At 62.8% G+C, this 229,895-nt stretch carries 189 protein-coding genes and 7 tRNA genes (1 of these 196 cut by a window edge); 114 read left to right on the top strand and 82 right to left on the bottom strand.

Annotated features, from left to right (window positions below; translation table 11 throughout):
• Positions 1 to 166: 166 nt before the first annotated feature.
• The 3 genes from WF331_RS01980 to WF331_RS01970 all read right to left on the bottom strand — a co-directional run bounded on the left by WF331_RS01980 (position 167) and on the right by WF331_RS01970 (position 4,753).
• The gene (locus WF331_RS01980) at positions 167 to 1,126 is read right to left on the bottom strand and encodes a cation diffusion facilitator family transporter (RefSeq protein ID WP_016498331.1); all 960 of its coding nucleotides are present in this window, start codon (positions 1,124 to 1,126) and stop codon (positions 167 to 169) included.
• 141 nt (positions 1,127 to 1,267) lie between these two features.
• Entirely contained in the window at positions 1,268 to 3,334 is a 2,067-nt protein-coding gene (gene mcpU / locus WF331_RS01975; protein ID WP_241801270.1) for a methyl-accepting chemotaxis protein McpU, read from the bottom strand.
• Between the two features lie 66 nt (positions 3,335 to 3,400).
• The gene (locus WF331_RS01970; protein WP_340622606.1) at positions 3,401 to 4,753 is read right to left on the bottom strand and encodes an APC family permease; all 1,353 of its coding nucleotides are present in this window, start codon (positions 4,751 to 4,753) and stop codon (positions 3,401 to 3,403) included.
• Between the two features lie 434 nt (positions 4,754 to 5,187).
• Between WF331_RS01970 and WF331_RS01965 the strand changes: the two genes are divergently transcribed.
• Both WF331_RS01965 and nadA read left to right on the top strand, forming a co-directional pair.
• On the top strand, positions 5,188 to 6,696 hold the full coding sequence (locus tag WF331_RS01965) for a YdgA family protein (RefSeq protein WP_061203488.1): 1,509 nt from the start codon (positions 5,188 to 5,190) through the stop codon (positions 6,694 to 6,696).
• Between the two features lie 297 nt (positions 6,697 to 6,993).
• Complete coding sequence (gene nadA / locus WF331_RS01960) at positions 6,994 to 8,052, top strand: quinolinate synthase NadA (protein WP_016498335.1); 1,059 nt, start codon at positions 6,994 to 6,996, stop codon at positions 8,050 to 8,052.
• Between the two features lie 31 nt (positions 8,053 to 8,083).
• Here the strand turns inward: nadA and WF331_RS01955 are convergent, their stop codons facing one another.
• A complete protein-coding gene (locus tag WF331_RS01955) occupies positions 8,084 to 9,520 on the bottom strand; it encodes a M48 family metalloprotease (RefSeq protein ID WP_049278115.1) in 1,437 nt (478 codons plus the stop codon).
• 122 nt (positions 9,521 to 9,642) lie between these two features.
• Here WF331_RS01955 and WF331_RS01950 point away from each other — a divergent pair, with 122 nt between their 5' ends.
• Positions 9,643 to 9,882 (top strand): sulfurtransferase TusA family protein, encoded by a 240-nt coding sequence (locus tag WF331_RS01950; protein ID WP_016498337.1) that lies wholly within the window; start codon positions 9,643 to 9,645, stop codon positions 9,880 to 9,882.
• 20 nt (positions 9,883 to 9,902) lie between these two features.
• On the top strand, positions 9,903 to 10,973 hold the full coding sequence (locus WF331_RS01945; RefSeq protein ID WP_016498338.1) for an AI-2E family transporter: 1,071 nt from the start codon (positions 9,903 to 9,905) through the stop codon (positions 10,971 to 10,973).
• Positions 10,974 to 11,089: 116 nt separating this feature from the next.
• Here the strand turns inward: WF331_RS01945 and WF331_RS01940 are convergent, their stop codons facing one another.
• Together WF331_RS01940 and WF331_RS01935 are read right to left on the bottom strand one after the other, a co-directional pair.
• Complete coding sequence (locus tag WF331_RS01940) at positions 11,090 to 11,563, bottom strand: peroxiredoxin (protein WP_284359902.1); 474 nt, start codon at positions 11,561 to 11,563, stop codon at positions 11,090 to 11,092.
• Positions 11,564 to 11,574: 11 nt separating this feature from the next.
• The gene (locus tag WF331_RS01935; RefSeq protein ID WP_016488638.1) at positions 11,575 to 12,138 is read right to left on the bottom strand and encodes a glycine cleavage system protein R; all 564 of its coding nucleotides are present in this window, start codon (positions 12,136 to 12,138) and stop codon (positions 11,575 to 11,577) included.
• Between the two features lie 259 nt (positions 12,139 to 12,397).
• Between WF331_RS01935 and dapA the strand changes: the two genes are divergently transcribed.
• The 5 genes from dapA (at position 12,398) to WF331_RS01910 (ending at position 16,103) form a co-directional block, all read left to right on the top strand.
• Positions 12,398 to 13,285, top strand: coding sequence for a 4-hydroxy-tetrahydrodipicolinate synthase (gene dapA / locus WF331_RS01930; RefSeq protein ID WP_016498340.1), 888 nt, complete (start codon positions 12,398 to 12,400; stop codon positions 13,283 to 13,285).
• Between the two features lie 15 nt (positions 13,286 to 13,300).
• Positions 13,301 to 14,422 (top strand): outer membrane protein assembly factor BamC, encoded by a 1,122-nt coding sequence (gene bamC / locus WF331_RS01925; protein ID WP_016498341.1) that lies wholly within the window; start codon positions 13,301 to 13,303, stop codon positions 14,420 to 14,422.
• The gene (locus WF331_RS01920; protein ID WP_016488635.1) at positions 14,423 to 15,181 is read left to right on the top strand and encodes an MBL fold metallo-hydrolase; all 759 of its coding nucleotides are present in this window, start codon (positions 14,423 to 14,425) and stop codon (positions 15,179 to 15,181) included. It begins immediately after the preceding gene.
• A 30-nt stretch (positions 15,182 to 15,211) separates the two neighbouring features.
• Positions 15,212 to 15,922 (top strand): phosphoribosylaminoimidazolesuccinocarboxamide synthase, encoded by a 711-nt coding sequence (purC, locus tag WF331_RS01915; protein WP_016498342.1) that lies wholly within the window; start codon positions 15,212 to 15,214, stop codon positions 15,920 to 15,922.
• Between the two features lie 91 nt (positions 15,923 to 16,013).
• Positions 16,014 to 16,103 (top strand) — tRNA-Ser (locus WF331_RS01910).
• A gap of 99 nt (positions 16,104 to 16,202) precedes the next feature.
• Here WF331_RS01910 and WF331_RS01905 read toward each other — a convergent pair.
• The 4 genes from WF331_RS01905 to WF331_RS01890 form a co-directional block, all read right to left on the bottom strand.
• Entirely contained in the window at positions 16,203 to 16,553 is a 351-nt protein-coding gene (locus WF331_RS01905) for an addiction module antidote protein (protein WP_284359899.1), read from the bottom strand.
• Positions 16,550 to 16,858, bottom strand: coding sequence for a type II toxin-antitoxin system RelE/ParE family toxin (locus WF331_RS01900; protein ID WP_019472416.1), 309 nt, complete (start codon positions 16,856 to 16,858; stop codon positions 16,550 to 16,552). The genes WF331_RS01905 and WF331_RS01900 overlap by 4 nt, the downstream gene beginning before the upstream one ends.
• Before the next feature lie 385 nt (positions 16,859 to 17,243).
• Positions 17,244 to 17,516, bottom strand: coding sequence for a DUF3077 domain-containing protein (locus tag WF331_RS01895; RefSeq protein ID WP_014590008.1), 273 nt, complete (start codon positions 17,514 to 17,516; stop codon positions 17,244 to 17,246).
• 136 nt (positions 17,517 to 17,652) lie between these two features.
• The gene (locus WF331_RS01890; protein WP_016498345.1) at positions 17,653 to 17,916 is read right to left on the bottom strand and encodes a hypothetical protein; all 264 of its coding nucleotides are present in this window, start codon (positions 17,914 to 17,916) and stop codon (positions 17,653 to 17,655) included.
• A 420-nt stretch (positions 17,917 to 18,336) separates the two neighbouring features.
• Here WF331_RS01890 and WF331_RS01885 point away from each other — a divergent pair, with 420 nt between their 5' ends.
• Positions 18,337 to 19,500, top strand: a complete 1,164-nt coding sequence (locus WF331_RS01885; protein ID WP_016498346.1) for an ATP-binding protein — start codon at positions 18,337 to 18,339, stop codon at positions 19,498 to 19,500.
• Between the two features lie 25 nt (positions 19,501 to 19,525).
• On the opposite strand, the gene WF331_RS01880 is transcribed toward WF331_RS01885, so the two are convergent.
• Positions 19,526 to 20,143, bottom strand: a complete 618-nt coding sequence (locus WF331_RS01880; protein ID WP_049278125.1) for a LysE family transporter — start codon at positions 20,141 to 20,143, stop codon at positions 19,526 to 19,528.
• Positions 20,144 to 20,332: 189 nt separating this feature from the next.
• On the opposite strand from WF331_RS01880, the gene WF331_RS01875 reads away from it, so the two are divergent.
• Positions 20,333 to 20,524 carry a YhfL family protein gene (locus WF331_RS01875; RefSeq protein WP_003254720.1) on the top strand — a complete coding sequence of 64 codons (192 nt, stop codon included), beginning with the start codon at positions 20,333 to 20,335 and terminating at the stop codon, positions 20,522 to 20,524.
• An 88-nt stretch (positions 20,525 to 20,612) separates the two neighbouring features.
• Here the strand turns inward: WF331_RS01875 and WF331_RS01870 are convergent, their stop codons facing one another.
• The 3 genes from WF331_RS01870 to WF331_RS01860 all read right to left on the bottom strand — a co-directional run bounded on the left by WF331_RS01870 (position 20,613) and on the right by WF331_RS01860 (position 24,752).
• A complete protein-coding gene (locus WF331_RS01870) occupies positions 20,613 to 23,054 on the bottom strand; it encodes a TonB-dependent siderophore receptor (RefSeq protein ID WP_016498348.1) in 2,442 nt (813 codons plus the stop codon).
• 197 nt (positions 23,055 to 23,251) lie between these two features.
• On the bottom strand, positions 23,252 to 24,217 hold the full coding sequence (locus WF331_RS01865) for a FecR domain-containing protein (RefSeq protein ID WP_016498349.1): 966 nt from the start codon (positions 24,215 to 24,217) through the stop codon (positions 23,252 to 23,254).
• Positions 24,218 to 24,221: 4 nt separating this feature from the next.
• Positions 24,222 to 24,752 (bottom strand): sigma-70 family RNA polymerase sigma factor, encoded by a 531-nt coding sequence (locus WF331_RS01860; protein ID WP_059394732.1) that lies wholly within the window; start codon positions 24,750 to 24,752, stop codon positions 24,222 to 24,224.
• Positions 24,753 to 25,084: 332 nt separating this feature from the next.
• On the opposite strand from WF331_RS01860, the gene mqo reads away from it, so the two are divergent.
• Complete coding sequence (gene mqo, locus WF331_RS01855; RefSeq protein ID WP_016498351.1) at positions 25,085 to 26,722, top strand: malate dehydrogenase (quinone); 1,638 nt, start codon at positions 25,085 to 25,087, stop codon at positions 26,720 to 26,722.
• Between the two features lie 132 nt (positions 26,723 to 26,854).
• Here mqo and WF331_RS01850 read toward each other — a convergent pair whose 3' ends face one another.
• Positions 26,855 to 27,190, bottom strand: a complete 336-nt coding sequence (locus WF331_RS01850; RefSeq protein ID WP_016488623.1) for an ArsR/SmtB family transcription factor — start codon at positions 27,188 to 27,190, stop codon at positions 26,855 to 26,857.
• 49 nt (positions 27,191 to 27,239) lie between these two features.
• Here WF331_RS01850 and xenA point away from each other — a divergent pair, with 49 nt between their 5' ends.
• Complete coding sequence (gene xenA, locus WF331_RS01845; protein WP_041167628.1) at positions 27,240 to 28,331, top strand: xenobiotic reductase XenA; 1,092 nt, start codon at positions 27,240 to 27,242, stop codon at positions 28,329 to 28,331.
• 132 nt (positions 28,332 to 28,463) lie between these two features.
• Here the strand turns inward: xenA and WF331_RS01840 are convergent, their stop codons facing one another.
• From WF331_RS01840 to WF331_RS01820, 5 genes are all read right to left on the bottom strand, one after another.
• Entirely contained in the window at positions 28,464 to 29,711 is a 1,248-nt protein-coding gene (locus WF331_RS01840; RefSeq protein WP_340622605.1) for an NAD(P)/FAD-dependent oxidoreductase, read from the bottom strand.
• 2 nt (positions 29,712 to 29,713) lie between these two features.
• Positions 29,714 to 31,291, bottom strand: coding sequence for an aldehyde dehydrogenase (NADP(+)) (locus tag WF331_RS01835; RefSeq protein ID WP_340622604.1), 1,578 nt, complete (start codon positions 31,289 to 31,291; stop codon positions 29,714 to 29,716).
• A 185-nt stretch (positions 31,292 to 31,476) separates the two neighbouring features.
• Positions 31,477 to 32,424 (bottom strand): dihydrodipicolinate synthase family protein, encoded by a 948-nt coding sequence (locus WF331_RS01830; RefSeq protein ID WP_284398682.1) that lies wholly within the window; start codon positions 32,422 to 32,424, stop codon positions 31,477 to 31,479.
• A 41-nt stretch (positions 32,425 to 32,465) separates the two neighbouring features.
• Positions 32,466 to 33,392, bottom strand: a complete 927-nt coding sequence (locus WF331_RS01825; protein ID WP_174371427.1) for a 4-hydroxyproline epimerase — start codon at positions 33,390 to 33,392, stop codon at positions 32,466 to 32,468.
• A gap of 23 nt (positions 33,393 to 33,415) precedes the next feature.
• A complete protein-coding gene (locus tag WF331_RS01820; protein WP_016498358.1) occupies positions 33,416 to 35,029 on the bottom strand; it encodes an APC family permease in 1,614 nt (537 codons plus the stop codon).
• A gap of 368 nt (positions 35,030 to 35,397) precedes the next feature.
• Between WF331_RS01820 and WF331_RS01815 the strand changes: the two genes are divergently transcribed.
• Positions 35,398 to 36,180 (top strand): AraC family transcriptional regulator, encoded by a 783-nt coding sequence (locus WF331_RS01815; RefSeq protein ID WP_016498359.1) that lies wholly within the window; start codon positions 35,398 to 35,400, stop codon positions 36,178 to 36,180.
• Here the strand turns inward: WF331_RS01815 and WF331_RS01810 are convergent.
• Positions 36,168 to 37,055, bottom strand: coding sequence for a LysR family transcriptional regulator (locus WF331_RS01810; RefSeq protein ID WP_049276897.1), 888 nt, complete (start codon positions 37,053 to 37,055; stop codon positions 36,168 to 36,170). The two genes, WF331_RS01815 and WF331_RS01810, sit on opposite strands and share 13 nt — an antisense overlap.
• A gap of 140 nt (positions 37,056 to 37,195) precedes the next feature.
• On the opposite strand from WF331_RS01810, the gene moaB reads away from it, so the two are divergent.
• Positions 37,196 to 37,735 carry a molybdenum cofactor biosynthesis protein B gene (moaB, locus tag WF331_RS01805; protein WP_016498361.1) on the top strand — a complete coding sequence of 180 codons (540 nt, stop codon included), beginning with the start codon at positions 37,196 to 37,198 and terminating at the stop codon, positions 37,733 to 37,735.
• A 130-nt stretch (positions 37,736 to 37,865) separates the two neighbouring features.
• On the opposite strand, the gene WF331_RS01800 is transcribed toward moaB, so the two are convergent.
• Together WF331_RS01800 and moaA are read right to left on the bottom strand one after the other, a co-directional pair.
• Entirely contained in the window at positions 37,866 to 38,765 is a 900-nt protein-coding gene (locus WF331_RS01800) for a bestrophin family protein (protein ID WP_016498362.1), read from the bottom strand.
• A 20-nt stretch (positions 38,766 to 38,785) separates the two neighbouring features.
• Positions 38,786 to 39,790 carry a GTP 3',8-cyclase MoaA gene (moaA, locus tag WF331_RS01795; protein ID WP_340622603.1) on the bottom strand — a complete coding sequence of 335 codons (1,005 nt, stop codon included), beginning with the start codon at positions 39,788 to 39,790 and terminating at the stop codon, positions 38,786 to 38,788.
• 336 nt (positions 39,791 to 40,126) lie between these two features.
• On the opposite strand from moaA, the gene WF331_RS01790 reads away from it, so the two are divergent.
• Positions 40,127 to 42,457: an FdhF/YdeP family oxidoreductase gene (locus tag WF331_RS01790; RefSeq protein WP_340622602.1), complete on the top strand. Its 2,331-nt coding sequence runs from the start codon at positions 40,127 to 40,129 to the stop codon at positions 42,455 to 42,457.
• A 126-nt stretch (positions 42,458 to 42,583) separates the two neighbouring features.
• On the opposite strand, the gene WF331_RS01785 is transcribed toward WF331_RS01790, so the two are convergent.
• Positions 42,584 to 43,045 (bottom strand): Lrp/AsnC family transcriptional regulator, encoded by a 462-nt coding sequence (locus WF331_RS01785; protein WP_016498365.1) that lies wholly within the window; start codon positions 43,043 to 43,045, stop codon positions 42,584 to 42,586.
• A 92-nt stretch (positions 43,046 to 43,137) separates the two neighbouring features.
• Here WF331_RS01785 and WF331_RS01780 point away from each other — a divergent pair, with 92 nt between their 5' ends.
• Positions 43,138 to 44,319, top strand: a complete 1,182-nt coding sequence (locus WF331_RS01780) for a trans-sulfuration enzyme family protein (protein ID WP_016498366.1) — start codon at positions 43,138 to 43,140, stop codon at positions 44,317 to 44,319.
• A 124-nt stretch (positions 44,320 to 44,443) separates the two neighbouring features.
• Here WF331_RS01780 and WF331_RS01775 read toward each other — a convergent pair whose 3' ends face one another.
• A complete protein-coding gene (locus WF331_RS01775) occupies positions 44,444 to 44,680 on the bottom strand; it encodes a YdcH family protein (protein WP_016498367.1) in 237 nt (78 codons plus the stop codon).
• A 252-nt stretch (positions 44,681 to 44,932) separates the two neighbouring features.
• Here WF331_RS01775 and WF331_RS01770 point away from each other — a divergent pair, with 252 nt between their 5' ends.
• From WF331_RS01770 to WF331_RS01755, 4 genes are all read left to right on the top strand, one after another.
• Positions 44,933 to 46,570, top strand: a complete 1,638-nt coding sequence (locus tag WF331_RS01770) for a phosphoethanolamine transferase (RefSeq protein WP_016498368.1) — start codon at positions 44,933 to 44,935, stop codon at positions 46,568 to 46,570.
• A 114-nt stretch (positions 46,571 to 46,684) separates the two neighbouring features.
• On the top strand, positions 46,685 to 47,818 hold the full coding sequence (rnd, locus tag WF331_RS01765) for a ribonuclease D (protein WP_016498369.1): 1,134 nt from the start codon (positions 46,685 to 46,687) through the stop codon (positions 47,816 to 47,818).
• On the top strand, positions 47,815 to 48,108 hold the full coding sequence (locus tag WF331_RS01760; protein ID WP_016498370.1) for a YcgL domain-containing protein: 294 nt from the start codon (positions 47,815 to 47,817) through the stop codon (positions 48,106 to 48,108). Before rnd ends, WF331_RS01760 begins: the two co-directional genes overlap by 4 nt.
• 2 nt (positions 48,109 to 48,110) lie before the next feature.
• Positions 48,111 to 49,043 (top strand): D-2-hydroxyacid dehydrogenase, encoded by a 933-nt coding sequence (locus WF331_RS01755; protein WP_016498371.1) that lies wholly within the window; start codon positions 48,111 to 48,113, stop codon positions 49,041 to 49,043.
• Positions 49,044 to 49,155: 112 nt separating this feature from the next.
• Here the strand turns inward: WF331_RS01755 and WF331_RS01750 are convergent, their stop codons facing one another.
• Positions 49,156 to 49,749 carry a nitroreductase family protein gene (locus WF331_RS01750; protein WP_016498372.1) on the bottom strand — a complete coding sequence of 198 codons (594 nt, stop codon included), beginning with the start codon at positions 49,747 to 49,749 and terminating at the stop codon, positions 49,156 to 49,158.
• A gap of 143 nt (positions 49,750 to 49,892) precedes the next feature.
• On the opposite strand from WF331_RS01750, the gene WF331_RS01745 reads away from it, so the two are divergent.
• The gene (locus WF331_RS01745) at positions 49,893 to 50,342 is read left to right on the top strand and encodes a YcgN family cysteine cluster protein (protein ID WP_016498373.1); all 450 of its coding nucleotides are present in this window, start codon (positions 49,893 to 49,895) and stop codon (positions 50,340 to 50,342) included.
• Positions 50,343 to 50,383: 41 nt separating this feature from the next.
• Positions 50,384 to 51,592, top strand: coding sequence for a hypothetical protein (locus tag WF331_RS01740; protein WP_016498374.1), 1,209 nt, complete (start codon positions 50,384 to 50,386; stop codon positions 51,590 to 51,592).
• 89 nt (positions 51,593 to 51,681) lie between these two features.
• On the opposite strand, the gene WF331_RS01735 is transcribed toward WF331_RS01740, so the two are convergent.
• Positions 51,682 to 52,020, bottom strand: a complete 339-nt coding sequence (locus WF331_RS01735; protein ID WP_016498375.1) for a YgaP family membrane protein — start codon at positions 52,018 to 52,020, stop codon at positions 51,682 to 51,684.
• A gap of 300 nt (positions 52,021 to 52,320) precedes the next feature.
• Between WF331_RS01735 and WF331_RS01730 the strand changes: the two genes are divergently transcribed.
• The 5 genes from WF331_RS01730 (at position 52,321) to WF331_RS01710 (ending at position 58,397) form a co-directional block, all read left to right on the top strand.
• Positions 52,321 to 53,037, top strand: a complete 717-nt coding sequence (locus WF331_RS01730) for a GntR family transcriptional regulator (RefSeq protein WP_151326035.1) — start codon at positions 52,321 to 52,323, stop codon at positions 53,035 to 53,037.
• 61 nt (positions 53,038 to 53,098) lie between these two features.
• Positions 53,099 to 54,418, top strand: a complete 1,320-nt coding sequence (locus WF331_RS01725) for an NAD(P)/FAD-dependent oxidoreductase (protein ID WP_049276919.1) — start codon at positions 53,099 to 53,101, stop codon at positions 54,416 to 54,418.
• A 183-nt stretch (positions 54,419 to 54,601) separates the two neighbouring features.
• Positions 54,602 to 55,930: an MFS transporter gene (locus tag WF331_RS01720; protein WP_284359867.1), complete on the top strand. Its 1,329-nt coding sequence runs from the start codon at positions 54,602 to 54,604 to the stop codon at positions 55,928 to 55,930.
• 69 nt (positions 55,931 to 55,999) lie between these two features.
• The gene (locus tag WF331_RS01715; RefSeq protein WP_016498379.1) at positions 56,000 to 56,893 is read left to right on the top strand and encodes a dihydrodipicolinate synthase family protein; all 894 of its coding nucleotides are present in this window, start codon (positions 56,000 to 56,002) and stop codon (positions 56,891 to 56,893) included.
• 13 nt (positions 56,894 to 56,906) lie between these two features.
• Positions 56,907 to 58,397, top strand: a complete 1,491-nt coding sequence (locus WF331_RS01710) for an aldehyde dehydrogenase (RefSeq protein WP_049276923.1) — start codon at positions 56,907 to 56,909, stop codon at positions 58,395 to 58,397.
• A 173-nt stretch (positions 58,398 to 58,570) separates the two neighbouring features.
• Here the strand turns inward: WF331_RS01710 and WF331_RS01705 are convergent, their stop codons facing one another.
• Together WF331_RS01705 and WF331_RS01700 are read right to left on the bottom strand one after the other, a co-directional pair.
• The gene (locus tag WF331_RS01705) at positions 58,571 to 59,041 is read right to left on the bottom strand and encodes an RNA methyltransferase (RefSeq protein WP_016498381.1); all 471 of its coding nucleotides are present in this window, start codon (positions 59,039 to 59,041) and stop codon (positions 58,571 to 58,573) included.
• A gap of 71 nt (positions 59,042 to 59,112) precedes the next feature.
• Positions 59,113 to 59,484: a YajD family HNH nuclease gene (locus tag WF331_RS01700; protein WP_016488597.1), complete on the bottom strand. Its 372-nt coding sequence runs from the start codon at positions 59,482 to 59,484 to the stop codon at positions 59,113 to 59,115.
• A gap of 132 nt (positions 59,485 to 59,616) precedes the next feature.
• Here WF331_RS01700 and WF331_RS01695 point away from each other — a divergent pair, with 132 nt between their 5' ends.
• Positions 59,617 to 59,895 carry a hypothetical protein gene (locus WF331_RS01695; protein ID WP_049276925.1) on the top strand — a complete coding sequence of 93 codons (279 nt, stop codon included), beginning with the start codon at positions 59,617 to 59,619 and terminating at the stop codon, positions 59,893 to 59,895.
• Between the two features lie 178 nt (positions 59,896 to 60,073).
• Here the strand turns inward: WF331_RS01695 and WF331_RS01690 are convergent, their stop codons facing one another.
• On the bottom strand, positions 60,074 to 62,116 hold the full coding sequence (locus WF331_RS01690) for a S9 family peptidase (RefSeq protein WP_340622601.1): 2,043 nt from the start codon (positions 62,114 to 62,116) through the stop codon (positions 60,074 to 60,076).
• 92 nt (positions 62,117 to 62,208) lie between these two features.
• Between WF331_RS01690 and WF331_RS01685 the strand changes: the two genes are divergently transcribed.
• From WF331_RS01685 to WF331_RS01675, 3 genes are read left to right on the top strand one after another with little or no spacing between them, the layout of a single operon-like run.
• Positions 62,209 to 62,706, top strand: coding sequence for an MFS transporter (locus WF331_RS01685; protein ID WP_174371433.1), 498 nt, complete (start codon positions 62,209 to 62,211; stop codon positions 62,704 to 62,706).
• 17 nt (positions 62,707 to 62,723) lie between these two features.
• Entirely contained in the window at positions 62,724 to 63,497 is a 774-nt protein-coding gene (locus WF331_RS01680) for a class II glutamine amidotransferase (RefSeq protein WP_016498384.1), read from the top strand.
• A 9-nt stretch (positions 63,498 to 63,506) separates the two neighbouring features.
• A complete protein-coding gene (locus WF331_RS01675; protein WP_016498385.1) occupies positions 63,507 to 64,028 on the top strand; it encodes a DUF2937 family protein in 522 nt (173 codons plus the stop codon).
• Positions 64,029 to 64,098: 70 nt separating this feature from the next.
• Here WF331_RS01675 and WF331_RS01670 read toward each other — a convergent pair whose 3' ends face one another.
• A complete protein-coding gene (locus tag WF331_RS01670; protein ID WP_063427355.1) occupies positions 64,099 to 65,010 on the bottom strand; it encodes a LysR family transcriptional regulator in 912 nt (303 codons plus the stop codon).
• Between the two features lie 130 nt (positions 65,011 to 65,140).
• Between WF331_RS01670 and WF331_RS01665 the strand changes: the two genes are divergently transcribed.
• From WF331_RS01665 to WF331_RS01650, 4 genes are read left to right on the top strand one after another with little or no spacing between them, the layout of a single operon-like run.
• Positions 65,141 to 66,427 (top strand): MFS transporter, encoded by a 1,287-nt coding sequence (locus WF331_RS01665; protein WP_340622600.1) that lies wholly within the window; start codon positions 65,141 to 65,143, stop codon positions 66,425 to 66,427.
• Between the two features lie 9 nt (positions 66,428 to 66,436).
• A complete protein-coding gene (locus WF331_RS01660; protein ID WP_340622599.1) occupies positions 66,437 to 67,216 on the top strand; it encodes a 5-oxoprolinase subunit PxpA in 780 nt (259 codons plus the stop codon).
• Positions 67,213 to 67,899 (top strand): 5-oxoprolinase subunit PxpB, encoded by a 687-nt coding sequence (gene pxpB, locus WF331_RS01655; RefSeq protein ID WP_016498388.1) that lies wholly within the window; start codon positions 67,213 to 67,215, stop codon positions 67,897 to 67,899. Before WF331_RS01660 ends, pxpB begins: the two co-directional genes overlap by 4 nt.
• Positions 67,896 to 68,813, top strand: a complete 918-nt coding sequence (locus tag WF331_RS01650; protein ID WP_340622598.1) for a 5-oxoprolinase subunit C family protein — start codon at positions 67,896 to 67,898, stop codon at positions 68,811 to 68,813. Before pxpB ends, WF331_RS01650 begins: the two co-directional genes overlap by 4 nt.
• Before the next feature lie 114 nt (positions 68,814 to 68,927).
• On the opposite strand, the gene WF331_RS01645 is transcribed toward WF331_RS01650, so the two are convergent.
• From WF331_RS01645 to WF331_RS01635, 3 genes are all read right to left on the bottom strand, one after another.
• A complete protein-coding gene (locus WF331_RS01645; protein ID WP_284359854.1) occupies positions 68,928 to 70,106 on the bottom strand; it encodes a vWA domain-containing protein in 1,179 nt (392 codons plus the stop codon).
• Between the two features lie 13 nt (positions 70,107 to 70,119).
• Positions 70,120 to 70,965, bottom strand: a complete 846-nt coding sequence (locus WF331_RS01640; RefSeq protein WP_016488585.1) for an AAA family ATPase — start codon at positions 70,963 to 70,965, stop codon at positions 70,120 to 70,122.
• 220 nt (positions 70,966 to 71,185) lie between these two features.
• Entirely contained in the window at positions 71,186 to 72,259 is a 1,074-nt protein-coding gene (locus WF331_RS01635; RefSeq protein ID WP_340622597.1) for a DUF748 domain-containing protein, read from the bottom strand.
• A gap of 134 nt (positions 72,260 to 72,393) precedes the next feature.
• Here WF331_RS01635 and cysK point away from each other — a divergent pair, with 134 nt between their 5' ends.
• Both cysK and WF331_RS01625 read left to right on the top strand, forming a co-directional pair.
• The gene (gene cysK / locus WF331_RS01630) at positions 72,394 to 73,368 is read left to right on the top strand and encodes a cysteine synthase A (protein ID WP_016498392.1); all 975 of its coding nucleotides are present in this window, start codon (positions 72,394 to 72,396) and stop codon (positions 73,366 to 73,368) included.
• Between the two features lie 171 nt (positions 73,369 to 73,539).
• Entirely contained in the window at positions 73,540 to 74,475 is a 936-nt protein-coding gene (locus tag WF331_RS01625) for an aspartyl/asparaginyl beta-hydroxylase domain-containing protein (protein WP_284359852.1), read from the top strand.
• 38 nt (positions 74,476 to 74,513) lie between these two features.
• Here the strand turns inward: WF331_RS01625 and WF331_RS01620 are convergent, their stop codons facing one another.
• On the bottom strand, positions 74,514 to 76,166 hold the full coding sequence (locus WF331_RS01620) for a cyclic peptide export ABC transporter (protein ID WP_340622596.1): 1,653 nt from the start codon (positions 76,164 to 76,166) through the stop codon (positions 74,514 to 74,516).
• Positions 76,167 to 76,200: 34 nt separating this feature from the next.
• Positions 76,201 to 76,650: an azurin gene (gene azu, locus WF331_RS01615; protein WP_016498395.1), complete on the bottom strand. Its 450-nt coding sequence runs from the start codon at positions 76,648 to 76,650 to the stop codon at positions 76,201 to 76,203.
• 180 nt (positions 76,651 to 76,830) lie between these two features.
• Between azu and WF331_RS01610 the strand changes: the two genes are divergently transcribed.
• The 5 genes from WF331_RS01610 (at position 76,831) to WF331_RS01590 (ending at position 107,560) form a co-directional block, all read left to right on the top strand.
• A complete protein-coding gene (locus tag WF331_RS01610) occupies positions 76,831 to 77,814 on the top strand; it encodes a TauD/TfdA family dioxygenase (RefSeq protein ID WP_284359849.1) in 984 nt (327 codons plus the stop codon).
• A gap of 260 nt (positions 77,815 to 78,074) precedes the next feature.
• On the top strand, positions 78,075 to 84,542 hold the full coding sequence (locus WF331_RS01605) for an amino acid adenylation domain-containing protein (protein ID WP_340622595.1): 6,468 nt from the start codon (positions 78,075 to 78,077) through the stop codon (positions 84,540 to 84,542).
• Between the two features lies 1 nt (position 84,543).
• The gene (locus WF331_RS01600) at positions 84,544 to 92,370 is read left to right on the top strand and encodes an amino acid adenylation domain-containing protein (protein WP_340622594.1); all 7,827 of its coding nucleotides are present in this window, start codon (positions 84,544 to 84,546) and stop codon (positions 92,368 to 92,370) included.
• Position 92,371: 1 nt separating this feature from the next.
• Entirely contained in the window at positions 92,372 to 95,716 is a 3,345-nt protein-coding gene (locus WF331_RS01595; RefSeq protein WP_340622593.1) for an amino acid adenylation domain-containing protein, read from the top strand.
• Between the two features lie 12 nt (positions 95,717 to 95,728).
• Positions 95,729 to 107,560, top strand: coding sequence for an amino acid adenylation domain-containing protein (locus tag WF331_RS01590; protein WP_340622592.1), 11,832 nt, complete (start codon positions 95,729 to 95,731; stop codon positions 107,558 to 107,560).
• Positions 107,561 to 107,804: 244 nt separating this feature from the next.
• Here WF331_RS01590 and WF331_RS01585 read toward each other — a convergent pair whose 3' ends face one another.
• Positions 107,805 to 110,264: a TonB-dependent siderophore receptor gene (locus tag WF331_RS01585; RefSeq protein ID WP_340622591.1), complete on the bottom strand. Its 2,460-nt coding sequence runs from the start codon at positions 110,262 to 110,264 to the stop codon at positions 107,805 to 107,807.
• 126 nt (positions 110,265 to 110,390) lie between these two features.
• Positions 110,391 to 111,251 carry a dihydropyoverdine dehydrogenase gene (gene pvdO / locus WF331_RS01580; protein ID WP_284359845.1) on the bottom strand — a complete coding sequence of 287 codons (861 nt, stop codon included), beginning with the start codon at positions 111,249 to 111,251 and terminating at the stop codon, positions 110,391 to 110,393.
• 553 nt (positions 111,252 to 111,804) lie between these two features.
• Between pvdO and WF331_RS01575 the strand changes: the two genes are divergently transcribed.
• Complete coding sequence (locus WF331_RS01575; protein ID WP_084967147.1) at positions 111,805 to 112,686, top strand: DMT family transporter; 882 nt, start codon at positions 111,805 to 111,807, stop codon at positions 112,684 to 112,686.
• A 3-nt stretch (positions 112,687 to 112,689) separates the two neighbouring features.
• Here WF331_RS01575 and WF331_RS01570 read toward each other — a convergent pair whose 3' ends face one another.
• A complete protein-coding gene (locus WF331_RS01570; protein ID WP_041167633.1) occupies positions 112,690 to 113,148 on the bottom strand; it encodes a DUF4265 domain-containing protein in 459 nt (152 codons plus the stop codon).
• Between the two features lie 13 nt (positions 113,149 to 113,161).
• The gene (locus WF331_RS01565) at positions 113,162 to 114,037 is read right to left on the bottom strand and encodes a DMT family transporter (protein ID WP_016498407.1); all 876 of its coding nucleotides are present in this window, start codon (positions 114,035 to 114,037) and stop codon (positions 113,162 to 113,164) included.
• 284 nt (positions 114,038 to 114,321) lie between these two features.
• Between WF331_RS01565 and aceK the strand changes: the two genes are divergently transcribed.
• On the top strand, positions 114,322 to 116,031 hold the full coding sequence (gene aceK, locus WF331_RS01560; RefSeq protein WP_016498408.1) for a bifunctional isocitrate dehydrogenase kinase/phosphatase: 1,710 nt from the start codon (positions 114,322 to 114,324) through the stop codon (positions 116,029 to 116,031).
• Between the two features lie 129 nt (positions 116,032 to 116,160).
• Here the strand turns inward: aceK and WF331_RS01555 are convergent, their stop codons facing one another.
• The gene (locus tag WF331_RS01555; protein WP_197863942.1) at positions 116,161 to 117,021 is read right to left on the bottom strand and encodes a DUF6279 family lipoprotein; all 861 of its coding nucleotides are present in this window, start codon (positions 117,019 to 117,021) and stop codon (positions 116,161 to 116,163) included.
• Between the two features lie 147 nt (positions 117,022 to 117,168).
• Between WF331_RS01555 and WF331_RS01550 the strand changes: the two genes are divergently transcribed.
• The 4 genes from WF331_RS01550 to WF331_RS01535 all read left to right on the top strand — a co-directional run bounded on the left by WF331_RS01550 (position 117,169) and on the right by WF331_RS01535 (position 122,240).
• The gene (locus WF331_RS01550) at positions 117,169 to 117,687 is read left to right on the top strand and encodes a sigma-70 family RNA polymerase sigma factor (protein ID WP_114942483.1); all 519 of its coding nucleotides are present in this window, start codon (positions 117,169 to 117,171) and stop codon (positions 117,685 to 117,687) included.
• Positions 117,684 to 118,625, top strand: a complete 942-nt coding sequence (locus tag WF331_RS01545; protein ID WP_340622590.1) for a FecR domain-containing protein — start codon at positions 117,684 to 117,686, stop codon at positions 118,623 to 118,625. Before WF331_RS01550 ends, WF331_RS01545 begins: the two co-directional genes overlap by 4 nt.
• A gap of 227 nt (positions 118,626 to 118,852) precedes the next feature.
• Entirely contained in the window at positions 118,853 to 121,297 is a 2,445-nt protein-coding gene (locus tag WF331_RS01540) for a TonB-dependent siderophore receptor (protein WP_340622589.1), read from the top strand.
• A gap of 106 nt (positions 121,298 to 121,403) precedes the next feature.
• Positions 121,404 to 122,240, top strand: a complete 837-nt coding sequence (locus WF331_RS01535) for a CvfB family protein (RefSeq protein WP_016498413.1) — start codon at positions 121,404 to 121,406, stop codon at positions 122,238 to 122,240.
• Between the two features lie 5 nt (positions 122,241 to 122,245).
• Here WF331_RS01535 and WF331_RS01530 read toward each other — a convergent pair whose 3' ends face one another.
• The gene (locus WF331_RS01530; protein WP_016498414.1) at positions 122,246 to 122,626 is read right to left on the bottom strand and encodes a hypothetical protein; all 381 of its coding nucleotides are present in this window, start codon (positions 122,624 to 122,626) and stop codon (positions 122,246 to 122,248) included.
• 190 nt (positions 122,627 to 122,816) lie between these two features.
• Positions 122,817 to 124,289, bottom strand: a complete 1,473-nt coding sequence (locus WF331_RS01525; protein WP_284359823.1) for a right-handed parallel beta-helix repeat-containing protein — start codon at positions 124,287 to 124,289, stop codon at positions 122,817 to 122,819.
• A 243-nt stretch (positions 124,290 to 124,532) separates the two neighbouring features.
• Here WF331_RS01525 and WF331_RS01520 point away from each other — a divergent pair, with 243 nt between their 5' ends.
• The 3 genes from WF331_RS01520 (at position 124,533) to def (ending at position 126,398) form a co-directional block, all read left to right on the top strand.
• Entirely contained in the window at positions 124,533 to 124,712 is a 180-nt protein-coding gene (locus tag WF331_RS01520) for a CsbD family protein (protein ID WP_016498416.1), read from the top strand.
• A 193-nt stretch (positions 124,713 to 124,905) separates the two neighbouring features.
• On the top strand, positions 124,906 to 125,865 hold the full coding sequence (locus WF331_RS01515) for a YihY/virulence factor BrkB family protein (protein WP_016498417.1): 960 nt from the start codon (positions 124,906 to 124,908) through the stop codon (positions 125,863 to 125,865).
• Positions 125,862 to 126,398, top strand: coding sequence for a peptide deformylase (def, locus tag WF331_RS01510; protein WP_284359820.1), 537 nt, complete (start codon positions 125,862 to 125,864; stop codon positions 126,396 to 126,398). Before WF331_RS01515 ends, def begins: the two co-directional genes overlap by 4 nt.
• On the opposite strand, the gene WF331_RS01505 is transcribed toward def, so the two are convergent.
• Positions 126,353 to 126,721 carry a GNAT family N-acetyltransferase gene (locus tag WF331_RS01505; protein ID WP_016498419.1) on the bottom strand — a complete coding sequence of 123 codons (369 nt, stop codon included), beginning with the start codon at positions 126,719 to 126,721 and terminating at the stop codon, positions 126,353 to 126,355. The two genes, def and WF331_RS01505, sit on opposite strands and share 46 nt — an antisense overlap.
• Positions 126,722 to 127,078: 357 nt before the next feature.
• On the opposite strand from WF331_RS01505, the gene WF331_RS01500 reads away from it, so the two are divergent.
• The 7 genes from WF331_RS01500 (at position 127,079) to WF331_RS01470 (ending at position 130,771) form a co-directional block, all read left to right on the top strand.
• The gene (locus WF331_RS01500; protein ID WP_041167635.1) at positions 127,079 to 127,336 is read left to right on the top strand and encodes a DUF2790 domain-containing protein; all 258 of its coding nucleotides are present in this window, start codon (positions 127,079 to 127,081) and stop codon (positions 127,334 to 127,336) included.
• Positions 127,337 to 127,472: 136 nt separating this feature from the next.
• Complete coding sequence (locus tag WF331_RS01495) at positions 127,473 to 127,727, top strand: type II toxin-antitoxin system HicA family toxin (RefSeq protein ID WP_080889178.1); 255 nt, start codon at positions 127,473 to 127,475, stop codon at positions 127,725 to 127,727.
• Positions 127,724 to 128,056, top strand: a complete 333-nt coding sequence (locus WF331_RS01490) for a type II toxin-antitoxin system HicB family antitoxin (protein WP_016498421.1) — start codon at positions 127,724 to 127,726, stop codon at positions 128,054 to 128,056. Before WF331_RS01495 ends, WF331_RS01490 begins: the two co-directional genes overlap by 4 nt.
• Positions 128,057 to 128,211: 155 nt before the next feature.
• Positions 128,212 to 128,637, top strand: a complete 426-nt coding sequence (locus WF331_RS01485) for a YybH family protein (RefSeq protein ID WP_016498422.1) — start codon at positions 128,212 to 128,214, stop codon at positions 128,635 to 128,637.
• 44 nt (positions 128,638 to 128,681) lie between these two features.
• Positions 128,682 to 129,026 (top strand): YciI family protein, encoded by a 345-nt coding sequence (locus WF331_RS01480; protein ID WP_016498423.1) that lies wholly within the window; start codon positions 128,682 to 128,684, stop codon positions 129,024 to 129,026.
• 21 nt (positions 129,027 to 129,047) lie between these two features.
• Positions 129,048 to 129,533 (top strand): SRPBCC family protein, encoded by a 486-nt coding sequence (locus tag WF331_RS01475; protein WP_016498424.1) that lies wholly within the window; start codon positions 129,048 to 129,050, stop codon positions 129,531 to 129,533.
• A complete protein-coding gene (locus WF331_RS01470; protein WP_284396566.1) occupies positions 129,533 to 130,771 on the top strand; it encodes an RNA polymerase sigma factor in 1,239 nt (412 codons plus the stop codon). Before WF331_RS01475 ends, WF331_RS01470 begins: the two co-directional genes overlap by 1 nt.
• Positions 130,772 to 130,897: 126 nt before the next feature.
• Here WF331_RS01470 and WF331_RS01465 read toward each other — a convergent pair whose 3' ends face one another.
• Positions 130,898 to 131,368, bottom strand: a complete 471-nt coding sequence (locus tag WF331_RS01465) for a MaoC family dehydratase (RefSeq protein ID WP_049276578.1) — start codon at positions 131,366 to 131,368, stop codon at positions 130,898 to 130,900.
• Positions 131,369 to 131,402: 34 nt separating this feature from the next.
• The gene (locus WF331_RS01460; RefSeq protein ID WP_016498426.1) at positions 131,403 to 132,347 is read right to left on the bottom strand and encodes an alpha/beta hydrolase; all 945 of its coding nucleotides are present in this window, start codon (positions 132,345 to 132,347) and stop codon (positions 131,403 to 131,405) included.
• 218 nt (positions 132,348 to 132,565) lie between these two features.
• Between WF331_RS01460 and fadD2 the strand changes: the two genes are divergently transcribed.
• Positions 132,566 to 134,254 (top strand): long-chain-fatty-acid--CoA ligase FadD2, encoded by a 1,689-nt coding sequence (fadD2, locus tag WF331_RS01455; RefSeq protein ID WP_049276580.1) that lies wholly within the window; start codon positions 132,566 to 132,568, stop codon positions 134,252 to 134,254.
• A 359-nt stretch (positions 134,255 to 134,613) separates the two neighbouring features.
• Positions 134,614 to 136,311: a long-chain-fatty-acid--CoA ligase FadD1 gene (gene fadD1, locus WF331_RS01450; protein ID WP_340622588.1), complete on the top strand. Its 1,698-nt coding sequence runs from the start codon at positions 134,614 to 134,616 to the stop codon at positions 136,309 to 136,311.
• A 158-nt stretch (positions 136,312 to 136,469) separates the two neighbouring features.
• On the opposite strand, the gene WF331_RS01445 is transcribed toward fadD1, so the two are convergent.
• Positions 136,470 to 137,777: an NAD(P)/FAD-dependent oxidoreductase gene (locus WF331_RS01445; protein ID WP_340622587.1), complete on the bottom strand. Its 1,308-nt coding sequence runs from the start codon at positions 137,775 to 137,777 to the stop codon at positions 136,470 to 136,472.
• A 24-nt stretch (positions 137,778 to 137,801) separates the two neighbouring features.
• Positions 137,802 to 139,166, bottom strand: coding sequence for a glutamine synthetase family protein (locus WF331_RS01440; protein ID WP_284359800.1), 1,365 nt, complete (start codon positions 139,164 to 139,166; stop codon positions 137,802 to 137,804).
• A 570-nt stretch (positions 139,167 to 139,736) separates the two neighbouring features.
• Here WF331_RS01440 and hrpA point away from each other — a divergent pair.
• Together hrpA and WF331_RS01430 are read left to right on the top strand one after the other, a co-directional pair.
• A complete protein-coding gene (hrpA, locus tag WF331_RS01435) occupies positions 139,737 to 143,642 on the top strand; it encodes an ATP-dependent RNA helicase HrpA (protein ID WP_016498432.1) in 3,906 nt (1,301 codons plus the stop codon).
• Positions 143,643 to 143,817: 175 nt separating this feature from the next.
• Entirely contained in the window at positions 143,818 to 144,939 is a 1,122-nt protein-coding gene (locus tag WF331_RS01430) for a beta-ketoacyl-ACP synthase III (protein ID WP_016498433.1), read from the top strand.
• A gap of 199 nt (positions 144,940 to 145,138) precedes the next feature.
• Here WF331_RS01430 and WF331_RS01425 read toward each other — a convergent pair whose 3' ends face one another.
• Positions 145,139 to 146,383: a putative porin gene (locus tag WF331_RS01425; RefSeq protein WP_016488555.1), complete on the bottom strand. Its 1,245-nt coding sequence runs from the start codon at positions 146,381 to 146,383 to the stop codon at positions 145,139 to 145,141.
• Positions 146,384 to 146,645: 262 nt separating this feature from the next.
• Here WF331_RS01425 and WF331_RS01420 point away from each other — a divergent pair, with 262 nt between their 5' ends.
• On the top strand, positions 146,646 to 147,773 hold the full coding sequence (locus WF331_RS01420; protein WP_041167970.1) for a GNAT family N-acetyltransferase: 1,128 nt from the start codon (positions 146,646 to 146,648) through the stop codon (positions 147,771 to 147,773).
• 122 nt (positions 147,774 to 147,895) lie between these two features.
• Here WF331_RS01420 and WF331_RS01415 read toward each other — a convergent pair whose 3' ends face one another.
• From WF331_RS01415 to WF331_RS01400, 4 genes are all read right to left on the bottom strand, one after another.
• Positions 147,896 to 149,728 carry an ABC transporter ATP-binding protein gene (locus WF331_RS01415; protein ID WP_016498435.1) on the bottom strand — a complete coding sequence of 611 codons (1,833 nt, stop codon included), beginning with the start codon at positions 149,726 to 149,728 and terminating at the stop codon, positions 147,896 to 147,898.
• 63 nt (positions 149,729 to 149,791) lie between these two features.
• Entirely contained in the window at positions 149,792 to 150,349 is a 558-nt protein-coding gene (locus tag WF331_RS01410; protein WP_340622586.1) for a peptidylprolyl isomerase, read from the bottom strand.
• Complete coding sequence (locus WF331_RS01405; protein WP_016498437.1) at positions 150,343 to 151,155, bottom strand: alpha/beta fold hydrolase; 813 nt, start codon at positions 151,153 to 151,155, stop codon at positions 150,343 to 150,345. The genes WF331_RS01410 and WF331_RS01405 overlap by 7 nt, the downstream gene beginning before the upstream one ends.
• Positions 151,156 to 151,168: 13 nt before the next feature.
• Positions 151,169 to 152,092: a LysR family transcriptional regulator gene (locus WF331_RS01400; protein ID WP_016498438.1), complete on the bottom strand. Its 924-nt coding sequence runs from the start codon at positions 152,090 to 152,092 to the stop codon at positions 151,169 to 151,171.
• Positions 152,093 to 152,140: 48 nt separating this feature from the next.
• On the opposite strand from WF331_RS01400, the gene WF331_RS01395 reads away from it, so the two are divergent.
• From WF331_RS01395 to WF331_RS01380, 4 genes are all read left to right on the top strand, one after another.
• The gene (locus WF331_RS01395; RefSeq protein ID WP_012051530.1) at positions 152,141 to 152,455 is read left to right on the top strand and encodes a hypothetical protein; all 315 of its coding nucleotides are present in this window, start codon (positions 152,141 to 152,143) and stop codon (positions 152,453 to 152,455) included.
• A gap of 109 nt (positions 152,456 to 152,564) precedes the next feature.
• Positions 152,565 to 153,164 (top strand): FMN-dependent NADH-azoreductase, encoded by a 600-nt coding sequence (locus WF331_RS01390; protein ID WP_016498439.1) that lies wholly within the window; start codon positions 152,565 to 152,567, stop codon positions 153,162 to 153,164.
• Between the two features lie 283 nt (positions 153,165 to 153,447).
• Positions 153,448 to 154,323 carry a carboxylate/amino acid/amine transporter gene (locus WF331_RS01385; protein WP_016498440.1) on the top strand — a complete coding sequence of 292 codons (876 nt, stop codon included), beginning with the start codon at positions 153,448 to 153,450 and terminating at the stop codon, positions 154,321 to 154,323.
• 1 nt (position 154,324) lies between these two features.
• The gene (locus tag WF331_RS01380) at positions 154,325 to 155,260 is read left to right on the top strand and encodes an AEC family transporter (protein WP_284359788.1); all 936 of its coding nucleotides are present in this window, start codon (positions 154,325 to 154,327) and stop codon (positions 155,258 to 155,260) included.
• Positions 155,261 to 155,376: 116 nt separating this feature from the next.
• On the opposite strand, the gene WF331_RS01375 is transcribed toward WF331_RS01380, so the two are convergent.
• Entirely contained in the window at positions 155,377 to 156,678 is a 1,302-nt protein-coding gene (locus tag WF331_RS01375) for a mechanosensitive ion channel family protein (protein ID WP_174371491.1), read from the bottom strand.
• A gap of 103 nt (positions 156,679 to 156,781) precedes the next feature.
• Between WF331_RS01375 and WF331_RS01370 the strand changes: the two genes are divergently transcribed.
• Positions 156,782 to 158,143, top strand: coding sequence for a DEAD/DEAH box helicase (locus WF331_RS01370; protein ID WP_019473861.1), 1,362 nt, complete (start codon positions 156,782 to 156,784; stop codon positions 158,141 to 158,143).
• A gap of 117 nt (positions 158,144 to 158,260) precedes the next feature.
• On the opposite strand, the gene WF331_RS01365 is transcribed toward WF331_RS01370, so the two are convergent.
• From WF331_RS01365 to WF331_RS01355, 3 genes are all read right to left on the bottom strand, one after another.
• Positions 158,261 to 158,533 (bottom strand): hypothetical protein, encoded by a 273-nt coding sequence (locus tag WF331_RS01365; RefSeq protein ID WP_016498444.1) that lies wholly within the window; start codon positions 158,531 to 158,533, stop codon positions 158,261 to 158,263.
• Between the two features lie 86 nt (positions 158,534 to 158,619).
• Positions 158,620 to 158,916 carry an addiction module antidote protein gene (locus tag WF331_RS01360; protein ID WP_016498445.1) on the bottom strand — a complete coding sequence of 99 codons (297 nt, stop codon included), beginning with the start codon at positions 158,914 to 158,916 and terminating at the stop codon, positions 158,620 to 158,622.
• Positions 158,909 to 159,211, bottom strand: a complete 303-nt coding sequence (locus tag WF331_RS01355) for a type II toxin-antitoxin system RelE/ParE family toxin (protein WP_016488542.1) — start codon at positions 159,209 to 159,211, stop codon at positions 158,909 to 158,911. Before WF331_RS01355 ends, WF331_RS01360 begins: the two co-directional genes overlap by 8 nt.
• Before the next feature lie 175 nt (positions 159,212 to 159,386).
• Here WF331_RS01355 and WF331_RS01350 point away from each other — a divergent pair, with 175 nt between their 5' ends.
• Both WF331_RS01350 and WF331_RS01345 read left to right on the top strand, forming a co-directional pair.
• Positions 159,387 to 159,782 carry a hypothetical protein gene (locus WF331_RS01350; RefSeq protein WP_016498447.1) on the top strand — a complete coding sequence of 132 codons (396 nt, stop codon included), beginning with the start codon at positions 159,387 to 159,389 and terminating at the stop codon, positions 159,780 to 159,782.
• A 106-nt stretch (positions 159,783 to 159,888) separates the two neighbouring features.
• A complete protein-coding gene (locus WF331_RS01345; protein WP_174371489.1) occupies positions 159,889 to 160,815 on the top strand; it encodes a DMT family transporter in 927 nt (308 codons plus the stop codon).
• 129 nt (positions 160,816 to 160,944) lie between these two features.
• Here WF331_RS01345 and WF331_RS01340 read toward each other — a convergent pair whose 3' ends face one another.
• Positions 160,945 to 162,114: an MFS transporter gene (locus WF331_RS01340; protein ID WP_284396594.1), complete on the bottom strand. Its 1,170-nt coding sequence runs from the start codon at positions 162,112 to 162,114 to the stop codon at positions 160,945 to 160,947.
• A 106-nt stretch (positions 162,115 to 162,220) separates the two neighbouring features.
• Here WF331_RS01340 and ptrR point away from each other — a divergent pair, with 106 nt between their 5' ends.
• Both ptrR and WF331_RS01330 read left to right on the top strand, forming a co-directional pair.
• On the top strand, positions 162,221 to 163,114 hold the full coding sequence (gene ptrR / locus WF331_RS01335; RefSeq protein ID WP_229609104.1) for a putrescine utilization regulator PtrR: 894 nt from the start codon (positions 162,221 to 162,223) through the stop codon (positions 163,112 to 163,114).
• A 124-nt stretch (positions 163,115 to 163,238) separates the two neighbouring features.
• The gene (locus WF331_RS01330) at positions 163,239 to 163,367 is read left to right on the top strand and encodes a PA1414 family protein (protein WP_009683677.1); all 129 of its coding nucleotides are present in this window, start codon (positions 163,239 to 163,241) and stop codon (positions 163,365 to 163,367) included.
• A gap of 185 nt (positions 163,368 to 163,552) precedes the next feature.
• Here WF331_RS01330 and WF331_RS01325 read toward each other — a convergent pair whose 3' ends face one another.
• Positions 163,553 to 164,932 (bottom strand): sodium:solute symporter, encoded by a 1,380-nt coding sequence (locus tag WF331_RS01325; RefSeq protein ID WP_016498451.1) that lies wholly within the window; start codon positions 164,930 to 164,932, stop codon positions 163,553 to 163,555.
• Positions 164,933 to 165,064: 132 nt separating this feature from the next.
• Positions 165,065 to 166,015, bottom strand: coding sequence for an agmatinase (speB, locus tag WF331_RS01320; RefSeq protein ID WP_016498452.1), 951 nt, complete (start codon positions 166,013 to 166,015; stop codon positions 165,065 to 165,067).
• Positions 166,016 to 166,240: 225 nt separating this feature from the next.
• On the opposite strand from speB, the gene WF331_RS01315 reads away from it, so the two are divergent.
• From WF331_RS01315 to WF331_RS01305, 3 genes are all read left to right on the top strand, one after another.
• Positions 166,241 to 167,134, top strand: a complete 894-nt coding sequence (locus tag WF331_RS01315; protein ID WP_016498453.1) for a LysR family transcriptional regulator — start codon at positions 166,241 to 166,243, stop codon at positions 167,132 to 167,134.
• Positions 167,135 to 167,270: 136 nt separating this feature from the next.
• Entirely contained in the window at positions 167,271 to 168,836 is a 1,566-nt protein-coding gene (locus WF331_RS01310) for a methyl-accepting chemotaxis protein (protein WP_284359772.1), read from the top strand.
• A gap of 150 nt (positions 168,837 to 168,986) precedes the next feature.
• Complete coding sequence (locus WF331_RS01305; RefSeq protein WP_284359770.1) at positions 168,987 to 169,586, top strand: tRNA-uridine aminocarboxypropyltransferase; 600 nt, start codon at positions 168,987 to 168,989, stop codon at positions 169,584 to 169,586.
• A gap of 169 nt (positions 169,587 to 169,755) precedes the next feature.
• Here WF331_RS01305 and WF331_RS01300 read toward each other — a convergent pair whose 3' ends face one another.
• The 3 genes from WF331_RS01300 to WF331_RS01290 form a co-directional block, all read right to left on the bottom strand.
• Entirely contained in the window at positions 169,756 to 171,114 is a 1,359-nt protein-coding gene (locus tag WF331_RS01300) for a TolC family outer membrane protein (protein WP_019471164.1), read from the bottom strand.
• A gap of 311 nt (positions 171,115 to 171,425) precedes the next feature.
• Positions 171,426 to 171,791 carry a YbaN family protein gene (locus tag WF331_RS01295; protein WP_016498457.1) on the bottom strand — a complete coding sequence of 122 codons (366 nt, stop codon included), beginning with the start codon at positions 171,789 to 171,791 and terminating at the stop codon, positions 171,426 to 171,428.
• 7 nt (positions 171,792 to 171,798) lie between these two features.
• The gene (locus WF331_RS01290; RefSeq protein WP_010955200.1) at positions 171,799 to 172,386 is read right to left on the bottom strand and encodes a YecA/YgfB family protein; all 588 of its coding nucleotides are present in this window, start codon (positions 172,384 to 172,386) and stop codon (positions 171,799 to 171,801) included.
• Positions 172,387 to 172,631: 245 nt separating this feature from the next.
• On the opposite strand from WF331_RS01290, the gene recQ reads away from it, so the two are divergent.
• Entirely contained in the window at positions 172,632 to 174,779 is a 2,148-nt protein-coding gene (recQ, locus tag WF331_RS01285) for a DNA helicase RecQ (protein WP_016498458.1), read from the top strand.
• A gap of 150 nt (positions 174,780 to 174,929) precedes the next feature.
• Positions 174,930 to 175,367: a MarR family transcriptional regulator gene (locus WF331_RS01280; RefSeq protein ID WP_016498459.1), complete on the top strand. Its 438-nt coding sequence runs from the start codon at positions 174,930 to 174,932 to the stop codon at positions 175,365 to 175,367.
• 33 nt (positions 175,368 to 175,400) lie between these two features.
• On the opposite strand, the gene WF331_RS01275 is transcribed toward WF331_RS01280, so the two are convergent.
• Complete coding sequence (locus WF331_RS01275; protein ID WP_016498460.1) at positions 175,401 to 177,587, bottom strand: patatin-like phospholipase family protein; 2,187 nt, start codon at positions 177,585 to 177,587, stop codon at positions 175,401 to 175,403.
• 67 nt (positions 177,588 to 177,654) lie between these two features.
• Between WF331_RS01275 and WF331_RS01270 the strand changes: the two genes are divergently transcribed.
• On the top strand, positions 177,655 to 177,936 hold the full coding sequence (locus tag WF331_RS01270) for a SelT/SelW/SelH family protein (RefSeq protein ID WP_340622585.1): 282 nt from the start codon (positions 177,655 to 177,657) through the stop codon (positions 177,934 to 177,936).
• Here WF331_RS01270 and WF331_RS01265 read toward each other — a convergent pair whose 3' ends face one another.
• Positions 177,937 to 178,827, bottom strand: coding sequence for a DMT family transporter (locus WF331_RS01265; RefSeq protein ID WP_340622584.1), 891 nt, complete (start codon positions 178,825 to 178,827; stop codon positions 177,937 to 177,939).
• A gap of 234 nt (positions 178,828 to 179,061) precedes the next feature.
• Positions 179,062 to 179,829 (bottom strand): helix-turn-helix transcriptional regulator, encoded by a 768-nt coding sequence (locus WF331_RS01260; protein WP_340622583.1) that lies wholly within the window; start codon positions 179,827 to 179,829, stop codon positions 179,062 to 179,064.
• 127 nt (positions 179,830 to 179,956) lie between these two features.
• On the opposite strand from WF331_RS01260, the gene WF331_RS01255 reads away from it, so the two are divergent.
• Complete coding sequence (locus tag WF331_RS01255) at positions 179,957 to 180,769, top strand: UDP-2,3-diacylglucosamine diphosphatase (protein WP_197862932.1); 813 nt, start codon at positions 179,957 to 179,959, stop codon at positions 180,767 to 180,769.
• Between the two features lie 27 nt (positions 180,770 to 180,796).
• Here WF331_RS01255 and WF331_RS01250 read toward each other — a convergent pair whose 3' ends face one another.
• The gene (locus tag WF331_RS01250; protein ID WP_016498465.1) at positions 180,797 to 181,108 is read right to left on the bottom strand and encodes a DUF962 domain-containing protein; all 312 of its coding nucleotides are present in this window, start codon (positions 181,106 to 181,108) and stop codon (positions 180,797 to 180,799) included.
• Between the two features lie 154 nt (positions 181,109 to 181,262).
• On the opposite strand from WF331_RS01250, the gene WF331_RS01245 reads away from it, so the two are divergent.
• Positions 181,263 to 182,324, top strand: a complete 1,062-nt coding sequence (locus WF331_RS01245; protein WP_049275127.1) for an AraC family transcriptional regulator — start codon at positions 181,263 to 181,265, stop codon at positions 182,322 to 182,324.
• Here the strand turns inward: WF331_RS01245 and WF331_RS01240 are convergent.
• On the bottom strand, positions 182,281 to 183,735 hold the full coding sequence (locus WF331_RS01240; RefSeq protein WP_016498467.1) for a TrkH family potassium uptake protein: 1,455 nt from the start codon (positions 183,733 to 183,735) through the stop codon (positions 182,281 to 182,283). The genes WF331_RS01245 and WF331_RS01240 overlap by 44 nt on opposite strands.
• Positions 183,736 to 183,837: 102 nt before the next feature.
• Between WF331_RS01240 and WF331_RS01235 the strand changes: the two genes are divergently transcribed.
• Positions 183,838 to 184,395, top strand: a complete 558-nt coding sequence (locus WF331_RS01235) for an NAD(P)H nitroreductase (protein ID WP_340622582.1) — start codon at positions 183,838 to 183,840, stop codon at positions 184,393 to 184,395.
• Between the two features lie 128 nt (positions 184,396 to 184,523).
• Here WF331_RS01235 and WF331_RS01230 read toward each other — a convergent pair whose 3' ends face one another.
• From WF331_RS01230 to WF331_RS01210, 5 genes are all read right to left on the bottom strand, one after another.
• On the bottom strand, positions 184,524 to 185,864 hold the full coding sequence (locus tag WF331_RS01230; RefSeq protein WP_041167640.1) for a sensor histidine kinase: 1,341 nt from the start codon (positions 185,862 to 185,864) through the stop codon (positions 184,524 to 184,526).
• 60 nt (positions 185,865 to 185,924) lie between these two features.
• A complete protein-coding gene (locus WF331_RS01225; RefSeq protein ID WP_016498470.1) occupies positions 185,925 to 186,341 on the bottom strand; it encodes a Spy/CpxP family protein refolding chaperone in 417 nt (138 codons plus the stop codon).
• 101 nt (positions 186,342 to 186,442) lie between these two features.
• The gene (locus tag WF331_RS01220; RefSeq protein WP_016498471.1) at positions 186,443 to 187,120 is read right to left on the bottom strand and encodes a response regulator transcription factor; all 678 of its coding nucleotides are present in this window, start codon (positions 187,118 to 187,120) and stop codon (positions 186,443 to 186,445) included.
• A gap of 143 nt (positions 187,121 to 187,263) precedes the next feature.
• Positions 187,264 to 187,563 (bottom strand): YciI family protein, encoded by a 300-nt coding sequence (locus WF331_RS01215; RefSeq protein ID WP_012273585.1) that lies wholly within the window; start codon positions 187,561 to 187,563, stop codon positions 187,264 to 187,266.
• 1 nt (position 187,564) lies between these two features.
• A complete protein-coding gene (locus WF331_RS01210) occupies positions 187,565 to 188,158 on the bottom strand; it encodes a septation protein A (protein WP_041167641.1) in 594 nt (197 codons plus the stop codon).
• A 67-nt stretch (positions 188,159 to 188,225) separates the two neighbouring features.
• Here WF331_RS01210 and WF331_RS01205 point away from each other — a divergent pair, with 67 nt between their 5' ends.
• The 6 genes from WF331_RS01205 (at position 188,226) to WF331_RS01180 (ending at position 194,741) form a co-directional block, all read left to right on the top strand.
• Positions 188,226 to 189,086, top strand: a complete 861-nt coding sequence (locus WF331_RS01205) for a PHP domain-containing protein (RefSeq protein ID WP_016498473.1) — start codon at positions 188,226 to 188,228, stop codon at positions 189,084 to 189,086.
• Between the two features lie 13 nt (positions 189,087 to 189,099).
• Entirely contained in the window at positions 189,100 to 189,729 is a 630-nt protein-coding gene (locus tag WF331_RS01200) for an L-threonylcarbamoyladenylate synthase (protein WP_041167971.1), read from the top strand.
• Between the two features lie 125 nt (positions 189,730 to 189,854).
• The gene (locus tag WF331_RS01195) at positions 189,855 to 190,580 is read left to right on the top strand and encodes a segregation and condensation protein A (RefSeq protein WP_162801848.1); all 726 of its coding nucleotides are present in this window, start codon (positions 189,855 to 189,857) and stop codon (positions 190,578 to 190,580) included.
• Positions 190,567 to 191,334 carry an SMC-Scp complex subunit ScpB gene (scpB, locus tag WF331_RS01190; RefSeq protein ID WP_059394752.1) on the top strand — a complete coding sequence of 256 codons (768 nt, stop codon included), beginning with the start codon at positions 190,567 to 190,569 and terminating at the stop codon, positions 191,332 to 191,334. Before WF331_RS01195 ends, scpB begins: the two co-directional genes overlap by 14 nt.
• Positions 191,335 to 191,608: 274 nt before the next feature.
• Positions 191,609 to 192,676: a 23S rRNA pseudouridine(2605) synthase RluB gene (gene rluB / locus WF331_RS01185; protein ID WP_284359746.1), complete on the top strand. Its 1,068-nt coding sequence runs from the start codon at positions 191,609 to 191,611 to the stop codon at positions 192,674 to 192,676.
• Positions 192,677 to 193,322: 646 nt separating this feature from the next.
• A complete protein-coding gene (locus WF331_RS01180) occupies positions 193,323 to 194,741 on the top strand; it encodes an amino acid permease (protein ID WP_162465267.1) in 1,419 nt (472 codons plus the stop codon).
• A 181-nt stretch (positions 194,742 to 194,922) separates the two neighbouring features.
• On the opposite strand, the gene WF331_RS01175 is transcribed toward WF331_RS01180, so the two are convergent.
• Complete coding sequence (locus tag WF331_RS01175) at positions 194,923 to 195,807, bottom strand: LysR substrate-binding domain-containing protein (RefSeq protein ID WP_016498479.1); 885 nt, start codon at positions 195,805 to 195,807, stop codon at positions 194,923 to 194,925.
• A gap of 152 nt (positions 195,808 to 195,959) precedes the next feature.
• Here WF331_RS01175 and ydiJ point away from each other — a divergent pair, with 152 nt between their 5' ends.
• The gene (gene ydiJ, locus WF331_RS01170) at positions 195,960 to 198,980 is read left to right on the top strand and encodes a D-2-hydroxyglutarate dehydrogenase YdiJ (protein WP_016498480.1); all 3,021 of its coding nucleotides are present in this window, start codon (positions 195,960 to 195,962) and stop codon (positions 198,978 to 198,980) included.
• A 137-nt stretch (positions 198,981 to 199,117) separates the two neighbouring features.
• On the opposite strand, the gene WF331_RS01165 is transcribed toward ydiJ, so the two are convergent.
• The 4 genes from WF331_RS01165 to phhA all read right to left on the bottom strand — a co-directional run bounded on the left by WF331_RS01165 (position 199,118) and on the right by phhA (position 202,013).
• Positions 199,118 to 200,317: an MFS transporter gene (locus tag WF331_RS01165; RefSeq protein ID WP_016498481.1), complete on the bottom strand. Its 1,200-nt coding sequence runs from the start codon at positions 200,315 to 200,317 to the stop codon at positions 199,118 to 199,120.
• Between the two features lie 90 nt (positions 200,318 to 200,407).
• Positions 200,408 to 200,536 (bottom strand): hypothetical protein, encoded by a 129-nt coding sequence (locus WF331_RS01160; protein WP_016488505.1) that lies wholly within the window; start codon positions 200,534 to 200,536, stop codon positions 200,408 to 200,410.
• A 291-nt stretch (positions 200,537 to 200,827) separates the two neighbouring features.
• The gene (locus tag WF331_RS01155) at positions 200,828 to 201,184 is read right to left on the bottom strand and encodes a 4a-hydroxytetrahydrobiopterin dehydratase (protein ID WP_019472967.1); all 357 of its coding nucleotides are present in this window, start codon (positions 201,182 to 201,184) and stop codon (positions 200,828 to 200,830) included.
• 40 nt (positions 201,185 to 201,224) lie between these two features.
• Positions 201,225 to 202,013, bottom strand: a complete 789-nt coding sequence (gene phhA / locus WF331_RS01150) for a phenylalanine 4-monooxygenase (protein ID WP_016498483.1) — start codon at positions 202,011 to 202,013, stop codon at positions 201,225 to 201,227.
• Positions 202,014 to 202,268: 255 nt separating this feature from the next.
• Here phhA and WF331_RS01145 point away from each other — a divergent pair, with 255 nt between their 5' ends.
• Entirely contained in the window at positions 202,269 to 203,828 is a 1,560-nt protein-coding gene (locus tag WF331_RS01145) for a sigma-54-dependent phenylalanine hydroxylase transcriptional regulator PhhR (protein WP_016498484.1), read from the top strand.
• A 151-nt stretch (positions 203,829 to 203,979) separates the two neighbouring features.
• Here WF331_RS01145 and WF331_RS01140 read toward each other — a convergent pair whose 3' ends face one another.
• Complete coding sequence (locus WF331_RS01140; protein ID WP_003254526.1) at positions 203,980 to 204,234, bottom strand: DUF2790 domain-containing protein; 255 nt, start codon at positions 204,232 to 204,234, stop codon at positions 203,980 to 203,982.
• A 397-nt stretch (positions 204,235 to 204,631) separates the two neighbouring features.
• Here WF331_RS01140 and acs point away from each other — a divergent pair, with 397 nt between their 5' ends.
• From acs to astE, 13 genes are all read left to right on the top strand, one after another.
• Entirely contained in the window at positions 204,632 to 206,593 is a 1,962-nt protein-coding gene (acs, locus tag WF331_RS01135; protein ID WP_016498485.1) for an acetate--CoA ligase, read from the top strand.
• Between the two features lie 617 nt (positions 206,594 to 207,210).
• The gene (locus WF331_RS01130) at positions 207,211 to 207,996 is read left to right on the top strand and encodes an ABC transporter substrate-binding protein (protein WP_049274969.1); all 786 of its coding nucleotides are present in this window, start codon (positions 207,211 to 207,213) and stop codon (positions 207,994 to 207,996) included.
• Positions 207,997 to 208,084: 88 nt separating this feature from the next.
• On the top strand, positions 208,085 to 208,774 hold the full coding sequence (locus WF331_RS01125) for an ABC transporter permease (RefSeq protein ID WP_016498487.1): 690 nt from the start codon (positions 208,085 to 208,087) through the stop codon (positions 208,772 to 208,774).
• Positions 208,771 to 209,469 (top strand): ABC transporter permease, encoded by a 699-nt coding sequence (locus WF331_RS01120; RefSeq protein WP_016498488.1) that lies wholly within the window; start codon positions 208,771 to 208,773, stop codon positions 209,467 to 209,469. Before WF331_RS01125 ends, WF331_RS01120 begins: the two co-directional genes overlap by 4 nt.
• 22 nt (positions 209,470 to 209,491) lie before the next feature.
• Complete coding sequence (locus tag WF331_RS01115) at positions 209,492 to 210,256, top strand: ABC transporter ATP-binding protein (protein ID WP_016498489.1); 765 nt, start codon at positions 209,492 to 209,494, stop codon at positions 210,254 to 210,256.
• 98 nt (positions 210,257 to 210,354) lie between these two features.
• The gene (gene argR, locus WF331_RS01110) at positions 210,355 to 211,335 is read left to right on the top strand and encodes a transcriptional regulator ArgR (protein WP_016498490.1); all 981 of its coding nucleotides are present in this window, start codon (positions 210,355 to 210,357) and stop codon (positions 211,333 to 211,335) included.
• Positions 211,336 to 211,678: 343 nt separating this feature from the next.
• The gene (locus WF331_RS01105; RefSeq protein WP_063423044.1) at positions 211,679 to 212,899 is read left to right on the top strand and encodes an aspartate aminotransferase family protein; all 1,221 of its coding nucleotides are present in this window, start codon (positions 211,679 to 211,681) and stop codon (positions 212,897 to 212,899) included.
• A 135-nt stretch (positions 212,900 to 213,034) separates the two neighbouring features.
• Positions 213,035 to 214,054 carry an arginine/ornithine succinyltransferase subunit alpha gene (gene aruF, locus WF331_RS01100; protein ID WP_016488492.1) on the top strand — a complete coding sequence of 340 codons (1,020 nt, stop codon included), beginning with the start codon at positions 213,035 to 213,037 and terminating at the stop codon, positions 214,052 to 214,054.
• Positions 214,055 to 214,132: 78 nt separating this feature from the next.
• A complete protein-coding gene (gene astA / locus WF331_RS01095) occupies positions 214,133 to 215,161 on the top strand; it encodes an arginine N-succinyltransferase (RefSeq protein WP_016498492.1) in 1,029 nt (342 codons plus the stop codon).
• Complete coding sequence (gene astD / locus WF331_RS01090; RefSeq protein ID WP_340622581.1) at positions 215,162 to 216,625, top strand: succinylglutamate-semialdehyde dehydrogenase; 1,464 nt, start codon at positions 215,162 to 215,164, stop codon at positions 216,623 to 216,625.
• A 23-nt stretch (positions 216,626 to 216,648) separates the two neighbouring features.
• Complete coding sequence (gene astB / locus WF331_RS01085) at positions 216,649 to 217,998, top strand: N-succinylarginine dihydrolase (RefSeq protein WP_340622580.1); 1,350 nt, start codon at positions 216,649 to 216,651, stop codon at positions 217,996 to 217,998.
• A gap of 14 nt (positions 217,999 to 218,012) precedes the next feature.
• Complete coding sequence (locus tag WF331_RS01080; RefSeq protein WP_016488488.1) at positions 218,013 to 218,303, top strand: hypothetical protein; 291 nt, start codon at positions 218,013 to 218,015, stop codon at positions 218,301 to 218,303.
• A 10-nt stretch (positions 218,304 to 218,313) separates the two neighbouring features.
• Positions 218,314 to 219,321, top strand: coding sequence for a succinylglutamate desuccinylase (gene astE, locus WF331_RS01075; RefSeq protein ID WP_016498495.1), 1,008 nt, complete (start codon positions 218,314 to 218,316; stop codon positions 219,319 to 219,321).
• Between the two features lie 42 nt (positions 219,322 to 219,363).
• On the opposite strand, the gene WF331_RS01070 is transcribed toward astE, so the two are convergent.
• A complete protein-coding gene (locus WF331_RS01070) occupies positions 219,364 to 220,557 on the bottom strand; it encodes a M91 family zinc metallopeptidase (protein ID WP_340622579.1) in 1,194 nt (397 codons plus the stop codon).
• A 308-nt stretch (positions 220,558 to 220,865) separates the two neighbouring features.
• Between WF331_RS01070 and alaS the strand changes: the two genes are divergently transcribed.
• The 9 genes from alaS to mgtE all read left to right on the top strand — a co-directional run bounded on the left by alaS (position 220,866) and on the right by mgtE (position 227,835).
• Complete coding sequence (alaS, locus tag WF331_RS01065) at positions 220,866 to 223,490, top strand: alanine--tRNA ligase (protein ID WP_016498498.1); 2,625 nt, start codon at positions 220,866 to 220,868, stop codon at positions 223,488 to 223,490.
• Positions 223,491 to 223,574: 84 nt separating this feature from the next.
• Complete coding sequence (locus WF331_RS01060) at positions 223,575 to 224,810, top strand: aspartate kinase (protein WP_016498499.1); 1,236 nt, start codon at positions 223,575 to 223,577, stop codon at positions 224,808 to 224,810.
• 165 nt (positions 224,811 to 224,975) lie between these two features.
• Positions 224,976 to 225,164 carry a carbon storage regulator CsrA gene (gene csrA, locus WF331_RS01055; RefSeq protein ID WP_003254503.1) on the top strand — a complete coding sequence of 63 codons (189 nt, stop codon included), beginning with the start codon at positions 224,976 to 224,978 and terminating at the stop codon, positions 225,162 to 225,164.
• Positions 225,165 to 225,236: 72 nt separating this feature from the next.
• A tRNA-Ser gene (locus WF331_RS01050) sits at positions 225,237 to 225,327 on the top strand.
• A gap of 106 nt (positions 225,328 to 225,433) precedes the next feature.
• Positions 225,434 to 225,510 (top strand) — tRNA-Arg (locus tag WF331_RS01045).
• A 73-nt stretch (positions 225,511 to 225,583) separates the two neighbouring features.
• Positions 225,584 to 225,660, top strand: a tRNA-Arg gene (locus WF331_RS01040).
• 73 nt (positions 225,661 to 225,733) lie between these two features.
• A tRNA-Arg gene (locus WF331_RS01035) sits at positions 225,734 to 225,810 on the top strand.
• 73 nt (positions 225,811 to 225,883) lie between these two features.
• Positions 225,884 to 225,960: transfer RNA gene (locus tag WF331_RS01030), tRNA-Arg, on the top strand.
• Between the two features lie 432 nt (positions 225,961 to 226,392).
• Complete coding sequence (gene mgtE / locus WF331_RS01025) at positions 226,393 to 227,835, top strand: magnesium transporter (RefSeq protein ID WP_016498500.1); 1,443 nt, start codon at positions 226,393 to 226,395, stop codon at positions 227,833 to 227,835.
• Positions 227,836 to 228,019: 184 nt separating this feature from the next.
• On the opposite strand, the gene WF331_RS01020 is transcribed toward mgtE, so the two are convergent.
• Positions 228,020 to 228,346 carry an Arc family DNA-binding protein gene (locus WF331_RS01020; protein ID WP_003254499.1) on the bottom strand — a complete coding sequence of 109 codons (327 nt, stop codon included), beginning with the start codon at positions 228,344 to 228,346 and terminating at the stop codon, positions 228,020 to 228,022.
• Positions 228,347 to 228,690: 344 nt separating this feature from the next.
• Here WF331_RS01020 and phnN point away from each other — a divergent pair, with 344 nt between their 5' ends.
• Positions 228,691 to 229,284, top strand: a complete 594-nt coding sequence (gene phnN, locus WF331_RS01015; protein ID WP_084967282.1) for a phosphonate metabolism protein/1,5-bisphosphokinase (PRPP-forming) PhnN — start codon at positions 228,691 to 228,693, stop codon at positions 229,282 to 229,284.
• A 111-nt stretch (positions 229,285 to 229,395) separates the two neighbouring features.
• Positions 229,396 to 229,472, top strand: a tRNA-Arg gene (locus WF331_RS01010).
• Here the strand turns inward: WF331_RS01010 and WF331_RS01005 are convergent.
• On the bottom strand, positions 229,451 to 229,895 hold the 3' end of the coding sequence (locus WF331_RS01005) for an amino acid permease (RefSeq protein WP_080889181.1). Its footprint extends 965 nt past the window's final position; only the last 445 of its 1,410 coding nucleotides appear in the window; its start codon lies beyond the right edge, outside the window — the gene reads right to left on this strand; its stop codon occupies positions 229,451 to 229,453. The two genes, WF331_RS01010 and WF331_RS01005, sit on opposite strands and share 22 nt — an antisense overlap.

Genomic DNA, 229,895 nt, shown 5'->3' with positions numbered 1-229,895 from the left:
GTTGGTAGAGCAGTTGGCTTTTAACCAATTGGTCGTAGGTTCGAATCCTACACGACCCACCATACGCAGTACGAAAAAGCCCGCTACCAGAAATGGTCGCGGGCTTTTTCGTTTTCGGCATCCTGGGGCCGCTTTGCGGCCCTATCGCGACACAGCGCCCCCCTGCTTACTCAGCCCACTCCGGGTCGCCGGTGAACACCACCGTCAGCCAGCGGTCCGGCCCTTCGCCGCCTACGGCATCACCAATCTCGTTACGCCACGTATCCCATTCATCGATGGTCTTCGCGGCCATTGTCTTTGGCACGATGAAATACAACTCGATCTCCCGTGAGCGCCCGACCTTGGCGACATAGGCGCGGTACGACTGCAGCCCGTGGCGGGCGACGAAGGCCTTGGCCACTTCATCGACGTGCAGCTTGAGGTCGCCGGGGGTAACCAGAAAGATTTCAGATAGCGCCTGACGGACCACTGACAGCGGCAGCGGAATGATCACCAGGCACACCAGCGCCAGTACCGCCGGGTCGATGTACGGCGACACCCACTCCAGCGACGTGCCTTGCACCGCGTAACCAAAGCAGAAGGCGATCAACAGCGCGGCAGTGATGCTGGCCGACATCACCCAGCCCTTGACGTCCATGCGCACGAAGTCTGACTTCAGCTTGCGATTGGCGCGGGCTTCGACGACGGCGATGGTGACGCAGGTGATCACGGTCAGTACCGCATAGACCATGGCAATGCCGAACTCCAGGTGGCGGCCGCCTTCGAGCAGGCTGCTGACGGCGTTGATCAGCGCGTAGATGGCCACACCGCTTAGCAGGATGCCGTTGAGTGCCAGCACCATCGGTTCCAGGTGCCAGAAGCCCATGGTGAAGCGCTCGCGCAGCTTGCGCGACATTTGCACGCTGGTGGTGTGTGAGGTGATCAGCTTGACCACTACAAGCGACAGGCCGCTCATGCTGGCGTCGACCAACGAATACACGCCGTCGAAGACGATGGAGAACGACCCGGAAGCCAGGCCGAAGGCGATACCGATGGTGGCGATGAACAGGGTGACGGCAATCGAGGTACGTAACAGGCCCTGTTCGCTGGTGATGTCGAAGAAGGTGGATCGGGTTGGATTAGGCATAAGTTGTGCTCAAAATAACAATGGTGCGGTGCCTGTCAGGGCCTCTTCGCGGGCACGCCCGCTCCCACAGGAACTGCACGGCCCCTTAGGGTTACGCCGAGCGTGTGGGAGCGGGCGTGCCCGCGAAGAGGCCCTGACAGGCTAAACGCGAAACTGCTCCATCAGCGCCTGCTGCTGGTTGGCCAGCCGGTTCAGGGCTTGGCTGATGCGTGCTGATTCATCGGCCTGCCCGGCCAGCGATTCTGTCACATCTCGAATGCCGGCCACGTTACGGTTCACTTCCTCGGCCACCGCGCTCTGCTCTTCCGCCGCCGAGGCAATCTGCAAGTTCATGTCGCTGATCACCGCCACGGCCTCGCCAATACGCTGCAGTGCCGGTAATGCCTGCTCCATGCGTGCGGCGCTGTCCTGGGCCTGGCGTTGGCCTGCATGCATGGCCCCCACCACATCCTGGGTACCTTGTTGCAGGCCTTCGATGACCTGGCGAATTTCCTCCACCGACACCTGCGTGCGCTGGGCCAGGCCGCGCACCTCATCCGCGACCACGGCAAAACCACGCCCGGCTTCGCCAGCGCGCGCAGCTTCGATGGCAGCATTGAGTGCCAGCAGGTTGGTCTGCTCGGCGATGGTGCGAATCACCTCCAGCACCGAGCCGATCTGGCCGCTGCGGCCTTCGAGTGCTCGCGCCTCGTCCATGGCCGTGTTCATGCCGGCAGCCAGGCGATCGATGCCCTCGCGGGTGCTGTCGATCAGTTGCAGGCCTTCGCGGCTGGCCTGGTCGGCGGCACGTGCGGCCTGGGCTGCTTGCGATGCGTTGTGGGCGACATCCAGGGCAGTGGCGCTCATCTCGTTGGCTGCCGTGGCTACTTGTTCGATTTCACGGTGCTGCTGCTGCATGCCATTGCTGGTCTGGCTGGCGATGGCGGCCGACTGGTCGGCGGTGCCGCGGGCCTCCTGCAGCGAGCCTTTGACTTGGGCAATGACCGGCTGCAGCTTGTCGAGGAAGCGGTTGAACCAGTGGGTGAGCTGGCCCAGTTCGTCCTGGCGGGCGTAGTCCAGGCGGCGCGTGAGGTCGCCTTCACCGCTGGCAATGTCTTGCAGGCGTGCGGCCACGGCCAGGATTGGCCGGGTAACGCCGCGTGCGGTCAGCCACACCAGCAGCAAACCTGCGATGGCGGCGCCGAGGCCGATCAGCAGGCTGGTGAGGTTGGCATTCTGGTTGTGCGCATCCAGGCGCTGGTTTAGGGCCACGGCGGGTGCCTGCAGCACGCTTTCTGGCAGCTCCAGCAACACCTGCCAAGGCGCGGCGTCAGGGATGGGGGCGAAGGGGTGGGCTACGCGCAGCAGGCCGTCGGCCACCGTATTGTCCATGGGTTTGCCGAGCGCGCTGGCATCGCGGCTGTTGCCTGCCAGCAGGCCGGCTGCGCTGGCGATGCTGACATGGCCCTGGCCATCAAACAGCTCGCGGCGGCCGTCCAGGCTCAGTTGCTGCAGGTTGGCCAGGCCGATGTCCAGGCCGACCACGCCGACCACCTTGCCATGCTCCAGCAGCGGCAGGGCAATGCTGGTCATCAGCACTTGGCGGCCATTGACCTCGTCGAGGTAGGGTTCCAGCATGCAGGTACTGGCGGTGTCTTGCGGGCAGGTAAGCCAGCGGTTCTTCGCCGCGCCGTTGCTGCCGACGCTGGCATCGCCGAGCATCGCTTCTGGCATGGCCTCACGCTCCAGGGTGCCGGGGCGCGGCTGCGACCAGTACAACGAGAAACGCCCGCTTTCATTGCTGCCCACGGCGTCCTGGCCGAGGTACTGGCTGTCCTGCTGGTCCAGCGCGTCGGGCTGGAACACCAGGTACAGGCCGATCACATCCGGGTTGCCGGCCAGGCTGGCACGGGCCTGGCGTGTCAGCTCGGCGCGAAGGTCACTGCCGCCTCGGGCCTTGAGCACCTGCACCATGCGGGCAAAGCCATTGCCGTACTGGTAGGCGTCCATGAAGTAGCGCTGCACCCGTAGGGCCTGGGTTTCGGCATGGGCCTGCAGGCGCTGGCGCGCGCTGCTGTCGAGCATGGCGGTGTTGGCCTGGTTGACCAGCGCAGCGCTACGCCGCGCCTGGGTCAGTGACGTGGCTACCAGCAGGGCGACGATGGCCAGCAGGCACAGGCCGGCGAGCAGGGTGATCTTCCACTGGATGGAGAGGCGACGCAGCGGCATGAGGGCTTTCCTTTTCGATCAAGTACAACGCCCGCGGTCAGGCGCGGGCGTTGTTGGCAGCGTGGGTCATTCGGCAACGTAGTTGGGCGGTGCCGACCGGAACGCTTTGGTCAGCCAACCCAGGTAGATCAATCCGACCGCCGCCCAGATGCCGCCGAACATCAGCGAATGCGCGTTCAGGTCCAGCCACAGCGAGACGATGATGCAGAAGCCTATGGTCGGCAGCACCAGGTACTTCAGCTGGTTGGCCAGGCCCCGGCGGTTGCCTTCGCGCAGGTAGCAGTGGTTGATCACGGACAGGTTGACGAAGCTGAACGCAACCAGCGCACCGAAGTTGATGATGGAGGTGGCGGTGACCAGGTCGAAGAAGATCGCCGACAGCGCAACCAGCCCCACCACGGCAATGTTCAGCACCGGCGTCTTGTAGCGCGAGTGCAGGCGGGCAAAGAGGCTGGCCGGGATCACGTTGTCGCGGCCCATCACGTACAGCAGGCGCGACACGCTGGTCTGGGAGGCCAGGCCCGACGCAATGGTGTTGATCACCGTGCAGGCGATGAAAATCGACTGGAACAGCTTGCCGCCAACGTACAGGGCGATTTCCGGCAGGGCCGCTTCCTGGTCGTGGAAGCGCGCCATGGTCGGGAAGTAGGCCTGGATGAAATACGACACGGTGATGAACACCACGCCACCGATCAGCGCGGTGAGGAAGATCGCCCGCGGGATGGTCTTGGCCGGGTCGCGGGTTTCTTCGGACAGGCAGGTGACCGCGTCGAAGCCCAGGAACGAGAAGCACAGGATGGTCGCACCGGCAGCCAGTGCACTCAGGTGCGTCTGGTTGTCGGCGAACGGCAGCAGGCTCCAGGTGGTGCCCAGCCCTTCACCCTGGCCCAGGCCGCGCACGCACAGGTAGATGAACACGGCGATGATCGCCACCTGCACGCCCACGAACAGCAGGTTGAAGTGCGCCACCAGGTTTACGCTGCGCATGTTGATCAGGCTGATCAGGCTGACGAAGCCGACCACCCATATCCACTCCGCTACTTCGGGGAACATGGCCGAGAGGTACAACTTGGCCAGCAGCGCGTTGACCATTGGCAGCAGCAGGTAATCCAGCAGCGACGACCAGCCGACCAGGAAGCCCACATGCGGGTTGATCGCGCGTTGGGTGTAGGTGTACGCCGAGCCCGACTGCGGGAAGCGCTTTACCAGGGTGCCGTAGCTCACGGCGGTGAACAGGATGCCCGCCAGCGCCAGGATGTAGGCGCTGGGCACATGGCCGGCGGTGATCCCGCTGACGATGCCGAAGGTGTCGAACACGGTCATCGGGGTCAGGTAGGCCAGGCCGATGATGATCACGTGCCAGAGGCGCAGGGTTTTGCGGAGTTGGCCGTTGCCGGAAGCGCTGTGATCAGGCTGCATGCTGGCATGGCTCCTGGGCGTAAACGGCGGGCACGGTGTATTGCGCATGCGGCAAGGGCGAGCGGGTGGGCTCCATGTTGTTCACCTTTTTTGTAGGAGCGGCGGAAGGCGCGGGGGGGACGCGCTAAGTGGTGAAAATAAAAAACGATGGGTAGGTTGGTGTCAAGTTAAACATGACAAGATGTTACCAAATTGAAATATTTATCGATTTATAAGGGGTTTTGTTCGGTTTTTGCGCGGTTTTTTGCGGTTTTGATCAATTCGAGTGTTCGTAAAAATTAACGAGTGATGCTCCCTTTGAGGGGGCTCAGACGCCTCTGAAAAATGTGTTTTCTCTTTTCCGATCGGCCATCGTGTTCTGTCGCAGTGGTACTCTTCGCCTCCTGCGTGGCCTTTGTCGCCCAAGAAGCCCTTACGGACAATCGGTTCTATTCATGAAGAAATCAGTTGGCATCCTTTCCGGCCTGGCGATTGCCATTGCCGTCGCATCCACCGCTGGTGCCTGGTACACCGGCAAGCAGTTGCCTGCCGAGCTGGACAATGCCCTTGTCCGCAGCAATGCCGAGCTCAAGAAGGCCCTGGTGACCACCGGCGGCAGCATGAGCATCGAGCGGGTGTCGCTGGAGCAGCATTTCTTCAGCAGTACCGCCCAGTACCGGCTCAAGGCCCGCGATATCAACGTGGGTGAAGGCGAGGTAGTGAGTTTCGACGTGGGCGTGACCGACCAGATCGAGCACGGGCCGTTTCCCTGGTCGCGGGTAAAGGCGTTGAAGCTGATGCCGGTGATGGCGGTCAGCAACAGCACCTTGCAGAAGGACGATGCCACCGCAGCGTGGTTCGCCGCTGCAGGCGAGCAGGCCCCGGTCAGCGCACAGACCAGCCTGGGTTACGGCGGCAGTGTGGTCAGCCAGGTCCGGCTGGCGCCGGTCAAGCTCGACGAGGCTGACGGCAACAGCCTCGACTTCTCTGGCATGCAGCTGGAAGTCAGTGGCGACAAGGAAGGCAAGGCGTCGAAGTTCCACGGCCAGGCCGACCGTTTCGTGATGAAACTTGTGCGCGATGACCAGCCGCCGGCCACGTTCGAACTCAAAGGCCTGAAGGTTGATGGCAACCTTCAGGCCACCGCGCACGACGCCATCTATGTGGGCAATGTCGATCTGGCGCTGGCCGAAACCAAGGTCACCCTGGGGCCGAAGCAGCAAGTGCTGCTGATCAACGGCCTGGAGCAGAATGTCCTGCAAACCCTGGACGGCCCGGATGCCGTGGGTGGTCGCGTGGAGTACAAGGTCGGCGACATCACCTGGGATGGCCGCGCGGTGGGCAAGGCGCACATGCTGGTGAGTGTCAATTCGGTCAACGCACCGGCATTGCAGGCATTGTCGAAGTGGTACCAGGCGCACCTGCCGGAGTTCGAGGCGGCCGCTGCAGCCGGTCAGCCTGTGCCGCAGATCCAGATGGATGACGCAGAGAAGGCCCGGTTCCAGGGTGATCTGCGGCAACTGCTGGCCGCCAAGCCCAAGGTGGCGATAGAAAACCTGTCGTTCAAGACCGCCAATGGCGAGAGCCGTTTCAACCTGTCGATGAACTTCGCCGCCCCGGCCAGTTTCGACTTGCCGCCGGACCAGTTGAGCAAGCAACTGATCACCGAGGTGAAGAGCAAGCTGTCGCTGTCCAAACCGATGATGGGTGACCTGGCGACCTTGCAGGCGCTGCTGGACGGCCAGACCGACGCCCAGGCGATTGCCATGCAGTCGAGCCAGGCGGGGGAGATGGTCGGCATGATGGCGCTGCAGAGTGGCCTGGCCACCGTTGAAGGCAACGATGTGGTGAGCAGCCTGCACTATGCCGATGGCATGGTCGATTTCAACGGCAAGAAGATGACAGTGGAAGAGTTCGCCATGCTCATGGCAGCGCACCTGGCAGCACTGTCGCCGCAGGGTTGATTGATTGAACCTGTACCGGCCTTTTCGCGGGCACGCCCGCTCCCACAGGTTACTCATTGCCCCTGAGGGCATCGTAGTACCTGTGGGAGCGGGCATGCCCGCGAAGAGGCCAGCACAGGCAACACAAAAACCACTTTAGTAATCGCTGGATTATCTGTAGCCTTCGGCCTCCGATAATAATCCGCGCCCGCAGAGGGCCGTGGCGGCCTGCGAACCGTCCGGCACCCTTAGCCGATCTGCCAGGGCCGGGTGATACACTCGATTTGACGCGCACGCGCGCCTGCAGGTCCAGCGATCATGACCCAGATTTCCGAACGCCTGTTGGTTCAGGCCCACCTCGACGCCAAGCAGCCCAACCCGCTGACAGCCGAGCAGGAGGCCGAATACCGTGCGGCCATCGCTGCCGAGCTCAAGGCTCAGAATGCCGTGCTGGTTGCCCACTATTACTGCGACCCGGTCATCCAGGCCCTGGCTGAGGAAACCGGCGGCTGCGTGTCCGACTCGCTGGAAATGGCCCGCTTCGGCAAGAATCACCCGGCCGAAACGGTGATCGTGGCCGGTGTGCGCTTCATGGGCGAGACCGCGAAAATCCTCACCCCGGAAAAGCGCGTGCTGATGCCAACCCTGGAGGCCACCTGCTCGCTTGACCTGGGCTGCCCGGTAGAAGAGTTCTCAGCCTTCTGCGACCAGCACCCTGAGCGCACTGTGGTGGTGTACGCCAACACTTCCGCTGCCGTTAAGGCCCGTGCCGACTGGGTGGTGACTTCAAGCTGCGCGCTGGAAATCGTCGAAAGCCTGATGGACAACGGCGAAACCATCATCTGGGGCCCGGACCAGCACCTGGGCCGTTACATCCAGAAGCAAACCGGTGCCGACATGCTGCTGTGGGACGGTGCCTGCATCGTTCACGAAGAGTTCAAGTCGCGCCAGCTGGCCGATATGAAGGCGCTGTACCCGGACGCAGCGATCCTGGTGCACCCTGAATCGCCAGAAGCGGTGATCGAGTTGGCCGATGCGGTGGGCTCCACCAGCCAGTTGATCAAGGCGGCGCAGACCCTGCCGAACAAGACCTTCATCGTCGCCACCGACCGCGGCATCTTCTACAAGATGCAGCAGCTGTGCCCGGACAAGGAATTCGTCGAAGCCCCCACCGCCGGCAACGGCGCGGCATGCCGCAGCTGTGCACATTGCCCGTGGATGGCGATGAACACCCTGGAGCGGGTGCTGGATTGCCTGCGTAATGGCAGCAACGAGATTTTTGTCGACCCGGCGCTGGTGCCCAAGGCGATCAGGCCGCTGAACCGCATGCTGGACTTCACCCAGGCGGCGCGCCTGAAGCTTTCCGGTAACGCCTGAAAATGCTGGGGCGCAAAGCGCCCCCAGATTCTCAGCGCCCCATCATTTCCCGAACCATACGCTGCTGCTCCAGGATCTCGCGCTGGCGCTGGTCGATCTGCGACGCCAGCGGGAAGTTGCCGCCCGCCCGGCGCTTGGCGTAATCCAGCTGCTGGATCGCCTGGTCAAAGTCCCCTACCAACGTGAAGAACTCGGCTCGAGCCCGGTGCAAGCCAATGGTATTGCCCGACAAACCCCGCACTTCAGCCATGTCGTACCAGACGTCCGGGTCATCCGGCCGGCTCTTGATCAACTCGTTCAATATCTTCTCCGCCTCGGCCGGCTTGCTCTGCTTCACCAGCAGATCGGCACGCACCTGTTTAAGCGGGTAGTTGCCCGGGTACAGCCCCTGCATCCGTTCGGCCCGCTGCTGCGCGTCGGCCAGGCGGTTGTTGGTGATGTCCAGGTCGATCTGCGCCAGGTTGTAGGTGATGTCGTTGGGGGCCTTGGCCAGCAACGGCTTCAGGTTTTCGCGCGCTTCGTTCAGCTGGCCGCCCTTGATTTGCGCCAGGGCCAGGCCATAGCGTGCAGCGTCAAGTTTCGGGTCTTCGTCGAGTTGGGAGCGGAAGCGCTTGGCTGCCAGGCCGGGTGTTTCTTCATAGGTCAGGGCCACGCGCGCGCGAATCAGCTGATAGCGCTGGCTGTCCTCGACACCGCCCTTGGGCGCCTGTTCGGCACGGTTGCGGGTGTCAGCGATACGCGATTCGGTCACCGGGTGAGTCAGCAGAAATTCCGGCGGCTTGGCGCCGTAGCGGTACTGCTGCGCAAGGCGTTCGAACATGGTGGGCATGTTGCGCGGGTCGTAACCGGCCTTTTCAAGGTTCTGGATGCCGATGCGGTCGGCTTCCTGTTCGTTCTGCCGCGAGAAACGCCGCTGTTCCTGGATTGCCGCCGCCTGGGTGCCGGCAATCATGCCGATACCCGCATCGCCAGCGCCACCGGCAGCCAGCACGATACCCGCGAGCAAAGCCGCCATCATCGGCAGTTGCATGCGTTGCTGGGCTTCGACGCCGCGGGCGAAGTGGCGTTGCGACAAGTGCGCCAGTTCGTGCGCCAGCACCGAGGCGTATTCGCCTTCGGTGCGGGCATTGAGGAACAGGCCGCCGTTGACCCCGACGATGCCGCCGGGGGCCGCGAAGGCGTTGAGTTCACGGCTGTCGATCAGGATGAATTCCAGGCGCCGGTCCTGCAGCTGGCTGGTTTCGGCCAGGCGGTACACGGTAGTCTCGACGTAGTCCTTGAGCTGCGGGTCGTTCAACTGGTTGACCTGGCCACGCAGCAGGCTCAGCCAGGCACGGCCCAGTTGATGCTCCTGTTGCGGCGAGACGATCGCAGAGCTGGCGTCACCCAGTGATGGCAGGTCGTCAGCATGGCCGGGAAGGGCCATCAGGCAGGCCAGCGTCAGCAGGGTAGGGCGCAGTAGATTCATGCACGAAGCTCGCGTCGGTCAAAGATACCTACTGTAGCGGGCTCACACGTTGGCGACCAGTGGCGCTATCCTAGCCGACCCTGTGAAGCAGCAAACCGGCAATGCCTTAGGAGAGCCCCGCGATGAGTGACACCCTGACCTGCGACGCCGAACTGGATGCCAGCGGGCTGAATTGCCCTTTGCCGCTGCTCAAGGCCAAGATGGAGCTCAATCGCCTGGCCAGCGGCGCCGTGCTGAAGGTGATCGCCACCGACGCAGGTTCGCAGCGCGACTTCCGCACTTTCGCCAAGCTGGCCGGTCATACCCTGCTGCAGGAAACGGCTGAGGCCGGCACCTATACCTACTGGCTGCGCAAGGCCTGAGTCTTTTCCAAGGATCGTCAATGTTCAAAGTGCTTCGCGACTGGATGCACCGCTACTTCTCCGATGAAGAAGCGGTAGTGCTGGCGGTGCTGCTGTTCCTGGCTTTTACCGCTGTGCTCACCCTGGGCGGCATGCTCGCGCCGGTGCTGGCGGGCATGGTGCTGGCGTTCCTGATGCAGGGGCTGGTCAATGCCCTGGAGCGGCTGCGGGTACCGACCCGGCTGGCAGTGATGCTGGTCTTTGCCCTGTTCATGGGGGCGCTGGCGGTGTTCATGCTGGTGCTGGTGCCGTTGCTGTGGCACCAGCTGATTACCCTGTTCAACGAGCTGCCGGGCATGCTCGGCAAGTGGCAGTCGTTGCTGTTGCTGTTGCCCGAGCGCTACCCGCACCTGGTGTCGGACGAGCAGGTGCTGCACGCCATCGAGTCGGTGCGCGGGGAAATCGGCAAGTTCGGGCAGTGGGCGTTGACCTTTTCGCTGTCGAGCCTGCCGTTGCTGGTCAACGCCATGATCTACCTGGTGCTGGTGCCGATTCTGGTGTTCTTCTTCCTCAAGGACCGAGAACTGATCGGCCGTTGGGTCAGTGGCTACCTGCCCACCCAGCGCGCCTTGCTGAACCGGGTGGGCAGCGAGATGAACCGGCAGATTGCCAACTACATTCGCGGCAAGGGCATTGAAATCCTGATCTGCGGCATTGCCACCTACATCGCCTTCATCAGCCTGGGGCTCAATTACGCCGCGCTGCTGGCGCTACTGGTGGGGCTGTCGGTGGTGGTGCCGTATGTGGGCGCGGTGGTGGTGACGGTGCCGGTGACACTGATTGCGCTGTTCCAGTGGGGCTGGGGCGACCAGTTCATCTACCTGATGACGGTGTACGCGATCATCCAGGCGCTGGATGGCAACGTGCTGGTACCGCTGCTGTTCTCCGAGGCCGTGAGCCTGCACCCGGTGGCGATCATTTGCGCGGTATTGCTGTTTGGCGGGTTGTGGGGGTTCTGGGGGATCTTCTTCGCCATCCCGCTGGCGACGCTGATCAAGGCCGTGCTGGATGCCTGGCCGCGCCGGGAGCCTAGCGTATCGCCGCTGCTTTGATGCAACTGGGGCCGCTTTGCGGCCCTTCGCGGGCACGCCCGCTCCCACAGGAATTGTGCAGGGCCCTGTGGGAGCGGGCGTGCCCGCGAAGGGCTGCAAAGCAGCCCCATTGAATCTCAAGCCTTGTTCAAGGCTTGGGCTGCCGCCAATACGGCATCCACATGCCCAGGCACCTTCACTCCACGCCATTCCTGGCGCAGCACACCGTCCTTGTCGATCAGGAAGGTGCTGCGGTCAACGCCCATGTATTCCTTGCCATACAGCTTTTTCAGCTTGATCACGTCGAACAGCTGGCACAGGGCCTCGTCCTTGTCGCTGATCAGCTCGAACGGGAAGCCTTGCTTGGCCTTGAAGTTCTCGTGCGACTTGATGCCATCGCGCGATACCCCGAACACCACGGTGTTGGCTGCGGCAAAGGCGTCGTGCTGGTCACGGAACCCCTGGCCTTCGGTGGTGCAGCCCGGCGTGCTGTCCTTCGGGTAGAAGTACATCACCACTTGCTGGCCTTTGAGCTGGGCCAGGCTGACGGTTTGCCCGCTGGTGGCCTGGGCCTGGAAGTCGGCAACGGGTTGGTCGAGTGCTACAGCCATGGTCAGTTTCCTTACATTGGGTTCTGTGGACGCCAAGGCTCGATCAGCGCATCGAGGTTGAGGGCGTCGGCAAAGTCCAGGAACTGGTCACGTAGCCAGCTGATCTGGGTGCCGGCCGGCAAGATCACCGTGAATTGGGCGTTGAGCATGCTGCTGCCGGTCTGCGGCGCCAGGTAGGTGTCGCAGGTCATGGCTTCAAGCTCGACGCGGTGATCGAGGAAGAACTGGCACAGCTCGTTGATGATGTCCGGGCGGTAGGCGGCACTGACATAAGCCACGTACGGCAGGGCCTGCGGGCGCACTTCCTGGTCGGCGCTGCGCACCACGTCCAGGGTCAGGCCGTGCTTCTTGCCCAGGCCCGGCAGGGTGGATTCGAGGCGCGCCAGGGCGTCCCAGCTGCCGCCTACCTGCAGCACCAGGGCGCTGGTCTCGCCATGGCGGCTCAGGCGCGAGGTGACCACCGCGCAGCGGTTTTCGAAGGCGGCGCGGCTGAGGACGTTGGCCAGCTCCATGGGATTCGGTCCCAGGGCACTGATGACAAGGAATTGTTCGCGGACAGTGGTGGGGGTGGACATGCAGCATTCCTAAAGCGATGAGCGGTCGGTGCAGGACGGTCAAAAGCCTCCTGTCGGCAGGGCCCGGGGCTCGCATGCGAGGTCTTGGACGCTGGCGGGGAGCAAGGTCGACGGCCCGGCGGGCCGCGCTGCACCGATCAAAGGGTCAAGGGTAGCGAAATAAGGCGCCGAGGGGAATGCTCCGCCCGCCTGCTTCGCTTGTGCAAGGTCGATGCCCCCAGTACCATTACCGCTCTCTTTTTCCGGCAGGAGCAGTTACATGATTGCGGGCAGTATGGTGGCATTGGTCACACCCATGGATGCACAAGGGCGTGTTGACTGGGGCAGCCTCGACAAACTTGTAGACTTCCACCTGGAAAACGGCACCCATGCGATCGTCGCCGTCGGCACCACCGGTGAGTCCGCCACGCTGGATGTCGAAGAGCACATCCTGGTCATCAAGCACGTGGTCGAGCGCGTCAAGCGCAGCAGCCGCAGCGTACCGGTCATCGCTGGCACCGGCGCCAACTCCACTGCCGAAGCCGTGCACCTGACCCAGAACGCCAAGAGCGCCGGTGCCGACGCCTGCCTGCTGGTGGTGCCGTACTACAACAAGCCGACGCAAGAAGGCCTGTACCAGCACTTCAAGCACATTGCCGAAGCCGTCGACATTCCGCAGATCCTCTACAACGTACCCGGCCGCACCTCCTGCGACATGCAGGCCGAGACCGTGATCCGCCTGTCGACCGTGCCGAACATCATCGGCATCAAGGAAGCCACCGGCGACCTGGTCCGCGCCAAGGCCATCCTCGATGGCGTCAGCAAGGACTTCATCGTTCTGTCCGGCGATGACCCGACTGCCGTCGAGCTGATCCTGATGGGCGGCAAGGGCAACATCTCTGTTACTGCCAACGTCGCCCCGCGCGAAATGGCCGATCTGTGCGAGGCCGCCCTTGCGGGCGATGCCGAGAAGGCCCGCGCGATCAACGAAAAACTCATGCCGCTGCACAAAGACCTCTTCTGCGAAGCCAACCCGATCCCGGTGAAATGGGCGCTCGTCGAAATGGGCTTGATGCAAAAAGGTATTCGCCTGCCACTGACCTGGCTGAGCGAAGGCTGCCACGAAAAAGTCCGTACTGCCTTGCGCCAGTCCGGCGTACTGGTTTAAGAGGAAGTACACCGCATGAAGCGATTGGCTGGTCTTTCCGCCCTTGCCCTGATTATCTCCAGCACCAGTGGGTGTGGCTGGCTGTGGGGCGAGGATGGCTATTTCCGCGACCGCGGCAGCGATTACCTGCAGGCGCACCCGACCGCGCCGATGCAACTGCCGCCGGACGCTAGCAACGTCAAACGCCTTGACCCGCTGCTGCCGATCCCGCGTAACGTCGCTGACGACAACGTCGCTGGCGAGTTCGAAGTGCCGCGCCCGCAGCCGTTGACCGGTGGCGCCGCCCAGGTAACCGACTATAGCCTGCAGCGCAGCGGCAGCAGCCGTTGGGTACTGGCCCAGCATTCGCCTGCCGAGGTGTGGCCAGTGGCCCGCCAGTTCTTCGAGGATAACGGCTTCCGCATTGCTGAAGAGCGCCCGCAGACCGGTGAATTCAACACCACCTGGCAGCGTTTCGACGAACTGTCGGCATCGCTTGGCCAGCGCCTGGCCAGCACCGCCAGCAGCGGTGACAGCGAAGTGCGCGTCCGTGTGCGCATGGAGCCTGGCGTGCAGCGCAACACCTCCGAGGTATACGTGGTCAGCGTCGAGCGCCCGGCCGGCAGCACTGCCGAGCCAGGGTTCCCGTCCACGTCCAGCAACACCGGCGCCGATGCCCTGCTGGTCGACGAAATGCTTGCCAGCATGAACCGCAGCGCCGAGAAAGGCGGTTCGGTGTCGCTGTTGGCCGCGCGCGATTTCGATGCGCCAAGCCGCGTCAGCCTGAGCGAAGACGGCAGCGGCAACCCGGTGCTGTACCTGGGCTCCGACCTGGACCGCGCCTGGTCTGGCGTGGGCCGTGCCCTGGAGCAGGGTGGCGAGTGGCGTGTCGAAGACATCAACCGCAGCCTGGGCCTGTACTACATCAACCTGTCGGAAAAGCCTGACGACAAGCAGAACCAGCCTGGCTTCTTCGGCCGCATGTTCGGCAGCGAGCCGACCAAGGAAGAGCGTGAAGCCCGTGCCGAGCGCTATCAGGTTCGCCTGAGCAAGGTGGGTGAGAGCGTGCAGGTCACGGTCGAGAAAAACATCAACACCGTGGCTCCGGCCGATGTCGCCCGCCGCGTGCTGAGCGCCATTCAGGACCACCTGGGCTAAGTGCGCTTCGCGGTACTCGGAAGCGGCAGCCAAGGGAACGGCACGCTGATCGCCAGTGGTGACACGTTCATCCTGGTCGATTGCGGCTTTTCCCTGCGTGAAACCGAGCGGCGCCTGGCGCTGCTCGGCGTTTCGGCGGCCCAGCTCAGCGCGGTACTGGTCACCCACGAACATGCCGACCACGTGCATGGGGTCGGCTTGCTGTCACGGCGCTACAATGTACCGGTCTACCTCAGCCAAGGGACCTTGCGCGGCATGCGCAAGCCGGTGGAGGTGGCCGGTTTTCTCGCGTGTGGCCAAAGCCTGCGTATCGGCAGCCTGGAAGTGACCGCAGCGCGGGTCGAGCACGACGCCTACGAGCCGCTGCAATACGTGATCAGTGACGGCCAGCGGCGCTTCGGCATGCTGACCGACCTTGGCTCGTACGACGCACTGTTGCTGGAACGTTACCAGGGCCTGGATGCACTGCTGATCGAGGCCAACCACTGCCGCGACCTGCTGGCACGCGGTCACTACCCGGTCTTCCTGAAGCAGCGGGTAGGCGGCATGCAAGGGCATTTGAACAATCACCAGGCCGCGCGCCTGGTGCACGAGTTGGGCTGGAGCAACCTGCAACACCTGGTGCTGGCCCACCTCAGCAGCAAGAACAACCTGCCACACTTGGCCCGCCAGTGCTTCGTCGACACCTTAGGGTGCGACCCGGACTGGCTCCAGGTGGCGAATCAGGAACACGGGCTCGACTGGCGCGAAATCGCCTAGCCCAACACCTCAAGCAAGCGGAGCCCAATCATGGAAAAACGCGACGAACTCTACCGCGGCAAGGCCAAATCGGTTTACAAGACCGACGACGCCGACCGCTTGATCCTGCTGTTCCGTAACGACACTTCGGCGTTCGACGGCAAGCGCATCGAACAACTCGACCGCAAAGGCACGGTGAACAACAAGTTCAACGCCTTCATCATGCAGAAACTGGAAGAAGCCGGCGTGCCGACCCAGTTCGACAAGCTGCTGGGCGACAACGAGTGCCTGGTGAAGAAGCTGGACATGATCCCGGTCGAATGCGTAGTGCGTAACTACGCTGCCGGCAGCCTGGTCAAGCGCCTGGGCGTGGAGGAGGGCATCAAGCTGGAGCCGTCCACCTTCGAACTGTTCCTGAAGAACGACGAGAAGGGCGACCCCTTCATCAACGAATCCCACGTTGTCGCGTTCGGCTGGGGCACCGCCGAGCAGCTGGTCGAAATGAAAAAGCTGTCGCTGAAGGTCAACGAGGTGCTGACCAAGTTGTTCGATGACGCTGGCCTGCTGCTGGTCGACTTCAAGCTGGAGTTCGGCGTATTCCACGGCCAGATCGTGCTGGGCGACGAGTTCAGCCCGGACGGCTGCCGCCTGTGGGACAAAGAAACCCGCAAGAAGATGGACAAGGACCGCTTCCGTCAGGGCCTGGGCGACGTGATCGAAGCCTACGAAGAAGTTGCCAAGCGCCTGGGCGTGCCGCTGTAAGCGGCGCGTTCACGCAAGCGCCTGATACCACGCGATTTTTTTTAAAAAAAGGTTTGCGTTTTAAAAGAACGCTGGTATGATGCGCGGCATTGGAGAGATGCCGGAGTGGTCGAACGGGACGGATTCGAAATCCGTTGTACTGGCAACAGTACCTAGGGTTCAAATCCCTATCTCTCCGCCATACAAGATGAAGCCCCTGAAAGCGAAAGCTTTCAGGGGCTTTTTCGTTGTGCGTCGCTAAATAGTTTGAAGTCAGCAGCCCCAATTGCGCGAGGCGAGCCTATGAGGAAGCGGGGAACTTCTTGAGCGGTCTGACAGTGAGCTCTACACCCAAGGCAAGCATGAGCTTTTGAATAGTAGTGAAACGAGTTTTATCGCCGCCCTTCAACGTTTTGTAAAGCGACTCACGATTCACGCCTGCGTCTTGCGCAAACTGATTCACGCCCTTGGCTTTTGCCACTTCCCCCAAGGCATGCATCAGAGTTTGCGCGTCGTTAGCCTTCATTGCCTCCGCCAGAAAAGCCGCGATGGTTTCGGGACTGTCCAGAAACCGGGAGGCCTCGAAGCGTTTGGTATTGCTCAAATCGAGCTCAAGGATGGGCATGTCTTCGGCGGTGAATGTGTCGCTCATCGTTGTTTACCTCGTATAACATCAAGGATTTGCTTGGCGCGATTAATGGCTCTGTGCTGGTCCGCTTTATCGCTACCGTAGAGCATCAGGTAGCGGCTCGAGCCCGTTCGTACGAAGTAGATCCGATATCCGGGACCTACAAACACCCGCATCTCACTGACGCCATCGCCAACTGATTCGATATCGCCAAAGCTGCCATTTTCCGCTCGTGCGAGTCTTGCGGTGACTGCACCTTTACCGATCGGATCTTTCACGCCATCCAGCCAATCGTCAAATTCCGACGTAGTGTCGATCTGATTCGGCATGCATTAAATGTAGCCTAGTGGCTACTCCTTGTATATGAGAGATCGACGGAGTGGCGTTGCAGTCCTGTGTGGACGTGGTAACCGCCACGTAAAGGGGCGCATAGAAGTGATGGCCGCCTGTCATCGTCCGTCGTTGAATGGCCATGACGTGATGAGGCTAAGGCGCAAGTTGAGCACTGGCAACGGCTGGAGCGGGATTGGTCTGAGTTTGGGAAATGGGCTACATCGCTGTGGAAGATGTCGCTACCCTGCCGTCGGTCGAGGGCGCTTTTGGGTCCTTTTGCGGCGAGACGCGGTAAATAAATGCAACCCCTGGATGCATCGCGTTTCCAGGGGCTTTTTCGTTGTGCCTGGGCCTGTCCGTTGTCACGGGACAGGCCCAGCCTTACTTCTTCATCATCCCCAATTCAGCGTCATCCAGCAGCGCCTTGGCCATTGCGCTGAGGTAGTGCGAGGCCCAGATCAGTTTCTGGTCGCCGTCCATCAGGCCGGTGATGATCAGGTCGCGCACGTAGCCCATCAGTTCGGATGCCTGTTCGCGGGCGTCCTGGCAGGGGATGCCGGGTTCGATGCGGAACAGCGGGTGGGTGTTGTTTTCGCCTTGGTAGAAGCAGGTCTTGCCGACTGTGGTGGGTTCTTTTGTGTTGTCGGTGGGCATTGATTTGTTTCCCTGGGTTCTGGGTTGCCTGGGCTGGCCTCTTCGCGGGTGAACCCGCTCCCACAGGTGCTGTGCAGTGCCTTAGGGCGGAGATAACCCTGTGGGAGCGGCTTTAGCCGCGAAGAGGCCTGGCCTGCTAGTGCAAGTTGTACGGCTCACTGGGTAAGTGCGGCCGCATCTGCAATTGCATCAATGCCGACTCCACCAGGCTCTGTACCTCCTCCATTTCATGGATGACGGCCTGCATCACAATCGAACTGTGGGCAGTAGGCTTGAGTTGCACAGATTGGCGGGCGACGGACAGGGCGCAGAGTACGTACTCTGAGGACTGGACCAGGGTGTCTTGCAGGGCTTGGGTGGAATCGAGGGAGTAGGGTGGATCAGGGACCATCTTGCGCATACACATCTCCAGGATCATTGGAGCTGCCGCAAGCTTGCTGTCAAACAAGAGGGTGGCAGCTGTACATGGGTTGACAGACCGAGGATCCCGGAGTAACTCGGCGCACACGACGGTGCCCCACGTACAGCCGCCATAAACAGTGCACGTGTGCGGGAAATCGTCGGCCTGTCAAAGCCGGCCGTTGATTTTGCAACGACAAGCCGAGACTAGAGCGCGACCGGATCCGTCGCAACAGTTTGAGCGGGTTGCCAGTATGTTTGGGAAACGCCCTACAAGGAAGGGAATAATTCTGAGTTCAAGCTGTAGGACGGGGGCTGATTTGCAGCGCCGAAGGGCAAACGCTACCGAAATCTACTCATAGATAGCGAAAATCGCTAGACTTCGCTATCTATTGCTATAACCGTTCTCTGGAGGCAGCCCATGGACCCGTACCGCAACCCTTTCGCACCCGGCGCCGGCAGCAGACCGCCTGAGCTGGCAGGCCGCGATGTGGTGCTTGAGCACGCGCGCGTTTCGTGTGGGCGGGCTATCAACGGGCGCAGCGCGCGCTCCATGATGCTGCTTGGCTTGAGAGGGACTGGCAAAACGGTGCTCTTGAACGAAGTCGGGAAAATTGCAGAGCACACGGGCTTGCTGGTCTCTAAGGTCGAGTCGCCGGAAGAGGAAAGCCTTGCGCGCCTTCTTTACCCGGAAATGCGCAAGGTCATGCGCTCTCTGTCCACCGTGGAAGCCGCCAAGCAAATTGCAAATCGGGGGCTGAAGGGCCTGCGTGGGTTTGCCTCCATCTTCAAGATCGATATCGCCGGTGTGGAAGTGGGTGTAGAGCCAGAGCCCGGCCTTGCGGACAGTGGCAATCTTCAATACGACCTGCCAGACCTGTTCAACGTTATCGGGCGTGCGGCCCAGGCCGCAGGCAAAGGCTGGATTCTGTTGATCGACGAAGTCCAGTACCTGAGTGAGGCCGATCTTAGGGCCCTGATTGTCTCCATGCACAAAATGTCTCAGGAAGGCCTGCCGGTGCTGCTTGTGGGTGCCGGGCTGCCTCAGGTCGCGCGGTTGGCAGGTGAGGCGAAATCCTATGCAGAGCGGCTGTTCCTGTATCCGGAAATCAATGCACTTGATGCCGATGCTGCTGCCAAGGCCGTGCTCAAGCCGATCCTGGACGAGGAGGCATCCATTGCAGAGGCCGCCTTGCAAGAGATTGTCGTGCGTACCAAGGGCTATCCGTTCTTTTTGCAAGAGTGGGCGTCCACGGCGTGGAACTGTGCCGAGGGGCCAGAGATATCGCTGGATGATGTCGTTCAATCCTACTCGGAAACCCTGGCGTTGCTGGATGCAGGTTTCTTCAGGGTGCGTATCGACCAGTTGACACCCAGCGAAGTGCTTTTCGTCAGAGCCATGTCGCAGCTTGGCGATGGGCCTTATGCGGTAGGTGATATCGCCAAGGCCATGGGCCGAACCCAATCGTCACTTGGCCCTATAAGAGCCAAGGTCATCGCCAAAGGCATGGCCTACAGCACCGATCATGGTGTGCTGGATTTCACCGTACCGCTTTTTGCAGAGTTCATGCGTCGCCAGAGTTGACCCACAAACTGTGCCGCGGCCTTGCTCAGCGCATCGCCGCCAACTTGATACCAAACCCTACCAGACAAGCCCCTGCCAGCCGCTCGAACAGATGACTGATTCGTGGGTTGGCGCGCATGCGTTCAGCCAGCTGATGGGTCAGCACCACGGCAATCAGCCCGTACGCGAAGGTCACCACTGCCACCGTCGCAGCCATGAAACCGAACGTCACTAGCCCCTGGTGCTTCACCGGGTCGACGAACAGCGGGAAAAACGCCATGTAGAACATGATCGCCTTGGGGTTGAGCAGGGTGATCATCATGGTCTGGCGCAGGTACTGGCCGTTGTCCATGCGGCAGGCGTGGGCAGCACCACCGGGCTTGCTCAGGAGCATGCGCAGGCCCAGGTAAGCCAGGTACGCAGCGCCGGCCCATTGCACCATGTGGAAAGCCGTAGGGTAGGTGGCCAGCAGGGTGGCGACGCCCGCTACTGCCAGCCACAGCAGCACCTGGTCACCCACGATCACCCCAAGTGTCGCAGCCAGGCCAGCCTTGATACCGCCCTTGCCGGTGGCGGTGATCAAGGCAAAATTGCCCGGGCCGGGGATGGCCAGCAGAATGATGAAGGCGATGACGAATGCGCCGTAGTCGGTGACGCCGAGCATGGTGAGTTCCTGTTGGGCATGACGAAGGCAATGCCCTGAACTATCGTCGCCAAAGGCGCGCTTTTCAACCTGTTGTTGCACAATTGCAACGAACTTGTGCCAGGTACGACTTGGATCCAATGGGTGGAGTCTGTATCATCCCGCGGCCATCAGAAGATGGCCGAAGATGATTCATTTAAAGGACTTTGTATGAAAAAGCTGTTCAAGGCCACCGTAGCCGTTGCTGTTGTCTCGGGTGTTGCCCTGCTGTCGGGTTGCACTGGCCAAGTTTACAACCAACCGAAAAACTGCACTTACGACTACCTGTTCCACCCTTCGGTTTCCATCTCCAAGATCATCGGTGGCTGCGGCCCGATCGATAAACTGCCTCAGCAGCAGTAATCTTGGCGGTACCCTGATCGCGACGCTTGCGACGTGATCCAAGGCCCCCGGTCATGTAAATGGCCGGGGGCTTTTGTTTGTGGGCCACTTACCAGCGCAGCGACACGGTTCCCAGCAGTGTGCGCTCTTCACCCCAGTAGCAACGGCCGGCGTTGTTGCAGCCTGCCACATACTCTTTGTCGAACAGGTTGCGGGCGTTGACTTCTACCGACCAGTTTTCGTCGATTTCATAGCCCACCTTGGCATCCACCAGCGTCACGTCACCGGTGTCCAGCTTGCCGTACAGGCTTGCCGGGGTATAGGCGAAGGTACTGTCGAAGTGGCGCACGCCGCCACCGATCTGCAAGCCTTTGAGCAGGCCGTCACGGAAGTGATATGTGCTCCACACCGACGCCTGGTTGCGTGGCACGCCGGTCATCTGGTGGTCTTCATACAGCGACCCGGCCACGTCCTTGGTAATGCGCGAATCGGTGTAGGTGTAGGCGGCGGTGAGGTTGAGGTTTTCGCTCAGATCGCTGTTAAGTTCCAGCTCCACGCCCTTGGCCCGGCTGGCACCGATCTGGCGATAGTCACCCACGGCGGAATCGAACAGCACATCGTCCTTCTTGCGCAGGTCGTACACCGATGCGGTGAAGGCGGTGTTCCAGCCTTTGGGCTCGTACTTGATACCCACTTCGTACTGCTCGCTGGTAGTCGGGTCCAGCGGGCCGCTCTTGCTTTCGGTCTGCTGGGTCGGGGCAAAGGCGGTGGAGTAGCTGAAGTACGGCGACAGGCCGTTTTCAAACTGGTACATCACCCCGGTCTGCCAGGTGAACTTGCTGTCCCAACTGTTCATGTCGGCTTGTGCGTTAAGGGTGCCGGCTTTGTTGCGGAACCGGCTGTTGACCCGGTCCAGTCGCCCGCCCAACAGCAGCACCCAGTTGTCCACCTTGGTTTGCAGCTGGCTGTAGAGGCCGTACATGGTCTGATCGAGCAAGGCGTTCTGCACATGCAGGGGCGTGCTTGGCTTGCCGTTCCAGACCGGGTTGAACACATTGATGGTGCCGCCATTGCCCGCGTCCCAATCCTGGTTGAACGACGTGCGGTCCAGGCTTGCTCCGATCAGGAAGGTATGGTCGAACGCGCCGCTGGTGAAGTGGCCTTCGAACTGGTTGTCCAGCGAGTAGGCGATGGACTTGTTGTAGCGGTCGTAGGCCGTGTTGCTCAGGGTGGTGCCGAAGCCGCCGTTGTTCAGGCTGCCTGGCCACGTTTCCTGGCGGTCGATGCGCGACTGCATGTAGCGCGAGTTCTGGCGGAACTGCCAGGTGTCGTTGAAGCGGTGGCTGAACTCGTAGCCCAGGCTCCAGGTTTCCCGTTCGAAGTTGTCCCAGTCCGGGTTGCCGGACAACTGGTCCTTGTCGATCTTGCCGTTGGGGTTGCGCAGCAGGGTGCCAGCGGCCGGGTAACCAAGCTCCATCAAGGTGCGGTCGCGCTGGTAGGTGGCCAGCAGGGTCAGGCTGTTGAAGTCGTCGAAGTTCAACGTCAGCGATGGCGCGATGTACATGCGGTCATCGGGCTGATGGTCGACCTGGGTGTCGGACTTGCGGCCCATCATCACCAGGCGGCCGAGGATATTGCCCTCATCGGTCAGTGGGCCGGAAACGTCGACGCCCAACTGGCGGCGGTTATGCGAGCCGTAGCTCAGTTGCACTTCGCCGCGCGCTTCGGCAGTAGGCCGCTTGCTGACCAGGTTGACCACGCCACCCGGGGCGTTTTCGCCATACAGGATCGAAGTGGGGCCGCGGAACACTTCCACCCGCTCCAGGCCGTAGGGTTCGCTGCTGGTATCGTAGCGGTTGCCCTGCACCCGCAGGCCATCGCGCAGCAGGCCATAGCCATAGTCGGTGGCGTTGAAGCCACGGATGAAGAACAGGTCACCCGCTTGGCCATCCCCGCCGGCAAACGGCGGAGAGAAAATGCCTGGGACATAGCCCAGCACCTCGGTAAGGGTTTGCGATTGCTGGTCGTCCATGCGCTGGCGGGTGACCACCGAGACCGAGCGCGGGGTGTCGGCCAAGGCGCTGCTGGTTTTGCTGGCGGTGGCACTGGCGACGGCACGGTAGCCGCTATCGCCCTGGCCGTTGCTGGCGACCAGGGTAGCGGCGTTGATCGACGTGGCATCCAGTTGCAGGGCGGTGCCATCGGCAAGCGGTTGCAGCACATAACCCGCGCTGCCTTGGGGCACGGCTTGCAGGCCGCTGCCCTGTAGTAGCCGGGCCAGGCCTTGGGCGACGCTGAAGCGGCCTTGCAGCCCCAGGCTGGTCTTGCCGGCGGCCAGTTCGTTGCTGCCGGCCAGGTAGATACCGGCCTGGCTGCTGAACTGGTTGAGTGCGCTGGTGAGCGAGCCGGGCGCGATGTTGAAGCGGGTTTCGGCGTTGGTTGCCTGTTCAGCGTGGGCCAGGGTTGCCGGTAACATCAGTGGCGCGGCGGCAAAAAGCGAAAGTGGCGCGGCAAGCGCCAGGCGGAACGCGGGGTGGAAGGGCGTCGGCATGCTGGTCTCTGGGATCGAAAGGGTGAGTTGGGAGGGCTATGCCGGGTTAACCGAACGAGATTGGATAAAGGGAACCGGGTTGGAAGATTTTTTGACCGGCTCCAACGAATTTGCCAGCACCGGTACAGCTGGATCCAAATACCGTGTCGCCTGCTTCGCGGGCATGCCCGCGAAGAATCCAGCGCGATGTAGCGGTATCAAACCGGCTCGACTGTGACCCACCACGGCGTCAGCCGCTGCACCCGCACCGGCAACGCCGCTTGCAACAAGGCCAGTGCGCGGTCGGTATCGTTGAGCGGGAAGGCGCCCATCACCGACAGTTTGCCGACATCCGGGTGCCAACCCAGGTGCCCGTGGCGATAGCGCCCCAGCGTTTGCAGCAAATGCGCCAATGGCATGTCTTCGGCATTGAGACGTTGATAAATCCAGGACTCGCCCGCGCTTTGCGCCGGGCGAGCGTTGCTGATGCCCCGGGCGCTGAAGTCCACTTGCTGGCCCGCCGCCACGATGCAGCGCTCACCGCTTTGAGCCGTGCACACCTCCACGGCGCCCGCGTACACATCCAGCCTGGTGCGCTCCCCCTGCTGGCACACCGCAAAGCGCGTGCCCAGCGCCTGCATGCGCCCTTGCGCTGTGTCGACGAAGAAGGGGCGGCGCGGGTCGTGGGCGGTTTCCACCAGCAGCTCGCCAAAGCGCAGCTTCAGTACCCGGCTGAGTGTGGAGAATTCCAGGTCCACAGCACTTTGCGCCCCCAGCCATAACTGGCTGCCATCGGCCAGGCGGGTTTTGCGGATTTCACCGATGCCGGTGGCCATGTCGGCATCCCAGCCCGACAGCGGGGCACCGTGCCACGCCCGCCAGCCAAGCAGCGAGCTGGCGCCAAGCACCAGCAGCGACTTGAGCCCGGTGCGCCGGCTGAAGCGCCGCGCGTCGTGCTCACGCAGTGCCCGGCCCGCGGCGGCGCCTTCGGCTTGCAATGGGGCAAAACGCTGGCCGACCCGTTGAACATAGTGCCAGGCCGCCTGATGGTCGCCGTGCTGGTCAAACCAGTGTTGCCACTGCGTGTGCAACTGCGGTGCGGCGTTTTCGTCCTGCAACTGCACGTACCAGTGCGCGGCCTGCTGCAGGCTGGCGTGGCTGAGTTTTTGCGCGGGCGCGGTCATGGCGTCACTCCACCAGCAAGCCGTCGAGTTCGGCTTCAAGAATGGCGCAATGCAGAAACGCCTGGGCCAGGTATTTCTTGATCATGCGTTCGCTCACGCCAATGTGCGCGGCGATATCGCGGTAGGCCAGGCCATCGATCTGCGCCAGCAGGAATGCCTGGCGCACCTTGCTCGGCAAACGCAGCAGCATGGCGTCCACCTCGTGCAGGGTCTCGACAATGATCGCGCGCTGTTCGGGGGAGGGCTGCAGTGCCTCGGGCTGCAAGGCCAATTGCTGCAACCAGGCCTGTTCAAGCTTTTGCCGGCGCCAGTGGTCCACGCACAGGCCGCGGGCAATGGTCGCCAGGTACGAGCGCTCGCCGCGTGCACCGTCGAACTGCCTTGGGCGGTTGAGGATGCGCACGAAGGTGTCCTGCACAAGGTCCGCGGCATCGCAGCGGCTGCCCAGGCGGCGGTACAGAAAGCCGAGCAACCAGCGCGAGTGGCTGTGGTACAGGGTATGGAGCGAGGTGTTCAGCTCTGGGATCGAAACCACGGCGGCATCCGGCGCGAGCGCATAATGGTGCGAATGAGAAATGATCGCAATGGTAGGGGCGCCGAGAGAATACTGCAATCATTGCAAAGTTTGCGGGTATACCCTGGGACAACCCGTCACCTTGACGCGAGGACCGGCAATTTGTTTGCGCTGGCATTTCGGATACAATCAGAAAAACGATTCAGCCCTGTCGGTCAATTCGACAAAAGGCCGAGTCGTTTTCTGGTTCTCTGGCTGCCGAACAATGATCAACAACAAGCCTGCGCTGAAGAACACGGAACACTTGGGCCAGCCACAGGCCCTCCCTCCGTTCTCCTGACTGGAATAGATCAATGTTCAAGAAAGCTGGCAAGACCTTGCTGGGTCTGGCTGTCGCTGCGAGCTTCATGCAAGCGCACGCCGCAGAAACCAAAAAAGTAGACGTGCTGCTGGTTGGCGGCGGCATCATGAGCTCCACCCTGGCTGTGTGGTTGCACGAGCTGGAGCCAAGCTGGTCGATGGAAATGGTCGAGCGCCTGGACGGCGTGGCTGAAGAAAGCTCCAACGGCTGGAACAACGCCGGTACCGGCCACTCCGCGCTGGCCGAGCTGAACTACACCCCGGAAGACAAAGACGGCAACGTCAATATCTCCAAGGCCATCGAAATCAACGAAGCCTTCCAGATCTCCCGTCAGTTCTGGGCCTGGCAGGTTCGCCAGGGCGTGCTGAAGAACCCGCACTCGTTCATCAACACCACTCCGCACATGAGCTTCGTGTGGGGCGATGACAACATCAAGTTCCTGAAAAAGCGTTACGACGCGCTGCAGGCCAGCCCGCTGTTCCGCCCGATGCAGTACTCCGAGGACCACGCGCAGATCGCCAAGTGGGTCCCGTTGATGATGGAAGGGCGCGACCCGAACCAGAAGCTGGCCGTGACCTGGACGCCAATCGGCACCGACGTCAACTTCGGCGAGATCACCCGCCAGATGGTCGGCCACCTGAAGACCCAGGACAAGTTCGACCTGAAGCTGTCCAGCGAAGTGCAGGACATCACCCGCAACAAGGACGGCTCCTGGCACGTCGAGTACAAGAACCTGAAGGACGGTACCGAATCGGCTACCGATGCCAAGTTCCTGTTCATCGGTGCCGGCGGCGGCGCACTGAAGCTGCTGCAGAAGTCGGGCATTCCTGAAGCCAAGGAATACGCAGGCTTCCCGGTGGGTGGCTCGTTCCTGGTGACCGAGAATCCGACCATTGCCATGCAGCACATGGCCAAGGCCTACGGCATTGCCTCGACTGGCGCGCCACCCATGTCGGTACCGCACCTGGACACCCGCGTGCTGGACGGCAAGCGCGTGATCCTGTTTGGCCCATTTGCCACCTTCTCGACCAAGTTCCTGAAGAACGGCTCGTACCTGGACCTGCTGAGCAGCACCACCACCCACAACGTGTGGCCGATGACCAAGGTCGGTATCGAGCAGTACCCGCTGGTGGAGTACCTCGCTGGCCAGCTGATGCTGTCTGACGATGACCGCTTCGAAGCCCTGCGCACCTACTTCCCGAATGCCAAGAAGGAAGACTGGCGCCTGTGGCAGGCCGGCCAGCGTGTGCAGATCATCAAGCGTGATGCCGAGAAGGGCGGCGTGCTGAAGCTGGGCACCGAAGTGGTCGCGTCCGAAGACCGTACCATTGCCGGCCTGCTGGGGGCATCGCCGGGTGCTTCGACTGCTGCGCCGATCATGCTGACCGTGCTGGAAACCGTGTTCAAGGAAAAGGTCGCTACCCCAGAGTGGCAGGCCAAGATCAAGCAGATCGTGCCGAGCTACGGCACCAAGCTGAACGATTCGGCGGCGGCCACCCAGAAAGAGTGGAACTATACCGCTGAAGTACTGCAGCTGGAGAAACCGCCAGTGATCGACGCCAGCGTCGATTTCGGTGGCGCGGCCAGCGAGCCGGTTGAAAGCAAGCCTGAGAACGACATGGCGCTGTAATCGGCCATTGTCGTGAAAGAAGCCACGGGGGAAACCTCGTGGTTTTTTTTTGCCTGTTCGGGCCTTTGAGCGGCGGTTCGACGTATTGATGGGCCCACGGGCTCATCACTACCCCCGGGGCCTGCGGCAAAATCATCTTTGGCGCAGGATGCACTCCAGCAGCCCGGGAAACCGCTCGCCCAGCATTTCACTGCGCAATGAATTCATATGGGTCGTCCCCACATTGCGGGTATGCACCAACCCCGCATCACGTAGCACGCGGAAGTGGTGCGACATGCTCGACTTGGGCCGCCCCCCGTCCAGCTCGCCACAGCTGGCCTCGGCAACGCCGGCCAGGTGGCGGACGATTTCCAGGCGCACGGGGTCGCTGAGCGCATAGAGCAGGCGTTCAAGGATCAGGTCTTCAGCGTTGGGATGTTTATAGGCTCGCATGGCCGACATGATAACGGGGGTTTCACTAATTGCCATAGTTCGATTATGATCGAACAACAGTATTCAGATGAACCCGGAGTTTCCCATGTCCGCCCTGTTCGAGCCCTATACCCTCAAAGACGTCACCCTGCGTAACCGCATCGCCATTCCGCCAATGTGCCAATACATGGCTGAAGACGGCATGATCAACGACTGGCACCACGTGCACTACGCCGGCCTGGCCCGTGGTGGTGCCGGTCTGCTGGTGGTGGAGGCCACGGCGGTGGCACCGGAAGGTCGCATCACCCCCGGTTGTGCCGGTATCTGGAGCGATGCCCACGCCCAGGCGTTCGTACCTGTGGTACAGGCCATCAAGGCTGCAGGTTCGGTGCCGGGCATCCAGATCGCCCACGCCGGTCGCAAGGCCAGCGCCAACCGCCCGTGGGAGGGTGACGACCACATTGCCGCCGACGACGCGCGCGGCTGGGAAACCATCGCCCCGTCTGCCATTGCCTTTGGCGCGAACCTGCCGAAAGTGCCACGCGAAATGACCCTGGACGACATTGCCCGGGTCAAGCAGGACTTCGTCGATGCCGCCCGCCGTGCGCGTGATGCCGGCTTCGAATGGATCGAACTGCACTTTGCCCACGGCTACCTGGGCCAGAGCTTCTTCTCCGAGCACACCAACAAGCGGACCGATGCCTACGGTGGCAGCTTCGACAACCGCAGCCGCTTCCTGCTGGAAACCCTGGCTGCGGTGCGTGAAGTGTGGCCAGAGAACCTGCCGCTGACCGCGCGCTTTGGTGTGCTGGAATACGATGGCCGCGACGAGCAGACCCTGGAAGAGTCGATCGAACTGGCGCGCCGCTTCAAGGCTGGCGGCCTTGACCTGCTGAGCGTAAGTGTCGGTTTCACCATTCCCGAGACCAACATCCCGTGGGGCCCGGCGTTCATGGGGCCGATTGCCGAGCGTGTGCGCCGCGAGGCGAAGCTGCCGGTGACTTCGGCGTGGGGCTTTGGCACACCGCAGCTGGCTGAGGCCGCGTTGCAGGCAAACCAGCTGGACCTGGTTTCGGTAGGGCGTGCGCACCTGGCCGACCCGCACTGGGCGTACTTTGCGGCCAAGGAACTGGGGGTGGAGAAAGCCTCCTGGACCTTGCCGGCGCCGTATGCGCACTGGCTTGAGCGCTATCGCTGAGAAGCCTGGGGCTGCTGCGCAGCCCATTCGCCGGCAAGCCAGCTCCTACAGGATCATCACAGGCTTCAAGCCCTGTGCAATACCTGTGGGAGCTGGCTTGCCGGCGAATGGGCCGCACAGCGGCCCCCGAATCTAGAACCGATCCAACCGGTAGGCTCCCATCTCAGGCCCAGCGGCCCGCTCAGCCAACCGCCCAACCCATTCCGCTGTCACCGCCGCCTGGGTCAACCCCAGGTGCTGATGCCCAAACGCCAACAGCACCCGCCCATCACACACCCTGTCGATCACCGGCAGCGAGTCCGGTAACGAAGGCCGGAAGCCCATCCACGGCGTCGCCCCTTCGACGCTCAAGTCTTGCCGGAACAACCCCTTGCTCAACCGGTGCAACTGCCAAGCCCGTTGCATGCTTGGCGGTGCCTCCAGCCCGGCGAACTCCACCGTGCCGGCCAGGCGCAAGCCTTCGGCCATGGGCGTCATGATGAACTTGCGCTCCAGCGAGGTGACTGCAAACGGCAGGCGCTGGTGCTCACCCGGCAACATCAGGTGGTAACCGCGTTCTGTGTCCAGCGGTACCCGCTTGCCCGTCAGCGCGGCGGTCAGTTTCGCAGAATGGGCACCACAGCTGATCAGCACCTGGCGGGCATTGAGCGTGCCTTGGTCGCTGGCCAGGCTCACGCCCGCACTGTGCAATTGCCCGCCATCGACCTGCGCCTGAACAAAGCGCACGCCGCTGGCCTTGGCCGCTTCGAACAGTTCGCACACAACCCGGTAAGGGTCGATGAAGTGCCCGGTGCGCGGAAAGAACAACCCGCCCAGCAGTGACGGGCTCAGTTGCGGCGCTGCCTCGCGCACGGTTTCGGCCGACCAGACGTCCACCGGCACCGCCTGCTGTTGCATGCGGGTGCGCAACGCCTCCAGTGCCTGGCGTGACTCAGGCTTCTCGAACACCAGCAACGAACCATCTTCCTGGAACAGGTCGCTGCGCCCGATCGAGCCCAGCAGGCGCTGCCATGCACCCAGGCTGCCTTCGTTCAGCGTGCGGATGCCGGCCACACTGCGCTGGTACGGCACCGGGCGCAGGTTGAGCAGCAGGCGGGTGAACCAGGGCATGGCCGCGGGCAGGTACTTCCAGTCCAGGCGCAGTGGGCCCATCGGGTCCAGCAGCATGCGCGGCAAGCGCTTGAGGATCGACAGGTCGGCAATCGGGAACACCTGCTCGGTGGCCAGGTGCCCGGCGTTGCCATAGGACGCCCCATGGCCGGGTGCCTGGCGGTCGACCAATAGCACCCGGCGGCCCTGGCGGGCCAGTTGCAGGGCACAGGCAACGCCGACAATCCCGGCGCCCACCACGGCGATATCGGCTTCAGGGTTTTCGACCATGCTCAGCCTTCCCGTTTGCCGTCGAGCAGGCGCCGCAGTTGCAGCGGGTTGCCGTGCTGCAAGGCCTGCGGCAGAAGGGCATTGGGGAAGTCCTGGTAGCACACCGGCCGCAGGAAGCGCAGGATCGCCGCCGTGCCCACCGAGGTCGTACGGGCATCGGAGGTGGCCGGGAACGGCCCGCCATGGACCATGGCATCGCACACCTCGACGCCGGTCGGCCAGCCATTGACCAGAATGCGCCCAGCCTTGCGTTCAAGGGTCGGCAGCAGCGCACGGGCGCGGTCGATGTCGGCATCGTCCAGTTGCAGGGTAGCGGTCAACTGGCCTTCCAGGTGCTCGGCCACTTGGTGTACCTGTTCATCGCTGGCACACGCCACCACCAGCGACGCCGCGCCAAACACTTCAGCTTGCAACGCCGGGTCGGCGAGGAAGGCTTCGGCTTGGGTGACGAACAATTGCGCCTGGCATTGGTTGGGGCCTTGCCCGGCCTGCCCGCTGGCCGCAGCCTGGGCATTGGCGTTTCCTGCCAAGCCACCGACACCGGCCTGGTAGGCACTGAAGATGCCCGGGGTGAGCATGGTTTGCGCAGCGGCCTGGCGCACGTGCTCGCTGGCAGCGTCGATAAACCGCTGTAAAGCCGGCCCTTGGGGGGCAATCACCAGGCCGGGGTTGGTGCAGAACTGGCCGGCACCTTGGGTCAACGAGGCGACGAAGCCTTGCGCCAGCGCTTCGGCACGGGCCTGCAGGGCCGCCTCGAACAGGAACACCGGGTTGATCGAACTCATTTCGGCGTACACCGGGATCGGCTCCGGGCGGGCCTGGGCCGCCTGGCACAGCGCGATACCACCGCTGCGTGAGCCGGTAAAGCCAACGGCCTTGATGCGCGGGTCGCTGACCAGCGCGATGCCGACTTCACGGCCGGAGCCGTATAACAGCGAGAATACGCCGGCCGGCAAGCCGCACAGCTTCACCGCTTGCGCCACCGCCTGGCCGACCAGTTCGCTGGTGCCCGGGTGGGCGCTGTGGGCCTTGACCACCACTGGGCAGCCAGCCGCCAATGCCGATGCGGTGTCGCCACCGGCCACCGAGAAGGCCAGCGGGAAATTGCTGGCGCCGAACACGGCTACCGGCCCCAGGGCCACCTGGCGCTGGCGCAGGTCGGCGCGCGGCAAGGGCTGGCGTTCTGGCTGGGCGTTGTCGACCCGCACATCCAGCCATTCACCGGCCCGCACTACCCGGGCGAAGGTGCGTAGCTGGGTACAGGTGCGGCCACGCTCGCCCTGGATACGCGCCTTGGGCAGACCGCTTTCGGCCACGGCGCGGTCGATCAGGGCATCGCCCAGCGCTTCGATCTGGGTGGCGATGGTTTCGAGGAATTTCGCCCGTTGTTCGAGCGTGGTTTCGCGGTAGCCATCGAACGCCGCCCAGGCCAGGGCGCAGGCTTGGGCCACGTGTTCGCCGGTGCCGCCCAGGTAGGCCGGTTCCAGTGGCTGGCCGGTGGCCGGGTCGATGGCGCGGATGGCTTCGCGGCTGCCGGTTACCGGCGTCTGGCCGATCAGCATGTAGCCGGTGAGGGTCATGTAGCCTCCTTGTGAATCAAATTCGGGTATCAACGTGAACCGCAACCCCTGTAGGAGCGGCCTTGTGCCGCGAAGGGCTGCAAAGCAGCCCCAGCAATTTGTGTGTCTGCGCTGAAATGCTGGGGCTGCTTCGCAGCCCTTCGCGGCACAAGGCCGCTCCTACAAGGGCCCAAGCAGGGGTTTGGTCAGGCGATGTTCTGCTCGGCCGACCAGCTGGCGTACCAGTTGCGGAACAGCGCGTACTGCTGTTCGGCATAGTTGCGCTGGGCATCGGTCAGCACGTCGGTTTCGTTGAAGTGCAGGCTGTACTCTCTGTCGCCGTTCAGCACCATCAGGTGCTTGTAGTACAGCACCAGGTCGCAGCCTTCATCGAACGACGACAGCACAGCCAGCGCCGCTTCCAGCTCGCGCGCCAGGCGGCGGGCCTTGGCGTCGCCCTTGGCCGCCTGCTTGCTCAGGCTTACCAGGTGCAGCACCTCGCGGGGCAGGGCGTTGCCGATACCGGTGATGGCACCGGTGGCGTTGCAGTTGACGAAGCCATGCACCACCTGGGTGTCCACGCCGACCATCAGGGTCACGTCGTCATCCTTGGAGGTGATGTGTTCGGCGGCGTAACGCAGGTCGGCGCCACCACCGAATTCCTTGAAACCGATCAGGTTGGGGAATTCGCGGCGCAGTTCGAAGAACAGGTCGGCGCGCGTGGCAAAACCGTAGTAGGGGCTGTTGTAGATCACCGCTGGCAGCTTGGGCGCCGCCGCGAGGATGGCCGAGAAGTGGTGTTTCTGGGCGATCAGCGAAGCACCGCGGCTGAGCACGCGAGGGATGACCATCAGGCCGGCGGCGCCCACTTCGGCGGCGTGGGCGGCATGCGCTACCGCTTCACGGGTGTTTACCGCGCCGGTGCCGACAATGGTCGGGATGCCGGCGGCCACCAGGCGCGCCACGCCTTCCTGGCGCTCGGCCTCGGTCAGCAGCGGCCAGTCGCCCATCGAGCCGCAATACACCACAGCGCTCATGCCGGCCTCGATCAGTTCACGGCCCTTGCGCACCAGGGCGTCGAAGTCCGGCTTGCGTTCGGCGGTGCATGGGGTCATCAGGGCGGGCATGGTGCCGGTGAAGATGTTGTTGGTCATTGTTGTCACTCCTCGCAGTATTCAGTCGGAAAAAGGCGGGGTCAGATGCCCCAGGCGAACGGGTCCTGTTCGTCGATCAGCAGGGTGCTGTCGGCGGTCATGTAGGCGCGGCCGGTGATGAACGGGCGAATGTGCTCGCCGTCGCGCTCGTAGCGGCCATGGAACTGGCTGCCGGTGATACTGGCCTGTACCCAGGTCTGGCCTTCGGCAAGCTTGCCGTCGGCGGCCAGGCAGGCCAGCTTGGCGCTGGTGCCGGTGCCGCAGGGCGAGCGGTCGTAGGCCTTGCCGGGGCACATCACGAAGTTGCGGCTGTCGGCGTTGGCGTCGTCGGCAAACAGCTCGACGTGGTCGATAAGCGCGCCGTTTTCACCGGTGATGCCCTGGGCTTCCAGGGCTTTGAGCATGGCCCAGGTGTACTCGGTCAGCGCCTCACGGTTGGCCAGCTCGATACGCTGGCCGTGTTCGGAAACCAGGAAGAACCAGTTGCCGCCCCAGGCGATGTCGCCATGCACCACGCCATGGCCGGGCACGTCCACCGCCACCTGTTGGCGGTAGCGGTAGGAGGGCACGTTGCCGACGGTGATGGCGCCGTCTTCATGCAGGGTGGCGCTGACCTGGCCGACCGGGGTGTCGATCTTGTGCACACCCGGTGCGATCAGGCCCAGGTGCTGCAACGAGGCTACCAGGCCGATGGTGCCGTGGCCGCACATGTTCAGGTAGCCGGCGTTGTTGAAGAAGATCACCCCGCAGGTAGCGTCGGCCGACACCGGTGGGCAATACAGCGCGCCGACCAGCACATCGTTGCCGCGTGGCTCCAGCAGGCAGGCACGGCGCCATGGGTCGTGCAGCTCGCGCAGTTCGTCGCGCTGTTCGGCCATGCTGCGGCCGCGCAGTTGCGGGAAGCCCTTCATCACCAGGCGGGTTGGTTCGCCGCCAGTGTGGGAGTCGATGACGTGTATCTGTTTCATGGGCTTGTCCCTTGCGTAAAAGATCAGGAAGCGACGGCGGCAGGGCGGCGGGTATAGGTTTCAGCGGCGGCTTCGCTTTCGTCTTCACCTTCCAGGCGCACCAGGTGGGCAGGCACGCCAGTCGCGGCGCCCCAGTAGTAGATGCCCAGCGCGCAGGCGGCCACAGCCACGGTGTCGAACGGGTGGCCGAGCACACCCAGGCCGCCGAAGCTGCCCAACCACGACAGCAGGATGGTCACCGCGTAGAAGCCGATCAGCCATGCCGACGAGCGTACTTGCTGGGCCAGCGACAGGTGTTGGGTGGGTACGAAACGGCTGCACAGCAGGTACAGCACGAACATCACGATTTGCAGGGCCAGCAGCCACGACACGGTGTTCCAGCCCGACCAGTACACGATCAGCGCGGCGATGATGAACGACAGCGGGCCGAGCACAGCCATGCCCTTGACCCGGAACGGGCGCGGCATGTCTGGTGCATTGCGGCGCAGGGCGGCGACGGTGACCGGGGCGACGGCGTAGCTCAGTACCAGGGCAGCCGATACCACGTTGATCAGCGCTTCCCACGAGGGGAACGGCAGGGTCCAGAACACCGACAGGCCAAACGTCAGCCACAGGGCCGGGCGCGGGATGCCGGATTCTGCATCGATGCGGGTGAAGTATTTGAAGAAGGTGCCGGTTTGCGCCCAGCCGTAGATCACCCGCGGGGTGGCGTTCATGTAGATGTTGCCGCAGCCGCTGGGCGAGATCACGGCGTCGGCCACCACCAGGTAGGCCAGCCAGCCCACACCCAGGGCCAGGGCGATGTCACGGTAGGGCAGGGCCAGTTCCTTGGTCACGCTGGCCCAGCCATTGGCCAGCATTTCGGTGGGCACGCTGCCGAGGAAGGCCAGTTGCAGCAGGGCGTAGATCGCGGTGGACAACAGCACCGACAAAATCAGTGCGATAGGGATGGTGCGCTGTGGGTTCTTCACCTCGCTGGCCACTGAAATGATCGGCGTCAGCCCCAGGTAGGCGAAGATGATGCCGCCTGCCGACACGGCCATTTCCACCCCGGACAGGCCGAACGGGGCAAAGCCCTGGACCTCGAAGTTTTCTGGCTTGAAGAAGGTGAACAGCACGCCGATTACCAGCAGCGGCACGATGAACTTGAACACGCTGACCAGGTTGTTGGCCTTGGCGAAGGTTTTCACGCTGCGGTAGTTGAGGAAGAAGAACAGCCCCAGCAGGGCGAACTGTACCAGCCAGCCGAGTACGGTCGGGTCGCTGGAGCCGGCCTTGGTCAGCCCGGGGAACCAGGCGGCGGCATATTGGCGTGAGGCGACCACTTCGATGGCGATCAGGCTGGAAAAGGCGATGAGGGTGATGAAACCCATCAGGTAGCCGAGCAGTGGGCCGTGCGAGTAAACCGGGTAGCGCACCACTCCACCGGCACGCGGCAAGGCGGCGCCCAGTTCGCAGTAGACGATGCCCAGCAGCAGTACGGCGAACCCGCCAAGGAACCACGAGAGGATGCCGGCCGGGCCGGCGATGGCCGACACGTGGCTGGCGGCGAACAGCCAGCCGGAGCCGAAAATGGCCCCTAGGCCGATGAAGGTGAGGTCCAGCAGTGATAACTGTTTTTTGAATTTGCCTGACATGGGTTCGCCTTTTTGTTGGTTATTGGATAGGCAGGTCTGATGTCACGAGATGCGGCTTTTTGGGCCGCGCTCTTGTAGGACTTGGGCGGCTTGCGTGGGGCATAGAGTGAACCGGTCGGGGCGACGGTTCTTGATGGTTTTCTGCAGGGGGGATGACGAAATCGGCACAGTTGCAAAAAAAGCTGGTGGCCAGGGTGGGCTGGTAGATAGGCTGTAGGCCATACCGGATAAGGGTTTGAGAGATGCAGCGCCAGTGCTGGCCTCTTCGCAGCACAAGGCTGCTCCTACAAGGACCGCATGGCTATCAAGACCTGTAGGAGCAGCCTTGTGCTGCGAAGAGGCCCGCCCAGCAAACCGAGATAGAGAAGATGACCAACACCCCCCTGGCAACCCTCTACCAGTCCCTCGACCAGCACCGCCCCGCCACCCTCGAGGCCCTGCTTGCCGGTGTGTCGCTGCTGCTGCCGATCCTCGACGCCATCCCCAACGCCGCCATCTTCATCAAGGACCCGGCTGCCCGCTATGTGCTGGCCAACAACACCCTGGTCCAGCGCTGTGGCCTCAAGCGCCTGCAACCGTTGCTGGGCAAGACCAGCGCCGAGGTGTTCCCGGCACAGCTCGGCCCCGGCTACACCGAACAGGACCGCCGGGTGCTCAAGGAAGGGATGGTGCTGGAGGACCAACTGGAACTGCACCTGTACGGCAGCCGTGAACCCGGCTGGTGCCTGACCCACAAGCGCCCGCTGTACAACCAGGCGGGCGAGATCATCGGCCTGGTCGGCATTTCGGTCGACCTGCAATCAGCCGCCGACAGCCACCCCGCCTATCAGCGGCTGGCCGCCGTGGACGAGCACATTCGCCAGCACTTTCACCAGCCGATCAGCATGGGCGAGCTGACTCGCATCGCCGGTATTTCCGTGGCCCAGCTGGAGCGCTACTGCAAGCGGGTGTTCCACCTCACGCCCCGGCAGATGATCCACAAGGCACGCCTGGAACACGCCCACCGCCTGTTGCATTCGGACCTGCCCATCACGGACGTGGCGATGTGCTGCGGCTACACCGACCACAGCGCCTTCAGCCGCCAGTTCAAGCAACTGACCGGCTTTACCCCGCGCCAGTACCGCCAGGCAACCAGCGATCAGGTGGCTTGAAACAGTGCCCGCGCCTCGGCGAAGCACTGTTCGGCAATCGCCGAGCGCGGCTCGCTGCGGCGTAACAGCAGGCCGACCGGGCTGTGGATGGCGGCGTCGGCCACCGGCACGATGCGCAGGTGCTCGCTGAGGTCTTCCAGGCCGCAGTCCAGCGGCATTATCGCGCAGCACATGCCAGTGTTGATGGCCTGGATCAGCTGGAAGGTCGAGTCGCTTTCCAGCACCGCATTCGGCTCCAGGCCGCGGCTGCGGAAGCTCAGGTCCAGAGACTGGCGGTAGTGCATGCCTTTGCTCAGCAGGCCCAGTGGTATGTCGCTGAGTGCATCCCAGCGCAGCGGGTCGCTGGCGAACTGGAAGTGCCGGGTGTCGTGCAGCAGGCCCATGGTGGTGGTGCCCAGTTCGATCACTTCAAAGAAGCTGGTGTTGACCTGGTCCAGGTAGCAGATACCCAGGTCGAGCTGGTTGCGGCTGAGCCCGTCGATGACCTGTTCCGAGCTCAGCGAGCTGAGCTGAAAGTGCAGTTCGGGGTATTTTTCGCGCAGCGGCAGCAGCAGGTGCATGGGGTTGAAGCTGGCCAGCGGCACGGTGCCCAGGCGCAGGCTGCCGACCACCTGGCCGCGGCAGCTGGCAGCCTCGGCCTGCAGGCCGTCGTGGGCGGCGAGCAGGGTGCGGGCCCAGGCCAGGATGCGCTCGCCGGCTTCGGTAAAACCTTCGAAGCGCTGGCCACGCTTGACCAGCACCAGCTCCAGTTCGTCCTCCAGGTTGCGCAGGCGCATGGACAGCGTCGGCTGGGTGATATGGCACAACGCCGCCGCCTGGCCGAAATGGCGGGTCTGGTCGAGGGCGATGAGGAACTTGAGCTGCTTGATGTCCATGAAAGTGCCTGGCGTCTGGTTATGCAGACCTTAACCCACGTCTGCGATAGATGTCATTGATCGCCCGGTACGCCATATTGATTGGACGCCCTCGGGCCGTGCCTCTAGCGTGGCGACAATGCCATTCAAGGAGCTTTACCGTGCGCGTCCAACCCGATGCAGTCTTCATACCGCTGAACATCGCCGTGCTGACCGTCAGCGACACCCGTACCTACGACAACGATACCTCTGGCGAGCTGCTGGCCAGCCGTTCGGTAGAGATCGGCCACCGGCTGGTGGCGCGGGCGCTGCTCAAGGACGACCTGTACAAGATCCGCGCCCAGGTGGCGACCTGGATTGCCGATGAGCAGGTGCAGGTGGTGCTGATTACGGGCGGCACCGGCTTTACCGGGCGAGACAGCACGCCGGAGGCAGTCGAGTGCCTGCTGGACAAACGCATCGACGGTTTTGGTGAGCTGTTCCGGGCGTTGTCGATTCTGGATATCGGCACCTCGACCGTGCAGAGCCGGGCGTTGGCAGGTTTGTCGAACCACACGTTGGTGTGCTGCCTGCCGGGCTCTACCGGGGCCTGTCGTACGGCATGGGAAGGGATTCTGGCCGAGCAGCTGGATGCCCGCCATCGGCCGTGCAACTTCGTCAAACACCTGTTGCCGATCGAGGCCTGCGCCAGCCGGGGCTGAACTGGGTCCTGTACCGGCCCTTTCGCGGGTAAACCCGCTCCCACAGGATCACCACTGCCTTTGGACTTTGTGCAGTCCCTGTGGGAGCGGGTTTACCCGCGAAAGGGCCAGCACAGGAGGGCGCATTTGCTCAGCTCAACACATATCCGACCGGCAACAACGCTGGCGGCAACTGCTGCTCCCCCAACCCCGCCAGCACATCCCGCTCCACAGTCCGCACCATGGCATCGGTCGGCAAATCATTCTCATCGCGCCCGAATGGGTCTTCCAGCTCGTTGCCAATCGCATCCAGCCCGAAGAACGTGTACCCCACGATGGTGGTGAACAGCGGCGCCAGCCAGCCCAGCGGCTCGGCCAGGGCAAACGGCAGCAGAATGCAGAAGATGTAGATGGTACGGTGCAGCAGCAGCGTATAGGGGAACGGCAAGGGTGTACCCTTGATCCGCTCACAGGTGGCCTGCACTTCGGTCAACCCTACCAGCCGCTGCTCCAGCAAACTGTAGCGCCAGTCACTGATCTGCTGTTGCTCTGCCAGCCTTGAGCAATGCTGGCCAATTTCGCGCAGGATGCCATCGCACACGTTGTGCGGGCTGATCGCCTCTGGCCGGGCGAGCCATGGCCGGGCAGCCGCCAGTTCGTCCTCACCGCGCAGCCGCGCATTCAATGCATGGGCAAAACCGCACAGGCTACGCAGCAGTTGGTTACGCAGTTTTTCATCTGTAATCACCACGCTTTCACGCACGAACGAGCGGGTTTCGATGATCAGCTTGCCCCAAGCTTTGCGGCCCTCCCACCAGCGGTCATAGCAGGCGTTGTTGCGAAAGCTCATGAAGATCGACAGCGACAGGCCCAGCAAGGTGAACGGCGTGGCACTCACCGGGTAGAAAAACGCCGGGTAATGGCGCTCGATCAGCACGATCAGCGCGGCCAGCAGGGTCACCATCAGGCAGCGCAGGGCAATGCGCTTGACGATCGAACCCTTGAGGGTGAACAGCACGCGCAGCACATCTGGGGTTGGGTGGACGATCATGGATTTCCAGAGACGGCCGCTTAGCCGCCGGTCATGTTCATGAAGCGCAGGATCTGCACGTCGCCACCGACTTCGAAGTGGTGACGGTAGGGCTTGAGGTGCAGCGAATCGCGGATGGCCTTTTCCAGGCGTTCGGCATTGCCAGGGTGCGCGCGCAGCACATGCTTCAAGTCCACCGAATGTACATTGCCCAGGCACAGCAGCAGGCGGCCTTCGACCGTCAGGCGCACGCGGTTGCAGGTGGCGCAAAAATTATGGCTGTGCGGCGATATGAAGCCGACTCGGGTGTTCGCGGTTTCGGCCAGCCGCCAGTAGCGGGCCGGGCCCTGTGAGGATTCGGTGGATTCGATCAGGGTGAACTGCTCGGCCAGGCGCTCACGTACTTCATCACTGGAGCAGAACGACTCGCCGCGTTCGTGCTCGCTGATCACCCCTAGCGGCATTTCTTCGATGAAGGTGATGTCCAGTTCGCGATCAATGGCGAAGCGCACCAGGTCGACCAGTTCATGGTCGTTGCGGCCCTTGAGCACCACGCAGTTGAGCTTGGTGCGCTTGAACCCGGCCTTGCGTGCGGCGTCGATACCGGCGATGACCTGATGCAGGTCGCCGGTGCGGGTCAGCTGCTTGAAGCGGTCGGCGTCCAGGCTGTCGAGGCTGATGTTCAGGCGCGTCACGCCGGCATCGAACAGCGGCTGGGCCAGGCGCCCGAGTTGTGAGCCGTTGCTGGTCATGCACAGTTCACGCAAGCCGGGCAGGGCGGCAATGCGCCCGCACAACTCGACGATGCCCTGGCGTACCAATGGCTCGCCGCCGGTCAGGCGGATCTTGCGGGTGCCCAGGGCGACGAAGCGCTCGGCCACCTGGAACAGTTCTTCGAGGCTGAGGATTTGCTGGCGCGGCAGAAACTGCATGTCTTCTGCCATGCAGTACACGCAACGGAAGTCACAGCGGTCGGTGACCGACATCCGCAGGTAGTCGATTTTCCGGTTGAAGCCGTCGATCAGGGCCCGGCTGTTCTGTTCCACGTTCGCGCTCGAATGGGTTGGGACACAACTCCAAGCTATAACCTGGCCGCAGGTGCGTCAAATTGCTTTGTCCGACTGCTTGATCGACGGCCTCTATCATGGCATTCCCAAGCCTGCACCGAGTCGCCTCGTTCGCGGGCATGCCCGCTCCCACAGGTACATCATAGGGCTGAGGTGCAAGGTAATCCTGTGGGAGCGGGCGTGCCCGCGAATACTGCAATCCCATTCCCGCCCATGATCGAAACCGCTTATCACACCGTAAGATCTTTCGATTGGACGCCCCTGCCTCACGCTCAATAGGCTGGAAAAAAGCATCGAAGCGTGAGGATTCATCGCATGAGCCAGGACGAACACATCAGGGACTACAAGGGCGCCGCCGCTGGCTGGGGGGCGCTCAAGAGCGTCACCAAAAGCTGGCTGGGCAGCGAAAATGCCTTCAAGAACCTGCGGGCCATGCTCAAGACCAACCAGAACGGCGGCTTCGACTGCCCCGGCTGTGCCTGGGGCGAGTCGCCGGAAAGCGATATGGTCAAGTTCTGCGAAAACGGCGCCAAGGCGGTTAACTGGGAAGCCACCGGCCGCTCGGTCGACCCGGCCTTCTTCGCCAAATACAGCGTCAGCGCGCTGAAGGACCAGACCGACTATTGGCTCGAATACCAGGGCCGCCTCACGCACCCGATGCGCTACGACGCTGCCACCGATCACTATGTCGAAACCACCTGGCAGGAGGCCTTCGAGCTGGTCGCCACGCACCTGCGTACTCTGCAGTCGCCCGATGAGGCCGAGTTCTACACCTCGGGCCGGGCCAGCAACGAGGCGGCGTTCCTGTACCAGCTGTTCGTGCGCGCTTACGGCACCAACAACTTCCCCGATTGCTCGAACATGTGCCACGAAGCCAGCGGCGCCGGCATGTCGGAAACCCTCGGGGTGGGCAAGGGCACCGTGGTGTTTCACGACCTGGAGCTGGCCGACGCCATCTTTGTCATCGGCCAGAACCCCGGCACCAACCACCCACGCATGCTCGAACCGCTGCGTGAGGCGGTCAAGCGCGGGGCCCAGGTGGTGTGCTTCAACCCGCTCAAAGAGCGTGGCCTGGAGCGCTTCCAGCACCCGCAGCACCCGTTCGAAATGCTCAGCAACGGCTCCGAGCCGACGTCCAGCGCCTACTTCCGCCCGGCCTTGGGTGGTGACATGGCGGCCATGCGTGGCATTGCCAAATTCCTCTTGCAGTGGGAGCGCGAAGCCCAGGCCAAGGGCGAGCCGGCGGTGTTCGACCATGCTTTCATCGCCGAGCACACCAGCGGCGTCGATGACTACCTGGCAGCGGTGGACGCTACCTCGTGGGAACACATCGTCAAACAGTCGGGCCTGACCCTGGCCGAGATCGAGCTGGCCGCACGCATGTACCGCAAGGCCGAGCGGGTGATCATGTGCTGGGCCATGGGCGTCACCCAGCACCGCCATTCGGTGCCGACCGTGCAGGAAATCGTCAACCTGCAGCTGCTGCGCGGCAACGTCGGCAAGCCCGGCGCCGGCCTGTCGCCGGTGCGCGGCCACAGCAACGTGCAGGGCGACCGCACCATGGGCATCGACGAGAAGCCCAAGGCGGCGCTGCTCGACGCCATCGAAAAACGCTTCCAGTTCCGCGTGCCGCGGGCCCACGGGCACAATGCGGTGCTGGCGATCAAGGCCATGGAAGAGGGCCGGGCCAAGGTGTTCATCGCCCTGGGCGGCAACTTCGCCCAAGCCACCCCGGACACCCCGCGCACCCACGCGGCCCTGCAGAACTGCGCGTTGACCGTGCAGATTTCCACCAAGCTCAACCGCTCGCACCTGGTGACAGGCCGCGATGCGCTGATCCTGCCGTGCCTGGGCCGTACCGAAATCGACCTGCAGGCCGAAGGGCCGCAAGGCGTGACCGTGGAGGACACCTTCAGCATGGTGCACATCTCCAACGGCCAGTTGCGCCCGCGTTCGCCGCACATGCGCTCCGAACCGTGGATCGTCGCCGGCATGGCCAAGGCCACGCTGGGCAATCAGCCGATCGACTGGGAGTATGCGGTGGCCGACTACAACCGCATTCGTGACATGATCGCCGACGTGATCCCGGGTTTCACCGGCTTCAACCAACGCCTGCATAGCCCGGGCGGTTTCCACCTGGGCAACAATGCCGCCGATCGCAACTTCCGCACGGCCACGGGCAAGGCCCGCTTCATGCCCCACGCACTGCCGGAAGAGTTGGTCAACGCCAAGGTACTGGCGCGGGGTGACAAGCCCGACCTGATCCTGCAGACGCTGCGCTCGCATGACCAGTACAACACCACCCTGTATGGCCTGGATGACCGCTACCGCGGGGTGTTCGGCCTGCGTGAAGTGGTGTTCGTCAACGAGGCCGACATCCGCCGCCTGGGCTTCGAGCCGGGTGAGCAGGTGGACCTGGTGTCGCTGTGGGAGGATGGCGTGGAGCGGCGGGTGTCGGGGTTCCGCCTGGTGGCGTATGACGTGCCTGAGGGGCAGGCGGCGGCGTATTACCCGGAGACCAACCCACTGGTGCCGCTGGAAAGTTATGGCGAGGGGACCTACACCCCGACCTCGAAGTTTGTGGCCATCAAGATCGAGAAAGCCAAGGCGGGGAACCGCATTGCCGCGGTGTTGGCTTCGGATTGACAGGTTGCCTGCAAGGGCCCTATCGCCGGCAAGCCAGCTCCCACAGGGACCGCACAGATTTCAGAACCTGGGATAAACCTGTGGGAGCTGGCTTGCAGGCGATAGGGCCGGTGCAGCCATACAGAATCAGGAACGATGCACCGGGTAAGCGGTGGTGTACTTCATCTGCTCCATGGCAAAACTGGAGGTGATGTTCGACAGCCCATCGGTACGGGTAATCAGCTTTTTGTAGAACCGGTCATACGCCGCAATATCCCCCACTACCACCCGCAGCATGTAATCCCAGTCCCCCGACATGCGGTAAAACTCCATCACTTCCTCGAACCCGGTCACGGTCGCGGCAAACTGCTCCAGCCAGGCGCTGTCGTGGCGCTGGGTCTTGAGCTGGACGAACACCGTCAGCCCCAGCCCTAGCCGTTCGGGGTCCAGCAGGGCGACACGGCCAAGTATGTAGCCTTCTTCTTCCAGGCGCTTGACCCGCTTCCAGCACGGCGTGGTGGACAGGTTGACGGCCTCGGCCAGGTCCTTGAGCGAGATCGAGGCATCGCGCTGTAGCAGGGTAAGAATGTGCTGGTCGAAACTGTCCATATCGCGCGCGAGCCGTGTAGAAAAATTTTTCACAGATTACCCCAAGGCCAGAAGATTTGGGTTGTGCGATAGTTGCAGCCTTCACTCTGCCAATGGGCCTGACCATGTCCGACAAGCCGCGCAATTTCGCCACCCGTACCATTCACGCCGGCGAGCAGTTCAGCGTCGCCGAAAACGCCATCTTCCCGGCCATCGTCACCGCCAGCTCGTTCACCAAGCGCAGCCTGGACGACAAGCCGGAATACTCCTACAGCCGGGTCGGCAACCCCACCCGGCATGCCTACGAAACCTGTGTCGCCGCCCTGGAGGAAGGCGTGGGCGCGGTGGCCTGTGCCTCGGGGGTGAATGCCACTGCGACGGTGCTGGAGCTGCTGCCCAAGGATTCCCATGTGGTAGTGATGAACGGCGTGTATGGCGGCACCTTCCGCATCCTGGAAGACTACCGCAGCCGTACCTCGGGCCTGACCACCACCTATGTCGACCTCAACGACCTTGAGGCCGTGGCCGCCGCCATCAAGCCGGAAACCCAGCTGATCTGGATCGAGTCGCCGACCAACCCGTTGCTGCACCTGGTCGACATCAAGGCCGTGTGCGACCTGGCCAGGGCGCGGGGTATCCTTACCTGCATCGACAACACCTTCTGCTCACCGTGGAACCAGCGCCCGATCACCCTGGGCGTGGACCTGGTGATGCACTCGGCCAGCAAGTACATCGGCGGCCACTCCGACCTGACCGGTGGCGTGGTAGTGGCGGCCAATGATGCGCTGCTGGCGCGCCTGCGCCGCATCAGCATGGCGATTGGCGCGGTGCAGGGGCCGTTCGACTGCTACCTAGCCCTGCGCGGCCTGAAAACCCTGGATGTGCGCATGGAACGCCAATGCAGCAACGCCCTGCAGGTGGCACGCTTCCTCGAAGGGCATGCGCAGATCGAGCAGGTGTATTACCCGGGGCTGGAAAGCCACCCCCAGCATGAACTGTGCAAACGCCAGATGCGCAGTGGCGGGGCGGTGGTGGCGATGAAGGTCAAGGGTGACAGGGCCGCGCTCAACCGCCTGGTGGAGGCGTTGCAGATTTTTGTACTGGCGGACTCGCTGGGCGGGGTGGAGAGCATGATCAACCACTCGTGGACCATGTCGCACTGCTCGCTGAGCCCGGAGCAGAAAGGCGTGATGGGGATCAGCGAAAACCTGCTGCGGCTGTCGATGGGGATCGAGGATTACCGCGACCTGATCGAGGACCTGGATGGTGCACTGAAAGCCCTGGCTGCTGTGTAAGGGCTGCTGGCCTCTTCGCGGGCTCGCCCGCTCCCCACAGGTACTGCACAGGTCTTGAGGGCTGTGACGACCCTGTGGGAGCGGGCGAGCCCGCGAAGAGGCCAGCAGGTTTGATGAATTTTTGTCAGGATTTGGGCGGATGGATGATCCGTTCGATCTTGTCCTTGATCAGCAACCGTTCCTTGCGCAGCCGGTTGACGGCGTCGTCGTTGGTACCGTTGCCTTCGGCGGCGACCACCTCCTTGTCCTTGGCGTTGTATTCCTTGTGCAGCGTATGCAGCGTCGGGTCCTTGTCTATGAGCGCCTGGAATGCATCAGCGGTAACGTGCAGGTCAGCGAGCAGATCATGCGGAACTGGCATTTCTTCACCTCTGTCAGGGTTGTCGGTAAGGTCCTGACCACTGAGGATAGCCGCGTTTGCGCAGGCTTGTGACGGCTGCCAGGCTGAATGCCAGCTGAACCGCTGCCAGGTAATTGATAAAAGACGCAGCTTCACTAAATTGTTACCGTCTTTTTCACAAAAAATTGATGACGCGCTTTCTAGAGTTCGCCCAACTTTCCCGCGGTGCCATGCGGCCTGGGGGTTGATAATCACTCTTGATTGCGAACGCTGATGCTCAACTTCAAATCCCTGCGGACTGAATGGGTCACGCTGCTGGCCAGCCTTTACCTGCTGATTGGCTTCAACATGTTCCTTTGGGAGCATCTGCAAGAGGTCGTGCCCGCCGGCCTGTCAGGGCTGTGGCTGAGCCTGGCATTTGCCGTGCTGATGTTGTTTGCCTTCAATCTGATCCTCACCTTGTTTGCCTTCCGCTATATATTGAAGCCGTTACTTATCGTGTTGTTCATGAGTGGAGCCGGTGTGGCTTACTTTATGAACCAGTACGGTGTACTTATTGATGCCGGCATGTTCCGCAATATGGCGGAGACCAATGTTGCAGAAGTGCGCGACTTGATGTCGCTGAAGTTTGCTGCCTATATCCTGCTGCTGGGCGTATTGCCTTCGGTGCTGCTCTGGAAAGCGCCTGTCGCCTACCGCCCCTGGCACCGTGAGCTGCTGGGCAAGCTGGTGGTCAGTGGTGCCTGTGTGGTGGCCCTTGGCTCGGTAGCGCTGGTCAACTATCAAGGCTTGTCGTCGCTGTTTCGCAACCACCACGAACTGCGTCTGATGCTGACCCCGAGCAATATCGTCGGGGCCTCCATTGGTTATGTCAGCGAGCGAGTCGGTACTGCTTCGCGCCCGTTCCAGCACTATGGCGAAGATGCCAAGCGTGATGCCGCCTGGCAAAAACATGAGCGCAAGTCGCTGACCGTGCTGGTGGTGGGTGAAAGTGCCCGTGCAGACCATTTCGGCGTGCTGGGCTATGACCGCGATACCACGCCGAACCTGGCCAGGGAACAGGGCCTGCTGGCGTTTTCCGACGTGCACTCGTGCGGTACGGAAACGGCAGTTTCGGTGCCGTGCATGTTCTCGGGCATGAAGCGCAAGGATTACGACGCCCGCGTGGCGAAGAACCGCGAAGGGCTGCTGGACATCCTTCAGCGTGCCGGCCTGGCCGTGCAATGGCGTGACAACCAGTCAGGCTGCAAGGGTACCTGCGACCGCGTGCAGTTCATTGATGTCAGCAACCTCAAGGACCCCCAGCTCTGCGCCAATGGCGAATGCCATGACCAGATCCTGCTGCAAGGCCTGGACGAGCTGATCGACAACCTCGACAAGGATACCGTGCTGGTGCTGCACCAGATGGGCAGCCACGGCCCGGAATACTTCAAGCGCTACCCCAATGGCGGCGAGCGCTTCACGCCGGTGTGCCAGAGCAACGCGCTGAACCAGTGCAGCGAGCAGGAAATCATCAACGGCTACGACAACACCCTGGCCTACACCGACAAGGTGCTGGCGTCGCTGATCGACACCTTGCGCAGCAAACAGGACAAAGTCGACACGGCCATGATCTACCTGTCCGACCATGGCGAGTCGCTGGGCGAGTACAACCTGTTCCTGCACGGCACGCCTTACGCCATCGCCCCAGAGCAGCAGAAGCACGTGCCGCTGCTGACCTGGTTCTCCGACAGCTACAAGGAAGACTTCGGCCTCGACACCGACTGCCTGGCCAAGCTCAGCGATGCCCCGCTGTCGCAGGACAACCTGTTCCACTCCATGCTCGGCCTGTTGCAGGTGCACACCGAGCTCTACCAGCAGTCGCTGGACCTGTTCGCCAGCTGCCGGCCTTGGCTGGCGGCCAAGCGCTGAAACAGCGCCGGCACCCACACAATTGCACCACTGATCGATATCAAGGATGGCCCGGGTTTCACCAGCAGTGCCCGCGCCGTATATACTGCGCGCCAATGTTAGTGGGAGAGCCTCGTGGCCATCGAAATTCACTGGATCCGTGACGACCAGAGCCTGGCCGAACACTGCCGCGACTGGCACCAACTGCCCTTTGTCGCCGTCGACACCGAATTCATGCGGGTCGACACCTTTTACCCGAAAGCCGGGCTGATTCAGATCGGTGACGGCCAGCGGGCCTTCCTGATCGACCCGCTGTTGATCGGCAACTGGCAGCCCTTGGCCGACCTGCTGGAAGACAGTGGCGTGGTCAAGGTGCTGCACGCCTGCAGCGAAGACCTTGAAGTGCTGCTGCGCCTGACCGGCAAGCTGCCGCAGCCGCTGTTCGACACCCAGCTGGCTGCCGGTTACCTGAACCTGGGCTTCAGCATGGGCTATTCGCGCCTGGTGCAAGAGGTGCTGGGTATCGAGCTGCCCAAGGGCGAGACCCGTTCCGACTGGCTGCAGCGCCCGCTCTCGGAAACCCAGGTCAGCTACGCTGCCGAGGATGCCGTGCACCTGGCCGAGCTGTTCACCGCGCTGCGCCCGCGCTTGTCCGACGACAAGTACGCCTGGGTGCTGGAGGACGGTGCCGAACTGGTGGCCGCATTGCGTCGTGAAGTCGAGCCCGAAAGCCTGTACCGCGACGTCAAGCTCGCCTGGAAGTTGGCCCCCCAGCAACTGGCGGTGCTGCGTGAACTGTGCGCCTGGCGCGAGCGCGAAGCCCGCAACCGCGATGTGCCGCGTAACCGCATCCTCAAGGAACACTCGTTGTGGCCCATGGCCAAGAGCCAGCCAGGCAACCTGTCGGCGCTGGCCAAGATCGACGAGATGCACCCGCGCACCATTCGTCAGGACGGTGAGTTCCTCATCCAGCTGATCAAGCGCGCCGGTAGTCTGCCAGCGGAGCAGTGGCCAGCGCCCTTGCCCGAGCCGTTGCCGATCGAGGCCGCCGGCATCCTCAAGCAGCTGCGTGCCATCGGCCAGGCCGAAGGCGAGCGCCTGGGGATTACCCCCGAGCTGATGCTGCGCAAGAAAGCCCTGGAGGCGCTGCTCAAGAGCGGCTACCCCAACGGCCCTTATCAACTGCCCGATTCGCTGCGCGGCTGGCGCCGTGAGCGCATGGGCCAGGCCCTGCTGGACAACCTCGCAGGTGCCGGAGAGACCCGATGAAACGCATTTGCTCGATCTACAAGAGCCCCCGCAAGAACGAAATGTACCTCTACGTGCTCAAGGCTGACGGCCTGGAGCGCGTGCCCGAAGGGCTGCTGCCGGCCTTCGGTACCCCCATCCACGCGTTTGACCTGGTGCTCAGCCCCGAGCGCAAGCTGGCCCGCGAGGACATCACCAAGGTGTTGGAAAACCTCGACAACCAGGGCTACCACCTGCAGATGCCGCCGCTGGAAGATGAGTACATCGAGCACCTGCCCGAAGAGCTGCTGCGCCGTAACGACCCGGTCTGACCATGCGTGTACTGATTGCTGAGCATGAGCATGCTCGATACGCCGGGCTATTGCGTGAAACAGCGCCTGAAGTTGAAATCCTGACCAGCGGTGACTCCGCCGAACTGGCGCAGCAGGCATCGCAGTGCACGGTGTGGCTGGGCCAGCCGGACCTGCTGGCAAGTTTGCTGCGCCAGGGCCTCAAGCCGCAGTGGATGCAATCGACGTGGGCCGGTATCACGCCGTTGCTGGCCGACGGCCTGCCGCGTGACTATCGCCTGACCCGTGCGGTGGGCATTTTCGGCCAGGTGATGGCCGAGTACATGCTGACCTACATGCTTGGCCATGAGCGCGAGGTGCTGTCGCGCCTGGTCAGCCAGGTCGAGCGGCGCTGGGATGACCGCCCGGGGCGCACGCTGGAAGGGCGCAAGGTGCTGATTGTCGGCACCGGCGACATTGGCCAGCGTGTGGCCGAGTTCCTGCAACCGTTTGGTGTGGTGCTGTACGGTGTGGCCAGCACCGCCCGGGAACAGGCACCGTTCGTCGAGGTGGCGGCCCTGGCCGACTTGCCGCGCATGGTTGGCCAGGTCGACTACGTGATCAACCTGCTGCCGGACACCCCGGCTACCCATGACCTGTATGACGCGGCGCTGTTCAAGTGCTTCCTGCCCACGGCGTTGTTCATCAATGCCGGGCGTGGCGTGGCTGTGGTCGATGCCGACCTGGTCGAAGCGCTGAAGGAAGGCCATCTGGCCGGTGCGGTGATTGATGTCTGCCGGCAGGAACCACTACCCAAACAACACCCGTTCTGGACCGCCTGGGGGCTGTTGCTGACCGGGCACAGTTCGGCACCCACCTCGCCGGCGGCGATGGTGCGGTTGTTTGTCGAGAATGTGCGGGCTTATGAAGCGGGGCAGGGGTTGCGTGGGGAAGTGGACTTCGCTCGGGGCTACTGATTGATGTTGCCTGTGCCGGCCTCTTCGCGGGCTCGCCCGCTCCCACAGGTACAACACCGTGCCTGTGGGAACGGGCGAGCCCGCGAAGAGGCCAGTGCAGCCTACACAGGCTTTACAGGCTGAAATCACCCTCGGCAGCCAGCTCGCTCAACGGCTTGCGCGGGCTTGGCACTTCACGCGACTGCAGCGCTTCATCCAGGCTGGCCTTGTCACCCAGCTTGCCAATCGCCACCATGGCATGCAGCACGTAGCCCTCGGGAACCTTCAGTTCCTGACGCGCCAGGTCCTGGTCGAAACCGGCCATGCCATGGGTATGCCAGCCGCTGATGCTGGCCTGCAGGGCCAGGTGGCCCCAGGCGGAACCTGTGTCGAAGGTGTGCCACAGCGCCGGTTTTTCTTCCGTGGCGCCCGGGGCTGCAAAGGTGGTCTTGGAAATGATCAGCACCAGCGCCGAGGCTTGTTGCGCCCAGCTGCGGTTGAACGGCACCAGCAGGTTCAGGTAGCGCTCCCAGTTCGGCGTGTCGCGACGTGCATACAGGAAGCGCCAAGGCTGCGAGTTGTACGCCGACGGTGCCCAGCGTGCGGCTTCCAGGAAGCTCAGCAGGGTTTCTTCGCTGATCGGCTCGGCGGTGAAGGCGCGTGGCGACCAGCGGTTGATGAACTGTTCGTTGATGGCGTAATCGGCAATGCGGGGGGTGGCGCTCATGACAGCTCCTGCAAACGTACGGGAAAGCGGCACGCTACTGCGTCCCGTCGCGACTGACAAGCGGTCTGGCTTTGCCGAAGGCCAGGCTCTAGACTGGCGCCGCCGCGCGCCGTGGCCCCAAGATGAATGCAGGAAACCGTGTGATGATCGCTGAAAACGCGCCGTTCTGGCGGCGCAAGACCCTCGAACAACTCAGCCCGCAAGAGTGGGAGTCGCTGTGCGACGGCTGCGGCCTGTGCTGCCTGCAAAAGCTCGAGGACGAAGACGACAATAGCGTCTATTACACGCGTATCGCCTGCAAGTTGCTGGACATGGATACCTGCCAGTGCAGCGACTACCCCAACCGCTTCGCGCATGTACCGGACTGCATCCAGCTCACCCCGGGCAAGGCCGACCAGTTCACGTGGCTGCCAAGCACCTGCGGTTATCGCCTGGTCAGCGAGGGCAAGGACCTGCCGGCCTGGCACCATCTTGTCTGTGGCGATCGCCAGCAGGTCCATGAACAGCGCATTTCCCAGTCGGGGCGTATGCTCAGGGAGCAGGATGTGCACGAAGACGACTGGGAAGACCACCTGATCTTCCGCGCCAGCTGACCGGCGCGGCCCGCTGCCACGGGGAAACAAGGAGTTTCTGTATGCGTTGCCAGCTGTTCTTGCTGTTGGGCCTGATGGCCAGTTCGCCAGCCTGGGCGAAAAAGGTCGACCTTGACTACCAGGTGCGCCTGTTGCCCGCCAGTGGCCAGGCGGAAGTCCGCCTGACCCTGGCAGAAGGCAGTGCTGTGCGCAGCCTCGACTTCGACCTGGGCAAGGCGGGTGCCTTCAGCGGCTTCCAGGCTGATGGCCAATGGCAACTCAAGGGCCAGCGTGGCGTGTGGCAGCCGGCGGCCGGCAAGACCAGCCTCAGCTACCGCGTGCAGCTGGACCAGCAGCTCGCAAGCGGTGCCTATTCCTCACGTATTACCCCGCACTGGGCGCTGTTCCTCGGCGACCAGCTGGTACCGCCTGCGCGGCTTGACCAGCAAGATGGCACCGAGCTGGTGGCGCGCCTGGCGTTCGACTTGCCCGAGGGCTGGAAGAGCATCGAGACCTCCTGGCCACGCATTGGCAAGGACAAGTTCCGCATTGACAACGTTTCGCGCCTGTTCGACCGCCCGACTGGCTGGATGCTGGCCGGCGACCTGGGTAGCCGCCGTGCCCGCCTGGGCGATACCGAGGTCACCGTGGCCGCGCCGGTGGGGCAGGGCATGCGGCGCATGGATAGCCTGACCTTGCTGACCTACGTCTGGCCGCAGCTGCAGGCGGTGTTCCCGCGCAACCCGCCAAAGCTGCTGCTGGTCGGTGCCCGTGACGGCATGTGGCGCGGGGCAATGGCCGCGCAGGGTTCGCTGTACCTGCACAGCGCCCGGCCGATGGTGAGCGAGAACGGCAGCAGCCCGTTACTGCGCGAAGTGGTGCAGCTGTTTGCGCAGATCCGGGGGCGCGACGGCAATGACTGGCTGGTGGAAAGCCTGACCGACTACTACGCCAGCGAGTTGCTGCGCCGTTCGGGCGGGGTCAGCGATGACCGCTACCAGGCCTGGCAGGCGCGCCTGAGCAAGCAGGGCGCCAAGGTCACCCAGCTCAAGGGCGAACGCGCAAGCCCGGCCCAGGTAGCCCGCGGGGTAATCCTGCTACAGGCACTGGACAAGGAAATCCGCATTCATACCCAGGCCAAGCGTTCGCTGGACGATGTGGTGCGCGGGCTGATGCGGCTGCCCAGCGTAACCACCGAAGAGTTCGTGCAAATCAGCGAGAACGTGCTGGGCCGCAAGTCCGAGGTACTACAAAGCAAGGCGTTGCGCTAGACGTCCCTGCCGGCTGCACCTCCAACACTGTGCGGTACCTGTGGAAGCGGGCTTGCCCCGCGAAGAGGCCGGTCCAGGCGATAAAAAGATCAGCTGTCAGCCAACGGATCCTTACCGGTCACCGTCACTCCCCGCGTCGCCGCCTTGGCACTGGCCTTCAACGCCTCCAGCTCCGCCGCACTGCGTTCAATATCCGAACGCAACCGGTGGTACTCCTGCCGATGCCGCTGCCACCACGCCTTGGTCGAGCAATGCCCGCTGACCCCGCGTGCCACCGCAATACCGCCCACCACCATCTGCAGCAAGCCGACCAGCCCGCCATGGCGCAGCCCCTTGCTGAGCATCAGCGCCCCGCCGGCCAGCGAACTGACCCGCTCCAGACCATGAACATTATGCTGCGAAGCCGCAGCAGCGTGGATATCGAGCATGGCAAGACCTCCGTGTGAAATGTAAGCAGCTGACCTGCCGGAGGCCGCCGGCGTTCATTCGGGTCGCCCAGCGGCGCCAAAAGTGCTCGCTGTGTCGCATTTGGCCAATTACCTGTCTGGTTTGGCAATGCACCCCCAAGGGTGTTTAATCACACCCCGGGAGCCGCTGTAACCCTTGAAAACAAAGGGCCAGGCAGTTTTCACCGTTCATCGAGAATGCTGTAGACACATTGTCTAACAGTGCCCTATAGTCGTTATACAAATAGTAGACACAGCTCTATGACAACAAAGAAGGCCGCCATGAAAGCCACCGTCCAACCACTCGCTGCAGACGTGCCGCAGGACCGCAAAGCCGTCCTCGCCGAAGCACTGCGCCGCCGGATCATGAGCATGGAACTGGCCCCGGGCGCCGTGGTGGACGAACTGGCCCTGTGCGACGAGTTTGGCCTGTCGCGCCCCCCGGTCCGCGAGCTGCTGCGCCAGATTGCCGCTGAAGGCTACATCGAGCTGGAAGCCAACCGCGCGCCACGCGTCGCCGCCATGAATCACGAGTCGCTGCACAGCTTCTACGTTGCGGCGCCGCTTATCTACGTGGCCACTACCCAGCTGGCCGCCACTTACGCCAGCGCTGAAGAAATCGAGGTGCTCAAGGCTATCCAGGCCCAGTTCCGTCAGGCCATCGAAGAACGCGACGTTGAAAACCGCGTGCTCTACAACGACGCCTTCCACCTGGAAATCGGCAAGATGGCGCACAACGACTACCTGATGCCGAGCCTGCGTCGCCTGCTGATCGATCACACCCGATTGGGCAAGATTTTCTATCGCCATCCCACTACCGATGACATGCAGCGCGACCTCGAAATCGCCTGCGAGCAGCACGAGCAGATGATTCAGGCCATCGAGCGCCGCGACCCGCAAGCGGCTGGCCAGCTGGTGCGCGATCACTTCGAACTGTCGCGCCGCCGCATGGCCGAGTACGCCGCGCCGCAAGGGCTGGATGTACCGATTCAGATATGAATTACCAGGGTCAGGCCACCGGCGTTGACCACCCGTCGACAACAAGATCCAGGTTAGTGAGATGACAAGAATAAGTTCGTTACCTGCCGATGATGCCACCTGTGGCTGGTACCACCTGAGCAAACCGCGTACGCCACGGCCGGCCCACAGTGGGCACAGCCAGGCGCGCTGGGTGGTGGTCGGCGCAGGCTTCACCGGGCTGGCTGCCGCGCGGCAGCTGGCAACGAACTTTCCGCATGACGAGATCGTACTGGTCGAAGCGCAGGAGGTTGGCTTCGGCACTTCCGGGCGCAACGCCGGCTTTGCCATCGACCTGCCGCACGATATCGGCGCCGAGGATTACATTGGTGACATCGACATCGCCAGGACGATCCTCAAGCTCAACCTGGGTGGGCAGCAATGCCTCAAGGACCTGATCGAGCGCTACAACATCGATTGCCAGTTCCGCCATTGCGGCAAATACCAGGCGGCCATCGAAGACCGCGGCATTGCCGTGCTGGATGCCTACCGCCGCGGCCTGGACAAACTGGGTCAACCCTACGAAGTGATCGAGGGCCGCGACCTGCCCGATCATATCGGCACGGATTTCTACCGCAAAGGCCTGTTCACGCCAGGCACAGCCTTGTTGCAACCCTCGGCGCTGGTCAAAGGCCTGGCCGATAGCCTGCCGTCCAACGTCTCGCTGTACGAGCACACACCGATCACCGACGTCGAGTACGGCGACAAGGTGGTGCTGCGCCACGCCAAGGGTTCGATCACCGCCGACAAGCTGGTGCTCACCACCAACGCCTTCGGCATGAGCTTCGGTTTCCTCAAGGGGCGCATGCTGCCGGTGTTTACCTACGCCAGTATCACCCGCCCGCTGACCGAGGAAGAACAGGCGCGCCTGGGCGGTAAACCCTACTGGGGCGTGATCCCGGCCGACCCGTTCGGCACCACCCTGCGCCGCACCGTCGACAACCGCCTGCTGATTCGTAACAGCTTCAGCTACAACCCCGACGGCCGTAGCAACCGCAAATATCTGGAACGCTTTGTTCAGCGCCACCGCGAATCGTTCGCCCGGCGTTTTCCGATGTTGCCTGGGGTGAACTTTGAATATACCTGGGGCGGTGCGCTGGCACTGTCGCGCAACCACATGGGCTTCTTCGGCAAGTTGGCGCCTAATGTCGTCGGCGCACTGTGCTGTAACGGCCTGGGCGTTACCCGAGGCACGGTCACCGGCAAGTTGCTGGCCGACTGGCTGGCGGGCGACAAGCACGAACTGATCGAGTTTTTGCTCAATGCCCCAGGGCCTTGTGCAAACCCGCCGCAGCCCTTGGTTTCCTTGGGCTTGAACGCCAACCTGATGTGGGGGCAGTTCCGCGCTGGCAAAGAAAGCTGATCGCTGCCTGAGTTAGACCAAAGAGCATTTTACGTCGGCGTTAGTTGGCCGGCACGGGCACGGCTTGCCCGAATTTTATGATCGAGATGCGTCGTCCGATCACCCGGGGCTGAAGGCAGTTTTCAGTTTCGCGGACACGCTCGCCTTGAAAATGTGCATGTAGCCGAAATGGCAGGAACAACAATGACAAATCCGAATGTTTCGATTGAAGATGTACCGATCAACAACTTCCACCAATTGCTGACCTTGCGTTCTGGCGGCGGTTCGTTCGTCGATGGCTATGTACTGAGCATTATTGGCGTGGCCATGGTGCAGATGTCTGCAGGCCTGAGCCTGAACAGTTTCTGGCAGGGCATGATCGCCGCTTCGGCGTTGATCGGCATTTTCTTCGGTGGTTTTTTCGGCGGTTGGCTAACCGACCGCTTCGGCCGCAAACGCGTGTTTTTCGTTGGCCCGACCCTGTTTATCCTGGCCTCGGTCGCGCAGTTCTGGGTGGAGTCGGCGCTGGTTCTGTTCCTGCTGCGGTTTGCCATCGGCATTGCCGTAGGCATCGAATACCCGGTTGCAACTTCGCTGCTGGTGGAGTTCCTGCCCAAGAAGAACCGTGGCCCGCGCCTGGCTACCCTGACGGTGTTGTGGTTTGCCGGCGCCGCTACCGCCTACCTGGCCGGTGAGGCCATCCTGCGCCAGGGTGGCGACGATGCCTGGCGCCTGGTGCTGGCCAGTGCTGCCGTCATTGGTGCGCTGCTGTTCGCCATCCGCCTGGGTACCCCGGAATCGCCGCGCTGGCTGATCAGCAAAGGCCGCTTGGCCGAGGCCGAGCAGGTGATCAAGCGCGTCTACGGCAACGGTTTTTCGCTGAAGAACCTGCCGGAAGAGCCCAAGGCCCGCAAGCTGTCGTTCCTCAGCCTGCTGCACTCCGGCTACGGCAAACGCATGCTGTTCGTCACCATGTTCTGGACCTGCTCGGTGATCCCGGTATTCGCCGTGTACGCATTCGCCCCGAAAGTGCTGGGCGCGCTGAACCTGAAAGGTGACTGGGCATCGATCGGCTCCATCGCCATCACTTTCCTGTTCGTGGTGGGCTGCATCGTGGGCACCCGCCTGCTCAACACCCTCGGTCGGCGCACCACGCTGCTGCACAGCTTCTTCTGGTCTGGGCTGGCACTGCTGGGCCTGGGTGCCTTCAGCAATGGCAACGAGATGCTGATCCTGGTGCTGTTCGGTGCCTATGCCCTGTTCATCGGTGGCGCCCAAGTGCTGCAACTGGTGTACCCCAACGAATTGTTCCCTACCGAAATCCGTGCCGGCGCCGTGGGCGTGGGCACTTCCATGTCGCGGATCGGTGCGGCAGTCGGCACCTGGCTGGTGCCCATCGCGCTCGACAGCTATGGCATCGGCGCCACCATGTATGCCGCTGCCGCCGTGACCTTTGTCGGCCTGGGCTTCTCGGTCGCCCTGGCCCCGGAAACCCGTTCGCTGAACCTGCAACAAGCGGCTTCGTTGAGCTGAAACCTTAAGCCGCCGCGTGGTTGCGTGGCGACTCTTTACAACACTGAGCAACGCACTGGAGAACCTACCGTGAAATTCGAAGGCATCTACACCCCGGCAATCACCCCGCTGGCTGCGGACGGCTCGATCGACAAGGCGGCGTTCGCCGAGGTCCTCGAATACCTGGTCGAGTCGAAAATCCACGGCGTCATCATTGGTGGCTCCACCGGCGAGTACTACGCCCACACCACCCAGGAGCGCATCGAGCTGGCCGCCCAGGCCAAGGACGTGCTCCACGGCCGCCTGCCGCTGATCGTCGGCACCGGTGGCATCCGCACCGAAGACGCCGTGGCTTTCGCCCAGCACGCCAAGGAGATCAAGGCTGACGCGCTGCTGGTCGGCACACCGCCGTACGCCCTGCCGACCCAACAGGAAATCGCCTTGCACGTCAAAGCGGTCGACGCCGCTGCCGACCTGCCGATCATGCTCTACAACTACCCGGGCCGCATGAGCGTAAGCATGGGCGAAGAGTTCTTCGATGCCGTGGCTGATGTGAAGAACATCGTCGCCATCAAGGAAAGCTCCGGCGACATGGCCCAACTGCACCGCCTGGCCATCCATCGCCCGAACATCCAGCTGTCGTGCGGCTGGGACGACCAGGCCCTGGAGTTCTTCGCCTGGGGCGCCCAGAGCTGGGTCTGCGCCGGCTCCAACTTCATTCCGCGTGAGCACGTGGCCCTGTACGAGGCCTGCGTGATCGAAAAGAACTTTGCCAAAGGCCGCAAGATCATGGCCGCCATGATGCCGCTGATGGACTTCCTGGAAGGTGGCAAGTTCGTCCAGTCGATCAAGTACGGCTGCGCCCTCAATGGCTTGAGCACCGGTGGCGTGCGCAAGCCGCTGTACGACCTCGACGCTGGCGAGAAGCAGGAACTGCAACGTGTGGTCAGCGAACTGAAGGCCACCATCGCCCAGATCAAATAAGGAGGCTGGAAAAATGGCTGAATTGCTGAGCAAGGAACAATACGCGGCCATCGCCGCTGACCTGCAACTGCGCACCCAGGCATTTATCGACGGTGAATTCCGTGATGCCATCTCGGGCCGCACCTTCGTCACCACCAACCCGGCCACCGGCAAGCAACTGGCCGAAGTCGCCGCCTGTGACGTCAATGACGTCAACGTGGCCGTAGCGGCTGCCAAGCGTGTGTTCGAAGAGGGCACCTGGTCGAAGATGCAGCCGAACGACCGCAAGCACGTGTTGCAGAAGTTCGCCCAGCTGCTGGAAGACAACGCCCACGAACTGGCGGTGCTGGAAGCGCTGGACAGCGGCAAGCCGGTCAGCGAGTGCCAGACCGTCGATGTGCCGGAAACCATCCACACCATTCGCTGGCACGCCGAGCTGATCGACAAGATCTACGACGCCACTGCCCCGACCGGCAATGCTGCCGTGACCATGGTGGTGCGTGAAGCCATAGGCGTGGTCGGCCTGGTGCTGCCGTGGAACTTCCCGCTGCTGATGCTGGCCTGGAAGATCGCCCCGTCGCTCGCCGCCGGTTGCTCGATCGTGGTCAAGCCCGCCAAGGAGACCACCCTCAGCGCACTGCGCGTGGCCGAGCTGGCCCATGAGGCTGGTATTCCGGCCGGTGTGTTCAACCTGGTGCCTGGTGGTGGCCGTGAAGTGGGCGAGGCCATCGGCCGCCACATGGACATCCCGATGGTCAGCTTCACCGGCTCCACCGACACTGGCCGGCTGTTCCTGAAATACGCGGCCGAGTCCAACCTCAAGCGCATCGTCCTGGAGCTAGGTGGCAAGAACCCGGCCGTGGTCATGAACGACTGCGAAGACCTGGACGAAGTGGCCCAGTTCGTCACCGCCGGCGCGTTCTGGAACATGGGCGAGAACTGCTCTGCTTCTTCGCGGCTGATCGTGCACAAGGATGTGAAGGATGAGCTGCTGGGCCTGATGGCCAAGCACCTGAAGGACTGGAAACTGGGCGACCCGATGGACCCGGACAATCGCCTGGGCGCCATGGTGAGCAAGTCGCACTTCGAGAAGGTGAAGTCGTACCTGGAATACGCTGCCGAGCAAAAACTCAGCATTGTCCAGGGTGGCGAAACCGAGCAAGGCGTGTACGTGCAGCCGACCATCGTCGACAACGTGGGCCGCGACAACAAGCTGTTCGTGGAAGAAATCTTTGGCCCGGTGCTGAGCGTGACCAGCTTCGAGACCATCGATGAAGCCATCGAGCTGGCCAACGACACCATCTACGGCCTGGCGGCTTCGGCGTACACCGGCAGCCTGCGCAATGCGTTGCGCCTGTCGCGGGAAATCCGCGCGGGTGTGGTCACGGTCAACTGCTTCGGCGAAGGTGACGTGACTACGCCGTTCGGTGGCTACAAAGAGTCTGGCTTTGGTGGGCGCGACAAGTCCATCTGGGCACACGATCAGTACACGGAGCTGAAGACCATCTGGATCAACGCTTCGTGATCTGAGCAAGAGCGGTGCTGTTCTGACGGAGCTCAGCACCTGGCCGCCCTGTGCTGGCAGGGCTGGCCCTTTCGCAGCACAAGGCTGCTCCTACCGGGCTCACACTGCCCGCTGTTGTAGGAGCAGCCTTGCGCTGCGAAGAGGCCGGTCCCGCTGTCGCAGTGGCGGCCTTTTTATTTGAACTTGGGCCCCGAGCGGGTATTCAGCCCTTTGGCCAAGCGGTCATACAGCACCACGTTCACTGTCGCCGCCAGGTTCATGCAGCCTTCGGTGGGGATGTAGATGGTTTCTTCGCACCACGCCCGCACTTCGGGGCTCAGGCTGCCGTCTTCCGGCCCGAAGATGTAGATGGCCCGGTCCGGGTGGGTATAGTCCGGCAGTGGGCGCGCACCTTCCACCAGCTCCACGGCCACCGGCGTACAGCCCAGCGGGATGATGCGCTGCAGGTCATCGATGCCGATCAACGGGATGTCGTAGTGCACGCGCTTGGTGTCGGTGACGAAGTCACGCGCGCGTTCGTAGCGTTTGCCGGTGTAGAACACCGAATTGACGCCATAGCAGCCCGCAGCGCGCATCACCGAGCCGACGTTTTCTGCCGACTTGGGGTTGAACAGGCCGATGCAGCTGTATCGTTTGTTTGCCACGTACCGGGGCCCTTCGCGAAAAAAGCGCGATTATACGGGCTGCCCGGTAGTAGCGGGGGCCGAATCGATAGTCAGTCTTTCTTCAACATGCCCGCCAGCGCGGCGAACGGGTTGTGGGTGGCCTTGGCGATGCTCGGCGTGCTGGTGGAGCCTTCGCTGAAGTACTGCTGGTCGGTGTAGCGCGAATGCTCGTTGTCGTGGCAGTACAGGCATAGCAGCTCCCAGTTGGAGCCGTCCTGCGGGTTGTTGTCGTGGTTGTGGTCACGGTGGTGCACGGTCAGCTCGCTCAGGCGCTTGCCGGCGAATTCGCGGGCGCAGCGGCCGCACACGTGCGGGTACATTCTCAGGGCCTTGTCGCGGTAGCCCATTTCCTTGTCACGCTTGGCATCGGCCAGGATGCGGTCGAGGCGCGCGGTGGCGGCGGCGGAAGAGGTGGAGCTCATGGTGTTTCCTTTGTTCTGATCAGGCAGATGACGGTTATGGCATTGAGTCTAGCGCGCTTGCAGGGCAGGCGGACAGGCGAAAGCGGTGATTTAGGCGTAGCCTGTAAGCAGGTTCCCGACAGGAGGTTGCTGATGTTTCACGCGATCCTCACCGCGTTGTTGATGGCTGGCCTGCCCATGGCCGAAGCTGCCAGCACGCCACCACGACTCACTACGCCAGTGCCTGGTGCACCGGGTACGCCCACGCCCACGCCATACCCGCAGATAACCCCGAGTACACCGCCCAAGGCCTACGACAGCCAGCCGGGGGCGCCCTTGTTGCCGCCAATGCCAGTGCCCGGGCCGCCGAAGGACCAGCCATTGCCGGGGGTGCGGCAAGACCCGCCGAAGCCGGCGGTGCAGGATGATTGAATACGGCGCGCCTGCACCGGCCGCTGTGGGAAGAACGCATGTGCGCAATGACAAGATCCACCGCGGTCCCTGTGGGAGCGGGTTCACCCGCGAACACGGGCGAAGCCCGTGCCAACCACCGCGGTGCCTTCTTCGCGGGTAAACCCGCTCCCACAGGGGCCGCGCGGGTGCTCGAATTTTATGCCACACCCAGCTCGCCAAACACGAACGCATATTCCAGCGCCACATCCTTCAACCCCTGGTACCGCCCGCTCATCCCGCCGTGCCCAGCTCCCATCTCGGTCTTGAGCAGCAGCAGGTTGTTGTCGGTCTTGCGCGTCCGCAAGCGCGCTACCCACTTGGCTGCTTCCCAGTACTGCACGCGGCTGTCGTTGTAGCCCGCTACCACCAGCATCGCCGGGTAGGCCTGCGCTTTTACATTTTCGTAGGGCGCATACGCCTTGATCCGCTCATACACCTCCGGCTCTTCCGGGTTGCCCCATTCGTCGTATTCGGTCACCGTCAGTGGCAGCTCGGGGTCGAGCATGGTGTTGAGCACGTCGACAAACGGCACTTCGGCAATCGCACAGCGGAACAGCTCGGGCCGCAGGTTCAGCACTGCGCCTATCAGCAGGCCGCCGGCGCTGCCGCCGCTGATGGCCAGCCGCTCGGCAGTACTCACGCCCTCGGCAATCAGGTGCTCGGCGCAGGCGATGAAGTCGCTGAAGGTGTTGGGCTTGTGCTCCTGCTTGCCGGCGCGGTACCAGGCTTCGCCCAGCTCGCCGCCGCCGCGCACGTGGGCGATGGCAAAGGCCACGCCGCGTTCCAGCAGGCTCAGGCGGGCATGGGAGAACCACGGGTCGAGGCTTTCGCCATAGGCGCCGTAACCGTACAGGTACAGCGGCACGGTTTTGCCCAGGTCCTGGCGGCGACGCACCAGGCTGATCGGCACCTGGGTGCCGTCCGCGGCGGTTGCCCACAGGCGCTCGCTCACGTAGTCATCGGCATCGAACGCACCCAGCACCGGGGTTTCCTTGAGCACCGCCTGGGCGCCCGTGGCCAGCGCCAGCTGGCGCACCTGGGCTGGGCGGTTGAGCGCCTCGTAGCGCAGGCGTATGCGCGTACTGGCGAACTCCAGGCTGTCCTGCACGTACAGGCTGTAGGCAGCGTCGGGGAGTTCCACGCGGTAGGCCGGCAGGCCTTGCGGGCGAACTTCGATGATCGGCAGGCCGCCTTCGCGCAGGCTCAGGGTGAGGGCGCCGGCATTCAGGCTGAGGCCTTCGAGCATGATCGCATCGCGGTGTGCCACCAGCACCTGCCATTGTTCACGGCTGGGCACCGGTGTGACCGGGGCGTGGTACAGGGCGAAGTTGATACCGTCCTGGTTGGTGCGGATGAACCAGCGCCACTCGCCATCGAGCTGGCCATGGTCGGGGAAGTACTCATGGCCTTCGACACGCGGCGCCAGGCAGGTGAACGGCGCCTGCGGGGTTTCGGCGTCCAGTACCCAGGCCTCGCTGGTGGTCTTGCTGTTCAGCAGCAGCACCAGCTGGCACTCGGAACTGGTGCGGTAGCAGTGCAGGAAGAAGCGCCCGTCTGGTTCTTCGAACACCGTCGGCGCATCGTCGTTGCCCAGGGTGTGGCGGCGCAGGCGCCAAGGCCGGTGGGTGTCGTCCAGTTCGGCGAAGAACAGCGTCTGGCTGTCGTTGGCCCAGGTGAGGCTGCCGTCGCAGTCGTCGAAGGGCAGGGCGGTGATGCTGCCAGTGGCCAGGTCCTTGACGTACAGGGTGTAGATTTCATCGCCGCTGGTATCGAGGCTGTAGGCCAGCAGGCGGTGGTCGGGGCTGACGTTGAACGCCCCCAGCGACAGGAAGCCGCCATTGGCCAGGGCGTTGGGGTCGAGCAGCAGCTGCTCCTGGCTTTCATCGACGGTGTTCGAGTCGTCGGCCGGGCGCGGGCAGCGGTAGTGGCGTGGGTATTCGTCGCCTGCGGTGGTGCGGGTGTAATACAGGTAAGGGCCCCAGGGTGCCGGCAGCGACAGGTCGGTTTCCAGGATGCGGCCCTTGATCTCTTCGAACAATTGCTCGCGCAACGGCGCCTGGTCGGCCAGGCAGGCTTCCTGGTAGGCGTTTTCGGCTTGCAGGTAGGCGAGTACCTCGGGGGTGTCGCGCTGCTGCAGCCAGGCGTACGGGTCGGTGGCGTTGTCGGCGTGGGCGATGGGCGGCTGAGGCTTGTTGGGCATTGGTGATCTCTTGGCTAGGGACAGGCAAACACTGTCTGCGCCCGGAAAAGTGTTTATCATAGGCATCTCTTTGCCTGGCTTGCACGAACACCATGACCGAGAACGACTACACCTTCGCCTGGGGCCTGTACGCCGTGGCCGCCCTGGGCTGCCTGCTGGTGGCCTTCAAGGTCACCGGCTGGATGTGGCGCTGGCTGCGCGAACCGCTGCGGGTGGTGCTGGCAGTGCTGCTGCTGACCCCGACCGTGGTCGACCCGGTCAAGGACAGCTTCGCCCCGGCCATCGCCATCACCGCCCTGGATGTCGCCTTCAAGGTCGGTAACAACGCCTGGCGTGCGGTGTCCGACTTCGCCATGTACGGCATGATCGCCTTCGGCCTGTATTTCCTCTTCGTGCTGCTGCGCTGGCCGCTGGAAAAGCGCGCCAACGAGCGCCGTGCGCAAGCCGAGGCCGCCGCCAAGCGCCAGGCGGACGAGGATAACCAGGTCGGCGGGCAAGCGCCCTTGGCCGCTGAGCGCGGCGACCGTTACCGCGACGACCCACGCCCTGCCGCACCCCGCAGCAATGGCCGGGTCGAGCCCCGTCTGTAAACGGAGGAGACACGCCTGTGTGCGAACTGCTGGGCATGAGTGCCAACGTCCCCACCGACATCGTTTTCAGCTTCACCGGCCTGATGCAGCGCGGTGGCCGTACCGGCCCGCACCGTGATGGCTGGGGTATCGGTTTCTACGAAGGCCGTGGCCTGCGCCTGTTCCAGGACCCGGCCGCGAGCAGCGAGTCGGAAGTGGCCAACCTGGTGCAGCGCTACCCGATCAAGAGCGAAGTGGTAATTGGCCATATCCGCCAGGCCAACGTCGGCCGGGTGTGCCTGTCCAACACCCACCCGTTCATGCGGGAAATGTGGGGCCGCAACTGGTGTTTCGCGCACAACGGGCAATTGGGCGATTTCAAGGGCCTGGCCAGTTTCTACCGGCCCGTGGGCGACACCGACAGCGAAGCGGCTTTCTGCGACCTGCTCAACCGCATCCGCAGCGCCTTCCCCGAGCCGGTGCCGGTGGAACAGCTGCTACCGGTGCTGGTCGAAGCCTGTGCCGGCTACCGTGGCCTGGGCGTGTTCAACTGCATGCTCAGCGACGGCGACTGGCTGTTCTGCTTCTGCTCGACCAAGCTGGTGCACATTACCCGCCGTGCGCCGTTTGGCGCCGCGCGGTTGAAGGATGTCGACCTGATCGTCGATTTTCATACCGAAACCACCCCCAACGACGTGGTCACGGTGATTGCCACCGAGGCCTTGACCGAGAACGAGACCTGGCACCGCTACGAGCCGGGTCAATGGGCCCTGTGGCGGCACGGCGAGTGCGTGGCGCACGGCCAGAGCTAAGGACGCTGCATGTTCAGAAGTTACCTGCGGTTGCTGCTGTTCACCTTCGGCCTGCTGGCCGGTATCCAGGTCCCGGGGCTGGTCAAGGACTATAGCCAACGGGTGGAGGCGCACCTGTTCGAATCACGCGAGGCGCTTGATGGGTTCCGGCAAACGGCCGAGCGCTTCTTCAAGGGCGACTTGCAGGCGTTGCTGCAGCATTACCGCAGCAGTGACGACCCGGTGTTCAACAGTGATGCCAACAGCATCGAAAGCCTGATGATCCGCAACCAACTGCTGGAAAACGAATGGCAGGCGCTGCAAGGGCCTTGGGCCCAGCGTACCTGGCATGTGCTGGTGCAGGCCGACCCGCAGCTGCGCGAAGAAACGCTCAATGGTTACAGCTACCAGATCCTGCTGGTGCCCGAGGCGATTGGCTGGGGTGTTGGCGCGGGGTTTGTGCTGGCCTTCGTGGTTGAAAGCCTGTTGCTGGGGCTTGGCTGGGTGATCCTGGGCGGGCGGCGCAGGGCGGTGAAAGAAAGCTGGCGCTAGGCTGCACGGCGCCTGTGGGAGCGGCCCTTTCGCGACACAAGGCCGCTCCCACAAAGACCGCGTTAGCCGGTCAGATGAGTACTATCCGCTGCCCACCCACATCCCGCGCATACCGCTCCAGCACCTGTCTGCACACCCCGACCACTTCATCGACCAACGCCACCCCTGTCTGCCACGCCACCACCAACTCCAGGCTAGGCGGCGGTTGCAGCCCTTGAAGCAACACCAGCTCACCCCGGCCCAACTCGGCATCCACTAATGCCGGCGGCAGAGCGCCAATGCCAAAGCCGTCGCGCAAAAGCCGGGTAATCGCCGCCACCGAGTTCACGCAGTTCAACCGCGGCGCCTCTGCCCCCGCAGCCTGCAGCAGGCTAAGCACTTCTTGGTGCGGCCGTGAATTTTTCGAGAAGGTAATGATGCGCTCGCGCCCAAGCTCGGCCAGCGACGCATAGTCCCGGTGCTGGTGAGAGCCGGCAGCCACTACCCAGCCCATCGGGTAGCGCGCCAGGTCCAGGCTGCGGATCGACTGCTCGCGCAGCAGGTCGGTCTGCAAAATCACGTCGAGAAAACCCTTCTGCAACTGCTCGCGCAGGTTCAACGCGGTGTCGGCCACCAGTTCGATTTCCATCTGCGGGTAACGCTCGGTCAACTCGGCCACCAGCGCGCTCATCCAGGTGTGGATCACCGTGTCCATCACCCCGATGCGAATGCGCCCGACTTTTGCCCGGTCGCTGTCCAGCGACTGCTTCATGGCCTTGGCGGTTTCCAGCATGCGTTCGGCGTACTCCAGTACCTTGCCGCCTTCCGGGGTCAGGCTCACCCCGCGCGAATCGCGCAGCAACAGCTTCACACCAAGGTCTGCCTCCAGCGCGGCAATGCGGCTGGACACGGAAGCTTGGGTGGTGAACAGCTTTTCTGCCGTCAGGCGGAAGCTTTTCAGCCGGGCGACCCAGACGAAGGTTTCGAGGAAGCGAAGGTTCATGATCAGTTTTTCTTGTTCCAGACCGGCGGTTTTTATCGTTGGACTCAGTTGTCGCGGCCTCTGAACAATGGCACCCAGGCCGCGACGCTTTATGTCGCCCATAAAACAATACCAACAAGCCGAGGCATCCATGAACCCCACCGGCGTGCAGCAGCAGGTCAGTTCTCCACCGTCGTCCGGGCCTTTCGCCTGGTACCGCGACATCGACAAACAGCAACGGCGCACCTTCTGGAGTTGCAAGATCGGCTATGGCCTGGACGGCATGGACACGCAGATGCTCAGTTTTGTCATCCCCACGCTGATCATGCTGTGGGGCATCACCACCACCGAAGCCGGGTTGATCCATACCAGCACGCTGATCGCCTCGGCCGTGGGCGGCTGGATCGCCGGAATCCTTTCCGACCGCATCGGCCGGGTGCGCACCCTGCAATTGACGGTGCTGTGGTTCGCTTTCTTTACCTTCCTTTGCGGCTTTGCCCAGAACTACGAACAGTTGCTGATCGCCCGGACCCTTATGGGCTTTGGCTTCGGTGGTGAATGGACCGCTGGCGCGGTGCTGATCGGCGAGGTGATCCGTGCCCAGGACCGTGGCAAGGCGGTAGGCATGGTGCAGTCCGGCTGGGCCATCGGCTGGGGCCTCACGGCGATTCTCTACGCGCTGCTGTTCTCCTGGCTGCCGCCAGAACAGGCCTGGCGCGCGCTGTTCCTGCTGGGGCTGGTACCGGCGGTGTTCGTGATCTTCGTGCGCCGCCTGGTCAAGGACCCGGAGGTGTACCGCGAGGCCAAGGCGGTGGAAAGCGCCGAGGCACCTTCGCACTTCTACGAAATCTTCGCCCCGGGCATGCTCTGGACCACCGTTCGGGCGTCGCTGCTGACCACTGGTGCACTGGGTGGCTACTACGCCATCACCTCGTGGCTGCCGACCTTTCTCAAGAACGAGCGTGGCCTGAGCGTGCTGGGCACCGGTGGCTACCTGGCCATGGTGATTGTCGGCTCCTACGTGGGCTATGTGGTCAGCGCGTACCTGTCCGATCTGCTGGGGCGCAAGAAGAACTTCATCCTGTTCGCCGTGGGTTCGTTCGTCATCGTGCTGCTATACACGCAGCTGCCGGTCAGCGATGGCGTGATGTTGTGGCTGGGCTTCCCGCTGGGCTTCTTCGCCTCGGGCATCTTCAGCGGCATGGGGGCGTTTTTGACCGAACTGTTCCCTACGCGCATTCGTGGTTCGGGGCAGGGCTTCTGCTACAACATTGGCAAGGTCATTGCGGCGTTGTTCCCGTTGCTGATCGGCATGCTCGGCCAGAACGTGCCGCTGGGCGTGGGTATCGGGGTGTTCTCTGCGGTGTCCTACGGCATTGTGATCGTGGCGGCCCTGAGCCTGCCGGAAACACGCGGCAAACAGCTGCAGGCGCGGTAAGGTAAGCCTATGAACAACAACAAGGGAGACCGCGTGGTGGAACGCCTGCTACTCAATTGCGACATGGGCGAGAGTTTCGGCAGCTGGCGCATGGGCCTGGACGCCGAGGTAATGCCCTACATCGATTGCGCCAACATTGCCTGTGGCTACCACGCCGGCGACCCCGGCATCATGCGCCGCACCGTGGCCTTGGCGCTGGAGCATGGGGTAACCATCGGCGCGCACCCGGCCTACCCGGACCTGGTCGGCTTCGGCCGCCGCTCCATGGCCTGCAGCCCCGAGGAAATCCGCGACCTGCTGCACTACCAGATCGGTGCGCTGGACGGCATCTGCAAAGTGCTGGGTGGCCGCGTGGCTTATGTGAAGCCCCATGGCGCGCTGTACAACGACATGATGGCCGACCCGCTCAAGCTGCGTACCGTACTGGAAGCTGTGGCGGCCTACGAAAGCAACCTGCCTCTGATGCTGATGGCCACCGCCGACAACCGCGCCGCCCAGGCCCTGGGCGATGAAATCGGTGTGCCGCTGTGGTTCGAGGCGTTCGCCGACCGCGCCTACACCGCCAGCGGCCACCTGGTGTCGCGCCGTTTGCCTGGCGCGGTGCATCACGACCCGGCGTTGGTGGTGGAGCAGGCGGTGCGCCTGGCCCGTGGCGATACGCTGGTGGCGGACGATGGCAGCGCCCTGCGCCTGCAGGCCAGCACCCTCTGCGTGCATGGCGACAACGACAGTTCGGTGGCGGCGGTGCGGCAGATACGCCAGGCTCTCGACGCCCTGGAGCCGCAATGAAAGCGCGTATCGAAGTGGTGGCCATCGACAGCCTGATGGTGCGCCTGTTCGACCGGATCGACGAGGCCAACATGCCGTGGATGCTCGCCGCCAGCCAGCGCCTGAGCGGCGTGTTCGGCGAGCACCTGCTGGACCTGGTGCCGTCCTACACCACGCTGATGGTGCAGTTCGACCTGCCACCGGGCGAGGCGAGGGCGCTGATCAACCAGGCGCTGGAGGGTTTGCAGCCAGACACCGGCAGCGGCGGCCGGCGCCACGAGATCCCGGTGTGGTACGACGCCAGCGTCGGCCCTGAACTGCCTGTGCTGGCGGCCCGCAGCGGGCTGAGTGAAGCCGAGGTTGTGCGCTTGCACAGCGAACGTGATTATCCCGTGTTCGCCTTGGGCTTCGCCCCCGGTTTCGGTTTCATGGGCCTGGTCGACGAACGCCTGGCCAGCCCACGCCTGAGCACCCCGCGCAAGCGGGTGGCGGCGGGTAGCGTGGGCATCGCCGAGCGCCAGACGGCGGCGTATCCGGCGGTATCGCCGGGTGGCTGGAACCTGATCGGGCGCACGCCGGTGCGCCTGTTCGACCGTGACCGTGACGGCTACAGCCTGTTGCAACCCGGCGACCGGGTGCGTTTCGTGCCGGTTTCGCGCAGCGAGTTCCTGGCGATGGGCGGCGACGTGGAGGCCCAAGGATGAAGCAATTGAAGATCGAGGCCAGCACGCCGCTGTGCCAGTTGCAGGACGCCGGGCGCTTTGGCGTACGCCACCTGGGCGTGACCCAGGGCGGGGCGCTGGACTGGGTGGCGATGCGCTGGGCCAACTGGCTGCTGGGCAACCCGTTGGGGGCGCCGGTGGTCGAGGTGGCGCTGGGTGGCTTTTGCATGGTGGCCGAACAGGACTGCGTGCTGGCCCTGGCCGGTGCCGACCTGGATGCCCGAGTCGATGACCAGCCTGTCGCGCCCTGGCGCAGCTTTGCCCTGGGCAAGGGCCAGCGCTTGACCCTGAAGCAGCCAAAGCAGGGTGTGCGAGCATACCTGGCGGCACCGGGCGGGTTCCTGGGCGAAGATGTACTGGGCAGTTGTGCCACGGTGGTACGTGAAGCACTGGGTGGCATCTGTGGCCAGGGTGCGGCGCTGGCCAAAGGCCAGGCGTTAGCGTTTACCGGTAGCGATGCAACCCTGCGCGAGGTGCCGCCAGCGCTGCGTCCGCAGTACGCAGAAAAGCCTGTGCTCGACCTGGTGATGGGCGCACAGATCGGTGATTTCAGCGGTACCAGCCTGTTCGAAGCCTTCAACCGGGAGTGGACGCTGGACAGCCGGGCTGACCGCATGGGCATCCGCCTATTGGGGCCGCAGCTGGTTTACCAGGGGGCGCCGATGATTTCTGAAGGGATACCGCTGGGGGCGGTGCAGGTGCCGCCTGATGGGCAGCCGATTGTGTTGCTCAATGATCGCCAGACCATTGGCGGATATCCGCGGCTGGGGGCGTTGACGCCGTTGGCGCTGGCGCAACTGGCGCAGTGCATGCCGGGGGCGGTGGCGCGGTTCAGGGCGGTGGTGCAGGATGAGGCCTGGCGTGAGCACCAGGTTTACATGGGCCGTTGGTTGTAAGGCTGCTGGCCCTTTCGCGGGCTTGCCCGCTCCCACAGGTATTCCACAAACCTCAGGGTCTGTGGTGCACCTGTGGGAGCGGGCGAGCCCGCGAAAAGGCCGGCACCGGCAACATCACTTGGACAGGTAGCGCATCCCTTCTTCCAGCCCCTGCAAGGTCAGCGGGTACATCTTGTCCTCGATCAGGTCCCGCACCAGATGGGTCGATGCGGTATAGTCCCAGGCCTGCTTGGGGTACGGGTTGATCCAGATGATCTTCTTGAATTTTTCCATGAAGCGCTGCAGCCACACATACCCGGCCTCTTCGTTCCAGTGCTCCACGCTGCCGCCCGGCTGGGTGATTTCGTAGGGCGCCATGGCCGCATCGCCGACGAACACCACTTTGTAGTCGTCGCCATACTTGTGCAGCAGGTCGAAGGTGGAATAGCGCTCCGAGGTGCGGCGCAGGTTGTTCTTCCACACCGACTCGTACACGCAGTTGTGGAAGTAGTAGTACTCCAGGTGCTTGAACTCGGTCTTGCAGGCCGAGAACAGCTCTTCGCAAACCTTGATGTGGGCGTCCATCGAGCCGCCGATGTCGAACAGCAACAGCAGCTTTACCGTATTGCGCCGCTCGGGGCGCATCTGGATGTTCAGCAAGCCGGCGTCGCGCGCGGTATGGTCGATGGTGCCGTCGATATCCAGCTCTTCGGCGGCGCCTTCACGGGCGAACTTGCGCAGCCGGCGCAGGGCCAGCTTGATGTTGCGCGTGCCCAGTTCAACCTGGTCGTCGAGGTTCTTGTACTCGCGCTGGTCCCACACCTTTACTGCCTTGCCCTGGCGTTTGCCAGCCTCGCCCACGCGGATGCCTTCGGGGTTGAAGCCACCCGAGCCGAACGGGCTGGTGCCGCCGGTGCCGATCCACTTGTTACCGCCGGCATGGCGTTCCTTTTGCTCCTCAAGGCGTTTCTTGAATTCCTCGATCAGCTTGTCCAGGCCACCCAGGGACTGGATCTGCGCACGCTCTTCATCCGTGAGCGAACGCTCGAACTCCTTGCGCAACCAGTCTTCGGGGATCAGCGCCTCAATGTGGCGGTCGAGGTTTTCCAGGCCTTTGAAGTAGGCGGCAAAGGCCCGGTCGAACTTGTCGAAATGGCGTTCGTCCTTCACCAGGATGGCGCGCGCGAGGTAGTAGAATTCGTCCATGTCGGCGAACACCACATGCTTTTGCAGGGCCTGGTGCAGGTCCAGCAACTCGCGTACCGACACCGGCACCTTGGCCGCGCGCATTTCATTGAACAGGTTGAGCAGCATGGCCCGGCTCCTGTCAGCGGTTGCCGCGCCGGCTCATGAAGGCCAGGCGCTCCAGCAACTGCACGTCTTGCTCGTTTTTTACCAGCGCGCCGGCCAGCGGCGGGATGGCCTTGGTCGGATCGCGCTCGCGCAGTACGGCTTCACCGATGTTGTCGGCCATCAGCAGCTTGAGCCAGTCGACCAGCTCGGAGGTGGACGGTTTTTTCTTCAGGCCCGGCACCTTGCGCACGTCGAAGAACACATCCAGGGCTTCGCTGACCAGCGACTGGCTGATGTTCGGGTAGTGCACGTCGACGATCTGCTGCAGCGTGGTGCGGTCGGGGAAGGCGATGTAGTGGAAGAAGCAGCGGCGCAGGAACGCGTCCGGCAGCTCTTTTTCGTTGTTGGAGGTAATAATGATGATCGGGCGCTGTCTGGCCTTGATGGTCTCGTCGATTTCGTAGACGTAGAACTCCATCTTGTCCAACTCTTGCAGCAGGTCGTTGGGGAACTCGATGTCGGCCTTGTCGATTTCGTCGATCAGCAGGATGACCCGCTCATCAGCCTCGAAAGCCTCCCACAGCTTGCCCTTTTTCAGGTAATTGCGCACATCGTGCACCTTGTCCACGCCCAGCTGCGAGTCACGCAGGCGGCTGACCGCGTCGTACTCGTACAGGCCCTGGTGGGCCTTGGTGGTGGACTTGATGTGCCAGGTGATCAGCCGTGCGCCGAACGAGGCCGCCAGCTGCTCGGCAAGCATGGTCTTGCCGGTGCCGGGCTCGCCCTTGACCAGCAGCGGGCGTTCGAGGGTGATGGCCGCGTTTACCGCCAGTTTCAGGTCGTCTGTGGCGACGTAGTCGCGGGTGCCTTCGAACTTCATGGGTCTGTCCTCTGCCGTATGCCTGTCAGGGCCTCTTCGCGGGCACGCCCGCTCCCACAGGTATTGCACACATTCCTGGAGCTGTGGGTTACCTGTGGGAGCGGGCGTGCCCGCGAAAGGCCCAACACCTGTTTTCGATTTGTTACCGACTATAACGCGGGGTTGAGCGGCTGGAAACGCAGACCGGGTATTCAGTCCCTGAATGCCCCGTCACGCCCACTCAGTCGGAATCCGGCGCCCCTCGCTCGTATCGGGCATTGAACGCCTGGATAAACCCGTTGCGCAGGATTTGCAAAAACGCCCCGAAGGCGCTGATATCCTGCTTGCGCACGCTGCCACTGAGCTCCACCCGGGTGGCAAACTGGTTTTTCGGCTGGTTTTTCAGCACCGTCTCGGTCGCCCCCACCACCGCTTCCCACACCGAGCGGAAGAAGCCCTTGTCCTTTTCCTCGACGTCCTGTTGCCAGTCGAATACATCGACATCACGCAGCAGCGGTTTTATGTAGCCGTTTAGCCGGCCGTTTTCCGCCTGCGCCTCGATGACCACGTCCCCGTGACCGGCATTGAAATCAAATTTGCCATAGGCGCTGGCGAAGTCGTTCAATTTGCGTAGCTCGATGCCGGTGGCGCGCAGCCTGAATTCGAAGTCATCGAAATCACTGAACGGGTCGAACGTGGCACGGCTTTCTACCTTCGCATCGCCCGCGATCAGGGCAGTACCTTCGAAACTCGCATCGCGACGGCCTTTGGGGTCTCGAACATTGGTCAGGTTGCGGATGTTGGCGTTCAGCTGGGTGGCCTTGAGGTCGACCGGTGGCTTGGAGTTGAAGTTGCGGAACGTCAGCACGCCATTGTCGATGCGCACTTCGTTGAGCGTGATGGGCAGCAGTTTTTCCAGTTGCTGGCGCCAGTCGGTACCCCGGCCAGTCTGCGACGCTTGCTTGGTGCCACCGTCGACGAAGTTCAGCTCCGGGCGCACGAAGGTCACCTCGGCCACCACCGCTCTGTCGGACCACAGCGAATGCCAGCTCACCGAAAGGTCGATCAGCGGCGCGTCCAGAAACGGTACCGGTACCTTGCCGCTGGTCTTGACGATCTTCAGCCCGTTGATCTGGTATGCGCCGCGCCACCAGGCCAGGTCCACGTCGGCGATCTGGCCACGGTAATCACCCATGTCGGCCAGTTTGTCGTTCAGGTAATCGCGCACCAGGTAGGGCAGGGCCAGGTGCAGGGCTACCAGCAGCACGATCAGGCTGCCCAGGCCGATCAGCGGCCAGCGGTAACGGGCTCTCATCAGGGCGTCTCCAAGGCGGGATGTGTGGTTGACCGCAACGCGCCCGGTCGAGTTCGAACAGGCTTTACGGGCCACCGGTCGGGGCTTACCCTTGGGGTCTTTCCCTGCTGTTTTTCATGCCAAGGACCCCTGCCATGAGCCGTATCTTTGCAGACAACGCCCACTCCATCGGCAACACACCGCTGGTGCAGATCAACCGCATCGCCCCGCGTGGCGTGACCATCCTGGCCAAGATCGAAGGGCGCAACCCGGGCTACTCGGTCAAATGCCGCATTGGCGCGAACATGGTCTGGGACGCAGAGAGCAGCGGCAAGCTCAAGCCGGGCATGACCATCGTCGAGCCTACCTCGGGCAACACCGGTATCGGCCTGGCCTTTGTTGCCGCCGCCCGTGGCTACAAGCTGATGCTGACCATGCCAGCCTCCATGAGCCTGGAGCGGCGCAAGGTGTTGAAGGCATTGGGCGCCGAACTGGTGCTGACCGAGCCGGCAAAAGGCATGAAGGGCGCCATCGAGAAGGCCAACGAAATCGTCGCCTCCGACCCGGCCCAGTATTTCCTGCCTGGCCAGTTCGAGAACCCGGCCAACCCGGCCATCCACGAAAAAACCACCGGCCCGGAAATCTGGAACGACACTGACGGCGCAGTCGACGTACTGGTGGCGGGCGTGGGCACCGGCGGCACCATCACCGGTGTGTCGCGCTACATCAAGCACACCCAGGGCAAGGCAATCCTGTCGGTGGCTGTCGAGCCCGTGTCATCGCCGCTGATCACCCAGACCCTGGCGGGCGAAGAGCTCAAGCCCAGCCCGCACAAGATCCAGGGCATTGGCGCCGGTTTTGTGCCGAAAAACCTCGACCTGTCGATTGTCGACCAAGTGGTGACGGTGACCGATGAAGAGTCCAAGGCCATGGCCATTCGCCTGATGCAGGAGGAGGGCATCCTTTGTGGTATTTCGTGTGGTGCGGCAATGGCCGCCGCGGTGCGCCTGGCCGAAAAACCCGAAATGCAGGGTAAGACCATCGTCGTAATTTTGCCCGATTCGGGTGAGCGTTATCTGTCGAGCATGCTGTTCAGCGACATGTTCAGCGAGCAGGAAAACCAGCAGTAATCGGCCTCGCCGCTGATCCGGCGCAACGTTTGGCGGCGTGGTTTATTGCAAAATCTTCATGAATGCGATCCCGCCCGGGTTGTTTTTACCGCGGCGGGATCGGTTTATGATGGCAGGATGATTTTCAGGAGCCAGGCTGCGCAGCCCTGTCTCCTTTCCAAGGAGTGAAGCATGACCTTTTCCTTTGCAGCCAAGGCGGGTGTCCTGCTGGTGTTCTTCGGCAGCGTGCTGTTCGTGCACCTGCGCGGCAAGGCTCGCCTGCCGGTGTTGCGCCAGTTCGTCAACCATTCGGCGCTGTTCGCCCCCTACAACGCCCTGATGTACCTGTTTTCCGGCGTGCCGTCCAAACCCTACCTGGACCGCCAGCGCTTCCCTGAGCTGGACGTGCTGAAGGACAACTGGCAAGACATCCGCGAAGAGGCCATGCGCCTGTTCGATGAAGGCTACATTCGCGCCGCCGAAAAGGACAACGACGCCGGCTTCGGTTCGTTCTTCAAGAAAGGCTGGAAGCGTTTTTACCTGAAGTGGTACGACAAACCGCTGCCTTCGGCCGAAGCCCTGTGCCCGCGCACCGTCGAGCTGGTCAGCAGCATCCCCAACGTCAAGGGCGCGATGTTCGCCCTGTTGCCCGGCGGCAGCCACCTGAACCCGCACCGCGATCCGTTCGCAGGCTCGCTGCGCTATCACCTGGGCCTGTCCACGCCGAATTCCGATGCTTGCCGCATCTACGTCGATGGCGAGGAATACGCCTGGCGTGATGGCGAGGACGTGATGTTCGACGAAACCTACGTGCACTGGGTGAAGAACGAGACCGACGTTACCCGGGTGATCCTGTTCTGTGACATCGAGCGCCCGCTGAGCAGCCCGCTGATGACCCGCATCAACCGCCAGGTCAGTGCTTTCCTCGGCCGCGCCACCGCGCCGCAGAACACCGACGACGAGCGCGTGGGCGGCATTAACCAGGCGTATGCCTGGAGCAAGCGGTTCAGCAATAAAATCAGCACCCACGTGAAGCAGTTCAAGCGCGCCAACCCCAAGGCCTACCGCGTGCTGCGGCCGGTGCTGGCGGTGGTGGTGGCATACGCGTTGTATCGCTGGTTGTTCTGATTCTGCGAGTGGGGGCGCAAAACGCCCCCACTATTTTTTCAGGCCGGTTCCAACGCCTCGACAATCTTCCCACGGCTAAGGTGCACCACCTTGTCCGCCGTATCGAAATACCGGTCGTCATGCGAGATCACGATGATGGTCTTGCCCAACCGCTTCAGGTCCGGCAGCAGCTCGTTGTAGAACACCCGGCGGAAGGTCGGGTCCTGGTCCGCCGCCCATTCATCGAACACCAGCACCGGCCGCCCGTCCAGCCAGGCATTGACCAGCGCCAGGCGCTTGCGTTGGCCTGTCGACAGGTCGGTGGTGGTAAAGGCGCCATCACGCACGCTGACCTTGTGGGCGATCTCCAGCCGTTCCAGGTAGCGTGTGGCATCGCTGGGCAGGCTGTGCTCGTGCTCTGGCAGGTCTTCGAACAGGTAGTAATCGGCGAACACAGTGGTAAACAGCTGGCGGTAGTCGTCCAGCCCCTCCGGGCCGACAGCCTTGCCGTTCAGGCGCACTTCGCCACGCTGCGGGGTGTACAGGCCCAGCAGCAGCTTGATCAGCGAGGTCTTCCCGCAGCCGTTTTCACCGACGATGAACAGGATTTCGCCCGGCTCGATGCTCAGGTTCACCGGCCCCACGCGAAATGGCTCGTTGCCGTCCACAGGCGGGTAGGCGTACTCGACGTTGTGCAGTTCCAGGTGCGCGGTAGCCAAGGCCTCGCGCTTGACCGGCGGCTCCAGCAGCAGGTGCGGCTCGGGCGACGAAAAGCGCTCGGCCAGGTCGGCAATGCGGCGGAAAGCCACCTGGGCGCGGCCAAGGATTGGCAGGTTGCCGATCAGCGTCTCCAGTGGGCCTTTCATGTACAGCAGCACCAGCACGAAACCGCTCATCACTGCCGGGTCGTTGCTCGGCCATAGCGATTGAAGGGCCAGGGTAAGGCCGATGACCACGAAGAACAGCATCGAACCCAGGCTCTTGGCCACCACGAAGATGTTGATGGCGCGAATGTGGGTGTTGGCGATGAAGTCGGCGGTGCCCTGGATATTACGGGTGAGCATGGCATGGCGGCGGCGGCGGTCGATGCGCAGCTCCTTGGCGCCTTCGGCGATGGCCGAGTAGTGCTTCTGCAGGTTGTCTTCGGCATCGCGAGCGGCGTTGAAGCCGGCCAGGCCTTTTTGCCGGGCGATGTACTGCACACCACTGCCGATGCCGATGGCCACCAGGGTGATGACGAAGATCGGCCACGACAGCCAGGCCAGGTAGGCCATGCAGCCGGTCACCGTGGTCAGCGAGATGGCCAATGGGGCGAAGGCGAAGGCGAAATCGCTGATGGTATCGACGTCACGGGTCAGCACCGGGATCAGGCGGTGAGTGCGGTAGCGCTCGATCTGTTCGATCGGCGCCGACAGCACTTTGGCACCCAGGTCCTTGCGCAGGCGGGCAATCACTTTCTGGCCGACGTAATTGGTGCCGCTATCGGCCGCCACGCTGCTGACCAGGGCCAGTACGCACAGGCCGGCGAAGGCCAGGATCACACCCTGGCTCATGCCGCCGTCAGCGTGCAGGCCTTGGTTGACGGTAGCCAGCAGGGCAGTCACGGCGAGGCCGCCGAGCATGCCCAGCAGCACCGACACGATTACCGCAGGGCGGTAGGGTTTGAGCAGGCCCAGCAATTCGCGGATGGCCCCGGGAGAGGAGGTTTTCATGAAGCGTGATCTCGCTGGTGAGGTGGGGGCGGGGTCAGCTGCCAAGGGTCAGGGTGCCCTTCATCAAGGTGCTGTGGAACGGGAAGGAACAGTAGAAGCTGTAGTCGGTACCGGTCTTCAGCGACCGGGTGTCGAGGGTGACGCTGTCCTTTTCGCCGCCGCCGATCAGGCGGGTGTGGGCGATGACCCGGGTGTCGCCAGGTTTCACATAGTCCTGCGCCTCGCCGGCCTTCTGGCCTTCATCCAGCACGCCTTGCATGTCGGCTGGGGTGCTCAGCACCCAGTTGTGACCCATCACGTTCTTTGGCATGTCACCGGGGTGGGTGAGGGTGACGGTGAACGAGGTGCACGCCTTGGGTACGGTGATGGCGGCCTTGTCGAAGGTCATCTGGTCGGTGCCATGGATTTCCACGGCGCATTGCTCCGCCGACCAGGCGGCAGGGGCCGCGGCAAGCAGGGCGAGGAGCAGAAGCTGGCGAGTCATGTACGGTTCCTGGGCGATAAAAGGGTCACATCGTTCAGACGAACCGGCGCGGCTGCGCTTTACCTGCGTGTGCTGCCCTGGTGAATTTCCCGCTGGCCCGCTCGTTCATCTAGTCAGGCGCCGCCATGGCGCAAAACCCGATTACGCCGCCAAAGCGGCCCTGGCTTGAGGTGACCGTACATGAGTGAACTGCTGAGCTTTGCCATCGAACCCCTGGACGCCACGCGCGGCAACCTGCCGCTGCTGGTGCGCGCACCGGAGCCGGGGATTGACCTGCTGGAGGCCTTTGCCGAATTGCAGCCGCTGGTGGACCGGCACCTGCTGCAGGCGGGTGGCATCCTGTTCCGCGGGTTCGAGATCGGTGGCGCCGAAGCCTTCCGTCAGTTTGCCGCCTCTTTCGGGCACCCGCTGCTCAATTATGAGTTTGGCTCCACGCCACGCAGCAACGTGACCAAGGGCGTTTACACCTCAACGGAGTACCCCGCACACCAGAGCATCCCGCTGCACAACGAGCAGGCTTACACCCTGGAATGGCCAATGAAGATCTGGTTCTACAGCGTGATCCCCGCCGAGACCGGTGGCGAGACGCCGATTGCCGACAGCCGGGAGGTGTACCGGCGCATACCGGCGCGCATTCGCCAACGTCTGGAAGAGAAAGGGCTGATGTACGTGCGCAACTACGGTAACGGCCTGGACGTGGAGTGGTCGCAAGTGTTCAACACCGAAGACCCGCGCCAGGTCGAGGCCTACTGCCGGGCGCATGCCATCGAGTGTATCTGGAAGGACGACGGCGAGCTGCGCACCCGCCAGCGTTGCCAGGTGGTGGGGCGCCACCCCGTGACCGGGGACAATGTGTGGTTCAACCAGGCGCACCTCTTTCATGTGTCGAACCTGCAACCAGAAGTGCGTGAGTCGCTGATGGACATCGTCGAGGAAGAGGACCTGCCGCGCAACGTGTACTACGGCGACGGTACGACCATCGAAGATTCGCTACTCGATGAAGTGCGCGGGGTGCTGGATGACTGCACCATCAGCTTCCCTTGGCTGGCGAATGATGTGCTGATGCTCGACAACATGCTCGCGGCGCATGCGCGGTCGCCGTTTACCGGCAAGCGCAAGGTGGTGGTAGCGATGGCTGAGGGGCATTCCGAACTGCTGCGCTGAAGGGCTCTGAAGTACCGTGTTCCTGCAGGGTTATCCCTGTCCTCAGGAACGATGCAGGACCTGTGGGAGCGGGTTCACCCGCGAAGAATCCAGCGCGGTGAATGGCACCGGCTTTGCCGGTGTTCGCGGCTGAAGCCGCTCCCACAGTGATTGCGTCAACTTTTAGAGTCTCGGCAAGCCCGTTCTCCGCCGCCCCCCTAAATCAGCCCCCCATGCCTTCGTCTGACAGTTACCGCTCGACTGCCAGGACACCGCTCGACATGAATGCTGATCAAACGCTCAAGCTCGCCCGCCGCTTCATCGAACTCAGCCCCGACAAGCGCCGCCTGTTCCTCAAGGCGCTGCAGGGCGAGGGCATGGACTTTTCCGTGCTGCCGATCGCGCCCGGTGTGGAAGTAGCTGAGCGCGACCAGCTATCGTATGCCCAGCGGCGCATGTGGTTCCTCTGGCAGCTCGACCCGCAGGGCGCGGCGTACAACCTGCCCATGGCTGTGCGCTTGCATGGCCCGCTGGACCTGGCTGCCCTGCAGCACGCCTTCGACGCCCTGATCGCCCGTCACGAAACCCTGCGTACCCGGTTCGTCGCCGATGGCGATGACGTACGCCAGCAGGTCGATGCGGTCGCTGCCCCGTTGCAGTTGCGCCAGGATGCCCTGGCCGAACTGGATGAAAGTGCCCGCCAGGCCGCTGTCGAGTCCATCGCCGAAGCCGAGGCGATGGCCCCGTTTGACCTGGCCAGCGGCCCGCTGCTACGTGTGCGCCTGCTGCAACTGGCCCCGCAAGATCACGTGTTGCTACTGACCCTGCACCATATCGTCGCCGACGGTTGGTCGATGAACGTGCTGATCGACGAGTTCCTGCGCCTGTACGACGCCGCCGTGGCGGGTGCCGACGCCACCCTTGAGCCGCTGCCAATCCAGTATCGCGACTATGCCCTGTGGCAGCGCAGCTGGCTGGAAGCCGGAGAGCAGGAGCGCCAGCTGGCTTACTGGCAAGCCCGTTTGGGTGATGACCATTCACCGCTGGAACTGCCATTGGACCGCACACGGCAGGGCCGGCCCAGCTACCGGGGCGCACGCCACGAGTTCTCCATCGCCGCAGACGTTGCCGAGCGCCTGCGGAGTGTGGCCCGCAAGCACAACGTCACGCTGTTCATGGTCCTGCTGGCTGCCTTCAAACTGCTGCTGCAACGCTACAGCGGCCAAGCCGCAATCCGTGTCGGCGTGCCTATCGCCAACCGCAATCGTGCAGAAGGCCAGGGCCTGATCGGCTGCTTCATCAATACCCAAGTGCTACACACTGAGATCGACCCGCTGCTTGACATCACTGGCCTGCTGCAGTGCGTGCGCGTGACCGCTTTGGGCGCCCAAAGCCACCAGGATTTGCCATTCGAGCAGTTGGTCGAGGCCCTGGAGCTGCCGCGCAGCACCGAGAGCCCGCTGTTCCGCGTGTTGTTCAACCACCAGGCGCAGGTGGCGGATGTGCAGGCCATTGAAACCCGCTCCGGCCTGAGCCTGGCGCCGATCACGCTGAAGAAGCACAGCGCCCGCTTCGATCTGGCATTGGACACACACGAGCGCGCCGGGCAATTGCACGCGGCGTTCACCTACGCCACCGATGTGTTCGACGCTGTTACTGTCGAAGCTCTCGGCGAGCAGTGGCTGGCCCTGGTGCAAGCGCTGGCCGATGAAACCGGTGGTGCTGTCGGCGAGCTGGCATTGCCGGGCCTGGCCGTTGCCCAGAGTGAGTTGAAGCCGGTCGAGGCAACCCGGCTGGTGCACCAACGATTTGCCGCTGCCGCCAGCAGTCACCCCGAACGTACGGCGGTAATGGCCGCGGGCGAGCAAGCCAGTTTTACCGAGCTCGATGCCCGTGCCGAAGCTATTGCCGGCCGCTTGAGCCAGGCCGGGGTAGGGCCGGACACGCTGGTCGGCGTGCTGGCCGACCGCAGCGTTGGCATGCTCGCCAGCATCCTGGGTGTGCTCAAGGCCGGTGGCGCATACCTGCCGCTGGAGCCTGAACAACCTGCCGAGCGCCTGGCCTACATGCTGGCCGACAGCGACACGCGCCTGGTGCTGGCACCCAGTCACTGGCAGGCTGAACTGGCTGATGGCGTGCAGCGCATCGACTGGGCGCAAACGGGTAGCGCCAGTACCGTTCGCCCAGCGCCCCAGCCGGCCAACCTGGCCTATGTGATCTACACCTCTGGCACCACCGGGCAGCCCAAGGGCGTGGCGATCAGCCACGGCGCTCTGGCCAACTACGTGGATGGCATCGCCGCGCGCCTGCCGGTCGAGCGCATCCGCAGCATGGCCCAGGTTTCGACGCCGGCCGCCGACCTGGGCCACACCATGTTGTTCGGTGCCCTGTGCGGCGGCCACACTCTGCACATGCTGTCGCGTGAACAGGTATTGGATGCCGAAGGCTTCGCTGCCTACCTGGCCGAGCATCAGGTAGACGCGCTGAAGATCGTGCCGTCGCACCTGGAGGCGATGTTGGTGGCTGGCCGTTCGGCGCTGCCAGCGCAGTGCCTGGTGCTGGGCGGTGAGGCCATCAGCCCGGGCCTGCTGGCTAAAATTAGCCATTTGAACCCGGCGCTCAAGGTGTTCAACCACTACGGCCCGACCGAGACCACTGTCGGCGTGTTGGTCGCTGAACTTGACGAGCAAGCCCGCCTCGGCCAGCCATTGGCCAATACCTGCGTTGCGGTACTCGACCGTTGCCTGCAACCGCTGCCGGCCAAGGCCAAGGGCGAGCTGTACATCGGTGGCGCCGGGCTGGCCCGTGGTTACCTGAATCGCCCGGCGCTCACGGCCGAGCGCTTCGTCCCTGATCCAGGCGGCAGGCACGGCCAGCGGCTGTACCGCAGCGGCGACTGGGTACGCCAGGGCAGCGACCTGCAATTTGCCGGGCGCATGGATGGCCAGGTGAAAATCCGTGGCTACCGTGTGGAGCTGGCCGAAATCGAAAGCCAGCTGCGTGCGCTGGAGGGTGTCGCCAACGCGCTGGTGCGCGTGCATGGCCAGGCACCGCAACTGCAACTGGCCGCATGGCTGGTGCCCAGCCAGGTGCCGGCCGACAGCGTGGCCTGGCAGGACGCGATCCGCGCCACCCTCAAAGGCCTGCTGCCCGAACACATGGTGCCAGCCTATCTGATGGTGCTGGAGCACCTGCCTTTCACTGTCAACGGCAAGGTCGACGTCAAGGCGCTGCCAGAGCCGGTCGCGACACAGGTGGTTTACCAGGCACCGCAGAATCCGTTGCAAGTGCAGCTGGCACAAATCTGGGCCGAAGTCCTGCAAGTGCCGCAGGTGGGCCTGACTGATAACTTCTTCGCCCTTGGCGGCCATTCGCTGCTGGCCACCCAGGCCGTATCACGGGTGCGCAAGCAATTGGGCGTGGACCTCCCGCTGCGTACCCTGTTCGATACCGTCGACCTGCAAGCCTTCGCTCAAGCGGTAGCCGAGGGAGAGCAGGGCGCCGGGCTGGAGATCGAAATCCTTGACCGGCAGCAGCCGCTGCCAGTGTCTCGCTCGCAAAACCGCCAGTGGCTGTTCTGGAAGCTGAACCCCGAAAGCCTGGCTTACAACACGCCAATGGCTGTGCGCATGCAGGGCAATCTTGACCGTGCAGCGGTGCAGGCTGCGCTGGACGCCCTGGTCGCCCGTCACGAATCGCTACGCACGGTGTTCGTGGAGGCTGAGGGCCTGCCTTGGCAGCGCATCCAGCCGGCGGCTTCGGTGCCGATCGGCTTCGAAGATATCAGCGGCCAGGACCACGCGGCGCAGATGCGCAAGCTGGAAGCCCAAGCGTTCGTCCCGTTCGACCTGGAGCACGGCCCGCTGCTGCGTGCCCGCCTGTTCAAGGTGGATGCGCAGGAGCACCTGCTGTCGCTGACCCTGCACCACATCGTTTCCGACGGCTGGTCGATGAGCCTGCTTGTGCGCGAGTTCGCCGCTGCCTACAACGCTGCTGCCACTGGTCAGGTGCACGCCGTCGAACCGCTGGCGGTGCAGTATGCCGACTTCGCCGCCTGGCAGCGCAAATGGCTTGCCGAAGGGCAGATGCAGGCCCAGATCGACTTCTGGAAGACGCGCCTTGAAGACGACTTCGAAGTGCTCGAACTGCCCGCCGACCGCATTCGCCCGCAGGTCAAAAGCTACCAGGGCAGCCGCTTCGACGTGCGCTTGCCGCTGGCCCTGACCGAGCGCCTGCGTGCACTGGCGGTGGCATCCAACGCCACGCTGTTCCATGTGTTCCTGGCGGCTTACGCCATCGTGCTTTCGCGCTACAGCCGCAAGGGCACGCTGAACATCGGCGTACCGGTCACCAACCGCAACCGCCTGGAGCTGGAAGGGCTGATCGGCTTCTTCATCAATGTGGTGGTGGCACGGATCGGCGTGGATGGCAGCCAGCCGTTCCCCCAGCTGCTGGCCGCCATCAAGGAAACCACGCTGCAAGCCCAGGCCAACAAGGATGTGCCATTCCTGGAGGTGGCCGAAGCGCTGTACCCAGACCGGGACCAGGGCGTGAACCCGTTCTTCCAGGTGCTGTACAACCACCTGCGCGACTTGGGCGAGCAGGTGTCCAGCGATGCCCTGCACGGCCTGAGCGTCAAGGAAGTGGACCTGCTGGAGCCGGGCGCGCAGTACGACATTTCGCTGAACACGCTGGAGCGCTCCGATGGCGTGACGGCTTCATTCAATTACTCCACCGACCTGTTCGACGCGGCGCGTATCGAGCGCATGGCCGGGCACTGGCAGGCATTGCTGGAGGCCATCTGCGCCGAGCCGCAGCGTTGCATTGCCGAGCTGGACTTCCTTGGCATCGCCGAGCGCCAGCAGTTGACCCACGATTGGAACCCCGTGCCTCAAGCCACCAGCGGGTTGTGCGCGCACCAGTTGTTTGAACACCAGGCGCGTGAGCGGCCAGACGCCTTGGCGCTGATTTTTGACGACCAGCAGATGACCTATGCCGAGCTGGACCGTAGCAGCAACCAGCTGGCGTATCGCCTGCGGGCACTGGGCGTAGGCCCGGACTGCCTGGTCGGCGTTGCCGTTGAGCGTGGCTTGGGCATGGCCTTGGCACTGATCGCCATTCACAAGGCCGGAGGCGCGTATGTGCCGCTGGACCCAGACTACCCGCAGGATCGACTGGCCTACATGGTCGAGGACAGCAAAATCGGCTTGCTGCTGGCCGATGCCGCCTCGCGGGAGCGCCTGCAGCTGGCCAAGCAGCTGCCTTGCCTGGTGCTGGAGCCTGGCAGCGAGTGGTTGCAAGCCTGGCCAGCCGAGCCGCTACCGAACCTGGTTACGCCACAGAACCTGGCATACGTCATCTACACCTCCGGTTCCACCGGTATGCCCAAGGGCGTGGCCATCGACCACCATGCCTTGTCGGTGTTCTGCCAGGTGGCCGGCGACTATTCGCGGTTGAGCCCGCACGACCGTGTGTTGCAGTTCGCCACTTTCAGCTTCGATGGCTTCATCGAGCAGTTCTTCCCGCCGCTGGCCTGCGGCGCCTGCGTGGTGCTGCGCGACCTGCGGCTGTGGGATACAGCCACCTTGCTGGACGAAATCAACCGCCATGGCGTGACCGTGGCCGACCTGCCGGCCGCCTACTGGCGCCTGCTGGCGCTGGAGCGCCGTGCCCCCGAAGCCTATGGCCGCCTGAAGCAGATTCACGTGGGCGGCGAAGCAGTGCCGGAAGACGCCCTGCGCGCCTGGCTGGCGGATGGCCCACCAGCCGTGCGCCTGCTGAACACCTATGGCCCGACCGAGGCCACCGTGGTCGCCACCACATATGACTGCTCGCAGATGACCGAGCAGCAGATCAGCCTGGGTGGCGTACCCATCGGCCGCGCCTTGCCGGGCCGCAGCCTGCATGCGCTGGACGATGGCTTGGCGCCGACCCCTGTGGGTGTCCCCGGTGAGCTGTTCATCGGCGGTGCAGGCTGCCTGGCACGCGGTTACCACCAGCGGCCATCGCTCACTGCCGAGCGCTTCATCCCCGACCCGTTCGACCCGGTTGGCGGTGGCCGCCTGTACCGCACCGGCGACCTTGGCTACTACGACGAAAACGGCCAGCTGGCCTATCGCGGCCGGGTCGACCATCAGGTGAAAGTACGAGGCTTTCGCATCGAGCTAGGCGAAATCGAGCAGTACCTGCGGGCGCACCCGGACGTGCGCGAGGCCACCGTGCTGGCCATCGACCTGCCCAGTGGCAAGCAACTGTGTGCCTATGCCGTGCCAGCCGAAGGCCACAGCGGCGACTTGCGCATGGCACTGAAGCAGTACCTTAAGGCCAGCCTGCCGGACTACATGATCCCGTCTTACCTGGTGACCCTGCCAAGCATGCCACTGACCCCCAGCGGCAAGCTCGACCGCAAGGCGCTGCCGCTGCCCGACCCAAGCCAGCCGCAGCATGACTACGAGGCGCCACAGACCGAGCGGCAACAGCAGCTGGCCGCGCTCTGGGCGCAGTTGTTGAACGTTGCCCGGGTGGGCCTGAACGACAACTTCTTCGAGCTGGGCGGCCACTCCCTGCTGGCCGCTCAGGCGGTGTCACGGATCAACGTGGAGCTGGGGCTCGACGTGCCCCTGCGGCTGATCTTCAGCCACCCCGAACTGCGCGCGTTCGCCCAGGCACTGGACGAGCAAGGTCTGTCGCTTTCCGACGACGGCCTGAGCGATATCGAACAAATGATGAACGCATTCACAGAGGCCTGACATGGAACTCACTGCAGCACAACGCATCGCCCAACGTTTCGTCGGCCTCCCCGTGGAGCAGCGCCAGCAGATCCTGGAAAAGATGCAGGCCAGCGGCCAGAGCTTCCGCCTGCTGCCCATCGTGCCCGCACGCCAGGGTTTGGCGCGCATCCCGCTGTCGTATGCCCAGCAGCGCCTGCTGTTCCTCTGGCAGCTGGAGCCTGACAGCCCGGCCTACAACGTGCCGATGGCGGTGCGCCTCAAAGGTGCGCTGGACCAGGTGGTGCTCCAGCAGGCGCTGGATGCACTGGTGCAACGGCACGAGTCTCTGCGCACGCGCTTCGCCTCGGACGAAGGCGAATTTCATCAGGAAATCCTCGACCACTGCCCGCTGCCACTGGAGCTGGCGGTGTTCGACGGTGCCGACGATGAGGCCTCGCTGGGCGCGGCGGTGGACGCCGTACTCAAGCGGCCGTTCGACCTGCTGACTGGGCCGCTGCTGCGGGTAACGCTGCTCCGCGTGGGTGACGAGGAGCATGTGTTGGTGCTGAGCATGCACCACATCATTTCTGACGGTTGGTCGAGCGATGTGCTGGTGCAGGAGTTCATCCAGCTGTATACCGCCCTGGCCGAAGGCCGTCAGGCGCAGTTGCCGGCCCTGCCAATCCAGTACGCCGACTACGCCATCTGGCAGCGTGCCTGGCTGGAAGCCGGCGAGGCACAGCGACAGCTGGAATATTGGCAGACACAGCTGGGCGATGAGCAGCCGGTGCTTAGCCTGCCACTGGACTTCGAGCGCCCGGCCACGCCAAGCCAGCGCGGCGCGGTGGTGCGCGTGGACATTGCCGGCGAACAGGCCGAAGCCCTGCGCAACCAGGCCCGCAAGGGTGGCCATACGTTGTTCGTGCTGGTGCTGGCGGCCATGGCGGTGGTGCTGTCGCGTTACAGCGGCCAGGCCGATATCCGCATCGGCGCGCCGAACGCCGGGCGCAACCGCAAGGAGCTGGAAGGCCTGATCGGCTTCTTCATCAACACCCAGGTGCTGCGTGTGCAGGTGGACGAGCGCGCCACCTTTGCCGCGCTGCTGGAGCAGGTCAAGGACGTGATCGGCGGCGCACAGTCGCACCAGGAACTGCCGTTCGAGCATCTGGTGGATGCCTTGCTGCCGGAGCGCAACCTGGCCCACAACCCGCTGTTCCAGTTCAAGATCAACCAGCACGTGGCCGCCAGCGACACCGAGCGCAAGCGGCTAGGTACGCTGGAGGTGGAGGGCTTTGCCCGTGACGGTGGCGACGCGCGCTTTGACCTGGCGTTCGATTTTTCCGACAAGGCCGAAGGCATCGAGGGCTACTTCACCTACGCAACTGACCTGTTCGAGCAGGCCACCATCGAGCGTATGGCTGGCTCTTTGCGCCATGTGCTGGGAGCGCTGACCCGCGACCTGCAGCAGGTAATCGTCGACTGCCCAGAGCTTGTGGCTGTGCTGCCGGCTGCTGTGCAGTCTTATCCGCAGGGTGACATTCTTGCGTTGTGGCGCCAGGCCATAGCCCAAGGCCAGGCCCACGGCGGCGTGCGAGCCGGTGAGCGGTTCATGACCCAGGCCGGGCTGGAGGCAGCGTCCAATCGCCTGGCCAGCTTCCTGCGCCAGCGCGGTGTGGGTGCTGGCAGCATCGTAGCCCTGTGCCTGCCGCGTTCCATCGAGTGGGTCAGCGCCTTGCTCGCGGTGCTCAAGAGCGGTGCGGCTTACCTGCCGCTGGACGGCCAGCAACCGCAGGAGCGCCTGCAACAACTGATTGCTGACAGTGGTGCGTCAGTGCTGTTGCACGAACCCGGTGATGATCGTTTCACCGACCTGCAAGGCGTGCAGGTGATTGCCTGCGAGCACGCCGCCTGGGCAACCTGCAGCGACAGCCCGGTCGAGGTGGCAATCGCGCCTGAGCAGCCGGCTTACCTGATCTACACCTCTGGTTCGACCGGCCAGCCGAAAGGCGTGGTGGTGAGCCACGGCGCGCTGGCCAGCTACACCCAGGCCGTGCTGGAGCGCCTGCAACTGCCGGGTTCGGCCAGCATGGCAATGGTGTCCACTCCCGCAGCCGACCTGGGCCATACCGTGCTATTCGGCGCTCTGGCGTCCGGCCGCTTGCTGCACCTGTTGCCGCAAGAGCTGGCATTCGACCCGGATGGCTTCGCCAGCTACATGGCGCAGCATCAGGTTGGCGTGTTGAAGCTGGTTCCGAGCCACTTGCAAGGTTTGCTGCAAGCAGCCCGCGCCGCCGATGTACTGCCTGTCGAGGCGCTGATCCTGGGCGGTGAGGCATGTAGCTGGGGCCTGCTGGAAAAAGTCCGGGAGCTTCGCCCGGGTTGCCGGGTAATCAACCACTACGGCCCGACCGAAACCACGGTCGGTGTGCTTACCTTCGAACCCGCCCAGCCTGTGCCAGGCTGCCGTACGGTGCCGGTCGGTCGCCCACTGGGCAATGCCTGCGCCCAGGTGTTGGATGGCTACCTCAACCCACTGGCGGCACAGGTGCCCGGTGAGCTGTACCTGGGCGGGCAGGGCGTTGCCCAGGGCTACCTGGGCCAGCCCGCGCTGACCGCCGAGCGCTTCGTGCCGGCCGAGAACGGTTTGCGCCTGTATCGCACGGGTGACCGTGCACGGTTGACGGCCGATGGCCTGGTCGAGTTCATTGGCCGTGCCGACGACCAGGTGAAAATCCGCGGTTACCGCGTGGAGCCGGGGGAAGTCGGCCGGGTATTGGCCGGCCTGCCTGAAGTCAACGACGCCGTGGTGTTGGCACTGCCGCTGGAAGGTGATGCCGAGCGCCTGCAACTGGTGGCCTACGCAGTGGTCGATGCTGGCGTGACGACGCAGCAGTTGCAGGCGCAACTGCAAGCACGCCTGCCGGAATATATGGTGCCGGCACAGATGCTGTTGCTGGAGCGCCTGCCGCTGACCGCCAACGGCAAGCTAGACAAACGCGCGCTGCCGGTACCCGGCGCGGTCAGCCGTGGCTACGTGGCGCCGGAAGGTGAGATCGAAGAGAAACTGGCCGCCGTGTGGGCCGATGTACTGAAGCTGGAGCAGGTTGGTAGCAGCGACAACTTCTTCGAGCTGGGCGGCGATTCCATCCTCAGCCTGCAGATCATCGCCCGGGCCAAGCGCCAGGGTATCAAGATCACTCCCAAGCAACTGTTCGAGCAACAGACCATCGCCCAATTGGCCCAGGTGGCCAAGCGCATCGAGGCCAAACAGCCGGTAGTTGCAGCTGCAGCCGTGGACACCGCCATCAGCGGCGAGGCCGCGCTGCTGCCCGCCCAGGTACGCTTCTTCGAAATGGATATTGCCCAGCCTTCGCACTGGAACCAATCCGTACTGCTCAAACCGGCCAGCCCGGTACAGATGCAGGCACTGGAAGCCGCCCTTCGCGCCGTGGTTGAACACCACGATGCCCTGCGCCTGCGTTTCACCCAAGACAACGGCCAGTGGCAAGCCCGCTTCCAGCCACTGGACAATGCGCCGCTGCTGCGCCAGCACACGTTGGCCTCGCTGGGCGAACTGGACGCTGCCGGCAACGGTGTGCAGGCCAGCCTGAACCTGGAGCAAGGGGCGTTGCTGCGCGCCGAACTGTTCGACTTCCCCGACGGCCAGCAGCGCCTGCTGCTGGTGGTTCACCACCTGGTGGTGGACGGTGTGTCGTGGCGCGTCCTCCTGGAAGACTTGCAGGAGGCCTACCAGCAATTGCTGAACGGCCAGGCCGTGAGCCTGCCCGCCAAGACCAGCCCGGTGAATACCTGGGCCGAGCGCCTTGCCGCCCACGCCAGTAGCCCGGCCTTGCACGCACAGCAAGGCTACTGGCAGCAGGTGCTGGCCGGCGACAACGCAGAACTTGCGCGTGACAACCCGCAGGGCAGCCTGGACAACACCCATGCCCGCACCGCCGCCACGCGACTGGATGCCGAGCGTACCGCCAAGCTGCTGAAGCAGGCCCCAGCCGCCTACCGCACGCAGATCAACGACCTGCTGCTGACTGCACTGGCGCGCACGCTGTGCCAGTGGAGTGCCCAGGACAACGTACTGGTGCAACTGGAAGGCCATGGCCGCGAAGACCTGTTCGACGACCTCGACCTCAGCCGCACCGTGGGCTGGTTCACCAGTCTGTTCCCGGTGCGCCTTGCCCCTGGCCACGACCTTGGCCAATCGATCAAGCGGGTGAAGGAGCAGTTGCGCGCAATACCGGACAAAGGCATCGGCTATGGTCTGCTGCGCTACCTTGGCGCCCCCGAGGTGCGTGAGCAACTGGCGAGCGCCGCCCAGCCCCGTGTCACCTTCAACTACCTGGGCCAGTTTGACGCCAGCTTCGATAGCGAAGCCAGCGCACTGTTCACCCCAAGCAGTGAGGCGGCAGGCCGCACCCAATGTGCTGGAGCGCAGTTGGGTAACTGGCTGAGCATCACTGGCCAGGTGTACGGCGGCGAACTGTTCCTGGAATGGACCTACAGCGCCGACGTTCACCACCCGGCCACCATCGAGCACCTGGCCCATGCCTACGGGCAGGCCCTGACGGAACTGGTCGAGCATTGCTGCAATGCCCAACACCAAGGTGTGACGCCATCTGACTTCCCGCTGGCCGCGCTGACCCAGGCGCAACTGGACAGCCTGCCGTTGGCCGCCGGGCAGATCGCCGATGTGTACCCGCTGTCGCCCATGCAGCAGGGCATGCTGTTCCACACCCTGTACGACCAGCAGGCCGGCAACTACATCAACCAGCTGCGCGTGGACGTGCACGGGCTGGATGTGCAGCGCTTCAAGCAGGCCTGGCAGGCCACGCTCGATGCCCACGACATCCTGCGTACCGGCTTCCTCATGCAGGGCGAACTGAAGCAGGCGGTGCAGGTGGTACGCAAGGCGGTCGAGCTGCCATTCAGCGAGCACGACTGGCGCGGCCAGCCGGCGCTGGAGCAGGCCTTGCAGGCGTTGGCCGAAGGCGAGCGCCAGCGTGGCTTTGACCTGGCCGCAGCGCCATTGCTGCGCCTGGTACTGGTACGCACGGGCGATGACAGCTACCAGCTAATCTACACCAACCACCATATCCTCATGGACGGCTGGAGCACCTCGCGCCTGCTGGGTGAAGTGCTGCAACGCTATGCTGGCGTGGCGCCACAGGCGCAGGCCACTCATTACCGTGACTACATCGCCTGGCTGCAAAACCAGGACGCAGCGGTGGCAGAAGCCTTCTGGAAGGCCCAACTGGCTAGCCTCGATGAGCCGACCCGCCTGGCCCAGGCCATCGCCGGCAGCGCAGGCGTTGCTGGCACGGGCTACGGTGACCACCGGCTGGCCTTCGACCGCGAGCAGACCGCGCGCATCGAAGCCTTCGCCCGGGCCAACCGGGTCACGGTCAATACCCTGGTGCAATCGGCCTGGCTGCTGCTGTTGCAGCGCTGCACCGGCCAGGCCAGCGTGTGCTTCGGCGCCACGGTCGCCGGCCGCCCGGCAGACCTGCCCGGCGTGGAAGAGCAGATCGGCCTGTTCATCAATACCCTGCCAGTAATCGGCGCACCTCGTGCCGAGCAGACCGTGGCCGAGTGGATCGGCCAGGTGCAGGCCGGCAACCTGGCCGTGCGCGAGTTCGAGCACACGCCGCTGTACGACGTGCAGCGCTGGGCGGGGCAGGGCGGTGACGCGCTGTTCGACAGCATCCTGGTGTTCGAGAACTACCCGGTGTCCGAGGCGCTGCAACAAGGCGCCCCCGGTGGCCTGCGCTTTGGCGAGGTGGTCGTGCAGGAGCAGACCAACTACCCGCTGACCTTGGTAGTAGAGCTGGGTGCGACCCTGTCGATGCAGTACAGCCATGACCGTGCGTTGTGGAGCGACGAGACCATTGGCCGTTTGGCGGGTTACTTCACCAACCTGCTTCAGGCGCTAACCGATCGTGCTGATGCCGTTATTGGTGAACTGCCAATGCTGGCCCAGCCCGAACAGCAACTGATGGTCGAAGGCTGGAACCACACGCAAGCGGCCTATCCGAACGAGCGCAGCATTCATTCGTTGATCGAAGCTCAGGTGTTCGCCACCCCGGACGCTCCGGCACTGGTGTTTGGCGAGCAGACCCTGAGCTATGTCGAGCTCAACCGCCGTGCCAACCAGCTGGCGCACAAGCTGCGCGGACTGGGCGTTGGCCCGGATGCGTTGGTGGGCATCGCCATGGAGCGCAGCCTGGAGATGGTCATCGGCCTGCTGGGCATCGTCAAAGCTGGTGGCGCCTACGTGCCGCTGGACCCGGAATACCCGCAGGACCGCCTGGCCTACATGTTTGAAGACAGCGGTATCGCCTTGCTGCTGACCCAGTCGCACCTGCGTGACAACCTGCCGATTCCGGCCGACCTGCGCAGCCTGGACCTGGATGTCGAAGACCTCAGCGGCTTCAGCGACGCCAACCCGGCCGTCGATGTGGCGCCGCTGAACCTCGCCTACGTGATCTACACCTCCGGTTCCACCGGCCGCCCGAAAGGCGCCGGCAACAGCCACCAGGCGCTGGTCAACCGCCTGTGGTGGATGCAGAAGGCCTACGGCCTGGACGCCAGCGACAGCGTGCTGCAGAAAACCCCGTTCAGCTTCGACGTGTCGGTGTGGGAATTCTTCTGGCCGCTGATGACCGGCGCGCGTTTGGTCGTGGCTCAGCCAGGGGCGCACCGAGACCCGCAACTGCTGGTGGACACCATCAACCACCATGGCATCAGCACCCTGCACTTTGTGCCATCGATGTTGCAGGCGTTCATGACCCACGAAGCGGTCGAAAGCTGCACCAGCCTCAAGCGCGTGGTGTGCAGCGGTGAAGCACTGCCGGCCGAGCTGGCGCGTCAAACCCTGCAACGCCTGCCGGCAGCGGGCCTGTACAACCTGTACGGCCCGACCGAAGCGGCCATCGACGTGACCCACTGGACCTGCCAGCCGGACGAAAGCATCAGCGTGCCGATCGGCCAGCCAATCGACAACCTGAAAACCCACATTCTCGAAGGCAGCCTGCAACCGGCCGTGCGCGGGGGTGCCGGTGAGCTGTACCTCGGTGGCGTCGGTCTGGCTCGCGGCTACCACCAGCGCCCATCGCTGACTGCCGAACGCTTCGTGCCGGACCCGTTCAGTGATAACGGCGGGCGCCTGTACCGCACCGGCGACCTGGCGCGCTACCGTGCCGATGGCGTGATCGACTACGCCGGGCGTATCGACCACCAGGTGAAAATCCGCGGCCTGCGCATCGAGCTAGGCGAGATCGAAGCGCGCCTGCTGGAGCTGCCGAGCGTGCAGGAAGCGGTGGTGCTGGCGCAGGACGGATCGAGCGGCAAGCAGTTGGTGGGCTATGTGGTGCCTGTCGACAACACGCAAGATGAAAGCGCGCTGCGCGACAGCCTGCGCGAAGCGCTCAAGGCCGGGTTGCCGGACTACATGGTGCCGGCTCACTTGTTGCTGCTCGACAAATTGCCCGTGACACCGAACGGCAAGCTCGACCGCAAGGCCCTGCCACAGCCGGATGCCAGCCAGTTGCAGGGTGAATACGTTGCCCCGCAAAGCGAGCTGGAACAGCAGATCGCGGCGATCTGGGCGGATGTGCTGAAGCTGGAGAGGGTTGGGCTGAGCGACAACTTCTTCCAGCTCGGTGGGCATTCGCTGTTGGCAACACAAGCGGTTGCGCGCCTGCAGATGGAGCTGGGGACGGACACGCCACTGGCCTTGGTTTTCCAGACCGACAACCTTCGGGACTATGCCGCAGCAATTGGCGAGGCAACCGCTGACAACACGGCCGACCTGGATGAGTTCCACGACTTCATGAATGAGCTTGAGGCAGTTTGAGATGAGCACCGATAACCGCAACACCGACCTTGTTCACCGCTTCATTCGGCTGCCACTCGAACAGCGCAAGCTGTTTCTGGAAAAGCTGGCTTCCAAGGGCAGCAGCCTGGCTCAGCTGCCCATACCGCCGGTACGCGGCGACTTCGAGCAGTTGCCGCTTTCCTATGCCCAACAGCGCCAGTGGTTCCTCTGGAAACTGGACCCTGGCAGCGCGGTGTACAACATTTCTTCGGCCCTGCGGTTCAAAGGCACCCTGGATAGGGTAGCCCTGCAGCATGCCTTCGATAGCCTGATGTCCCGGCACGAGGCGCTGCGTACTACCTTCCGCCAACGGGGGGAGCAGGTGGAGCAAGTAGTTCACCCACAGCTTGCCCTGTTGGTTGCTCACCAACACCTTAGCGATCAGGGCGAGGATGCGCTACGCCAGCAGGTAGAACGCGTAGCCCGTGAGGGCTTCGACCTGGAGCTGGGGCCGTTGCTGCGGGTGAAACTGCTGGAGCTGGATGCACACGAACACGTGCTTGTGCTCAGCCTGCATCACATCATTGCAGACGGCTGGTCCATGTCCCTGATGGTGGAGGAGCTGGTGCGGCTGTACGCGGCCCACTGCACAGGCAACGATGCACAGCTGCCGATACTGCCCATTCAGTACGCCGACTACGCCATCTGGCAGCGTAGCTGGATGGAAGCCGGTGAGCAGGCGCGGCAATTGGCTTACTGGACGGAACAACTGGGCGGCGAGGACCCGGTGTTGGAGTTACCAATGGACCGTCCGCGGCCAACGGTCAGCAGCCTCAAAGGGGCGCGGCTGACCATTGACCTGCAACAGGCGCAGGCCACTGCGCTCAAACAGTTTGCCCAGCAGCAGGGCGTGACCCTGTTCATGCTGCTGCTGGCCAGTTTTCAGGTGCTGCTGCACCGCTATTCGGGGCAGGCCGATATTCGTGTCGGCGTACCTGTGGCCAACCGCAACCGTGTAGAAACCGAGCACCTTATAGGTTTGTTCGTGAACACTCAGGTGATGCGGGCCGAGTTCGACGTGCAGATGACCTTCACCGAGTTCCTCGCCCAGGTCAAACAACGGGTGGTCGCGGCCCAGGCCCATCAAGACTTGCCGTTCGAGCAACTTGTAGAGGCCTTGCAGCCCGAGCGCAGCCTTAACCACAGCCCGCTGTTCCAGGTGATGTACAACCATCAGACCCAGACCAAAGGCGAGGGCTTCAGCCTGCCTGGGCTGGAGGTAGGCGCGGTGGCCTGGGACAACCACACGGCCAAGTTCGACCTCACCCTGGAAACCTTCGAGCATGAAGCGGGTATCGGTGCCGCGTTGATCTACGCCACCGACCTGTTCGATGCATCAACCGCTGGCACCATGGCACGTCATTGGCAAAACCTGCTGGCGGCCATCATCGCTCAGCCTGCCCAGCGTATCGCAGACCTGGCCCTGCTGGACGACACTGAGCACCAGCAGATAGTCAAAGGCTGGAACGCGACCCAGGCCAGCTACCCGGATAGCCGCTGCATTCATCAGCTGTTCGAGGCGCAGGTGGCGAAAACCCCGGATGCCCCGGCACTGATTTTTGGCGAGCAGACCCTGAGTTATGGCGCTCTCAACCGCCGGGCTAACCAACTGGCGCACAAACTGCGCGAACAGGGCGTCGGGCCGGATGTGTTGGTGGGCATCGCCATGCAGCGCAGCCTGGAGATGGTTGTCGGGCTGCTGGGCATTCTCAAGGCGGGTGGCGCCTATGTACCGTTGGATCCGGAGTACCCGCAGGATCGCGTGGAATACATGCTCGAAGACAGCCAGGCAATCCTGTTGCTGTCGGAAACCCGCCTGATCTCGCGCATGCCTGGGCAGTTCCAGTCTCGTACGTTACTGCTCGACCAGTTGACGCTGGACGATTACCCCGACACCGACCTGGCCTGTACGACCACCGACCGCAACCTTATCTATTGCATCTACACCTCAGGCTCCACGGGTAAGCCGAAGGGTGTACAGATCGAGCACCGCAGCGTGGCGGCCTTGATTGGCTGGTCGCTGTCGGTGTACAGCCAGGCAGACCTGAGTGGCGTGCTGTTCTCCACCTCGATCTGTTTCGACTTGTCGGTATGGGAGTTGTTCGTCACCTTGTCGGCAGGTGGTTATGCGGTGCTGGCTGCCAATGCCCTGGAGCTGCCAACCCTGGCTGCCAAAGACCGGGTGAGGTTGGTGAATACCGTGCCCTCGGCCATCAAGCAGTTGTGTGAGGCTGGCAGCATTCCGCCTTCGGTAAAAACCATCAATCTTTGCGGTGAAGCGCTGAAACAGTCGATTGTCGACGAGCTGTATCGGTTGGAGCATGTGAGCGATGTATATGACTTGTATGGCCCGTCCGAAGACACCACGTATTCCACTCGCACGCTGAGGGTTGCCGGTGGCAAGGCCAACATTGGCCGCCCCCTTGACAACAGTGCGGCCTACGTACTGAGCGGCGCCCTTCAACCTGTACCTGTGGGTGCAGTCGGCGAGTTGTATCTGGCTGGTGCCGGGTTGGCCCGGGGCTACCTGAAGCGTGCAGGCCTTAGCGCCGAGCGCTTTATCCCCAACCCCTTCGACGAGCAGGGCGGGCGCATCTACCGAACGGGTGACCTGGCGCGCTATCGCCCTGATGGTGTGCTGGAGTATGTCGGCCGTGTGGATCATCAGGTGAAGGTTCGCGGTTTCCGGATTGAACTGGGTGAGATTGAGGTGCGTCTGCAGCAGGAGGCTGTGCGCGAGGCCGTGGTCATGGCCGTCGATGGCCCCGCTGGGCAACATCTCGTGGCCTATGTAGTACCTGCCGATACCCGTGTGATGGACGAGGCGGCTGCGCAAAATGCACTGCGAGACGACCTGCGGGCTGCACTGCGCAAGAACCTGCCGGAGTACATGGTGCCTCCCTACTTGTTGTTGCTGGACAAGCTGCCGCTGACCCCAAACGGCAAGCTGGACCGCAAGGCGCTGCCGCGCCCGGACGCAGCTCAGCTGGAAGAGGTGTATGTGGCACCGCGCACACCCCTTCAACAGCAGGTGGCCGCCATTTGGGCCGAGGTGCTGAAAATTGAACGGGTTGGCATGAACGACAACTTCTTCCTCCTCGGCGGGCATTCGCTGATCGCGACTCAGGTCACCAGCCGGGTCCAGGAACAGGCCGGGCTGCCGGTCAACCTGAAAGCGTTGTTCGAAAACCCAGTGTTCGGTGACTACTGCGCGCAGCTGGAGCAACTGACGCCACAGGCAGACCCCGTTCAGAACGAACTGGCTAAATCCCTGGAGGCCTTGAAACGTCTATCTACGGAGGAAATTGAAAAGCTGGTTTCTTAGGAGATTTTTACTGTGCAAGAGCTGCTTGAGTCTGTAAAGCTACTATCCACCAAAGAGCGTCTGGCCCTGGCAGCCTTGCTCAAGCAGCAAGGGGTGAACCTTTACGGCGTCACCCCGATCTTCAAGCGCGACCCTGAAGGTCCGGTACCCCTCTCCTATGCCCAGCGGCGGCAATGGTTCCTTTGGCAACTGGAGCCTGCGGCGCCGACCTACAACATTCCCGCAGCCTTGCGCCTGCAAGGCCTGCTGGATGTCGACGCACTACAGCGCAGCTTCGATGCGTTGATCGCTCGCCACGAAACCCTGCGCACCACCTTCAGCGAAGAAGGGGAGCGCACAGTTCAGGTCATCCACCCCGCACAGCCGCTGGTGCTTGATATCCAGGCGCTGCAACGGGCTGACGAGCAAGTTGTGCGCGAGCAGGTAGAAGCCGAGGCCCGACGCCCGTTCGATCTGCAGCAGGGGCCTCTGCTACGGGTGAAGTTGCTGCGTCTGGCGCAGGACGAGCATGTCCTGATGCTGACGATGCATCACATCGTCTCTGATGGCTGGTCGATGCCGGTCATGATCGATGAGCTCATGCAGCTTTATGCGGGCTACAGCCAAGGCCAGGAAGTGCAACTGCCGGCGTTGGCGGTTCAATACGCCGACTACGCGATCTGGCAACGCCAATGGATGGAGGCCGGCGAGCAGGAGCGGCAACTGACGTATTGGAAGTCAGAGCTTGGCGACGATCAGCCGGTGCTTGAGTTGCCAACCGACCGCCCTCGTCCAGTGGCCAGTACCTATCGCGGCGCCAGGCACGAAATTCGTTTGCCTGAAAACTTGGTGCATTCGCTTAAACAGTTGGCCCATCAGCAGGGTGCGACGCTGTTCATGCTGCTGCTGGCCAGTTTCCAGACCCTGCTGCACCGCTACTCCGGGCAGTCGGACATCCGCGTCGGCGTTCCGGTTGCCAACCGTAATCGTGTAGAAACCGAACGGCTCATCGGCTTTTTCGTCAACACCCAGGTGCTGCGTGCCGAGTTCGACTTGCACATGACCTTCAGCGAACTGCTGCAACAGGTCAAGCAACGTGCGCTGGGTGCACAGAGCCACCAGGACTTGCCATTCGAGCAGCTGGTGGATGCCTTGCAGCCTGAGCGCAGCCTGAGCCACAGCCCATTGTTCCAGGTGATGTACAACCACCAGATGCAGGCCAAGGGCAAGCAGCGCAGTGTGCACGGGCTGCACGTCGAGGGGCTGACCTGGGACCACGACACGGCCAAGTTCGACCTGACCTTGGACACCTTCGAGTTTGAGCACAGCCTAGGCGCTGCCTTGAGCTACGCCACAGACCTGTTCGATGCCGCGACCATCGAGCAGATGGCGCAGCATTGGGTGAACCTGCTTGAGGCGATCGTGCGCCAGCCTGGGCAGCGCGTGCTCGACCTGCCGCTGACAAGCCTGGCGCAGCAGCGCCAGACCGTTCAGGCCTGGAACCCGGCGTTGACGCATTTCCCTGTCGAGCAGACCCTTCACCAGTTGATCGAAGCCCAGGTCGAAATCGCCCCGAATGCCGTGGCCTTGGCTTTCGGCGAGCAGGCCATGAGCTACAGCGAACTCAACTGCCGGGCCAACCAGCTGGCGCACAAACTGCTGGAGCTGGGTGTCGGGCCGGATGTGCTGGTTGGCCTGGCCGTGGAGCGTGGCCTGGAGATGGTCATTGGCCTGCTGGGCATTCTCAAGGCTGGCGCTGCCTATGTGCCGCTCGACCCGGAGTACCCGCAGGACCGCCTTGCCTACATGTTCGAGGACAGTGGTATCCGCCTGTTGCTGACCCAGCAACATCTGCGTCACGCGCTGCGGGTACCGGAAGGCGTTTGCACCCTTGTGCTGGACGGCGAAACCGGCCTGAACAGCTACAGCGAAGCCAACCCCGCCCGCCAGGTGAGCCCGGACAACCTGGCCTACGTGATCTACACCTCGGGTTCGACCGGCAAGCCCAAGGGCACGTTGCTGCCACACCGCAACGTGGTGCGCCTGTTTGCCGCCACCCGGCACTGGTTCCACTTCGATGCCAGTGACGTGTGGACGGTGTTCCATTCGTACGCCTTCGACTTCTCGGTATGGGAGTTGTATGGCGCGCTGCTGTACGGTGGCAAGGCTGTCATCGTGCCCAAGGATGTGGCGCGCTCCAGCGAAGACTTCCATGCCTTGCTGGTGCGCGAGCAGGTCACCGTGCTCAACCAGACGCCTTCGGCCTTCAAACCACTGATCCCGATTGCCTGCGAAGCGGCGAAAGCAGGCCAGGGCCTGGCCCTGCGGCATGTGGTGTTTGGCGGTGAAGCCCTGGAAGTCAGCAGCCTTAAACCTTGGTTCGAGGTGTTCGGTGACCGCCAGCCGCGCATGATCAACATGTACGGCATCACCGAAACCACGGTGCATGTAACCTACCGGCCGATCACCCTCGACGACCTGCACAAGGGCGCCAGCAGTCCGATCGGCGAGGTCATTCCCGACCTGTCGTGGTACCTGCTTGACGCGGCATTGAGCCCGATCATGCCTGGCTGTACGGGGGAAATGCTGATCGGCCAGGCAGGCCTGGCACGGGGTTACCACGGCCGCCCTGGTTTGACTGCCGAACGCTTTGTGCCGAACCCGTTCGATGACAACGGAGGGCGCCTGTACCGTTCGGGCGACCTGGCGCGCTACCGTACCGATGGGGTTATCGAGTACATCGGGCGTATCGACCATCAGGTGAAGATTCGCGGTTTCCGCATTGAACTGGGCGAGATCGAGGCTCGTCTGCTCGAACAACCTGCTGTGCGCCAGGTGGCAGTGCTTGCAGTAGATGGGCCCAGTGGCAAGCAACTGGTGGGTTACGTGGTGCCGGTCAATGTAGGTGCGGTGCAAGGCGCCGAGCAGCAGGCCGTGCTGCGTGACCGCCTGCGAGGTGAACTCAAGGCCAGCCTGCCTGAGCATATGGTCCCCGCGCATTTGCTGTTCCTGGAGCAGTTGCCACTGACCGGTAACGGCAAGCTCGACCGCAAGGCCCTGCCTGCCCCGGACGCCAGCTTGCTGCAGGGCGAGTACGTCGCACCGCAAACCGAACTGGAGCAACAGATCGCGGCCATTTGGGCTGATGTGCTGAAGCTGGAGAAGGTTGGCCTTGCCGATAACTTCTTTGAGTTGGGCGGTGACTCGATCATGTCGTTGCAGGTGGTCAGCCGCGCTCGCCAACAGGACATTCAGTTCACGCCCAAGGAACTGTTCCAGCACCAGACCGTGCAAGGCTTGGCGGCCATAGCCCGGCGTGAAACCGCTACGGCAATCGACCAAGGGCAGGTGGAAGGCAGCATGCCGCTGACACCGATCCAGCAGTGGTTCTTCGAATCGGATATCGTCGAGCGCCACCACTGGAACCAGTCGGTGATGCTGCAAAGCAGTGAGGTGCTGGACGAGCATCATTTGCAAGCAGCCGTGCAAGCCCTGGTCGCGCACCACGACGCACTTCGCTTGCAGTTTACCGAGGCGCATGGGCACTGGCAGGCCATGTTTGGCAGTGCTGGGCAGGCCCTTTTATGGCGTCGGATGGCGGCAGATTCCCAGGCGTTGACGCAGCTGGCCAGCGAAGCCCAGCGCAGCCTGAACCTGACGCATGGGCCGTTGTTGCGTGCTGTTCTGGCCGATTTGCCAGATGGCGGCCAACGCCTGCTGCTGGTCATCCACCACCTGGTGGTGGACGGCGTGTCCTGGCGTGTACTGCTGGAGGACCTGCAGCAGGCTTATGTGGCGCTGCGTGATGGCCAGCCACTGAAGCTTCAGGCCAAGTCGACTTCGTTCAAAGCCTGGGCCGAACAGTTGCAGGGTTATGCAACCCGCGCTGATCTGCAGGCGGAGCTGGGCTACTGGCAGGCGCAGTTGCAAGGCATCAGCGATGCCTTGCCGTGTGATCGACCGCAAGGCAGCAACCTGGAGCGGCATGCCGCTTCAGTCAGCACCCGTCTGGACCGTGAACTGACCCGGCAGCTGCTTCAGGAGGCGCCAGTTGCCTACCGGACGCAGATCAACGACCTGTTGCTGACTGCGCTGGCGCGGGTCATTGCCCGCTGGACCGGCCGCGCCGAGGTGCTGGTGCGCCTGGAAGGCCATGGCCGGGAAGACCTGTTCGAGGGGGTGGACCTGAGCCGCACGGTAGGTTGGTTCACCAGCATGTACCCTGTCCGGCTCAGCCCGCAGACCGGGTTGGTCGAGTCGCTCAAGGTCATCAAGGAGCAACTGCGCGGGGTGCCGAACAAAGGCCTTGGCCATGGCTTGCTGCGCTACCTGGGCAGCGCCGAGGCACAGGCAACCCTGACGGCATTGCCGCGCGGTGAAATCGTGTTCAACTACCTTGGCCAGTTCGACGCCAGCTTCGACCAGCAAGCAGGGTTGTTTGTGCCGGCCAAGGAGTACGCTGGCGCTACCCAGGATGAAAGTGCGCCGTTGGGCAGCCTGTTGGCGCTGAACGGGCAGGTATACGGCGGGGAACTGAAACTGGGCTGGAGTTTCAGCCGGGACATTTTCGACGAAACCACCATCCAGCAACTGGCCGACGATTATGCCCATGAGCTGACACTACTGATCGCTCATTGCCGCCAACCGCAGCACCGAGGCGTGACGCCTTCGGACTTCCCGGTGGCTGACCTCACCCAAGTGCAGCTGGACAACCTGCCGGTTGCGGCGGAACAGATTGCCGATATGTACCCGCTGTCGCCCATGCAACAAGGGATGTTGTTCCATACCCTTTACGAACAGCATTCCTGCGATTACATCAACCAGCTACGCGTGGATGTCCAGGGGCTGGACGTGGAGCGTTTCCAACAGGCGTGGCAGGCGGTGGTGGATAACCACGCGATCCTGCGCAGTAGCTTTATCTGGCAGGGTGAGCTCGACCAAGCTGTGCAAGTGGTACACAAGCAGGTTGTGCAGGCCTTGGCCGAGCACGACTGGCGTGGGCGGCCGGCATTGGAGCAGGCGCTGCAAAACCTGGCCGAGAGCGACCGGCAAGCCGGGTTCGCGCTGGACCAGGTACCGTTGCAACGGCTTACCCTGGTGCGCACGGCAGATGACAGCCACCACCTGATCTACACCAACCATCACATCCTGATGGATGGCTGGAGCACATCGCGCCTGCTGGGCGAGGTGTTGCAGCGTTACGCCGGGCAGCAGGTGATTGCGCCGGCGACACCTTATCGTGAGTACATCGCCTGGCTGCAGCGCCAGGATGCAGCGGCGGCCGAGGCGTTCTGGAAGGCCCAGTTGGCAACGCTGGAGGAACCGACCCGGCTAGCTCAGGTGGTGCGTCGAAACGCGGCCCCGCAGGCCGGCCAAGGTGAGCACTATCAGTTATTTGACCGGGCGACGACCCAGCGTATCGAGCGTTTTGCCCGGGCCAACCGGGTCACGGTCAACACCTTGGTGCAGTCTGCCTGGCTGCTGTTGCTGCAACGCTACACCGGGCAACCTGCCGTGTGCTTTGGCGCCACCGTGGCGGGGCGCCCAGCGGACCTGCCGGGGGTAGAGGAGCAGATTGGCCTGTTCATCAACACCCTGCCAGTCGTTGGTGCGCCCCACAGCGAGCAGACCGTGGGTGAATGGGTTGCCCAGGTGCAAGCCTGCAACCTGGCCTTGCGCGAGTTCGAACATACCCCGTTGAATGAAGTGCAGCGCTGGGCTGGGCTGGGCGGCGAGGCCCTGTTCGACAGCTTGCTGGTGTTCGAGAACTACCCGGTTTCGCAAGCCTTGCAGGAGGGCGCACCCGAGGGATTGCGCTTTGGTCCGGTAGCCAACCTGGAGCAGACCAACTACCCGCTGACCCTGGCTGCCACCCTGGGTGACACCTTGGCCATCCAGTACAGCCACAACCGCAACAACTGGGATGATGCTGCTATCCAGCGCCTGGCCGAGCACTTCGGCAACCTGCTGCAGGCGCTGGTGGGTGATGCCACGGCGAAGATCGGCGAGCTGCCGTTGGTGGGGGATGCGGAGCGCCATTTGTTGCTGCATGACTGGAACCAAAGCGACGCCATTACCCCGTCGGGGCTGTGCGCCCACCAGTTGTTCCAGTTGCAGGCCCGTGAGCGCCCCGAAGCGACGGCGTTGGTGTTCGGTGAGCAACAGCTGACTTACCGTGAACTTGACCAACGCACCAATCGTCTGGCGCATCTGCTGGCTGCGCACGGTGTTACCGCCAACAGTCTGGTGGGTGTGGCTGCCGAGCGTGGGCTGGCACTGGCTGTGGCGCTGATTGCCATCCACAAGGCCGGGGCGGCCTACGTGCCGCTGGATCCGGAGTACCCGCAGGACCGTCTGGCCTACCTGATCGAGGACAGTGGCATCGACATGCTGCTGGGCGACGCCGAGGCCATGGCACGCATGCCGGTGCCTGCCGGGTTGCCATGCATCGAGCTACAGCCCGGTGAGCAGTGGCTGCAAGCATGCAGTGAGCACCCGCTGCCGTGTGAGGTCTCGCTCGACAGCCTGGCGTATGTCATCTACACCTCTGGCTCCACGGGCATGCCCAAGGGCGTGGCAATTGCTCACCAGGCGCTGTCGGTGTTCTGTGAGGTTGCCAGTGGTTACTCGCGGTTGACCCCGCAGGACCGCGTGCTGCAGTTCGCCACGTTCAGCTTTGACGGGTTCATCGAGCAGTTCTTCCCGCCCTTGTCGCGTGGTGCCTGCGTGGTGATGCGCGATCAGCAACTGTGGGACACCGACACGTTCAGCGCGCAGGTCATCCGCCATGGCGTTACCGTGGCTGACCTGCCGGCAGCTTACTGGCGACTGCTGGCGCTGGATCGCCGCGCTGCGTCTGCCTATGGCCAGTTGAAGCAGATTCACGTCGGCGGTGAGGCCGTGGCGCTGGACGGGTTGCAGGCCTGGCTGGAAGATGGGCCGGCGCAGGTGCGCCTGCTCAATACTTATGGCCCCACCGAAGCCACCGTGGTCGCGACCACCTACGATTGCTCGCGGCTGGCGCAGGTGCCTGATGCACAGAACGGTGTGCCGATTGGCCGCGCGCTGGCCGGGCGTACCCTGCGCACCCTGGATATCGGCCTGTTGCCTACGCCAATCGGCGTGCCAGGCGAACTGTACATCGGAGGTGACGGTTGCCTGGCGAGCTGCTACCACCAGCGCCCGTCGTTGACGGCCGAACGCTTCATCCCGGACCCGTTCGCCGAAACAGCGGGTGCGCGTCTGTACCGAACCGGCGACCTGGGCTACTTCGACGAGTACGGTGAGCTGGCCTATCGTGGCCGGGCCGACCATCAGGTGAAGGTACGCGGCTTCCGCATCGAGCTGGGCGAGATCGAGCAACACTTGCAGGCGCATCCACAGGTTCGCCAGGCTGCGGTAATTACCATCGACCACGCCGGTGTCAAGCAACTGTGTGGTTATGTAGTGGCGGCTGACCAGGCCGCAGACCAGACGGACCTGTGTGCCACGCTGAAGCAGGCCTTGAAGGCCAGCTTGCCGGACTACATGGTGCCGACCTACCTGATGCTGCTCGAACACATGCCCATAACACCAAGTGGCAAGCTTGACCGCAAACGCCTCCCGGGTGTCGACCAGATGCAGTCGCAACGTGAGTATGTGGCACCGCGCAATGCGCTTGAGCGGCAGTTGGCGGATATCTGGGCCGGCGTATTGAAAGTGGCGCAAGTCGGGGTGACGGACAACTTCTTCGAATTGGGCGGTGACTCGATCATCTCGATTCAGCTTGTCAGCCGTGCGCGCCAGGCGGGTATCCGCTTCACGCCCAAGCAGCTGTTCCAGCATCAGACTGTCGAGCAGTTGGCCGTTGTTGCCGAGCTTGGCGAGCAGGTTGACGTCGACCACCCCGCAAGCAGCCAAGCGGCGCCGCTGGCCGTCCTGACCCAAGCGCAGCTGGACCGCTTGCCAGTACCTGTGGCGCAGGTTAACGATGTCTACCCACTGTCGCCCATGCAGCAAGGCATGCTGTTCTACAGCGACCAGGGCGGTGACGCGGCGCTCTACCTCAACCAGACCTCGGTACCGGTCGACGGCCTGGATATCGAGCGTTTCACGCAGGCCTGGGCGCAGGTGGTGGCGCGCCATGACATTCTGCGCACCAGCTTCTGGTCTGACGCGCAGCTGGCACAGCCGCTGCAAATCGTCCATCGCCATGTCGAGTTGCCGATCCGTGTGCTTGATTGGCGTGAGCGTGATGACCAGGCCGAAGCGTTGCGGGCCTTGGTCGACGCGGACGCCGAACTGGCCTTTGACCTGTCGCAAGCGCCGTTGATGCGGGTAATGCTGGTGCGCCTGGGTGAGCAGCGCATGCAACTGATCTGGACCCGCCATCACATCCTGATGGACGGCTGGAGCAACTCGCGATTGCTGGGTGAAGTGTTCCAGGCTTATCACGGGCAAGCGCTTGACACCCTTGTGCCGCGGTTTGGTGACTACATTCGTTGGCTCGAGGCGCAACCTCAGGCTGATCTGGAAGCGTTCTGGACAAGCAAGCTTGGCCGCCTTGAAAGCCCGACCCTGCTGGAGCAGACGTTGCTGCCACGACCGGATACCAACCAGGCAGGGCATGCCGCCTTGTACCTGCATTGGGATGCCCAGCGTACCGAGCGCCTTCGAGCCCAGGCCCAACGCCTGCGGGTAACGCCCAATACGTTGGTGCAGGCGGCCTGGTTGTTGCTGCTGCAGCGCTACAGCGGGCAGCAAGCTGTCTGTTTCGGCGCCACCGTGGCTGGCCGTCCGGCGAACCTGCCGGGGGTGGACAACATGCTCGGCTTGTTCATCAACACGCTACCCGTCGTCCAGGCACCTGCTGCACATTGGCACGTAAGCGACTGGCTGCAGCAACTGCAGGCTTACAACCTTGAACTGCGTGACCATGAACATGCCACATTGTCGAATGTTCAGCGCTGGGCGGGGCGCCCGGGGCAACCCTTGTTCGACAGTATCATCGTGTTCGAGAACTACCCGCTGGACGAACGTCTGCACACCAGCGCCGACAGTGCCTTGAAGTTTGGCGCCGTGAGCGAACGTGGCGTCACCAACTATGCGATGGACCTGGCCGTACACCTGAGCGAGACGCTCTCGGTGGAGTTCATGTACCTGCGTGGCAGCTTCAGTGAAGCCGGTACTGCTGTTATCCGCGGCAGCTTCGAACGCCTGCTGGAAGGCATGCTGGGTAACCCGGATGCCACGCTGGGCAGCCTCGACATGCTGACGCCGGAGCAGAGCCGGCTGGCCCTTCAGCGAAATATGCTGGCGGCGGGTACAACGCGTGTCCCGCGCCTGGCCCTTAGCATCGCCGAACACGCACGGTTGCAGCCTGATGCCCCGGCCGTCGTGTGCGGTGACCAGCAGTTGAGCTATGCGCAACTTGACCAGCGCGCCAACCGCTTGGCACATCATCTGATTGCCTTGGGTACCAAACCAGAGACCACGGTCGGGATTGCCCTGGAGCGTTCGGTCGAAGTGATCGTCGCCTTCCTCGCGGTCATGAAGACGGGGGCCGGCTATGTACCGCTGGATATCGATTATCCGCAGGACCGACTGCAGTGGATTGTCGAAGACTCCGCCATGCACCTGCTGCTGACCCACAGTTCTTTGTGCCAGCGCTTTGCCGCAGTTGAGCAAGTCGTGGAGCTAGACCGGGTGGGACTGGCGGACCTGCCTGCCAGTGCGCCGCCCGCCCAGGTGCTGGATGACAACCTGGCGTACCTGATCTACACCTCTGGTTCGACGGGCAAGCCCAAGGGCGTGGCCGTCAGCCATGGGCAGATCCGCATGCACTGCCAGGCCATTGCCCAACTGTATGAGATGGACGAACGCACACGTGAACTGCTGTTCATGTCGTTTGCTTTCGATGGCGCGCAGGAACGCTGGTTGTCGACGTTGTCATCAGGTGGCTGCCTGGTTGTCCGTGGCAATCGCCTGTGGACTGCGGAGGAAACCTGGCAAGTGCTGCATGAGCAGCGCATCGATATCGCCTGTTTCCCTCCGGCTTATCTGCAACAGTTGGCCGAGTTCGGCGAGCGCCAGCAACAGGCTGCTCCGCCAGTGCGCATTTACTGCTTTGGTGGCGATGCGGTGCCCGATGCGTTGTTCGAGCTGGTAAAGCGCACGTTGCGCCCGCAGTACCTGACCAACGGCTATGGGCCTACCGAAACGGTGGTCACACCCTTGCTGTGGAAGGTATCGGCCGATCAATCCTGCCAGGCCGTGTATGCGCCGATTGGCGACCGGGTTGGCCAGCGTACCTTGCAGGTACTCGATCAGGACCTCAACCCGCTGCCTGATGGCGTGGCGGGTGAGCTGTACATCGGTGGCGAAGGGCTGGCGCGGGGTTATCACCAGCGTGCGGCGCTCACCGCCGAGCGCTTTGTCGCCGACCCGTTCGCGGAAAGTGCGCGTCTTTATCGCACCGGTGACCGCGTACGCCGCCGTGCCGATGGCACCCTGGATTTCATCGGCAGGCTGGACAACCAATTGAAGATTCGCGGCTTCCGCATCGAGCCAGGCGAGATCGAGGCACGCCTGCGCAACCTGGCCGGTGTCCGTGACGCAGTAGTGGTGGCGCGTGAAGGTGCCACCGGCAAGCAATTGGTTGGTTATGTGGTCAACAGCGGCGAAGCCACCACAGCAGCACAGTTGCGTGAAGCCCTGCGCAACGAGTTGCCGGACTACATGGTGCCAACGCAATTGGTGCTGCTTGAGGCGATGCCGTTGACGCCCAATGGGAAGATTGATCGCAATGCGTTGCCGGCGCCTGATTTCGTCGGGCAGCGACTGCACCGAGCGCCGCGCAATGATGTTGAACAAGTGTTGGCGCAGATCTGGCAAGCGGTGTTGAGTGTTGAAGAAATCGGAATCGACGACAACTTCTTCGAGTTGGGTGGCGACTCGCTGCGGGTGTTGAAAATGCTCTCCAGCGTGCGTGCACACAGTGGTTTGGCGCTAGACCTGAAGTTGCGTGACGTGATGGCCAAGCCGACCATCGGTGAGCTGTCTGGTTACTCGGTGAATGAAGCCAGCCTGGACCCTGTGTTGTTACTTAATACCCGTGTCGCCAATGCCACACCTTTGTTTTGCCTGCATGCAGGTTTTGGCACGGTGTTCGACTATGAACCGCTGGCGCGCCGCCTGGACGGCGTGTGCAGTGTCTACGGCGTGCAATGCCGAATGCTGCTTGACCGCACATGGCAGGATGAATCGCTGCAGGCGATGGCCATCGACTATGCCCAGTACATCCGCCAGAAGCAGCCAGAAGGGCCGTACCGCCTGGTAGGCTGGTCGCTTGGGGGCACCTTGGCGGTGCTGGTAACCCAGGAGTTGGAGCGTCAAGGCCAGACGGTAGCGTTGCTCGGCGTGGTGGACAGCTTCGTGCCGTGTGCATTGCATGCCGAGGTAGCCGAAGACTGGACGCTTGATTTACAGGGCTTCCTCAGCGTGTTGCTAGGCGTACCCAAGGAGCGGTTGGTAGTGCCTGAGCTGGCCGTGGGGGCAGACCTTCCATACTTGCAGGGTGTTATCGAGCAAGTGCGCACGGCGCAGCCCGGGCAATCGCTCTATGCCGAAATCGACAGTGCCGAACTGGCGCACACCTTTGCGGTGGCGATGCGCCTGAAAGCCTTGTCATTGAAACTGACCAGCCTGCCGCCCACCCAGGCGCTGGCAACATGCTGGTGGGCAGGCCGCAATGGCGACCCTGCGTGGACCTTCGCAACAGAGGCAAGCTATGCGGTGGAGGCAGGGCACTACGACATCCTCAAGCAGCCTGAAGTGATCGAAGGGCTGGCCATGAACTGGTCCAAGGAGGACACCATGACCGAGTGAAGATCACTGACGGGTTGAGTTAATTGCATCACCCTATCGCCCCGCGCCAGCAGCCCGAAAGCTGTCGGCGCGGGGCGATGTCGTTTGGTTAGCGGAAGATATGAGACCTTGCTGTCCTTTGCATTTACTCGCAAGAGCAATGAGGTAAAGGTGAGGTCGGAGGTGAAACGGCAGGGGCGAGGAGGGTGCAGCGGGGGAGTATGTGGCCAGCCCCGGGACTTGACTTGGGGCTGGCCAGCGCGGTTTAGAAGTCGTAACGCAGTGATACCGTGGCATTGCGTGGCGCACCGTAGTGGCCGTAGCTGCCTGCCATGCCGGCATAGTACTTCTTGTCAAAGACGTTGTTGACGTTCAGCGTGGCCGCGAGGTTCTGGTTGATACGGTAGCGGGCCATCAGGCTAGTGACGAAGTAGTCATCCTGGGTAACGTGGCTGTTGTAGCGCGCATACTGCAGCGTGGACTTGGAGTTCCAGTTCACGCCACCGCCCAGGGTCAGCTTGTCCCAATCGCCTTGCAGGCGGTAGGTGTTCCACAGGCGGAACGTGTCCATTGGCAGCTGGGTGGTCAGCCTGTTGCCGTCAGCATCTTCGGTGCGCGAGTGGCTGTAGCCGGTAAAAACGTTCCAGCCCGGCAGCACTTCGCCCGACAGCTCCAGGTCGACACCTTTGGTTTCTGCACCGTCCACTGCCTTGTAGGCATTGCCACCGTTGGGTGCTGGTTCAGTGGTTTCCTCGGCAAAGTTGTCCCTTTGTACCAGGTAGACGGCAACGTTGGCATTCAGGCGGCCATCCAGGAATTCGCCCTTCCAGCCCATTTCGTAGTTCTTGCCGACTTCCGGGTCAAGTGGCTTGCCGCTGGCGTCGATATTGCTTTGCGGCTTGAAGATGTCGGTGTAGCTGACGTAGACCGATTGCTCCGGCGTAAGGTCGTAGACCAGGCCTGCATACGGCGTCACTACACCATGTTCTTTCATGTTGTAAGTGGTCGGTGCATCAGGGCTGTCGATTATGCCCAGGCTGTAGTCAAAGCGGTAATCGGAAGCCCGTGCGCCCAGAATCAGGTGCAGGTCATCGGTGAAGTTGAACCGCGTGGCAGCGTAGTAGCCGCTTTGACGGTTGAAGATGTCATATTTGATGCTTGGCGACAGTTCGTCTTTACCCGGTTTGGGCGTTACGTTGTCCCAGGTGAAGTAATTGATGTCCTGATCAGGCCCTGCGTATTCGCGATGTTTGTTCTCGTACTCAAGGTAGTTGTAGCCAACAATGAGTTCGTGGGTTTGTCCAAACAGTTGAAACGGTCCTTGCAGGGAGGCATCAACACCTTTCTGGTACTGATCCGCCGAAGCCACGCCGGCGCTGATGGTTGTTGAACCATCCGGCTCCAGGTATGACCTGTTGGTTCTGGTCGAAACGTAGGAAGAGAACGTGTTGCGATCAACGTCCATGTACAGGGTCGATACCTTCAACTGCCAGTCGTTGGCCAGTTGCTGTTCGAGCGTCATGGTGTAGTTGGTGGTTTCGTAATCATCGTACCCCCAGCGAGCGTCAGAGCTTTTCGAACGGGAAAAGTTTGTGGGCTGGCCGTTGGTGAAGATGAGCGGAACACCCGATGCGCCGTTGACTTTGTAAGTTTGCCGGTCAATGCCGAAGCGGATCAGGGTGGTGTCGGTCAGGTCAGCTTCCAGGGCCCCGTACAGGATGCTGCGGTCCTGGGTGTACCAGTCCATGAAAGTGTGGTTGTTCTGCTGCGCGGCAACCAGGCGCCCGCGCACATTGCCTTCCTTGGTCAGAGGGCCGGAAACGTCTGCCTCTGCACGGTAGTTGTCCCAAGAGCCAACGTCGCCCTGGATGTAAGACTTGAACTCGCGTGTCGGGCGTTTGCGGATCAGGTTGACCACCGCACTGGGGTCACCGGCACCGGTCATCAGGCCTGTTGCACCACGAACGATTTCCACTCGGTCAAAAAGGGCCACGTCCAGCAAGGTGCTGGGCATGTTACGCGTCTGGTTGTCCTGAAACGTGGTGACACCATCGAACTGGTAAGTGTTGATTGCACTGCCACGAGAATAGATGTTGTAGCGCTCGCCACCGTCCTGGGACATGGTAATGCCAGGTGTCTGTTTCAGCACATCGGTCATGCTGCTCAGGTGCTGGTCATCCATGCGCTGGCGGGTCACCACGGTAATGGTTTGTGGTGTCTCGCGCATCGACAGGTTCATCTTGGTGGCCGTACTGGTCACACCCGTGGTGTAAGAGCCCGTGCCTTCGGTAGTGGCCCCCAGGCCAGTGCTATTGACGTTGGTCGCCGAAAGCTCGACCTGGCCGTCCTTTCCCGCCGAACCCGCTGTTACGGTCACGGTATTGCCGTCGATCTGATAACGCAGCCCGGTCCCTTGCAACAGGATGCGCAAGGAAGTCTGCAGATCATGCCGCCCCTTCAGCGCCGAAGATCGCAGCCCGCTGATGTCCTCCGGGCTATACAGCAACTGCGTATCTGTCTGCTTGGCCAACGCCTGCAACGCCGAGTTCATCGACTGTGCCGGAATATCCAGCGCCCATTCCTGCGCCTGCACCTGGGCAACCATCGCAGTGGACAACGCCAGACCGATGCCGGCGTGTGACAACGCGTGCCAGGGCCGAAGGGAATGACGGATCAGTAACGCTTTTGCAAGCGGGTTGAGCGGGCCGGGCAAGGACTTGGACATCTATTGCGGTCTCGTTGGCAGAAGGGTTTTTTTAATGTCAGCTATGTGACGCAGCACCTGTGAAAAACCGGAACGATTCTTATTGGCTGTTTTTTTCAGCGGTGCTGCGTTAACCGCGTCACAACTTCACAGTTCACGTGCTACGCGAAAACCGAGGAAGTCGCCGCGGGTTGTCTTGAGGCGGTCATTGCGGTTGGCCGAGCGGGAGAAAATTGGCGGCTCGCCCCAGTCGTTGCCACGCATGTGCGCGCGGATACATTTCGGGTCCTGAATCCAGGCGCTGCCGTCGGTGGGGGCGCCTTCATAGCTTTCGTGGTAGCAGTCGGCAACCCATTCGTAGACGTTGCCGTGCATGTCGTACATGCCAAAGGCATTGGCCGGGTAGCTGCCCACTGGGGCTGTGTAGGTGTAGCCGTCGCGAGGGCCGTAGGTGTTGGCGTGCTTGCTGATTTCGTACTTGCCCGGCTCGTCGAAGGGGAAGGGGAACGGACCGGTGGAGCCGCCGCGGGCGGCGTATTCGCGCTCGGCCTCGCTGACCATGCGGTAGGGCTTGCCGGTGGTCTTGGCGAGCCACTGGGTGTAGGCCTGAACTTCGTCGTAGTCCACGCACACCGCCGGCTGGCGGGGCCCTTGCTTATAGGTCGGCTTGCTGGCCTCGCACCAGCGGCCGGGGCGGTCGTCGCCGCTCTTGATGACGGTGCCGGTGGCCTTGATGTAGGCGTCCAGCTCGGCGGCGGTCACCTGGTAGCGGCTCATGGCGAAGGGCTTGGCGAAGGTCACGGTGTGCAACGGGCCTTCGTCGGGCTGGCGGCCGACTTCGTCGTCGGGGGCGCCCATCACGTAGCTGCCGGCGGGTAGCACGACCATTTCCGGGCAGTCCTTGCAGTCCTTGAAAACATCACCGGGCTTGGCGGCGTGGGCGTAGGCGCTGACCAGCAGCAGGCAGGTGATCTGGGCTGGCCGGTAGAGCCAGGCTTTTGCGTTCATGGGTGATCCTCGGAACGGGTGAATGCGTGCTGCGTTTCGCATTCAGACGAGCCGGAGCGATGGAAAATTAACCAGTGGCCAATCGGATGTGGCCTGTGTAGGAGCAGCCTTGTGCTGCGAAAGGGCCAGTGCTGCCTCATACATATGTGCAGGGAGTGATGGCCTCTTCGCAGCACAAGGCTGCCCCTGCACAGCAGTGTGTCGGCCTGGTAGTTGCCAGCCATGTGGCACCGGGCTATAGTCCAACCCACTGTTCTATTCCCGAAGATCTGTTCATGCCAGCCAGCCCTTCCACCACATGCTTTGCTATCGCGCCAGTCGCGGGCATGGTCGTGCGTGGCAGCCTGCAGCCGGTCATGATCAGTCACTACCCACCACCTGTCAGTGGCGTTGTAGGCGGCGTAGCTCCGCCTCCTTGCGTGGTCGTGCTGGGCTGATCGGCTGCTTGCCGAACCCCTTCGCACACGCAACCTACTGAACACGGTCGGCTACTTCCCTCGCTGAAGCGCACGCCGTCCGTTTGGCTTTCCTGCCTACTATCAGGTGGCAATACATGTCTGTCTTTACCAAAGCATCCGTGGCCTCGGCGGCCACTACCAGCCTGTTCGTCCTGCTGTGGAGCAGTGGGGCGATCGTCTCCAAGCTGGGCCTGGCGCATGCCAGCCCGTTCGCCTTCCTGCTGTTGCGCTCGGCGCTGGCCTTGGCCGGCCTGCTGCTGATCGGCCCGCTGCTGGGGCTGCGCTGGCCGCGCAGCCGTGGGGCCATCCTGCGCGCCCTGGGTACCGGGTGTGTGCTGCTCGGCGCCTACCAGATTTTCTACTTGCTGGCGCTCAACACCCATGTCACCCCTGGCGTCATGGCCACGGTCATGGGGGTCCAACCGATCCTCACCGTGGTGCTGATGGAGCGTCAGCGCTCGTGGAGCCGTCTGTTCGGCCTTGGGCTGGGGTTGGCTGGCTTGATCATGGTGGTCTACCAGGGCATCAACCTGGGCGGGGTCTCGCTGGCGGGAATGCTGTTTGCCCTGTTGGCGCTGGCCAGCATGACCTTGGGCTCGATCCTGCAGAAGCGCATCACCGATAACCCTATGGGCACGCTGCCGTTGCAGTACCTGGCCGGCTTTGCCATGTGCGCGGTGTTCGCACCGTTGCAACCGCTGCATGTCGAGTGGACCGGCGGCTTTGTCGGCGCGCTGCTGTGGATGGGCCTGGTGGTTTCGTTGCTGGCGACCTTGCTGCTGTACCGGCTGATCGCCAAGGGCAACCTGGTCAATGTCACCAGCCTGTTCTACCTGGTGCCGGCGGTGACCGCAGTGATGGATTTGCTGATCTTCGGCAACCGCCTGGCACCGCTCAGCCTGCTGGGCATGGGGTTGATCGTGGTGGGCCTGCTGTTCGTGTTTCGCAAGCCCGCCGCGCGCCTTGCCCAGGCGTAGGCCCTAGCGGAATTCTTCGGGGATGGTGTGGCGTAGCACGCCTTCCTCGAAGTCCAGCAGCCCAGCTTCGCGCTGGGTGAGCAGGTAGTAGAGCAGGGTGTCGAGCGAACGTTGCGGCGGGACCTCGACAGCCAGCATCTTCACGGCCTGCTCGGTTTCGCAGTTGCAGCCGAAGTCCTGCAAGGCCGCACTTACCTGGTCCAGGGTTTCCGGGGGCTTTACTAGCACCCGGAACACTGAGCTGCCGCTGCTGCTGCGCAGTGCATCGAACCAGGTTTCGCCGTTTTCTTCACGGGTGGTGATTACATCACCTGGTGCAATGCCGTAAACATGGAAGGGGATGTTGTCGACGGCATAACCACCTTCCACGGCCTTGGCCCACAGGCCCTCGACCGAGGCCGGCGGGTAGCCGTTCTCGTCCTGTTCCAGGCGGAACAGGACCTTTTTGTACATGCTGTTCATCGTGGGCCCCGCTTCAGTTGCGCGCCGGGCGCAGCACCAGCCACAGTGCCATGCCAATCAGCAAGCCGCCGTACAGGTGCCCCATGGACAGCGACTCGTCCAGTAGCCACGCCCCCCACAATACACCGAACACCGGGATCAGGAAGGTCACGGTGCTGGCCTTTACCGGGCCGATTTCTTCCAGCAGGCGGAAGTACAGGATGTAGGCGAACGCCGTGCACAACAGCCCCAGGCCCAGCAGCGACAGCCACACCTGCCAGCCGCCCCAGCTGGCGGGTGGCTGGCTCAGCGCGCTCCAGGCGAACAGTGGGCTTAGCAGCAAGGTGGCGCCGAGCATGCTGCCCAGCGCTGACAGGCGGCTGTCCAGGCCGCTGACCCAGCGGCGGGCAAGGAAGCCGGCAAAGCCGTAGCAGGTGGTGGCCGCCAGGCAGGCGAGGGCGCCTTGCACCAGGGCCATGTCCAGCGCCACTGGCCCGGCGCCGCTGAGGATGCCGACGCCAAACAGGCCAAGGAAGATGCCGCACATCTTGGGCAGGGTCATGGGCTCGCGGAAGAACAGCATGCCGATCAGCACGCCCATCAGTGGTGTGGTGGCGTTGAAGATCGCCGAGTAGCCGGCCGGCAATACCTGAGCGGCAACGGAATAGAAGGTGGCCGGGATACCGGAGTTGATCATGCCCAGCACCAGGCAGGCACCCAGCTTGCCCTGGAAGTCCCACCGCACGCGGGCGGCCGCGACGATGCCGATCAACCCCAGGCAGGCAATGGACACACGGAAGAATGCGGTCGGCACCGTGCCCAGCTCGGGGGCGATGATGCGCATGAACAAAAAGCTCGCCCCCCAGACGGCAGCAAGTGTCAGCAGGCGGGCTAGGGCGATGGGGCTCACGGCGGTCTCCGGGTACAGGGCAGGGCGCGAGTGTACGCCAGGGGGCGGGGGGATTCTTGTGCTTTCTTGCGGTGCAATCCATTGCGCTCTGCACGGCCCTTGCAGGAGCAGCCTTGTGCTGCGAAGAGGCCGGTACAGGCGAAAAATACCTGTGCTTGTACCGGCCTCTTCGCAGCACAAGGCTGCTCCTGCAAAGGCCATGCAGGCCTTCGAGGTGTGGCATTAACCCATGACCACAAGGGCGGCTAAGCTCAGTACTCAATCTTTGCACCGAGGCCCACCGCATGACCCAGCACTGGCCTGCAGGCGAGATCGCCCGGATGATCCTCGATGGCTTCGACGACTACCGCGAGCATTTCCGCCGCATCACCCTCGGCGCCCGCGAGCGCTTCGAGCAGGCGCGTTGGCAAGACAGCCAGCGGGCTGCCGCCGCTCGGATCAACCTTTACGAACAGAAGGTCGGCGAGGTCAACGGCTGGTTGCGTGATGCGTTCGATGACGAGGTGCTGCTGGAGGTCGAGCAGTGGCCTCTGGTGAAAAGTGCCTACATACGCCTGATCGACCCGCGCCTGGACGATGAATTGTCCGAGACCTGGTACAACTCGTTGTTCTGCAGCCTGTTCAGCCATGACCAGATCAGCGACGGCTGCATGTTCATCCACACCACCCGGCCGTCCATCCGCAGCCACCAGCGCGCCACACAAACCTGTACCTATCGCCCCGATGGCAATCTGCAGGGCCTGCTGCGGGCGATTCTTTCCGACTACGCATTCGCCTATGGCGACCTTGAAAGCGACGTGTCGCGCCTTGAAGAGCAACTGCGCGAGTGCCTGCCGGACTGGGTTTGCAAAGACCCGACGCTGGCGGTGGAGCTGTTTTCGCCGGTGCTGTACCGCAACAAGGGTGCCTACCTGGTCGGCCGGCTGTACAACAGCGACGAGCAGTGGCCGCTGGTGATACCGCTGCTGCACCGCGAAGGGCATGGTATCGAGGCCGATGGGCTGATCACCGACGAGGCCGAGGTGTCGATCATCTTTTCCTTTACCCGCTCCTATTTCATGGTCGATGTGCCGGTGCCGGCAGAGTTCGTCAACTTCCTCAAGCGCATCTTGCCGGGCAAGCACATTGCCGAGCTGTACACCTCCATCGGTTTCTACAAGCACGGCAAGTCGGAGTTCTACCGGGCGCTGATCAACCACCTGGCCGGCAGCGAAGACCGCTTCGTCATGGCGCCTGGGGTGCGGGGCATGGTCATGAGTGTGTTCACCCTGCCGGGCTTCAACACCGTGTTCAAGATCATCAAGGACCGCTTCTCGCCCTCAAAAACCGTTGACCGCGCCACCGTGATCGATAAATACCGGCTGGTAAAAAGCGTTGACCGCGTGGGGCGCCTGGCCGATACCCAGGAGTTTGCCGATTTTCGCTTCCCACAGGGCAAGTTCGCGCCGGAGTGCCTGGCCGAGCTGCTGGAGGTGGCGCCGTCGACGGTAATACTGGAGGGTGACACGGTACTGATACGCCACTGCTGGACAGAGCGGCGCATGACGCCCTTGAACCTGTACCTGGAGCATGCCAGCGAAGGCCAGGTGCTGGAGGCGCTGGAGGATTACGGCCTGGCCATCAAGCAGTTGGCGGCGGCAAACATTTTCCCCGGTGACATGTTGCTGAAGAATTTTGGTGTTACCCGCCATGGGCGGGTGGTGTTTTACGACTATGACGAGATCAGCTTCCTGACCGAGGTAAACTTCCGCCATATCCCGCCACCGCGTTACCCGGAGGACGAGATGTCGGGCGAACCGTGGTACTCGATCGGGCCCCACGACGTATTCCCCGAAGAGTTTCCGCCGTTCCTGTTTGCCGATATTGGCCAGCGACGGTTGTTCAGCCGCTTGCATGGGGAGTTGTATGACGCGGATTACTGGAAGGGGCTGCAGGCGGCAATTCGCGAGGGGAAAGTGATTGATGTGTTTCCGTACCGGCGCAAGGCCCGGTAAATGCTTGGCCTGTCTTGGCCCTATCGCCGGCAAGCCAGCTCCCACAGGCTTGCCACAGGGCTGAGCTTTCTCCGGGACCTGTGGGAGCTGGCTTGCCGGCGATAGGGCCAAGACAGGCAACCAGTGACTTCAACCCTTCAAACACTTCAATTCACTGAAATCAGTCCGCACCTTGCCCAGCTTTTCTTGCAAGAACCGCCGCTGTTGCGGGGTACTCTGCTGCACCAGGTCCACCAGCAAACTGCGCGCTTGTTGTTCGGTATTTTGAAACGCTGAGCGGTATTCAGGCGTCCATAAACTCTCCTTGCGTTGCAGCAGTGTCGCCAGGCGTGGCTCGAAGCTGGCGTCGTTGCGCTGGTTCATCGCCAGCAACAATTGCTGCTGCCAGTGGGCGCGGTTGGCGATCCATTCGCGGTTCTGGTCGCCCAGCGCTGCGGACCAGGCCTGCACCCGCTGCTTCTGCGCTGCGGTCAACTCGCCAAACCACGGGGTCAGGCGTTTCTCCATGCGCTCGCTACGCCGGGCGATTTGCTTGGGCAGCGGGGTATCCACGTACTTTTTCTGCCGTTCGCTGATGTCCTCGCGGAACGCCTCGCGCATTTCCGCCACCTGGCTGTCGCTCATGCCGCGCAACAGTTCCGTGGCCGACGGGGTGATCTCCTCTGCCACCCGGCCAATCGCCTCACGGGCCTCGCGGGTACGTTGCTCCAGCGCCTGGTCGGTCACCTGGCCATCGGCGACCATGCCGCGTACCCGGTCCAGCCAGTCGATGTAGCCGGGCAGCTGGGTCTTGCAATGCCAGGCCAGGTGTTCGCGCAAGCGGTCGTCGAGCAAGGCCTTCTGCTCGCTGTTCATGTCCAGGTAATCGCCCAGCGACCATGGCACCAGGCGGTCCAGGTTGCGGTAGGCCAGGTCGATGCGGCTGCAGGCGGCCAGCGCCAGGGCGAAGCCGAGGGTGATAAGCAGGGCTTTGGACAGGCGTGCAGGCATTTGCTGTTCCTTGCAGTGGCGGCCAATCGGTAGAGGTAAGGGTAGCCGCAGGGTTCCATTGCATCGCAGCAATGGCGATTCCCTTCCATCGGCAATCTCACTATTATTGCGACTAATTCTTATCCGCATCGTTACAAGGATGATTGCGTGTACAAGGTCCCGCCTGCACCGCACGATGACATGCACTGCCTGTACCGCGACCACAGCGGCTGGCTGCAAGGCTGGCTGCGCCGGCGCCTGGGCGACCGGGAGCGGGCGGCGGACCTGACCCAGGACACCTTCGTGCGCCTGATCGCCAGCACAGTGGCCCACCCGTTGCGTGAGCCACGCAATTTTCTGGCGACGGTGGCCAAGCGGGTGATGGTCGACCATTTGCGCAGGCGCTCGCTGGAGCAGGCCTACCTGGAGGCGTTGGCACTGGAGCCGGAGTTGCTGGAGGTGTCTGCCGAGCAACGGGTGATCCTGCTGGAAACCTTGTTGCAGCTCGATGCCATGCTGGACGGCCTGAACCACAAGGTGCGCCAGGCGCTGTTTCTGTCGCACCTCGAAGGCTTGAGCTATGCCGAAATCGGCGAGCGCCTGGGGGTGTCTGTAAGTTCGGTGACCAAATACATCGCCAAGGCCACCGAACAGTGCCTGCTGTTCGCGCTGGATGCCGAGCTGTGAGCCCGGCGCAGCAACGCCAGGCGCTGCGCGATGCGGCGCAGTGGCATGCCCGCTTGAGTGCCGGGCCGGACTACCCGGCGCTGTACCAGCGTTGGCAGGCGTGGCACCAGGGCGACCCTGTTCATCAGTGGGCCTGGCAGCGGCTGGAGGCCTTTCACGCCGAGCTGTGCAGCGTGCCGGCGACCGTGGCGCAGCGCACGTTGTTGGTGGAACAACCACTGGCAGGCAGGCGTACCGTGCTCAAGGGCCTGGTGCTGGGCCTTGGCGTGTCGGGCCTGGCCTGGACTGGCTACCGGCAGACGCCGCTGTGGCTGGCCGATGTGCGCACGGCCACGGGCGAGCGGCGTCAGCTGCGGCTGGAAGATGGCACCCAGCTCACCCTGAACACGGCCAGTGCCGTGGACATCCGTTACGACCACCAGCAGCGCCTGATCATCCTGCGTGCTGGGGAAATCATGGTGACCACAGGCAAGGATGCACGGCCACTCAGCGTGCGCAGCCAGCAGGGCGAGATGCGCGCGTTGGGTACGCGTTTTGTCGTGCGCCAGCTGGACGGGCAGACAGAACTGGATGTGCTTGAGCATGCCGTTGCCGTGCGCAACCGGGCAGAGCCTGAACCGTTGCGGGTGGAGGCGGGCATGAGCCTGCGCTTTGGCTCAGGGCCGCTGCCCGCGCCACAGTTGCTAGACCCGAACCGGGACGAATGGATCAATGGACGGTTGGTGATCGACAACTGGCCGCTGGGTCGGGTGCTGGATGAGTTGCAGCGCTATCGCCCGGGCTTCATCGAGTGTTCGAAGGAGGTTTCGCACCTGCGCCTGTCCGGGGCCTTCCCGCTGGACGATACGGCACGCGCACTGGACGCCATCGCCCAGGCGCTGCCAGTGCGGATCGAAACCCGCACGCGGTTCTGGGTGCGGGTACGGCCTTTAGCCTGAACCTGGGATTGGGGCTGCTGCGCAGCCCTTCGCGGGCGCGCCCGCTCCCACAGGGGGCAAGGCTGTTGCAGTAAATGTGGGAGCGGGCATGCCCGCGAAGGGTCTCAAAGCGACCGCATAGTGCAGGAAACAGTTTTTTAAAATATTTCTCGTTTGCATTGTCGGTTTTCCGGTTTCACACGACCCCTCCTGCAAACCGCCACCACTGGCCTTTGAAGGAGCCCCCCATGCACCCCCGTGTTACCCGCCACAGCTACCCCAGAAAACCCCTCGTTGTCGCCATGTTCAGCGCCGCCTTGCTGCTGCAGGCCGGGGTAGTTCATCCACTGACCAGCGCCGGGCAAGCCAGTGCCGCCGAAGCCGCTCGCAGCTATGCCATCGCCGCAGGGCCACTGGGTGCAGTGCTCAGCCGTTTTGCCAGTGATGCCGGGGTGGTGTTGTCGTTCGACGCAGAACTGACCCAGGGCAAGCGCAGCCCGGGTTTGCAGGGGACATACAGCGTCGAGCAAGGTTTTGCCCGGTTGCTGGCCGGCACTGACCTGCAGGTGATGGCCGCGAGCAATGGCAATTACGTGCTGGTGCCACGCTCGACGGATGGAGCGCTCGAACTGGGCGCGACAAGCATCAATGCCTCGGGTTTTGGGGCTACGACGGAAGGGACCGGGTCTTATACGACCGGGTTGACCAGCACCGCCACCAAGATGAATCTGTCGCTTCGTGAAACGCCGCAATCTATCACTGTTGTTACCCGTCAACGTATGGATGATCAACATCTAGGCGCCATTACCGATGTGCTGAAACAGACGCCAGGTATCACCATTTCCCAAGATGGAGGAGAACGCTTCAACGTCTATTCCCGCGGCAGTGCTATCGACACCTACCAATTCGATGGCGTCAATACAAGCCAGGAAAACCAGACGCGTAACATGCCCAGCACACTTCTGGACATGGCGTTGTACGATCGGGTAGAGATCGTCCGCGGTGCCACAGGCCTGATGACGGGAGCAGGTGAACCTGGCGGGGTCATTAACCTGATCCGCAAAAAGCCAACCCATGAGTTCAAGTCCTATATCAAGGGCAGCGTAGGCTCCTGGGGCAACTATCGCAGCGAAGCCGACGTATCTGGCCCGTTGACCGAAAGCGGCAACGTACGAGGACGCATGGTTGCGGCCAAGCAAGACAGCCACACGTTCATGGACTGGTACGACCAGAAACGCGAGATCTTTTATGGGGTCATCGAGGCTGATGTGACCGACACGACCTTGGCCCGCTTTGGTGTCGACTATCAGAAATACCGGTCGACTGGCTCGCCTGGTGTTCCGCTGTTGTTCACCAATGGCAAGCAAACCGATTTCTCCCGCTCCACTAGCTCCGGCGCACGGTGGATGTATGACGATTTCGAAACCATGAACTACACCGCTACCCTGGAGCAGCAGTTGGTGAACGACTGGAAGCTCCGGGTAGTGGCCAACTATATGGATGTGGACCGCGATGCCGACTTGGGTTGGTACCGGAGCACGTCCGGTGTCGCTTACCTCAACGAGGCAACCGGTTCGGCAAGCGCCGAGCGAGCCAAGATTTCTGCCGACCAGACGCAAAAAGGCCTGGACGTCAACCTCGCCGGTACCTACGACCTATTAGGTCGCAGTCATGACCTGGTACTGGGCTACAACTACTCTGAGTACGAGAATGACCACCACTCCCAGACAGGCGGCATCGCCACCTTCAACTTCTACAACTGGGACAACTATCTGGCACGCGACGGCTACCGCCCATCCTTGATTTTCAACATCAAGACACGTCAGAGCGGCTACTACGTAGCCAACCGTTTCAACCTTACCAATGATCTGCATCTGCTGCTCGGTGCCCGGGTTTCGCAGTACACCTACGGCTCAGACTTGACGTCCCTGATCGCCAACACCAATACAGTCAGCAAGATGCGTGAAACCGGCCAGGTAACGCCGTACGCAGGTGTGATCTATGACCTTACGCCTGAACAATCCGTGTACTTCAGCTACACCGACATCTTCAAACCGCAAACGTCGATGGACAAGGATGGCAAAGTCCTCGAACCGGTAGTCGGCAAGAACTACGAAGCAGGCTGGAAAGGCGAGTTCTTCCAAGGCCGGCTTAACACCAGCGCTGCTGTGTTCATGGTCGAGCGCGACAATTTTGCCGAACTCGATCCTGGCCAGCTCACACCGACCGGCTCTTCGGCTTATCGTGCAGTCGATGGGGCGAAGACCAAGGGCTTTGACCTTGAGGTTACTGGTGAGATCGCACCGGGCTGGAACGTGCAGACAGGCTACAGTCACGCCAAAACCAAGGGTGCCGATGGGGAACGCCTGACCACTCAATTGCCCATGGACACCTTCCGCCTGTGGACCACCTATCACCTAAAGGGCGACTGGGACAAGTTGACAGTTGGCGGCGGCGTGAACTGGGATTCGAGCAAATCGCTGACCTTTACCGACATCAACAATGCCAAGGCCAAGGATGACGATTTTGCCGTGGTCAACCTCATGGCTCGCTACCAGGTGACTGAACAGCTGACGGCCACTATTAACGTGAATAACCTGTTTGACGAAAAATACTACTCCGGTATAGCCGGCAGCTATGGCCATTATGGCGCACCGCGTAACGCGATGCTGGACCTGCGCTACGATTTCTGATCCAGCGCCCCAGAACGTCAAGCACAAAGGGGCAACCGTCCGGAAGCTTTGACACCACCCCGTGTCTGTCTGGAAAATAGCCCCCTTGTCTTGAGGATCATCGGAAATGGCTCTGCTTGGGCGTTACAACAGTTTGCAAATCGTGAAGCACGTGGACTTCGGCCTGTACCTGGACGGCGGCGCCGATGGCGAGATCCTGCTGCCGGGGCGCTACATCCCGAAAAACGCCGAAACCGAGGTGGATGACTGGCTGAACGTATTCATCTACCTGGACAGCGAAGATCAGCTGATCGCCACCACCGAAAAGCCCAAGGTGCAGGTGGGGGAGTTCGCCAGCCTCAAGGTCAAGGACATCAACGGTGCCGGCATCTTCCTGGACTGGGGCCTGCCCAAGGACCTGCTGATGCCGTACTCGGAAGAGGCACGGCAGCTGAAGATCGGCGATTACTGCGTGGTGCACGTCTACCTCGACAAGCGCACCCGCCGCATCACCGCCACGTCACGCCTGGACCGTTACCTCGACGTCACCCCGGCCGACTACAAAGTCGGGCAACCGGTCGAGTTGCTGGTGGCCGGCGAAACGCCGATGGGCTTCAAGGCCATCATCAACAACCGTCACTGGGGCCTGATCCACAAGAACGAGGTGTTCAAGTTCCTGCGTTCGGGCATGCACGAGAAAGGCTTCATCAAGGAAGTGCGCCACGACGGCAAGATCGCCCTGAGCCTGCAACCGGTAGGTGCGGCCCTGGCCGACAGCCTGCAAGAGCAGATCATGGCGCGCCTGGAGGCTGAAGGCGGGGTGTTGGGCGTGTGCGACAAGAGCGACCCGGCCCTGATCAGCAAGCTGTTCAACGTCAGCAAGGGCAACTTCAAGAAGGCCATCGGCGCGTTGTTCAAGCAGGGCCTGATCGTCATCCATGACGATCGCATCGAAAAGGCCTGACGGCCTTACGGCTGTACGAAGTTGCGGAAGTCCAGCTGCTCGCCACCCGGACGGGTGTCGCGCAGCAGCGAGTCGCGGTCGGCGCTGAGGGCCAGGCTGATGGTGGAGCGGCGCTTGCCGGGCTTGCGCACTTCCATCTGCTCCAGGTGAGCCTTGAGGAAGTTGGTGGGCACTTTCAGGTGCTGCAGCTCATCGCTCTCTGGCGTGTGCAGCAGCAGGTTGACCCAGTCGGCCTGGCCCTTGCCCAGCAGCTTCACGGGCACTTCGAACCACCACAGGTTGCGTTTGTTGTCCAGGATGGCGAACAGGGTGTTGCTGCTGTTCAGCACCGGCTTGGCCAATGCTTCGTTGCGCCGGGCGATGGCGGCGGGTTTGTCGAGTTTCATGCAGGTTCCTGCGGGTTGACGCTATGAAGGCCTGCATTGTGAGGGGTGGCAACGGGCGGGGCAAGGTTTGTAACTTGCGGTGCCTGTGCCGGCCTCTTCGCGGGCTCGCCCGCTCCCACAGGTTTACCACGGGTTTGTAAACCGTGCGGTCCCTGTGGGAGCGGGCAAGCCCGCGAAGAGGCGGGAAGCCTTACCGCCGAACCGGCAGGCTCAACTCGGAGGTTGCCCCATCGGCAGTGGTTACGGTCGCGGTAAAGCTGCGCAACCCACCGATGTTCTCCAGCACTTGTGCAAACCGCGCTTGCCCCTGTCTGTCACTGTTCACCAGCACCTCCCCGAGGTACTGCTCCGCCTCGGTGCCATTCGCCTCGGCATTGCCAAAGAACTCCACCCGCAGCAGGCTCGATTCCGGCCCCTGTACTTCACCGCGCAACACATTGCCTTCCAGCGCAATCAGCCTTGGCGCCTGCTGGTTATGGTTGGGCAGCGGCTGGCAAGGCTTGGGCTCGCCGTTGGCATCGCAGATGATCGCCTGGTCTTTCTTCGGCAAGTCGGCGCCCACCCCGCGCGAACCTACATACAGCGCATGCGCCTGCGCAGGCACGCCAAACACGATGGCGCCGGTGCGTTGGCCCGGCACGCACGAACCGCCCGCTTCACAGCGGCGGATATCCTGGCTGTTACCCCAGATGCGGTTGCCGCTCAGGCGCGTGGCGGTAGCATCCGGTTCCGGGCGCAGTGCAACGCCGATGCGGTTGCCGTGGATCAGGTTGCCGTCGAGGATGTTGCCCTCGCCGGTGACGCTGACGCCGATCGAGTTGCCGCTGAAGGTGTTGGCCGCCAGGTAGTTGCGCTTGCCCCAGTTGATCTGCAGGCCGTCGGAGTAGTTCTCGAAGCGGTTGCGCACCACGCTGTTGTCGTTGCCCAGCAGAATCTCGATACCCTGCGAGGGTTCGGGGTTGGCCGCCGTGGAGCGGAACAGATTGTCGGCCACCAGGTTGAATGCCGCTCCGCGGGTCAGCTCCAGGCCGTCGCCATTGTCGATCAGTTGGTTGCGCAGCACCTTGTTGTTGTTCGTGGTGGTGGCGGTGGGGTTACCCGCGCCGTCGTCACCGGTCAGCATGATGCCCGCGCCACCTTTGTTGGCGACGATGCGGTTGTCTTCGATCACGTTGCCGCTGGCGCGGTTGACCAGGATGCCGATGCAGAAGTTGCGCACTTCCAGGCCGCTCAGGTGCACGCCCTGGGTGTCGCGCAGCACCAGCCCGGGGTTGGTGGTGGTGCGCACGTTAGTGCCGAACTGGCCGGGCAGGGCGCCGGGGCAGGTACGTACGCCCTGGTCCTTGATGTAGGCCGAACCGTCGATGGCGATGTATTGGCCATCGCGGGCCCAAGGCAGGCCGGTGATGCGCACCGGCCCCTTGATTTCCGGCAGCGCACGGCTGGGGCGGATCACGTAGGGCGGCTGGCCGACGGCGGCAATGTCGATGCTGTAGTGGCCGGGGTTCTGGTTACTGGTTTCGATGGCCCAGCGCAGCGAGCCGGGCTGGTCGTCGTCAGCGTAGCGCTCGACACGCAGGGTTTCGGGGTTGGCCGGTGCGGCGGCCAGGGCGGGCAGGGGGAGCAGTGGCAGCAAGGCCACCAGCGCAGGCATCAGACGCATGGGTGCGGGTATCCGGAAAACATTGTTTTTATCGAGTGTCAGCCTGCTCTGGGCGGACGTTTGCGGGCATTTTAGGGCAGCGATGCCAGCTGCGTAGGTGCGCCGAGGGGATTTGGTGCGGTATTCGCCCGCAGTTTTACCGCTCGGCTTGTGACTGGAAAATCCGTTGAAACTCCCGGCGAGGGTAGTGGGTCCACCTTCTGTCGACACGGTTCACGTGTCTCCATTTGCAGGAGTTTTGCCATGAGCGGTACTAAAGACAAAGCGAAAGGTCTGGCCAACGAAGCAATCGGCAACGTGAAACAGGGTGTTGGCAAGGTGACCGACAACGACAAGCTGCGCGCAGAAGGCAAGGCGCAGGAGTTGAAAGGCGAGGCGCAGCAGGTCAAGGGCGATGTAAAGGATGCAGTGAAGAAGCCTTGATTTGAGGCAACCTGAACCGGCCTCTTCGCGGGCACGCCCGCTCCCACAAGTACCTGGCTGTGGGAGCGGGCGTGCTCGCGAAGAGGCTGATACAGGCTTACACAATTTTGATGCATTGGCCGGGAGCAGCACAGCAGCGGTATGGTCTATTAGACTTGTCTGTTGAATCGATCGAGCGGCGAAAGGAGACGCTATGATTTTTTCCGCCCTGCAGGGCCTGCCCTTGCACCGCGTGCTGGTTCGTACCGTCAAGGAATTTCTTGATGACGAGATGTCCACCTACGCCTCCGCGCTGGCTTACCAGGCGCTGTTCTCGCTGTTCCCTTTCTTGCTGTTCCTCATTGCCCTGATTGGTTTCCTGCATTTGCCGGACTTCTTTTCGTGGCTGCGTCTGCAATCGGAACTGGTGCTGCCACCTCAGGCACTGGAACAGGTCAACCCGGTGATCGACCAGTTGCAGCAGTCCAAGGGCGGGCTGTTGTCGGTGGGTATCGTGATTGCCTTGTGGACCGCGTCGGCTGGCGTGCGCCTGATGATGAGCGCGATGAACGCTGCTTACGATGTGCCCGAAGGCCGCCCGGTGTGGAAGCGTATCCCGCTTTCCATTTTCTACACCATCGGCCTCGCTGGCATGCTGTTGGCGGCCGCAGCGCTGATGGTGCTGGGCCCGCAGGTGATGGAATGGATCGCCGCCCAGATCGGCATGCAGGAGTTCATTGTCACGCTTTGGACCATTCTGCGCTGGCCGGTGATCATCATATTGCTGATGGTGGCGGTGGCCCTGATCTACTACGTGATGCCTGACGTAAAACAGAAGTTTCGCTTCATCACCCCCGGCTCGGTGCTGGCGGTGGTGGTGTGGATCGTGGCGTCACTGGGCTTTGCCTACTACGTGAAAACCTTTGCCGACTACAACGCCATGTACGGCAGCATTGGTGCAATCATCGTGCTGTTGCTGTATTTCTATATTTCCGCCGCCGTGTTGCTGCTGGGCGCGGAGATGAATGCGGTGATCGAGCACATGTCGAGCGAGGGCAAGAACCCTGGCGAGAAGGATTTCGAAGGGCACAAGGCCCCGGAAACCATCACCGTGCTGGGCCATGAACACCCGCAACCGAGCCAGCACCAACCTTCCGAGCCGAACCCCAGATGATCCGTGACATTTTAAAGATGGGCGACGAACGCCTGCTGCGCATCGCCCCGCCAGTGCCCGAGCACATGCTCGGTACTGCCGAACTGCAGCAACTGATCGACGACATGTTCGAAACCATGCGCCATGTGGGCGGCGTAGGCCTGGCCGCGCCACAGATTGGTATCGACCTGCAGTTGGTGATTTTCGGCTTCGAGCGCAGCGAGCGCTACCCGGATGCCGAAGCGGTGCCGCAGACCATTTTGATCAACCCGGTCATCACGCCGATGTCCACTGAAGTGGAGGACGGCTGGGAAGGTTGCCTGTCGGTACCGGGTCTGCGGGGTGTGGTGCCACGCTTCAAGCATATTTGCTACGAAGGGGTCGACCCCCAGGGCAGCCCGATCAACCGCTTTGCCGACGGCTTTCATGCGCGGGTCGTGCAGCATGAGTGCGACCACCTGATCGGCCGGCTGTACCCGTCGCGTATTCAGGACTTTGCCAGGTTCGGCTACACCGAGGTGCTGTTCCCCGGGCTTGAACTCAGCGACGACTGACCCCGCTGTAGCGCTATCAGGCGTTTGCTACGCTGGTAGCGCTGTAGGCGACCGGCCAGGGTTTCGGGCAGTTGCACGGCCATGTGGAAACCCAGGCGCGCATAAAACGGCACCAGGTCCGGGTGGCAGAACAGCCAGGTTGGTCCCTTTTCCTGTTCCAGCGCCGCCTCGATCAATTGCCCGGCCACGCCTTGGCCACGCTGCTGCGGGTCTACGAACAGTCCCGTCAACCAAAAGCCTTCACCCACCCCACTCAGGCTCAAGCCTGCAACGATGCCCGGGGCCCTTGCCACCCACAGTTCAGCGTCGCCCGCAGCCCGCATGCGCGAGCCGTGTTGGCGGTAAAAGTGGTCCAGCAGCCGGCGTTCTGTGGCCGAGAGTTTCGAGCAGTGAATATTTTTTAATGAGATGGCGGGTCCTGCCCTGAAAGCTCGCCAAAGGCTCTGGCGTGAGATTTTGCGGCCAATTTGACGCAGATTGTTGCAAATACGGCAAGGGTGAATAACCGACTTCAGGGTTCAACTATTGCGAACCGGGAGTAAAATTTTACTCATCCCCCCTGGCAGTACGAAGCGGGATCGGTACTTCGTGCCATCTTCACCGTAGATGGCAACTTCTCCGCGCCACTGACGGCATTAGAAGTCAATCGATCAGCTTGAATGCTCAAAAGGCAAACCCACATGAAACCATTACTGATTCTTGCATTGGTCGGTCTGTCCTCGTTCGCCCTTGCCGACGAGGCCCAACCTGTCTCCAGCCAGCCTGTGGCCCAGCAGTACGACTACACCATGAACCTGGACATCAAACGGGTGATCAACCTCTCGACCATCCCCAATGTCTGCGAAGTGGTGCCTGCGACCATGACCTACGAAGACCACCAGGGCCAGGTGCACACCATCCAGTACCGGGCCATGGGTGAGGGTTGTCAGCAGGGTTGATCGGGCCTTGTCAAAGATTGATGGCCCTCTTGCTTCCCCAGGCTAGAGGGCCATCAGCGGTCTTACAACTCGGCAATGTAAAATCCTGAATGAATATCGAGGAAAAAGTGCTATCTTAATTTGATAGCATTTTTCGATGAACACTCGATACCGCAAAATTCTCGACGCAATTTTCCGAACGCCGACCACGGCGTCGTTGGCTTTTTCCGAAATTGAGGCATTGATACTCCATCTCGGTGGCCAGGTGCAGGAGCGGCAAGGCTCAAGGGTCAAGCTGCTGCTTGGTGAGCACTGCTGGAGGTGTCACCGGCCTCATCCAGGTAAAGAAGCCAAGCGGTATCAGATTGAAGAAGCTCGCGAATTTCTATTACGGGCAGGGGTCAGGACATGAGTTGCATGCGCTACAAAGGCTACGCCGCTCGTATCGAGTACGACGAGCGTGATGACATTTTCGTCGGCCGTGTGCTCGGTATGCGAGACATCATCAGTTTTCACGCAAGGTCGGTGCCCGAATTGCATGAAGCGTTCCGCGATGCACTGGAGGATTACCTGGCCGATTGTGCAGAGCAGGGCATTACTCCGGAGAAGCCTGCTTCGGGTAAGGTCATGCTGAGAATTCGGCCTGAGGTTCATGCTGCGGCGAGTGTCGCTGCCCGTGCTGCCGGTAAAAGCCTGAATCAGTGGGCTGATGAGGTATTTGAACAAGCCGCGATGGCCTGAGCCACGCTGCTCTAACGCAGCGCATAGGTAATATCCTGCCGTCACTGAACAGAATAGTTACCAAGGCCTGTCGATTCCTTCGCTCTCCGTTCGACCATAGGTGAAGGCACGCCGCACTGCGTGTCAAAACCTTACGTACTGTCGGAGGCACCCCGATGAGCACCGCAGCCGAAACCGAGATCCGCCAACTGATCGAACGCTGGATGCAGGCCGTGCGCGATCGTGACATCCCCAATATCACCGCCCCCTATGCCGATGACATCGTTGCCTTCGATGCCATCCAGGCCCTGCAATTCAAAGGCAAGGCCGCCTACACGGCGCACTGGGAAATGTGCATGGGCATGTGCACCGGCCCCATGGTCTTCGAACTGGCCGAACTCACCGTACATGCCGCGGGCGACCTGGCCCTGGCCCACTGGCTGAACCGCTGCGGCCCGGGCGACGACGAAAGCCAGTGCGGCTTCATGCGCGCCACCGTGGGCTATCGTCGGAAAGGTGACCAGTGGCAGGTCATCCACGAACACTGGTCGGCGCCTTTCGACATGGAAACGCAAAAAGCCCTGTTCGATCTCAAGCCCTGAGCCGTTATCGCCAAACGCACTTTGCCGATGCCCTGGAGGCGACCATGAAATACCTGTGCCTGGTCTATTGTGACGAGGGGCTGTTGCACAGCCTGCCCGACAGCCCGGAAGACGCCGAATGCATGGCCTACGCCGAAGCCGTGCATGGCTCGGGGCGAATGCTGGCGGCCGAGGCGCTCAAGCCTGTGCAAACCGCCACCACGGTTCGGGTGCGTAACGGGCACATGAGCCTGACCGACGGCCCGTTTGCCGAAACCAAGGAGCAACTCGCGGGCTTCTATCTGGTGGAAGCCCGCGACCTGAACGAAGCGCTGAACATCGCCAAGGGCATCCCGGCCGCACGGGTCGGCAGTGTCGAGGTGCGACCGGTGCGCGAACTGCAACCCTGACAGCTACGGAGAACCATCAGCATGAGCCTTGCACACCCCGCGCAAGCACGCCACGAGTTGTCCATCAGCCGGCTGATCGACGCACCACCGGCCAAAGTGTTTCGCGCCTGGACCGAACCCCAGTGGCTGATGCAGTGGTGGGGGCCGCACGGCATGACCACCCCGGAGTGCGAGATGCAGTTGTGGGTTGGGGGGGGATTCCGCACCCTGATGCGGGCGCCGGATGGTAGTGAATACCCGACCCAGGGCGTTTTCTTGGAAATTGCCGCGCCGCGCCGGCTGGTGTTCACCGATGCCTTTGGCCCCGGTTGGGTGCCGTCGGACAAGGCCTTCATGACCGCCGTCATCAGCTTTGACGAGGAGCAGGGCAAAACCCGCTATACCGCCCGCGCCTGGCACTGGAATGCCGCTGACTGCCGGGCCCATGAGGAAATGGGCTTCTACCAGGGCTGGGGAGAAAGCCTGGACCGCCTGGTGGAGGTGGTGACCCAGCGGATGCCCGACTGATGACGGCACTGGCGCAGGTGCGTGCCGAAGTCGAGGCCGTGTACCGGCGGGATTCGCGACGCATCCTGGCGACGTTGATCCGCCTGCTGGGTGATTTCGACCTGGCAGAGGAGGCCATGCATGATGCCTTCTTCATCGCCGTCGAGCGCTGGCAGCGCGATGGTATCCCCGATAGCCCACGGGCCTGGCTGGTTTCCACCGGGCGTTTCAAGGCCATCGATGCGCTGCGCCGACGGGCCCGTTTCGACCGCTCTCAGGCAGACCTGAGCATGCTGCTCGACGGCCAGGCACACGACCCCAGTGAAGAAGAGTTGTTGGCGGATGACCGATTGCGGCTGATCTTCACCTGCTGCCACCCGGCGCTGTCAGCCGATGCCCAGGTGCCGCTGACCCTGCGCGAAGTCTGCGACCTGACCACCGAGCAGATTGCCCGCGCCTTCCTGCAAAGCCCGGCCACCATCGCCCAGCGCATCGTCCGCGCCAAAGCCAAGATCCGCGACGCTGGCATCCCGTATCAGGTGCCGGAACTGAACGAGCTGCCCGAGCGCCTGGAGAGCGTGTTGCGGGTGATCTACCTGGTATTCAACGAAGGCTATTCGGCGTCCTCGGGCGAGTCACTGCTGCAGCAGGAACTGAGCGATGAAGCCATTCGCCTGGCGCGGCTGCTGGTGCAATTGTTGCCTGATGCGGAGGCGATCGGCCTGCTGGCCTTGATGCTGCTGCAGGCGTCCCGGCAGCAGGCGCGAACCGATGCCCACGGCAACCTGGTGGTGCTGGAACAGCAGGACCGCAGCCTGTGGGACCGGCAACGCATTGACGAGGGCTGCGAGCTGGTGCGCCAGGCCCTGCAAAGCCGGGCATTCGGGGCCTATACGGTGCAGGCGGCGATTGCCGCGGTACACGCTGAAGCGGCAACGGCAGAAGAGACGGACTGGGTGGAAATCGTCGGGCTGTATGACGTGTTGCAGCGGCATTGGCCTTCAGCGGTGGTGGAGCTGAACCGGGCGGTGGCGCTGGCGAAGCGGGATGGGCCGGCGGCTGGCTTGCGGGAGGTCGAAGGGATTCTGGCGCGCGGTGAGCTGCTGGACTATCACCTGGCGCATGCGGCGCGGGCCGAGCTGCATTATCAGCTGGGGCAGTTGGAGGAGGCGCGTGCGGCGTGGCGGCAGGCGCTGGCGCTGACCCGGCAGGCGCCGGAGCGGCGGCATATCGAACAGCGGTTACAGGCGCTTGAATGAGGGTGGCGGTACCGGCCCTATCGCCGGCAAGCCAGCTCCCACAGGATCACCACAATGTTCAGGCCTGTGGTGATCCTGTGGGAGCTGGCTTGCCGGCGACAGGGCCGGAACTGGCTAATTCGGTTTTCAGCTAGCCACGAAATTCGGCGGCGACACCAGCTCGACTGTCTGCTGCTTGCGCGGCGCCAGGATCTCGGCCTCACCCTGCACCACCAGCTCATTGTTCTGGTTGTACACATTGGTGGCGATGCGCACCTTGAACTTGGGCAGCTTCTCGAGAATCTCCAGGCGCACGGTCAGGGTGTCGCCAATTTTCACCGGCTTCTGAAAGCTCATCTGCTGGCCCAGGTAGATGGTGCCAGGGCCAGGCAGGGTGCAGGCCACTGCAGCACTGATCAGCGCGCCGCTGAACATGCCATGGGCAATACGCTCGCGGAACATGCTCTTGGCGGCAAACTCGGCATCCAGGTGAACCGGGTTGTGGTCACCGGACATCGCAGCAAACAGCTGGATGTCGCGTTCTTCAACGGACTTCTTGTACTCGGCCGTCTGGCCAACTTCGAGGGCTTCGTAAGGCGTGTTGGTGACCTGGGACATCGGTGCTTCCTTAAGCGTTGGGCGAGGGCGGCTATCATTCACTGCGCACAGGGCGGCCAAGGGCCAGCGCCTGTTCAAGCCAGCCGAGAATATCGGCGGTGACCTCGTCACGGTTGGTTTCGTTGAGTACTTCGTGCCGCGCCTCAGGATAGACGCGCAGCTGTACATGTCGATTGCCGGTCGCGCGCAGAGCGTCGGCCAGATGGGTGAGACGCTTGCCGGCACTGACCGGATCACATTCACCACCGATTACCAGCATGGGCAGGTTCGGATCGATCTGCGCGAGGTTACCCGGCTGGCTGATTTGCGCCAAGCCTTGCAGCAGGTCGAGCCACAGCTGGTTGCTGCAGCGAAAGCCGCACAACGGGTCGCTGACGTACAGGTCGACCTCGGCTGGGTCGCGGCTAAGCCAGTCGAACGCCGTGCGGTTGGGCTTGAACGCTTTGTTGAACGAACCGAACGACAACCATTCGATCAGCGCACTCTTGCCCTGCGGCCCCTGGCGCCAGGCCTCCAGCCTGGCAATCAGCCGCGCCACGCGATACAGCGCCGCCGGTTGGTAGTTGGAGCCACTGAGAATCGCCCCGTGAAGGCTGGCGCTGTGGTGCAGCAGGTAAGCCTGGGCGATGTAGCTGCCCATGCTGTGGCCGAACAGAAACAACGGTGTGCCCGGGTACTGCTGGCCGATGTGCTGGGCCAGCAGCCCAAGGTCGTTGACTACGGCATTCCAGCCATGATGGCGGGCGAACAGGCCGAGGCTGCCCAGCTCGGCGGTGCGCCCGTGGCCGCGTTGGTCGGCAGCGAACAGGGCAAAGCCCGCCTCGCTCAGGGCATGGCCCAGGCGCAGGTAGCGCCCGGCATGCTCGGCCATGCCATGGGCCAGCAGCACCACGGCCTTTACCGGTGTGGCCGGCAGCCATTGGTGCACGTGCAGGCTGCAGTGCTCGCTGGCGGGTAGCCAGAAGGCGTCGTGGGGCATGGCGGGTCCTTGTGCGCGCGGGTACCCGAACAGTGTATGCACAACCGGCCGGATTGCAGGAAGGGCACAAATAAGATTCACAATGTTAATGGCGGCACTTGGCGTATATGCCGCCTTGGGCTTACCTGCTAACGTCGGATCAACGCCTTTTCGCCTGCAGGCGATCAGGTAAAGGACTAAAGGACGCAGTGCAGGTCCAGGCAGAGGAACAATAATAAATGCAAGCCGACTTCTGGAATGACAAGCGCCCGGCGGGCGTGCCTTCCACCATCGACATCAATGCCTACACCTCGGTCGTCGAGGTGTTCGAGCGCTCCTGCAAGCGCTTTGCCGACCGCCCGGCGTTCAGCAACCTGGGCGTGACCCTGACCTACGCAGAGCTGGAGCGACATTCGGCAGCTTTTGCTGCCTGGTTGCAGCAGCACACCGACCTCAAGCCGGGCGACCGCATCGCGGTGCAGATGCCCAACGTGCTGCAATACCCGATCGCCGTCTTTGGTGCCATGCGCGCCGGCTTGATCGTGGTCAACACCAACCCGCTGTACACCGAGCGCGAAATGCGCCACCAGTTCAAGGACAGTGGCGCACGTGCGCTGGTGTACCTGAACATGTTCGGCAAGCGTGTGCAGGAGGTGCTGCCCGATACTGGCATCGAGTACCTGATCGAGGCGAAGATGGGCGACCTGTTGCCCGCCGCCAAGGGCTGGCTGATCAACACGGTGGTCGACAAGCTGAAGAAGATGGTGCCAGCCTACCAGTTGCCCCAGGCGATATCGTTCAAACAGGTGCTGCGCCAGGGCCGCGAGCAGTCGCCCAAACCGGTGCCGTTGAGCCTGGACGACATTGCCGTGCTGCAGTACACCGGCGGCACCACTGGCCTGGCCAAGGGCGCCATGCTCACCCACGGCAACCTGGTGGCCAACATGTTGCAGGTGCTCGCCTGCTTCTCGCAGCACGGCCCCGACGGGCAGAAGCTGCTCAAGGACGGCCAGGAGGTGATGATCGCGCCGCTGCCGCTGTACCACATCTATGCCTTCACCGCGAACTGCATGTGCATGATGGTCACCGGCAACCACAACGTCCTGATCACCAACCCACGTGACATCCCCGGCTTCATCAAGGAGCTGGGCAAGTGGCGTTTCTCGGCGCTGTTGGGGCTGAACACCCTGTTTGTCGCGCTGATGGACCACCCCGGTTTCCGCCAGCTGGATTTCTCGGCGCTGAAAGTCACCAACTCCGGCGGCACGGCGCTGGTCAAGGCCACTGCCGAACGCTGGGAGGCCCTTACCGGGTGCCGCATTGTCGAAGGCTACGGCCTGACAGAAACCTCGCCGGTGGCCAGCACCAACCCCTATGGCCAACTGGCGCGCCTGGGCACCGTGGGCATCCCGGTGGCGGGTACCGCGTTCAAGGTTATCGACGATGACGGCAACGAATTGCCGCTGGGCGAGCGGGGCGAGTTGTGCATCAAGGGCCCGCAGGTGATGAAGGGTTACTGGCAGCAGCCTGAGGCCACTGCTCAAGCGCTGGATGCGGACGGCTGGTTCAAGACCGGGGATATCGCGGTGATCGACCCGGACGGTTTCACCCGCATCGTCGACCGCAAGAAGGACATGATTATCGTCTCGGGCTTCAACGTGTACCCCAACGAGATCGAGGACGTGGTGATGGGCCACCCCAAGGTTGCCAACTGTGCAGCCATCGGCGTGCCGGACGAGCGCTCAGGCGAGGCGGTGAAGCTGTTTGTGGTGCCGCGCGAGGGCGGGGTGAGCGTGGATGAGCTCAAGGCCTACTGCAAAGCCAACTTCACCGGCTACAAGGTACCCAAGCACATCGTGCTGCGTGATTCGTTGCCGATGACGCCGGTGGGCAAGATCCTGCGGCGGGAGTTGCGGGACATAGCTTGAGTCTATGTTGGCTGTTTCGCGGGTGAACCCGCTCCCACAGGTACTGCACAGCCTCCAAGCTTTGTGCGGTCCCCTGTGGCAGCGGGTTCACCCGCGAATGCCTTGAAGGTGGTCTAACAGGCCTGTTTCAGCCTGATCTGCGACATTTTGGTTAAAAACTCTAAAAATGACCTGTATTGTTCATTGAGTCATTTTTGTGACTGCAAGGCCTGTTTTGGCCTCTAGGCGACCCCAGGCAAAGCTGTTACTCTCGGCCCGCTTTCAGACGATCCGGTTTGCAACGAACCGCCGTCTCATATCAATAATAAGCGCATCGACGCGCCAATCGAACTTCGCTGTTGCTGAAGGAGTGGGCTTCCATGATCGAAAATTTTTGGAAGGATAAGTACCCAGCCGGGATTACGGCGGAAATCAATCCTGACGAATTCCCCAATATCCAGGCAGTACTCAAGCAATCCTGCCAACGCTTTGCCGACAAACCGGCCTTTAGCAACCTGGGCAAGACTATCACTTATGGCGAGCTGTATGCGCTGTCGGGGGCGTTTGCCGCCTGGCTGCAGCAGCATACCGACCTCAAGCCCGGTGACCGCATTGCCGTGCAACTGCCCAACGTCATGCAATACCCGGTCGCGGTCTTCGGTGCCATGCGTGCCGGGTTGATCGTGGTCAACACCAACCCGCTGTATACCGCGCGGGAGATGGAACACCAGTTCAACGACTCCGGCGCCAAGGCCTTGGTGTGCCTGGCGAACATGGCCCACCTGGCCGAGAAGGTGGTACCCAAGACTCAGGTCAGGCACGTCATCGTCACCGAAGTGGCCGACCTGCTGCCGCCGCTTAAACGCCTGCTGATCAATAGCGTGATCAAGTACGTGAAGAAGATGGTGCCGGCCTACAGCCTGCCGCAGGCCGTGCGCTTCAACGACGCCCTGGCCCTGGGCAAGGGCCAGCCGGTGACCGAGGCCAACCCGCAGGCCAACGACGTGGCCGTGCTGCAGTACACTGGTGGCACCACCGGCGTGGCCAAGGGCGCCATGCTGACCCACCGCAACCTGGTGGCCAACATGCTGCAGTGCCGTGCACTGATGGGGTCGAACCTGCATGAAGGCTGCGAAATCCTCATCACCCCGCTGCCGCTGTACCACATCTACGCCTTCACCTTCCATTGCATGGCCATGATGCTGATCGGCAACCACAACGTGCTTATCAGCAACCCGCGTGACCTGCCGGCCATGGTCAAGGAGCTGGGCAAGTGGAAGTTCAGCGGCTTTGTCGGCCTCAACACCCTGTTCGTTGCCCTGTGCAACAACGAGGCGTTCCGTGCGCTGGACTTCTCGTCGTTGAAAATCACCCTGTCGGGCGGCATGGCCCTGCAATTGAGCGTGGCCGAGCGCTGGAAGGCCGTTACCGGCTGCGCCATATGCGAAGGGTACGGTATGACCGAAACCAGCCCGGTGGCAGCGGTGAACCCGGCAGAAGCGAACCAGGTGGGTACCATTGGCATTCCGGTGCCATCGACCTTGTGCAAGATCATCGACGACGCTGGCAACGAGCTACCGCTGGGCGAGGTGGGCGAGTTGTGCGTCAAGGGCCCGCAGGTGATGAAGGGCTACTGGCAGCGCGAAGACGCCACCGCCGAGATCCTCGACAGCGAAGGCTGGTTGAAGACCGGCGATATCGCCCTGATCCAGGCCGACGGTTACATGCGCATCGTAGACCGCAAGAAGGACATGATCCTGGTGTCGGGCTTCAACGTGTACCCCAATGAGCTGGAAGACGTGTTGGCGGCCTTGCCGGGTGTGCTGCAGTGCGCAGCCATTGGTGTGCCCGACGAGAAGTCGGGTGAAGTGATCAAGGTGTTCATCGTGGTCAAGCCGGGCATGACCGTGACCAAGGAGCAAGTGATGGAGCACATGCGTGCCAACGTTACCGGCTACAAGGTACCGCGCCTGATCGAGTTCCGCGATTCGCTGCCGACCACCAACGTGGGCAAGATCCTGCGCCGCGCGCTGCGCGATGAAGAGCTCAAGAAGCAAGGCTTGAAGAAGATCGCCTGACGCCCCGCCAGCGCGGTCCCTGTAGGAGCAGCCTTGTGCTGCGAAAGGGCCGCGAAGCGGCCCCAGCAATTTCAGCATTCCGGCTGAGACCCTGGGGCCGCTTTGCGGCCCTTTCGCGGCACAAGGCCGCTCCTACAGAGGTTGCACCGCTTTCGGGCTCAGCGCAGTTTTTCCAGCATCTGGTAGTACCACATCCCCGCCGCCAGCAGCGGGTTGCCCAGCAAATCCCCCATCGGCACCCGCACATGCTTGCACTGGGCAAAGGTGTCGAACTTCTCCAGTGTCCCGGTCAACGCTTCGGCCATGATCTCGCCCATGATGTGGCTGGTGGCAATGCCGTGCCCTGAATAACCCTGGCAGTACCATACGTTGTCCGACAGCTTGCCCAGCTGCGGGATCCGGTTGACCACGATCCCCATGGCGCAGCTCCACTGGAACTCGATGGGCACGCCTTTGAGGGCCGGGAAGGTGCGTTCGATGCACGGGCGCAGTTCGCCTTCGATGTCGCGTGAATCCTTCCCCGAGTAGTTGGCGCCGCCCCCGAACAGCAGGCGCTTGTCGGCGGTCAGGCGGTAATAGTCGAGCACGAAGCGGCAGTCGTACACCGCCAGGTCCTTCGGATTGATCTGCTCGGCCAGCTCACCCAGCGGCGCGGTGGTGACGATGCCGCCCATGGCCGGGAATATCTTGCCCTTGAGCTGGCGCTTTTCCAGTTTGTGGTACACATCGCCGGCCAGCATCACCTGGCGAGCCTCGACCCGGCCATGGGCGGTAACCACCGCCGGGCGCGGGCCGTGGACGATGTCCAGCACCTCGGAGTTTTCGAAGATCAATGCACCCAGGCTGTGGGCAGCGCGGGCCTCACCCAGGCACAGGTTGAGCGGGTGCAGGTGCAGGTTGCGCAGGTTCTTCAACGCGCCCAGGTACAGCGGGCTCTGCAGGTGCTCGGCCACTGCAGCGCGGTCGAGCAATTGCACCTGCTCGCCCATGCCCCGGCGCTGGGCCTCGGCCTCGAATGCGCGCAGCTCGTTCATGTGCGAGGGCTTCATCGCCGCATGCAGGTGGCCGTGCTTGAGGTCGCAGTCGATGCCATAGCGCGCCACGCGCTGTTCGATCACCTGGTGCCCGCGCCAGCGCAGGTGCCAGATGAAATCGTCGACTTCGGCGCCAAGGTGGCTACGCATCTGCGTGCGCATGGCCTCGTCGCCCGACAGGCTGCCGGTGACCTGGCCGCCATTGCGCCCGCTGGCGCCCCAGCCGATACGGTTGGTTTCGACGATGGCCACCTTCAGACCACGCTCGGCCAGCTCCACCGCCGTGGCGACGCCGGTAAAGCCGCCACCGATGATGGCCACGTCCACCTGCACCGTGCCCTTGAGTTGCGGGTACTCGGTGTGGTCGTTGAGGGTGGCGCTGTAGTAGGACGGCGCACGTTGCGCCGGGCCTTTGTTCAATGCTGCGTTCATGGGTGTTCCTTGTTATGTAGGGGCTCAGGCCTGGTGCAGGTACCAGCGCCAGTCCTGCTCGCTGACTTCGGCCATGAACTGGCGGTACTCGGCGCGTTTGACCTTCAGGTACACGCCAAGGAAGTCTTCGCCCAATGCTTCGCGGGCCCAATGGGAATGTTGCAGGGCATCGAGGGCAGTCAGCCAGTCGGTGGGCAGGTGTTCGGTGGCCTGGGCATAGCCGTTGCCTTCCACCGGTGCGCCCGGGTCCAGCTGTTCGCGGATGCCCCGGTGGCTGGCGGCGAGAATTGCCGCTGCGGCCAGGTAGGGGTTGGCATCGGCGCCGCAAATGCGGTGTTCCACATGCCGGCTGTTGGCCGGGCCGCCTGGCACACGCAGGCTCACGGTGCGGTTGTCCACGCCCCAGGTCGGCGCCAGCGGCGCATAGCTGTTGGCCTGGAAGCGGCGGAACGAGTTGGCGTTGGGGCAGAACAGCAGCAGCGAGTCGCGCAGGTGGCGCAGCATGCCGGCCACAGCCTGGCGCAGCAGCGGGGTGCCGGCTTTGTCTTCACTGGCGAACAGGTTGTTGCCTGCACTGTCGGCCAGGCTCAGGTGCATGTGCATGCCGGTACCGGCCAGGTGGGCAAACGGCTTGGCCATGAAGCAGGCTTGCATGCCGTGGGCATGGGCCACGCCTTTCACCAGGCGCTTGTAGCGCACGGCCTGGTCCATCGCCTGCAGCGCATCGCCGTGCTCCAGGGTGATTTCCACCTGGCCTGGGGCGTATTCCGAAATGGCGGTACGCGCCGGAATGCCTTGGGCCTTGCAGGCGGCGTACAGGTCGGCGAGAAACGGTTCGATCTGCTCCAGTTCACGCAGGCCATAGACCTGAGTGGCGCGCGGGCGGCCACCGTCGTTGTCCAGCGCCGGTTGCGGGCGGCCTTGGGCATCGCGGTGCTGGTCGAGCAGGAAGAATTCCAGCTCGCAGGCCATTACCGGGTGGTAGCCGTCGGCTTTCAGCGCTTCGATGGTGCGCAGCAGCACATGACGCGGGTCGGCGATGCTGGCCGGCAGGCCTTCGCTCGGGTGCATGCTGACCTGCACGGCAGCGGTTGGCACCCGGCGCCAGGGCAAGCGCACCAGGCTGCCTTCAAGCGGGTAGGCGCGGCAGTCGATGTCGCCCACGTCCCACACCAGGCCCGAGTTTTCTACGTCGTCACCGTTCAGGGTCAGGCCGAGGATGGTGCTGGGCAGCGGCCGGCCGGTCTGGTAAACGGCCAGCAGTTCCTCGCGGTGCAACAGCTTGCCGCGCGGTACGCCGTTGGCGTCGAGGATAAAGAGCTCGAACAGCTCGATATCGGGGTTATCGGCCAGGAAACGGGAAGCCTGCTCTACGGGTGCAAAGTGCATGATTGATTCGCTCACGGGCGCACAGGGCCACCGCACAAGCAGGCGGCCCAGTTGAGTCAAACGGCCGGAAGGAGGCCGGGTTTGGTCACAATGGCGTGAGCGTGGTGTCCGGTGGGCGCGCGTGGCGGCAGTGCCACAAAGCCCAGAAGGCGAGGATGATGTGAACCAGCGGATTTTCCCCGGCACGGCTCCGGGCCTTCGGTAGCGAAGGGCGGGACGACGGTGGGGCGATGGGCTGGACGGGAGTCATGCCTTTGATACTCACATGCGGCGTAAGGTTGATTAAAGCAGTGAATGGCAACCTTTACATATGCCCTTGCTAAACTTTCAGCCGCTACGCGATCCCTGTAGGAGCGGCCTTGTGCCGCGAATGGGCCGCAAAGCGGCCCCGGCAATGTGTGCTGGGGCGCAAATCCTGGGGCTGCTGCCGCAGCCCATCGCGGCACAAGGCCGCTCCTACAGGGACCGTGCCAGCCTGGACAGCAAAGTAGGCCCAAATCTGCGACAATCGCGCATCCTTCGAATGCCGATCATGAAAAAGCAGGCTCACCTGCATCACTAAAAAGCCCCATGACTGACCACGCCATCGACAAACTGCTGCAAAACCTCGACCACGCCATGATCGCCGACCGCCATCGTCTGCGCCGGCAACTGCACGAACTGCGCAAGCGCCCCGACGAGGCGAAGCTGGCGCAGTGGGTGGAAAAGGTCCAGGCGTCTTGCGCCCAGGTCACCGCGCGCCAGCAGAGCGTGCCGACCGTGCGCTACGACGACAACCTGCCGATCGCCGCCAAGCGTGATGAAATCAAGAAGGCCCTGGCCGAAAACCAGGTGCTGGTGATCGCCGGCGAAACCGGGTCGGGCAAGACCACCCAGCTGCCGAAAATCTGCCTGGAGCTGGGCCGTGGCAGCCATGGCCTGATCGCCCACACCCAGCCGCGCCGGATCGCCGCGCGCAGCGTGGCGGCGCGGGTTGCCGAGGAGCTGGGTACGCCGCTGGGCGGGCTGGTCGGCTACCAGGTGCGTTTCGAAGACCAGAGCGATTCCAACACCCTGGTCAAGCTGATGACCGACGGCATCCTGCTGGCCGAAACCCAGCACGACCGCCTGCTGGAGCGCTACGACACCATCATTGTCGACGAAGCCCACGAGCGCAGCCTGAACATCGACTTCCTGCTCGGCTACCTGAAGACCCTGCTGCATCGTCGGCCGGACCTGAAGCTGATCATCACCTCGGCGACCATCGACCTGGAGCGCTTCTCCAGGCACTTCGATAACGCGCCAATCATCGAGGTGTCCGGGCGCACCTTCCCGGTAGAAACCTGGTACCGCCCGCTGACCAGCGAGCAGGACGAGGAAGGCAACCAGATCGAAGACGACCTCACCGTCGACCAGGCCATCCTCGCCACCCTGGATGAGCTGGCGCACCATGAGCGCAGTGAGGGCAAGGGCCCGGGCGATGTGCTGATCTTTTTGCCGGGCGAGCGGGAAATCCGCGATGCCGCCGAGATCCTGCGCAAGGCGCAGCTGCGCCACACCGAGATTTTGCCGTTGTACGCGCGCCTGTCGCCGGCCGAGCAGCAGCGCATCTTCCAACCGCACACCGGGCGCCGCGTGGTGCTGGCCACCAACGTTGCCGAAACCTCGCTGACCGTGCCTGGCATCCGCTACGTGATCGACACCGGTACCGCGCGCATCAGCCGCTACAGCTACCGCGCCAAGGTACAGCGCCTGCCCATCGAGGCGGTGTCCCAAGCCAGTGCCAACCAGCGCAAAGGCCGTTGCGGCCGGGTCGAGCCCGGCATCTGCGTACGCCTGTACAGCGAAGAAGATTTCAACAGCCGGCCCGCGTTCACCGACCCTGAGATCCTGCGCACCAACCTGGCGGCGGTAATCCTGCAGATGCTGCACCTGCGCCTGGGCGCGATCGATGCCTTCCCGTTCATCGAGCCGCCGGATGGCAAGGCCATCAGCGATGGCTTCAACCTGTTGCAAGAGCTGTCGGCGGTCAACCGCGAGAACCAGCTGACCCCGATCGGCCGCCAGCTGGCGCGCCTGCCGGTGGACCCACGGCTGGGCCGCATGCTGCTAGAAGGCGCACGCCTGGGCAGCTTGCAGGAAGTGCTGATCGTCACCAGTGCGCTGTCGGTCCAGGACCCGCGCGAACGCCCGCCGGAGCGCCAGCAGGCCGCCGACCAGGCCCACGCACAGTGGAAGGACGTGGACTCCGACTTCGCCGCGCTGGTCAACCTGTGGCGTGGTTTTGAAGAGCAGCGCCAGGCGCTGACGGCCAACCCGCTGCGCAACTGGTGCCGCAAGAACTTCCTGAATTACCTGCGCCTGCGTGAATGGCGCGATGCCCACCGCCAGCTGGCACTGATCTGCCGTGAGCTGCAGTTGACGGTGAACAAGGAACCGTCCGACTACCTGAAGATGCACAAGGCCATCCTCAGTGGCCTGCTGAGCCAGATCGGCCAGAAGACCGAAGAGGGCGACTACCAGGGTGCCCGCCAACGGCGCTTCTGGGTACACCCGTCGTCGGGCCTGGGGCGCAAGCGCCCGCAGTGGGTAATGGCCGCCGAACTGGTCGAGACCACCAAGCTGTATGCGCGCATGGTGGCCAAGATCGAGCCGGACTGGATCGAGCCGCTGGCCGGCCACCTGGTCAAGAAGAACCACTTTGAACCGCACTGGGAGAAGAAGCGCGGGCAGGTGGTGGCCTATGAGCAGATCACCCTGTACGGCCTGATACTGGTCGGCCGCCGCCCGGTGCACTACGGCCCGATCGACCCGGTTACTTCGCGCGAGCTGTTTATCCGCGAAGGCCTGGTGGGGGGCGAAATCCAGTCGCGAGCCAAGTGCCTGACTGCCAACAAACGCCTGCTTGAGGAGCTTGACGAGCTGGAGGCCAAGGCCCGCCGGCGCGACATCCTGGCCGACGAAGAAACGCTGTACGCCTTCTACGAAGCGCGCCTGCCGGCGGAAATACACCAGACCGCGACCTTCGACAGCTGGTACCGCATGGGCAGCCAGAAGGACGCCAACCTGCTGATCATGCGCGAGGAGGACGTGCTGGCCCGCGAGGCCAGCGAGGTGACCGCAGCGCAGTACCCCGACAGCATGCAAGTGGGCGAGCTGCGCCTGCCGCTGAGCTACCATTTCGAGCCCGGCCACCCGCGTGACGGCGTGACTGTGCGGGTGCCGGCACCGCTGTTGCCAAGCCTGCCCGGTGAACGCCTGGAATGGCTGGTGCCGGGCCTGCTTGAAGCCAAGTGCGTGGCGCTGGTGCGCAACTTGCCAAAGGCCCTGCGCAAGAACTTCGTGCCGGTGCCGGACTTCGTCAAGGCCTCGCTGGCGCGCATGACGTTCGGCCAAGGGGCGCTGCCGCAGGCCCTGGGCCAGGAGCTGTTACGCATGACCGGTGCGCGGGTGTCCGATGAGGCCTGGGAAGAATCGGTCAAACTGGTCGAAGGCCACCTGCGGATGAACATCGAAGTGGTCGATGGCCAAGGCAAGTTCCTTGGCGAAGGCCGCGACCTGGCCGAGCTGACCGCACGCTTTGCCGCTGCCAGCCAGGCAGCGCTGGCTGTGCCGCGTGATGCCAAAAGCGAACAGCCGGTACAGGCCAAAGCCTTCAGCGAGGTGAAACAGACCGCCCAGCAGAAGATTGCCGGCCTGTCGATGACCGTGTACCCGGCGCTGGTCGAAGACAACGGCACCGTGCGCGAAGGGCGCTTCTCGACCCAGGCCGAAGCCGAGTTCCAGCACCGTCGCGCGTTGCAACGGCTGTTGCTGCAGCAACTGGCCGAGCCGGCCAAGTTCCTGCGCGGCAAGCTGCCGGGGCTGACCGAACTGGGCCTGCTGTACCGTGACATGGGCCGGGTCGAGGCGCTGGTCGAAGACATTCTGCTGGCCAGCCTGGACAGCTGCATTCTCGAGGGAGAACAACCACTGCCTCGTGATGGCGCGGCCCTGGCCGGGCTGGCTGAACGCAAGCGCGGCAGCTGGGCCGAGCATGCCGAGCGCCTGGCGCGGCTGACGTTGGAGGTGCTTAAGCTCTGGCATGGCCTGCAGAAGCGCTTCAAGGGCAAGATCGACCTGAGCCAGGCGGTGGCGCTGAACGACATCAAGCAGCAGCTAAGCAACCTGGTGTACCCGGGCTTTGTGCGCGAAACGCCCGCGGCGTGGTTCAAGGAGCTGCCACGCTACCTCAAGGCGGTGGAACTGCGCCTGGAAAAGCTGGGTTCGCAAGTGCAGAAGGACCGGGTCTGGTCCGGCGAACTGGCCAACCTGTGGGCGCAGTACAAGGCCCGTGCCGACAAGCATGCCCAAGAGGGCAAGCGTGATGAGCAACTGGCTTTGTACCGTTGGTGGCTGGAGGAATATCGGGTGTCGTTGTTTGCCCAGCAGTTGGGGACCAAGGTGCCGATTTCCGACAAGCGACTGAGCAAACAGTGGAGTCAGGTGGAAGGCTAAACTTCTACAGTTGTGGCAATATTGGTGCAATTTGGGGCCGCTTTGCGGCCCTTCGCGGGCACGCCCGCTCCCACAGGGGTGAGCGTACACCCCTGAGTTGGCACTAAAGTGCCATTAACCTGCCATATTTCCAGCCAGCGCCCCGTGGCGATGGCCTTTGACCAGAGGAACGACCGTGCATAACGTCGTGATCAGCGGCACCGGCCTGTACACCCCGGCCCAGAGCATTTCCAACGAAGAACTGGTGGCCTCTTTCAACGCCTGGTCGCAGCAGTTCAACCAGGACAACGCCGCCGCCATCGAGCGCGGTGAAGTCGAAGCGGCGCCGGTGTCCGACGCGGCATTCATCGAAAAGGCCTCGGGCATCAAGAGCCGCTTCGTCATGGACAAGGCCGGCATACTCGACCCGCAGCGCATGAAACCACGCCTGCCAGAGCGTTCCAACGACGAACCGTCGGTGCTCTGCGAAATGGCCGTGGCCGCCGCTCGCCAGGCCCTGGAGCGCGCCGGCCGCACGGCTGCCGATGTCGACGGGGTGATCGTCGCCTGCTCCAACTTGCAGCGCCCATACCCGGCCATTGCTATCGAAGTACAACAGGCGCTGGGCATCCAGGGCTTTGCCTTCGACATGAACGTGGCCTGCTCGTCGGCCACCTTCGGCATCCAGACCGCCGCCAACAGCGTGGCCCTGGGCCAGGCGCGCGCGGTACTGATGGTCAACCCGGAGGTGTGCACTGGCCACCTGAACTTCCGTGACCGTGACAGCCACTTCATTTTCGGTGATGCCGCCACGGCGGTGCTGATCGAGCGTGCCGACCAGGCCACCTCGGCGCATCAGTTCGACATCGTCAGCAGCAAGTTGTGGACCGAGTTTTCCAACAACATCCGCAACAACTTCGGCTTCCTCAACCGTGCAGCGGAAGAGGGTGAGGGTGCGGCAGACAAACTGTTCATCCAGGAAGGCCGCAAGGTGTTCCGCGAGGTGTGCCCGAAAGTGGCCGAGCTGATCGGTGAGCACCTGCAGGAAAACGGCCTGCAACCGAGCGATGTGAAGCGCTTCTGGCTGCACCAGGCGAACCTCAGCATGAACCACCTGATCGTCAAGAAGCTTCTGGGGCGTGAAGTGGCCGAGGAAGATGCACCGGTGATTCTCGACCGTTATGCCAACACCAGTTCGGCGGGGTCGGTGATTGCCTTCCACCTTTATCAGGATGACCTGGCCAAGGGCTCGCTGGGCGTGTTGAGCTCATTTGGTGCGGGGTATTCGATAGGTAGTGTGATCTTGCGCAAGCGCTGATTTCTGAGGCGCTTGTTACGGCCCTTTCGCGGGCTTGCCCGCTCCCACAGGTACAGCACAGTTCTCCAGGTCTGTGGTGATCCTGTGGGAGCGGGCAAGCCCGCGAAGGGGCCGGCGCATTTCACACAGGCAAAAAAAGCGGGAAACGCCGGATGGGGTCGGCATTTCCCGCTTCAGCTTTAAGCAGAGAGGGTGACGCTTAGAACTTGGCTTCCAGGTCTACCTGCAGGGTGTCTACGTCAGCATCGCTGTTCGGCAGGTTGGAGTAGTCGGTCTTGGCCATCATGTAGGCCGCGCCCAGGGCGAAGTTCTTGTCGATTTCGTAACCCACTTTGAACTTGTGGCCACGGGAACCGGTGAAGCCGTTACCGAAGTCGGAGTCGGTGAACAGGCTGACTACACCGTTACGCTGCACGTCGCGGTAGTTGTAGTCCAGGCTCCAGGCGCCGATCTTGCTCTTCAGGCCAGCCAGCCAGGCCTTGTCCTTGCCATCGGTGCTTTCGGTGTTCTTGACGAACTGGCCGTAGGCCGACAGTGGGATGGCGAAGCCGGTGAAGTCGACCTGGCCGAAACCTTCCACCAGCTGGAACTCGTTGGTGGTGTTGCCCAGCGAAGCCAGGGCAGCCGAGGCCTTGTCGTTGTCGTAGCCATAGATGCTGCCGCCCACGGTAACCTTGACGGTGTCAGCCGCGTTGAACTTGGTGCCCAACTGGGCCGCATACAGCTGTGCGTCGTGCTTGTACTGCACGCCGTCGCCGTCTACGTTGTCCTTCAGGTTGTAGTGGCCGATGCTGCCGAATACTTCGGCCGGGCCGAGGTTGGTCTTGTAGGTGGCCGCTACGCCTTCCGGGTTGATGTCGCTGTCCCAGATGATGTCGCCCATGCTCACCCATGGCTGCATCATCTTGCCGCCGATGAGGTGCAGGTTTGGCACGGCAGTCGGGTGCCAGTCGAGGTAGGCCAGGTCGACCCACAGCGATTTCTTCTCGAAGTAGTTGTCCAGGCTCTGGTTGGTCGAGCGGGCATCGGCGCTGCTGCCGGTGGCCACACGCACGCCGGCGTCAACCTGTGGGTTGATCTCGCTGTAGAAACCGACACGGGCACGCACGCGCTCACGGTCCTGGTTGCCACTGCGGGAGATCGGGTTGTCGACGTTGACGTCTTCGTAACGCAGGCGCACGTCACCCTTGATCTGGGTCTTGGCGGCCCATGCCACTTTTTGTTCAAAGGAGCTCATACGTTCGGACTGAGCTTTCTGGTCGGCCTTTTCCTTGGTTTCTTTTGCCAGGTCGCCCTGCAGTTCGTTGTACTGCGCCTGGTTGATCGAGCCGTTGGCGCGGAGCATTTCGAGCAGCTTGGCGTCGACAGCAGCACTGGCCGGGGCGCTCAGAGCCAGCATCATGCCGGTGAGGCTCACTCCGGTAAGTGTAGAAACAAGACGCATAAGGTTCTCCCTACTGAAAAAAATGGGGGAGGCTCAAGCGCCTGCCCCTGCGTTGGCATGTCTTCGGAAAGGGCCTGAATAGACAGGTTCTGGGGTTCCGGAAAACAGGCGCAAGTATTGCGGGGGCCAATTACAGATTAATGTCTAATTAGTGGCACTGTTGTTAAGTAATTGAGAGTAAAAGGATCAGCCCGGCTTTCGTCATTTGAGTGCGGAGCGTTCCTTGGGGATACTGAACGCCTTCAGACAGCGAGCCGAAACCGTGACCAGCCTGTATAGCCTTGCCCATTTGCGTGATCTTCCGGCTGCCACCTGGGATGCCCTGGTGCCGGCGGGCCAACCGTTCCTGCGCCATGCCTTCCTCAGCGCGATGGAAGACAGCGGCAGTGTGCAGCGCAACACCGGCTGGGCCGCCGAGCACCTGGTGCTGGAGCGTGACGGGCAGGTACGGGCGCTGCTGCCGGCGTACCGCAAGTGGCACTCGTTTGGCGAGTATGTGTTCGATCACGGCTGGGCCGATGCTTGTGAGCGGGCCGGTATTGCCTACTACCCCAAGCTGCTCGGCGCTGTGCCGTTCAGCCCGGTCAGCGGCCCACGCCTGCTGACGGCCGACCCGGCTGACGGTTTGCTGATGCTGCAGGCCCTGCCGGAGTATCTGGGCAAGGGCGGACTTTCCAGTGCGCACATCAACTTCACCGACCCGGCGCTGGACGCGCAGTTGGCGGGCCTGCCAGGATGGTTGGAGCGCCTGGGCTGTCAGTTCCACTGGCAAAACCGGGGCTACCGCGACTTCCAGGATTTTCTCGACAGCCTGAGCTCGCGCAAGCGCAAGCAGATGCGCAAGGAGCGTGAGCAGGTGGCGGGGCAGGGCATCGAATTCCGTTGGTATCGCGGTGATGAACTGGACGAGGCACAGTGGGATTTCGTCTTTCAGTGTTATGCCAACACCTATGCGGTGCGCCGACGCGCGCCTTACCTGACCCGCGAGTTTTTCAGCCTGCTGGCCGAACGCATGCCCGAGGCGCTGCGTGTGGTAATGGCCCGTCAGGGTGGGCGCGATGTAGCGATGGCCTTGAGCCTGGTGGGGGGGGACAGCCTGTTTGGCCGTTACTGGGGGTGCCTGGATGAGTTCGACCGGCTGCATTTCGAAACGTGTTTCTACCAGGGCATGGATTTTGCCATTGCCGAGGGTTACCAGCGTTTCGATGCCGGGGCGCAGGGCGAGCACAAGCTGATACGCGGGTTTGAGCCAGTGCTGACGCGGTCCTGGCATTACCTGCTGCACCCGGGGTTGCGGCGGGCGGTGGAGGATTTTCTGCTGCAGGAGCGGGAAGGGGTCAAGGGGTATGCCGAGGAGGCGAGGGGGATGTTGCCCTACCGCCGGGACTGAGGGTTTTGTATTGCTTGTAATGGCCCTATCGCCGGCAGCCCAGCTCCCACAGGATTACCACAGGCCATGAAATCTGTGGAGTAAATGTGGGAGCTGGCTTGCCGGCGATAGGGGGGCAGTACTCAATCGACCCCGACAAAGCCCCCGGTCTGGTGGTGCCACAACCGGGCATACAACCCTTGTTGCTCCAGCAACTGCGCATGGCTGCCACTTTCGACAATCCGGCCCTTGTCCAGCACCACCAGGCGGTCCATCCGGGCAATGGTCGACAGCCGGTGGGCGATGGCGATCACCGTCTTGCCTTGCATGAGCGTCTCCAGGCTTTCCTGGATGGCCGCCTCCACCTCCGAGTCCAGCGCCGAAGTGGCTTCGTCCATGATCAGGATCGGCGCGTTCTTCAACAGCACCCGGGCAATGGCGATGCGCTGGCGTTGGCCGCCCGACAACTTGACCCCGCGCTCACCCACATGGGCATCGAAGCCGGTGCGCCCTTGGGCGTCCGACAGTTGCGGGATGAACTCGTCGGCGCGGGCGCGGCGAACCGCTTCGTGCAACTCCGCCTCGCTGGCGCCGGGGCGGCCATACAGCAGGTTGTCGCGGATCGAGCGGTGCAGCAACGAGGTGTCCTGGGTGATCATGCCGATCTGCGCGCGCAGGCTGGCCTGGCTGACTTCGGCAATGTTCTGGCCATCGATGAGGATGCGCCCGCCCTGCACGTCATAGAGGCGCAACAGCAGGTTGACCAACGTCGACTTGCCCGCGCCCGACGGGCCGATCAGGCCGATTTTTTCGCCCGGGCGAATGTTCAGGTCGAGCCCTTCGATCACGTTGGCACCCTTGCCATAGTGGAAGTCGACATCATCGAAATGCACCGCGCCGCGGCTGACCTTGAGCGCCGGCGCGTTGGGCGGGTCGGTGACGGTAACCGGCTGGGCGATGGTCTGCAGGCCGTCCTGGACCATGCCGATGTTCTCGAAGATGCCGTTGACCACCCACATGATCCAGCCCGACATGTTGACGATGCGGATTACCAGGCCGGTGGCCAGGGCGATAGCGCCAACGGTGATCAGCGACTGGCTCCACAGCCACAGCGCCAGGCCTGTGGTGGCGACCACCAGCAGGCCGTTGAGGGTGGTGATGACCACGTCCATGCTGGTAATTACCCGCGAGGCCAGCTGGGTTTTCTCGGTTTGCTCGCGGATCGCCTCACGTGCGTACTGCTGCTCGTAGTCGGTGTGGGCGAACAGCTTCAGCGTCGCGATGTTGGTATAGCCGTCGACGATACGCCCCATGAGCTTGGAGCGAGCGTCGGACGAGATCACCGAGCGCTCCTTGACCCGTGGCACGAAGTAGAACAGCGCGGCGATGTAGCCGGCGATCCAGACCAGCAGCGGCAGCATCAGGCGCCAGTCGGCTTCTGCAAACAGCACCAGCGAGGTGATCGCATAGATCAGCACATGCCACAACGCGTCCACCGCCTGCACGGCAGAATCACGCAGCGAGTTGCCGGTCTGCATGATGCGCTGGGCAATGCGCCCGGCGAAGTCGCTCTGGAAGAAATTCAGGCTCTGCTTGAGCACATAGGTGTGGTTTTGCCAGCGGATCAGGCTGGTCATGCCGGGGTTGATGGTCTGGTGTACCAGCAGGTCGTGCAGGCCAAAAAACAACGGCCGCAGCAGCAGGATCACCACCAGCATCCAGATCAGTTCACCGCTGTGCTCGCTGAAGAAGCTGGCATTCGGCGTGCCCTGGGCCAGGTCGATGATGCGGCTGAGGTAGCTGAACATCGCCACCTCGATCAGCGAGGCGAACAGGCCGACCACCAGCAGGGCGAGGAAGCTGGGCCAGACCTGGCGCAGGTAATACAGGTAGAACGGCCACACGGTGGTGGGGGGCGATTCACTGGGTGCTTCGCGAAAGATATCGATCAGCTGTTCAAAACGACGGTACAGCATGGGTAACGACACTCCTGTTCCATCCGGCCCTCAGGCGGTTGCACGTCCCTGTGCAGCCTGCGGTCAGTCGATGCGTTTGGCCGACTTGATGTAGACCGGGTCTGTCGGTACATCACGCATGCCTTTTTTTGTGGTGGTTTGCGAGTTGACGATCTGGTCGACCACGTCCATACCCTTGGTCACCTTGCCGAACACGGCGTACCCGGCGTCGCGCCCCGGGTTGAGGAAATCGTTGTCGGCTACGTTGATGAAGAACTGGCTGGTGGCGGAGTTCGGGTTGGAGGTGCGCGCCATCGACAGGGTGCCGCGGGTGTTCAGCAGGCCATTGCTGGCCTCGTTCTTGATCGGGTCGTTGGTGTTCTTCTGTACCATCTGGTCAGTAAAGCCGCCGCCCTGGACCATGAAGCCGGGGATCACGCGGTGGAAAATGGTGTTGTTGTAGAAGCCGCTGTCGACGTACTCGAGGAAGTTCTTGGTACTGATCGGCGCCTTCTCGGCGTTCAGCTCGATTTCGACCTGGCCGAAACTGGTGTCGAGCATGACGTGCGGGGTCTTGTCGGAAGCCATGACGCTGGTGGCGAAGGCGACCGAGCAGGCGGTGAGCAGGAGTTTTTTCAGCATGGGCTCAAAGATCCTTGAGAGGTGGAAGCGGCTGCAAGGAACTGCAGCAGGGTCTGGTTGAAGACCTCGGGTTGATCGAGGGGCGTAGCGTGCCGGGAATCGTCGACAACGACCAGCCTGGCGTTCGGCATCAGGGCCACGTAACGCTCTTTCAGTTGTATCGGGGTGTAATCGTGGTCGGCGGCGATCACCAGGGTAGGACAGTGGATCTGCCCGATGCGTTCCTGCACGCCCCAGTCGACGATGGCGTCGAAGCTCTTGAGGTAGGCGCGTTTGTCATTGCGCGCCCAACGCTGGGCCATCTTCTGCCGCAGGTCTGCTTGATGGGGCTTGGGGAACAGGCGCTCGGCCAGGCCCTTGCCGACGGTTTCGACACTGAGCAGGCGCGCCAGGCCCCAGCGCTTGAGCCACCAGGCCCAGTCACTACGGGTGCGGCGCTTGACCTCGGGGGCGCTGTTGACGATGCACAGGCTGCGCAGCCACTGAGGGTGGTCTACAGCGAACTGAAAACCCACCATGCCGCCCATGGACAGGCCAACGAAGTGCACCGGGCCTGTGTGCAGGTGTTCGAGCAGGGCCAGCAGGTCGGCACTGAAGGTGGCGATCTGGTAGCCGTCGCGGGGCTTGTCGGAGCGACCGTGGCCGCGGATGTCCATGAGGATCACCCGGTAATGACGGCTGAGCACCGGCACCTGCAACTCCCAGTCCTGGCAGCTTGAGCCCAGGCCGTGCAGCAACACCAAGGGTTCGCCCTGGCCATATTCCTCGTAATGCAGTGCGCATCCTTCGTGTTCGAAATAGGCCATGGGCGCGGTCCTCTCAGGCTTGCGGGGGGGCTGCGAAGGGCACGTCCAGTGGCGCGGTGTCGAAGTTGCGCAGCAGGTCGATGAGAATCTGCGTGGCCGGGCCCAGGGTCTTCTCTTTGCTCGAATAAAGGTAGAACAGTGGGTGACGGCTGCCACCCTGATCCAGCTGCAGCGGTTTGAGCACGCCTTCAGTCAGCTCGCGCTCGATCATGTGCCGGGGCAGCCAGGCAAAGCCAAGGCCACTGCTGACAAAGGTGGCGGCAGTGCCCAGGCTGCCCACGGTCCAGCGCTGCTCGGCACCCAGCCAGCCGACGTCGCGTGGTTGTGCGCGGCCGGAGTCGCGGATGACTACCTGCAGCTGGCTTTCCAGGTCCTGGAAGGTGAGTTCCCGGCCCAGGCGGTGCAGGCTGTGTTCGGGGTGGGCGACGGCGACGAACTCCACCGCGCTCAGCTCGGCGCCCAGGTAGCCGCCAATGCTGTAGCTGCTGATGGCGAGGTCGGCGATACCTTCGTGCATCACTTCTTCTACGCCAGACAATACTTCTTCACGCAGGCGCACCCGGCAGCCGCGGCTTTGCGGCATGAACGCGGCCAGGGCACGTACCAGCCGCGCACTGGGGTAGGCGGCATCGACCACCAGCCGCACCTCGGCTTCCCAGCCTTGTTCCATGTGGTGGGCAAGGTCTTCGAGCTGGCTGGCCTGCTTGACCAGGTGGCGTGAGCGGCGCAGCAGCACGTTGCCCGCCTCGGTGAGTACCGCCTTGCGGCCGTCGATGCGCAGCAATGGCACGCCCAGTTGTTCCTGCATGCGGGCCACCGTGTAGCTGACCGAGGACTGCGAACGGTGCAGTGCCTCGGCGGCCTGGGCAAACCCACCGTGATCGACCACTGCTTGCAGGGTCCGCCACTGGTCAAGGGTTACGCGCGGCGCTTTCATCTTTCGCTCCTGTTGTCCTAAGCTGCGCTCTTTCAAGGAGAGCGGCCCATGAAGAAATGTTGTGCGGCAATACTGATGTGCCTGCCCCTCGGGGCCATGGCTTATCCCATCGATGTGGAGAAGGAACTGACCGGGGTCAAGCTCGACTACACCGCCTATGACACGGCCTACGACATTGGCGCGATTACCCTGAACAACTATGGGCAAGTACCGGCGGCGTGCAAGGTCACCTTCCGCAACGGCCCGGAAGCACCGCGGGTACGCCGGGTGAACGTTCCGGCCGGCAAAAGCGTCGATGTCACCGCCAAATTCAATCGGCAGATCATCAAACTGCGGATCGCCTTGAACTGCAGCGCGGAATAAAACTGATTAATCGATTGATTGAACCCACTTTTTACGCTTTTTTATCGATAGGTCAAGCCTTAATCTCACCTCCATCGAATCGCACCCTTTTTGCCGATGGAGGCACCCCATGTCCCGCGTACTGATCATCGAAAGCAGCGCCCGCCAGCAGGATTCCGTTTCCCGTCAGCTGACCCGTGATTTCATCCAGCAATGGCAGGCCGCTCACCCGGCTGATCAGATTACTGTGCGTGACCTGGCCGTAGACCCGGTGCCGCACCTGGACGCCAACCTGCTGGGTGGCTGGATGAAGCCCGAAGAACAGCGCAGCGCCGCCGAACTGGATGCGCTGGCCCGTTCCAACCAATTGACGGATGAATTGCTGGCTGCCGACGTGCTGGTGATGGCCGCACCCATGTACAACTTCACCATCCCCAGCACCCTCAAGGCCTGGCTGGACCACGTGCTGCGTGCCGGCATCACCTTCAAGTACACCCCCACTGGCCCGCAGGGCCTGCTGACCGGCAAGCGCGCCATCGTCCTGACTGCCCGCGGCGGTATCCATGCCGGCGCTACCAGCGACCATCAGGAACCGTACCTGCGCCAGGTGATGGCTTTCATCGGCATTCACGATGTCGACTTCATCCATGCCGAAGGCCTGAACATGAGCGGCGAGTTCCACGAGAAGGGTGTCAACCAGGCCAAGGCCAAACTGGCGGCGGTGGCCTGAGGTTTACTGAATTCCCAACCCTGACACCTGTTTTTGCTCCTTTGGGTGTACCTGCCCGGCCAATGGCCGGGCTTTTTTATGCATGGAGCCATGAGGGGACCTGAGCCTGCCCCTTCGCGGGCACGCCCGCTCCCACAGGGATATCGCAGCACCTGAGACCTGTGGTGTACCTGTGGGAGCGGGCGTGCCCGCGAAGAGGCAGGTACAGCCCCTACATTCCTCATGGTTGAACTCATTCGCCGCAACCCGCTAAGGTCGCGGCCTTGATACATGAGAGGCAACCATGGGCTACCTGATAATCGTCGCGCTGATCCAGGCGTTTTCCTTCAGCCTGATCGGCGAGTACCTGGCCGGGCACGTCGACAGCTACTTTGCCGTGCTCGCAAGGGTGCTGCTGGCCGGCCTGGTATTCTTGCCGCTGACCCGCTGGCGCCAGGTCGAACCGCGCTTCATGCGCTCGATGCTGCTGATCGGCGCCCTGCAGTACGGCATTACCTACGTCTGCCTGTACCTGAGCTTCCGCGTACTCACGGTGCCAGAGGTGCTGCTGTTCACCATCCTCACGCCGTTGCACGTGACGCTGATCGAAGACGCCATGAACCGGCGCTTCAACCCGTGGGCGCTGCTGGCTGCGCTGGTGGCCGTAGCCGGTGCCGCGGTGATCCGCTTCGACAGCATCAGCGGCGAGTTCTTCATCGGCTTTTTGCTGCTGCAACTGGCCAACTTCACCTATGCCGCCGGCCAGGTGCTGTATCGCCACCTGGTGGCACGCCACCCCAGTGACCTGCCGCACTACACCCGCTTTGGCTACTTCTACCTGGGCGCCTTGCTGGTGGTGCTGCCGGCCTTCCTGCTGTTCGGCAATGCCCAGCACCTGCCGAGTACCGATGTGCAATGGCTGGTGCTGCTGTTCCTGGGCCTGTGCCCGACGGCGCTGGGCCTTTACTGGTGGAACAAGGGCGCGTGCATGGTTTCTGGCGGCACGCTGGCGGTCATGAACAACCTGCATGTGCCGGTGGGGTTGCTGTTGAACCTGCTGATCTGGAACCAGCACGAGCCGCTGGGGCGGCTGTTCATTGGCGGCGGGATCATCCTGGCGTCGGTGTGGCTGAGCCGGTTGGGCGCACGCGCGCAGGCACCGCTGGCCAACAAGGCCTGACATGCACACCATCTTCGTCATTGTTGCGCCGATCTTCGCGCTGATCCTGGTCGGTTATCTGTGCCGCAAGACCAACAAGCTGGGCGACAAGGCTGCCGCCGAAATCAACAAGATGGTGGTCTGGCTGTGCCTGCCGGCGTTGCTGTTCAAGGTGACTGCAACTGCCACCTGGAGCGAGATCTGGCACCCCGGCTTCATCGTGGCCTTCGGCGCGGGCGCCCTGGCCATGTTCGTGATCACGCTGGCGTGGCGGCTGTACAGCGGCCATGGCCTGGTGGCGGCGAGCATCGACGGGCTCAGTGCGGGGTATGCCAACACCGGCTACATCGGCATTCCGCTGTGCCTGCTGCTGTTCGGCCAGGCGGGCTTGCAGCCCGCGCTGATCTCGTCGTTGATCGTGGTGTGCCTGGTGTTCGCCATTTCGCTGACGCTGATCGAGGTCGGGCTACAGGAGGAGCGGCATATCGGTCGCGCCGTGGTGGTAGTTGGCAAGGCGCTGGCGAAGAACCCGCTGGTGATTTCGCCGCTGGTGGGGGCGGGGTGGGCCATGAGCGGGTTGGTTCTGGCCGAGCCGGTGATGCATTTTCTCGACATGCTGGCGCTGGCCACCACGCCGTGCGCCTTGATATCGCTGGGTGCATTCCTGGCAGAAAAGCGCGCGGGTGCGCAAGCCAGCCCTTGGCCATTGGTAGGCTTGAAGCTGGTGGGGCAGCCGGCGTTGACCTGGGTGCTGGCGTACAAGGTGTTCAGCGTGCCGAGCATGTGGGCGGCTTCGGCGGTGCTGCTGGCGGCCCTGCCGACCGGTACGGGGCCGTTCATGCTGGCGGAGTATTACAACCGCGAGGCGGGGCTGATTTCGCGGACCACCCTGTTGTCGACCGTGGCATCGCTGGTGACCTTGACCGGGCTGTTGTACCTGCTGGGATATGCGGGGTAGCAGCACGCCCCATCGCCGGCAAGCCAGCTCCCACAGGATGGCATCACGGCTGAATGCTGTGAGCTCCTGTGGGAGCTGGCTTGCCGGCGATGGGCTGCAAGGCAGCCCCGGCTATCTCAAGCCTCGCTCATCTCCTCAAGGCGACGCGGCACCGGCTCCGCCGCCGTACGCCCGGCCAACCCCACCCGCATGTCATTGCCACTCGGCTGCTGATACAGGCTCAAGCCAAACTCCGGCAACACCGCCAGCAAATAGTCGAAGATATCCCCCTGAATCCGCTCATAGTCCGCCCACACCGTGGTAGTGGTGAAGCAGTAGATCTCCAGCGGCACGCCTTCGGCCGTGGTCTGCATCTGCCGCACCATGCAGGTCATGTTCGGGTGCACGTTGGGGTGGTTTTTCAGGTAAGCCAGGGCGAATGCGCGGAAGGTGCCGATGTTGGTCAGCTTGCGGCGGTTGGCCGACAGCTCTGCCACCGGCCCCAGCGCCTCGTTCCAGTTCTGCAGCTCCTGGCGCTTGCCGGCCAGGTAGTCGCCCAGCAGCTGCACCTGGCTCAGGCGCTGCTCCTCTTCGCGGGTGAGGAAACGCACGCCGGCCGCATCGATGAACAGGCTGCGCTTGATCCGCCGGCCCCCGGACTGCTGCATGCCGCGGTAGTTGCGGAACGACTCGCTCATCAGGCGCCAGGTGGGGATCGAGACGATGGTCTTGTCGAAATTCTGCACCTTCACCGTGTGCAGGGTGATGTCCACCACGTCACCATCAGCACCTACTTGCGGCATTTCGATCCAGTCACCCACGTGCAGCATGTCGTTGCTGGTGAGTTGCACGCTGGCGACGAACGACAGCAGGGTGTCCTTGTACACCAACAGCAGCACCGCCGACATGGCACCCAGGCCCGACAGCAGCAGTAACGGTGAGCGGTCGATCAGGGTGGCGACGATGACGATCGAGGCGAAGATCCACAGCATCATCTTGGCCAGTTGCACATAGCCCTTGATCGAGCGGGTGCGGGCGTGCTCGGTGCGGGCGTAGATGTCGAGCAGGGCATCCAGCAGGCACGACAGCGCCATGGTCATGAACAGCAGGGTAAAGGCCAGGGCGACATTGCCCAGGAAGTGCTGGGCAGTGTCGGACAGCTCCGGCACCAGCTTCAGGCCAAACTGCAGCACCAGCGAGGGCGTGGTTTGCGCCAGGCGGTGGAACACCTTGTTATGGCGCAGGTCGTCCAGCCACTTCAGGGCAGGCTGGCGGGCCAGCAGACGGGCGCCATGCAGCATCAGGAAGCGCGCCAGGCGGCCGACCACCAGGGAAATCAGCAGCAGCACCGCCAGGCCGATGGCCGCGTGCAGCATGGGATGTTGGTCGAGGGTGCCCCACAGGTCGAGGGAGTCACGCCAGATTCGTTGTATATCCATGGGCTTGGGTACAGTCTTGTTGTGAAACGAGGTGCCATTAGAGCGCGGATGGCGACAAAGTTGCCAAAAGAAATTCGGCTAAGGCGGCAGAAAACGTTACCCTATGCAACTGAATTTCCCGCACTTGCCTGAGGTTACCTCCGTGTTCTCCCAATTCGCCCTGCATGAACGCCTGCTTAAAGCCGTGGCCGAGCTTAAATTTGTCGAGCCGACCCCGGTGCAGGCCGCGGCCATCCCCCTGGCCCTGCAAGGGCGCGACCTGCGCGTGACCGCGCAGACCGGCAGTGGCAAGACGGCGGCCTTCGTACTGCCGCTGCTCAACCGCCTGGTCGACCTGAAAGGTGGGCGCGTCGAGATCCGTGCGCTGATCCTGCTGCCGACCCGCGAGCTGGCCCAGCAAACCTTGAAGCAGGTGGAGCTGTTCTCGCAGTTCACCTATATCAAGGCGGGCCTGGTAACCGGCGGCGAAGACTTCAAGGAGCAGGCCGCCATGTTGCGCAAGGTGCCGGACGTGCTGATCGGCACCCCGGGCCGCCTGCTTGAGCAGCTCAACGCCGGCAACCTCGACCTGTCCCACGTGCAGGTACTTATCCTCGACGAAGCTGACCGCATGCTGGACATGGGCTTTGCCGAAGACATGGAGCGCCTGTGCAAGGAGTGCGAAAACCGCGAGCAGACCCTGCTGTTCTCCGCCACCACCGGTGGCGCTGCCCTGCGCGACATCATCGGCAAGGTGCTGAAAGACCCTGAGCACCTGATGCTCAACAGCGTCTCGCAGCTGGCCGAAGGCACCCGCCAGCAGATCATCACCGCCGACCACGACCAGCACAAAGAGCACATCGCGCAGTGGCTGCTGGCCAACGAAACCTTCGACAAGGCGATCATCTTCACCAACACCCGCGCCATGGCCGACCGCATCTACGGTCACCTGGTGGCCAAGGACGTGAAGGCTTTCGTGTTGCACGGCGAGAAGGACCAGAAAGACCGCAAACTGGCCATCGAGCGCTTCAAGCAGGGCAGCTCCAAGGTGCTGGTGGCTACCGACGTGGCGGCTCGCGGCCTGGATATCGACGGCCTGGACCTGGTGATCAACTTCGACATGCCTCGCAGCGGTGACGAGTACGTACACCGCGTGGGCCGTACCGGCCGTGCCGGTGGCGAAGGCCTGGCGATCTCGCTGATCACCCACAACGACTGGAACCTGATGTCGAGCATCGAACGCTACCTCAAGCAGCAGTTCGAGCGCCGTGTGATCAAGGAAGTGAAAGGCACCTACAGCGGGCCGAAGAAGGTCAAGGCCTCGGGCAAGGCTGTTGGCGCCAAGAAGAAGAAAGTTGACAAGAAAACCGGCGACAAGAAAGCTGCCGCCAAGCGCAAGCCAACCGCCAAACCGCGGGCCAATGCACCTCTGGCCAGCGCTGACGGCCTGGCGCCGCTGAAAAAGCGCAAGCCTGCTGCTGAATAAGTAGCTATCAAGGCCCCATCGCCGGCAAGCCAGCTCCCACAGGGAAACCATAAACGCTGAATTCAGCGGGGCCTGTGGGGCTGGCTTGCCGGCGATGGAGCCATCGAAGGCAACCGGTCAATCAGCCTTCTTCTCCGCCGTTTTCAGTTCCTTGATCCGCTGGTCTATCAGCTGGCACTTGTCGGGCAAGTCCTTGCTCGCCGTCCCTAGATCCATCCCCTGAAGCTCGTCGTTGATCTCCTTGGCCTTCTGCGGGTTCTGCTCGGTCAACTGGGTAACCAACCCGGCCAGCTCTTCACGTTTCTGCGTGGCTTCTTCCGGCGTGCAGGCCCAGACGGGCAGGGCGCAGGACAGGGCAATGACGCAGGTAATCGGCAGCAGCGGTTTCATCCTTTTTACCTCTAGCGTTGGCTATGCGCGGTGGAACATTGCGGCGGCAAGCAAGTTCAGCCTTGGCGACCGATGGCGCAGAAGCGTTATCCCCTGGCGAGGTGAGGCCGCGCCGTCATGTCTATTTCCAACGCCTTCATCACGATCAGAAACGACTTCAGCGTAGGATTGCCATGCTCGCTGAATGACCTGTAAAGCTGCTCTCGGGACAGCCCAGTCTCTTTCGCCAGTTCGCTCATGCCCTTGGCGCGTGCAACCACGCCGACAGCTTTAGCGACATAGCTGGCATCGCCGGTTTCAAGTGCATCGGTCATGAACTGCGCGATTGCTTCAGGTGTAGTGAGGTACGCGGCAGGATCGAATTCAGAGAAGGTTTCAGTCATTTTGCATCCTCCACGAACGCAGAATCTGGTGGGCAACCTTGATGTCTCGCTTTTGACTGCTTTTGTCACCGCCACAGAGCAGAATGACGAAGGTGCTGCCCGTCTGATGGAAGTACACCCGGTAGCCAGGACCATAGTGAATTTTGAGCTCACTCACGCCATGGCCTACCGGAGATACGTCGCCAGGCAGACCCTCCATCAACCGGTTGATCCGAGAAATGATTCGGGCTCTGGCGCTTAAGTCCCGTAGTCCGGTCACCCAATGTCTGAAACTGCTGGATTCGATTTTCTTCATCGAGTGAATGTAGTTTATAAACTACACAAGGCGAGGCAGCAAATGGTTTCTGTCTATTGCTGCCTACGCGGCTTCAGACTGTAGCATCCATCCAGCCTTCATCTTTCGGAACACCGCTTGCGCCGGCAGGTCCCAACCTGTGTACCCATTCCGTCCACAGCAGGAGCCCGTAGCCATGAGCATCGCCTACGATTGGGACCTGATCGAACGTTTGCTGCACGAAGTGCAGAACGGCGCCGGTCACAGCTTTACGCCACGCCCCTATGCCGAACAGCACGCCGCGGCGCAGGCCGCCAAAGGTGAGCCGGTGGGGGACCTGGACCACCTTAAAACCCATGCTTGCGAGTATGAAAAGTTGCTGTTCGAGCGTGGCTTCATCGAAAGCCGCCCGGAAGAAGAGGGCGGCAATGGCGAGAACTTCGTGCTGACCGAGCGCGGGTTACGCTTGTTGAGCCTGATCGACAGCAGCATCCCGGGCTTCGAACACCCGCGCCAGGTGCTGGACGAACAGGCGGATGCGCTGGATGAGGCAACCTTCGAACAGGTGTCTTCGAAGGCGCAGATCGCTTGAGGTCGTTTTGAGGCTGGCAAGAGCGGGTAGGGAAACCCGATAATCGGTAGCTTCTGAATACTGCCGAGCCTTTGCCCATGCTTTCTATCACCCCACAGGCCCGCCTATGAGCGCGGTCCGCAAGAACCCTGACGCCTTTGCCTTTCAGGTGATGCTGGGGCTGTGCCTGATCTGGGGTTGCCAGCAGGTGCTGATCAAGACCGCCGCCGTCGACATCGCGCCGGTGATGCAGGCCGCGCTGCGCAATGGCATCGCAGCTGTGCTGGTGGCGCTGATGCTGTGCTGGCGCGGTGGCTGGGATCAGGTCGGCAGCACATGGCGCGCGGGTTTGCTCGCGGGCGGGCTGTTCGGTGTGGAATTCCTGTTCATCGCCGAAGGCCTGAAGCTGACGTCGGCGGCGCACATGTCGGTGTTTCTCTATACCGCACCGGTGTTCACCGCGTTGGGCCTGCACTTCCGGCTACCCAGCGAGCGGCTGCGTTTTTTGCAGTGGCTGGGGATTTTGTTGGCATTTGGCGGCATAGCCATGGCGTTTGCTGGCGGCATGTCGTTCGAGGAAATGGATGGGCGCATGCTGCTGGGTGATGCCTTTGGCGTGATCGCCGGGCTGGCCTGGGGCGCTACTACAGTCGTGGTGCGCTGCTCGCGGCTGTCGGAAGCACCGGCTACCTTGACCTTGTTCTATCAGCTGGCGGTAGGTTTTGCAGGCCTGTTGCTGATTGCCTTGCTTAGCGGGCAGATCGGCGCTGTATCGCTGACACCCTTGGCGATGGGCAGTGTGCTGTTCCAGGGGGTTGTGGTGTCGTTCATCAGTTACCTGACCTGGTTCTGGTTGCTGCGCAAATACCTGGCGTCCAACCTGGCGGTGTTTTCGTTCATTACGCCGCTGTTCGGGGTGACCTTTGGGGTGCTGCTGCTGGATGAGCCGTTGAGCGTCAATTTCGTGATCGGCGCGCTGTTGGTGTTGCTGGGCGTGGTTCTGGTGAGTGCCGAGCCTTGGGTGAAGCAACAACTGCGCAAGCTGGTGGGTTGAAGGTTGCCTGTGCTGGCCCCATCGCCGCCAAGCCAGCTCCCACAGGAGTACATCAGGCCTTGAAGTGGTACGTATACCTGTGGGAGCTGGCTTGCCGGCGATAGGGCCCGTGCAGGCAAAATCAGCTGCTCAGGCTGTACGGGCTACTGCCTGGCAACCTTGAGTGCTCTGCCCACTGGTCATGACCAGCACGCCCGCCAGCCCCAGCCCCACCGCCGCCAGCATTAACGCCGGCTGCAGGCCGCCGCTGTAATGGCTACTGACCGCAGCCAACAACGGCCCGCTCAACTGCCCAAGGGCAAAGCACGCGGTCAGCAGCCCGGCATTGCGCTGTGTGGCATGCGGTGCCAGCTCCCGCGAGCGTTGCATCACCAGTTGCATGCAGGCCAGGAACGGCCCGCCACACAGCACCACTCCCAGCGCCAACCCGATACCCCCGCCCATCAGGCAGGCCAGCACGCCAAGCCCTTGCAACCACAAGGTGGCGGTGAGCCAGGTCGAGGTGCGGCCACCACGGCGCAGGCTCACCAGCATCACCCCCAGCGCTGCCGACAGGCCAAACGCCGGCCAGAACAGGTCGGCCATCCACTGCCCGCGAAACTGCTGGTTGGCCATCTGTGAGAGGAAGGTGGCTGGCAGGATGTAACCCACGCCGTACAGCGCGTATACCAGCGCCAGGCGGCCAATGCCGACGCTGCGGGTCGGGCCCGGGTGCGAGGGCGATGAGGTTGGCGCAGCTTGTATAACGCGTGGCAACCAAGGCCGCACGGCCAGCAGCATCACCAGCGCGGCCACGGCATAGATCAGCCACAGTGCTGCCGAGCCCAGCCCAGCCAGGTGCGCCACCAGTGCCAACAGGCCGGTCACGGCGATGCCCAGGCCGGGCCCTGCAAACACCAGGGCACCCAGCCGTTGGTGGTTGTGCGCGGTGGCCACCTTTTGGCTGAGGCTGGTGATCATCACCAGCACCCAGGCACTGGCCACGCCGGTGCCAAAGCGCAGCAGCAGGTGGCTCCAGAATCCGTCGGCGGCCCATGAGGCCAGGGTCAGCAGCACGCACAGCCACAGCCCCCCATGCAGGCGCAGGCGCACCTGGCCGGGTGAGCGGGCGAACATGGCGTCCACCGCGCCAATGAAATAGCCCAGGTAGTTGGCGGCCGCGACCAGCCCGGCGACCGTCAGGTCGAACTGGCCTTCGGCGATCAGTTGCGGCAGTTGCGGGGTGAGGGCAAAACGGCCGATGCCCATGGCCATCATCAGCGCCACGGCGCTGGCCAGCAGTTGAATGAGGGGCGACATGACAGGTCTCCTGCACGGATGTAAGCGATGACTGGCAGGTTAGGGCGGTTTCATTTTCAATAAAATTGAATAATGATGACCAAGTTGTTCTGTTTTGGAGAATGCTGTGGAATTCAGCCAGCTGCGTATCTTCCAGGCCGTGGCCGAGGAAGGCTCGGTCACCCGTGCCGCCGAACGCTTGCACCGTGTGCCATCGAACCTGTCGACGCGTTTGCGCCAGCTTGAGGAGCAACTGGGTGTCGAGTTGTTCCTGCGTGAGCGCCAGCGCCTGCAGCTGTCGCCGGCCGGCAAGGTGCTGCTGGAGTACGCCAACCGTCTGTCGGCGCTGCGCGAGGAGGCGCTGGCCGCTGTGCGCGGCGGCCAGCCAGCCGGGGATTTCGTACTGGGGACCATGTACAGCACGGCGGCGACTCACCTGCCGGCGTTGTTGGCGCGCTATCACCAGGCCTACCCCGCAGTGAACCTGCAGGTGCGCGCAGCGCCTAGCGGCGAGTTGCTTGAAGGCCTGCTTGGCCACACACTGGACGCTGCCTTGGTAGATGGCCCGCCGAGCCTGGCAGGGCTGGATGGCGTGCCGCTGTGCGAAGAGCAGCTGGTGCTGATCACCAGCCCCGAGCACCCAGCGGTGCACACTGCCAAGGATGTGGCGGGCAAGGCGGTGTTCACCTTCCGCCAGGGCTGTTCGTACCGCATGCGCCTGGAAGCGTGGTATGCCCATGCCCACACGCCGATGGGCCGGGTGATGGAGATCGAGTCGTATCAGAGCATGCTGGCCTGCGTGATCGCCGGTGCAGGCGTGGCGATGATGGCCCAGTCGATGCTCGACAGCCTGCCTGGGCGCACCCAGGTAAGGGTGCACCCGCTGCAGGCGCCGTTCGATCAGGCGGTCACCTGGCTGATGTGGCGTCAGGGTATGCGTGGGGCAAATTTGCAGGCGTGGATCGACCTGCAACAAAGCGAAACGATTAACCAGTCGTCGGAATGCGCCGCTACGGCTTGATCCGCGTCAAAATGGCCCTTATCTGTAAGAGCATAGGCATGCGTAATACAGGACATCAGGCTATGATCTGTATGAAACATCCCAGGATTGATTCGCCGTGAGGCTGACCCGTCAAGGGGGCATTATGAATAAACCACTGTCCAACTGGCTCCACGACCTGGCGGTCGCCCTGGGGCTGATTCCACCACCCTTGCAGCCGGTGCCGATCCCGACTGACGAAGAGCAGCGCAAACGCCAACCGCGTCGTCGCTGATAAAAGACAAAGGCCGCAGCCCCTGGGTGGGTGCTGCGGCCTTTTTTGTGTCTTGGAGTTTACTGTTATCTCTTCTGGCCCTATCGCCGGCAAGCCAGCTCCCACAGTTACTGCGCAAGCCTCAGGCCCTGTGCATTTTTTGTGGGAGCTGGCTTGCCGGCGATAGAGCCGCTTCAGGCTAATGGTCAGGCCAGATTCACCGCACCGACTGGTTTGCGTGACATCAGGCTAACCGCTACGAAGCTCACCAAGCCGATCGCCAGGCTGTAGTAGATCGGCGTGTTGGCTTCCAGCCCGTCCTTGAACATGAACAGCAGCGCGGTGGCAAAGCCCAGCGACATGCTGGCAATCGCGCCGGCGGTGGTCGCACGCTTCCAGAAGATCGCCCCGATCAGCGGGATCAGCATGCCACCGACCAACAGGTTGTAGGCCAGGGTCAGTGCATTGATCACATCGTTCACCATCAGCGCGATGCCCAGCACTACCAGGCCGGTGAGCAGGGTGAACAGGCGGCTCATGCCCAGGCTCGACTGCTTGCCGCCACGCAGCTTGGGCAGCAGGTCTTCGGTCACGGTGGTCGAGGCGGCCAGCAGGCCGGCACTGGCGGTGGACATCATGGCTGCCAGGGCTGCGGCCATCAGCAGGCCACGGATGCCATCGGGCAGGGTGCTTTTGATCATCTCGGCAAAGGCGTTGTTCGGGTTGGCCAGGTCGGGCATCAGCACATGCGCGGCCATGCCGATGGCGGCGCAGGCCAGGCCGTACACCACACAGTACACACCGGCAACGGTACCGGCACGCTGGCAGACCTTTTCGTCACGCGCGGTGAACACCCGCTGCCAGATATCCTGGCCGATGAGGATGCCGAAGAAGTAGATCAGGAAGTAGGTGATGATGGTGTCCCAGCCAATGGTGGTCAGCTGGAAGCTGGCCGCTGGCAGTTTGGCCACCAGGGTGTCCCAGCCACCGGCCTTGTACAGGCACACCGGCAGCAGGATGAACATCAGGCCGACGGTCTTGATCACGAACTGGACGATGTCGGTCAGGGTCAGCGACCACATGCCGCCAATGGTGGAGTACAGCACCACCACACCGCCGCCGAGCAGCAGCGAAGCCCAGAACGGCAGGTCCAGCAGCACCTGCAATACGGTGGCCATGGCCAGGGTCGAGGTGACGCCGATCATCAGTGCGTAAGCCAGCATGATCACGGCGCTGGCCTGGCGTGCGGTGGGGTTGTAGCGTTGCTCAAGCACCTGGGTCACGGTGAAGATGCGCAGGCGCAGCAACGGTTTGGCCAGGAACAGGTTGATGGCGATGATGCCCAGGCCCAGGGCTGCGCACAGCCAGAAGCCGGAGATGCCGTGGACGTAGCCCAGGCGCACGGTGCCGACGGTGGAAGCGCCACCGAGCACGGTGGTGGCCATGGTGCCCATGTACAGCACAGGGCCCAGATTGCGTCCGGCTACCAGGTAGTCTTCATGGGTTTTTGCGCGCCGCATGCCATACCAGCCAAGCCCGAGCATGCCGGCGGTATAGATCATTACAACAATGATGTCCAAGGCCATTGGGGGTCTCCCGATTATCTTTATTATGGCGAGATCGACCACGCGGGCGGCTTGCGGCGCCCGGCGGTCTTGTCGTGTTGTTGGCGGGCCTCTGTGGCCCTCCCTCATGGCTCCTGCCGGGGTGTAGCGGTATTAACGACGCACGACGCCTGGTAGCACGCAGAGCATCTCGAACAGCAGGTTGGCGCCGAGCAGCGAGGTGTTGCCGGTGGTGTCGTAAGGCGGGGAGACTTCGACGAGGTCACAGCCGATCAGGTCCAGGCCGTGGCAGCCGCGAATGATCTCCATCGCCTGGATGGTGGTCAAGCCGCCGATTTCCGGAGTGCCGGTACCGGGCGCCCAGGCCGGGTCGATGCCGTCGATGTCGAACGACAGGTAAACCGGGCCGCCGCCGACCTTTTCCCGGACTTCGGCCATCAGTGGCTCCAGCGATTTGTGCCAGCACTCTTCGGCCTGAACCACGCGGAAGCCCTGGCGGCGGCTCCAGTTGAAGTCATCGGCGGTGTAGCCCTGGGCGCGCAGGCCGATCTGTACCACGCGGTCGCAATCAAGCAGGCCTTCTTCCACGGCGCGGCGGAAGGTGGTGCCGTGGGCGATCTTTTCGCCGAACATGTGGTCGTTGACGTCGGCGTGGGCATCGATGTGCACCAGGCCGATCTTGCCGTGCTTCTTGTGCAGCGCACGCAGGATCGGCAGGGTGATGGTGTGGTCACCGCCCAGGGTCATCGGGATGACGTTGTGCTCGACGATCTCGTCATACGCTTCTTCGATGATGCGCACGGCGTCCAGCAGGTTGAAGGTGTTGATCGCCACGTCACCGATGTCGGCCACCGACAGCGAGTCGAACGGGGCGGCACCGGTGGCCATGTTGTACGGGCGGATCATCACCGATTCGGCGCGGATCTGCCGTGGGCCGAAGCGGGTGCCAGAGCGCAGCGAGGTACCGATGTCCAGGGGCACGCCGATGAAGGCAGCATCCAGGCCTTGGGCACTTTGCAGGTGGGGGAGACGGAGCATGGTGGCGATGCCGCCGAAACGCGGCATTTCGTTGCCGCCCAGTGGTTGGTGGAGAGTCTTGTCCACGGTGGGCCTCATCAGTCGGTCGATTGTTTTGTTTGTTCGAACCTGTGCCGCCGCGCGCCTTTCAAGTGTGGTTTTGCCGGCGGGCAGGGACATTTCGGCCAAGTCTGCTCAAGGTAGTGCCGCGGAAGAATCGCTACCGACAAATACTTAGTTCAGGAATTTCTGAACTAAAGGCCGGCAGAGCGGTTAGACTGCGCGCAAATACCCTTGCGGAACCGTTGCACCATGGCCTCGACATTGCCCGACCTGAAACTGCTGCGCATCTTCATCAGCGTGGCGCGCCACCAGGGCTTCGCCAACGCGCAGCGCGAGCTGAACCTGTCGACCTCGGCCATCAGCACCTACATGAGCCAGTTGGAAGGCGCGCTGGGCATCGTGCTGTGCCACCGCGGCCGTGGCGGTTTCAGCCTGACCAGCAAGGGCGAGCTGTTCCACCAGGAAACCCTGCGGCTTCTGGCCGAACTGGATGGCTTCGAGCAGTATGCCGCTGCCCTCAAGGGCGAGTTGCGTGGCACCCTCAACCTCGGGGTTATCGACTCCACGGTCGGCGACCGGGCCTTGCCGCTGGCCGAAGCCATCGGCGCCTACAGCCAGGAGCACCCGGCGGTGCACCTGCACCTGTCGGTGTCCAGCCCTTACGAGCTGCAACTGGGGGTGCAGGACAACCGCCTGGACCTGGCCATTGGTGCGTTCTCCTCGCGCATGAGCGGCCTGCTCTACCAGCCGTTGTACCGTGAACAGCACTGGCTGTACTGCAGCAGCCGCCACCCGTTGTATAACGAGCGTCGCATCCCCGAGCAGGTGGTGACCCAGCAGCGCATGGTCGGGCGTGGTTACTGGAGCCAGGCCGAGCTGGCCCGGCATGGCTTCAAGCACAGCGCGGCGACGGTGGAGAGTATGGAAGCGCAGTTGATCCTGATCCTTTCCGGGGCCTATATCGGCTACCTGCCCGAGCACTACGCCCAGGCCTGGGTCGACAAGGGCGACTTGCGCGTGCTGTCTCCGTCAACCTTCGGCTACCAGGCCCCGTTTTCGCTGATCATTCGCCGTGGGCGTAGCCGTGAACCCTTGATCCAGACCTTCCGCGACCTGCTCAAAAGCCAGTTGAACGTGGGCTGAGGCGCGACACATTCATGCATTCCGTCGGGCGGTGTTAATTTCCGGCAAAAGCTGACCGCTAACCTGATAGCGCTCTGCTACATATCAACTTGCGCTGATGATTTTTCCCTTATTTCATCCTGCAAGGATCGCCCAGATGCGCATGAATTTGCCCGTCACTGAGCACGAAAGAACCTTCTCCAGCGATCAACGCCTGATTTCCACGACTGACCTCAACAGCCGCATCACTTACTGCAACGAAGCCTTCGTGGCGATCAGCGGGTTTACCTACGACGAGCTGGTCGGCCAACCCCACAACCTGGTGCGCCACCCGGATATGCCGCCATCGGTGTTCGGGCATATGTGGGAGACGATCAAGCAGGGCAAACCGTGGATGGGGGTGGTCAAGAACCGGGCGAAGAACGGCGACTACTACTGGGTCAGCGCCTACGTCACGGCAATCTACGAGCAGGGCCGCATCAGTGGTTACGAGTCGGTGCGCTCGGTACCCACGCGCGAGCAGATCCGCCGCGCCGAGGCGCTGTATGCGCGCCTGCGGGCCGATCGTGCAGCCGTGCCGTGGGTCGCGCGGCTGGGGCATGGGTTGGGCCATGGCTGGCCGCTGATCGGCGCGGGCCTGCTGTCGGCGGCCGGTTACCTGTGGCTGCCGCCCTATGCAGCGCTTGGGATCCTGATGGCGAGCCTGCTGCTGGCCTGGTACCTGGTCGAGCACCGGCAGAACCAGGCTATCCGCCGCACGTTGGCCGAGCACCCGAAAGCCTTCACCAGCCCGTTGGTGGCGCTGACCTACAGCGACAACCCGGGCCTGCTGGGCCAGCTGGACCTGGCCATCATCAGCGAGGAAGCGCGCCTGCAAACAGCCCTGACCCGCCTGGTGGACGCCGGGGTCGGGGTGAAGTCGCGGGCCGCGCAGTCGTCCGATCTGTCCGATGCCCAGGCGCAGATGCTCGACCGCCAGCGCAGCGAGACCGACCAGTCGGCCACGGCCATTGCGCAGATGGCGGCGACCATCCAGCAGGTCACCCACAACGTGCAAAGCACGGCGCATGCGGCCGGCGATGCCGACCAGCTGGCGCAGCAGGGCAGCGAGCTGGCGCTGCGAAGCCTTAAAGCCATGGGCAGCATGAGTGATGCCGTCAACGACATCGGTCAGGCGGTCAATGCGCTGGCCGAGCAGACCCAGTCCATCGGCAGCGTGGTCGATGTGATTACCTCGATAGCCGAGCAGACCAACCTGCTGGCGCTCAACGCTGCCATCGAGGCGGCACGCGCAGGTGAGCAGGGGCGGGGGTTTGCCGTGGTAGCCGATGAAGTGCGTTCGCTGGCCCAGCGGACCCGCGCATCCACCGATGAGATTCACCACATCATTGCCTCGTTGCGCGCAGGAGCAGAGCGGGCGGTGAGCACCGCCAACCGGGGTGAACAGATCTCGCGGGACAGCGTGCACAGCGTCGAGGCGGTGCAGGCGGCCTTGAGCGGCATTGCCCAGGCGGTCAGCCGCATCACCGGCATGAGCCAGCAGATGGCGACGGCGTCGGAGCAGCAGAGCCATGTGGCCGAGGACATCAACCAGCAGATCGTGAGGATTGCCCAGCTGTGTGACCAGAGTGCCGGGCAGGCCAGGCAGGGGGCAGAAATCAGCCAGGACCTGGAGCGCATGGCCGAGTACCTGCATAGCTTGGCGGAGCGCTTCAACCGCTGAGATCGCTGGGGTCGCTTTGCGGCCCATTCGCAGCACAAGGCTGCTCCTACAAAGCCAGCGCGATCTCCTGTAGGAGCAGCCTTGTGCTGCGAATGGCCCGCAAAGCGGGCCGCGGTTCTGTGGCAAACTGTTCCCGCCAAGGAGAACCCCATGCCCAGACCCCGCTGCGAGCGCTGCCAGCGCCCGCTCGACCATTGCCTCTGCCCACTGATCCCCGCGCTCGACAGCCGCACCCGCGTCATCCTGCTGCAGCACCCCAGTGAAACCGCCCATGCCCTGAACACTGCGCGCCTTGCTGCCCTTGGGCTGAACAATGCCGAGCTGCGGGTAGGCGAGGTTTTCGATGACCTGGCTGAATGGCTGGCAATGCCTGGCTATCGGCCGGCCCTGCTGTTCCCGGGCGATGACGCTCAGGTGCTGACGGTCTATGGCAAGAACGATGACACACCGTTGCTGCTGATCGTGCCCGACGGCACCTGGCGCAAGGCGCGCAAGCTGCTGTACATGAACCCGCTACTGGAGGGGTTGCCACGGGTGACGCTGGGGGCAGTCGCACCTTCGCGTTATCGGCTGCGCAAGGCGCCGGAGGCGGGGGCGCTGTCGACTATCGAGGCGGTGGTGGGGGCTTTGAATGCGCTGGAGCAACCGGCCTGCTTCGATGCACTGCTGGCGCCGTTCGAAGCGTTGATCGAGGGGCAGATCAGGGCCATGGGGGTGGAGACGTTCCAGCGTAACCATGGTGAGGGTTGAGGTGGCCGTGAGGGCCCTATCGCCGGCAAGCCAGCTCCCACAGTTACAGTGCCAGGCTCATGCTTTTATTCCCACAGGCAACTGCACAAAGTTTGAAGCCTATGCAGTAACTGTGGGAGCTGGCTTGCCGGCGAAAGGGCCGCAAAGCGGCCCCAAAATCTAAAGCGGATCAACGCATCTCAGGCAAACGCGCCTCGGTACGCACCTCGGTGGTAGCCAGCGCCTCTGGCGGCAGCGAAATACGCTGTTTGCTCAGCAGCTCACCCATGGTCGCCAGCACGCGGTAGCGCGAGAACTCCTCGGTGTAGCGTACTTCGGTGTAGCGACGGTCGGCGTTGTACAGCTCGTTCTCACTGTCCAGTACGTCCAGCAGGGTACGCTGGCCCAGACCGAACTGGTCCTGGTAGGCGGCACGCACGCGCTTGGTGGTCTCGGCGTATTCACGCGCGGTCGGCAGCTGCTTGCTGGCGTTGTTCATGGCGTTCCACGCCAGGCTCAGGTTTTCGGTCAGCTCACGCAGGGCGTTGTTGCGGATGTCCAGGGCCTGGTTGATCTTGTGCGCGTCAGACTGCAGGCGGGCCTTGTCGCTGCCGCCGCGGAACAGGTTGTAGTTCATCTCTACACCGGCCTGCCAGTCGTTGTTGTTGTGGCCTTTTTCGCCGCCGGTGTTGTTATTGGCACCGGTTGCCAGAATGGCGTCGAAGCGCGGGTAGAAGGTCGACTTGCCGACTTCGTATTGCTGCTCGGCGGCGTTGACGTCAGCCTGGGCGGATTTGATGTAAGGGTTGTTCTGGCGCATGCTGTCGCGCGCGCCGTCGAGGGTCTCAGGCACCTCGCCCTTGATGGTCGCCGGGCTTTCCAGCTCGTCCGGGGCACGGCCGACCACGCTGAAGAAGTTGGCCTCGGCATCGGCCAGGTCGACTTCGGCGGTGTCCAGGTTGTTTTCCGCCAGGGCGCGACGTGCGCGGGACTGGTCAAGGTCGGCGGTGCTGCCGACGCCGCGCTCGTTACGCAGGCCGATCTGGTCGTTGACGCGCAGGTGAGCTTGCAGGTTGTTCTTGGCCAGGGTCACCAGCTCGCGGCGCTTGAGCACTTCCAGGTACACCTCGATCGCACGCAGGGCAACATCCTGGGCAACGGCCTGGGTGTAGTAGGCGCGGGAGGTGGACACCGCTTCGGTGCGGCCCACTTCGTTCGCGGTGTTGAAACCGTCGAAAATCATCTGCCGCAGGCGCAGCTCGGACTGGGTGTAGTTGAGGGTTTCCTTATTGTGGTTACCCTCGGCACGGGTGGTAGCGTTGTCCGAACGCTGGCGGCCATAGCCAGCAACCAAATCCACGGAAGGGTAGTAGCCACCACGCGCAAACTTGACGTCTTCATCGGCCGACAGCTTGCTGTTGCGATTGGAGCTGACCTGCGGGTGGTAGTCCACGGCGCTCTGGACGGCCTCGGTGATCGACATCGCCTGTACGTTGGCACTCGCCAGGGCCAACAGTAATGCACTGGTGATGGGGTTCAAAACGCGCATGGGTACATCTCCCTGATCCTGGAATTGATCCTGCTGCTCGCCAAAAAAATGACGAAAAATTATCGCGTATAGTGTTGCAGGTTTTTAACAACACAGCTAAGTACATTCAACGCGATAGATAAGAAGATTTATTCATATCAAATTGCCATATAAGACATATATTGTCTAACAATGACGACAATATATGTCGAGGGCAAACGAGCAATAAGCCGCTAAACCCAGTATTTACAAGGCTTTTATGCGGTTACAGAACCATTTCGGATAAAGAAAACCTCAGTTAGGCGAAAGTGATATTTGGCGACAAAAAAATGTCACTTTCGCGTGTGCAGGGTTTTCTGTCTGACGATATACAGGCTTACCAGCACGGCGCTGGTCAACATGAAGGCGCGCGCCCAGAACAGGGGCACCAGATAGCACGACAGGCCGATGCTGGCCCACATCAGGCCGATGGCGTAGACCTTGCCCTTGAGGGGGATGCCTTCACCACTAAGGTAGTCGCGGATCCACGGCCCGAGCTTGGGGTGATGGACCAGCCAGTGGTGAAAGCGCGGCGAGCTGCGGGCAAAGCAGGCCGCCGCCAATAGCAGGAACGGGGTGGTGGGCAATACCGGAAGGAAAATCCCCAACACCCCCAGCGCAACGCTGAGCCAGCCGATGGCCAGCAGCAGGTAGCGCACAGGCGACTTAGTGGTGGCGTGGCTTGAGCAGCGCCGGTTTTTCGTCAGGAGCGTGCAGCAGCAGGAACAGTGCGCTCAGCGCCTCGGGGATCTGTACGATCATGTCGTCCTGCAGGTTGGCATTGCTGGCGATGTCAGCGAACTCTGGCTGTTCGTCGAACAGGCCCGAGCCAACCATGATCGGCAGCAGCATCTCGCTGACTTCTTCTTCGGCGTTCTCGAACCAGGCCTCTTCACGCAGGAACACGCCTTCCATGAAGCCGATGCACCAGCCGCGCAGGTCGGAATCGTCCGGCTCGTCGGTCAGGTCCAGGTCGCATGGCAGGTCGAATTCTTCGTCGCTGGCCAGCTGGCGGGCAATGTGCGCTTTCAACGCCACCAGGGTGGCTTCGATTTCGGTGCGCTGGGCCTCGCTGGCGTAGTGCGGCTCTTCGGCGAACAGGGCATCGATCCATTCGCGCTCGGGCACGTCCTCGGCGTTGATCGACAGGGCGGTGAGGTAGCCGTGGGCGGCGACGTAGTCCAGCGCCTCTTCGTGCAGCTCGTCGGCGTCGAGGAAGGCTTGCAGGCGGGTCAGTTGCTCGGCGAAGGACATTACAGGGCTACCTTGGGGAATAAACGATACCGAATTCTAGCACCAAGCAAGGGTAGCGGGGTAAAGGGAACGTCTATCGCCGTGGTGCCCTGTGCGGTGCAGTGCTGCGGTATACTCCGCGATTTTTCATCCAGGGGCGGATTTTATCGGCGCCTGGCAAAAACCGCTTACGCATTTGGCGTGTGCGGAGCGGGTTTTTCGTCCAGCCTGTATCCAGGATGGTACGGCGATTTGTGGAGTTGCACATGCTCGAACAGGCTCAGCGCGTTCTCAAGGACATTTTCGGCTACGACAGTTTCCGTGGGCGCCAGGCAGCAATCATCGAATGCGTGGCCAATGGCGGCGACGCCCTGGTGCTGATGCCCACCGGTGGCGGCAAGTCGCTGTGTTTCCAGGTGCCGGGGCTGCTGCGCCCGGGCCTGACGGTAGTGGTCTCGCCGCTGATTGCGCTGATGGACGACCAGGTCGCCACGCTGGACGAACTGGGTGTATCGGCCGCCGCGCTGAACTCGACCCTGACGGCGGAGCAGCAGCGTGAACTGGCCGGGCGCCTGCGCCGTGGCGAAGTGAAGATGCTGTACCTGGCGCCCGAGCGCCTGGTGCAGCCGCGTATGCTCGACTTCCTGCGCGAGCTGGATATCTCGCTGTTTGCCATCGACGAGGCGCACTGCGTGTCGCAATGGGGCCACGATTTCCGCCCCGAATACCTGCAACTGGGGCAGTTGGCCGAGCTGTTCCCGCATGTGCCGCGCATCGCGCTGACCGCCACCGCCGACATGCGAACCCGCGAAGAGATCGTCCAGCGCCTGCACCTGCAAGGCGCCGAGCGCTTCCTGTCGAGCTTCGACCGGCCGAACATCTTCTACCGCATCGTACCCAAGGAAGCGCCGCGCAAGCAGCTGATGGCCTTCCTCGGCGAGCGCCGCGGCAACGCCGGCATTGTCTACTGCCTGTCGCGCAAGAAGGTCGACGAAACCGCTGCCTTCCTTTGTGAACAGGGCTTCCCGGCATTGCCGTACCACGCTGGCCTGGCCGCCGAGACCCGATCGGCCAACCAGCACCGCTTCCTCAACGAGGAAGGGCTGATCATGGTCGCCACCATTGCCTTCGGCATGGGCATCGACAAACCCAACGTGCGCTTCGTTGCCCACCTCGACCTGCCCAAGTCGCTTGAGGCCTATTACCAGGAAACCGGCCGTGCCGGCCGTGACGGCCTGCCATCCGATGCCTGGATGGCCTACGGCCTGCAAGACATGGTGATGCTCAAGCAGATGCTGCAGAACTCCGAAGGTGACGAGCGCCACAAGCGCATCGAGCAGCACAAGCTCGACGCCATGCTGGCGCTGTGCGAAGAAACCCGCTGCCGTCGCCAGTCGCTGCTGGCCTATTTCGACGAAACCCTCGAACAGCCGTGCGGGCATTGCGACAACTGTGTAGACAACATCCAGACCTGGGACGCCACCGAGCCGGCCCGTCAGGCGCTGTCGGCGGTGTTCCGTACGGGCCAGCGCTATGGCGTGGGCCACCTGGTCGATGTGCTGCTGGGCAAGGACAACGAGAAGGTGCGCAATTTCGGCCACGAGAAGCTGTCGGTGTTCGGCGTCGGCAAGGGCCTGGCCGAGGTCGAATGGCGATCGCTGTTCCGCCAACTGGTAGCGCGCGGCCTGGTCGATATCGACCTGGAAGGCTACGGCGGGCTGCGCCTGTCCGACAGCTGCCGGCCGCTGCTGCGCGGCGAGGTGACCTTGCAACTGCGTCGCGACCTCAAGCCGCAGACCACGGCCAAGTCCTCGTCGTCCGGTGGCGGCAGCCCTGCCAGCCAGTTGGTGCGTGCCGAAGAGCGCGAGCTGTGGGAAGCGCTGCGTACCCTGCGGCGCAAGCTGGCGGAGGAGCACAGTGTGCCGCCCTATGTCATCTTCCCCGACTCGACGCTGCTGGAAATGCTGCGCAGCCAGCCGGTCAGCCTCAGCGACATGGCCCAGGTCAGCGGTGTGGGCGCGCGCAAGCTGGAACGCTACGGCCAGGCGTTCCTCGAAGTGCTGAACAGCAGCGGTGGCACCGAAGAGGCGCCGAAAGTGGTGCTCGACCTGCGCCACGAACTGGTCAGCCTGGCCCGGGCCGGCATGACCCCGGCGCAGATCGCCGGGCAGCTCAACTGCAGCGAGAAGAACGTGTATAGCCTGCTGGCCGAGGCGCTGGGCCGCCAGGAGCTGAGCCTCGACCAGGCCCTCGACCTGCCGGAAGACCTGCTGATGGAAGTGCAGGATGCCTTCCTGGATGGCGAGGGCGAGCTGCCGCCGGTGTCGGCCATTGCGCCGCAGTTTGCGGGCCGTGTGCCGGAGGGTGTGCTGTATTGCGTGCGTGCGGCGCTGGCGGCCGAGTTCGAGATGTGACTGGCATGCAGATCGAGGGCAGAACCGCCATCTGCTGACCTTTGTCATGCTTTTTGACGATTATCGAACAATGAGGAGGGCGCGAGCCTTGCCTCGTGGGGCAGGTCATGGTTAGCTGCCTAACAATTAGATCTTTTCAATGAGTTGCTTATGCCCCTGACCGACAACCAACACCGCTTCGGCATGCAGCTGGCCCAGATGTCCCGGGGCTGGCGTGCCGAGCTGGACCGCCGCCTGGCCGGGCTGAACCTGTCCCAGGCGCGCTGGCTGGTGTTGCTGCACCTGGCGCGGTTCGAAGAAGCCCCCACCCAGCGTGAGCTGGCCCAGAGCGTGGGCGTCGAAGGCCCGACCCTGGCGCGCCTGCTCGACAGCCTGGAAGCCCAAGGGCTGGTGCGCCGGCAGGCCGTGTTAGAAGACCGGCGAGCCAAGAAGATCTTGCTGTGCCCGCCGGCCAAGCCGCTGATCGACCAGATCGAAACCATCGCCAATCAACTGCGGGTGGAGCTGTTTACCGGGGTGGACGAGGCAGAGTTGCAGGTGTGCATGCGCGTGCATGCCACGATCCTGGCCAACCTCGAAAAATCCTGAGGCTCCTGGGGCTGCAAAGCAGCCCCCGACGATTCAGAAAGTATGCCCAAGGTTCAGGTACACCGCCTGCTGATGTGCACTGTTAGTGCCATAGCTGAGGTTCAGCGGCCCCAGCGGCGTCTCCAGCCCCAGGAAGATACTCGCCGCGTTGATGTAGCCACTGTCGAACTCGTTGTCGTTGTTCCACACGCGCCCACGCTCCAGCGACCCGCCGATGTACAGCGGGAAGTCCAGCGGTACGTAGGCCCGTGGCGTCAGCCTGCGGTAGTAGACCATGCGCAGCAGGCTCACGTTCTGCCCCGATACCGAGTCCTGGCGGAAGCCTGACAGCTCACGCGCCCCACCCATCACGAAGCTCGATGTCACCACTTCGGTGTCATCCAGCGTGCGGCCGTAGCGCCCGCCCAGCACGAACGTGTTCGGCCCGCTGCTGATTGCCTTGTCCAGGTTGAACAGCCACTGCCGGTAATCCTGGTCAGAGTCCAGCGACTTGTCGTACTTGCGCAAGGTCAGGCTGATGTCCTCACCGCTGTGCGGGAAATACACGTTGTCGAGGGTGTCGAACGAGTATTTCAGCTCATAGAAGCCTTCATTGAAGCTGACCTTGGGCAGGTCCTGGTCGCCGATGCGCACTTCGGCCTCGCCCCAGGCCTTGCCCACGCCCAGGCGTACTTCACCGTTGGTGCCAATCTGCCGCCCGACGTTCAGGCCAAAGCCGTAGCGCTCCAGGCGGTACTCGGCGACGGGGTCGTTGTCCAGGGTGGCTTCGATATTCTGTGAGCTGACGTCCAGGTACGGCGCGATGAAGTAGCGTGAACCCACGTCCAGCGGCTGGTAGAACTCGCTGTACAGTTCTTGCTGGTCGCCGATCTGGCCACGGGTCAGCCATTCGGCACCCAGGCTGTTGATGCCGTTGACCCGGTAGCTGGCGCCCAGGTTGAAGGCACTGTCACCGCGCAGGTCGTCCGACAGGTTCAGGCCCAGGCGCAGGTAGTCGGTGCCGCCGCGTCTACCGCGAGCGTTGATCACCAGGGTGTTGTCGTTGCCCTTGTGCACCACGCGGTACTGCACCCGGTCGAAGTAGTCCAGGCCGTACAGCGTGCCCATGTCGGTCTGCAGGCGGTCCAGCTCCAGCGGTGCGTCGATCGGCTGACGGATGTACGAGCGGATCACGTCATCGCTGACCTTGGAGTCGTTTTCGATCCGGATCGCAGTGATTACCGGCGTGCGCTGGCGCGGCGAGCGGGCCACGGCCAGGCTGCTGTCGCCCTCGGGCTGGCGCAGGGCGGCAAGGCGTGGGTCGAGCAGCCGGGTGGCGCGGTAACCGGCGTCGATCATGTCCCGTGCACGGCCGAAGTCGGTCACGCCGAAGGCAGTCAGCGATGGCTGGATGAGGATGTCGTCACGGTGCAGGCTGGCCAGTTGTTCTTCCGAATTGCGCCGGGTCATCAGGGTGATCGACTGATTGAGCACGTCAACCACGGTCAGTAATTGCTTGCGATCGCGCAGCGGGGTACCAATGTCGACCACGATGGCCAGGTCCACGCCCATTTCCCGGGCCACGTCCACCGGGATGTTGTCGACCATGCCGCCGTCCACCAGCAGGCGGCCGTCCAGTTCGACCGGGGCGAACACGGCGGGGATCGACATGCTGGCACGGATTACCTGGGGCAGGTGACCGCGGCGGAATACCACTTTTTCGCCGCTGGCGATGTCGGTGGCCACCGCGCGGAAGGGTATGGGCAGTTTGTCGAAGTCGCGGGTGTCGGCGGTGTGCGCCAGTTTGCTTTCCAGCAGCAGTGACAGGTTCTGGCCCTGGATTACCCCCAGCGGCAGGCCCAGGCTGCCGTCGTCACGAAAGCTGAGCTTCTGCTTGACCAGGAAGTCGCGGTCATCCTGCTTGCGCCGGAACGGCACGTCCTTGCGCGGCGGGGCATCGGACAGCGCCTGTTGCCAGTCGAGGGTGGTGGCGAGTTTTTCCAGCTCTTCGACACTGTAGCCCGATGCATACAGCCCGCCGACTACTGCGCCCATGCTGGTGCCGGCGATGGCGTCGATGCGCACGCCCTGTTCCTCCAGCGCCTTGAGCACGCCGATGTGGGCCAGGCCGCGGGCTGCACCGCCAGACAACACCAGGCCGACCTTGGGCCTGGCAGGTTCTGCGGCGGCGGCAGTGAAGGCGGTAAGGGCAAGCAGGAAACAGAACAGCAAACGGTGCATCGTGAGTCTCAAACCGTGGGCTAAAGACCGCTAGTATAAGCGGCCCCTCACCTGGAGATGCCTCAGCATGGCCGACAACAAGCCCGAAATCGTCATTACTTATTGCACCCAGTGCCAATGGCTGCTGCGCGCCGCCTGGCTGGCTCAGGAGCTGCTCAGCACCTTCACCGACGACCTTGGCCGGGTGGCGCTGGAGCCGGGTACAGGCGGCATCTTCCGCATCACTTGCAGTGGCGTGCAGATCTGGGAGCGCAAGGCCGACGGCGGCTTCCCCGAAGCCAAGGTGCTGAAGCAGCGGGTGCGCGACCAGATCGACCCGCAGCGTGACCTGGGCCACAACGACCGCTGATCAGGCGCCCTCGGCCAGAGGCCGCTGCTTGGGCGGTTGCTCGGTGGCCATGCGGCTGGATAGCACGATGGCGAAGATGATCAGCGCGCCGCCCAGCAGCATGCGCAGGGTCGGGGTTTCGGCGAACACCGCCCAGGCCACGGCAATGCCGTAGACCGGCTCCATGCCGAACACCACGGCGGCGGTGCGCGCCTTGATCACTGCCAGGCTGGCGACGAACAGGCTGTGCGCCACGCCGGTGCAGAAGATGCCGAGCAGGGCGATCCACAGCCAGTCCATGGTTGCCACGCCTGCCAGGCCGGGAGCTGCGAACGGCAGCAGGCACAGGCCTACCACCAGGTTCTGCCACAGTGCAGCCTGTACCGCTGGCAAACGCCCGGAGCCGACGCGGTTGGTGAGGGACAGCAGCGAGAACAGCAACCCCGAAAGCAGTGCCCAGAGCAGGCCGCCAGTGGCCTCGCTGGCCAGGTCGAAGGCCGGCGTGACCAGTATCAGGCCGATGCTGACCAACACTACCAGCACGGCCTCGTTGCGGCGGATGCGTTCGCGGAACAGCACGCCTTCAAGGATGACGGTGAAGGCCGGGAAGCTGGCAAAGCCGAGGGTGGCGATGGCCACGCCGCCGACTTTGACGGCGATGAAGAAACTGACCCAGTGGCCGGCCAGCAGCACACCGCCGAGCAGCAGGCGGCGGATATCCTGGCTGCTCAGGCGTTGCCAGCCCGGGCCGGTCACGCTGGCGAACAGGGCCAGGGCGAGTACGGCGAAGGCGGCGCGGCCGAACACGATGATCGCCGGGCTGGCGCTGGCGGCCAGTTTGCCGAAGACGCCGGTCAGGCCGAAGAACAGCGCGCCAATGTGCAGGGCGCCGAGTGCGGTACGGTGGTTCATGATGGGTCCTTGCTGAAGATCTCTACTGACAATACCGGCCTCTTCGCGGGCACGCCCGCTCCCACAGGTATTGCACAGCCCTTGGGTATCGGGTCTGCCGCTATCAAGCTCCCACAGGTATTGCACAAGTCTGCAAAGCAGCGAGGTACCTGTGGGAGCGGGCGTGCCCGCGAAAGGGCCGGTACAGGATCAGTCTATAGGCTCAGGCCAACGATTTCTGTCGCAAGACTGCTGTCAGTTGTCGCCAGGCTCTCGCCGCAGAGCCATTGGCGTACACCCGAACGCCCGCAACATCGCCGCTGAAAACGCACTCTGCGAGCCATACCCCACCTGCGCCGCAATTTCCCCCATCGGCAACAAGGTATGCACCACCAGCCGCCGCGCCTTCAGCAACCGCCGCTGGCGGATGTAGTCCATCGGCGTCATCCCGCATTCCGCGATAAAACGCGCGTGCAGCCGGGCACTGGACAGCCCGGCCAGCCGCGCCAGGTCGGCCACCTGCAGTGGGTAGGCAGCATGTTGCTCGATGTGCGCATCGAACGCGGCATAAGGCAAGCGCTGGCTGGGGCGCACGTTGGCTGCCGCCGTTGGGTTCAGGCTTGCCAACAACAGCGCTGCGCCTTGCCGGGCAATCAGCGGGTCGTCCATGGGGCTGGCCGCCAGCCAGTCGACCAACTGCTGCTGACGGTTGTCCAGGCCCAGCGCGGCGGGGCGGTCGAGCAGGCGGCAGCTGGCATCGGCATGCTCGCCCAACTGCTCGTGCAGCCACTGCTCCCCCGGCACATCTAGCACCAGGCAGTGGCTGCCGGCATCGCTGGCGCAGGTGTGATGCGCGCCCGCCGGTACCACCACCAGCCCCTGCCGGTCGATCCCGGCGCCTTGCCCCTGCACCTCGAACTCCAGGCGGCCGCGCAGGCCAAACACCAGTTGCGGGTGTTCGTGGCTGTGGGCGATCAGGCTGTCGCGATAGTGGCGCAGCGAGAGGATCGGGCCGGCGGTCATGGGGGCTTCCTCGCAGGGCAGAGGCGCATTGTGCCTCATTCCCTGCAGGCCATCACTCGTAACCGTTTTGCCACGGCGCTGTCATGCGCGCCTGCCAGTCTCCAGCAAACTGCGCCGGAGCCTGTCCATGACCCATGCCGAACTCTCCCGTCCCTCGCGCAAGCAACGCGTGCGTACCTTGTGGATCTCCGATGTGCATCTGGGGACCCGCGACTGCCAGGCCGAACACCTGTCGCAGTTCCTGAAGGGTTACCAGGCCGACCGCGTGTACCTGGTAGGTGACATCATCGATGGCTGGAAACTGCGCGGCGGCATCTACTGGCCGCAAGCCCACACCAACGTGATCCGCCGCCTGCTGACCATGAGCAAGCGCGGTACCGAGGTGGTCTACGTCACCGGCAACCATGACGAATTCCTGCGCCGATACTCCAGGCTGATCCTGGGCAACATCCAGCTGGTGGATGAAGCCGAGCACCTGACCGCCGATGGGCGACGCCTGTTGGTGATCCATGGCGACCAGTTCGATGTGATTACCCGTTACCACCGCTGGCTGGCGTTTCTCGGTGACCGTGCCTACGAGTTCACCCTGGTGCTCAACCGCTGGCTCAACCACTGGCGTGCGCGGTATGGCTATGGTTACTGGTCGCTGTCGGCGTACCTGAAGCACAAGGTCAAGGGCGCGGTGAACTTCATCAGCGACTTCGAGGATGCCATTGCCCACGAGTGCACCCGGCGTGGCTTTCATGGGGTGGTGTGCGGGCATATCCACCATGCCGAGATCCGCAAGGTGGGGGAGGTGGAGTACCTCAATTGCGGGGACTGGGTGGAGTCGTGCACGGCGCTGATCGAGCACTGGGATGGCAGCATCGAGCTGTACCGGCTGGCCGATGCCCAGGCACGGGAAGCGCAGGCGGTGGCGGCGTTGCGCGAGCCGGCGTAGGGCTTGAGGGCCGTGGGGCTGCTGAATCTACAGGCTGATCTTGCCCAGCAGGATATCCCTGAACATCACGAAATCCCCGGCCAGGCTGTACAGCGGGTAGGTGAAGGTCGCCGGCCGGTTCTTTTCAAAAAAGAAATGCCCGACCCAGGCAAAGCCGTAGCCAAACAGGGGCACGGCCAGCAGCAGCAACCATTTGCCACTGCCGATGGTGTAGGCCAGCAGGGCAATCACCAGGCTGGTGCCGACAAAGTGCAGCCGGCGGCAGGTGGGATTACTGTGCTCCCCCAGGTAGTAGGGGTAGAACTCGGCAAAACTGCGATACTGCGCTGTGCGGTTCATGGCAGTGCTCCGGGATTAATACTTCTGGACAAGATGCACGGCGTGGAGCCTGATTCGAGTCTAGAGTGACTGACGGGGCCTATCAGTGACAATAGGCGCCAAATGAGTATCCTTGGGGTTCACCGCAGGAGCGGTCGGTAAAAAGAAGCCTGTCATGAGCGAAAGAACCACGTCAGCCAGTTGGGCATCAGGGATTGTGAAGGCACTCGAACTGGAAGGACTGGACTGCCCGTCCATGTTCAAGCAGCTGGGGCTGGACTTCGCTGCCCTTGACGACCCCGATGCACGTTTCCCCCAGGACTCCATGACCCGGCTCTGGCAGTTGGCGGTGGAGTTGTCGGGCAATGAAGCCATCGGCCTGAACATGGCGCGGGTGGTACGCCCTGCGTCGTTCCATGTGGTGGGCTATGCATTGATGTCCAGCCGCACCTTGGCCGAAGGTTTCCAGCGCCTGGTGCGTTACCAGCGCATCATCGCCGAAAGCTCAGACCTCAGCTTTGTCCTTGGCGCCGAAGGCTACTCGCTGATCCTGACGGTGCATGGTGACCACTTGCCGCCGACCCGGCACAGTGCCGAAGCATCGCTGGCCTGTGCGCTGGCGTTGTGCAAATGGCTCAGCGGTCGGCCGGTGCAGCCGCGCCGCGTATTGGTGCAGGGGCCGCAGCCAAAGAATGTCGAGCCCTACAAGGTGGCGTTCCATTCACCCCTGGTGTTCGGTGCGCCGCACGATGCGCTGGTATTCGAGCGGGCCGACATGGAGGCGCCGCTGCCGACTGCCAACGAGGCCATGGCGGTGTTGCACGACCGTTTTGCCGGGGAGTACCTGGCACGCTTTTCCGAAAGCCGGGTTACCCACCGCGTGCGCCAGGTGTTGTGCCGCATCCTGCCGCAGGGCGAGCCCAAGCGCGAAACCCTGGCTCAGGCCCTGCACCTGTCGCAGCGCACCTTGCAGCGGCGGCTGCAGGAGGAGGGCACCAGTTTCCAGACGTTGCTCGATGACACCCGTCGCGAGCTGGCCGAACAATACCTGGCCCAGCCGGGCATGACACTGCTGGAAACCGCCTACCTGCTGGGTTTTGCCGATCCCAGCAACTTCTACCGGGCGTTCCGCCGCTGGTTCGATGTTACCCCCAGCGAGTATCGCGCCCGCCTGGGCGCGGATCCCGAAGTGGTCAGTGACGCCAGAACGCCGGCATACACAGCACCAGCACCGTAATGATTTCCAGGCGGCCAAGCAGCATGCCGGCCGCCAGGATCCACTTGGCTGCGTCAGGCAGCGTGGCATAGTTGCCCGACGGGCCGATCACTTCACCCAGGCCCGGGCCGACACCCGACACCGTGCCGGCTGCACCGGTCAATGCGGTCATCCAGTCCACGCCCAGTAACGACAGCAGCAGGGCCATGACGCAGATGGTGATGGCGAAGAAGAACGAGAACGTCAGAATCGAACGCACGATGTCTTCGTCGAGCCGGTGGCCATTGTATTTCTGCTTGATCACCGCGCGTGGGTGGATCAGTTGGTTGAGGCTGGCCTTGAGCAGGATGTAGGCCACCTGGAAGCGGAAAATCTTGATACCGCCTGCCGTCGAGCCGGAGCAGCCTCCGACGAAGCCCAGGTAGAAGAACAGCATCAGCGAGAAGTTGCCCCACAGGCTGTAGTCGCCCAGGGCGAAGCCTGTGGTGGTGACCACCGAGGTCACGTTCAACGCCACGTGGCGCAGGGCGTCGAGCCAGTGCAGGTTGGTGCTGTACCAGTACCAGGTGCCCAGCACCAGCCAGGTAACGAGCAGCATGCCCAGCAAACCCTGCACCTGCTGGTCACGGATCAGTGCCTTGCGGTTGCCGCGCAGGGTGGCTACATAAAGGGTGAACGGCAGGCTGCCCATGATCATGACCACCACCGCGACCCAGTGCACGGCCGGTATATCCCATTTTGCCAGTGACTGGTCGGAGGTGGAGAAGCCACCGGTGGAGATGGCCGACATGGCGTGGTTGATTGCATCGAACGGGCTCATGCCCGCCCACCAGAAGGCCAGCGAGCCGAGGATCGAGAAGCCGACGTACACCCCGACGATCGACTTGGCGACCATGTGCGAGCGCGGCATTACCTTTTCCGAGCGGTCGGACGATTCGGTCTGGAACAGGCGCATGCCACCGATGCGCAGCAATGGCAGGATCGCTACCGCCATGGCGATGAAGCCGATGCCGCCCAGCCAGTGCAGCATCGAGCGCCACATGAGGATACCCGGGGACATGGTATCGAGCCCGCTGAGCACGGTAGCGCCGGTAGCGGTAATGCCCGACATGCTCTCGAAGAAGGCATCGGTGTAGCTGATGTGCTGGGTCAGCAGGAACGGCAAGGCGGCAAACACGCACACCACCAGCCAGCTGCTGACCGTTAGCAGGTACATGTCACGCGGGCGCAGGTGCACATGCTCAGGGCGGCCCGGTACCACCAGGGCCAGGCCGGCGATGAAGGTGATCAGGCTCGACCAGAGGAAGGACGGCATGTCACCGGTGCGCTCGAAGATCACCAGGGTTGCCATGGGCACGGCCATGCCGACGGCGAGGGTAATCAGGAAGATGCCGATGATGAAACCAATGATCCTTAAGGTCGGCAACGCCATGTGATCTGCTCTGACTTGAAACGGAAGGGCGCCATTCTACCTATGGGTCTGGTGATGTAAACGCTAGAATGGCCGCACATTCAACTGCCAGGAGGGTAGCCGATGGAGGCTCTCGACGCATTGCTCAACCGTGTTTCCGTGCCACGCCTGACCGAACCGGCACCCAATGCCGCCCAGCGCGAGGCGCTGTTCCAGGCTGCCTTGCGCGCCCCGGATCATGGTCAGCTGCGGCCATGGCGTTTCCTCACCATCGAAGGCCAGGGCCGTGAAAAGCTGGGCGAGCTGTTCGCTGAGGCCGTGCAGAACAAGGGAGATGCCAGCCAGGCAGCGCTGGACAAGGCCCGTGCGATGCCACTGCGGGCGCCGTTGCTGGTCGTGGTAATTGCCAAGCTGCAGGACCACTTCAAGGTGCCCAAGTCCGAGCAGCGCCTGGCCGCGGGCTGTGCAGCCCACGGCATTCTGATTGCCGCGCATGCGCAAGGCGTCGGGGCGGTGTGGCGCACCGGGGACATGGCGTTTGATGCTCATGTACACAAGGGCCTGGGGCTGGCCGAGAACGAAGAGTTGATCGGCTACCTGTATGTCGGCACGCCGCTGACCGAGCCGCGTACGGCGCCGGTGCTGGACACTGCCGAGTTCGTCAGCGCCTGGGGCGAATAATCCGTTTCCAGGCTGATTGATCCATTGAGGCTTCCGGCCTCTTCGCGGGTGAACCCGCTCCCACAGGTACGGCGCAAGTTTCAAGGCTTGCACAGTCCCTGTGGGAACGGGTTCACCCGCAGATCACATCAACTGCCAGTAGCTTCAGCCAAGGGCAACTCCAGCCTGGCCACAAAGCCCCCCTGTGGATGGTTGTCCAGCACCAGACTCCCGCCATGGCGCTCTGCCGCCTTGCGCGCGATCGCCAGCCCCAGGCCATGCCCCGGCGCGTCCTGCCCCGGTGCGCGGAAGAACGGTTCGCCCAGCTGCTGCAGGTGTTCGGCTGCCGCCCCGGGCCCATGGTCACGCACGCTGATCACGATACGGTCCTGCTCACGCACGGCGCTCACTTCCACCGGCTGACCCGGCGGGTTGAAGCGCAGGGCATTGCGCAGCAGGTTGTCCACGGCGCGTTCGATCAGCGTTGGCCAACCTTGCAGGGTCAACCCCGGCTGCGCCTCCAGGCGCACGTCCTGGTCTGGTGCGCTGAGCAGGGCGTCCTTGCGTACGCTGCCGAGCAGGGCATTGAGGTCGACCGGCTCGGCATGCGCCTGCTCGGCATCGACCCGGGCCAAGGCAAGGATTTCGCTGATCAGGTCTTCCAGGCGGTCGCACTCGCGGGTCAGGCGCGGCCACAAGGTGTCGCGCTGCTCGGGCCCGGCGCGCTCGGCCAAGGCCAGCGCGATGCGCAGCCTGGCCAGCGGCGAGCGCAGCTCATGGGATACATCGCGCAGTAACTGGCGCTGGCTGCCAATGGTGCTTTGCAGGCGCGCGCCCATCTTGTTGAAGTCCTTGGCCAGCACGCCAAACTCGTCACGCCGGGCCGCCAGTTGCGCCAGGCTGTTCTGCTGGTAGGTGGTCTGGCCCAGGTCATGCACCGCGCTGCGCAGGCGGCTTAGCGGGCGGGTGATGGACAGGGTGACCAGCAGGCTGAACAGGGTCAGTACCACCAGCGCAATCCCCAGAGCACTGAGCGGCCACATCAGGCTTTCGCGGTGCCAGGCATCCAGCGCCGGATGGGGAATGCGGTAGATCAGCAGGTAGGTATCGCCGGTCTCGGGGCTGGTGTATTCCTCGGTCAGCCGGCGCCATGGCAGGCGCCGCTCGTCATTGTGCTGGCGTGCCTCGAAGGCTGCCGCACGGCGTGGGAAGGTGCCGGGCACCACGGCCTCGCCACTGTCGTCGAGCACCTGCACGTCGATCTTGTAGCGATCCTTGCGTCGTTCCAGAAAGTGCTGCGCCGAATCCAGGCCTTCCTGCTCGTAATGCTTGGCCCACTTGCTGGCCAGGGTATTCAGGCCCGGGTGGCGGCTAAGGATCCAGGCGTCCTGGTTGAGCATGTGGCCCAGCAGGATCGACAGGCCTGCGACCAGGGTAATGGCCAGCCAGAAACTGGCCAGAATGCGCCAGAACAGTGAACGCAAGTGCACCTCCTGTAAACGGTAAAAGCCCGGCCCGCGGGGAGACGGGCCGGGCATCGGGCGTACAGCTTACTGAGCCTTGGTGCCTTTTTCAGCTTTCCAGGCCTGGAACTCCTGCCACTCGGCTTTCTTTGCGGCGCGTTCCTTTTGCAGTTCGTCGAACTTCTTCTGCTGCTCAGGTTTGAGCAGATTGCGCACTGCGGTGTCGGTCTTGTCGCGGCTGGCTTGCAGCTCGTCCTTCATGGCTTTCTGGTCGGCGGCTGGCAGCTTGGCCAGGTAGCGCTCGTTGATTTCACGGCGCTGCTGCATCTGCTCGCCCATCAGCTTGCCGATCTGCTGGCGCTGGTCGCGGCTCAGGTCCAGTTGATGGAAAGGCGCATCACCGCGATGATGCGGGCCGTCGTGACGCGGGCCGCCTTCAGGCATGGCCATGGCCACGGTCGGCAGGGCGGCGGCGAACATCAGGGCGATAAGGGTCTTGCGCATGGTGTCTCTCCTTTCATAGGCCGGTGGTTACCGGATGAGCACAGTCTAGGGAGATCACCGTCAAGCGCAGTCAGCGGATGGTAAAGGCTCGGTAAAGATGGTCAGAGGCAGTAATAATAGCCACGGCTACGCAGCGCCACGATGCGTGGACGGCCATCGGCATGTGGGCCGATCTTCTTGCGCAGGTTGCTGACATGCATGTCCAGGCTGCGGTCGTACAGGGTCAGTTTGCGGCCCAGGCCGATCTGCGCCAGCTCCTGCTTGTCCAGCGGTTCGCCGGGTTGGCGCAGCAGGGCTTCAAGAATACGGCTTTCCGACAGGGTCAGGGTCATTTCACGGCCGTCGATGCTGGCCACGCCACGTGCCGGGCTGTACACCAGGTCGCCCAGTTCCACCTGGCTGGTGGTGGCGGTGGGGTGGCTGCGGCGCAGTACTGCCCGCAGGCGGGCTGTGAGCTCGCGCGGATCGCAAGGTTTGGCCAGGTAGTCGTCGGCGCCCAGTTCCAGGCCGAGAATGCGGTCCAGCGGCTCGCCCCGTGCAGAGAGCATCAGTACCGGCAGCTCGGTATGCTCGCTGCGCAATTGCTTGAGCAGCTCCAGGCCGCTGCCATCGGGCAGCATCACGTCCAGTACCACGGCCGCCGGCGCGTATTCGGCCAGGGCCTGGCGTGCGCTCTGGCCATCGTGGCAGGCACGCACGGTGAACCCTTCCTGGGTCAACCAGCTGCCGAGCAGCTCGCACAGCTCCTGGTCATCATCAATCAGTAACAGCTCGCTCATGACTCACTCAATTCAACCATTGACGGCGGCTATTCGGCCCGCCAGTGGCAAAGATACCGCAGACTGATGGCAATCGTATAACTGCGGGTACCGCGTCGCCTCCTTCGCGGGCAAGCCCGCGAAGGAGGCGACTCAGTCTCAGGTCAAGGAAGTACTTGCTTGAACGGCTTGACGACGACTTTGTCGTACACGCCTGCAGCAATGTAAGGATCGGCATCGGCCCAGGCCTGCGCCGCAGCCAGCGATTCGAATTCGGCAACGATCAGGCTACCGCTGAAACCGGCTTCGCCCGGGTCGTTGCTGTCGATGGCCGGGTGTGGGCCGGCCAGCACCACGCGGCCTTCGGCCTTGAGCTGCTGCAGGCGTTCGATGTGCGCCGGGCGGGCAGCCAGGCGCTTTTCCAGGGAGTTTGCGACGTCGCTGGCGATGATGGCGTAGAGCATGTCAATCCTTGGGTTTGGTAATGGAAGGGTCGTCGTGCAGGTGGCGCGACAGGTACACGCCTTGCGCCACCAGGAAGATCACGGTCATGCCCAGGCTGCCGAACACCTTGAAGTCGACCCAGAAGTCCTGGAAGGTGAAGGCAACGAACAGGTTGGCCGCGCCGCAGAACAGGAAGAAGCCGATCCAGGCAACGTTCAGGCGGGACCAGACGGCATCGGGCAGGGTCAGGGCATGGCCCATGATGCGCTTGATCAGCACCCGGTCACCGATGAAGTGGCTGCCGGCAAAGCCCAGGGCGAACAGCCAGTTCACCACCGGCGCTTTCCACTTGAGGAAGGTTTCACTGTGGAAGGTCAGGGTCAGGCCGCCAAATACCAGGCAGGCCACCAGGGTCAGCCACTGGCCCTTTTCCAGCTTGCGCTGGCGCAGGAACAGCGCGCCGTACACCACCAGCGAGCTGATGATCAGCATGGCCGTGGCACTGTAGATGCCGCCGAATTCGAAGCTGTGGCCGGCGACTTCCATGGGGCGCGGGTCCAGCTTGTAGACGATGAAGAACAGCAGCAGCGGGATGAAATCGATGAATTGTTTCACAATGGCAGCCAGAATCGGGATGTGACGGCATAATAACAAACATCGATTCCAGCGAAAGCGCTCCTCCATGAATGTTGATCTGCACTGTCACAGTACGGCCTCCGACGGCGCCCTGTCGCCCTCGGTACTGGTTGCCCGGGCCCATGAGCACGGGGTGCAAACGCTGGCACTGACTGACCATGACACCCTCGAAGGCCTGGCCGAAGCACGCCAGGCCTGCACTGAACGGGGGATGCATTGGGTCAGCGGGGTGGAATTGTCGTGCACCTGGGGTGGCGCGACCATCCATGTGCTGGGTTATGACTTCCCGCTGGACGCGCCGCCCTTGCTGGCAGCGATTGAATCACTGCATCGGGGGCGTTGGTTGCGCGCCGAAGAAATCGACAAGCGGCTGGCGGCCAAAGGCATGCCCGGCACGCTGGAGGGCGCCCGCGCCGTTCAGCACGAACTGGGCGACAGCGGCAACGCCCCGGCGCGCCCGCATTTTGCCGAGTATCTGGTGCGTGCCGGGCACGTCAAGGACCGTGGTGAGGCGTTTCGCAAATGGCTGGGTGCCGGCAAGCTGGGCGACGTCAAGCAGCACTGGCCGACCCTCGACGAAACTGTCGCCACCCTGCGCCAGTCCAAAGCATGGGTGAGCCTGGCCCACCCGATGCATTACGACCTGACCCGCAGCAAGCGCAGAAGGCTGATTGCCGACTATATTCAGGCAGGTGGGCAGGCACTTGAGGTGGTCAACGGGATGATGCCGGCCGAGCAGGTGGGCACGATGTCCATCCTTACGCGTGAGTTCGGCCTGCTGGCAAGCGCTGGCAGTGACTTCCACGGCCCCGGCACCTGGGGAGAGATCGGTGCCTACCGGCCTTTGCCCGAGGACCTGCCACCTCTGTGGCGTCGATTCAGCCATGAACAGCCTTTGGCGCTATGAACAGGATGACTACGTGAGCCAATTTTTCCAGATTCATCCGGAGAACCCCCAGGCGCGCCTGATAAAACAGGCCGTCGAGATCATCCGCAAGGGTGGCGTGGTGGTGTACCCGACCGACTCGGCCTACGCGCTGGGCTGCCAGATGGGTGACAAGGCGGCGATTGAGCGGGTGCGTCGCCTGCGCGGGCTGGACAAGACGCACAACTTCACCCTGATGTGCTGTGACATGTCTCAGCTGGGGTTGTACGCCAAGGTGGACACCGGCACCTTCCGTCTGCTCAAGGCGCATGTGCCGGGGCCATATACCTTCATCCTCAACGGCACCCGTGAAGTGCCGCGGCTGCTGTTGCATGACAAGCGTCGCACCATTGGCCTGCGCGTACCGGCACACGCCATCACGCTGGCCTTGCTGGCCGAGTTGGGCGAGCCGCTGATGAGCGTGAGCCTGATCCTGCCGGGCGACAGCGAGCCGATGACCGACCCTCACGAAATCCGTGAGCGGCTGGAGCACCACGTCGACCTGGTGATCGACGGCGGTTTCGGCGACCTCAAGGCGTCGACCATCATCGACTTGTCCGGCGATGAGCCGGAACTGATCCGCGAGGGCTGCGGCGACCCCACGCCGTTTCTGGTCAGCGCGTGAGCCAGGTGGAAACGCCCGAGGCACCGGCTGAGCAGGCCGAGTCGCCTCGGCAGCTGCAACTGGCCTTGGTCTACGGCGAAGCCCTGACCGAAATGCCGCTGGACCTGTACATCCCGCCGGATGCCCTGGAAGTCATCCTCGAAGCCTTCGAAGGGCCGCTGGACCTGCTGCTGTACCTGATCCGCAAGCAGAACATCGACATCCTCGACATCCCGGTGGCGGAAATCACCCGCCAGTACATGGGCTATGTGGAGCTGATGAAGAGCGTGCGCCTGGAGCTGGCCGCCGAGTACCTGGTGATGGCCGCCATGCTGGCCGAGATCAAGTCGCGCATGCTGCTGCCCCGTTCAGCCGATGTCGAGGAGGAGGAGGGCGACCCGCGCGCCGAGCTGATCCGCCGCCTGCAGGAGTATGAGCGTTTCAAGGCCGCAGCCGAAGGCATCGACGAACTGCCACGGGTGGGCCGCGATGTCGTGGTGCCGCGCCTGGAAGCACCGCAGGCCAAGGTGCGCAAGCTGTTGCCGCAGGTCAGCCTGGAAGAGCTGCTGGTGTCCATGGCCGAGGTAATGCGCCGCAACGACCTGTTCGAAAGCCACCAGATCAGCCGTGAGACCTTGTCTACCCGCGAGCGCATGAGCCAGGTGCTGGAGCGCCTCAAGGGCGGTGCTTTCGTGCCGTTCGGCGCGCTGTTTGCCGCCGAAGAGGGCAAGCTGGGTGTGGTGGTGACCTTCATGGCGGTGCTCGAACTGGTGAAGGAATCGCTGATCGAACTGGTGCAGAATGAACCCTTCGCCGCCATCCACGTGCGGCTTCGCCCAGCGCTTGTTGAAGAACCTGATGAACCTGAATGACCCCCGCGACCTGGCGTCACTGATCGAAGCTTTTTTGCTGGCTTCGGGCAAGCCGCAATCCCTGGAGCGCCTGTACGAGCTGCTCGAAGAGGGCGAGCGCCCCGAGCCCCACGTGTTCAAGCAGGCCCTTGAGGTGCTTGGCAAGTCGTGCAGCGGCCGTGCCTTCGAACTCAAGGAAGTGGCCAGCGGCTACCGCCTGCAAATCCGCGAAGACTTTGCGCCCTGGGTTGGGCGCCTGTGGGAAGAGCGCCCGCAGCGTTATTCGCGCGCGCTGCTCGAAACCCTGGCCCTGATCGCCTACCGCCAGCCCATCACCCGTGGCGAGATTGAAGACGTACGGGGCGTTGCGGTGAACAGCAACATCATCAGGACCCTGGTCGAGCGCGAGTGGATTCGTGTGGTTGGCTACCGCGAAGTGCCCGGGCGGCCAGCGATGTTTGCCACCACCAAAGGGTTTCTCGACCATTTCAACCTCAAGAGCCTGGATGAGCTGCCGGCCCTGGCCGAGTTGCGCGAAATGGAGCCGGAGCCGCTGCTCGACCCGGATGACGCGCCCGTGCCGGCGCACCTGCAGGCCTTGGCGGATGCCAGCCTTGGGGACGAAGAGGTTGCTGAGCCAAAGGACGAAACCAGCTTCCGTAGCTTGCTGGTGGAACTGGATGCCATGGAGGAGGGGCTGAAGATTGATTTTGATGATTTGCGCGAAGACGAGCCCGAGGCTTCCGTGGAAGAAGAAGGCAAGTTACAGCCCTGATGCTTCTTTTGGCAGTGCTGGCCCTATCGCCGGCAAGCCAGCTCCCACAGAGGCTTCGCAGGTCTTGAATGTGGTGGAGTACTTGTGGGAGCTGGCTTGCCGGCGATAGGGCCAGTGAGATCAACACAAGACCACTAGGCTGAAACCGCTCCCAATACTTGCAAAACCCTCTAACCTCCAGTGCGTTCCATTGCCGAACCGCGTATGATGCGCGGCCTTTTGGTGCGTTCGTCGCCAAGAACCTGTTTTCATTCCTACACCGGGAGGTGCCCAGATGAGTGAGCAAGACCTGCAAGATACCGAAATCACCCCGCCATCCGGCGAAAAGCTGCAGAAAGTGCTGGCGCGCATTGGCGTGGGCTCGCGCCGTGACGTCGAGGCCTGGATCAGCCAGGGCCGCATCAAGGTCAACGGCGTCGCAGCCACCCTTGGCCAGCGCGTCGACCTGCACGACGCCATTGCCGTAGACGGCAAGCTGATCAAGCGCGAGGAGGCCGCCGAGGCCACTCGCCGGGTGATCATGTACAACAAGCCCGATGGCGAAATCTGCACCCGTGACGACCCGGAAGGCCGTCCGACCGTGTTCGATCGCCTGCCACGGCCAAAAGAAGGCCGCTGGATCAACATCGGCCGCCTCGACATCAACACCACCGGATTGCTGCTGTTCACCACCGACGGTGAGCTGGCCAACCGCCTGATGCACCCGTCCTACGAGATGGACCGTGAGTACGCGGTACGTGTGCGTGGTGAAGTCGACGACGAGATGATCGAGCGCCTGAAAGCCGGCGTAATGCTGGAAGACGGCCCGGCCAAGTTCACCGACATCCAGAAGGCACCAGGAGGCGAAGGCTTCAACCACTGGTACCACTGCGTGGTGATGGAAGGCCGTAACCGTGAAGTACGTCGCCTGTGGGAATCGCAGGGCATGGTGGTCAGCCGCCTGAAGCGCGTGCGTTTCGGCCCGGTGTTCCTCAACTCCGACCTGCCGATGGGCCGCTGGCGTGAAATGACCCAGGGCGAAATCGACATCCTGGCTGCCGAAGTGGGCCTGCAGCCAGTGGCGCTGCCTGCCATGAAGCTCAAGGCCAAGGACAAGATGGAGCGCCTGCAGCGCAAGTCGACCCGCCCGCTGGGCCGTGGCGAGCGCGTGCGCAACCTGCGCCCGGCTCACGAAGGTGCCGCCACTGGCGAGCGCCCGGCGCGTCAGCCGCGTGAAGAGGCTCCGCGTAAACCTAACCGTGGCAGCACGGTGGCCGAGCGCCCAAGCGATATGCGCAAGCGCCCGGGCAAGTCTGAGGGTGACAAGCCGGCAGGCCGTGGTCGCGGCAAGCCGCGTGGCTGATAAGCCAGTGTGGTAATCAAGAAACCAGCCTTCGGGCTGGTTTTTTTATGCCTGTGGGAATTGGGGGGGGCAATGCGGCCCCAAGATATTGAACAAAAAGAATTTTTCTGACGACTGGCAAGTTTCTGAACCGACGTGTAAAGAAATTTATACGAATGTAGCCGTTTTCAGTCCGCATTTCAGATCAAGCCCTATCGTGTAAACAAACCTTGCCGGCGTCCAGGTGCCAAAGCCGCTGTCCTGGGCCCTCCCACCCTTGCCCAAACCCCCGTCCCCACGGTGTTATAGCCGCCATTGCCGTGTGCAAGAGCCCGCCCACAGAGCCGGGCTGACAAAACAACAAATGGAGGCGCCATGTACGCCGATCACTCCGCCTTTCAAGGCCCATACCACAGGATCGCTGCGTTTTTTCCGGATGGAAGGACGCAACGCGTTGACGCCTGCGCGTTTGCAGGGGTATACAGTGCGCCGCGTTTTACCTGTGACCCTCTTGCGTACCGCGCACTCTTGATCACGCCTGGTTGACCCGCTCCGGCGGCACCTGAGGTCAAGAAACCCAAGGTAACCACCTTGCCCATTCCGCTGCGCCACGAGCGCGGTGGGTCCGATTCCGTCACAGATAAAAACAATGCAGGTGACTTCGTTCATGAGTGGACAAAACATGCATTCAGGCGAGCTAAAGCGGGGCCTGAAGAACCGCCACATCCAGTTGATCGCCCTTGGTGGTGCGATTGGTACCGGCCTGTTCCTCGGCTCGGCAGGCGTGATGAAATCCGCCGGCCCGTCAATGATCCTTGGCTACGCCATTTGCGGCTTCATCGCCTTCATGATCATGCGCCAGCTTGGCGAAATGATTGTCGAAGAGCCGGTGGCCGGCTCGTTCAGCCACTTTGCCCACACTTACTGGGGTGGTTTCGCCGGCTTCCTGTCGGGCTGGAACTGCTGGGTGCTGTACATCCTGGTGGGCATGTCGGAGCTTTCGGCGGTCGGCAAGTATGTTCACTACTGGTGGCCGGAGATCCCTACCTGGGTCACGGCGGCGGCGTTCTTCGTGCTGATCAACGCCATCAACCTGATGAACGTGAAGTTCTTCGGTGAAGCCGAATTCTGGTTTGCCATCATCAAGGTCGTGGCAATCGTCAGCATGATCGGCCTGGGTGCCTACCTGCTCACCAGCGGCAGCGGTGGCCCGGACGCCACCATCGCCAACCTGTGGTCCCATGGCGGCTTCTTCCCGAACGGTGTCAGCGGGCTGGTCATGGCCCTGGCGTTCATCATGTTCTCCTTCGGTGGCCTGGAAATGCTTGGCTTCACCGCTGCCGAGGCCGACAAGCCCAAGACCGTGATCCCGAAGGCGATCAACCAGGTCATCTACCGCATCCTGATCTTCTATGTCGGTGCCTTGGTGGTGCTGCTGTCGCTGACCCCGTGGGACAACCTGGTCGCCAGCATCGATGCCTCGGGTGGCAGCTACGGCAGCAGCCCGTTCGTGCAGGTGTTCTCGCTGCTGGGCAGTGACGTGGCCGCCCACCTGCTGAACTTCGTGGTGTTGACCGCCGCGCTGTCGGTGTACAACAGCGGCACCTACTGCAACGCCCGCATGCTGCTGGGCATGGCCGAGCAGGGCGATGCCCCGGCATCGCTGGCCAAGGTCGACAAGCGTGGCGTGCCAGTGCGTGCGATCCTGGTGTCGGCTGCCGTTACCTTTGTCGCCGTGCTGCTCAACTACCTGATGCCGCAGAACGCCCTGGAGCTGCTGATGTCGTTGGTAGTGGCTACCCTGGTGATCAACTGGGCGATGATCAGCTACTCGCACCTGAAGTTCCGTCAGCACCTGGACCGTACTGGCCAGAAGCCGCTGTTCAAGGCGCTGTGGTATCCCTATGGCAACTACGTGGTAATGGCCTTCGTGGTGCTGATTCTGGGCATCATGCTGATGATCCCGGGCATCCAGGTTTCGGTGTATGCGATCCCGGTGTGGCTGTTTGCGATGTTCGTTGTCTACATGGTCAAGCCGCGCCGCAGGATGAATGCCGGTGGGGTTGCGGGTACCGCAGCCAAGTAACTCGGCAATGTAGTCTGCAGAAACCCCAAATCAGGCGACTGACTTGGGGTTTTTTGTTGTCTGCCCGGGCCGTTTCGCGGGCATGCCCGCTCCCACAGGATCACCACAGGCTTCAGGAGCAACGCTGTACCTGTGGGAGCGGGCGTGCCCGCGAAGAGGCCGGGACTGGCAATGAAGGCGATCAGATCTGCTCCAGCAACCAGCCCCTGAATGCCCGTAACGACGGCAAGGCCTCATTCCGGGGCGGATAGATCAGGTAGTAACTACGCTGGCTGGCAAATGCCACCCCAGGGCTGTACAGCTCTGCCTTGGCCAACTCCTCCTCTACCAGAATGCGCGGCACAAGACCGATACCAATCCCGGCCCGTACGGCCTGAATCAGGTGCGACGTCAGCTCAAAGCTCGGCCCCAGGCGCATCGACCGGTGCGGCAGGCCATGGTGCGAAAACCACTCGCCCCACGCATGGGGGTTGTTGGCCACATTCAGCAGCACCTCTTCACTGATCCTTGCCGGGCTCCAGCCCTGGCTATCTGCGCCGGCCTCCGGCGGCAGGATCACCACCAGTTCCTCGGCATGCAGGCGATGGCAGATCAGCCCCGGGAGATCATGGCTGGCCACACCGATGGCGGCATCGATTTCGCTGGTGTCGAAGTTGATGGCTTCGATGCGCGAATGAATGTGCACCAGCATGCCCGGGTGGGCGCTGTAGAACGCATGCAGCCTCGGCAGTAGCCATTTCGAGCCGAAGGTGGGCAGGGTGGCCAGGCGCAAGGTGCCCACCCCCGACTGGTAGGCCAGTGCCTGCAGGGTGGCGCTGCGGATGCGCCCCAATGCCTCGCTGAGCTCGCGCTGGTACAGCCGGCCGACATCGGTCAGCTGCACCTGGCGGCCTTCGCGGCGAAACAGGGTCAGGCCCAGTTGTTGTTCCAGCGCCTGCACCTGGCGGCTGACCGCGCTCTGGGTCAGTGACAGTTCGGCAGCGGCGCGGGTGTAACTTTCATGCCGGGCGGCGGCCTCGAATGCCAGCAGCAGCGACATGGACGGTGTCAGGTGGCGGTAATTCATTCATAAAAGTCATTGATAGCGGCAGGATTATCCGTTTGCCCCTGAGGCGAAACTACAGGAACATTGGCCTATACGTCACCCTGGCATTGCAACACCTATGCCGGAGCGACAGGAATCCCGTGAATTAGCCAATATCAAGAGGCCATCCTTCGATGATCGCCCAGCTGCCGACCGTTGCACCGAGCGCCAACTACCCCGAATTCCTCGAAGCCCTGCGCAGCAGCGGCTTCCGTGGCCAGATCAGTGCCGACTACGGCACCCGTACCGTGCTGGCCACCGATAACTCGATCTACCAGCGCTTGCCTCAGGCGGCGGTGTTCCCGCTGGACGCCGACGACGTGGCGCGGGTTGCCACGCTGATGGGTGACCCGCGCTTCCAGGACGTCAAGCTGACCCCGCGCGGTGGTGGTACCGGCACCAACGGCCAGTCGTTGACCGACGGCATTGTCGTCGACCTGTCGCGGCACATGAACAAGATCCTCGAAATCAACGTCGAGGAGCGCTGGGTGCGGGTGCAGGCCGGTACGGTCAAGGACCAGCTCAATGCGGCGCTCAAGCCGCACGGCCTGTTCTTCGCCCCCGAACTGTCCACCTCCAACCGCGCCACGGTCGGCGGCATGATCAACACCGACGCCAGCGGCCAAGGCAGCTGCACCTATGGCAAGACCCGCGACCACGTACTGGAGCTGCACAGCGTGCTGCTCGGTGGCGAGCGCCTGCACAGCCTGCCGATCGACGATGCCGCACTGGAGCAGGCCTGCGCCGCGCCCGGCCGGGTCGGCGAGGTGTACCGCATGGCCCGCGAGATTCAGGAAACTCAGGCTGAACTGATCGAAACCACCTTCCCCAAACTCAACCGTTGCCTGACCGGCTACGACCTGGCGCACCTGCGCGACGAGCAGGGCCGCTTCAACCTCAACAGCGTGCTGTGTGGCGCCGAAGGCTCGCTGGGTTACGTGGTCGAAGCCAAGCTCAACGTGCTGCCGATCCCCAAGTACGCGGTGCTGGTCAACGTGCGCTACACCAGCTTCATGGATGCCCTGCGCGACGCCAACGCGTTGATGGCACACAAGCCACTGTCCATCGAGACCGTCGACTCCAGGGTGTTGATGCTGGCGATGAAAGACATCGTCTGGCACAGCGTTGCCGAATACTTCCCGGCCGACCCCGAGCGCCCCACCCTGGGCATCAACCTGGTGGAGTTCTGTGGCGACGAGCCGGCGGAGGTCAACGCCCGGGTGCAGGCTTTTGTCGAACACTTGCAGGCGGACACCAGCGTCGAGCGCCTGGGGCATACCCTGGCAGAAGGCGCCGAGGCGGTCACTCGCGTCTACGTCATGCGCAAGCGCTCGGTGGGCTTGCTGGGTAACGTCGAGGGCGAGGTGCGCCCGCAGCCGTTTGTCGAAGACACCGCGGTACCGCCGGAGCAGTTGGCCGACTACATCGCCGACTTCCGCGCGCTGCTCGATGGCTACGGCCTGACCTACGGCATGTTTGGCCACGTCGATGCCGGCGTGCTGCACGTACGCCCGGCACTGGACATGAAAGACCCGGCCCAGGCTGCGCTGGTGAAGCCGATTTCCGATGCGGTGGCGGCGCTGACCAAAAGCTACGGCGGTTTGCTGTGGGGCGAGCACGGCAAAGGCCTGCGCTCCGAATACGTGCCGGAGTACTTCGGCGAGCTGTACCCGGCGCTGCAGCGCCTGAAGGGTGCCTTTGACCCGCACAACCAGCTCAACCCGGGCAAGATCTGCACCCCGCCAGGCAGCGCCGAAGGCCTGACCCCGGTCGATGGCGTGACCCTGCGCGGCGACCTCGACCGTACCATAGACGAGCGCGTGTGGCAGGACTTCCCGAGTGCCGTGCACTGTAACGGCAACGGCGCCTGCTACAACTACGACCCCAACGACGCCATGTGCCCGTCGTGGAAGGCCACCCGCGAACGCCAGCATTCGCCCAAGGGCCGTGCTTCGCTGATGCGCGAATGGCTGCGCCTGCAGGGCGAGGCGAACATCGACGTGCTGGCCGCGGCGCGCAACAAGGTGTCGTGGCTCAAGGGCCTGCCAGCGCGCCTGCGCAACAACCGCGCACGCAGCCAGGGGCAGGAAGATTTCTCCCATGAAGTGTACGACGCCATGGCCGGATGCCTGGCGTGCAAGTCGTGCGCCGGGCAGTGCCCGATCAAGGTCAACGTGCCGGACTTCCGTTCACGCTTCCTCGAGTTGTACCACGGCCGCTACCAGCGCCCGCTGCGTGACTACCTGATTGGCTCGCTGGAATTCAGCATTCCGTACCTGGCCCACGCGCCAGGGCTTTACAACGCGGTGATGGGCTCTAAGTGGGTGACCAGGCTGCTGGCCGACAAGATCGGCATGGTCGACAGCCCGCTGATCAGCCGTTTCAACTTCCAGGCCACCCTGACCCGCTGCCGCGTTGGCGTGGCCAGTGTGCCGGCCCTGCGTGAACTGACCCCGGCCCAGCGCGAACGCAGCATCGTGCTGGTGCAGGACGCCTTTACCCGCTACTTCGAAACGCCGCTGTTGTCAGCCTTTATCGACCTGGCCCACCGCCTGGGTCATCGGGTGTTCCTGGCGCCGTACAGCGCCAACGGCAAACCGCTGCATGTGCAGGGCTTCCTCGGTGCATTCGCCAAGGCGGCGATCCGCAACGCCACCCAGCTCAAGGCCCTGGCCGACTGCGGCGTGCCGCTGGTGGGCCTGGACCCGGCGATGACCCTGGTGTATCGCCAGGAATACCAGAAAGTGCCGGGGCTGGAAGGTTGCCCGAAGGTGCTGTTGCCGCAGGAGTGGCTGATGGATGTGCTGCCCGAACAGGCGCCGACCGCGCCGGGCAACTTCCGCCTGATGGCGCATTGCACCGAGAAGACCAACGTGCCAGCCAGCACCCGGCAGTGGGAGCAGGTGTTTGAGCGTTTGGGCCTGAAGCTGGTGACCGAGGCGACGGGGTGCTGCGGCATGTCCGGTACCTACGGGCATGAGGCACGTAACCAGGAGACATCGCGGACCATCTTCGAGCAGAGCTGGGCGACCAAGCTGGACAAGCAAGGGGAGCCGTTGGCGACGGGCTACTCGTGCCGTAGCCAGGTCAAGCGCATGACCGAGCGCAAGATGCGCCATCCGCTGGAAGTGGTGTTGCAGTACGCCCAGCGTTAATCTTCAGGGCCTCGGGGCTGCTTTGCAGCCCTATCGCCGGCAAGCCAGCTCCCACAGGATCGCCACAATGTTCAGGCCTGTGGTGATCCTGTGGGAGCTGGCTTGCCGGCGATAGGGCCAGTGCAGGCACTGCAAGGTCAGGGTTCTTGCCCCCGATCTCTATGCCGGCGCGCCTGCCGGTACAGATACAGGCTCAACACCAGCCCGCAAGCCGCGGCAGCCGCCGCAAACAGAAACATCGAAGCAAACCCGAACCCCGCCGCCACCGCGCCCACCAGTGGCCCGGTCACCCCCAGCGACAAATCGATGAACAGCGAATACGCCCCCACCGCCGCGCCGCGGTTGGCCGCCGACACCTGGTTCACCGCCTCCACGCCCAATGCCGGGAACACCAGCGAGAAACCAAACCCGCTCAGTGCTGCACCCGCCAGTGCCAGTTCGGCACTGGGAGCGAGCCACAGCATCAGCAGCCCGAGTGTTTCCACCGACAGGCAGGCAATCGCCACCCTGAACCCGCCAATGCGGTTGATCAGGTTGCCGAACAGCAGCCGCGCGCTGATGAAGCTGGCGCCGAACAGGCTCAGGGTCAACGCCGCATCAGCCCAGCCACGGCTGGCGTAGTACAGGGTGATGAAGGTGGCGATGGTGCCAAAGCCGATCGAGCCCAAGGCCAGTCCCGAGCCGTGCGGGAACACCTTGCCCAGCACCCGCAGGAACGGCAGGCGTACACCGCTGACAATAGGCGCGGCCTGCTTGGGCCAGGCCAGCAGCAGGCCAAGGGCGCACAGCAGGATGATGCTGACGCCCATGCTCCACAGCCCCAGGCCCTTGACCATCAGCACACCCAGGGGCGCGCCGATGGCCAGTGCGCCATAGCTGGCGATGCCGTTCCAGGAGATGACCTTGGCGGTGTTTTCGGCGCCCACCCTGCCGATGCCCCAGCCAATCGCGCCCGAGCCCACCAGGCTTTCGGCGCTGCCCAGCACCAGGCGGCCTACCAGCAGGCAGGTCAGGCTCAGCCATGGCAGGTGGGTGAGGAAGGCGCAGGCCAGCATGAATACCCCGCTAAGCCCGCAGCCGACCAAGCCATACATGACGGCTTTCTTGCTGCCATGGTTGTCGATGATTCGGCTGGCGGTGGGGCGGCTGAGCAAGGTGGCCAGGTACTGCACGCTGATCACCAGGCCAGCGACCACGGCGCTGAAACCCAGGTCGTTATGCACATAGCCGGGCAGCACGGCCAGTGGGATGCCGATGTTCAGGTAGCCGATGAAGGTGAAGAGGACGATGGAGACGACTTGCAGGGTGACCGCAAGGGGGCGCGGTGAGTCGGGCATGGGGACCTACGTGTGTTCAGGACGGTGTGAAAACGTGATGACGGGGGTAGCCCGCAGGTCAGCCGTTTTCACACAGTCGGGGATGCGCAGTTATTCCTGGTCAGCGCTGGATTGATCGTCACCATCCTGCTCGACGGCTGCTGCCGGTTCGGCGTGAACGGTCACGGATGGCTCTTCTGGGTTCAGGCTTGGGAAGGGAAGATTCGGGATTTCGTGCATCTCGTCGTTCCTCGCAAGTGTGAGTGAAAAGTCTGCGCCAGGCGCGGTTGAAGCTTCACAAAGCTGGGGCAGGATACACAAGTCTGGATGACAGTTTGGATTTTTTACCGTTCGTTTGTCGGTTTTGCGGGCGAACAGCGCACATTCTTCCTGTAAATAATTGGGGCCGCTTCGCGCCCCTTCGCGGGCTTGCCCGCTCCCACAGGGACCGCGAAAACCAGAGGCGCGCGCCGTCTTTGTGGGAGCGGGCAAGCCCGCGAAGGGCGCGAAGCGGCCCCAGTTTCTAAGCGATTACTTACGGCCTTCAGCCGTTTCAGCCACCTTGTCAGTGCGCGCGCACATGATGAAGTCGTTGCGGTGCAGGCCTTTGATCGAGTGGCTCCACCAGGTCACGGTAACCTTGCCCCACTCGGTCAGCAGCCCTGGGTGGTGGCCTTCGGCTTCGGCGATTTCGCCCACGGCGTTGGTGAACGCCAAGGCGTGCTTGAAGTTCTTGAACAGGAACACGCGCTCAAGCTCCATGTGGCCGTCACGTACTTCAATGTTCCAGTCCGGGATTTCGCGAATCAGCTCGGCCAGCTCTTCGTCGGAGACTTTCGGTGCGTCTGCGCGGCAGGCTTCGCAATGGGCTTGGTTCAAGGCATTCATGGGGTGTCTTTCCAATTCGAGTTGTTATCGGCAGGGTCGTTCAGGCGGCGACCTTGGGTGGAAACTTCGGCGCGTGCAGGCCCAGCTGCATGGCTTTATGGACCATGCCCATGATGTCTTCGTGGGCCAGGTCGAACAGGCGCTTCATGTTCGGCAGCACGAAATACAGCGGCTGCAGGATGTCGATGCGGTACGGCGTGCGCATGGCCTCGATCGGGTCGAAAGCCTGGTGCTCGGGCTCACCAGACAGACTGTAGACGGTCTCCTTGGGCGACGAGAGAATGCCGCCACCATAGATCTTGCGACCCTGCGGGGTTTCCATCAGGCCAAACTCGATGGTCATCCAGTACAGGCGCGCCAGGTACACGCGTTGTTCCTTGGTCGCAGCCAGGCCGAGCTTGCCGTAGGTGTGGGTGAACTCGGCGAACCACGGATTGGTCAGCAGCGGGCAGTGGCCGAAGATTTCGTGAAAGATATCGGGCTCTTGCAGGTAGTCCAGCTCTTCCGGGGTGCGGATGAAGGTGGCGACCGGGAAGCGCTTGCTGGCCAGCAATTCGAAGAAAGTCTGGAAGGGGATCAGTGCCGGTACCCGGGCAACTTGCCAGCCGGTGGTGGCGCCCAGCACCTTGTTGACCTCGCCCAGCTGCGGAATACGGTCATGGGGCAGCTTGAGCTGGTCGATGCCGTCCAGGTATTCCTGGCACGCGCGGCCTTCGATCACTTTCAGCTGGCGAGTGATCAGGGTGTTCCATACCGCATGCTCTTGCTGCGGGTAATCGATAAAACCATGCGCATCGGGCTCGCGTGCCACGTATTGCGTCTGTTTCATGAGGCTCTCCTGGTGAGGGCTTTTCTTGTTATGTGCAGGACATGCCTAAGTAATATCCTCACCCGGGTCGGTTTGCACGATGGATGGCAGGGCTTGTAGTTGCTCGTCCCCCTACTTTCGTAACGATAATTTTACAAAATCGAGAAGGTGTCGGAAAATCCGAGGCATCTGGCTGATGGTTGCGCGGTTTTTGTCAGCTTATCTTTACGAATTTTCTGCGCGGTGTTGAAAAACATTGGCGCTTCGAGAGCCCTCATGCGTATCAAAGTGCATTGCCAGAACCGTATTGGCATCCTGCGCGACATCCTCAACCTGCTGGTGGAGTACGGCATCAACGTGCTACGCGGTGAGGTGGGCGGCGACCACGGCAACGCCATCTACCTGCATTGCCCGAACCTGATCAACCTGCAGTTCCAGGCATTGCGGCCCAAGTTCGAGGCGATTGCCGGGGTATTCGGCGTCAAGCGCGTGGGGCTGATGCCCAGCGAGCGCCGGCACATGGAGCTGAACGCACTGCTGGGCGCGCTGGATTTCCCGGTGCTGTCGATCGACATGGGCGGCAGTATCGTCGCCGCCAACCGTACTGCGGCGCAGCTGCTGGGAGTACGGGTGGACGAGGTGCCCGGCATGCCGCTGGCGCGCTACGTGGAAGACTTCGACCTGCCGGAGCTGGTGCGGGCCAACAAGTCGCGCATCAACGGCATGCGCATCAAGGTCAAAGGCGATGTGTTCCTGGCCGATATCGCGCCATTGCAGTCCGAGCACGATGACAGTGAGGCGTTGGCGGGCGCGGTACTTACCCTGCACCGGGCTGACCGCATCGGCGAGCGTATCTACAACGTGCGCAAGCAGGAGCTGCGCGGTTTCGACAGCATCTTCCAGAGCTCGCGGGTGATGGCCGCCGTGGTGCGTGAGGCGCGGCGCATGGCACCGCTGGATGCCCCCTTGCTGATTGAGGGCGAGACCGGTACCGGCAAGGAGCTGCTGGCGCGCGCCTGCCACCTGGCCAGCCCGCGCGGCCAGTCGCCCCTGATGGCGCTCAATTGCGCCGGGTTGCCGGAGTCGATGGCCGAGACCGAGCTGTTTGGCTACGGCCCCGGGGCATTCGAAGGGGCGCGGGCGGAGGGCAAGCTCGGGTTGCTGGAGCTGACCGCTGGCGGCACGCTGTTTCTTGACGGGGTAGGGGAGATGAGCCCGCGCCTGCAAGTGAAGCTGCTGCGCTTTCTGCAGGACGGCTGCTTCCGCCGGGTAGGCAGCGATGAAGAGGTCTACCTGGATGTGCGGGTGATTTGCGCGACCCAGGTGGATTTGTCCGAGCTGTGTGCCCGTGGCGAGTTTCGCCAGGACCTGTATCACCGCCTCAACGTATTGTCGCTGCACATTCCGCCTTTGCGTGAGTGCATGGATGGGCTGGAAGGGCTGGTACAGCACTTTCTCGATCAGGCCAGCCGGCAGATTGGCTGCGCCATGCCCCGCCTGGCGCCGGCCGCAATGGACAAACTTGGGCAATACCATTGGCCAGGTAATGTAAGGCAGTTGGAAAACGTATTGTTCCAGGCGGTTTCTTTATGTGAAGGCGGCGTGGTCAAAAGCGAGCATATTCGCTTGCCGGATTATGGCGCGCGGCAACCGTTGGGTGAGTTTTCGCTGGAAGGGGATCTTTCGCAGATTGTCGGGCGCTTTGAAAAGGCGGTACTGGAAAGTTTGATGGGGGAGTTTTCGAGTAGTCGGGCTTTGGGCAAAAGATTGGGTGTATCGCACACGACAATTGCCAACAAGTTAAGGGATTATTCGCTTGGCAAGTCTGCGGATTAGTTGTCGGGCAAAGAACTTGGGACTGCTTCGCAGTCCTTTCGCGGCGCAAGGCCGCTCCTACAGGTACGGCGCGGGTTTGAGGATTGCGCAATACCTGTAGGAGCGGCCTTGTGCCGCGAAGGGGGCCGCAGGGCCCCCAATTCATAAGGTATCAGCCGTTGGAGCAGCCGTTCCCCATCACGCGGTATTCGAGAATGTGCTTCTGGCCCTGGGAGTCCTCGTAGGTCATGCGGGCTGGCACGACTTCGCACACATTGGGCACTTCGCTCATGGAAATGACGCGGGCAATGTCCAGGTGCTGCGAGTAACTGTACTGTTCAACCGGAATCTGCTCGGCATCTTTGGCTTCGCCGGCCATCGCCGCGCCGCAAAGACTGCCAAGTACCAATACCAGTAAAGCTTTCATTTTCTATTTACCTGTCTAAGGTCGTGAGGGGGCACGCGGCGCTTATGGCGCCGCGAGTATTGCTAGTTTTAACTATCGGGATTAGATGGAGATTAACGCTTGCCTTCGTGGGGGCTGTTACCAGTTGTTAATCGCCTTGCCGTTGCTGGCGAGGTGAATTTTATGGCGCTGGCCAAGGCCGAAACAGTGGGTCTTTTGATAAAGTGTTTTGACAGAATCTGTAACAATCCGGTGTTAACCCCTTATTTTTTTGCCCCCATGGGCTGTAATGCCCGAGCTAGAGGGCTTTGCCGGAACGGGCGTACCAAATTAATACCAACGTCGAATGGCTTTTGTCGCTCTGGTACAGTTACAAACGGTTCCATACAAAAACAACTATTACACCGAGGTAACACAGATGAGTGCGGCTCCACTGTATCCCGTTCGTCCCGAGGTTGCGGCCACTACCCTGACCGACGAGGCCACCTACAAGGCCATGTACCAGAAATCGGTGATCAACCCGGACGGCTTCTGGCGCGAGCAGGCCCAGCGTATCGACTGGATCAAACCGTTCACCAAGGTCAAGCAAACCTCCTTTGACGACCACCACGTCGATATCAAATGGTTCGCCGACGGCACTCTGAACGTTTCCTCCAACTGCCTGGACCGCCACCTCGAAGAGCGCGGTGATCAGTTGGCCATCATCTGGGAAGGCGACGACCCTTCCGAACACCGCAACATCACTTACCGTGAACTGCACGAGCAGGTCTGCAAGTTCGCCAACGCCCTGCGTGGCCAGGACGTGCACCGTGGTGACGTGGTCACCATCTACATGCCGATGATCCCCGAGGCCGTGGTGGCCATGCTGGCCTGTGCCCGTATTGGTGCGATCCACTCGGTGGTGTTCGGTGGCTTCTCCCCTGAAGCGCTGGCCGGCCGCATCATCGATTGCGAGTCCAAGGTGGTGATCACCGCCGACGAAGGCGTGCGTGGCGGCCGTCGTACCCCGCTCAAGGCCAACGTCGACCTGGCGCTGACCAACCCTGAAACCAAAAGCGTGCAGAAGATCATCGTGTGCAAGCGCACCGGTGGTGATATCGCCTGGCACCAGCACCGCGACATCTGGTACGAAGACCTGATGAAAGTGGCCTCCAGCCACTGCGCGCCAAAGGAAATGGGTGCTGAAGAAGCGCTGTTCATCCTTTATACCTCTGGCTCCACGGGCAAGCCGAAGGGTGTGCTGCACACCACCGGCGGTTACCTGGTGTATGCCGCGCTGACCCATGAGCGCGTGTTCGACTATCGCCCGGGCGAGGTCTACTGGTGCACCGCCGACGTCGGTTGGGTCACTGGCCACAGCTACATCGTCTACGGCCCGCTGGCCAACGGCGCCACCACCTTGCTGTTCGAAGGCGTGCCGAACTACCCGGACATCACCCGCGTCTCGAAGATCGTCGACAAGCACAAGGTCAACATCCTCTACACCGCGCCAACCGCCATCCGCGCGATGATGGCCGAAGGGCAGGCCGCTGTTGAAGGGGCCGATGGTTCCAGCCTGCGTCTGCTTGGCTCGGTGGGCGAGCCGATCAACCCTGAAGCGTGGAACTGGTACTACAAGACTGTAGGCAAGGAGCGCTGCCCGATCGTCGACACCTGGTGGCAGACCGAAACCGGCGGCATCCTGATCAGCCCGCTGCCGGGCGCTACCGGTCTCAAGCCGGGCTCGGCAACCCGCCCGTTCTTTGGTGTGGTGCCCGCCCTGGTGGACAACCTGGGTAACCTGATCGAGGGTGCGGCCGAAGGCAACCTGGTGATCCTCGACTCCTGGCCAGGCCAGTCGCGTTCGCTGTACGGCGACCACGACCGCTTTGTCGACACCTACTTCAAGACCTTCCGTGGCATGTACTTCACCGGCGACGGTGCGCGCCGCGACGAAGATGGCTACTACTGGATCACCGGTCGTGTGGATGACGTGCTCAACGTCTCCGGTCACCGCATGGGTACTGCCGAAATCGAAAGCGCCATGGTCGCGCATTCGAAAGTTGCCGAGGCTGCAGTGGTTGGCGTGCCGCACGACATCAAGGGCCAGGGCATCTATGTGTATGTCACCCTCAATTCCGGTATCGAGGCCAGTGAGCAGTTGCGCCTGGAGCTGAAAAACTGGGTGCGCAAGGAAATCGGCCCGATTGCCTCGCCGGACGTGATCCAGTGGGCGCCGGGCCTGCCGAAGACCCGTTCGGGCAAGATCATGCGCCGCATCCTGCGCAAGATTGCCACCGGTGAGTACGATGCGCTGGGCGATATCTCGACACTGGCTGACCCGGGTGTGGTGCAGCACCTGATCGATACCCACAAGGCCATGAACCTGGCTTCGGCCTGATATCGAGGCAGAGCGCGGGCCCTTGTGGGAGTGGCTTTATGTGGGAGCGGGCGTGCCCGCGAACACCGGCGCAGCCGGTGCCATCCACCGCGTTGACTGCTTCGCGGGCACGCCCGCTCCCACAGGGCTGCTTGCACACGCCACGACCAGACTAAACCCCGCCCGGGCAATCGGCGGGGTTTTTGCTTTACTGTTACCCGACATTCATCGGTAACTGTTCTGTCACCGGTCCTGCACAAGTTCGGGGCGCGAAGAAACAAATCAGGCCCGTTTCGGTGCGTTCCCGTAGCCATTTTGTGCAACGCAGCACGCTACACTTGCCGTAGTACAAGGCTTTGCCAATAATAGGCCCAGGAATTGCTAGGTCTATAGGTTCTATTTCTTGCGCTTTTGCATATTTTGCACTGGCTGTCAACATCGCCCGCAGCGGTTTCAAGCGCTTCTGTAAGTAGTTGTCGCTTTGAAGAAATATCGACTACCGGGCTGTCGCTAAAATGCCACTCACTCGCTCGTGGTCTGCGACCTTGGTCGAACCCTGCGCGGCTCGCGTTGTACCCATTCGCATATCGGGCAGTTGTTACCTGCCTTGTATTGCCCCGTACCGATGGAGTTACCTGATGAAGAAGCTCGCACTGCTTGGCGCCCTGGCGCTGTCTGTGTTTTCCCTGGTGTCGCAGGCCGATGAAAAACCCCTGAAAATCGGCATTGAAGCTGCCTACCCACCCTTCGCCTTCAAGCAGCCCGATGGCAGCATCGCCGGTTTCGACTACGACATCGGCAATGCCCTGTGCGAACAGATGAAAGCCAAGTGCACCTGGGTCGAGCAGGAGTTCGACGGCCTGATCCCGGCGCTGAAAGTGCGCAAGATCGACGCCATTCTGTCGTCCATGTCGATCACTGAAGACCGCAAGAAGTCGGTCGACTTCACCAAGCGCTACTACCTGACCCCGGCGCGCCTGGTCATGAAGGACGGCACCGCTGTCAGCGAAAGCCTGGATGAGCTCAAAGGCAAGAAGATCGGCGTGCAGCGCGGCTCGATCCATGACCGCTTCGCCAAGGAAGTGCTGGGCGCCAAAGGTGCCACCGTGGTGCCTTACGGCACCCAGAACGAAATCTACCTGGACGTGGCAGCCGGCCGCCTCGACGGCACCGTGGCTGACGCCACCCTGCTGGAAGACGGCTTCCTCAAGACCGACGCCGGCAAGGGCTTTGCCTTCGTAGGCCCGGCCTTCACCGACGCCAAGTACTTCGGTGACGGTATCGGCATTGCCGTGCGCAAGGGTGACAAGGCGAACGTCGAGCGCATCAACGCGGCCATCGACGCCATCCGTGCCAACGGCAAGTACAAAGAAATCGAGAAGAAGTACTTCAACTTCGACATCTACGGTCCAGACTCGAACTAAGACATCGGGTTTCACCTGTGCAATGGTGCAAACAGCAGAGGCTCTGAGGTTTGCACCATTTTTCATTCTCTAGGTCGAGGACCTCATCATGTTGAAAGGCTACGGGGCAGTCATCCTCGACGGGGCGTGGCTGACGCTGCAGCTCGCCCTGTCGTCGATGGCCCTGGCCATCGTGCTCGGCCTGATCGGTGTGGCGCTGCGCTTGTCGCCGGTGCGCTGGCTGGCCTGGCTGGGCGATCTGTATTCCACCGTTATCCGTGGTATTCCGGACCTGGTCCTGATCCTGCTGATTTTCTACGGCGGGCAAGACATCATCAACCGGGTGGCACCGCTGCTCGGCTACGAAGACTACATCGACCTGAACCCGCTGGCGGCGGGTATCGGCACGCTGGGCTTCATCTTTGGCGCGTACCTGTCAGAAACCTTCCGCGGTGCCTTCCTCGGTATTCCCAAGGGCCAGGCCGAAGCGGGCGTGGCGTATGGCATGAGCAACCGCCAGGTGTTCTTCCGCATCCAGGTGCCGCAAATGATTCGCCTGGCGATCCCGGGTTTCACCAACAACTGGCTGGTGCTGACCAAGGCCACCGCGCTGATTTCGGTCGTCGGCCTGCAGGACATGATGTTCAAGGCCAAGCAGGCGGCCGACGCCACCCGCGAGCCTTTCACCTTCTTCCTGGCGGTGGCGGCCCTGTACCTGGTGCTGACCAGCGTCTCGCTGCTGGCCCTGAAGTATCTCGAGCGCCGCTACTCGGTGGGCGTCAAGGTGGCTGAACTATGATCTTCGACTACAACGTCGTCTGGGAGGCATTGCCGTTGTACTTCGGCGGCCTGCTGACCACCCTCAAGTTGCTGGCGATTTCGCTGTTCTTCGGCCTGTTGGCGGCCATTCCGCTAGGCCTGATGCGCGTGTCGAAGCAGCCTGTGGTCAATCTCGTGGCGTGGCTCTACACCTACGTGATTCGCGGCACGCCGATGCTGGTGCAGCTGTTCCTGATCTACTACGGCCTGGCGCAGTTCGAGGCGGTACGTGAAAGCTTCGCCTGGCCGCTGCTGTCCAGCGCCACGTTCTGCGCCTGCCTGGCGTTCGGTGTCAACACCAGTGCCTACACCGCAGAAATCATCGCCGGCAGCCTCAAGGCCACGCCTCACGGCGAGATCGAGGCGGCCAAGGCCATGGGCATGTCGCGCATGAAGATGTACCGGCGCATCCTGCTGCCATCGGCCCTGCGCCGGGCGCTGCCGCAGTACAGCAACGAAGTGATCATGATGCTGCAGACCACCAGCCTGGCGTCGATCGTCACCCTGATCGACATCACCGGTGCCGCACGCACGGTCAATGCCCAGTACTACCTGCCTTTCGAGGCCTACATCACGGCGGGCGTGTTCTACCTGTGCCTGACCTTCATCCTGGTGCGCCTGTTCAAGATGGCCGAACGCCGCTGGCTCGGCTACCTGGCGCCGCGCAAGCACTGACCGCTTTGTGAGAATCGACAGCATGTACAAACTCGAAGTCCAAGACCTGCACAAGCGCTACGGCAGCCATGAAGTGCTCAAGGGTGTTTCCCTGGCGGCCAAGGCCGGCGACGTCATCAGCATCATCGGCTCCAGTGGTTCGGGCAAGTCGACCTTCCTGCGCTGCATCAACCTGCTGGAGCAGCCGCACGCCGGCAAGATCCTGCTCAACAACGAAGAGCTCAAGCTGGTGGCCGGCAAGGACGGCGCGCTGAAGGCCTCCGACCCGCGTCAGTTGCAGCGCATGCGCTCGCGCCTGTCGATGGTGTTCCAGCACTTCAACCTGTGGTCGCACATGACGGCGCTGGAGAACGTGATCGAGGCGCCGGTACACGTGCTGGGCATGAGCAAGAAAGAAGCCGTTGAAAAGGCCGAGCACTACCTGGCCAAGGTGGGTGTCTCCCACCGCAAGGACGCCTTCCCCGGGCATATGTCGGGTGGTGAGCAACAGCGTGTGGCAATTGCCCGGGCCCTGGCCGTGGAGCCAGAGGTTATGCTGTTCGACGAGCCGACTTCGGCGCTAGACCCGGAGCTGGTGGGTGATGTGCTCAAGGTCATGCAGGCGCTGGCTCAGGAAGGCCGGACCATGGTGGTGGTGACCCACGAAATGGGCTTTGCTCGCGAGGTCTCCAATCAGCTGGTGTTCCTGCACAAAGGTCTGGTGGAAGAGGCGGGCTGCCCACGCGAAGTATTGGCCAACCCGCAGTCGGAGCGCCTGAAGCAGTTCCTCTCCGGCAGCCTGAAGTAAAAGCTGCATTTTTGCACCAGAATAGGGCATGCTGCGCTGCGAGCGCAGCCTGACCCGGCGCACAGACTCGAACGACCTCAGGTTTCGGACCGCACCCTATGACCACCCAGCGAATCGGTTTTCTCATCTGGCCCAGCACCAGGCCCTTGACCCTGGCGCTGGCCGAGGAAGTGTTGCAGGTGGCGCAGCGGGTGCATCCGGATGTGGTCTACGAACTGGCCTTCCTGCAGGCAGAGCCCGCGCCAGAGGGGGAGTGGCGCCTGCCGGGCGAGCCGTGGACCGGCCGCCTGGAGGGTTGCCACAAACTGTTCCTGCTCGCTGACGAGCCGCCTGCGGCGGTAGGGGCTGCCTTGTCGACGGCGCTCAAGCAGCTGGCGCGCAGTGGCTGCACGGTCGGTGGCCTGGCTGCCGGGGTGTATCCGCTGGCGATGCTGGGCCTGCTCGACGGTTACCGGGCTGCGGTGCACTGGCGCTGGCAGGACGATTTTGCCGAACGCTTCCCCAAGGTCATTGCCACCAGTCACTTGTTCGACTGGGATCGTGATCGCATGACTGCCTGTGGCGGCATCGCCGTGGCCGACCTGTTGCTGGCAGTGCTGGCCCGTGATCACGGGGCGGAACTGGCGGGGGCAGTGTCGGAAGAGCTGGTGGTGGAGCGCATCCGCGAGGGTGGCGAGCGTCAGCGCATTCCGCTGCAGAACCGCCTGGGTTCTAGCCATCCCAAATTGACCCAGGCGGTGCTGTTGATGGAAGCCAACATCGAAGAGCCGCTGACCACTGACGAGATTGCCCAGCATGTGTGCGTGTCGCGTCGGCAGCTGGAGCGCATCTTCAAGCAGTACCTGAACCGCGTGCCGAGCCAGTACTACCTGGAGCTGCGGCTGAACAAGGCGCGGCAGATGCTGATGCAGACCAGCAAGTCGATCATCCAGATCGGCTTGTCCTGTGGCTTCTCCTCGGGGCCGCATTTTTCCAGTGCCTATCGCAACTTCTTTGGCGCCACGCCACGGGAAGACCGCAACCAGCGGCGTAGCAGCAGCCCGTTCGAACTGAGCTCGGCGCCTGCCGAAAAGGGCTGATTCCCCTGTTGCCTGCACTGGCCCTATCGCCGGCAAGCCAGCTCCCACTGGTACCCGGCAAGCCTCAGGGCCTGTGGTGACCCTGTGGGAGCTGGCTTGCCGGCGATAGGGTCGGCGTAGACAGCCACTCTTCTATATGTGAACACCCGTTCACCCAGCATCCTCTCTCCCGTACACTGCGCGATTGCGACAGTGTTTGTCGCATTGCCGAAAGCCTTGTCAAAACTGGGTTTTGCGCTGTAACAAGTTGTCGCTTGGCCGCAAGGACAGGCGCGGATCAGTCCTTACAATCCCCCCATCGCTCGCCCACTTCCAGGCCAGCGTTCCTCTTCAGGAGACTCAGATGTCCGTTGAGCAAGCCCCGGTGCAACGTGCCGATTTCGACCAGGTCATGGTCCCCAACTATTCTCCGGCGGCCTTCATTCCTGTGCGAGGCGAGGGTTCCCGTGTGTGGGACCAGTCGGGTCGCGAGTTGATCGACTTTGCCGGTGGCATCGCGGTAAATGCCCTGGGCCACTGCCATCCGGCGCTGGTCAAGGCCCTGACCGACCAGGCCAACACCCTCTGGCACGTATCCAACGTGTTCACCAACGAGCCGGCCCTGCGCCTGGCCCACAAGCTGGTGGACGCCACCTTTGCCGACCGGGCGTTCTTCTGCAACTCCGGCGCCGAGGCCAACGAGGCCGCGTTCAAGCTGGCCCGTCGCGTCGCCCATGACCGCTTTGGCCCGGAAAAGCACGAAATCATCGCCACCGTGAACAGCTTCCACGGCCGTACCCTGTTCACCGTCAGCGTCGGCGGCCAGCCTAAGTACTCCGACGGTTTCGGCCCGAAGATCACCGGCATCAGCCACGTGCCGTACAACGACCTGGAAGCACTGAAAGCCCAGATTTCCGACAAGACCTGCGCTGTGGTGATTGAACCGATCCAGGGCGAAAGCGGCGTGGTACCGGCAGACCTGGCTTACCTGGAAGGCGCTCGCAAGCTGTGCGACGAGCACAACGCCCTGCTGATCTTCGACGAAGTGCAGACCGGCGTGGGCCGTACCGGTTCGCTGTATGCCTACCAGCACTACGGCGTGACGCCCGACATCCTGACCAGTGCCAAGAGCCTGGGCGGTGGCTTCCCTATCGGCGCCATGCTGACCACCACCGAACTGGCCAAGCACCTGGCCGTCGGCACCCACGGCACCACTTACGGCGGCAACCCGCTGGGCTGCGCCGTCGCCTGCGCGGTGCTGGATGTGGTCAATACCCCTGAAACCCTGGCCGGCATCAAGGCCAAGCACGCACGTTTCAAGACCCGCCTGGAACAGATTGGCCAGAAGTACAGCCTGTTCTCCCAGGTGCGTGGTGTCGGCCTGCTGCTCGGCTGCGTGCTGACCGAGGCCTGGCAAGGCAAGGCCAAGGACGTGCTCAACGCCGCCGAGAAAGAAGGCGTGATGGTGCTGCAGGCCGGCCCGGACGTGGTGCGTTTTGCGCCAAGCCTGGTGGTTGAAGACGCCGACATCGACGAAGGCCTGGACCGCTTCGAGCGCGCCGTGGCCACCCTGACCAAGGGCTGATCCGCCTGCGCCACCTTCGCCGGCAAAGGCCATTCCCGGGCCTGGCCGGCGATACCCGATTCCACTGCAGGTGCCCGTGTACCTGCCGTTTTTCCGTGCCGCCGTGAGCGGCCCGTATTCCAAAGGAGTGACACCATGCTGGTGATGCGCCCCGCGCAAATGGCTGATCTGAACGAAGTGCAGCGCATGGCTGCAGACAGCCCCATTGGTGTCACCTCGCTGCCGGACGACGCTGCTCGCCTGGGCGACAAGATCGCCGCTTCCGAGACTTCCTTCGCCGCCGAGGTCAGCTTCAACGGCGAGGAAAGCTATTTCTTTGTGCTCGAAGACAGCGAGACTGGCAAGCTGGCAGGCTGCTCGGCCATTGTCGCTTCGGCTGGGTATTCCGAGCCTTTCTATAGTTTTCGTAACGAGACCTTCGTGCACGCTTCGCGCGAGCTGAAGATCCACAACAAGATCCACGTGCTGTCGTTGTGTCATGACCTGACCGGCAACAGCTTGCTGACCAGCTTCTATGTATTGCCGGAGCTGGTGAACAGCGGCTGGGCCGAGCTCAATTCGCGCGGTCGCCTGCTGTTCATGGCCGCGCACCCGGAGCGTTTCGCCGACTCGGTAGTGACCGAAATCGTCGGCTACAGCGACGAGAATGGCGAATCGCCGTTCTGGGATGCCATCGGCCGCAATTTCTTCGACCTCAACTACTCCGACGCCGAGCGCCTGTGTGGCCTGAAGAGCCGAACCTTCCTCGCCGAACTGATGCCGCACTACCCGATCTACGTGCCGCTGCTGCCCGATGAGGCGCAGGAAGCCATGGGCCAGGTGCACCCCCGCGCGCAGATCACCTTCGACATCCTCATGCGCGAAGGCTTCGAAACCGAGCACTACATCGACATCTTCGACGGTGGCCCGACCCTGCATGCGCGCACCTCGGGCATTCGCTCGATTGCCCAGAGCCGCTCGGCGCCGGTGAAAATCGAGGACGCCCCAGGCAAGGGCGGGCGCCCGTACCTGGTGTGCAATGGCCAGTTGCAGGACTACCGCGCGGTGCTGCTGGACCTGGATTGGGTGCCCGGCAAACCGGTGTGCCTGAGCCTGGCGGCGGCCGATGCGCTGGGTGTGGGCGAGGGTGGCAGCGTGCGCCTGGTCGCGGTCTGAGGTCTGGTAACAGACGTTTCGGGATTGATGCGTTAGAAGAGTTTTGCGCCGGCCGACGCCGCCGCACAAGGAGATAGCATGATCGTTCGTCCTGTACGCAGCAGCGATTTGCCTGCGTTGATCGAATTGGCACGCAGCACCGGTACCACCGGGCTGACCACGCTGCCGGCCAACGAAGAACGCCTGGGGCATCGCGTTGGCTGGGCGGAAAAGAGCTTCCGTGGCGAAGCCGAGCGTGGCGACACCGATTACCTGTTCGTGCTGGAAAACGACGAAGGCCTGGTGGTCGGCATCAGTGCCATCGCCGGTGCCGTCGGCCTGCGCGAGCCTTGGTACAACTATCGGGTCGGCCTTACCGTCAGCGCTTCGCAGGAGCTTAAGATCTATCGCGAAATCCCCACCCTGTTCCTTGCCAACGACCTGACCGGCAATTCCGAGCTGTGCTCGCTGTTCCTGCGCAGCGATCACCGCTCCGGGCTCAATGGCCGCCTGCTGTCGCGTGCGCGGATGCTGTTCATTGCCGAGTTCCCGGAGCTGTTTGGCAAGAAGATCATTGCCGAAATGCGCGGTATGTCCGACGAGCAGGGGCGTTCGCCTTTCTGGGAAAGCCTTGGCCGGCATTTCTTCAAGATGGAGTTCAGCCAGGCGGACTACCTGACCGGTGTTGGCAACAAGTCGTTCATCGCCGAGCTGATGCCCAAGTTCCCCCTGTACACCTGCTTCCTGTCCGAGGCGGCGCGCGACGTGATCGGCCGCGTGCACGTCGACACCGAACCGGCGCTGGCCATGCTCAAGCAGGAAGGCTTCAACTACCAGGGCTATGTCGACATCTTCGACGCAGGCCCGGCCATCGAGTGTGATACCGCCAAGATCCGCGCGGTGCGCGAGAGCCAGACGCTGGTGCTGGCGGTGGGCACGCCGGGCGACGACGCCACCCCTTACATCATCCACAACCGCAAACGCGACGATTGCCGCATCACTGCCGCGCCTGCGCGGCTGGCCGCCGGTACCTTGGTGGTCGACCCGTTGACCGCCAAGCGTCTGCGCATGGGTGCCGGCGACAACGTGCGTGCCGTGCCGCTATCGGCCAGCCGGGAGGCCCAGTAAATGACCACGCATTACATCGCAGGCAATTGGCTGGCGGGGCAGGGCGAAGCCCTGCAGTCGCTGAACCCGGTGACCCAGGCTGTCATCTGGCAAGGGCAGGGCGCTGACGCCAGCCAGGTGGACGCCGCCGTCCAGGCAGCCCGTCAGACCTTTCCGGCGTGGGCGCAACTGAGCCTGGAAGCGCGTATCGACGTGCTGGAGAAGTTCGCCGAGCAGCTGAAAAAGCACGCCGAAGCCTTGGCCCAGTGCATCGGTGAGGAAACCGGCAAGCCCCTGTGGGAATCGGCGACCGAAGTCACCAGCATGATCAACAAGGTGGCGATCTCGGTACAAAGCTACCGCGAGCGCACCGGGGAAAAGAGCGGCCCGCTGGCCGACGCCACGGCCGTGCTGCGGCACAAGCCCCATGGCGTGGTAGCGGTGTTCGGCCCCTACAACTTCCCCGGTCATCTGCCCAATGGCCATATCGTGCCAGCGCTGTTGGCGGGTAACTGCGTGGTGTTCAAGCCCAGCGAGCTGACGCCCAAGGTTGCCGAGCTGACCGTCAACTGCTGGATCGCCGCCGGCCTGCCGGCGGGCGTGCTGAACCTGGTGCAGGGCGCGCGGGAAACCGGTGTGGCGCTGGCCGCCAACCCGGGGATCGATGGCCTGTTCTTCACCGGTTCCAGCCGCACCGGCAACCTGCTGCACCAGCAGTTCGCCGGTCGCCCGGACAAGATCCTGGCCCTGGAAATGGGCGGCAACAACCCGCTCGTGGTAGACGAGGTGAGGGACCTGGACGCTGCGGTGTACACCATCATCCAGTCGGCGTTCATCTCCGCCGGCCAGCGTTGCACCTGCGCGCGGCGGCTGCTGGTGCCCCAAGGCGCCTGGGGTGATGCGCTGATCGTGCGCCTGGTCGAGGTGTGCAAAACCATCACGGTGGGGGCGTTCGGTGAGCAGCCGGCACCGTTCATGGGCTCGGTCATTTCACTGCAGGCGGCGCGTGCGCTGATTACGGCCCAGGCCGAACTGGCCGCCAAAGGTGGCGTGAAGCTGCTGGAAATGACCCAGCCGCAGGCCGGTGCTGCGTTGCTGACCCCGGGCATTGTCGATGTCACGGCCGTGGCCGAGCGCCCGGACGAAGAGTTCTTTGGGCCGCTGCTGCAGGTGATCCGTTATGCCGATTTCGATGCTGCCATCGATGAAGCCAACAACACCCAGTACGGTCTCGCCGCCGGGTTGCTCTCCGACTCGCGTGCCCGCTACCAGTACTTCTGGCTGCGCAGCCGCGCCGGTATCGTCAACTGGAACAAGCAACTGACCGGCGCCGCCAGCAGTGCGCCGTTCGGTGGCGTGGGTGCCAGTGGCAACCATCGGGCCAGTGCCTATTACGCGGCAGACTACTGCGCTTACCCCGTGGCTTCGCTGGAGACCGCCAGCCTTGCCTTGCCGGCGACCCTGACGCCGGGCGTCACCCTATAACAACAGGTCACGGAGCCTAGCCGATGAAATCCTATGAAGTGAATTTTGATGGCCTGGTGGGGCCTACCCACAACTATGGCGGCCTGTCTTACGGCAACGTGGCTTCGCAGAGCAACAGCCAGCAGGGTTCCAACCCGCGCGAAGCCGCGCGCCAGGGCCTGGCGAAAATGAAAGCGCTGGCCGACATGGGCTTCAAGCAGGGCGTGTTGGCGCCCCAAGAACGACCGGATGTGGCTGCGCTGCGCCGCCTGGGCTTTAGCGGCAGCGATGCCGAGGTGATCCAGCGTGCTGCCAAAGAGGCCATGCCCCTGCTGGTGGCCAGTTGCTCGGCGTCGAGCATGTGGGTGGCCAATGCCGCCACGGTCAGCCCCAGTGCCGACACTGCAGATGGCCGCGTGCATTTCACCGCCGCCAACCTGAACTGCAAGTATCACCGCAGCATTGAGCACCCGACCACCAGCCGTGTGCTGGGCGCCATGTTCAACAACGAGAAACACTTTGCCCACCACGAAGCATTGCCTGCCGTGGCACAGTTCGGTGACGAGGGCGCGGCCAACCACACGCGTTTCTGCTGTGCCTATGGCGACGCGGGTGTGGAGTTCTTCGTCTATGGCCGCAGTGCGTTCGACAGCCGTTACCCGGCGCCGCAGAAATACCCGGCCCGGCAAACCCTGGAAGCCTCGCAGGCCGTGGCCCGGCTGCATGGGCTGAGCGATGGCGGGGTGGTCTACGCTCAACAGAACCCTGCAGTGATCGACCAGGGCGTGTTCCACAACGATGTGATTTCGGTGGGCAACGGCGAGGTGCTGTTCTACCACGAGGACGCTTTCCTCGAGACCGACGCGGTGCTTGGCCAGCTGCGAGCTAAACTGGCCAGCAAGGGTGGCAACTTCCAGGCCATCTGTGTACCGCGGGCAGCGGTGGCGGTAGAGGATGCCGTGCGCTCCTACCTGTTCAACAGCCAACTGCTCAGCCGCGATGACGGTTCCATGCTGCTGGTGGTGCCGGAAGAGTGCCGCAACAATGAGCGGGTCTGGGCCTACCTGGGCCAGCTGACCAGCCAGGGTGGCCCGGTGAAGGAGGTCAAGGTATTCGACCTCAAGCAAAGCATGCAGAACGGCGGCGGCCCGGCTTGCCTGCGTTTGCGCGTGGCGTTGAAAGAATCGGAACTGGCGGCGGTCAACCAAGGCGTTATCATGACCGCCCCGCTGTACGACACCCTGGTGCAGTGGGTCGACAAGCATTACCGCGATCGCCTGGGCGAAGCGGACCTGGCCGACCCGCAACTGCTGGTGGAATGCCGTACGGCACTGGACGAATTGACCCAGATCCTGAAGTTGGGCTCGGTATACCCGTTCCAACGCCAACCTTGAAGAGAGACTTTGCAATGACCGACGCCCTGCGCCTGATCCTCGAAGATGAAGACGGCACCCAGCTGGAAACCTCCTGCACCCGCTTTGCCGTGGTTTGGCAAGGCAAGGAAGTGTGGATTCAGCAGGACGGCCGTGGCCAGCTGCTGATCGGTGTGGACGTCGACGAAGACGACACCGAATACGCCAACCTGCTGCTGCGCCCGATGGCCACCAACCTGGTCAGCCTGCAGCTGGAAATGGAGCCGGCCGAGGTTGGCGAAGACGACGATCACGTCCATGGCCCCGACTGCGGCCACCACCACTAAGGAAGTCCCTATGCTCGCCCTTGGCAAATTGCTTGAGCTGACCCTCACCGATCACGAACCGGCCGAGAAGACCCAAGTGACACCCAAGGGCGCGCGTTTGCGCTGGCTCGGGGAGGGCGCGCTCGAAGTGCGCCCCGCCGAAAACGATGATTGCGGGCTGGACTTGCTGTTGTCTGCTGGCATCCATGGCAACGAAACGGCGCCGATCGAATTGCTCGAACGGCTGCTGCACGGCGTGGCCAACGGCAAGATCAAACCCAAGGCACGGCTGCTGTTCCTGTTCGGCAACCCAGCGGCGATCCGCAAGGGTGAGCGCTTCATCGAGCAGGACATCAACCGGCTGTTCAATGGCCGCCATGAGCTTTCCAGTGGTTTCGAAGCCTTGCGTGCCGCCGAGCTGGAACAGTTCGCCCGGGTGTTCTTCAGCAAGCCGGGGCGTAGCCGCCTGCATTACGACCTGCATACCGCCATCCGCGGTTCGAAGATCGAGCAATTCGCCTTGTACCCCTATAAAGAGGGGCGCAAGCACTCCCGTCGCGAACTGGCGCGCCTGGCGGCAGCCGGCATGGAGGCGGTGCTGCTGCAGAGCAAATCCTCCATCACTTTCAGTGCCTTTACCTACGAACAGCTGGAGGCCGAAGCCTTCACCCTGGAGCTGGGCAAGGCCCGCCCGTTCGGCCAGAACGAGCAGGTCAACCTCGACCGGCTGGAGCAGCGCCTGATCCAGATCATCGAAGGCACCGAGCCAGAGGGTGAGGGCTCGCTGGATGGCCTGCAGCTGTTCAGCGTCGCCCGCGAAATCATCAAGCACAGCGACAGTTTCCACCTGCATTTGCCGGCGGACATCGAGAACTTTTCCGAGTTGAGCAAGGGTTACCTGCTGGCCGAAGACCTGGCCGAGACGCGCTGGGTGGTCGAGGAGGAGGGCGCGCGCATCATCTTCCCCAACCCCAGGGTGAAGAACGGCTTGCGAGCGGGGATTCTCATTGTGCCGGATTCGGGGCAGCGGCTGGGCTGATGGCGGAGGTGGCGCGCGTCCCGGCGCACCACATGGGCTCGCTCAGTAGTAGGTGCGTACTGGCAGGCCCAGTTCCATTCGCAGCGCGTTTTCGTTGAAGGGTGATGGGTTGGTGTCGGTTGGCGCCGTGTCGGGGTTATTGTCGAAATCGTACAGAGGGCCGCTCGGCAGGCCAATTGCTTGCAGGTGTGCGTTGTCGACCTGGATCTGCCTGCGATCGATAGTGCTGATTAAGGTGTGGCCAGGTACCGTCGTCCCGTTGAAGGCGCTGTACGCTTCGCACAAGCAACGGTAAAAGTCGAGCAGCGGCAAATTGTCGCTGTCCGAGCGCGTCAGGTTGAATGCCAGGTTTCCGCCCTCGGCCGGCAAGCCGGCTACCCACTCCAGTTTGCTGTCTCGTCGCAGGTAATGGTCGCTGTCGGTCGGGTCTGAGGTGTGCACGTCGAAACGGGTGGCCAGCTGTGTTTCGGTAACCCGTATCCAGGACCGTTTCGCCAGTTGAGTCAGAAGTTGCTGGCCGCAATCGGTGTGGCAAAGAAACACCAGGTGGTTGTTAACGGCCTGTTTGAAGGTGTCGCTGCCTTGTATGTCGAGTGTGTTGTTGGCGAGTGCGGCGAGCGGGACGGAGAGGGGTTGCTCGAAGCGGGCGTCACCCGCCTGGTTACGGGCATAAATGACTGATTCATGGGGGTCGTCGACCAGGATATGACCGTCGATTCCCTGGATATGACCGCCGATACCGCCGCTCGCCGAGCCACGCTTGATGAATGTCAGCCCCTGGCCCACGTTGATTTGTGCATCGCTGCTGCCGGTGAAGACCTCGGTGATGCCGCCGCCGGTGGTGATGTGCGCGCGGCCTTTTGCGGCCTGAATGATCACAGGCGTCTTCACTTCCTTCGCCACGCGGACGTTGGCCTCACCCGATGCTGTTCTGATGATCAGGGTTTGTCTATGCGTAGGCGCGAGGATGAACCTCTTGTTGCCGACAATGGCTTTGAGGTGGCAGTCGTAGGCGGAAATGTCGACATCGACCGCCGAGGCATGGCTCTGAATCACCATGTGGTGCTTGCCCGGGATCTGGCCCTGATCGAACCATACCTGTTCCAGAAGGACGTCTATCTTGTCGTCCTGGTATTCGTAGAAGCGATGAACGGCTTGGCCATCGATGGGCGTGTCTGCCTGCTGTTTAAAACCGCTGGTCCTGCCAGAAATGAAATAGACGGGGTTGGGGTGCATGAGAAGGCTCGCTTGCTGTGGATGGGGGGGGCGGCGGTTGTCGCTGCGGCCAAAGCTAAAGGGTTGTGCAGGCGAGGAGTGGTACTTATCTAGGGGCAAGATGGACGAGGAGGGGGCGTTGTGACGAGGCGCTGAACCGTATAGCCTCCACTTTGAAGTCCGAAATGACGATTTCATGCCGATTGACCGTTTCGGGCGTATAAACACACTGCATCCGCCGTTCAGGCTGGATATAATGGCGCCCTTTGCCGTCGTTTCGTCGATTCGACGTATCAGCCCAAACGGCCGCCGTTTCCGTGGAAGAACCTATGAAAAGCGCAGAAATCCGTGAAGCCTTCCTTCGCTTCTTCGAAGAGCAGGGACATACCCGAGTCGCCTCCAGTTCGTTGATCCCGAACAACGACCCGACCCTGCTGTTCACCAATGCCGGCATGAACCAGTTCAAGGACTGCTTCCTCGGCGCGGAGAAGCGTGCCTACACCCGTGCTGTCAGTAGCCAGAAGTGCGTGCGCGCTGGTGGCAAGCACAACGACCTGGAAAACGTCGGTTACACCGCGCGTCACCATACCTTCTTCGAAATGCTGGGCAACTTCAGCTTCGGCGACTATTTCAAGCGCGACGCTATCACTTTCGCCTGGACCTTCCTGACGTCGGCACAATGGCTGAACCTGCCCAAGGAAAAGCTCTGGGTCACCGTCTACGCCACTGACGACGAAGCCTACGACATCTGGACCAAGGAAATTGGCGTGCCGGCCGAGCGCATGGTACGCATCGGCGACAACAAAGGCGCTCCTTACGCCTCCGACAACTTCTGGACCATGGGTGACACTGGCCCGTGCGGCCCGTGCACCGAGATCTTCTACGACCACGGCGCGGACATCTGGGGCGGCCCACCGGGCTCGCCAGAAGAAGACGGCGACCGCTACATCGAGATCTGGAACAACGTCTTCATGCAGTTCAACCGCACCGCCGACGGCGTGCTGCACCCGCTACCAGCGCCGTCGGTGGACACCGGTATGGGCCTGGAGCGCGTCAGCGCCGTGCTGCAGCACGTGCACTCGAACTACGAGATCGACCTGTTCCAGAACTTGCTGGCAGCTGCGGCCAAGGCCATCGGTTGCAGCAATGATGGCCAGGCGTCGCTGAAAGTGGTCGCCGACCACATTCGCTCGTGCGGTTTCCTGATCGCCGACGGTGTGCTGCCGTCCAACGAAGGCCGTGGCTATGTGCTGCGTCGCATCATTCGTCGTGCCTGCCGTCACGGCAACAAACTGGGCGCCAAGGGCAGCTTCTTCTACCAGATCGTTGCCGCACTGGCCGCCGAAATGGGCGAAGCCTTCCCTGAGCTGAAGAGCCAGCAAGCGCACATCGAGCGCGTACTGAAAGCTGAAGAAGAGCAGTTCGCCAAGACCCTCGAGCAAGGCCTGCGCATCCTCGAGCAGGACCTGGCCCAGCTGAAAGGCGACGTGGTACCGGGCGACGTGGTGTTCAAGCTGTATGACACCTACGGCTTCCCGATGGACCTGACTGCCGACATCGCCCGTGAGCGCGAGCTGACCATCGATGAAGCCGGCTTCGAGCGCGAGATGGACGCCCAGCGTGAGCGTGCGCGTTCCGCCAGCGCCTTCGGCATGGACTACAACAGCGTGGTCAAGGTCGACAGCGCCACTGAATTCCTCGGCTACGACGCCACCGAAGGCCAGGGCAAGATCATCGCCCTGTACAAGGACGGCCAGGCCGTCGACCAGTTGGGTGAAGGCGAGCAGGGCGTGGTCGTGCTCGACCGTACCCCGTTCTACGCCGAGTCCGGTGGCCAGGTGGGTGATACCGGCTTCCTGCAGGCCGGCGCTGCGCGCTTCGACGTGCGCGACACCACCAAGACTGGCGGTGCCTTCCTGCACCACGGCGTGGTCGCCAGCGGTGCGCTGGTAATCGGTTCGCCGGTCGAGGCCAAGGTCGATGCCGACGTGCAGCACGCTACCTCGCTGAACCACTCCGCCACCCACCTGCTGCACGAAGCGCTGCGCCAGGTGCTGGGCGAACACGTACAGCAGAAGGGCTCGCTGGTTGACAGCCAGCGCCTGCGTTTCGACTTCAGCCACTTCGAGGCGCTTAAGCCAGAGCAGATCAAGGCCCTGGAAGACATCGTCAACCGCGAAGTGCGCAAAAACACCCCGGTGACAACCGAACTGACCGACATCGAAACCGCCAAGGCCAAAGGTGCCATGGCGCTGTTCGGCGAGAAGTACGGCGACACCGTGCGTGTGCTGAGCATGGGTGGTGATTTCTCGGTAGAGCTGTGCGGCGGTATCCACGCCAAGCGCACCGGTGATATCAGCCTGTTCAAGATCATCAGCGAAGGCGGCGTGGCCTCTGGCGTACGCCGTATCGAAGCAGTTACCGGCGCCGCTGCGTTGGCCTACCTGAACGCTGCCGAAGAGCAGGTCAAGGAAGCCGCGCAACTGGTCAAGGGTAACCGCGACAACCTGATCGACAAGCTGTCGGCTGTGCTCGAGCGCAACCGCCAGCTGGAGAAGCAGCTGGAACAGCTGCAGGCCAAAGCCGCCAGCGCCGCCGGGGACGATCTCTCCAACGCGGCTGTTGAGGTCAAGGGTGCCAAGGTCCTCGCCGCCCGCCTGGATGGGCAGGACGGCAAGGCCTTGCTGGCCCTGGTCGATCAGTTGAAGAACAAGCTCGGCCACGCAGTGATCCTGCTGGGCAGCGAGCATGAGGGCAAGGTTGTGCTGGTGGCCGGCGTGACCAAAGACCTCTCCAGCCAACTCAAGGCTGGCGATCTGATGAAACAAGCCGCTGCGGCGGTGGGTGGCAAGGGCGGTGGCCGTCCGGACATGGCCCAGGGTGGTGGCGTCGACGTCGCTGCACTGGACCAGGCCCTGGCGCTGGCCGTGCCATTCGCAGAGCAGGGACTTTGAGATGAAGGGGCCGGCGGTCTAGTCGCCGGCCTCTTCATGTTGGATTGTTTTTTGGGGCCCTGTATGGGCTGAGGCACCATTGAAATGGCGTTGATCGTACAGAAATTTGGCGGCACCTCTGTCGGTTCCATCGAGCGGATCGAGCAGGTAGCCGAAAAGGTCAAGAAACACCGTGAAGCGGGCGACGACCTGGTGGTTGTGCTGTCGGCCATGAGCGGTGAAACCAATCGCCTGATCGACCTGGCCAAGCAGATCACCGATCAGCCGGTTCCGCGTGAACTGGACGTGATCGTGTCGACCGGTGAGCAGGTCACCATCGCCCTGCTGACCATGGCCTTGATCAAGCGTGGTGTGCCAGCGGTGTCCTACACCGGCAACCAGGTGCGCATCCTCACCGACAGCTCGCACAACAAGGCGCGCATCCTGCAGATCGACGACCAGAAGATTCGTGCCGACCTCAAGGAAGGCCGCGTGGTCGTGGTAGCAGGCTTCCAGGGCGTCGACGAGCACGGCAGCATCACTACCCTGGGCCGTGGCGGCTCCGATACCACTGGCGTGGCCCTGGCGGCGGCGCTGAAGGCTGACGAGTGCCAGATCTACACCGACGTCGATGGCGTCTACACCACCGACCCGCGCGTTGTGCCACAGGCCCGTCGCCTGGAGAAGATCACCTTCGAAGAGATGCTGGAAATGGCCAGCCTCGGTTCCAAGGTGCTGCAGATCCGTTCGGTGGAGTTCGCCGGCAAGTACAACGTACCGCTGCGCGTGCTGCACAGCTTCAAGGAGGGTCCGGGTACCCTCATTACCATTGATGAAGAGGAATCCATGGAACAGCCGATCATTTCCGGTATCGCCTTCAACCGTGATGAAGCCAAGCTGACCATTCGCGGCGTGCCGGACACCCCAGGTGTGGCCTTCAAGATCCTCGGCCCGATCAGCGCTTCGAACATCGAAGTCGACATGATCGTGCAGAACGTTGCCCACGATAACACCACCGACTTCACCTTCACCGTACACCGCAACGAGTACGAGAGCGCGAAAAACGTGCTGGAAAACACTGCCCGCGAAATCGGTGCCCGTGAAGTGATCGGCGACACCAAGATCGCCAAGGTCTCGATCGTTGGCGTCGGCATGCGTTCGCACGCCGGTGTTGCCAGCCGCATGTTCGAAGCGCTGGCCAAGGAGAGCATCAACATCCAGATGATCTCCACCTCCGAGATCAAGGTTTCGGTAGTGATCGAAGAGAAGTACCTGGAGCTGGCTGTGCGCGCGCTGCACACCGCGTTCGAGCTCGACGCACCTGTGCGACAGGGCGAGTAAGGCGCTGCCAGGAAGGGCGCGGCTTGCCGCGCCCTTCGCGTTTCTGCTCGCCACGCATGGCCTGTCCTGCCCTGTGTGGCGAGTAACGGGGCTAGGTCGTCGTCCACGACCAGGCCCTGATACCAAAGACTGTTACCCCTGAATGTTTTGCGTAAGGAGAAAGCTATGTTGATTCTGACTCGTCGGTGCGCCGAGAGCCTGATCATTGGAGACGGCGAGATCACCGTGACGGTGCTTGGCGTCAAAGGCAACCAGGTGCGTATTGGCGTCAGCGCCCCGAAAGAAGTGGCTGTTCACCGCGAGGAAATCTACCTGCGGATCAAGAAAGAGAAGGACGAGGAGCCAAGCCTTTAATTCTTTTGAAGTTTTTTTAAAAAAAAGGGTTGCAAGCGAGGAAGATCCTGTTTAATATTCGCCTCGTGTTGCGGTGAGGTGGCCGAGTGGCCGAAGGCGCTCCCCTGCTAAGGGAGTATACCTCATAAGGGTATCGGGGGTTCGAATCCCCCCTTCACCGCCATTATTTGCGTAGGGCGCTGTAAACGGTAGGAACGCTAAGTAGTTGTTTTTAAACGAAAACGTTCTTGCAAAAATGTTTCAGCGACCTATAATGCGCGGCAAGACACGGACTCATAGCTCAGCTGGATAGAGTACTCGGCTACGAACCGAGCGGTCGCAGGTTCGAATCCTGCTGAGTCCGCCACTTTCTTGAAGTGGCTCTGCTTGCACAGCTGCTTCAGTCAACCAGCGGTAACTGGTATAAAACTTCCAATCGCGGACTCATAGCTCAGCTGGATAGAGTACTCGGCTACGAACCGAGCGGTCGCAGGTTCGAATCCTGCTGAGTCCGCCACTTTCTTGAAGTGGCTCTGCTTGCACAGCTGCTTCAGTCAACCAGCGGTAACTGGTATAAAACTTCCAATCGCGGACTCATAGCTCAGCTGGATAGAGTACTCGGCTACGAACCGAGCGGTCGCAGGTTCGAATCCTGCTGAGTCCGCCACTTTCTTGAAGTGGCTCTGCTTGCACAGCTGCTTCAGTCAACCAGTGGTAACCTGGTCTAAAACTACCACCACGGACTCATAGCTCAGCTGGATAGAGTACTCGGCTACGAACCGAGCGGTCGCAGGTTCGAATCCTGCTGAGTCCGCCATATCCCATCAAGAAGCCCGCTCAGTTGAGCGGGCTTTTTGTTTTTCTGCGCCACTGAATTGTTGGCCATGTCGATCTAAGCTCTTCTGTAATGTTTGTGGTGTAGCTTGAGGCCGCTGGTGCGGCGCCAAATTCGATCAGGCATCGCAAACACATCTACGCACACAACAAATGTGCTTTAAACGCCAGAGCCGCCGTCGCACTGATAGCTTCAAGCGTTGTCCCACCTTTATCGCGCAAACGATTGTTCTGGCCAAAAATTTAAGCGATCTGACAGCTTTAGCAGTGTATGATTGCGCCCGTCAGCCCCGCCGGGGCTTGTGGAAAACCACCATGGACTTACCCAGTAGTTACTCGCTAACACGATTCATACAGAAAGATCTGACCGATTGATTCTCCCGGCGTGCTCCGCTGCTGGGAGTGGAGTTCGCCTATGACTGAAGTAGAAGTAAAAAAAGCGCAAGAAAGCCTGCAGGATCGCCTGGCCCAGGTGGTCGAACTGCTGCAACGCCAGCGTGTGGTCGAAGACCTGACGCACCGCCAGGAAGGCGCGCACAACGACCTGGTCGAAAACCTGGTCCACCGGCAGAACCTCGTCGAGCTGCAGCGCAAGCTTGATGACCTGCACCCCGCCGACATCGCCTATATCCTCGAAGCCTTGCCCCTGGAAGACCGCCTGACGGTCTGGCAGCTGGTGCGCTCGGATCGCGATGGCGACATCCTGCTTGAAGTTTCCGACTCGGTTCGCCAATCGTTGATCGCCGACATGGACGATCACGAGCTGCTGGCCGCCGCCAAGGAAATGGACGCCGACGAGCTGGCCGACCTGGCCCCAGAGCTGCCGCGCGACGTTGTTCACGAGCTGATGGAAACCCTCGATGCCCAGCAACGCGAGCGTGTGCGCTCGGCGCTGAGCTACGACGAGGAGCAGGTCGGCGCGCTGATGGACTTCGAGATGGTCACCATCCGCGAAGACGTCAGCCTGGAAGTGGTACTGCGCTATCTGCGCCGCCTGAAAGAGCTGCCCAACCACACCGACAAACTGTTCGTGGTCGATTACGACGGCATCCTCAAGGGGGTGTTGCCGATCAAGCGCTTGCTGGTCAACGACCCGGAGAAGAAGGTAGCGGAGGTCATGGCGACCGACCCGGTGTCCTTCCAGCCCGAGGAAGATGCCTATGATGCAGCGCAGGCTTTCGAGCGTTATGACCTGGTATCGGCACCTGTAGTAGACAAAGGCGGGCGCCTGATCGGCCGTTTGACCATCGACGAAATGGTCGACCTGATCCGTGAGGAGAGCGAGAGCGAAGTCCTCAACATGGCGGGCCTGCGTGAAGAGGAAGATATCTTTGCCTCGGTCTGGCGCTCGTTCCGCAACCGTTGGGCATGGCTGGCGATCAACCTGATTACCGCTTTTCTCGCGTCCCGCGTTATCGGGCTGTTTGAAGGCTCGATCGAAAAGCTGGTGGCGTTGGCTGCGTTGATGCCTATCGTTGCGGGTATTGGTGGCAACTCGGGTAACCAGACCATCACCATGATTGTCCGCGCCATGGCGCTGGACCAGGTGTCGCCGGGCAACACCAGCCGCCTGATGCGCAAGGAGTTGGCAGTGTCGCTGATCAACGGCCTGGTGTGGGGCGGAGTGATCGGTGCGGTGGCTTTCTGGCTGTATGGCAGCTGGTCACTGGGTTTGGTGATGACCGCCGCAATGACCCTGAACCTGTTACTGGCAGCGCTGATGGGCGTGCTCATCCCGATGACATTGGCCCGCTTGGGCCGCGACCCGGCCATGGGGGCGAGTGTGATGATCACTGCCGTGACCGACAGTGGCGGCTTTTTCATCTTCCTCGGCCTGGCTACGCTGTTCCTGCTGTAAACCGATCTTTCCCTGTGGGAGCGGGCATGCCCGCGAACACCGGCGCAGCCGGTGCCATCCACCGCGTCGCCTGATTCGCGGGCTTGCCCGCTCCCACAGTGGTCCTGCAATGGCGTATGCCGTTGCCGTAGGCCAGCCACAAAAAAGCCAGCTTACGCTGGCTTTTTCATGTTCGCTGCAGACCTCAGGAAGCGTCAGCGGCCATTTCCACATCATGAGCGATGAGGGCCACCAGGGCGTTCTGCTGGCGGTGGGACAGTTGACGGAAGCGCTGCAGCAACTCGCGCTCGTGCAGCGACAGCTCAGGGCTGTCCAGGCGCATGCTCAGCTCGTCACCCAGCGCACCTTCCTGGATAAGGCTCTGTTCCAGGCGCGCGATGATTTCGGAGTTCATGCTGCGGTGATGGTTTCGCGCTACCTCGGCAATGCGCTCACGCATCCCGTCTGGCAGGCGGACGACGAACTTGTCAGCGGTGCGGCTCGAATAAATAGCCTGTTTCATTGGGCGCATATAAATTGACCGGAGTTTGGTTCAGGGGAAGCGGTTCTCAAATTGGCCGCACGGGGTGGAAGTACGACCGTGGCGACGACAAAATGTTCAACCGGCAGTAAAAATGGGTGCTCATCTTGCCTCATCATCGCCGTTTCCTTGGCGTCAATTCTGTGACAAATAGTGAGCCGGATAAAGGCTTTCTGCCAGTACCAATTATCAGAAATGAGCACTGGTTTGAAAAGTTTTACATGCTCCGGCTTGCCCAACCGTCAGACTTTTGCCGTCAAAAACTGGTAAAACGCAGCAAAAGGCAAGGAAAACACCTAGAATGCGGCGGTTTCCCTTCATAGAGCATAGTGGCTATGCAACATGACGCAAGCGACCGTCGATCAGGGACAGGCCGGTTGATATTTCTGATAGGACCGTCGGGTTCGGGGAAAGATTCCCTGATCGACGCTTCACGTGAGCGACTGGCGGCCGCCGGGGTAGAAATTGCCCGTCGCGTCATTACCCGTTCGGCCGAAGCCAAGGGCGAAGCCGCTCATGGGGTTACGCCCGAGCAGTTCGAGACCCTGCGTGCCCAGGGCGCATTTGCCATGCACTGGCGCGCCAACGGCCTGGACTATGGTATTGCGCAGCAGGTGGACGAGTGGATGGCGGCGGGCAGGGCAGTGCTGGTGAATGGCTCGCGGGCCTACCTGGCTGAAGCGCGCCAGCGTTACCCGGACCTGCTGGCGGTGTTGGTCGAGGTCAGGCCCGAAGTGCTGCGTCAGCGCCTGCTGGCCCGTGGCCGCGAAAACGCCGAGGAAATCGAACAGCGCCTGGCTCGCAGCGCCCGTTTGCAGGCACCGCCCGATCCTTCAGTGCATGTGCTGGACAACTCGACAACCCTGGAGGCAGCGGTCGCAGCCCTGTTCGGGCTGCTTCGCGATGAAGGGGTTCTGCCACCGGAGTAGCAGTGCCAGAAAAGGATTACGCGAAAAAGCCCGGCAGGTGCATGACAAACGCCAGCATGCTGGTTAACATGCTGGCCATCCCGCTGTGCAGCGCTCGCTGCCGGTCGTAGCGTCTCAGTAGCTCAATTGGATAGAGCATCCCCCTCCTAAGGGGAAGGTTGCAGGTTCAATTCCTGCCTGGGACGCCATTTCTTGTTTCTCCCATTTTTGCCTCCGCCTCCTGTGCAGCCGCCATCCGTGTGCGCGTCAGGAAGTACCCCGCCACTACCAGCACCACGGTCAGCACCGTGAACCAGAACTGGAAACGCGATGCCGGTTCGAACGCCTGGGTGCCGATCACTGCCAGCAGGGCGAACAGCGCAACGATATTGGCGTACGGGAACAGCCAGGCGCGGAAGGCCTTAGGGTCGACCGCTTCGTGACGGGTTTTCCAGCGCATGGCCACGTGGGCGATGATGATGAAGATCCACACGACCATCACGAGGCTGCCGGTACTCTTGGCCAGGGTCATGAACAGGTCGCCGGCGCTGATAAAGTGCACGGTCAGGATCATCGTGCAGATCGACAGGCTCAGCAGCAATGCATTGATCGGCACGCCCTTGGCGCTGGTG

It is taken from the genome of Pseudomonas sp. YNh, assembly GCF_037993085.1.
In the GTDB taxonomy this organism is placed as follows: Bacteria; Pseudomonadota; Gammaproteobacteria; order Pseudomonadales; family Pseudomonadaceae; genus Aquipseudomonas; species Aquipseudomonas putida.
Note: the sequence above shows the minus strand (reverse complement) of the source record. Positions and strands in the feature narration are given on the sequence as shown.

Excerpts from the sequence above, each read along its gene's own strand:
- WF331_RS01620 (WP_340622596.1), bottom strand. The coding sequence starts at position 76,166 with ATGAAAACCTCCTCTCCCGGGGCCATCCGCGAATTGCTGGGCCTGCTC.
- azu (WP_016498395.1), bottom strand. The coding sequence starts at position 76,650 with ATGACTCGCCAGCTTCTGCTCCTCGCCCTGCTTGCCGCGGCCCCTGCC.
- WF331_RS01520 (WP_016498416.1), top strand. The coding sequence starts at position 124,533 with ATGAGCGGTACTAAAGACAAAGCGAAAGGTCTGGCCAACGAAGCAATC.
- WF331_RS01540 (WP_340622589.1), top strand. The coding sequence starts at position 118,853 with ATGCACCCCCGTGTTACCCGCCACAGCTACCCCAGAAAACCCCTCGTT.
- WF331_RS01740 (WP_016498374.1), top strand. The coding sequence starts at position 50,384 with ATGCGTTGCCAGCTGTTCTTGCTGTTGGGCCTGATGGCCAGTTCGCCA.
- WF331_RS01775 (WP_016498367.1), bottom strand. The coding sequence starts at position 44,680 with ATGCCAGTTCCGCATGATCTGCTCGCTGACCTGCACGTTACCGCTGAT.
- WF331_RS01600 (WP_340622594.1), top strand. The coding sequence starts at position 84,544 with ATGGAACTCACTGCAGCACAACGCATCGCCCAACGTTTCGTCGGCCTC.
- WF331_RS01340 (WP_284396594.1), bottom strand. The coding sequence starts at position 162,114 with ATGTCGCCCCTCATTCAACTGCTGGCCAGCGCCGTGGCGCTGATGATG.
- WF331_RS01505 (WP_016498419.1), bottom strand. The coding sequence starts at position 126,721 with ATGCGGGCTGCGGGCGACGCTGAACTGTGGGTGGCAAGGGCCCCGGGC.
- WF331_RS01310 (WP_284359772.1), top strand. The coding sequence starts at position 167,271 with ATGCGCATGAATTTGCCCGTCACTGAGCACGAAAGAACCTTCTCCAGC.
- WF331_RS01970 (WP_340622606.1), bottom strand. The coding sequence starts at position 4,753 with ATGCAGCCTGATCACAGCGCTTCCGGCAACGGCCAACTCCGCAAAACC.
- WF331_RS01875 (WP_003254720.1), top strand. The coding sequence starts at position 20,333 with ATGAAAAAGCTGTTCAAGGCCACCGTAGCCGTTGCTGTTGTCTCGGGT.
- fadD1 (WP_340622588.1), top strand. The coding sequence starts at position 134,614 with ATGATCGAAAATTTTTGGAAGGATAAGTACCCAGCCGGGATTACGGCG.
- mcpU (WP_241801270.1), bottom strand. The coding sequence starts at position 3,334 with ATGCCGCTGCGTCGCCTCTCCATCCAGTGGAAGATCACCCTGCTCGCC.
- WF331_RS01235 (WP_340622582.1), top strand. The coding sequence starts at position 183,838 with ATGGAGGCTCTCGACGCATTGCTCAACCGTGTTTCCGTGCCACGCCTG.
- WF331_RS01625 (WP_284359852.1), top strand. The coding sequence starts at position 73,540 with ATGACCTTTTCCTTTGCAGCCAAGGCGGGTGTCCTGCTGGTGTTCTTC.
- WF331_RS01760 (WP_016498370.1), top strand. The coding sequence starts at position 47,815 with ATGAAACGCATTTGCTCGATCTACAAGAGCCCCCGCAAGAACGAAATG.
- WF331_RS01475 (WP_016498424.1), top strand. The coding sequence starts at position 129,048 with ATGAGCCTTGCACACCCCGCGCAAGCACGCCACGAGTTGTCCATCAGC.
- scpB (WP_059394752.1), top strand. The coding sequence starts at position 190,567 with ATGAACCTGAATGACCCCCGCGACCTGGCGTCACTGATCGAAGCTTTT.
- alaS (WP_016498498.1), top strand. The coding sequence starts at position 220,866 with ATGAAAAGCGCAGAAATCCGTGAAGCCTTCCTTCGCTTCTTCGAAGAG.
- WF331_RS01225 (WP_016498470.1), bottom strand. The coding sequence starts at position 186,341 with ATGCGCAAGACCCTTATCGCCCTGATGTTCGCCGCCGCCCTGCCGACC.
- purC (WP_016498342.1), top strand. The coding sequence starts at position 15,212 with ATGGAAAAACGCGACGAACTCTACCGCGGCAAGGCCAAATCGGTTTAC.
- WF331_RS01685 (WP_174371433.1), top strand. The coding sequence starts at position 62,209 with ATGACCGAGAACGACTACACCTTCGCCTGGGGCCTGTACGCCGTGGCC.
- WF331_RS01220 (WP_016498471.1), bottom strand. The coding sequence starts at position 187,120 with ATGAGCGAGCTGTTACTGATTGATGATGACCAGGAGCTGTGCGAGCTG.
- WF331_RS01390 (WP_016498439.1), top strand. The coding sequence starts at position 152,565 with ATGTCCCGCGTACTGATCATCGAAAGCAGCGCCCGCCAGCAGGATTCC.
- WF331_RS01370 (WP_019473861.1), top strand. The coding sequence starts at position 156,782 with ATGCAACTGAATTTCCCGCACTTGCCTGAGGTTACCTCCGTGTTCTCC.
- WF331_RS01020 (WP_003254499.1), bottom strand. The coding sequence starts at position 228,346 with ATGCGCCCAATGAAACAGGCTATTTATTCGAGCCGCACCGCTGACAAG.
- fadD2 (WP_049276580.1), top strand. The coding sequence starts at position 132,566 with ATGCAAGCCGACTTCTGGAATGACAAGCGCCCGGCGGGCGTGCCTTCC.
- WF331_RS01485 (WP_016498422.1), top strand. The coding sequence starts at position 128,212 with ATGAGCACCGCAGCCGAAACCGAGATCCGCCAACTGATCGAACGCTGG.
- cysK (WP_016498392.1), top strand. The coding sequence starts at position 72,394 with ATGAGCCGTATCTTTGCAGACAACGCCCACTCCATCGGCAACACACCG.
- argR (WP_016498490.1), top strand. The coding sequence starts at position 210,355 with ATGACCACCCAGCGAATCGGTTTTCTCATCTGGCCCAGCACCAGGCCC.
- WF331_RS01165 (WP_016498481.1), bottom strand. The coding sequence starts at position 200,317 with ATGCCCGACTCACCGCGCCCCCTTGCGGTCACCCTGCAAGTCGTCTCC.
- acs (WP_016498485.1), top strand. The coding sequence starts at position 204,632 with ATGAGTGCGGCTCCACTGTATCCCGTTCGTCCCGAGGTTGCGGCCACT.
- WF331_RS01080 (WP_016488488.1), top strand. The coding sequence starts at position 218,013 with ATGACCGACGCCCTGCGCCTGATCCTCGAAGATGAAGACGGCACCCAG.
- WF331_RS01945 (WP_016498338.1), top strand. The coding sequence starts at position 9,903 with ATGTTCAAAGTGCTTCGCGACTGGATGCACCGCTACTTCTCCGATGAA.
- WF331_RS01305 (WP_284359770.1), top strand. The coding sequence starts at position 168,987 with ATGCCCAGACCCCGCTGCGAGCGCTGCCAGCGCCCGCTCGACCATTGC.
- WF331_RS01905 (WP_284359899.1), bottom strand. The coding sequence starts at position 16,553 with ATGAGCGACACATTCACCGCCGAAGACATGCCCATCCTTGAGCTCGAT.
- WF331_RS01695 (WP_049276925.1), top strand. The coding sequence starts at position 59,617 with ATGTTTCACGCGATCCTCACCGCGTTGTTGATGGCTGGCCTGCCCATG.
- WF331_RS01635 (WP_340622597.1), bottom strand. The coding sequence starts at position 72,259 with ATGAGAGCCCGTTACCGCTGGCCGCTGATCGGCCTGGGCAGCCTGATC.
- WF331_RS01415 (WP_016498435.1), bottom strand. The coding sequence starts at position 149,728 with ATGCTGTACCGTCGTTTTGAACAGCTGATCGATATCTTTCGCGAAGCA.
- WF331_RS01355 (WP_016488542.1), bottom strand. The coding sequence starts at position 159,211 with ATGAAGAAAATCGAATCCAGCAGTTTCAGACATTGGGTGACCGGACTA.
- WF331_RS01120 (WP_016498488.1), top strand. The coding sequence starts at position 208,771 with ATGATCTTCGACTACAACGTCGTCTGGGAGGCATTGCCGTTGTACTTC.
- dapA (WP_016498340.1), top strand. The coding sequence starts at position 12,398 with ATGATTGCGGGCAGTATGGTGGCATTGGTCACACCCATGGATGCACAA.
- WF331_RS01360 (WP_016498445.1), bottom strand. The coding sequence starts at position 158,916 with ATGACTGAAACCTTCTCTGAATTCGATCCTGCCGCGTACCTCACTACA.
- WF331_RS01495 (WP_080889178.1), top strand. The coding sequence starts at position 127,473 with ATGAACACTCGATACCGCAAAATTCTCGACGCAATTTTCCGAACGCCG.
- WF331_RS01745 (WP_016498373.1), top strand. The coding sequence starts at position 49,893 with ATGATCGCTGAAAACGCGCCGTTCTGGCGGCGCAAGACCCTCGAACAA.
- WF331_RS01955 (WP_049278115.1), bottom strand. The coding sequence starts at position 9,520 with ATGAATCTACTGCGCCCTACCCTGCTGACGCTGGCCTGCCTGATGGCC.
- WF331_RS01400 (WP_016498438.1), bottom strand. The coding sequence starts at position 152,092 with ATGAAAGCGCCGCGCGTAACCCTTGACCAGTGGCGGACCCTGCAAGCA.
- WF331_RS01275 (WP_016498460.1), bottom strand. The coding sequence starts at position 177,587 with ATGCACCGTTTGCTGTTCTGTTTCCTGCTTGCCCTTACCGCCTTCACT.
- WF331_RS01675 (WP_016498385.1), top strand. The coding sequence starts at position 63,507 with ATGTTCAGAAGTTACCTGCGGTTGCTGCTGTTCACCTTCGGCCTGCTG.
- WF331_RS01130 (WP_049274969.1), top strand. The coding sequence starts at position 207,211 with ATGAAGAAGCTCGCACTGCTTGGCGCCCTGGCGCTGTCTGTGTTTTCC.
- WF331_RS01980 (WP_016498331.1), bottom strand. The coding sequence starts at position 1,126 with ATGCCTAATCCAACCCGATCCACCTTCTTCGACATCACCAGCGAACAG.
- hrpA (WP_016498432.1), top strand. The coding sequence starts at position 139,737 with ATGACTGACCACGCCATCGACAAACTGCTGCAAAACCTCGACCACGCC.
- WF331_RS01725 (WP_049276919.1), top strand. The coding sequence starts at position 53,099 with ATGACAAGAATAAGTTCGTTACCTGCCGATGATGCCACCTGTGGCTGG.
- WF331_RS01735 (WP_016498375.1), bottom strand. The coding sequence starts at position 52,020 with ATGCTCGATATCCACGCTGCTGCGGCTTCGCAGCATAATGTTCATGGT.
- WF331_RS01205 (WP_016498473.1), top strand. The coding sequence starts at position 188,226 with ATGAATGTTGATCTGCACTGTCACAGTACGGCCTCCGACGGCGCCCTG.
- WF331_RS01405 (WP_016498437.1), bottom strand. The coding sequence starts at position 151,155 with ATGGCCTATTTCGAACACGAAGGATGCGCACTGCATTACGAGGAATAT.
- astB (WP_340622580.1), top strand. The coding sequence starts at position 216,649 with ATGAAATCCTATGAAGTGAATTTTGATGGCCTGGTGGGGCCTACCCAC.
- csrA (WP_003254503.1), top strand. The coding sequence starts at position 224,976 with ATGTTGATTCTGACTCGTCGGTGCGCCGAGAGCCTGATCATTGGAGAC.
- WF331_RS01785 (WP_016498365.1), bottom strand. The coding sequence starts at position 43,045 with ATGGACAGTTTCGACCAGCACATTCTTACCCTGCTACAGCGCGATGCC.
- WF331_RS01610 (WP_284359849.1), top strand. The coding sequence starts at position 76,831 with ATGAGTGAACTGCTGAGCTTTGCCATCGAACCCCTGGACGCCACGCGC.
- rluB (WP_284359746.1), top strand. The coding sequence starts at position 191,609 with ATGAGTGAGCAAGACCTGCAAGATACCGAAATCACCCCGCCATCCGGC.
- WF331_RS01830 (WP_284398682.1), bottom strand. The coding sequence starts at position 32,424 with ATGACCAACAACATCTTCACCGGCACCATGCCCGCCCTGATGACCCCA.
- WF331_RS01500 (WP_041167635.1), top strand. The coding sequence starts at position 127,079 with ATGAAACCATTACTGATTCTTGCATTGGTCGGTCTGTCCTCGTTCGCC.
- WF331_RS01480 (WP_016498423.1), top strand. The coding sequence starts at position 128,682 with ATGAAATACCTGTGCCTGGTCTATTGTGACGAGGGGCTGTTGCACAGC.
- WF331_RS01330 (WP_009683677.1), top strand. The coding sequence starts at position 163,239 with ATGAATAAACCACTGTCCAACTGGCTCCACGACCTGGCGGTCGCCCTG.
- WF331_RS01515 (WP_016498417.1), top strand. The coding sequence starts at position 124,906 with ATGATTTTTTCCGCCCTGCAGGGCCTGCCCTTGCACCGCGTGCTGGTT.
- WF331_RS01385 (WP_016498440.1), top strand. The coding sequence starts at position 153,448 with ATGGGCTACCTGATAATCGTCGCGCTGATCCAGGCGTTTTCCTTCAGC.
- WF331_RS01160 (WP_016488505.1), bottom strand. The coding sequence starts at position 200,536 with ATGCACGAAATCCCGAATCTTCCCTTCCCAAGCCTGAACCCAGAAGAG.
- nadA (WP_016498335.1), top strand. The coding sequence starts at position 6,994 with ATGACCCAGATTTCCGAACGCCTGTTGGTTCAGGCCCACCTCGACGCC.
- mqo (WP_016498351.1), top strand. The coding sequence starts at position 25,085 with ATGTTCAAGAAAGCTGGCAAGACCTTGCTGGGTCTGGCTGTCGCTGCG.
- phhA (WP_016498483.1), bottom strand. The coding sequence starts at position 202,013 with ATGAAACAGACGCAATACGTGGCACGCGAGCCCGATGCGCATGGTTTT.
- WF331_RS01880 (WP_049278125.1), bottom strand. The coding sequence starts at position 20,143 with ATGCTCGGCGTCACCGACTACGGCGCATTCGTCATCGCCTTCATCATT.
- WF331_RS01950 (WP_016498337.1), top strand. The coding sequence starts at position 9,643 with ATGAGTGACACCCTGACCTGCGACGCCGAACTGGATGCCAGCGGGCTG.
- pxpB (WP_016498388.1), top strand. The coding sequence starts at position 67,213 with ATGAAAGCGCGTATCGAAGTGGTGGCCATCGACAGCCTGATGGTGCGC.
- phnN (WP_084967282.1), top strand. The coding sequence starts at position 228,691 with ATGCAACATGACGCAAGCGACCGTCGATCAGGGACAGGCCGGTTGATA.
- aruF (WP_016488492.1), top strand. The coding sequence starts at position 213,035 with ATGCTGGTGATGCGCCCCGCGCAAATGGCTGATCTGAACGAAGTGCAG.
- WF331_RS01525 (WP_284359823.1), bottom strand. The coding sequence starts at position 124,289 with ATGCGTCTGATGCCTGCGCTGGTGGCCTTGCTGCCACTGCTCCCCCTG.
- WF331_RS01270 (WP_340622585.1), top strand. The coding sequence starts at position 177,655 with ATGGCCGACAACAAGCCCGAAATCGTCATTACTTATTGCACCCAGTGC.
- WF331_RS01470 (WP_284396566.1), top strand. The coding sequence starts at position 129,533 with ATGACGGCACTGGCGCAGGTGCGTGCCGAAGTCGAGGCCGTGTACCGG.
- aceK (WP_016498408.1), top strand. The coding sequence starts at position 114,322 with ATGACCCAGCACTGGCCTGCAGGCGAGATCGCCCGGATGATCCTCGAT.
- WF331_RS01840 (WP_340622605.1), bottom strand. The coding sequence starts at position 29,711 with ATGGTCGAAAACCCTGAAGCCGATATCGCCGTGGTGGGCGCCGGGATT.
- WF331_RS01245 (WP_049275127.1), top strand. The coding sequence starts at position 181,263 with ATGAGCGAAAGAACCACGTCAGCCAGTTGGGCATCAGGGATTGTGAAG.
- WF331_RS01660 (WP_340622599.1), top strand. The coding sequence starts at position 66,437 with ATGAACAACAACAAGGGAGACCGCGTGGTGGAACGCCTGCTACTCAAT.
- WF331_RS01315 (WP_016498453.1), top strand. The coding sequence starts at position 166,241 with ATGGCCTCGACATTGCCCGACCTGAAACTGCTGCGCATCTTCATCAGC.
- WF331_RS01645 (WP_284359854.1), bottom strand. The coding sequence starts at position 70,106 with ATGCTGCTCAACCTGTTCAATGAAATGCGCGCGGCCAAGGTGCCGGTG.
- WF331_RS01690 (WP_340622601.1), bottom strand. The coding sequence starts at position 62,116 with ATGCCCAACAAGCCTCAGCCGCCCATCGCCCACGCCGACAACGCCACC.
- WF331_RS01885 (WP_016498346.1), top strand. The coding sequence starts at position 18,337 with ATGGACCCGTACCGCAACCCTTTCGCACCCGGCGCCGGCAGCAGACCG.
- WF331_RS01240 (WP_016498467.1), bottom strand. The coding sequence starts at position 183,735 with ATGGCGTTGCCGACCTTAAGGATCATTGGTTTCATCATCGGCATCTTC.
- WF331_RS01345 (WP_174371489.1), top strand. The coding sequence starts at position 159,889 with ATGAGCGCGGTCCGCAAGAACCCTGACGCCTTTGCCTTTCAGGTGATG.
- WF331_RS01535 (WP_016498413.1), top strand. The coding sequence starts at position 121,404 with ATGGCTCTGCTTGGGCGTTACAACAGTTTGCAAATCGTGAAGCACGTG.
- WF331_RS01865 (WP_016498349.1), bottom strand. The coding sequence starts at position 24,217 with ATGACCGCGCCCGCGCAAAAACTCAGCCACGCCAGCCTGCAGCAGGCC.
- WF331_RS01890 (WP_016498345.1), bottom strand. The coding sequence starts at position 17,916 with ATGCGCAAGATGGTCCCTGATCCACCCTACTCCCTCGATTCCACCCAA.
- WF331_RS01935 (WP_016488638.1), bottom strand. The coding sequence starts at position 12,138 with ATGTCCACCCCCACCACTGTCCGCGAACAATTCCTTGTCATCAGTGCC.
- WF331_RS01365 (WP_016498444.1), bottom strand. The coding sequence starts at position 158,533 with ATGAAACCGCTGCTGCCGATTACCTGCGTCATTGCCCTGTCCTGCGCC.
- WF331_RS01260 (WP_340622583.1), bottom strand. The coding sequence starts at position 179,829 with ATGACCGCCGGCCCGATCCTCTCGCTGCGCCACTATCGCGACAGCCTG.
- WF331_RS01425 (WP_016488555.1), bottom strand. The coding sequence starts at position 146,383 with ATGCGTCTTGTTTCTACACTTACCGGAGTGAGCCTCACCGGCATGATG.
- astA (WP_016498492.1), top strand. The coding sequence starts at position 214,133 with ATGATCGTTCGTCCTGTACGCAGCAGCGATTTGCCTGCGTTGATCGAA.
- WF331_RS01755 (WP_016498371.1), top strand. The coding sequence starts at position 48,111 with ATGCGTGTACTGATTGCTGAGCATGAGCATGCTCGATACGCCGGGCTA.
- WF331_RS01790 (WP_340622602.1), top strand. The coding sequence starts at position 40,127 with ATGAGCCAGGACGAACACATCAGGGACTACAAGGGCGCCGCCGCTGGC.
- WF331_RS01350 (WP_016498447.1), top strand. The coding sequence starts at position 159,387 with ATGAGCATCGCCTACGATTGGGACCTGATCGAACGTTTGCTGCACGAA.
- astD (WP_340622581.1), top strand. The coding sequence starts at position 215,162 with ATGACCACGCATTACATCGCAGGCAATTGGCTGGCGGGGCAGGGCGAA.
- WF331_RS01375 (WP_174371491.1), bottom strand. The coding sequence starts at position 156,678 with ATGGATATACAACGAATCTGGCGTGACTCCCTCGACCTGTGGGGCACC.
- def (WP_284359820.1), top strand. The coding sequence starts at position 125,862 with ATGATCCGTGACATTTTAAAGATGGGCGACGAACGCCTGCTGCGCATC.
- WF331_RS01140 (WP_003254526.1), bottom strand. The coding sequence starts at position 204,234 with ATGAAAGCTTTACTGGTATTGGTACTTGGCAGTCTTTGCGGCGCGGCG.
- WF331_RS01180 (WP_162465267.1), top strand. The coding sequence starts at position 193,323 with ATGAGTGGACAAAACATGCATTCAGGCGAGCTAAAGCGGGGCCTGAAG.
- WF331_RS01750 (WP_016498372.1), bottom strand. The coding sequence starts at position 49,749 with ATGAGCGCCACCCCCCGCATTGCCGATTACGCCATCAACGAACAGTTC.
- WF331_RS01815 (WP_016498359.1), top strand. The coding sequence starts at position 35,398 with ATGACCAACACCCCCCTGGCAACCCTCTACCAGTCCCTCGACCAGCAC.
- WF331_RS01595 (WP_340622593.1), top strand. The coding sequence starts at position 92,372 with ATGAGCACCGATAACCGCAACACCGACCTTGTTCACCGCTTCATTCGG.
- WF331_RS01820 (WP_016498358.1), bottom strand. The coding sequence starts at position 35,029 with ATGTCAGGCAAATTCAAAAAACAGTTATCACTGCTGGACCTCACCTTC.
- bamC (WP_016498341.1), top strand. The coding sequence starts at position 13,301 with ATGAAGCGATTGGCTGGTCTTTCCGCCCTTGCCCTGATTATCTCCAGC.
- WF331_RS01825 (WP_174371427.1), bottom strand. The coding sequence starts at position 33,392 with ATGAAACAGATACACGTCATCGACTCCCACACTGGCGGCGAACCAACC.
- recQ (WP_016498458.1), top strand. The coding sequence starts at position 172,632 with ATGCTCGAACAGGCTCAGCGCGTTCTCAAGGACATTTTCGGCTACGAC.
- WF331_RS01555 (WP_197863942.1), bottom strand. The coding sequence starts at position 117,021 with ATGCCTGCACGCCTGTCCAAAGCCCTGCTTATCACCCTCGGCTTCGCC.
- mgtE (WP_016498500.1), top strand. The coding sequence starts at position 226,393 with ATGACTGAAGTAGAAGTAAAAAAAGCGCAAGAAAGCCTGCAGGATCGC.
- WF331_RS01125 (WP_016498487.1), top strand. The coding sequence starts at position 208,085 with ATGTTGAAAGGCTACGGGGCAGTCATCCTCGACGGGGCGTGGCTGACG.
- WF331_RS01215 (WP_012273585.1), bottom strand. The coding sequence starts at position 187,563 with ATGCTCTACGCCATCATCGCCAGCGACGTCGCAAACTCCCTGGAAAAG.
- WF331_RS01810 (WP_049276897.1), bottom strand. The coding sequence starts at position 37,055 with ATGGACATCAAGCAGCTCAAGTTCCTCATCGCCCTCGACCAGACCCGC.
- WF331_RS01300 (WP_019471164.1), bottom strand. The coding sequence starts at position 171,114 with ATGCGCGTTTTGAACCCCATCACCAGTGCATTACTGTTGGCCCTGGCG.
- WF331_RS01770 (WP_016498368.1), top strand. The coding sequence starts at position 44,933 with ATGCTCAACTTCAAATCCCTGCGGACTGAATGGGTCACGCTGCTGGCC.
- WF331_RS01060 (WP_016498499.1), top strand. The coding sequence starts at position 223,575 with ATGGCGTTGATCGTACAGAAATTTGGCGGCACCTCTGTCGGTTCCATC.
- WF331_RS01105 (WP_063423044.1), top strand. The coding sequence starts at position 211,679 with ATGTCCGTTGAGCAAGCCCCGGTGCAACGTGCCGATTTCGACCAGGTC.
- pvdO (WP_284359845.1), bottom strand. The coding sequence starts at position 111,251 with ATGAACGCAAAAGCCTGGCTCTACCGGCCAGCCCAGATCACCTGCCTG.
- WF331_RS01720 (WP_284359867.1), top strand. The coding sequence starts at position 54,602 with ATGACAAATCCGAATGTTTCGATTGAAGATGTACCGATCAACAACTTC.
- WF331_RS01670 (WP_063427355.1), bottom strand. The coding sequence starts at position 65,010 with ATGAACCTTCGCTTCCTCGAAACCTTCGTCTGGGTCGCCCGGCTGAAA.
- WF331_RS01900 (WP_019472416.1), bottom strand. The coding sequence starts at position 16,858 with ATGCCGAATCAGATCGACACTACGTCGGAATTTGACGATTGGCTGGAT.
- WF331_RS01175 (WP_016498479.1), bottom strand. The coding sequence starts at position 195,807 with ATGAATTACCGCCACCTGACACCGTCCATGTCGCTGCTGCTGGCATTC.
- WF331_RS01490 (WP_016498421.1), top strand. The coding sequence starts at position 127,724 with ATGAGTTGCATGCGCTACAAAGGCTACGCCGCTCGTATCGAGTACGAC.
- WF331_RS01255 (WP_197862932.1), top strand. The coding sequence starts at position 179,957 with ATGACCCATGCCGAACTCTCCCGTCCCTCGCGCAAGCAACGCGTGCGT.
- WF331_RS01250 (WP_016498465.1), bottom strand. The coding sequence starts at position 181,108 with ATGAACCGCACAGCGCAGTATCGCAGTTTTGCCGAGTTCTACCCCTAC.
- WF331_RS01650 (WP_340622598.1), top strand. The coding sequence starts at position 67,896 with ATGAAGCAATTGAAGATCGAGGCCAGCACGCCGCTGTGCCAGTTGCAG.
- WF331_RS01410 (WP_340622586.1), bottom strand. The coding sequence starts at position 150,349 with ATGCTGAAAAAACTCCTGCTCACCGCCTGCTCGGTCGCCTTCGCCACC.
- astE (WP_016498495.1), top strand. The coding sequence starts at position 218,314 with ATGCTCGCCCTTGGCAAATTGCTTGAGCTGACCCTCACCGATCACGAA.
- WF331_RS01460 (WP_016498426.1), bottom strand. The coding sequence starts at position 132,347 with ATGCCCCACGACGCCTTCTGGCTACCCGCCAGCGAGCACTGCAGCCTG.
- WF331_RS01570 (WP_041167633.1), bottom strand. The coding sequence starts at position 113,148 with ATGAACAGCATGTACAAAAAGGTCCTGTTCCGCCTGGAACAGGACGAG.
- WF331_RS01895 (WP_014590008.1), bottom strand. The coding sequence starts at position 17,516 with ATGCCCACCGACAACACAAAAGAACCCACCACAGTCGGCAAGACCTGC.
- WF331_RS01965 (WP_061203488.1), top strand. The coding sequence starts at position 5,188 with ATGAAGAAATCAGTTGGCATCCTTTCCGGCCTGGCGATTGCCATTGCC.
- WF331_RS01155 (WP_019472967.1), bottom strand. The coding sequence starts at position 201,184 with ATGAATGCCTTGAACCAAGCCCATTGCGAAGCCTGCCGCGCAGACGCA.
- WF331_RS01850 (WP_016488623.1), bottom strand. The coding sequence starts at position 27,190 with ATGGCAATTAGTGAAACCCCCGTTATCATGTCGGCCATGCGAGCCTAT.
- WF331_RS01800 (WP_016498362.1), bottom strand. The coding sequence starts at position 38,765 with ATGATCGTCCACCCAACCCCAGATGTGCTGCGCGTGCTGTTCACCCTC.
- WF331_RS01730 (WP_151326035.1), top strand. The coding sequence starts at position 52,321 with ATGAAAGCCACCGTCCAACCACTCGCTGCAGACGTGCCGCAGGACCGC.
- WF331_RS01445 (WP_340622587.1), bottom strand. The coding sequence starts at position 137,777 with ATGAACGCAGCATTGAACAAAGGCCCGGCGCAACGTGCGCCGTCCTAC.
- WF331_RS01070 (WP_340622579.1), bottom strand. The coding sequence starts at position 220,557 with ATGCACCCCAACCCCGTCTATTTCATTTCTGGCAGGACCAGCGGTTTT.
- WF331_RS01440 (WP_284359800.1), bottom strand. The coding sequence starts at position 139,166 with ATGCACTTTGCACCCGTAGAGCAGGCTTCCCGTTTCCTGGCCGATAAC.
- WF331_RS01280 (WP_016498459.1), top strand. The coding sequence starts at position 174,930 with ATGCCCCTGACCGACAACCAACACCGCTTCGGCATGCAGCTGGCCCAG.
- WF331_RS01380 (WP_284359788.1), top strand. The coding sequence starts at position 154,325 with ATGCACACCATCTTCGTCATTGTTGCGCCGATCTTCGCGCTGATCCTG.
- WF331_RS01325 (WP_016498451.1), bottom strand. The coding sequence starts at position 164,932 with ATGGCCTTGGACATCATTGTTGTAATGATCTATACCGCCGGCATGCTC.
- WF331_RS01835 (WP_340622604.1), bottom strand. The coding sequence starts at position 31,291 with ATGACCCTCACCGGCTACATGCTGATCGGCCAGACGCCGGTAACCGGC.
- WF331_RS01605 (WP_340622595.1), top strand. The coding sequence starts at position 78,075 with ATGAATGCTGATCAAACGCTCAAGCTCGCCCGCCGCTTCATCGAACTC.
- WF331_RS01870 (WP_016498348.1), bottom strand. The coding sequence starts at position 23,054 with ATGCCGACGCCCTTCCACCCCGCGTTCCGCCTGGCGCTTGCCGCGCCA.
- WF331_RS01145 (WP_016498484.1), top strand. The coding sequence starts at position 202,269 with ATGCGTATCAAAGTGCATTGCCAGAACCGTATTGGCATCCTGCGCGAC.
- WF331_RS01115 (WP_016498489.1), top strand. The coding sequence starts at position 209,492 with ATGTACAAACTCGAAGTCCAAGACCTGCACAAGCGCTACGGCAGCCAT.
- WF331_RS01640 (WP_016488585.1), bottom strand. The coding sequence starts at position 70,965 with ATGAAGTTCGAAGGCACCCGCGACTACGTCGCCACAGACGACCTGAAA.
- WF331_RS01710 (WP_049276923.1), top strand. The coding sequence starts at position 56,907 with ATGGCTGAATTGCTGAGCAAGGAACAATACGCGGCCATCGCCGCTGAC.
- WF331_RS01290 (WP_010955200.1), bottom strand. The coding sequence starts at position 172,386 with ATGTCCTTCGCCGAGCAACTGACCCGCCTGCAAGCCTTCCTCGACGCC.
- xenA (WP_041167628.1), top strand. The coding sequence starts at position 27,240 with ATGTCCGCCCTGTTCGAGCCCTATACCCTCAAAGACGTCACCCTGCGT.
- WF331_RS01585 (WP_340622591.1), bottom strand. The coding sequence starts at position 110,264 with ATGTCCAAGTCCTTGCCCGGCCCGCTCAACCCGCTTGCAAAAGCGTTA.
- WF331_RS01780 (WP_016498366.1), top strand. The coding sequence starts at position 43,138 with ATGGGCCTGACCATGTCCGACAAGCCGCGCAATTTCGCCACCCGTACC.
- WF331_RS01395 (WP_012051530.1), top strand. The coding sequence starts at position 152,141 with ATGAAGAAATGTTGTGCGGCAATACTGATGTGCCTGCCCCTCGGGGCC.
- WF331_RS01265 (WP_340622584.1), bottom strand. The coding sequence starts at position 178,827 with ATGAACCACCGTACCGCACTCGGCGCCCTGCACATTGGCGCGCTGTTC.
- WF331_RS01465 (WP_049276578.1), bottom strand. The coding sequence starts at position 131,368 with ATGTCCCAGGTCACCAACACGCCTTACGAAGCCCTCGAAGTTGGCCAG.
- WF331_RS01575 (WP_084967147.1), top strand. The coding sequence starts at position 111,805 with ATGTCTGTCTTTACCAAAGCATCCGTGGCCTCGGCGGCCACTACCAGC.
- ydiJ (WP_016498480.1), top strand. The coding sequence starts at position 195,960 with ATGATCGCCCAGCTGCCGACCGTTGCACCGAGCGCCAACTACCCCGAA.
- WF331_RS01530 (WP_016498414.1), bottom strand. The coding sequence starts at position 122,626 with ATGAAACTCGACAAACCCGCCGCCATCGCCCGGCGCAACGAAGCATTG.
- WF331_RS01940 (WP_284359902.1), bottom strand. The coding sequence starts at position 11,563 with ATGGCTGTAGCACTCGACCAACCCGTTGCCGACTTCCAGGCCCAGGCC.
- WF331_RS01665 (WP_340622600.1), top strand. The coding sequence starts at position 65,141 with ATGAACCCCACCGGCGTGCAGCAGCAGGTCAGTTCTCCACCGTCGTCC.
- WF331_RS01700 (WP_016488597.1), bottom strand. The coding sequence starts at position 59,484 with ATGAGCTCCACCTCTTCCGCCGCCGCCACCGCGCGCCTCGACCGCATC.